The sequence below is a fragment of the Cohnella sp. GCM10020058 genome (assembly GCF_042683485.1).
Classification (GTDB): Bacteria; Bacillota; Bacilli; order Paenibacillales; family Paenibacillaceae; genus Cohnella.
In genome coordinates this window covers 56,694-287,379 of record NZ_JBHUJV010000015.1, presented here as the reverse complement: position 1 = coordinate 287,379, position 230,686 = coordinate 56,694, and the positions used below count along the sequence as shown (strand labels likewise).

General features: G+C 57.3%; 157 protein-coding genes and 5 pseudogenes (1 of these 162 running past the window's edge). 57 read left to right on the top strand and 105 right to left on the bottom strand.

Features of this window, described 5'->3' with window-relative positions; translation table 11 throughout:
• Window positions 1-6: 6 nt before the first annotated feature.
• Genes ACFSR7_RS26010 through ACFSR7_RS26000 form a run of 3 tightly spaced genes read right to left on the bottom strand, consistent with a single transcriptional unit; the run spans window position 7 to window position 3,172 of the window.
• Window positions 7-1,092 carry a BMP family lipoprotein gene (locus ACFSR7_RS26010; protein WP_378166654.1) on the bottom strand — a complete coding sequence of 362 codons (1,086 nt, stop codon included), beginning with the start codon at window positions 1,090-1,092 and terminating at the stop codon, window positions 7-9.
• Window positions 1,085-2,056, bottom strand: coding sequence for a ribokinase (rbsK, locus tag ACFSR7_RS26005; protein ID WP_378166652.1), 972 nt, complete (start codon window positions 2,054-2,056; stop codon window positions 1,085-1,087). Before rbsK ends, ACFSR7_RS26010 begins: the two co-directional genes overlap by 8 nt.
• A gap of 15 nt (window positions 2,057-2,071) precedes the next feature.
• On the bottom strand, window positions 2,072-3,172 hold the full coding sequence (locus ACFSR7_RS26000; protein WP_378166650.1) for a BMP family lipoprotein: 1,101 nt from the start codon (window positions 3,170-3,172) through the stop codon (window positions 2,072-2,074).
• 350 nt (window positions 3,173-3,522) lie between these two features.
• On the opposite strand from ACFSR7_RS26000, the gene ACFSR7_RS25995 reads away from it, so the two are divergent.
• Both ACFSR7_RS25995 and ACFSR7_RS25990 read left to right on the top strand, forming a co-directional pair.
• A complete protein-coding gene (locus ACFSR7_RS25995; RefSeq protein ID WP_378166648.1) occupies window positions 3,523-5,250 on the top strand; it encodes a cache domain-containing sensor histidine kinase in 1,728 nt (575 codons plus the stop codon).
• Window positions 5,247-5,993 (top strand): response regulator transcription factor, encoded by a 747-nt coding sequence (locus ACFSR7_RS25990; RefSeq protein WP_378166646.1) that lies wholly within the window; start codon window positions 5,247-5,249, stop codon window positions 5,991-5,993. Before ACFSR7_RS25995 ends, ACFSR7_RS25990 begins: the two co-directional genes overlap by 4 nt.
• Window positions 5,994-6,007: 14 nt before the next feature.
• Here ACFSR7_RS25990 and ACFSR7_RS25985 read toward each other — a convergent pair whose 3' ends face one another.
• On the bottom strand, window positions 6,008-6,904 hold the full coding sequence (locus ACFSR7_RS25985; RefSeq protein ID WP_378166644.1) for a TetR/AcrR family transcriptional regulator: 897 nt from the start codon (window positions 6,902-6,904) through the stop codon (window positions 6,008-6,010).
• Between the two features lie 166 nt (window positions 6,905-7,070).
• Between ACFSR7_RS25985 and ACFSR7_RS25980 the strand changes: the two genes are divergently transcribed.
• Window positions 7,071-8,564, top strand: coding sequence for an MDR family MFS transporter (locus tag ACFSR7_RS25980; protein ID WP_378166643.1), 1,494 nt, complete (start codon window positions 7,071-7,073; stop codon window positions 8,562-8,564).
• Window positions 8,565-8,657: 93 nt separating this feature from the next.
• Here ACFSR7_RS25980 and ACFSR7_RS25975 read toward each other — a convergent pair whose 3' ends face one another.
• The 9 genes from ACFSR7_RS25975 to ACFSR7_RS25935 all read right to left on the bottom strand — a co-directional run bounded on the left by ACFSR7_RS25975 (window position 8,658) and on the right by ACFSR7_RS25935 (window position 17,512).
• On the bottom strand, window positions 8,658-9,698 hold the full coding sequence (locus ACFSR7_RS25975) for a DJ-1/PfpI family protein (RefSeq protein ID WP_378166849.1): 1,041 nt from the start codon (window positions 9,696-9,698) through the stop codon (window positions 8,658-8,660).
• 254 nt (window positions 9,699-9,952) lie between these two features.
• On the bottom strand, window positions 9,953-10,324 hold the full coding sequence (locus tag ACFSR7_RS25970; protein ID WP_378166641.1) for an antibiotic biosynthesis monooxygenase: 372 nt from the start codon (window positions 10,322-10,324) through the stop codon (window positions 9,953-9,955).
• Window positions 10,325-11,204: 880 nt separating this feature from the next.
• Complete coding sequence (locus tag ACFSR7_RS25965) at window positions 11,205-11,744, bottom strand: NADPH-dependent FMN reductase (protein ID WP_378166640.1); 540 nt, start codon at window positions 11,742-11,744, stop codon at window positions 11,205-11,207.
• Window positions 11,745-11,869: 125 nt separating this feature from the next.
• Window positions 11,870-12,727: an alkaline phosphatase family protein gene (locus ACFSR7_RS25960; RefSeq protein ID WP_378166638.1), complete on the bottom strand. Its 858-nt coding sequence runs from the start codon at window positions 12,725-12,727 to the stop codon at window positions 11,870-11,872.
• Window positions 12,728-12,762: 35 nt separating this feature from the next.
• Entirely contained in the window at window positions 12,763-13,548 is a 786-nt protein-coding gene (locus tag ACFSR7_RS25955) for a DeoR/GlpR family DNA-binding transcription regulator (protein WP_378166636.1), read from the bottom strand.
• A 5-nt stretch (window positions 13,549-13,553) separates the two neighbouring features.
• Window positions 13,554-14,591 (bottom strand): ABC transporter ATP-binding protein, encoded by a 1,038-nt coding sequence (locus ACFSR7_RS25950; protein WP_378166634.1) that lies wholly within the window; start codon window positions 14,589-14,591, stop codon window positions 13,554-13,556.
• The gene (locus tag ACFSR7_RS25945) at window positions 14,588-15,397 is read right to left on the bottom strand and encodes an ABC transporter permease (RefSeq protein WP_378166632.1); all 810 of its coding nucleotides are present in this window, start codon (window positions 15,395-15,397) and stop codon (window positions 14,588-14,590) included. The genes ACFSR7_RS25950 and ACFSR7_RS25945 overlap by 4 nt, the downstream gene beginning before the upstream one ends.
• Entirely contained in the window at window positions 15,397-16,335 is a 939-nt protein-coding gene (locus ACFSR7_RS25940; RefSeq protein ID WP_378166630.1) for an ABC transporter permease, read from the bottom strand. The genes ACFSR7_RS25945 and ACFSR7_RS25940 overlap by 1 nt, the downstream gene beginning before the upstream one ends.
• Window positions 16,336-16,405: 70 nt before the next feature.
• Complete coding sequence (locus ACFSR7_RS25935) at window positions 16,406-17,512, bottom strand: ABC transporter substrate-binding protein (protein ID WP_378166628.1); 1,107 nt, start codon at window positions 17,510-17,512, stop codon at window positions 16,406-16,408.
• Between the two features lie 207 nt (window positions 17,513-17,719).
• Here ACFSR7_RS25935 and ACFSR7_RS25930 point away from each other — a divergent pair, with 207 nt between their 5' ends.
• Window positions 17,720-21,325: an FG-GAP-like repeat-containing protein gene (locus tag ACFSR7_RS25930; protein ID WP_378166626.1), complete on the top strand. Its 3,606-nt coding sequence runs from the start codon at window positions 17,720-17,722 to the stop codon at window positions 21,323-21,325.
• Between the two features lie 415 nt (window positions 21,326-21,740).
• On the opposite strand, the gene ACFSR7_RS25925 is transcribed toward ACFSR7_RS25930, so the two are convergent.
• Entirely contained in the window at window positions 21,741-22,322 is a 582-nt protein-coding gene (locus ACFSR7_RS25925) for a TetR/AcrR family transcriptional regulator (RefSeq protein WP_378166624.1), read from the bottom strand.
• 204 nt (window positions 22,323-22,526) lie between these two features.
• Here ACFSR7_RS25925 and ACFSR7_RS25920 point away from each other — a divergent pair, with 204 nt between their 5' ends.
• Window positions 22,527-23,747, top strand: coding sequence for an MFS transporter (locus ACFSR7_RS25920; protein ID WP_378166622.1), 1,221 nt, complete (start codon window positions 22,527-22,529; stop codon window positions 23,745-23,747).
• Here the strand turns inward: ACFSR7_RS25920 and ACFSR7_RS25915 are convergent.
• Window positions 23,740-25,110, bottom strand: coding sequence for a hypothetical protein (locus tag ACFSR7_RS25915; protein WP_378166620.1), 1,371 nt, complete (start codon window positions 25,108-25,110; stop codon window positions 23,740-23,742). The two genes, ACFSR7_RS25920 and ACFSR7_RS25915, sit on opposite strands and share 8 nt — an antisense overlap.
• Before the next feature lie 196 nt (window positions 25,111-25,306).
• On the opposite strand from ACFSR7_RS25915, the gene ACFSR7_RS25910 reads away from it, so the two are divergent.
• Window positions 25,307-26,083: a class I SAM-dependent methyltransferase gene (locus tag ACFSR7_RS25910; RefSeq protein WP_378166618.1), complete on the top strand. Its 777-nt coding sequence runs from the start codon at window positions 25,307-25,309 to the stop codon at window positions 26,081-26,083.
• A 69-nt stretch (window positions 26,084-26,152) separates the two neighbouring features.
• Window positions 26,153-26,329 carry a YjfB family protein gene (locus ACFSR7_RS25905; protein WP_378166616.1) on the top strand — a complete coding sequence of 59 codons (177 nt, stop codon included), beginning with the start codon at window positions 26,153-26,155 and terminating at the stop codon, window positions 26,327-26,329.
• Between the two features lie 117 nt (window positions 26,330-26,446).
• Here ACFSR7_RS25905 and ACFSR7_RS25900 read toward each other — a convergent pair whose 3' ends face one another.
• Both ACFSR7_RS25900 and ACFSR7_RS25895 read right to left on the bottom strand, forming a co-directional pair.
• Window positions 26,447-26,761 (bottom strand): hypothetical protein, encoded by a 315-nt coding sequence (locus tag ACFSR7_RS25900; RefSeq protein ID WP_378166614.1) that lies wholly within the window; start codon window positions 26,759-26,761, stop codon window positions 26,447-26,449.
• A gap of 144 nt (window positions 26,762-26,905) precedes the next feature.
• The gene (locus ACFSR7_RS25895) at window positions 26,906-27,829 is read right to left on the bottom strand and encodes an AraC family transcriptional regulator (protein WP_378166612.1); all 924 of its coding nucleotides are present in this window, start codon (window positions 27,827-27,829) and stop codon (window positions 26,906-26,908) included.
• 157 nt (window positions 27,830-27,986) lie between these two features.
• Between ACFSR7_RS25895 and ACFSR7_RS25890 the strand changes: the two genes are divergently transcribed.
• Complete coding sequence (locus ACFSR7_RS25890) at window positions 27,987-30,473, top strand: glycoside hydrolase family 38 N-terminal domain-containing protein (RefSeq protein WP_378166610.1); 2,487 nt, start codon at window positions 27,987-27,989, stop codon at window positions 30,471-30,473.
• Between the two features lie 42 nt (window positions 30,474-30,515).
• Here ACFSR7_RS25890 and ACFSR7_RS25885 read toward each other — a convergent pair whose 3' ends face one another.
• Window positions 30,516-31,379 (bottom strand): AraC family transcriptional regulator, encoded by an 864-nt coding sequence (locus ACFSR7_RS25885; protein WP_378166608.1) that lies wholly within the window; start codon window positions 31,377-31,379, stop codon window positions 30,516-30,518.
• A 138-nt stretch (window positions 31,380-31,517) separates the two neighbouring features.
• On the opposite strand from ACFSR7_RS25885, the gene ACFSR7_RS25880 reads away from it, so the two are divergent.
• Both ACFSR7_RS25880 and ACFSR7_RS25875 read left to right on the top strand, forming a co-directional pair.
• Window positions 31,518-34,148 carry a GH116 family glycosyl-hydrolase gene (locus ACFSR7_RS25880; protein WP_378166606.1) on the top strand — a complete coding sequence of 877 codons (2,631 nt, stop codon included), beginning with the start codon at window positions 31,518-31,520 and terminating at the stop codon, window positions 34,146-34,148.
• Window positions 34,149-34,204: 56 nt separating this feature from the next.
• Window positions 34,205-35,134 (top strand): VOC family protein, encoded by a 930-nt coding sequence (locus ACFSR7_RS25875; RefSeq protein ID WP_378166604.1) that lies wholly within the window; start codon window positions 34,205-34,207, stop codon window positions 35,132-35,134.
• Between the two features lie 128 nt (window positions 35,135-35,262).
• On the opposite strand, the gene ACFSR7_RS25870 is transcribed toward ACFSR7_RS25875, so the two are convergent.
• The 9 genes from ACFSR7_RS25870 to ACFSR7_RS25830 form a co-directional block, all read right to left on the bottom strand.
• Window positions 35,263-36,678: an L-arabinose isomerase family protein gene (locus tag ACFSR7_RS25870; protein ID WP_378166602.1), complete on the bottom strand. Its 1,416-nt coding sequence runs from the start codon at window positions 36,676-36,678 to the stop codon at window positions 35,263-35,265.
• A complete protein-coding gene (locus ACFSR7_RS25865; protein ID WP_378166601.1) occupies window positions 36,675-37,733 on the bottom strand; it encodes an amidohydrolase family protein in 1,059 nt (352 codons plus the stop codon). Before ACFSR7_RS25865 ends, ACFSR7_RS25870 begins: the two co-directional genes overlap by 4 nt.
• 14 nt (window positions 37,734-37,747) lie before the next feature.
• Window positions 37,748-39,217 (bottom strand): xylulokinase, encoded by a 1,470-nt coding sequence (locus tag ACFSR7_RS25860; protein WP_378166599.1) that lies wholly within the window; start codon window positions 39,215-39,217, stop codon window positions 37,748-37,750.
• On the bottom strand, window positions 39,201-40,307 hold the full coding sequence (gene ald / locus ACFSR7_RS25855; RefSeq protein WP_378166597.1) for an alanine dehydrogenase: 1,107 nt from the start codon (window positions 40,305-40,307) through the stop codon (window positions 39,201-39,203). The genes ACFSR7_RS25860 and ald overlap by 17 nt, the downstream gene beginning before the upstream one ends.
• 28 nt (window positions 40,308-40,335) lie before the next feature.
• Entirely contained in the window at window positions 40,336-41,109 is a 774-nt protein-coding gene (locus ACFSR7_RS25850; RefSeq protein WP_378166595.1) for a DeoR/GlpR family DNA-binding transcription regulator, read from the bottom strand.
• Between the two features lie 22 nt (window positions 41,110-41,131).
• Window positions 41,132-42,706 (bottom strand): aminotransferase class III-fold pyridoxal phosphate-dependent enzyme, encoded by a 1,575-nt coding sequence (locus tag ACFSR7_RS25845; protein WP_378166593.1) that lies wholly within the window; start codon window positions 42,704-42,706, stop codon window positions 41,132-41,134.
• Between the two features lie 900 nt (window positions 42,707-43,606).
• Complete coding sequence (locus tag ACFSR7_RS25840) at window positions 43,607-57,604, bottom strand: S-layer homology domain-containing protein (protein WP_378166591.1); 13,998 nt, start codon at window positions 57,602-57,604, stop codon at window positions 43,607-43,609.
• A 203-nt stretch (window positions 57,605-57,807) separates the two neighbouring features.
• A complete protein-coding gene (locus tag ACFSR7_RS25835; RefSeq protein WP_378166590.1) occupies window positions 57,808-58,983 on the bottom strand; it encodes a response regulator in 1,176 nt (391 codons plus the stop codon).
• On the bottom strand, window positions 58,964-60,796 hold the full coding sequence (locus ACFSR7_RS25830) for a sensor histidine kinase (RefSeq protein WP_378166588.1): 1,833 nt from the start codon (window positions 60,794-60,796) through the stop codon (window positions 58,964-58,966). Before ACFSR7_RS25830 ends, ACFSR7_RS25835 begins: the two co-directional genes overlap by 20 nt.
• Window positions 60,797-61,166: 370 nt before the next feature.
• On the opposite strand from ACFSR7_RS25830, the gene ACFSR7_RS25825 reads away from it, so the two are divergent.
• From ACFSR7_RS25825 to ACFSR7_RS25815, 3 genes are all read left to right on the top strand, one after another.
• A complete protein-coding gene (locus tag ACFSR7_RS25825) occupies window positions 61,167-62,918 on the top strand; it encodes a methyl-accepting chemotaxis protein (RefSeq protein WP_378166586.1) in 1,752 nt (583 codons plus the stop codon).
• 162 nt (window positions 62,919-63,080) lie between these two features.
• Window positions 63,081-66,869 (top strand): non-ribosomal peptide synthetase, encoded by a 3,789-nt coding sequence (locus ACFSR7_RS25820; RefSeq protein ID WP_378166584.1) that lies wholly within the window; start codon window positions 63,081-63,083, stop codon window positions 66,867-66,869.
• Between the two features lie 147 nt (window positions 66,870-67,016).
• Window positions 67,017-67,352 carry a ribosomal protein L7/L12 gene (locus tag ACFSR7_RS25815; protein ID WP_378166582.1) on the top strand — a complete coding sequence of 112 codons (336 nt, stop codon included), beginning with the start codon at window positions 67,017-67,019 and terminating at the stop codon, window positions 67,350-67,352.
• 673 nt (window positions 67,353-68,025) lie between these two features.
• On the opposite strand, the gene ACFSR7_RS25810 is transcribed toward ACFSR7_RS25815, so the two are convergent.
• Complete coding sequence (locus ACFSR7_RS25810) at window positions 68,026-68,781, bottom strand: C40 family peptidase (protein ID WP_378166580.1); 756 nt, start codon at window positions 68,779-68,781, stop codon at window positions 68,026-68,028.
• Window positions 68,782-69,219: 438 nt separating this feature from the next.
• Between ACFSR7_RS25810 and ACFSR7_RS25805 the strand changes: the two genes are divergently transcribed.
• Window positions 69,220-69,867: a DNA-binding response regulator gene (locus ACFSR7_RS25805; RefSeq protein WP_378166578.1), complete on the top strand. Its 648-nt coding sequence runs from the start codon at window positions 69,220-69,222 to the stop codon at window positions 69,865-69,867.
• Window positions 69,868-70,444: 577 nt separating this feature from the next.
• Here ACFSR7_RS25805 and ACFSR7_RS25800 read toward each other — a convergent pair.
• The 5 genes from ACFSR7_RS25800 to ACFSR7_RS25780 form a co-directional block, all read right to left on the bottom strand.
• Window positions 70,445-72,637 carry an alpha-glucuronidase family glycosyl hydrolase gene (locus tag ACFSR7_RS25800; RefSeq protein ID WP_378166576.1) on the bottom strand — a complete coding sequence of 731 codons (2,193 nt, stop codon included), beginning with the start codon at window positions 72,635-72,637 and terminating at the stop codon, window positions 70,445-70,447.
• A gap of 90 nt (window positions 72,638-72,727) precedes the next feature.
• The gene (locus ACFSR7_RS25795) at window positions 72,728-73,873 is read right to left on the bottom strand and encodes a family 8 glycosyl hydrolase (RefSeq protein ID WP_378166848.1); all 1,146 of its coding nucleotides are present in this window, start codon (window positions 73,871-73,873) and stop codon (window positions 72,728-72,730) included.
• Between the two features lie 82 nt (window positions 73,874-73,955).
• The gene (locus ACFSR7_RS25790) at window positions 73,956-74,891 is read right to left on the bottom strand and encodes a carbohydrate ABC transporter permease (protein WP_378166574.1); all 936 of its coding nucleotides are present in this window, start codon (window positions 74,889-74,891) and stop codon (window positions 73,956-73,958) included.
• 14 nt (window positions 74,892-74,905) lie between these two features.
• A complete protein-coding gene (locus ACFSR7_RS25785; protein ID WP_378166572.1) occupies window positions 74,906-75,880 on the bottom strand; it encodes an ABC transporter permease in 975 nt (324 codons plus the stop codon).
• 101 nt (window positions 75,881-75,981) lie between these two features.
• Entirely contained in the window at window positions 75,982-77,709 is a 1,728-nt protein-coding gene (locus tag ACFSR7_RS25780) for a type 2 periplasmic-binding domain-containing protein (RefSeq protein ID WP_378166570.1), read from the bottom strand.
• A 281-nt stretch (window positions 77,710-77,990) separates the two neighbouring features.
• On the opposite strand from ACFSR7_RS25780, the gene fni reads away from it, so the two are divergent.
• From fni to ACFSR7_RS25740, 8 genes are all read left to right on the top strand, one after another.
• On the top strand, window positions 77,991-79,049 hold the full coding sequence (gene fni / locus ACFSR7_RS25775; RefSeq protein WP_378166568.1) for a type 2 isopentenyl-diphosphate Delta-isomerase: 1,059 nt from the start codon (window positions 77,991-77,993) through the stop codon (window positions 79,047-79,049).
• Window positions 79,050-79,121: 72 nt separating this feature from the next.
• Entirely contained in the window at window positions 79,122-80,003 is an 882-nt protein-coding gene (locus ACFSR7_RS25770; RefSeq protein ID WP_378166567.1) for a phytoene/squalene synthase family protein, read from the top strand.
• A 3-nt stretch (window positions 80,004-80,006) separates the two neighbouring features.
• Window positions 80,007-81,500, top strand: coding sequence for a phytoene desaturase family protein (locus ACFSR7_RS25765; RefSeq protein ID WP_378166565.1), 1,494 nt, complete (start codon window positions 80,007-80,009; stop codon window positions 81,498-81,500).
• Complete coding sequence (locus tag ACFSR7_RS25760) at window positions 81,493-82,890, top strand: aldehyde dehydrogenase family protein (RefSeq protein WP_378166563.1); 1,398 nt, start codon at window positions 81,493-81,495, stop codon at window positions 82,888-82,890. Before ACFSR7_RS25765 ends, ACFSR7_RS25760 begins: the two co-directional genes overlap by 8 nt.
• 29 nt (window positions 82,891-82,919) lie before the next feature.
• Entirely contained in the window at window positions 82,920-83,426 is a 507-nt protein-coding gene (locus ACFSR7_RS25755) for a glycosyl-4,4'-diaponeurosporenoate acyltransferase CrtO family protein (protein ID WP_378166561.1), read from the top strand.
• The gene (locus tag ACFSR7_RS25750) at window positions 83,423-84,949 is read left to right on the top strand and encodes a phytoene desaturase family protein (protein ID WP_378166559.1); all 1,527 of its coding nucleotides are present in this window, start codon (window positions 83,423-83,425) and stop codon (window positions 84,947-84,949) included. Before ACFSR7_RS25755 ends, ACFSR7_RS25750 begins: the two co-directional genes overlap by 4 nt.
• Window positions 84,950-84,965: 16 nt before the next feature.
• Window positions 84,966-86,081 carry a glycosyltransferase family 2 protein gene (locus ACFSR7_RS25745; RefSeq protein WP_378166558.1) on the top strand — a complete coding sequence of 372 codons (1,116 nt, stop codon included), beginning with the start codon at window positions 84,966-84,968 and terminating at the stop codon, window positions 86,079-86,081.
• A gap of 64 nt (window positions 86,082-86,145) precedes the next feature.
• Window positions 86,146-87,027 (top strand): MerR family transcriptional regulator, encoded by an 882-nt coding sequence (locus tag ACFSR7_RS25740; protein ID WP_378166556.1) that lies wholly within the window; start codon window positions 86,146-86,148, stop codon window positions 87,025-87,027.
• A 45-nt stretch (window positions 87,028-87,072) separates the two neighbouring features.
• Here the strand turns inward: ACFSR7_RS25740 and ACFSR7_RS25735 are convergent, their stop codons facing one another.
• The 3 genes from ACFSR7_RS25735 to ACFSR7_RS25725 all read right to left on the bottom strand — a co-directional run bounded on the left by ACFSR7_RS25735 (window position 87,073) and on the right by ACFSR7_RS25725 (window position 91,595).
• Window positions 87,073-87,966, bottom strand: coding sequence for a cation diffusion facilitator family transporter (locus ACFSR7_RS25735; protein ID WP_378166555.1), 894 nt, complete (start codon window positions 87,964-87,966; stop codon window positions 87,073-87,075).
• 231 nt (window positions 87,967-88,197) lie between these two features.
• The gene (locus ACFSR7_RS25730) at window positions 88,198-89,979 is read right to left on the bottom strand and encodes a sensor histidine kinase (RefSeq protein ID WP_378166553.1); all 1,782 of its coding nucleotides are present in this window, start codon (window positions 89,977-89,979) and stop codon (window positions 88,198-88,200) included.
• Between the two features lie 17 nt (window positions 89,980-89,996).
• Window positions 89,997-91,595, bottom strand: a complete 1,599-nt coding sequence (locus ACFSR7_RS25725; RefSeq protein WP_378166551.1) for a response regulator — start codon at window positions 91,593-91,595, stop codon at window positions 89,997-89,999.
• A 356-nt stretch (window positions 91,596-91,951) separates the two neighbouring features.
• Between ACFSR7_RS25725 and ACFSR7_RS25720 the strand changes: the two genes are divergently transcribed.
• Window positions 91,952-92,749 carry a Nif3-like dinuclear metal center hexameric protein gene (locus tag ACFSR7_RS25720; protein WP_378166549.1) on the top strand — a complete coding sequence of 266 codons (798 nt, stop codon included), beginning with the start codon at window positions 91,952-91,954 and terminating at the stop codon, window positions 92,747-92,749.
• Window positions 92,750-92,827: 78 nt separating this feature from the next.
• Here the strand turns inward: ACFSR7_RS25720 and ACFSR7_RS25715 are convergent, their stop codons facing one another.
• The gene (locus tag ACFSR7_RS25715; RefSeq protein WP_378166547.1) at window positions 92,828-93,730 is read right to left on the bottom strand and encodes a formylglycine-generating enzyme family protein; all 903 of its coding nucleotides are present in this window, start codon (window positions 93,728-93,730) and stop codon (window positions 92,828-92,830) included.
• 108 nt (window positions 93,731-93,838) lie between these two features.
• Window positions 93,839-94,474, bottom strand: a complete 636-nt coding sequence (locus ACFSR7_RS25710) for a glycoside hydrolase family 11 protein (RefSeq protein ID WP_378166545.1) — start codon at window positions 94,472-94,474, stop codon at window positions 93,839-93,841.
• 614 nt (window positions 94,475-95,088) lie between these two features.
• On the opposite strand from ACFSR7_RS25710, the gene ACFSR7_RS25705 reads away from it, so the two are divergent.
• Window positions 95,089-96,135 (top strand): NAD(P)-dependent alcohol dehydrogenase, encoded by a 1,047-nt coding sequence (locus ACFSR7_RS25705; protein ID WP_378166543.1) that lies wholly within the window; start codon window positions 95,089-95,091, stop codon window positions 96,133-96,135.
• A gap of 919 nt (window positions 96,136-97,054) precedes the next feature.
• On the opposite strand, the gene ACFSR7_RS25700 is transcribed toward ACFSR7_RS25705, so the two are convergent.
• Entirely contained in the window at window positions 97,055-97,678 is a 624-nt protein-coding gene (locus ACFSR7_RS25700) for a TetR/AcrR family transcriptional regulator (protein WP_378166541.1), read from the bottom strand.
• Between the two features lie 147 nt (window positions 97,679-97,825).
• Here ACFSR7_RS25700 and ACFSR7_RS25695 point away from each other — a divergent pair, with 147 nt between their 5' ends.
• From ACFSR7_RS25695 to ACFSR7_RS25685, 3 genes are all read left to right on the top strand, one after another.
• Complete coding sequence (locus ACFSR7_RS25695) at window positions 97,826-99,061, top strand: MFS transporter (RefSeq protein WP_378166539.1); 1,236 nt, start codon at window positions 97,826-97,828, stop codon at window positions 99,059-99,061.
• Window positions 99,062-99,111: 50 nt separating this feature from the next.
• On the top strand, window positions 99,112-99,489 hold the full coding sequence (locus tag ACFSR7_RS25690) for a hypothetical protein (protein ID WP_378166537.1): 378 nt from the start codon (window positions 99,112-99,114) through the stop codon (window positions 99,487-99,489).
• Window positions 99,490-99,903: 414 nt separating this feature from the next.
• Complete coding sequence (locus ACFSR7_RS25685; protein ID WP_378166535.1) at window positions 99,904-102,006, top strand: TerD family protein; 2,103 nt, start codon at window positions 99,904-99,906, stop codon at window positions 102,004-102,006.
• Between the two features lie 573 nt (window positions 102,007-102,579).
• On the opposite strand, the gene ACFSR7_RS25680 is transcribed toward ACFSR7_RS25685, so the two are convergent.
• On the bottom strand, window positions 102,580-103,110 hold the full coding sequence (locus tag ACFSR7_RS25680) for a VanZ family protein (protein WP_378166533.1): 531 nt from the start codon (window positions 103,108-103,110) through the stop codon (window positions 102,580-102,582).
• Window positions 103,111-103,205: 95 nt separating this feature from the next.
• Window positions 103,206-103,334, bottom strand: a pseudogene (locus ACFSR7_RS25675) (SRPBCC family protein); the annotation flags it as partial.
• Between the two features lie 70 nt (window positions 103,335-103,404).
• Between ACFSR7_RS25675 and ACFSR7_RS25670 the strand changes: the two are divergent.
• Window positions 103,405-103,836 (top strand): hypothetical protein, encoded by a 432-nt coding sequence (locus ACFSR7_RS25670; protein WP_378166531.1) that lies wholly within the window; start codon window positions 103,405-103,407, stop codon window positions 103,834-103,836.
• Window positions 103,837-103,922: 86 nt separating this feature from the next.
• On the opposite strand, the gene ACFSR7_RS25665 is transcribed toward ACFSR7_RS25670, so the two are convergent.
• The 18 genes and pseudogenes from ACFSR7_RS25665 to ACFSR7_RS25580 all read right to left on the bottom strand — a co-directional run bounded on the left by ACFSR7_RS25665 (window position 103,923) and on the right by ACFSR7_RS25580 (window position 134,744).
• A complete protein-coding gene (locus tag ACFSR7_RS25665; RefSeq protein WP_378166846.1) occupies window positions 103,923-108,026 on the bottom strand; it encodes an S-layer homology domain-containing protein in 4,104 nt (1,367 codons plus the stop codon).
• Window positions 108,027-108,275: 249 nt separating this feature from the next.
• Window positions 108,276-111,407, bottom strand: a complete 3,132-nt coding sequence (locus tag ACFSR7_RS25660; protein WP_378166529.1) for a beta-galactosidase — start codon at window positions 111,405-111,407, stop codon at window positions 108,276-108,278.
• A gap of 298 nt (window positions 111,408-111,705) precedes the next feature.
• A pseudogene (locus ACFSR7_RS25655) lies at window positions 111,706-111,978 on the bottom strand (sugar phosphate isomerase/epimerase); the annotation flags it as partial.
• Window positions 111,979-112,064: 86 nt separating this feature from the next.
• Window positions 112,065-112,922, bottom strand: coding sequence for a sugar phosphate isomerase/epimerase family protein (locus ACFSR7_RS25650; protein ID WP_378166527.1), 858 nt, complete (start codon window positions 112,920-112,922; stop codon window positions 112,065-112,067).
• A gap of 37 nt (window positions 112,923-112,959) precedes the next feature.
• The gene (locus tag ACFSR7_RS25645) at window positions 112,960-114,030 is read right to left on the bottom strand and encodes a Gfo/Idh/MocA family protein (protein WP_378166525.1); all 1,071 of its coding nucleotides are present in this window, start codon (window positions 114,028-114,030) and stop codon (window positions 112,960-112,962) included.
• Window positions 114,027-115,229 carry a M20 family metallopeptidase gene (locus ACFSR7_RS25640; RefSeq protein ID WP_378166523.1) on the bottom strand — a complete coding sequence of 401 codons (1,203 nt, stop codon included), beginning with the start codon at window positions 115,227-115,229 and terminating at the stop codon, window positions 114,027-114,029. Before ACFSR7_RS25640 ends, ACFSR7_RS25645 begins: the two co-directional genes overlap by 4 nt.
• A 17-nt stretch (window positions 115,230-115,246) precedes the next feature.
• On the bottom strand, window positions 115,247-116,344 hold the full coding sequence (locus tag ACFSR7_RS25635) for an alanine racemase (protein ID WP_378166521.1): 1,098 nt from the start codon (window positions 116,342-116,344) through the stop codon (window positions 115,247-115,249).
• Window positions 116,341-116,808 carry a RidA family protein gene (locus ACFSR7_RS25630; protein ID WP_378120538.1) on the bottom strand — a complete coding sequence of 156 codons (468 nt, stop codon included), beginning with the start codon at window positions 116,806-116,808 and terminating at the stop codon, window positions 116,341-116,343. The genes ACFSR7_RS25635 and ACFSR7_RS25630 overlap by 4 nt, the downstream gene beginning before the upstream one ends.
• An 856-nt stretch (window positions 116,809-117,664) precedes the next feature.
• Complete coding sequence (locus ACFSR7_RS25625) at window positions 117,665-119,044, bottom strand: alpha-L-fucosidase (RefSeq protein ID WP_378166519.1); 1,380 nt, start codon at window positions 119,042-119,044, stop codon at window positions 117,665-117,667.
• Between the two features lie 120 nt (window positions 119,045-119,164).
• Window positions 119,165-120,850 carry an ABC transporter substrate-binding protein gene (locus ACFSR7_RS25620; RefSeq protein ID WP_378166517.1) on the bottom strand — a complete coding sequence of 562 codons (1,686 nt, stop codon included), beginning with the start codon at window positions 120,848-120,850 and terminating at the stop codon, window positions 119,165-119,167.
• Between the two features lie 17 nt (window positions 120,851-120,867).
• Window positions 120,868-121,767, bottom strand: a complete 900-nt coding sequence (locus ACFSR7_RS25615) for a carbohydrate ABC transporter permease (RefSeq protein WP_378166515.1) — start codon at window positions 121,765-121,767, stop codon at window positions 120,868-120,870.
• 12 nt (window positions 121,768-121,779) lie between these two features.
• Window positions 121,780-122,670: an ABC transporter permease gene (locus ACFSR7_RS25610; protein WP_282912891.1), complete on the bottom strand. Its 891-nt coding sequence runs from the start codon at window positions 122,668-122,670 to the stop codon at window positions 121,780-121,782.
• A 493-nt stretch (window positions 122,671-123,163) separates the two neighbouring features.
• On the bottom strand, window positions 123,164-125,524 hold the full coding sequence (locus tag ACFSR7_RS25605) for a helix-turn-helix domain-containing protein (RefSeq protein ID WP_378166513.1): 2,361 nt from the start codon (window positions 125,522-125,524) through the stop codon (window positions 123,164-123,166).
• Between the two features lie 305 nt (window positions 125,525-125,829).
• Window positions 125,830-126,771, bottom strand: a pseudogene (locus ACFSR7_RS25600) (glycoside hydrolase family 5 protein).
• A 143-nt stretch (window positions 126,772-126,914) separates the two neighbouring features.
• A complete protein-coding gene (locus ACFSR7_RS25595) occupies window positions 126,915-129,473 on the bottom strand; it encodes a glycoside hydrolase family 2 protein (RefSeq protein ID WP_378166511.1) in 2,559 nt (852 codons plus the stop codon).
• 54 nt (window positions 129,474-129,527) lie between these two features.
• Window positions 129,528-131,180: a response regulator gene (locus tag ACFSR7_RS25590; RefSeq protein WP_378166509.1), complete on the bottom strand. Its 1,653-nt coding sequence runs from the start codon at window positions 131,178-131,180 to the stop codon at window positions 129,528-129,530.
• A 7-nt stretch (window positions 131,181-131,187) separates the two neighbouring features.
• Window positions 131,188-132,906: a sensor histidine kinase gene (locus ACFSR7_RS25585; protein WP_378166507.1), complete on the bottom strand. Its 1,719-nt coding sequence runs from the start codon at window positions 132,904-132,906 to the stop codon at window positions 131,188-131,190.
• Window positions 132,907-133,004: 98 nt separating this feature from the next.
• The gene (locus ACFSR7_RS25580; protein WP_378166505.1) at window positions 133,005-134,744 is read right to left on the bottom strand and encodes an extracellular solute-binding protein; all 1,740 of its coding nucleotides are present in this window, start codon (window positions 134,742-134,744) and stop codon (window positions 133,005-133,007) included.
• A gap of 342 nt (window positions 134,745-135,086) precedes the next feature.
• Between ACFSR7_RS25580 and ACFSR7_RS25575 the strand changes: the two genes are divergently transcribed.
• Complete coding sequence (locus tag ACFSR7_RS25575; protein WP_282912892.1) at window positions 135,087-135,944, top strand: ABC transporter permease; 858 nt, start codon at window positions 135,087-135,089, stop codon at window positions 135,942-135,944.
• A gap of 21 nt (window positions 135,945-135,965) precedes the next feature.
• Complete coding sequence (locus ACFSR7_RS25570) at window positions 135,966-136,844, top strand: carbohydrate ABC transporter permease (protein WP_378166503.1); 879 nt, start codon at window positions 135,966-135,968, stop codon at window positions 136,842-136,844.
• Window positions 136,845-137,814: 970 nt separating this feature from the next.
• On the opposite strand, the gene ACFSR7_RS25565 is transcribed toward ACFSR7_RS25570, so the two are convergent.
• The 3 genes from ACFSR7_RS25565 to ACFSR7_RS25555 form a co-directional block, all read right to left on the bottom strand.
• Complete coding sequence (locus ACFSR7_RS25565) at window positions 137,815-140,409, bottom strand: GH39 family glycosyl hydrolase (protein ID WP_378166502.1); 2,595 nt, start codon at window positions 140,407-140,409, stop codon at window positions 137,815-137,817.
• A gap of 668 nt (window positions 140,410-141,077) precedes the next feature.
• Window positions 141,078-146,090, bottom strand: coding sequence for an S-layer homology domain-containing protein (locus ACFSR7_RS25560; RefSeq protein ID WP_378166500.1), 5,013 nt, complete (start codon window positions 146,088-146,090; stop codon window positions 141,078-141,080).
• A 204-nt stretch (window positions 146,091-146,294) separates the two neighbouring features.
• A complete protein-coding gene (locus tag ACFSR7_RS25555; RefSeq protein WP_378166498.1) occupies window positions 146,295-147,269 on the bottom strand; it encodes an oxidoreductase in 975 nt (324 codons plus the stop codon).
• A 147-nt stretch (window positions 147,270-147,416) separates the two neighbouring features.
• Here ACFSR7_RS25555 and ACFSR7_RS25550 point away from each other — a divergent pair, with 147 nt between their 5' ends.
• Window positions 147,417-147,860, top strand: a complete 444-nt coding sequence (locus tag ACFSR7_RS25550) for an Lrp/AsnC family transcriptional regulator (protein WP_378166496.1) — start codon at window positions 147,417-147,419, stop codon at window positions 147,858-147,860.
• On the opposite strand, the gene ACFSR7_RS25545 is transcribed toward ACFSR7_RS25550, so the two are convergent.
• Window positions 147,857-149,191: an LLM class flavin-dependent oxidoreductase gene (locus tag ACFSR7_RS25545; protein WP_378166494.1), complete on the bottom strand. Its 1,335-nt coding sequence runs from the start codon at window positions 149,189-149,191 to the stop codon at window positions 147,857-147,859. The genes ACFSR7_RS25550 and ACFSR7_RS25545 overlap by 4 nt on opposite strands.
• Window positions 149,192-149,394: 203 nt before the next feature.
• A complete protein-coding gene (locus ACFSR7_RS25540; protein WP_378166492.1) occupies window positions 149,395-151,278 on the bottom strand; it encodes a 3'-5' exonuclease in 1,884 nt (627 codons plus the stop codon).
• A gap of 344 nt (window positions 151,279-151,622) precedes the next feature.
• Here ACFSR7_RS25540 and ACFSR7_RS25535 point away from each other — a divergent pair, with 344 nt between their 5' ends.
• The 5 genes from ACFSR7_RS25535 (at window position 151,623) to ACFSR7_RS25515 (ending at window position 154,608) form a co-directional block, all read left to right on the top strand.
• The gene (locus tag ACFSR7_RS25535) at window positions 151,623-152,009 is read left to right on the top strand and encodes a hypothetical protein (protein ID WP_378166491.1); all 387 of its coding nucleotides are present in this window, start codon (window positions 151,623-151,625) and stop codon (window positions 152,007-152,009) included.
• A gap of 14 nt (window positions 152,010-152,023) precedes the next feature.
• A complete protein-coding gene (locus ACFSR7_RS25530) occupies window positions 152,024-152,380 on the top strand; it encodes a hypothetical protein (protein WP_378166489.1) in 357 nt (118 codons plus the stop codon).
• A 224-nt stretch (window positions 152,381-152,604) separates the two neighbouring features.
• Window positions 152,605-153,582, top strand: coding sequence for a hypothetical protein (locus tag ACFSR7_RS25525; protein WP_483862653.1), 978 nt, complete (start codon window positions 152,605-152,607; stop codon window positions 153,580-153,582).
• 102 nt (window positions 153,583-153,684) lie between these two features.
• Entirely contained in the window at window positions 153,685-154,332 is a 648-nt protein-coding gene (locus ACFSR7_RS25520) for a hypothetical protein (protein WP_378166488.1), read from the top strand.
• A gap of 42 nt (window positions 154,333-154,374) precedes the next feature.
• A complete protein-coding gene (locus ACFSR7_RS25515) occupies window positions 154,375-154,608 on the top strand; it encodes an RNA polymerase sigma factor (protein WP_378166486.1) in 234 nt (77 codons plus the stop codon).
• Between the two features lie 111 nt (window positions 154,609-154,719).
• On the opposite strand, the gene ACFSR7_RS25510 is transcribed toward ACFSR7_RS25515, so the two are convergent.
• Entirely contained in the window at window positions 154,720-155,274 is a 555-nt protein-coding gene (locus tag ACFSR7_RS25510; protein WP_378166484.1) for a hypothetical protein, read from the bottom strand.
• A 13-nt stretch (window positions 155,275-155,287) separates the two neighbouring features.
• Entirely contained in the window at window positions 155,288-155,725 is a 438-nt protein-coding gene (locus tag ACFSR7_RS25505) for a hypothetical protein (protein WP_378166483.1), read from the bottom strand.
• A gap of 136 nt (window positions 155,726-155,861) precedes the next feature.
• Between ACFSR7_RS25505 and ACFSR7_RS25500 the strand changes: the two genes are divergently transcribed.
• From ACFSR7_RS25500 to ACFSR7_RS25490, 3 genes are all read left to right on the top strand, one after another.
• The gene (locus ACFSR7_RS25500) at window positions 155,862-156,230 is read left to right on the top strand and encodes a hypothetical protein (RefSeq protein WP_378166481.1); all 369 of its coding nucleotides are present in this window, start codon (window positions 155,862-155,864) and stop codon (window positions 156,228-156,230) included.
• A 39-nt stretch (window positions 156,231-156,269) separates the two neighbouring features.
• The gene (locus tag ACFSR7_RS25495; protein WP_378166479.1) at window positions 156,270-156,497 is read left to right on the top strand and encodes a hypothetical protein; all 228 of its coding nucleotides are present in this window, start codon (window positions 156,270-156,272) and stop codon (window positions 156,495-156,497) included.
• Window positions 156,498-156,585: 88 nt separating this feature from the next.
• Window positions 156,586-157,569, top strand: coding sequence for an aldo/keto reductase (locus tag ACFSR7_RS25490; protein WP_378166477.1), 984 nt, complete (start codon window positions 156,586-156,588; stop codon window positions 157,567-157,569).
• A gap of 102 nt (window positions 157,570-157,671) precedes the next feature.
• On the opposite strand, the gene ACFSR7_RS25485 is transcribed toward ACFSR7_RS25490, so the two are convergent.
• Both ACFSR7_RS25485 and ACFSR7_RS25480 read right to left on the bottom strand, forming a co-directional pair.
• Window positions 157,672-157,800: a hypothetical protein gene (locus ACFSR7_RS25485; RefSeq protein WP_378166475.1), complete on the bottom strand. Its 129-nt coding sequence runs from the start codon at window positions 157,798-157,800 to the stop codon at window positions 157,672-157,674.
• Between the two features lie 102 nt (window positions 157,801-157,902).
• The gene (locus ACFSR7_RS25480) at window positions 157,903-158,916 is read right to left on the bottom strand and encodes an alpha/beta fold hydrolase (RefSeq protein WP_378166474.1); all 1,014 of its coding nucleotides are present in this window, start codon (window positions 158,914-158,916) and stop codon (window positions 157,903-157,905) included.
• A 112-nt stretch (window positions 158,917-159,028) separates the two neighbouring features.
• Between ACFSR7_RS25480 and ACFSR7_RS25475 the strand changes: the two genes are divergently transcribed.
• Together ACFSR7_RS25475 and ACFSR7_RS25470 are read left to right on the top strand one after the other, a co-directional pair.
• Window positions 159,029-159,919: a LysR family transcriptional regulator gene (locus ACFSR7_RS25475; protein WP_378166472.1), complete on the top strand. Its 891-nt coding sequence runs from the start codon at window positions 159,029-159,031 to the stop codon at window positions 159,917-159,919.
• A 126-nt stretch (window positions 159,920-160,045) separates the two neighbouring features.
• A complete protein-coding gene (locus ACFSR7_RS25470) occupies window positions 160,046-160,471 on the top strand; it encodes a PH domain-containing protein (RefSeq protein ID WP_378166470.1) in 426 nt (141 codons plus the stop codon).
• 187 nt (window positions 160,472-160,658) lie between these two features.
• Here the strand turns inward: ACFSR7_RS25470 and ACFSR7_RS25465 are convergent, their stop codons facing one another.
• Entirely contained in the window at window positions 160,659-164,324 is a 3,666-nt protein-coding gene (locus tag ACFSR7_RS25465) for a pre-peptidase C-terminal domain-containing protein (RefSeq protein ID WP_378166468.1), read from the bottom strand.
• A 236-nt stretch (window positions 164,325-164,560) separates the two neighbouring features.
• Between ACFSR7_RS25465 and ACFSR7_RS25460 the strand changes: the two are divergent.
• Window positions 164,561-164,918, top strand: a pseudogene (locus ACFSR7_RS25460) (aldo-keto reductase family protein); the annotation flags it as partial.
• A gap of 32 nt (window positions 164,919-164,950) precedes the next feature.
• Here ACFSR7_RS25460 and ACFSR7_RS25455 read toward each other — a convergent pair.
• The 3 genes from ACFSR7_RS25455 to ACFSR7_RS25445 all read right to left on the bottom strand — a co-directional run bounded on the left by ACFSR7_RS25455 (window position 164,951) and on the right by ACFSR7_RS25445 (window position 168,795).
• Window positions 164,951-166,663, bottom strand: coding sequence for a S41 family peptidase (locus ACFSR7_RS25455; RefSeq protein ID WP_378166466.1), 1,713 nt, complete (start codon window positions 166,661-166,663; stop codon window positions 164,951-164,953).
• Window positions 166,664-166,753: 90 nt separating this feature from the next.
• On the bottom strand, window positions 166,754-168,121 hold the full coding sequence (locus ACFSR7_RS25450; RefSeq protein WP_378166465.1) for a sensor histidine kinase: 1,368 nt from the start codon (window positions 168,119-168,121) through the stop codon (window positions 166,754-166,756).
• Window positions 168,118-168,795, bottom strand: a complete 678-nt coding sequence (locus ACFSR7_RS25445; protein ID WP_378166463.1) for a response regulator transcription factor — start codon at window positions 168,793-168,795, stop codon at window positions 168,118-168,120. The genes ACFSR7_RS25450 and ACFSR7_RS25445 overlap by 4 nt, the downstream gene beginning before the upstream one ends.
• Before the next feature lie 462 nt (window positions 168,796-169,257).
• On the opposite strand from ACFSR7_RS25445, the gene ACFSR7_RS25440 reads away from it, so the two are divergent.
• Complete coding sequence (locus ACFSR7_RS25440; RefSeq protein WP_378166461.1) at window positions 169,258-169,674, top strand: VOC family protein; 417 nt, start codon at window positions 169,258-169,260, stop codon at window positions 169,672-169,674.
• A gap of 138 nt (window positions 169,675-169,812) precedes the next feature.
• Here the strand turns inward: ACFSR7_RS25440 and ACFSR7_RS25435 are convergent, their stop codons facing one another.
• Both ACFSR7_RS25435 and ACFSR7_RS25430 read right to left on the bottom strand, forming a co-directional pair.
• Entirely contained in the window at window positions 169,813-170,922 is a 1,110-nt protein-coding gene (locus tag ACFSR7_RS25435; protein ID WP_378166459.1) for a carboxypeptidase-like regulatory domain-containing protein, read from the bottom strand.
• 75 nt (window positions 170,923-170,997) lie between these two features.
• Entirely contained in the window at window positions 170,998-172,752 is a 1,755-nt protein-coding gene (locus tag ACFSR7_RS25430; RefSeq protein WP_378166458.1) for a pyrroloquinoline quinone-dependent dehydrogenase, read from the bottom strand.
• A gap of 397 nt (window positions 172,753-173,149) precedes the next feature.
• Here ACFSR7_RS25430 and ACFSR7_RS25425 point away from each other — a divergent pair, with 397 nt between their 5' ends.
• Window positions 173,150-173,575, top strand: a complete 426-nt coding sequence (locus tag ACFSR7_RS25425) for a cupredoxin domain-containing protein (protein WP_378166456.1) — start codon at window positions 173,150-173,152, stop codon at window positions 173,573-173,575.
• 69 nt (window positions 173,576-173,644) lie between these two features.
• On the opposite strand, the gene ACFSR7_RS25420 is transcribed toward ACFSR7_RS25425, so the two are convergent.
• Window positions 173,645-174,064, bottom strand: a complete 420-nt coding sequence (locus tag ACFSR7_RS25420; RefSeq protein ID WP_378166454.1) for a MarR family winged helix-turn-helix transcriptional regulator — start codon at window positions 174,062-174,064, stop codon at window positions 173,645-173,647.
• Window positions 174,065-174,212: 148 nt separating this feature from the next.
• Between ACFSR7_RS25420 and ACFSR7_RS25415 the strand changes: the two genes are divergently transcribed.
• Entirely contained in the window at window positions 174,213-174,362 is a 150-nt protein-coding gene (locus ACFSR7_RS25415; protein ID WP_378166452.1) for a hypothetical protein, read from the top strand.
• On the opposite strand, the gene ACFSR7_RS25410 is transcribed toward ACFSR7_RS25415, so the two are convergent.
• The 12 genes from ACFSR7_RS25410 to ACFSR7_RS25355 all read right to left on the bottom strand — a co-directional run bounded on the left by ACFSR7_RS25410 (window position 174,349) and on the right by ACFSR7_RS25355 (window position 189,187).
• Window positions 174,349-176,655: a glycoside hydrolase family 95 protein gene (locus ACFSR7_RS25410; protein WP_378166450.1), complete on the bottom strand. Its 2,307-nt coding sequence runs from the start codon at window positions 176,653-176,655 to the stop codon at window positions 174,349-174,351. The genes ACFSR7_RS25415 and ACFSR7_RS25410 overlap by 14 nt on opposite strands.
• Window positions 176,655-179,150 carry a right-handed parallel beta-helix repeat-containing protein gene (locus ACFSR7_RS25405; RefSeq protein ID WP_378166448.1) on the bottom strand — a complete coding sequence of 832 codons (2,496 nt, stop codon included), beginning with the start codon at window positions 179,148-179,150 and terminating at the stop codon, window positions 176,655-176,657. The genes ACFSR7_RS25410 and ACFSR7_RS25405 overlap by 1 nt, the downstream gene beginning before the upstream one ends.
• Before the next feature lie 35 nt (window positions 179,151-179,185).
• Window positions 179,186-180,355, bottom strand: coding sequence for a Gfo/Idh/MocA family protein (locus ACFSR7_RS25400; RefSeq protein WP_378166446.1), 1,170 nt, complete (start codon window positions 180,353-180,355; stop codon window positions 179,186-179,188).
• Window positions 180,356-180,384: 29 nt separating this feature from the next.
• Window positions 180,385-181,914, bottom strand: coding sequence for an ABC transporter substrate-binding protein (locus ACFSR7_RS25395; protein WP_378166444.1), 1,530 nt, complete (start codon window positions 181,912-181,914; stop codon window positions 180,385-180,387).
• An 87-nt stretch (window positions 181,915-182,001) separates the two neighbouring features.
• A complete protein-coding gene (locus tag ACFSR7_RS25390) occupies window positions 182,002-182,910 on the bottom strand; it encodes a carbohydrate ABC transporter permease (protein WP_378166442.1) in 909 nt (302 codons plus the stop codon).
• On the bottom strand, window positions 182,904-183,827 hold the full coding sequence (locus ACFSR7_RS25385) for an ABC transporter permease (RefSeq protein WP_378166440.1): 924 nt from the start codon (window positions 183,825-183,827) through the stop codon (window positions 182,904-182,906). The genes ACFSR7_RS25390 and ACFSR7_RS25385 overlap by 7 nt, the downstream gene beginning before the upstream one ends.
• Window positions 183,828-184,025: 198 nt before the next feature.
• Window positions 184,026-186,353 (bottom strand): helix-turn-helix domain-containing protein, encoded by a 2,328-nt coding sequence (locus ACFSR7_RS25380; protein WP_378166439.1) that lies wholly within the window; start codon window positions 186,351-186,353, stop codon window positions 184,026-184,028.
• Between the two features lie 157 nt (window positions 186,354-186,510).
• A complete protein-coding gene (locus tag ACFSR7_RS25375) occupies window positions 186,511-186,936 on the bottom strand; it encodes an SRPBCC family protein (protein WP_378166437.1) in 426 nt (141 codons plus the stop codon).
• A 75-nt stretch (window positions 186,937-187,011) separates the two neighbouring features.
• Window positions 187,012-187,980 (bottom strand): sigma-70 family RNA polymerase sigma factor, encoded by a 969-nt coding sequence (locus tag ACFSR7_RS25370; RefSeq protein ID WP_378166435.1) that lies wholly within the window; start codon window positions 187,978-187,980, stop codon window positions 187,012-187,014.
• Between the two features lie 205 nt (window positions 187,981-188,185).
• A complete protein-coding gene (locus ACFSR7_RS25365; protein WP_378166433.1) occupies window positions 188,186-188,509 on the bottom strand; it encodes a hypothetical protein in 324 nt (107 codons plus the stop codon).
• 171 nt (window positions 188,510-188,680) lie between these two features.
• Window positions 188,681-188,968 carry a hypothetical protein gene (locus ACFSR7_RS25360; protein WP_378166431.1) on the bottom strand — a complete coding sequence of 96 codons (288 nt, stop codon included), beginning with the start codon at window positions 188,966-188,968 and terminating at the stop codon, window positions 188,681-188,683.
• Between the two features lie 30 nt (window positions 188,969-188,998).
• The gene (locus ACFSR7_RS25355; protein ID WP_378166429.1) at window positions 188,999-189,187 is read right to left on the bottom strand and encodes an aspartyl-phosphate phosphatase Spo0E family protein; all 189 of its coding nucleotides are present in this window, start codon (window positions 189,185-189,187) and stop codon (window positions 188,999-189,001) included.
• A gap of 98 nt (window positions 189,188-189,285) precedes the next feature.
• Here ACFSR7_RS25355 and ACFSR7_RS25350 point away from each other — a divergent pair, with 98 nt between their 5' ends.
• Complete coding sequence (locus ACFSR7_RS25350; protein ID WP_378166427.1) at window positions 189,286-189,531, top strand: helix-turn-helix domain-containing protein; 246 nt, start codon at window positions 189,286-189,288, stop codon at window positions 189,529-189,531.
• A gap of 234 nt (window positions 189,532-189,765) precedes the next feature.
• Here the strand turns inward: ACFSR7_RS25350 and ACFSR7_RS25345 are convergent, their stop codons facing one another.
• From ACFSR7_RS25345 to ACFSR7_RS25330, 4 genes are read right to left on the bottom strand one after another with little or no spacing between them, the layout of a single operon-like run.
• A complete protein-coding gene (locus ACFSR7_RS25345) occupies window positions 189,766-191,382 on the bottom strand; it encodes a type I restriction-modification system subunit M (RefSeq protein ID WP_378166426.1) in 1,617 nt (538 codons plus the stop codon).
• 19 nt (window positions 191,383-191,401) lie between these two features.
• Complete coding sequence (locus ACFSR7_RS25340; protein WP_378166424.1) at window positions 191,402-192,580, bottom strand: restriction endonuclease subunit S; 1,179 nt, start codon at window positions 192,578-192,580, stop codon at window positions 191,402-191,404.
• A gap of 43 nt (window positions 192,581-192,623) precedes the next feature.
• Entirely contained in the window at window positions 192,624-195,680 is a 3,057-nt protein-coding gene (locus ACFSR7_RS25335; protein ID WP_378166422.1) for a type I restriction endonuclease subunit R, read from the bottom strand.
• 4 nt (window positions 195,681-195,684) lie between these two features.
• Window positions 195,685-196,263 (bottom strand): restriction endonuclease subunit S, encoded by a 579-nt coding sequence (locus ACFSR7_RS25330; RefSeq protein WP_378166420.1) that lies wholly within the window; start codon window positions 196,261-196,263, stop codon window positions 195,685-195,687.
• A gap of 464 nt (window positions 196,264-196,727) precedes the next feature.
• Here ACFSR7_RS25330 and ACFSR7_RS25325 point away from each other — a divergent pair, with 464 nt between their 5' ends.
• Together ACFSR7_RS25325 and ACFSR7_RS25320 are read left to right on the top strand one after the other, a co-directional pair.
• Entirely contained in the window at window positions 196,728-197,333 is a 606-nt protein-coding gene (locus tag ACFSR7_RS25325) for a hypothetical protein (protein WP_378166418.1), read from the top strand.
• 326 nt (window positions 197,334-197,659) lie between these two features.
• Window positions 197,660-200,194, top strand: a complete 2,535-nt coding sequence (locus ACFSR7_RS25320) for a DEAD/DEAH box helicase family protein (RefSeq protein WP_378166417.1) — start codon at window positions 197,660-197,662, stop codon at window positions 200,192-200,194.
• 179 nt (window positions 200,195-200,373) lie between these two features.
• Here ACFSR7_RS25320 and ACFSR7_RS25315 read toward each other — a convergent pair whose 3' ends face one another.
• Together ACFSR7_RS25315 and ACFSR7_RS25310 are read right to left on the bottom strand one after the other, a co-directional pair.
• Window positions 200,374-200,955, bottom strand: coding sequence for an RNA polymerase sigma factor (locus ACFSR7_RS25315; RefSeq protein ID WP_378166415.1), 582 nt, complete (start codon window positions 200,953-200,955; stop codon window positions 200,374-200,376).
• Window positions 200,956-201,239: 284 nt separating this feature from the next.
• Entirely contained in the window at window positions 201,240-201,668 is a 429-nt protein-coding gene (locus ACFSR7_RS25310) for a TetR/AcrR family transcriptional regulator C-terminal domain-containing protein (protein ID WP_378166414.1), read from the bottom strand.
• Between the two features lie 848 nt (window positions 201,669-202,516).
• Here ACFSR7_RS25310 and ACFSR7_RS25305 point away from each other — a divergent pair.
• Together ACFSR7_RS25305 and ACFSR7_RS25300 are read left to right on the top strand one after the other, a co-directional pair.
• Window positions 202,517-203,014: pseudogene (locus ACFSR7_RS25305) on the top strand (EamA family transporter); the annotation flags it as partial.
• Between the two features lie 168 nt (window positions 203,015-203,182).
• A complete protein-coding gene (locus tag ACFSR7_RS25300) occupies window positions 203,183-203,470 on the top strand; it encodes a hypothetical protein (RefSeq protein WP_378166412.1) in 288 nt (95 codons plus the stop codon).
• Between the two features lie 122 nt (window positions 203,471-203,592).
• On the opposite strand, the gene ACFSR7_RS25295 is transcribed toward ACFSR7_RS25300, so the two are convergent.
• The 4 genes from ACFSR7_RS25295 to ACFSR7_RS25280 all read right to left on the bottom strand — a co-directional run bounded on the left by ACFSR7_RS25295 (window position 203,593) and on the right by ACFSR7_RS25280 (window position 206,706).
• Entirely contained in the window at window positions 203,593-204,369 is a 777-nt protein-coding gene (locus ACFSR7_RS25295; RefSeq protein WP_378166411.1) for a hypothetical protein, read from the bottom strand.
• Window positions 204,350-204,898 (bottom strand): RNA polymerase sigma factor, encoded by a 549-nt coding sequence (locus tag ACFSR7_RS25290; protein WP_378166409.1) that lies wholly within the window; start codon window positions 204,896-204,898, stop codon window positions 204,350-204,352. Before ACFSR7_RS25290 ends, ACFSR7_RS25295 begins: the two co-directional genes overlap by 20 nt.
• Window positions 204,899-205,021: 123 nt before the next feature.
• Window positions 205,022-206,050 carry a hypothetical protein gene (locus ACFSR7_RS25285; protein ID WP_378166408.1) on the bottom strand — a complete coding sequence of 343 codons (1,029 nt, stop codon included), beginning with the start codon at window positions 206,048-206,050 and terminating at the stop codon, window positions 205,022-205,024.
• A 23-nt stretch (window positions 206,051-206,073) separates the two neighbouring features.
• Window positions 206,074-206,706 (bottom strand): immunity protein Imm33 domain-containing protein, encoded by a 633-nt coding sequence (locus ACFSR7_RS25280; RefSeq protein WP_378166406.1) that lies wholly within the window; start codon window positions 206,704-206,706, stop codon window positions 206,074-206,076.
• A gap of 221 nt (window positions 206,707-206,927) precedes the next feature.
• Here ACFSR7_RS25280 and ACFSR7_RS25275 point away from each other — a divergent pair, with 221 nt between their 5' ends.
• Window positions 206,928-210,899, top strand: a complete 3,972-nt coding sequence (locus ACFSR7_RS25275) for an NHL domain-containing protein (RefSeq protein WP_378166405.1) — start codon at window positions 206,928-206,930, stop codon at window positions 210,897-210,899.
• Between the two features lie 379 nt (window positions 210,900-211,278).
• Here ACFSR7_RS25275 and ACFSR7_RS25270 read toward each other — a convergent pair whose 3' ends face one another.
• From ACFSR7_RS25270 to ACFSR7_RS25235, 8 genes are all read right to left on the bottom strand, one after another.
• Window positions 211,279-212,070: a hypothetical protein gene (locus ACFSR7_RS25270; RefSeq protein WP_378166403.1), complete on the bottom strand. Its 792-nt coding sequence runs from the start codon at window positions 212,068-212,070 to the stop codon at window positions 211,279-211,281.
• Between the two features lie 23 nt (window positions 212,071-212,093).
• Complete coding sequence (locus tag ACFSR7_RS25265) at window positions 212,094-212,726, bottom strand: immunity protein Imm33 domain-containing protein (RefSeq protein WP_378166401.1); 633 nt, start codon at window positions 212,724-212,726, stop codon at window positions 212,094-212,096.
• Window positions 212,727-212,882: 156 nt separating this feature from the next.
• Window positions 212,883-217,811: a sugar-binding protein gene (locus ACFSR7_RS25260; RefSeq protein WP_378166399.1), complete on the bottom strand. Its 4,929-nt coding sequence runs from the start codon at window positions 217,809-217,811 to the stop codon at window positions 212,883-212,885.
• A gap of 16 nt (window positions 217,812-217,827) precedes the next feature.
• Window positions 217,828-219,477: a response regulator transcription factor gene (locus tag ACFSR7_RS25255; RefSeq protein WP_378166397.1), complete on the bottom strand. Its 1,650-nt coding sequence runs from the start codon at window positions 219,475-219,477 to the stop codon at window positions 217,828-217,830.
• A gap of 35 nt (window positions 219,478-219,512) precedes the next feature.
• A complete protein-coding gene (locus tag ACFSR7_RS25250; protein ID WP_378166395.1) occupies window positions 219,513-221,240 on the bottom strand; it encodes a sensor histidine kinase in 1,728 nt (575 codons plus the stop codon).
• Between the two features lie 41 nt (window positions 221,241-221,281).
• Complete coding sequence (locus ACFSR7_RS25245) at window positions 221,282-222,157, bottom strand: carbohydrate ABC transporter permease (protein WP_378166841.1); 876 nt, start codon at window positions 222,155-222,157, stop codon at window positions 221,282-221,284.
• Between the two features lie 18 nt (window positions 222,158-222,175).
• A complete protein-coding gene (locus ACFSR7_RS25240; RefSeq protein WP_378166393.1) occupies window positions 222,176-223,135 on the bottom strand; it encodes an ABC transporter permease in 960 nt (319 codons plus the stop codon).
• An 82-nt stretch (window positions 223,136-223,217) separates the two neighbouring features.
• Window positions 223,218-224,981, bottom strand: coding sequence for an extracellular solute-binding protein (locus ACFSR7_RS25235; protein WP_378166391.1), 1,764 nt, complete (start codon window positions 224,979-224,981; stop codon window positions 223,218-223,220).
• A gap of 499 nt (window positions 224,982-225,480) precedes the next feature.
• On the opposite strand from ACFSR7_RS25235, the gene ACFSR7_RS25230 reads away from it, so the two are divergent.
• The 6 genes from ACFSR7_RS25230 to ACFSR7_RS25205 all read left to right on the top strand — a co-directional run.
• Window positions 225,481-226,005 carry a CBO0543 family protein gene (locus ACFSR7_RS25230; RefSeq protein WP_378166389.1) on the top strand — a complete coding sequence of 175 codons (525 nt, stop codon included), beginning with the start codon at window positions 225,481-225,483 and terminating at the stop codon, window positions 226,003-226,005.
• Window positions 226,006-226,025: 20 nt separating this feature from the next.
• Window positions 226,026-226,286: a hypothetical protein gene (locus ACFSR7_RS25225; protein WP_378166387.1), complete on the top strand. Its 261-nt coding sequence runs from the start codon at window positions 226,026-226,028 to the stop codon at window positions 226,284-226,286.
• The gene (locus tag ACFSR7_RS25220; RefSeq protein WP_378166385.1) at window positions 226,279-227,463 is read left to right on the top strand and encodes a stalk domain-containing protein; all 1,185 of its coding nucleotides are present in this window, start codon (window positions 226,279-226,281) and stop codon (window positions 227,461-227,463) included. The genes ACFSR7_RS25225 and ACFSR7_RS25220 overlap by 8 nt, the downstream gene beginning before the upstream one ends.
• An 884-nt stretch (window positions 227,464-228,347) precedes the next feature.
• Window positions 228,348-228,884, top strand: a complete 537-nt coding sequence (locus ACFSR7_RS25215; protein WP_378166383.1) for a sigma-70 family RNA polymerase sigma factor — start codon at window positions 228,348-228,350, stop codon at window positions 228,882-228,884.
• Window positions 228,860-230,113: a DUF4179 domain-containing protein gene (locus ACFSR7_RS25210; RefSeq protein WP_378166381.1), complete on the top strand. Its 1,254-nt coding sequence runs from the start codon at window positions 228,860-228,862 to the stop codon at window positions 230,111-230,113. The genes ACFSR7_RS25215 and ACFSR7_RS25210 overlap by 25 nt, the downstream gene beginning before the upstream one ends.
• Before the next feature lie 233 nt (window positions 230,114-230,346).
• Window positions 230,347-230,686, top strand: the 5' portion of a protein-coding gene (locus tag ACFSR7_RS25205) for a hypothetical protein (protein ID WP_378166379.1). Its footprint extends 47 nt past the window's final position; 340 of the gene's 387 nt are visible here — the first part of the coding sequence; its start codon is at window positions 230,347-230,349; its stop codon lies beyond the right edge, outside the window.

Sequence of the window (230,686 nt, the reverse complement as noted above, 5' to 3'; positions counted from 1 at the left end):
ACCCCGTTATTTCAGAGTCGATTGAACTTTAATCTCCCCGTTCGTCAGCTTCGCCTCAATGTCCGTCAGCTTGTCCTGAATCGACTTCGGCACGTTGCTTTCGTACAGGCTGTCTTTGGCGAGGCCGACCCCGCCTTCCTTAATGCCGAGCACCTCGTTCTGTCCGAACGTCAGCTTGCCCTGCTTGAACAGGTCGAGCGCCCGGTAGACGGAACTGTCGATATTTTTCATCATTGAAGTAAGGACGCTGCCCGGATACAGGGAATTCTGGTTCGAGTCGACGCCGATCGTATACTTGCCGAGCGAGCTGCCCGCCTCCAGCGTGCCCAGGCCGCCGCCTCCAGCGACCTGGAACACGATATCCGCTTTTTGACCGTTGAACTGCGCCAGCGCCAGCTCCTTGCCTTTGGGAGCGTTCGCAAAATCGCCGATGTAAGAAGAAACGACGCGGACGTCGGGATCCACATACTTGGCTCCTTGTTCGTAGCCGGATTTAAAGTCGTTGATGATCGGAATATCCATGCCGCCGATGAAGCCGATCACTTTGTCCGGATTAGCGCCCTTGAGCTCCGTGCTCTCGGTTGCCAGCGCTGCGAACGCGCCCGCAAGAAACGAGCCTTCGCTCTGCGAGTAGAGCATCGAGTAGACGTTGGGGACGCCGCTGATGGCGTCGTCGAAAAAAATAAATTTCTCGTTCGGATATCTCGGAGCCAGCTCCTTGACAATATCGCTCATGTTGCTCGTACCGACGACGACGACATCGTACTTTTTGCTGGACACGAGAGATTCAAGCCCCGCCGCCCAGTCCGCCTGGTTAGTGCCGCCTTCGACGGTTTTTACGTCGATGCCGAGCTCGCTGCGCGCCTTCTGCATGCCTCTCTCCGCCGAATCGAAGAAGCTCTTGTCGCCGAGCGTTCCATCCGCATAAAAGACCGCCTTGATCGTCTTGCCCGCATCGCTTGCGCGGACAGATGCGGATGCGCCGGCGTTCGCCGCGTCCGAATTGTTGCCGCATGCGGCAAGCGCCAATGCGGAAGAGAGCAATACCGCCCCGACCGTCCAGCTTTTTGCCGTCTTCGTTCTTTTAGCCATGAATAACTCCTCCTTGAAATGGGTTGGATGATTCCGCGGCTTGCGCGGCTTCCTTCATGAATCGTTCGGCCTCGGTCAAGTCCGGCATCGCGGACTGGGCGCCCGGCTTCGTGACGGCTAGCGCTCCGACCGCATTGGCGAATCGAGCGGCCTCCTTCAAGCTCCGGCCGGATACGAGTGCAGCGGCCAACGCTCCCGCGAAGGCGTCTCCTGCGGCCGTCGTATCGACCGGCAAGACCGGATAGCCCGCCATCGCAAACGTCTCGTCCTTTCCGATGACGACGACTCCGTTTTTGCCAAGCTTCGAGAAAACGGTTGCAACACCGCGCGACTTTAAATCGTTTGCCGCCTGAATCGCAGTCTCCATATCGGATACGGCGATGCCGGCGAGCTCCGCAATCTCGCTCTCGTTCGGCACGATATAATCCACGAGCGCGAGCAGCTCGTCCGGCAACTCGCGGGCGGGCGCCGGGTCCAGCAGCACCGGCACGCGATGCCTGCTCGCAATCATTGCGGCTTCGCATACCGTATCCAGCGGAATTTCCAGCTGAAGCATGAGCAGCTTCGCCTCCGCGATCAGGCGCTCGTGCACCCGGATGTCGGCCGGTACGAGCTTCTCGTTCGCGCCCGGCGCGACGACGATGCTGTTGTCTCCCTCGGCATCCACCTGGATCGAGGCGATGCCGGTCGGCACCCCGGCGACGGCGGCGATTCCGGACACGTCTACGCCGGCCTCGTCCAAGCGGGACAGCAGCTGTCCGCCGAACGCATCGTCGCCCACCTTGCCGATCATGGCGACCGACGCCCCGAGCCTGCCGGCTGCAAAAGCCTGATTTGCCCCCTTGCCGCCCGGGCTCGCGAGGAACGCCGAACCCAGTACTGTCTCTCCCTTTTGCGGCCTTCGCGTCACCTTGACCGACAGGTCCATGTTCAAGCTTCCGACCACGACGATATCCGCGCCCATGCGCTTGTCCTCCCCTTACTTCGAAGAAGCTGCCGCCAGGCTCGACTCCACCTTGATTTCTCCGCTGGCGATCTTGCTCTCGATGTCCTTCATTTTCTCTTTGATCTCGCTCGGCACGTACTGCTCGTACAGTTCGTCCCGCGCGAGGCCGACGCCGCCGTCCTTCACGCCCAGCACCTCCGTCGTGCCGAATGGAAGCGTACCTCCGCGGAACTCGCTAAGCGCGCGGAATACGGATTCGTCTACGTTCTTGAGTACAGAGACGAGCACGCTGCCGGGGAACAGCGGATTCTGGTCGCTGTCGACACCGATGGAATATTTGCCTAGCCCGTTGCCTTCCTTAAGCAGTCCCAGACCGGCGCCGCCGGCCGCGTTGTAGATAATGTCGACCTTCTGCGATTCATATTGCCGCTTCGCAAGCGCTCTGGCCTTGGCCTGATTGACGAAGTCGCCGACATAAGCCGAGACGACCCGGATCTCAGGATCGATATAACGAGCGCCCTGTTTGTAGCCGGATTCAAAGTCGCGGATCACGTCCATGTCGAGCCCGCCGATAAAGCCGACTACTTTTTCAGGATTGGCGCCCTTAAGGCCCGCGTCTGTCGTCGCCATGGCGGCGAATGCGCCAGCGAGGAAGGATCCCTCGCTCTGCGAATAGAGCATCGCGTACACGTTGGGCACGCCCTGAATGCTGTCGTCGTAGAAGACGAATTTCTGCCGGGGATACTGCTTCGCCAGCTTCAAGACGAGTTCGTGGCTCGTTGACGTGCCGACGACGATGACGTCGTATGTGCCTGCAGCGACCAGCTTGTCAAGCTGCGGCTCCCACTTGTCGCCGTCCAGGCCGCCCTCGACCGTCTCCGTGTCGAAGCCGTATACAAACGAGGCCTTTTGCAGGCCGCGCTCGGCCGAATCGAAAAATCCCTTGTCACCCAATTTGCCGCTTACAAAATGAAGCGCTTTAATCGTCCTCGCGCCGTCGCTCGCATCGGCATGCGAACCTGTAGCCGCTTGATTCGATCTTTCCGGCTTCGGAGAAACCGCATTTTTGCATCCGGCAGCCGTGCCAAGCAGCAACGCAGCTGCCAATATTCCCGCGATACGTTTATCGTTCATCCCAAGCGCCCCCCTCCTCCCGGATCGTCGTTATGCTTGTCCAGCTTTTTTTGAAAACGATCTCATCACCAATCTACAACGTTTTCACGCCCGGCGTCAGGAGACAGACGGTGGGTCTAGGGTGTAAAAATCATCGGCCTTTCTCCGGTCGTCCGGACCCGGTTAACGATATTTTCCGCAATTAACGGCGTCATATCCCGCCTTGCCGGCATACAATCGCACGATTTAGGCATACTTTTACAAGCCATGACCACTTGCCGGAACCGGATCGCTTTTGGTAATGTAATCCGTGCACGATAGTCAAGGTCCGGCGAAGAAGTCTTCGCTCTGTCTGCAGGGGGAATTCACCGATGCTTCGCAACACGATTTTTTCCAAGCTGCTCCTGTCCTTCCTGCTGCTGTCGACGATCCCGCTCATGCTGTCGGGCTGGTACGTTTTTCATCGCTCGGAGCAGACGCTGAACGAGCGGCTGAGCCGGGAAACGGTCAACATGCTGGACCAAAAACTGAAAACGCTATCACTCTTCATCGCGGATATGCGCCGGATGGGAGACGCAATCTCGTCCTCTCCGGCGGTTGCCTCTTACTTAACCGCGTCGGATTCGACAGGGCAGCGCCAGCTCCCGGCGCTGGACCGCTTGCTGTCGGCCAACGGGGCCATCCGTCCGGAAAACGTCGGCATGACCATCGTCGGGAATCGGGGTTCCGTGCATGCCTATGGCTATGCGCCGCGACAGAACGCGACTCTGCCGGCCGAGTTTGCCGCACTCTCCGCAGAAGCGAATTCCAGCGCCCCGTACACGATATCGCCCATGCACGTCCGTTCTTACAGCGCCGACGAGCCGGGTCAGCCTGTCTTTTCGTTCGTTCGCCGCATCGGCGGCACGACCGCCGCCGCCGGGGGCACGCTGATCATCGACTTCAAGATCGACGTGCTGCAGGACCTGCTCAAAAATATTTTTTTGCTGGGCGATATCTACAACGATTATGCGTCCGGCGTCATCATTACAGATCGCAACGGCCAGATTCTTTATCCCTATGCGGCGGGACCGTTCGGAGCGAGCGACTACGAGCGGCTGAAGGCGCACTATGCCCTCATTCAGCGTTACGACAAGACCACCGATTGGAATTTTACGGCCTATTTCCTCAAAAGCGAGCTGTACAAGCCCATCCATGGCGTGCGGAAGGCTGCATTGACGATCACGCTGGTCAGCATCGCTTTTTGTCTCGCAGCGTCGCTGCTCATCTCCAATTTCATATCCAAGCCCATCTCGCAGCTCCGGCAGTTGATGCGGAAGGTAGGGCGCGGAGATTTCGACGTTCATTACAAAGGCCGCTCCAGGGACGAGATCGGCGCCTTGGGCAACGGCTTCAATACGATGGTCGGACGCATCCAGGATCTCGTCGGGCAGGTCTACGAGGAGCAGGGGCACAAGCGCCGCGCCGAGATTGCCGCCATGCAGTCGCAGATCAATCCGCATTTTCTGTACAATACGCTCGAATCGATCAATTCGATCGCCCGGCGCACCGGGCAGCGCGAGATCAGCCGAATGATCGTCCTTCTCGGCAAGCTGCTGCGGATGAGTATCGGCACCTTCGAAGATATGATTCTGCTCGGGAGTGAGGTCGACTATGCGGCGCATTATCTCGAGATTCACAAGTTGCGGATGAAAGAGGGCTTCGATTACGCGCTCGAATTCGAACAGGGCATGCTGGAACTGTACACGATCAAGTGGATCCTGCAGCCGGTCGTCGAAAACGCCGTCATTCATGGTCTCGACCCGCGCCGACGCGGGGGCAGCATCCGGGTGAACGGGTGGATCGAGGACGATGAGATACGGATCAGCGTTAGCGATCAGGGCGTTGGCATGCGGCCTGAGGACGTGAGCCGGCTGAACTTCGATCTGGAACATCGGGCGCTCGATATGACTAAGCACCAAGGCAAGGTGGGGCTGTTCAACGTACAGTCGCGGATCCGGTTGCACTATGGAACCCCGTACAGCATACAGGCAGACAGCGTGTGGGGAGAGGGCATGACCGTAACGTTCAGGCTGCCAAGAAGGGAGTCGTCCAATTGAAAACGAAAATGCTGATCGCTGACGACGAATGGATCATTGCGGACAGTCTAGCCGCTATGGAGGAGTGGGGAATGCGGGACATCGAGGTCGTCGGCATCGCGCACAACGGCTACGACGCAATCCAGTTCCTGGAGGCGCAGCACGTCGATATCGTCCTGTCGGATATCCGAATGCCCGATATGGACGGCTTGCAGCTGCTGCAATACATTTACGAGGAAATGCCCGCTACGCAGGTCGTTCTGATCAGCGGCTACGGCGACTTCGACTATGCGCGCACTGCGCTTCGCTTCGGCGCCAGAGGCTATGTCCTGAAGCCGATCGATACCGACGAGCTCCTGGAAATCGTGGATCGCCTTCTTGCAGCCCGCGTCCAAGCGGACGGCGAGCCTTCCGGTGCGCAATCCGAGCTGCCGCCGTCCTATCATGCCGAGATCGTAAATAAGGCGAAGGCTTATATTCGCGAGCGTCTGCACGCCCCGCTCTCGCTCGCCGACGTGGCCGATTTCGTTCATCTGACCCCGCACTACTTCGGCCAGGTATTCAAGAGCCAGAACGGTCAGCTCTTCAACGCCTATCTGACGCAGGTCCGAATCGAAAAAGCCTGCGAGCTGCTGAAGCGTTCCAGGCTTAAAGTCTATGAAATCGGGGAAAATGTCGGCTATATCGATTCGAAGTACTTCGCCAAGGTATTCCAAAAGCAAATGGGCATGACGCCCAACGAATACAGGCTGAAAAAGGAATAACGCGTAAGCCTCGCCTATTCGGCGAGCAGTTGCTCCGCCCACCTGCGCATCCTGGCCGCGTACGGCGCGAGCTCGTGCACCGTAGCCAGCTCGTTCAGCAGTGCGGTGACAAGGAAGCGTCGCGGCTCATCCTTCTCCCCTTCTTCCCGAAGCATCTTCACAATCTGCTCCAGCTCCCGCTTGCGCGCGTTGGGCACGCTCAGCTCGCGGATGGTAGAGGTCGCTTGCTCAATGACCAGGGCGCCGCAGCGCTCGATCGCTTCCCGCAGCGTCTCCGGCTGCTCGGACTCGAATTCCTTCATCAGGTCGGCCGTAAGCATCGGCTCCGCCTTCCGCGCAAGCAAGCCCGCGACCAGATCGTCCATCCGATCGGCGAAATAGGCCGCCAGTGCACGTATCGAGAGCGGCTTGGCGGACGTCTTCATCAGGTGGAGGTACTCCTTGCCCATCGCGTTCAGCATCATCACCGCATCCCAGATATGCGGTTCGAGCGCCTCCCCATAGCGGCGCTGCAGCACGCCACGATTAAAGTTGATCAGCCTGGCGCGCTTGCGGAAGAGCATTGGACCGAGCTTGTCGCTGGAGATCGGCGGTTTCTCCTTGAGCGAATTGGCCACGAACAAGCCGTGATTATAGAAATAGTCGAGCTGATGGCGGATCTCCTCGACGAACAGCTCGCGCTGCGACAGCTCCGTACGCTCTCGGATCCGCTCGGATTCCTCCATGATTCGCGTGAAATGCGCCTCCATGATCTCGATGTACAAGTCCTCCTTGGACGGAAAAAACTTGTACAGCGAGCCCTTGGCGATGCTGCAGTCGTCCGCGATATCCTGGATGGATGTCGACTCGTAGCCCTTCTCCGCGAACATCCGCTCGGCCGACTCCACGATTTTGTTTTTAAGAATACTCATAGGTCCTCCCGAAAAATAAGGATTGACAAAGATTGCTCAACGCGATACAAATAGGCCTGTAGCCTTTTAGTGACTGTTCGGTTTTTGTTAAAACTGTATAGTCAGAACATTAACGGAAAATCACGCTTCCGTCAAGGTTCAGGTCCGTCATTTTGGAAAGGATGGAATGAATATGGCAAATTCGCGTTCGGCCTCGCCTGACGCGGCAGCGCCCTTCTCGCTTCTCAAACTGCTGCCGCCGCTCCTCGCCGTTATTATCGGCATGTTTATGGTTATCCTTGACACGACCGTCGTCAACAACGCGATTCCGACGCTGGTCGACGACTTCGGCACGACGCTGCATCATCTGCAGTGGGCCGTCACCGGCTATACGCTCGCCCTGTCGGCCGTCATCCCCCTCGCCGGCTGGTTGACCGACAAATTCGGTTCCAAGCGCGTCTTCATCGCGACGATCGTGATGTTCACGCTCGGCTCCGCGCTCTGCGCACTGGCGACGAACACGGAGCAGCTCGTCGTCTTCCGCGTCATCCAGGGCATCGGCGGCGGCATGGTCGCGCCAATCGGCATGGCGCTCGTCTTTCGCATCTCGCCGCCGGAGAGGCGAGGCGCGGTCATGGGCATGCTCGGCATCCCAATTCTGCTCGCGCCCGCGCTTGGGCCGGTGCTGTCAGGCTATTTCGTCGAGTACGTCTCGTGGCACTGGATCTTCCTGATCAACCTGCCGATCGGCGTCGCCGCCGTGATCGTGGCGTGGCGCTACCTGCCCGCGTTCGAACGCGGCAAGCCGCCGGCGCTCGACATCCTCGGCATGATCCTCGGTCCGATCGCATTCGCCATGCTGGCGTTCGGCGTCAGCGAGGGCGGCACGGACTGGGGCTCCGAGCGCACGTTAACGGGCCTTATCGTCGGCGGCGTAGCGCTCCTGCTCTTCATCTTCGTCGAGTTGAGGCACCGTCAGCCGCTGCTGGAGCTGCGCGTATTCAAGAGCTTCGCCTTCACGCAAGGCATTATCTTGTCTTGGATCCTCTATGCAGCGCTGTTCGGTTCCATCATCCTGTTCCCGCTCATGCTGCAGCAGGCCAAGGGCTATACGCCGCTGGAGACCGGCCTCATCCTGCTCCCGCAGGCGCTTGGCTCCATGCTCGGCATGCCGATCGGCGGCCGCCTGTTCGACCGATTCGGCGCGCGTCCGATCGTCATCACGGGTACAGTGTTCATCTCCGCGGCGCTGCTCATCATGTCGCAGATCACGCTCGATCGTCCGCTGTACGTCATCATGCTCAACCTGTTCCTGCTCGGCTGCGGCATGGGGCTGTCGATGATGACGATGAACACTTATATCCTCAATACGGCGCCCAAGGAACTGGTCAACCGCGTGACGCCGCTGACCAACTCGGCCCAGCAGGTCATCGTTTCCTTCGCGGTTGCCGGTCTGACGGGTTACTTGTCCACCCACAGCGACAAGGTTTTGGCAGCCTACAAAGGTCCCAACCCGCTCGAAGCGGTCGTCGGCGCGTTCGGCGACACCTTCCTGCTGACCTCGAGCTTCGCAATCGTCGGCTTCCTGCTGAGCCTGTTCATCCGCCGCATCAAGCCGGCCGCGCAAAAGAGCGGCGCTGGCGAGACGCGCGCGGAGGAAAGCATGCTGGCCGGACACTGATATAGAAGGACCGTTTAAGAATGACGAAAATCAGCCGATCCCCGCGATCGGCTGATTTCTTTTATTTATGGGAGTAGGGCGGCATCCCGCTTGCTAGGATCGTGCGATCCGCGTGCCCGACAGTTTGGAAGCCGGCAAAATTCCCGCTCTTGCGATGCCGGTCATCCGGTCGCCGGAGACGCTTACCTCGAACGCAAGATTCAAACGCATCGGCTTTGTGATCCGCTGCGACCACCGAAGGATATTTCCCTCAAGCGCAAGGTTTAGCAGCTCGCTTTTCTCTTCTCCTTGCGTTGCCGTACCTTCCAGCTTTCCATTTGCGGACGAAATCAGCAATTTGGCGGCCATTTTGCCGATCGGCGTCGCGATCGTCGTATCCCATTCCCCTTCGAAAACGGACGGGCCCGCGGTCGGGCTCGCCAGAGCGGCGTCCCTCCGCCCGTCGTTCAAGGCGGTAGGGTTCTCCTTATCAGGCGGGAGGATATCATGAGCTCTCGGCGCGTTGCCATGCGGTCTCCAGACCGTCCCCCGCTTCTCGTACTCGAACAGCCTCTCCACCGCATGCGCAATCTGCGGCCCGAGCTCGCGATCGACCAGATGCAGGGCGACGTCAAGCCCCGAAGTAACGCCACCGCCGGTCACCAAATCTCCATCGTCTACGACGCGTGCCGGTACGGCGATCGCTCCGGTCGCCCCGAGCAGGCCCATGCCCATATGATTGGTGACGGCATGTCTTCCTTCGAGCAAGCCTCCCATAGCCGGAATCAACGAACCTCCGCATACTGTCGCTACGATGACGTCCTTTTTCCCGCGCGCCTCCTTGATCATGCCCGTTAACGCCGAGTTCAAGGCGCGGTTCAGAATAGCCGGGACGGAGTCGGGACCGTCTCCAACGACATCGCCGGACGCGCCGGGCACGAGAATAATGCCGGGCCGATCAGCGTCGAGCTTGTCGCTCGCCTCGATTTTTAGTCCGTTGATGCCGCTCGGTACGGCTCTGGCCCCTTCGGCGGACACCAGCTTCACATTGAGCGAGCCGGGAGCATACATCTCCGCAGACAAAAAAACCTCGTATGGCGCAATGGCATCCATCAGATCAAAGCCGTCAAACAGTACAACCTGTACGTCCAGCATCGATAACGCCTCCTCGTCGGTATTCCACTTTTCGACGCAGCCGCATTGCAGCACCGCATAGGAGACATCATACCGGACAAATCTCTCGATCAAGGATGCACATCCGTCGCGAAGCGATCAGGGAATCATCACGATTCGGAAACGAATCGATGGCAAGGCTCCGATTTGTAAACGCCAAAAACCGTTTCTCCGACCGGCGGCATCGACCCGCCTAAGGCGAGAGAAACGGTTCATCTGGTACTATTGTGCCAAAATCAAGCCGACGGATAGGCGAAAACGACTTCGTGGACGCTCAGCTTGGCCCCCAGCATGATGCCGCCCCCTGGACGCGCCTGTTCGCCGTGGCCACCCGGCTGTCGCTCGGGCTCGGCGCCCGCTTCCGGCTTCGGACGGGCATGCGCGTGCGCCTGCTTGAACGCGTCGCTGTTCACCCAGCCGTCGAAGGCCGCGCGGTCCTCCCAGGTCGTGCACACCTTCAGCTCGTCATGCGCCTCCAGCACTTCGGTCAGCAGCTCCATCCGGACGAAACCCGGCGCGTGCTGAACGCCCTTCGGATTTTTGAAGCGCTCGGCGACTTCGGCGATATGTCCTGACTTGATCTTAATCGTATTGATAGCGACGATCATGGCGAACATCCTTCCCGTGTTTGTTTTGTACATATTGTAGCAAAGGCGGGATCGTGTCTCAAACGGTGGCGGGTGCGTGGGGCGGCGAGTAGCGGCTGCGGGGGTGGGGCTTGCAGCGGCGGGGGGAGGCGGGGAGCAGCGGCGGTAGATGCGTGGCGGGGAGAGCTGCGGCGGGGAGAGCTGCGGCGGGGAGAGCTGCGGCGGTGAGGAGTGCGCGGAAGAGCAGCGGCAGGTGTGTGGCGGGGAGAGAAACTGCGCGGAGGGGTGGCGCGGAGGGTCCGGCGCGGTGCGTGGTGCGGAGAGCTGCTGCGGCGCCGGGGTAGTGCGGAGGGTGCGGCGCTGGTGCGTGGTGCGGAGAGCTGCTGCGGCGGGGAGTGGCGATGAGTAGCTGTGGGAGCTGCTGTCTGGCGTGCTGGTGGGGTACGCAATACAAATAGTTGTTAAAAGGCATCTAATCCCTCATAAATTCTCGTAAACGCTCAAATAGTTGTTAGAAGGCAGCTAATTCTCTCCCAAGCGCCGTAATTCCGCATATCGTGCAAAAATAAATGCCTTTTAACAACTATCCGCCGTTTGCACTCGATGCCGCTCGAAATAGCTGCCTTTTGACACTTATCGCCCGGATCGCTTGTTCTGCTTCAGTCGGATCGCCTGTTCTGCTTTGCCCGGATCGCCTGTTCCGCCCACTTTGCCCGCGTTGCCCACTTTGCCCGATTCGTCCGCCTTGCCTGCTTTGCCACGCTCCCCACTCTATCCGCTCCTCGCTCTGTCCCGACCAACCGCCCAACCGCCTGCCTGACCTTTCATTCGCGCAAATCAAAAACCCCCTGCCGATCGACCGGCAAGGGGGAGACTTGTACATGCTGCAATTCGAACCGAATTACTTGCGAATCGTCTTCAGACCCGTCGACCAGGAAATCACTTGATCCAGCATCTGCCCAAGGGAGGTTGCCTGCACGTCCTTCGGCTTGAAAACGGAGCCGTTCTCGAAGTCGGTGAACAGCGAGAGCGCCGGGTGCACGCGCACGTCCGCGACGGACAACTCGCCGAGGATGCCGCGGAGATGCTCCGCCGCACGGGCGCCGCCGACCGAACCGTACGAGACGATGCCGGCCGCCTTGTCGTTCCATTCCTTACGCACGTAGTCGAGCGCATTCTTAAGCGCGCCCGTGATGGAGTGGTTGTACTCCTGCACGATGAAGACGAACCCGTCGCAGCTGTCGACCTTCTGCGTCCACGCAGCCGCGCCGGAAGCGTCCTGTCCCGGTTCGCCGAGCAGCGGCAGCTTGAAATCGGCGATGTCGATGATCTCGTATTCCGCGTCGCCGCGCTTGTCGGCCTGTTCCTTCACCCATTCGCCTACCTGCGGACTGAGGCGGCCTTCGCGCGTGCTGCCCAGGATAATGCCGATCTTCAACATTAGAATTCCTCCCTTAGCCTTGAGTTGGATTCAATTCATTGTATCATCTGCTCCAGGATTATCCAAAGCCCGTCCGGTTCATACAGGCTTCCAGAATCGTCCAATACGGCTCGGCCGCGCAATAATTACACGCGCGTTGCGGGAACCGCCGCGGTAGCCGCTTCCGGCAACTCGACCATCGCAGGCGAAGGCGCGATGCCGAGGCAGCGGCACATGAGCGGAGCCAGCAGCAGCTGCGGTAATGCGGACTCGCCGCGGCCCCGCTCCAGCATAAAGCGCGCGTCGCCCAGCAAATAAAGCGGGACGCTTCGCTCCTCGGAAGCCGTGCCGCCGTGCTGCCCGGAGGCGCTCATCCCGTGGTCGGAGGTGACGAGGATGCGGTAGCCGCGCAGCAGCCAATCCGGGACGAGCGACGCCAGCATGCCGTCCGCCGCCCGCACGGCCGCCTCGTACTGCGGGCTCTCGCCGCCGAATTTATGACCCGCGTCGTCGATGTTCATCGTATGGACGTACAAAAAATGAGGATCGTACGCCTTGCGAAGATGCTCGGCATCCGCGAACAGGTGACTGTCGGGATAGTGGTCCTCGAAGTAAAAGACGCCATGTTGAATCGGCTTGTCCGCGTCATGTTGATGGCGGTCCGTCAGCGGCTGGAACGGCGCTGCGTTGTATAACTCGCTGACCCAATGATAGGCTGCGGCCGCCGTCCTCAATCCTTCGTCGGTCGCCAGATGGAACACGCTCCGCTCGCGGCTCAGGCGCGCGATATGATTGGCCGTAATACCGTTCTGCGCGGCGGGCGTGCCGGTCAGCAGCACCTCGTAGAGCGGTCGCGACAAGCTCGGCAGCTCGGACCGAACCTTATGGCAGACCGCTTCGCCCTGCTCGGTCAGATGCTCCATGTAGCCAAGATAACGACGCGCGGCGTCGTATCTTAGTCCGTCCAGCACGACGACGACAAGCTTCGGGGACGATGGGTCCATGCAGGCACTCCTCCTTTAATCTCCAGTACTCTCCTTTAATTGGCTACCGTCCATTGCAAGCGGTGCGCGCGCAGCAGCTGCGTCCACTCCCGCGGCGCGGCGACGTTGCTGACGATCGTATGGACGCTCCGCAGCGGAACGATCTCCACGAACGCTTCCTTGTTCAGCTTGGAATCGTCCGCGAGCACGATCGTCTGCCCGGCCGCCTCCGCCATTCGCCTGGACATGCCCGTCTCGCCGAGATCGTAATCGCTGATGCCCCGGTTTGGCGACACGCCGCCGACCGAGATGAAGGCCTTGTCGACCCGGAACTGCGCGATCATCCGCTCGGCCATCGTGCCTGACATCGACTGCTGCTCCGGATTCAGCTCGCCGCCGATGACGATAATTTTGCCTGTGAAACGCCCGCCGTTGAGCGACTCCATCAGATGATAGGCTACTGCGAGGGAATTGGTCAGCACGGTGAGCCGTTCGCAGCCCGAGATCGCTTTGGCCAGCTCCAGCGTCGTCGTGCCGACGTCGATGGCGATCGTGTCGCCGGACGAGATGAGCGCTGCGGCAGCGCGGCCGATCCGTTCCTTTTCCTGCGCTTTCTCCTTCTGCCGCTGCAAATAGGGAGGCTCGTAGTTGGTCGGCTTGCTTGGCACCGCGCCGCCGTACACACGCTTGGCCAGCCCTTCGCGCTCCAGGAACAGCAGGTCGCGGCGCACCGTCTCCTCCGACACGGCGAACCGCAGCGACAGCTCGGGCACCTTGACCCGCCCGTCCAGCTTGAGCTGGTCCACGATGACGCGCTTGCGTTCTTCCGACGAGATCGACATGCTCCTTAAGCTCCTTCTTTCTCCAGATGCAGTAGCTGCGATTCGTCGAGCGCCAGGAGCACGGGACTCTGCTCCGCGAGCGGCAGCGAGCGGCCGTCGTTCAACGCGTCGATCGTGAGCCTAACGCCCGCGGCTTCAACGGCATAACGGATGACATTGCCGAGGATGGATACCGACCGGATCATCCCCTCGGCGATGCGCCGCCCCGGCTCGAGCGGCTCGGTCCGTCCGTTCAGCAGCACGACCGATTCGGGACGAATGGCGAAGCTGTGCGCCCCGCTGTCTAGATGGCCGAACAGCAGAGACGCGTCCGACCGACTGAGCACGTTGTAGCTGCCCATGAACCGGGCGACGAATTCGGTCCGCGGCTTCGTGTAGATCGTTTCCGGCGCCCCTTCCTGGACGATGCGGCCTTTGTTCATCAGGCACACGCGGTCGGACAAGGTCAGCGCCTCCTCCTGATCGTGCGTGACGAAAATCGTCGTCATGTTGAACTGTCGCTGGATCGCGCGAATTTCCGCCCGGAGGTTTTTGCGAATCTGCGCATCGAGCGCGCTAAGCGGTTCGTCCAGCAGGAGCACCTTGGGACGGACGGCCAGGGAGCGCGCAAGCGCTACCCGCTGCTGCTGCCCGCCGGACAGCTGCTGTGGATAAGCGTCGCGCTTGTCCGTCAGTTCGACGATGGCGAGCAGTTCTTCCGCTCTGCGCTTTCTGGCCGCCTTGTCGACGCCCTGCATTTTCAGGCCGTATTCGACGTTTTGGCTCACAGTCAAGTTCGGGAACAGCGCATAAGCCTGAAATACCATGCCGATCTCCCGGCTCCGCGGCGGCAGCTTGGCGATATCCTTGCCGTCCAGCAGAATCCGGCCGCCATCCGTGTCCGCGAGCCCCGCGATGCAGCGCAGCAGCGTGCTTTTCCCGCAGCCCGACGGCCCGAGCAGCGTTACGAGCTCGCCTTCGCGAATTTGCAGGTTCACGTCGTCCAGCACGTTCGCGTTGCCGTATCGCTTGCGGATGCTTTGCAGCTCCAGATAGTCGCTCATCCTTTCATGCCTCCGTTCACTTTTTGGCCCAGCTTCATGAGCAAAGCCGACAAGATCAATATAAAAACAAAGTAAGTGATCGCGATGGCGCTGGCCATATGGCCGCTCTCGCCCATCCGTTGGTACAGATATACCTGGATCGTTTGAATGCGGCCGCCGACCAGCATGTTGGTCAGCACAAACTCGCCGAACAGCACCGAAAACGAGAGCAGCGCGGAGACAAGCACGCCGGGCCATATATTCGGCAAAATGACCGTCGCGAATGCTCGCATCCGGCTCGCGCCGAGCAGCTCCGCGGCGGAGAGCAGCGGGCCCGCCGATACGGTAAGCAGACTGTTGCGGATGCCCTGGTACATATAAGGCAGCACGACGACGAAGTAGGCGCCAAGCAAAATGTAGGCCGTGCCCGAAATGTTGAGCGGACCGGAGGAATAGGCGCGGATGAGTCCGACTGCCGCCACCACGCCGGGCACCGCGTACGGGAGCACCACGATCCCTTTCATGAGCGATTCCAGCCTCGGCATGTAGATCGTAATGACGAACACCGCGGGAAGCATGACAAGCAGGCTGATCGCGACGCCGAGCAGGCAGAGATAAAGCGAGGTCCAGAGCGACTCCAGGAAGCGCAGATCTTGGAACATGCCGCTAAACCATTCAAGCGTCCAACGCGCGGGAAGCACCGTCGTCTGCCATTCTTTGGCGAACGCGTAGATGCAGGTGGCGAGCAGAGGCAGCAGCAAATAGACCATCAGCAGCAGCATCAACGAGCGATGCGCGGGACCCGCCCGCTTGGTCGAAGCGTCCATCACAGCTCCTCCTTGGCAGCGGCCGGCGCGGCGGGGCTCCAAGAACGCGGCTGACGGCGGCGATTAGGCGAAGCGTGCTGACCGGCGCCCAGCACGGCGTCGAGACGACGGGTCCGCTGGGTCATCTTATGGTTCAGAAAAACGGCGAGCAGCGTCGTCAGCGCCAGGATGACGGCAAGCGCATTGCCAAGCTGCGGCTGGTTGACGACGTCGCCCGCCACGAGCGAGCCGATCCGCACGGCCAGCAGGTTGTAGTTGCCGCCGACCAGTGCGTAGGCCGTCGCGTAAGCGCCCATGGCGTTTGCGAACAAAATGCCCAAGGTGCCGAATACGGCCGGCGACAGTACAGGCAGACCGACGCTCGTCCAGAACTGCCACCTGCTCGCGCCAAGCATGGACGCGGCTTCGCGCCACTGATCCCGAATGCCGTAGAAGGACGGGTACAGGAGCAGCAGCGCAAGCGGCACCTGGAAGTACACATAGACCAGGACGAGTCCCGACCAGCTGTACAGGTCGAAGTCGGCGAATACGCTCCAGCCCCACTGTTTGAACAGAAGCGTGAACACCCCGTTGCTGCCCAGCAGCACGATATAAGCGAAGGCGAGCGGGACGCCCTGGAAGTTCGACGTCATATTGGAGAGCATCAGCAGGCGGTCCCGCGTACGCGCCGGAAATCTTGTGATCGCATATGCGCAGGCCAGGCCGACGACGATGCCGATTGCGCTGGACGCGGCGGAGATAAGCAGGCTGTTTTTGATCGCCTGCATGTAGTAAGCGCTCTGCAGAATTCGCGCGTAGAAGCCGAAGGAAATGCCCGAGCCCGACGCGGACTTCAGGCTGCCGGCCACCATGGACACGACCGGAATGAGTTGAAACAAAAGTATCATCGCCAAAAAAGGGACAAGCCCCAGCCAGATCCACCGGTTGCTCCGTTTCAAACGTGCCACGCTCCTGTCGGATAAGAGAGAGGCGCCTTCGGCAAGCAATCGAAGACGCCTCGTAAAAGGATTAGTTCATGTGGACAAGGACGCGCTCCTGCCACAGCTGGGGAATCTGTTTGGCCGTCTCTTCCCATGCCTTGTAGTCGTTAACCGGCTTGACGTTCGTGTACGCTTCCTTCGGCAGCAGCTTGGCCGCCACGTCGTCCGGCAGCTTCACGCTGTCGCGGATCGGCCTCGCGTAGCCCTTGGCCAGGTTGATCTGGCCTTCGTCGCTCAGGATAGATTCGCGAGCGAGCTTGGCCGCGTTCGGATGCGGCGCGTACTTGTTGATGATCGTGGCGTAGCCGCTCACGACGCTGCCTTCGGTAGGAATCGCCACGTCGTATTGATCTTTGCCGAGCTGATCGCTGTAGTTGAGCGCATTGAAGTCCCATAGCAGCGTCACTTGCACTTCGCCCTTCTCGATGTTGGCGAGGCTCGCTTCGGCGTTGGAGAGGCGGCCTTCCTTGGCCAGGCTTTCGAAGTACGCGATGCCCGGCTCGATGTTCGTCTCGCTGCCGCCGAAGGCGATTGCTGCGGCCAGCACGGCCATTTGGGCTTGCGCGGCTTTGGTGACGTCGCCGACGATAATTTTGTAATCGCCCTTCTTCAGGTCTTCCCAGCTCTTGGGCGGGTTCGCGACCAGCTTCTTGTTGGTCAGGAATCCGATCGTGCCCTGATAGCCTACGAGCCAGTGGCCGTCCTGATCCTTGGCCCAAGCGGGAATTTCGTCCCAGTAAGAAGTCTTATAGGCTTGCGTAACGCCTTTATCGATCGCAACCGAACCGAAGGCGATGCCGACGTCGCCGATGTCCGCGGTCGGCTTGTCCTTTTCCGCGTCGAACTTGGCGATCTCCTCGGCGCTCGACATATCGGTATCCGTATGAGAAAGGCCGTATTTCGTTTGCAGATCCGTCCACGTGTCTTTCCAGTTCGCCCATGTGTCCGGCATGCCGACGCTGACGACGGAGCCTTCTTCCTTTGCGCTCTTCTCCAGATCCGCCAGCGAAATTTCCTGCGGGGCGCCGCTCGCTTCCGCGCCGTCCGCGTTTTTCTCTCCGCATGCCGCCAGCGGCAGCGCGAGCGTAGTCAAGACAAGACCCGCAGCCAATTTCCTCTTCAATGCGTTTTTCATGGTTTCCCCTTCACTCCCGCGTGGATTATTGTGGACTATGTCTATATTCTTGTTGTTTTCTCTCCTACTAGAGTGTAGTTGGGGACTATTTACGCTGGATTATCCGAACCGGGCTTGTTTGTTAAATCGTTTGGGGGATTTATCAGAGAAATGAATCTTGTATAATGTTGAAAAAGGCCATATTTTGTCAGAAGGAGTGCTAGGATTATGAAAAGAAAGCTAATGGGTCTCGTGCCTGCCGCGCTTGCGCTCGCCCTGGCGGCAGCTCCGATCGGCGCGTTCGCTGCCGGACCGAAGTTTCAGAGCGCAGCTGCGGCCTACTCGCTGCCCGCCGGCAGCTCGATCAACGATATCGCATTCGCCGACCTGGACGGAGATGGACATCTGGACGCGGTCGTGAGCGATGTGGTAAATGACCGAATCGCGATATTTAAAGGAAACGGCAACGGGACGCTTCAGACGGTGGCCGAATACTTGGCGGTAGGACAAGGCCCCAGGGAGATCGCCGTCGCCGATTTCAACGCCGACGGCCGTATCGACATTGCGGTCACCAGCTATACCGACGATGCCGTATCGATCTATTTAGGCCAGGACGGCCACGGGACGTTCGGACCGCGCGCCGCCTATCCCGCTGGAGACGGTCCCAACGGCATCGCTGCTGCCGATCTGGACGGAGACGGCCTTATCGATCTGGCGATTGCTTCCAACGACAACAATCAGTTGGCCGTTCTGTACGGGAATGGAACCGGCACATTCTCCCCGCCAATCCTGTCCCCCGTCGGTTCGTATCCTCGACACGTCATCGCACGCGACTTCAACATGGACGGACGTGTGGATCTCGCCGTCGCCAACGACGGTTCAGGGAATATTAGCGTCATGCTCAATAATGGCGACCGTACGTTTACGAAGACCAACTTCGGCGGGCTTCACACCCCGACCCGACTGGTGTCGGGAGATTTCAACGGAGACGGCAACCTCGATCTGGCAACCGCGGAAAACGGCAACGACGGGGCGGCTGTCCTGCTTGGCCTGGGCAACGGTTCCTTCGGGCCCGCCTCCTATTATTCGTCCGGTGCCGGTACCAGGCCGATCGACATCGCGATGGGCGACTTCGACGGCGACGGTCATCTCGATCTGGCCGTTACGAATCAAACAACAATCACCATTTCTATTTTTAACGGCAACGCCGACGGAACCTTCCAGCCAAAGGTCGATCTTCCGTTAAAGGGTCATGTTGCCTCGAACGATTTTAATGAGGACGGACTGGCGGATTTGGCCTATGCGTCCGGTGCGAGCCTTAGCTTGTTGAACAGCCGGGCCGAAGGCGAGCTGGCGTTTTCCGCGCCGACTTTTATGGTTGCTGAGGACGGCGGGAATGCGACCGTGACCGTCAACCGTACGGGCAGCGACTACGGCCGGACGAAAGTAAGGATCCAAACGTCGGACGGCTCGGCAGTCGCTGGCACCGACTATACCGCCGTCGACGCGACGATCGTTTTCGGCCCCGGCGAAACGACGAAAAGCGTGACGGTGCCAGTCGCAGACGATTCGGTCCACGGGACGGACCGGACGTTCGGGGTGAAGATCTCCGGCCCGACCAACGGAGCGACGCTCGGCGCGCAGACGAGCGCGATCGTCACCATACAAGAGGACGACCCGGCGCCGGATACGACCGCGCCTACAATCGATGTTTCGAAGTTCGCGGCCGTCGACAACTACAGTGGCACGCAGGATCGGCTGGCCGGGGCAGCCGGCGCAGTAAGCGAGCCGGGAGCGGACGTGCGCGCCTTCCGCTGGAATGACAGCAATAGCAACGGCATCGTGGACGCAGGCGAGCTCGGATCGTCCATCGCACTAGGGACGAGCGCTGCTGATGGCTCGGTCCCGGGCGCCGACATCGGCGACCTCGGGCCGGGAACTTACAAGTACGTCGTATCCGCCGAGGACGCTGCGGGCAACGAATCGCCGCGAACGGCAGCAGCGGCCGTGATCGTCACGCTGACAAAGGGCCTGACGCCCGACGTTGCGGATCCGACTTGGCCGTCCGGTGCTGAGCTCGCGGACGCGAACGTCACGCGCACCGGCATCAAGCTGTCGTGGCCCGCAGCCAACGACGACCGTGGCGTCGATCATTACGAGCTGACGCAAGACGGCGGCTTGATCGCCTCGCCTGCCGCGGCGACATTGTCTTACGACGTTGCCGGGCTGACGGCGGGCACCTCGTATGCGTTCGAGATCGTCGCCGTGGACGCTGCGGGCAACCGCAGCGCGCCGCTCGCCGCGACGGTGGCGACCGCGCCGTTGGTCGATCCGGAGAAGTTAAGCGCCGTCGACAACTACGACGGCACGCCGGATCGGCTGATCGGCGCGGCCGGTGCAGTCGGACGCTCGGGCGCGACCGTGCGCGCCTACCGCTGGACCGACGCCGACAGTGACGGCATCGTGGACGCGGGCGAGCTCGGCGCGGTCATCGCGCTCGGCACGAGCGCCGCCGACGGCTCGGTCGCGGTAGCGGATCTCGGCAATCTGGCGGCCGGGACTTACAAGTTCGTCGTGACCGCGACCGACGGCGCCGGCGTAGAATCGCCGCGCAGCGCGGCCGCAGCGGTCACCGTCACGCTGACCAAGGGCATCGCGCCCGACGTCGCGGCGCCGACCTGGCCGTCCGGCGCGGCGCTCTCGATCTCGGCGGTAACATACGATAGCGTCAAGCTTGATTGGCCCGCGGCCGCGGACGACCGCGGCGTCGACCATTACGAGCTGACGCTGGACGACGGGTCGCCTGTCGTTCTCGATGCCGCCACGCTTTCTCATATTATCGGGGACCTCATCACTTCCACTAACTATACGTTTTCCGTCATTGCCGTCGATACTGCCGGTAACCGGAGCGCTGCATTAACCACGACGGCCACCACGGAACCAAAGCTGGTGACCGTTCAGCCCCCCGAGGCCTCGGGTGAGTCTCGTCTTAAGCTTCTGACGCTCAGCGGCGGTGCGCAACTTATCCATTTGACGCCTGCCTTCGACATGAACTTGCTTGCCTACGAAGCGGAGACCTTCGAATCGCGCATTACGCTAAATGCCGAGCCCTTCTTTCCAGCCGCGATCGTGTCGATTAACGGGAACAGCGCCGTCGGCAAGCTCCCGTTCGCTCTCGATCTCGAACCAGGCAGCAACGTCTTACAGATCAGCGTACGGGCAGCAAACGGCATCGTCCGCGAATATACAGTGACGATCCATCGCCAAAACAAGCCCCCTGCCGTTTCCTGCTTCGCCGACATCCGCGGCCATTGGGCGGAACCGGAGATCAACGAGGCTTGCGCGATGGGCCTCGTCCAGGGCGGTCCGGACGGACTGTTCAGGCCTGACGGTCCGGTCACGCGCGCCGAATGGGCCGTGATGCTTGCAAGATGGCTGAACGATGACATCAAGGACGCGTCAGGCGACTTAAGCTTCGAAGATGCGGCCGGGATACCGCCCTGGGCGCGAGGCGCGATCGCATCCGCCGCGAAAATCGGCATTCTGAGCGGCTATCCGGACGGCATGTTCCGCCCGTCCGTCACGATCAATCGTGCTGAAACGGCTGCCGCTCTCGTACGCGTCGCAAAGTGGACCCTCGATCCCGCGGCCGTCACCTCCTTCGCGGACGACGCAAGCATCCCGGCCTGGGCGAAGCCCTACGCTGCGGCCGCGGCGACGCATGGCATCCTGAGCGGCAAAGACGGCAACCGCTTCGCCCCCTTCGCACCGACCACCCGTGCCGAAGCAGCTGCATTGCTCGTCCGGTTATCCAAGCTTTCTAACCAACCGTAAGAACGGCTATTAAACGAAAACGGGATGAAGCAGGTTATTTCCTGCCTCATCCCGTTTTGTTTGGGTCGACCGCCGGGCATCAACTACCCTACGACAGCGGTTTACGTATTCCGGCGTCTGGCATCGCCCATCTACTGCTCTACGACAGTAGTTTGCGTATTCCGGCGTCCGGCATCGCCCATCTACTGCTCTACGACAGTAGTTTGCGCATTCCGGCGTCCGGCATCGCCCATCTACTGCTCTACGACAGTAGTTTGCGTATTCCGGCGTCCGGCACTGCCCATCTACTGCTCTACGACAGTAGTTTGCGCATTCCGGCGTCCGGCATCGCCCATCTACTGCTCTACGACAGTAGTTTTCGCATTCGGCGTCCGGCACTGCCCATCCACTGCCTACGCCATCCCCTTCTCCCCTACTACGCCCGGATCCCTTCGAACCCGCTCGTCACCAGCCGGCGCACATAATCGTCGTCAAGCGGCTCGCCTGTCACCAGCAGCCGGTAGAGGATCGGTCCGTACAGCAGGTCTACGCCGAGCCCGACGTCCAGCGTTTCTTTTAGTTGTCCGCGCCGGATCCCTTTTTCCAGGATTCCCTTTGCCTCAAGCCTTCTCGGCTGAAAGTAACGCGTCCGGTACGCTTCGGCCAGGCCCTCGTCGAATTGCCCCTCGCCGACCAGCGCGGTAATGATCTTTCCTTCCCTGCTCATCAAGAAGCGGGTCAAGTTCACGGCGTGAATCTGCACATCCTCGAACGCGTCGCCCGTGTCGGGCACCGGCAGCCGGGCCGAGGCAGCGGACAAAAAGCCGTCCATCACCACTGCAGCTTTGTTCGGCCACCATTTGTAAATGGTCGCTTTGCTTACGCCCGCGCGTTCCGCGATCTTCTCCACCGTCACCGCGCCGAAGCCGACCTCCAGCAGCAAATCGTAGGAAGCGGACAGAATCGCCTGCTGCGTCTTCGGATCCCGGGGCCTTCCCCGCTTGCTCTGCTCTTGCATCCTCATGACCTCCTCTCTCACACTCGAGCGGGTATTTCTGAACATTAAAATACAATACGTTCAGTATACGAAAAAAGATGCGAAAGAAAATAAAACGCCTATTTACAAAACGCTGCGTTCAGTATATCATGAGGTCACCAATTAATAAACTGTACGTTCAGTATTTATTTAGCTGCTGAGAACGTACCGGACGGAGGATGCAACATGCGAACGGAACAAAAAATGAAGGATGGCGGCATTTCCCGCGGATTGATGATCCTGCTTGCAGCGGCTTGCGGCCTGATTGCAGCGAACCTCTATTATGCGCAGACGTTGGTGGGACCGATCGGCGCCTCGACGGGACTGTCCGCCGGCGCGGCGGGCCTGATCGTCACGTTGACGCAGATCGGCTATGTGGCGGGGCTGATCTTCATCGTGCCGCTTGGCGATATCGTCGAAAACCGCCGGCTGACGGTCTTCTCGCTCGCCGTGGCGGTCGTCGCGCTGATCGCTGCCGCTATCGCGCCGAACGCGCCGCTGTTCCTGGCCGCGTCGCTGCTTATCGGGACGGCTTCGGTCGTCGCGCAGGTGCTCGTGCCCTTCGCCGCTTCGCTCGCCTCCGAGGCCCAGCGGGGCCGCGCCGTCGGCAACGTGATGAGCGGGCTTCTCCTCGGCATCATGCTCGCGCGTCCGGTCGCCAGCTTCATCGCCGGCATCTGGAGCTGGCCTTACGTATTCGCCGCTTCGGCAGTCGCCATCGCACTGCTGGCGTTACTGCTGTCGCGCAAGTTGCCCGAGCGCCGGCCCGCGCCAAGCGTATCCTACGGTAAGCTGATCCGCTCCCTCGTACCGCTGCTCGTCCGCACGCCGGCCCTCCGCCGACGCGCGCTGTACCAAGCGTTTTTGTTCGGCGCGTTCAGCCTCTTCTGGACGGTCGCGCCGCTCCACTTGGCAGACACCTACGACATGTCCCAGCAGGGTATCGCCTGGTTCGCACTGGTCGGGGTCGGCGGCGCGATTGCCGCGCCGATCGCCGGACGGCTGGCGGATAAGGGCTGGAGCCGACCGCTTACCTGGCTGGCCTTGAGTATCGCCCTGGCGTCCTGGCTGCTCCCGCACTTTTTCCACGGCCACTCGACCGTCTCGCTTGTCCTGCTCTTCGTCTCCGCGATCGCGCTCGATATGGCCGTCTCAGGCAATCTGGTGCTCGGGCAGCGCGTCGTCTACGCGCTCGGCAGCGAAGCGCGCGGCCGTTTGAACGGCCTGTTCATGTCGATCTTCTTCATCGGCGGAGCCGTCGGCTCGGCGCTCGGCGGCTGGGCGTACGCGCATGGCGGCTGGCAGCTCGCTTCGCTCATCGGCGCAGCGTTGCCGCTGCTCGCGATCCTCTATGCGTTTACCGAGAAAGGGCGCAGAGAAATCGAAGCCAAACCCGCCCTTAACTAAGCTTGGCCAGCTCTTCCATAAAAGCGGGCCGTCTTCCGTATGCCGCCTTTAGCCGGGAGACGATCTCCGCTTGCCTGGACGCGCCGGCGATTTTTTTGTAGCGCTTGATGACGCCGCAGACGGCTTTATATCCCTTTCTTTCGTTTGCATTTTCCGCTTGACGCTCGATTTGCTTTTCATAAATGCCCATAACCTCCCTCAGGTAATCGGGAGCCAGCCGTTCGGCTTGCGCTTCGATCTCCGAAGGATAGGCACGGACGTATTGCATTAATTCCGGCAGATCGTTCTTCTCCAGAATCAGCCGCAGGTACACGCCTTTGGAACGCCAATCGCCAGCCTCCCTCAGTTCCTCGACGATGCCTCGATAGAATGCTTCTTCTTTTTCTCCGGCCAAAACCGCAAGCTCTTCATAATAGGCATATTCGCCGTTCAGCAGAAGCTCCTTGCCGATCGCCGCCTGTTCCTGCTTAAGCGACAGCTTCTTATACGCTTCATACCGCTTGCGCTTCCACTTGGCTGCTCGTCCGGGCAAGGACAGATCGCTTCGTTCTCCCTCTTCGGCCACTTCTAGTACGCGGCGATAATCCCCCGATTCCATGAGCCGATCGATAATCAGCTCGCGGAACGAGGGATACTGAATATGCGCAAAGGCGAACCGCTCCGCTTCTTCCTCCGAGTCGAGAAGGAGCAGCCGGTGCACGATCCCGAGCAATTTTTCCTGATAAAATGGTTTGTATCCGTCGTCGGCGCTCTCTTGCAGCTGCTCCTCAAGCAAACCTCGCAACTTCTCTCTCGGCTGCGGCAAATCGGCGAAGGCGACGCAAATTTCAAGCACCTCGATACGGTTAGATTCCCAACCGTCGAATATATCGCTCTCGCTCAACGTCACCAGCCGATCAAAGAGTGACATACGGACCGTTTCGCTCTCTTCACGACTTTCGTTTGCGAGCTGCGCGATTTTCCCCAGAGATTCCTGGATCAGCTGGCCGATGTCGCCGCCCGAATCGTCCGCGTATTGCAGCGCCTCCATGCCTTCTTCCAGCATCAGAAACGTCATTTCCAGCGATAGCGAGCGGCTGTGCCGGTCTCCGATGCTTTCGAGTAGATTCGTCAGCTCCGCAGCAAACCCGGAAACGTCCCGATAGGGAATAAACTTTTGTCTGCCGACGTACTTTTTTACGACCGACGCGATCATTTTTTTAAAAGCTTGTATTTGCCGCTTGTCCGACTTTCCTTCTCCGTATTTCAGCAGCAGGCTGTTTTTCAGCATGGGATCCTGCTCGCAGACCTCCGCAACGATTCGAACGAGCTCTTCTTTGGAGAGCCTGTCTAATATCGTATCCAGCTCGGAAATTTCGGTCATGTCTGCTACACTCCTCAGCTTGTATGTCGTTCTCTTTTTATTGTAGCGGGTCATGGTCTCCATCTTCATCTCCATCTGCACCTGCATCCCCATTATTAAACTTTCCGATTCTTGACGGTCCGACCCCTTCAGAGTTATCATGGACATTCAATATCTATAAATTAACGTTGAAAAACTCTAAAAGGAGGCGTCGACGATGCACAGTAAATCTGATCCCGCTCAAACAAGTCTGGAAACCGAGGCGAAGCCTCCGGAAGCCATGTCTCGCCTGGGAGCGGAAGTCTTGTCCATGCTCCAACCCTCCCCCGGGGAGCGAATTCTCGACCTGGGCTGCGGCAATGGGGACCTGACAGCCCGCATCGCCGCCGCCGGGGCGATTCCGACGGGCATCGATCTGTCCGCGGAATCGGTGGCGCTTGCGAGGGGGCGGCATCCGGGCCTTGATCTGCAGGCGGCTGACGCCTCCCTGTATCGGACGGATACCCGTTATGACGCGGTCTTTTCCCATGCCGCGCTCCATTGGATCGGGAATGCGGAGGCTACGGCGCGTACCGTATGGCTCGCCCTTCGGGACGGCGGACGATTCGTGGCCGAGTTCGCAGGCAGCGGCAACCTCGCTTCGCTGACCGATGCGATCGCGAAGGTGCTCTCCGCACGCGGCTACGACCCGAAGGAGCGAAATCCCTGGTACCTGCCGACGATCGGCGAATATGCCGGCCTGCTGGAGCGGACCGGATTTCGCGTGACGTTCGCCCTGCACTTCGATCAGCCTTCGCCGTCCAAAGCCCCGTCGGGGGTCAGGACCTTGCTGGACAGCTTCGCGAGCTATTTTTTCCCGGATGTCCCGCCGGCGGAGCTCGCCTCCGTCTATGACGAAGTCGAAGCCGCGGCCAAGCCGCGCCTTTACCGGGACGGCCAGTGGATCATCGATAAGAGCCGCTTGCGCATCGCGGCCGTCAAGATACCGCGCTAACCGTCAAGCGGTGCGACGCATTCATCGATTGGCGAACCTATTCCGATATAGGTATGGGGAGGCGAGATTATGGATATAGCGGCAATCTCGACAGGGCTGGCGATGAGCGACCTGCGTCAGCAAGCAAGCATCGCCGTCCTAGGCAAGGTCATGGATACCGCACGCCAGAATAGCGAGGCAATCGTGCAGTTGACGCAGAGCATCGCGCAGCCTCATCTGGGCGGCAATATCGACGTGCGCGTCTAAACAACTGCGCACTCGAAATTAACGCCGGCGCAAAAAGCCGAATCGGCCTCGTCCGGGGCCCGATTCGGCTTTTTGCGCTGCCGCATATTGCGGCAGATACGCCGGGCAAACTACAAACTACAGGCGATCCAGCTCCCGCGCTTCGGCTTTGGGCCGGCAATCCTTGCATACGCCGATCGTGCGGCCGCTCTCGTCGATATAAAAGGACAGCCGCGAGGAACGCACGCGGCACAAAGAGCAAGGGCGCGCCTGCTCCCCTGCCCCAGGCTCCCGCCGCTTATCGGGTCGCTTATCGAGGCGCTTGCGGGCGGCTCGAAACGGCACGACCTTCGCGCTGCGCGAGGCGACCCGCTTCCGGCGGCGCCGTCCGACCCAAAGCGCCAGCCCTGCTCCCGCCAGGACGACAACGGCTGCAATAATCACGATCAGCATGCGGTTCTCCTTTCCTGTGCGCTTAGGTTCCTGTCTTCCATATCTAATGATCATAGCACTCATGCGCCGCGATTAACATCCTTCAACACGACCTGGCCAACCGGCGTCGAGACGATCAGCGCATATCCGCCATTGTTCCGACTTCTATCGCAAAGACGCCGCAGCGCTTGCACTCGCCGCCGGTTCCTTTTGCGCCTCTTCGCCCAACCCTTTGCGGTACGTCTTCGGGCTCACGCCGTACACATCCTTGAACACCCGGCTGAAGTAGTGGGCTGCGCCGAAGCCTGACACCTCGGCGATGGCCCCGATCGAGGCGTCGGTCCGCTTGAGCAGGTCGAGCGCCCGCGCAAGACGAATCTCGGTCAGCCGGCCGACAATCGTCTTACCGGTGAGCCGCTTGTACTTGCGGGCCAGATGGTTGTAGCTGACATGCAGGCCGTCGGCGAGTCTGCGGACATTCATTTTCTCCGCGCGCTCGTCGTTCAGGTAGACCTCGATCTTGCGGAGAAACGCAGCATCGGACTGATCGACGGCCGCCGGCGTGACCCGTCCTTCGGGATGGCGAACCGCGGCGATCGCCAGCAGGATCTGCACGAACGTCAACTGAACGGAAGCCAGCGAGCCCGCCTCCCGCGCTTCCTCGAACAAACGCATAATCCGCTCGCCCAGACCGTAGCGATCCTCGTAGCAGCCGAGCTGCCACTGCCGCAAGCCCTCGAGCGCGGCATAGACCGAGCCGGCTCCGCCTCCGGCGGCAGGATCGGCCGGCGCGACCGTCCATCGCATGCAGACGCCCCGGTGCGGAGACTGCGGCATGTACTCGTGGCGGTGCTCGGCGCCCGCCGGGACGAGAAAAAACTCGCCCGGTCCGACGTGTAAAAGCGGTCCCCCGAAGCCCGTCTTCATGCTGCCTTCGTAAATATAATTGCACTCGAACCACGCATGCGTATGAGGCGGACACGAGCGGGCTCCCCAGGGCTGCTCCTCCAGCACCTCGATGATCTCGATGACGGCGTCGTTCACCCTGACGGTTCCGTACAATTGATCCGACATGACCCCGCGCGTCATAGGCTCGTCCCCTTCCCGCTGCTTATCTCTACCATAGTAGCACAAGCGAACCGGTCATTTTAGTGTAAAAACGGGATACTTCAATGAATTTACATAGGTGCGCTTCAAAATGAAAATAGAAGGGAAGAGAGCGACGAACCAGAAAGGATGCATGAGCTTGAAAAAGTTGCACCTCATCAGCAATGCGCACCTCGACCCCGTATGGCAATGGGAATGGGAGGAGGGCGCGGCGGCGGCGGTGTCCACGTTCAGGGCGGCCGCGTCGTTCTGCCGGGAATACGACGGCTATGTGTTTAATCACAACGAAGCGCTGCTGTACAAATGGATCGAAGAGTACGAGCCGAGCTTGTTCGCCGAGATCCAGCGCCTCGTGCGTCTCGGCAAGTGGCATATCATGGGCGGATGGTACCTGCAGCCCGATTGCAATATGCCTTCGGGCGAATCGCTCGTCAGGCAGATTCTGCTCGGCAGGCAGTACTTCATGGAGAAATTCGGACAGGCGCCGACGACCGCCATCAATTTCGACTCCTTCGGACATTCCAGGGGGCTGGTGCAGATCATGCGCAAGTCCGGCTTCGATTCTTATCTGTTCATGCGGCCCGAGCAAAAGACGGCGGGTCCGGCCGAAGACTTCGTCTGGGTCGGCTTCGACGGCTCCGAGGTGCACGCGCATCAAATCGCGGACGGGTACAATACGCTGCTCGGGCAAGCGCACAAAAAGATCGCGAAATGGCTGGAGAAATACGCGGACGACGGCGAGGACCGTCCTCGCCTGCTGCTGTGGGGCGTCGGCAATCATGGCGGCGGTCCCTCCCGTCTCGACCTCGACCGCATCGGCGAGATGATGGCTTCGGGTCCGGTAGAGATCGTGCATTCGACGCCGGAGGCGTACTTCGCGGAGCTGCGCGAAGCAACCGATCTTCCCCGTCATGCCGACGATCTTAATCCGCGCTTCGTCGGCTGCTACACGTCGATGATCCGGATCAAGCAGAAGCACAGGCAGTTGGAAAGCCAGCTCTTCATGACCGAGAAAATGCTGGCGACGGCGGCGGTTCAAGGACTGCTGGCATATCCGGCCCGCGAGCTCGGCGAAGCGTTCCACGACCTGATGGTCGCCGAGTTCCACGACATTTTGCCGGGCAGTTCGATCCAGCCTGCGGAGGAAGCTTCGCTCAGGCTGATGGACCACGGCCTGGAGATCGCTTCGCGCCTGCGCGCCCGCGCGTTCTTCGCCCTGGCTGCCGGGCAGCCCCAAGCGGCGACGGGCGAGTATCCGATTCTCGTCTACAATCCGCATCCGTATCCCGTACGCGGCATCTTCGCCTGCGAGTTCATGCTGGAGGATCAGAACTGGACGGAGGAATTCTCCATGCCGCTGGTCTATCGCAACGGCGCGCAGGTGCCGAGCCAGCCCGAAAAAGAGCATAGCGCCCTGAACCTGGATTGGCGCAAACGCGTCGTTTTCGAAGCCGAGCTCGCGCCCTCGTCCATGAACAGGTTCGACTGCCGGATCGTCAAGCTGCCGCAGAAGCCCAAGGCGTATCTGACCGAGCGCGACGGCGCGATCCGGTTCGAATCGCCGTCGCTGCAGGTCGAGATCAATACACGCACCGGGCTGATCGACAAGTATGTCGCGGAGGGCGTATCCTACCTGCGGCCGGGCGCCTTTCTCCCCGTCGTAGTCGCCGACAACGAGGACCCGTGGCGCATGGATACGGACCGGTTCGAGCCGGCCGTCGGCCGGTTCGAGCTGATGAGTCCCGCACGCGGCACGGCATTTTCCGGCGTCAAAGACGAGGTGCTGCCGGCCGTGCGGGTGATCGAGGACGGAGACGTGCGGACCGTCGTCGAAGCGCTGCTCACCTATGGCGACTCTGCGGCCGTGCTCACCTACCTGCTGCCCAAAACGGGCACCGAGATCGAAGTGCAGGTCCGCCTGTATTGGCAGGAAAAGGACAAGCTCCTCAAGCTGTCGATTCCGACGGCGCTCGGAGATGATCATGAATACTTGGGGCAAACGGCGTACGGCGTACAGCGGCTGCCGCAAAACGGCGACGAGGCGGTCGCGCAAAAATGGACGGCGATCGCGGAGCGTGCGGCCGACGGACGGGCCGTGACACTGATCAACGACGGCGTCTACGGCTCGGACGGCGCCGGCGGCACGCTGCGGCCGACGCTGGTCCGCGGCGCCGCTTATTGCGCGCACCCGATCGGCGAGCGTCCGATCCTGCCGCAGGACCGGTTCCTGCCCCGGATCGACCAGGGCGAGCGCACGTATACGTTCTGGCTCAACGCCGGCAATCGGGAGTCGCGTCTTGCGGCGATCGAGCGCGAAGCGCTCGCCTTGCACGAGCGGCCGTATGCGCTGTCGTTCTTCCCGAGCGGCGCCGGCGAGCTGCCTCATCGCGGCGTCGAGCTTGAAGGCGACCGCGCGGTGCTGACCGCCTTCAAGCAGGCGGAGGACGGGGACGGTTATATCGTCCGTCTGTATGAGCCCACCGGCGCGCCTGGATCGGCCCGCGTTCGCATCCCTTCGCTCGGCATCGACGAACAAGTCGAGCTCGGCGCGTTCGAGATCAAGTCGTACAGGACAGGCAAGGCCGGCGGCGGATGGCGGGAATGCTCGCTGGCGGAGTCCGAGTAAGGGCCGGACGAACGTTCGCGGCCAAGCTCGCCGTCAAGCGCGTCACCGTCCTGCCTCGCGATACTGCCCTGGCGTGACGCCGACGGCGCTCTTGAACGCCTTGGTGAAATAATGCACGTCGGAGAAGCCGCAGTACTCGCTCGCCACCTTGATCGGATAGCCGTTGCCGAGCAGCTCCTTGGCATGGTCGATGCGCATCCGAAGCAAGTATTGATAAGGGGTCGCGCCGAACGTCTCCGCGAACACCACATTGAAACGGGAGGGCGACAAGCCCGCCCGTTTTGCCATGTCCTTGACCGTGATCGGATCGGAAATATGAAGCGCGAAATACGAGGTCATCCAATTGAGCAGCGGCTTGGCGTCGGTCGAGGCCGATTGCGGCGAGCTCATAAACTCGCCGACGAGCGCCGCATACCATTCATAAGCGAGCTGCTGCGCTTGGACCGTGCCTGCGTACGTCCGAAGCCGCCAGGCGTCGATCATTTTCATCACCAGGTCACGCATGCGCCGAGGGTGCTTAAATGCCAGTTTCATCGGCAGGTCGAACGCATCGCAGGCGTTTAGTCTCGGCTGCATCAGTTCGGCGAATGGCGCCATATCGATCTGGCCGGGCAGCGTGATGAAGCTCTGCGACCGCCTCGAAGAGTAGAAGAAATCGAGATGAACGTAGGGATTGATTGTATCGTCGAGGCCGCGAATCGTATGCACGTCGCCCGGCTGCAGCAGGCAATGGTCGCCGGGCCTCAGCGCGTGCACGCGCCCTTCCAGCTCGATCTCGAACGTACCCTCCTGGACGTAGAAGATCACGTAGTCCAGCAGATTGCGCTTGCCCAAGAAGAACGGCCGCCTTATCGCATAGTCCGCGTTCCGGATGTAAGGCGCGACATCGAATTGTTCGATTTTCACCAGCCCACTCCTCGCATTTCAGTTGTTTTTTACCCTATTCTCATGTCCATTTTACAATGATCGGCTCTCGATTTCCCTATATGATTAAGGCTAGCAGCGCTTCATGGCAAGTATCTCAAACTTAAGCGAGGGTCTGCGATGAGCCAAATGTACAAAGGTCTGAAGACGCGTGAAATCTCTTTTCCGCTGGGCGGCATCGGCACGGGCTCTATCGGGCTTTCCGGCAATGGAAGGCTGGTCGACTGGGAAATTTTTAACCGGCCCAACAAGCGGAGCGTGAACGGGTACAGTCATTTTTCCATCAAGGCGGAACAGGACGGCCGCGTCCTGGACGCCCGCGTGCTGAACGGCGATTTGCAGGCGCCGTACGTCGGCCAGCCTCGGCGGGGCGCCGCTCTTCACAGCGGATACGGCTTCGGCCCCGATACGGAAACAATGGCCGGACTCCCCCATTTTCGAGATACCGAATTCGAGGGACAGTTTCCCGTTGCTTCTCTCTCCTTTCGCGAGCCGTCCTTTCCCGGCGCCGTAAAGCTGCTCGCCTTTAACCCCCTCATTCCGCTGAACGACAGGGATTCGAGCCTTCCAGCCGCCTTTTTCGAGGTGGAGATTGAAAATACGAATGCCCGGCCGATCTCGTATACGGTCTGCCTGAGCACCGCCAATCCGCAGGCGGCCGGGCAAGCCGCCAATGCTGGCGAAGACGGCGCGCTGGACGACGGGCGGCCGCTCCGGCTGCTGAAGCTGTCCTCCCGCCGGCGGGGGGACAGCGATCCTGCATACGGCGACATCGCGATCGCGACGGACGCTCCCTACACGAGCTGCCAGCAATACTGGTACCGCGGCGAATGGCTCGACCACCTGGAGACGTTCTGGCGCGACTTCACGACGCCCGGCGAATTCGTCAACCGCGTGTATGCGGAGGATCCGCCGGCGGGCACGACGCGTCCGGACATGGCTTCGCTGGCCGCGCGCATCGCCGTGCAGCCCGGGAGCAAGACGCGCGTCCGTTTCGTCATCGGCTGGAGCTTCCCGAACGTGCGCAACTTCTGGAACAAGGAGCCGGCGGGCACGACCATTTGGAAAAACTACTATGCCTCGCTATTCGCGGACGCCGCGGCGAGCGCTGCGTATGCGCTGAACCATTGGGACCGGCTGCTCGCGGATACACTGGCGTTCAAGGACGCCCTGTTCGGCTCCACGGTACCGGAAGTCGTCAAGGAGGCGGTATCCGCCAATCTCTCGGTTCTCAAATCCGCGACGACGCTGCGACTTACGAACGGCGAATTCTACGGCTTCGAGGGCTGCATCGAGGACGAAGGCAGCTGCGAGGGCTCCTGTACGCACGTGTGGAACTACGCCTATGCGCTCCCTTTCCTGTTCCCGCAGCTCGAACGAAGCATGCGCGATCTCGACTTCAGGTACAACCAGCGGGACAGCGGCCACATGAATTTCCGGCTCATGCTGCCGCTCGGCCGGGAGGCCTCCGCCTTCCATGCCTGCGCCGACGGCCAGTTCGGCGGCGTGGTCAAGGCGTACCGGGATTGGAAAATCTCCGGCGACACGGACTGGCTGCGCGCCAACTGGGACGCGATTAAAAAGTCGATCGCCTACGCCTGGGACGAGGCGAACCAGGACCGCTGGGATCCGGCGCGCGCCGGCGTCCTCACAGGAAGGCAGCATCATACGCTCGATATGGAGTTGTACGGGCCGAACGCCTGGCTGAACGGCTTCTATCTGGCCGCGCTCAAGGCCGGCGCTGAGATGGCGCGTTATCTGGGCGAGCCGGATACGGCGGCGCGCTACGAGCAGATTTTTCAAAAGGGCAAAGCCTGGACGGACGCGCATCTGTTCAACGGCGAGTATTATGTGCAGCGGGTCGATCTGGACGATTGCGGAACGCTCGAGCCTTACGGCGCCGCTGCGGTCGACCGGTACTGGAACGCGGAGCGCGGCGAGATCAAGTACCAGCTCGGCGAAGGCTGCGCGATCGATCAGGTCGTCGCGCAGTGGCACGCCAATCTGTGCGGGTTGGGCGAGATCTTCGATCCCGGGCAAACGTCGAGCGCCCTTCGCTCGCTTTATCGCTATAACTTCAAGCCTTCGCTCAGGGACGAGGCGAATACGTGGCGGCTGTTCGCCCTGAACGACGAAGGCGGCCTCCTGATCTGCGCCTGGCCGGAGGGGTCCCGCAAGCCGTACATTCCTGTGCCCTATGCCAGTGAGACAATGACAGGCATGGAGTACCAGGTCGCCTCTCACATGATCCAGGCGGGCATGGTCGACGAGGGCCTCGAGATCGTGCGGGCGATTCGGAACCGATACGACGGCGAGAAGCGCAATCCGTGGAGCGAGATCGAGTGCGGCAGCAACTACGCCCGCTCGATGGCCAGCTACTCGCTGCTGAACGCCTTCGCCGGCTTCGAATACGACCTCGTCCAGGGGATGATCGGCTTCCATCCTGTCCGGCGCGAGGACGGCGCGTTCCGCACGTTCTGGTCGCTCGGCAGCGGCTGGGGAACGTTCGGGCTGCTTGAGAATCAGGCGGAGCTGTCGATTCTGGGGGGACAGCTTGCGCTGCGCGCGCTGAAGCTGCCGCAGGAGACGCTGCGGCGCGTTGTCGGCGTACGCATCGGAGCTGCGGAGACCGCGTACAGCTTGGACGACGGCGCGCTCCGGGTCGCGGTTCCCTGCGTAGTCAAGGCCGGAATGCCGCTGCGGATCGCGCTCGGCGCCCGCCGAGCCGAATCGCAACTGAGCAATCCATAAGAAACGCCTCCCCATCGGTCCATGATAAAATGGAAGCAAAAAGGAGGCTATCAGAAATGAGTGACGCTAACGCCGGCACGACCGCTCCCCGCATCGTCCCGCATCTGTGGTTCGACCGGGAAGCCAAGGAAGCCGCTGCTTTCTACAGCTCCGTATTCCCCGACTCCGCCATTACGAGCGCGACGACGCTGCGCGAAACGCCTTCGGGCGATTCCGACGTCGTCTCGTTCACGATCTGGGGCAGGCCGTTCATGGCCATCTCCGCAGGTCCGCTGTTCAAGATGAATCCGTCCGTGTCGTTTATGGTGAACTTCGATCCGTCGCTGGACGACCGCGCGAGCGAGCTGCTGGACGAGATCTGGAACAAGCTCTCGGAAGGCGGCGCCCCGCTCATGCCGCTGGGCGAGTATCCGTTCAGCAAGCGATACGGCTGGATTCAGGACAAGTATGGCGTCAATTGGCAGCTCATCCTGACCAATCCTGAAGGAGAGCCCCGTCCGACGATCATTCCTTCGCTCATGTTCACCGGGGACAACGCGGGCAAAGCCGAGGAAGCGCGCGAGCTTTATCTGTCCGTGTTCGAGCGTTCCCGCCCGGGCCAGCTCCATCGCTACGGTCCCGGCAGAGCGCCGGATCGGGAAGGCACGGTCATGTTCAGCGACTTTATGGTGGAAAACACCTGGATGACCGCCATGGACAGCGCGCACAACCACGGCTTTAATTTCAACGAGGCGATCTCCCTGCTCGTCCGTTGCGACACGCAGGCGCAGATCGACGCCTACTGGAGCGCCTTGTCCGCCGATCCGCAGGCCGAGCAGTGCGGCTGGCTCAAGGACAAGTTCGGCCTGTCTTGGCAGATCGCGCCGACTGCTATGGAAGACATGATGGCGAACGGTACGCCCGAGCAGATCGCGCGCGTGACCGCGGCGTTTATGCCGATGAAAAAGCTCGATATCGCCAAGCTGGAGGAAGCGTACCGGGGCTGAGAGGTTGGGAAGCCCCCTGCTGCGGAGGCATACAAAAAGAACCGCGAGGCACGATGATGCTTCGCGGTTCTTTTTGCCGACTTTATTTTTTACGTTCAGTCAGTCACTTTCCGGGTTCTCGCCCATTCTCACCCGATGCTCACGACCTTCCAGCCCATAAGCTCGCCGAACCGCTCCAGCACGGGCAACACGTCGCCGTACACGATGACGCCGTGGTGAATGCCGCCGTTCCGGCTGAAGGCCGCCAAATAATCGGATACGGGCAGCCGGGGCGCAAACCATCCGCGGATCGTCTCCGGCATCCGATCCAGGCCCTGCGTATCGAGCATCTCCACGTCGGATAGGATCAGCGTAAAGCTGTCGTCCTTGGCCGGCGCCAGGCAGGCATACACCGCTTGGCCGCCGCGGAATGCCGCATAGGCGGCGACGGGCGCGTCCGCGTCCGTAAAAGGAAAGGCCTTCTCCAGGAGCGCGGGCTTCCCGGCAGCGACGCGAAGATTCATTTCGCCCATATGGCTGACGAAGACGCGGTTGTTCTCCCAATCCGGACAGAACATCTCCGCGAACGAGGTGTCCGGATAGACGGACAGCAGCGCGCCCACCAGCGCAGCGGTAAGGACATCGCCTTCGCCCGCATACCCGACGCCGCGCGCCATCGCCTTGCCGGCCTCCAGGAAAGGCATGCAGGACAACCCCGACGACTTCGTAATGTCCATGAAGTTCACGGTAAAGGCAGTCAGTCCGTGCTGTTCCGTCAATTGCCGCACCTTCAGGCAAGCTGCCGTCGATTGTCTGTACAGCCGCTCGTTCAGCTCTCCGATCTCGAAGCGGTCCCGGTCCGACACGCGTTCTTCCTCGATCTGTTCGTCCGTTATTTGCATTTCCGCGAACGGCGTCCGGCCTTCCGTCAAGTCGAACTCGACGGTCTCGATACCGATCGCCTTGCGCATTGTGTCGGTCGGCACCTCGAAGTCGCCCATGCCGGCAAACGGGCGCCCCAGCCTCCCCACCTTGGCCGTCCGCATCCCGTCGGCGATGCGTGCGGCTCTTACGCCTTTGACGACTCGATCCAGCACATCCGACCTCGACCAGTGCCCCGCTTCGATCTGGAACGTCTTGCCCCGCCGCAGCAGCAGATTGCACATGTCCTGCACGCCGTGTATGCCGTGATTGTACATGATCTCGTCCGGCAGCTGCGACGGGCCGAATTCGTACGTGGGCGTCGTGTCCAGCACGACAAGCGGAAGCTTCGTGGCCGCCAGCGCGCCGATGGATTCCAGGGAAGGCGAATAGGCCAGATGCAGCGTCACGACGGCATCGACGGACTCGCGTTCGAAGCCGGCGATCGCTGCCTCGAACTCCGGCTTGACCCTGCACGGCGGGACGGTGACGACGTCGAGGCCTTTGCCGCGGAGCTCGCCTTCGATCGTGCCGTGGAACGCGTCCACCCTTTCCCGAAGCTCGGGCCAATGATCGTCATACAGCAGAACATACAGCGGCAGCAGCCCGATTTTCAGCGGCTTCATCGGCTTCATCGGCTTCATTTGCGCCTCTCCTTCCCGATTCCGTCGACCAGGTCGAATGCGTTGTTATAAAAGACGTCCTCGATGTCCTTCTGCCCCAAGCCCTCGGCGAGGCTTGCCCGCCGGAACGCTTCGATCTCCTCGTACATGAAGAACGTCAACGCTTCCGCTTCTTCGCCATCGACCTCGCGCAAATTTTTATCGCCCGATACGTCGCCGTAAAGGCCTTTCGGCACCAGATTGATATATTGGCCGTTCTCGTAAATCCGTCGCATCCGCATCCGCAGGATCGGGAAGTCGCTGCCGAACAGAATGCGCTTCGGCCCTACCGCCTTGATCAACTCCCTGAAAACGGTCTCGTTCGTATTGGCGCTAATATCGAACACCATGTTTTTCGTTTCCGCCAGCACCTCGAACGCGTTCCCGAGGTCCTCCAGGCAATACGCTCTGCCTACATGCGCGATGATCAGCCGCAGCCCGGGATATTTCCGCTCGATCTCCAGCATCTGCATCAGGTTAACGGGATCCTTCAGGCGGCCGTCTCTCGGAATATGCAGCATGGCGGCCCAGCCGCGCCTGCTCAGCACCTCCAGATGATGGGGCGGCAGGAAATCGTAAATGCGGATTTCCTTCTCCGGAATGCAGGCGTCGGCAAAGTTCAGATAGACTTTGCAGCCGAGAAATCCGCCCTTCTCGATGCCTTCTTCGAACGCGGAGGCGCTGAGTCCGGGCTTCGTGACCATAAAGGAAGGCAGCCCATGCTTCTGCGCGCTCGCGCGGACGTATTCGTTGCCTGCGTCGATATCGTATGCCAGGCTGACCTGGGAGAACAGCAGCGGCGTCACCTCTTTTCCCGGAAACATCAGGCGGTAGGTCTCGAACAGATCCTCCACCGAATTGTCGCGGGCGACGAGCGAGGGCCAGGTGACCGCTCTCACGGGCGCGTTCGCCTCGCGAATCCGGATGCTATCCAGCCATACATGCGTATGAATGTCGAAAATTCGCTCGGGCAGGAAGGATTGCAGCTTGCTCTCGTAAAAGGCCTTGTCGACTTCTTTGATCTGAAATAGGCTCATATTGTCACGCTCCATTATTCAGTAGGGAATCGCTTGGCAAACGCCTCGTATTGCCGCCGATATACTTCATGCGCCTCGAGATCCGGCTGTCTCGTCAGCTTCGGAAACGCCGCTTGCTTGAATGCCTCTCTCTCGTCCGGGTAAAGGCCGGCCGCCACGCCTGCCAGCAGCGCAGCCCCCGCGGCGCCGGCGCAGGAGCCATTGACCGTGTGGACTTCCACGCCGAGCACGTCGGCGACGATCTGCGGCCAGGGATGCGTGTCCGAAGGTCCGCCGACCATCATGACGGACGTAAAGCGGATGCCCGCTCGCGCAAGCCGATCGATGTGCGATCGAAGGAGATAGACCGTGCCTGCCATGACCGCGCTCGCGAGATCGGCTTTGGCGACGCCAGCCCACCGGCCGCTTTCGGCTTCCAGCAAGGGGTTGAGGAGAAGACCGCCGGCGCCGGGCGCGGCGGACGCGGCGAGCGCGCTGAACAATTCGTACCTGTCCGGGGCATCGGAAATGTATTCGCGAACGATCCGGTCCACCGATACGGCGATCGCGGGCAGCGAAAACATCGCGCCCCAAGGACCGTTTGGTTGGAGAAACGGATCCGTCAGCATGCCGTTGCCGACCGCTTGGCTCCGTTCGGACAGCGGCGTGAAGCCCACCCACGAAGTACCGCAGGAGAGCAGCAGCCGGCCCTCGTCCAGCACGCCCGCTCCTCTCGCGGCGGCGGGATGATCGAAGGAGCCGGCGGCCACGGGCGTGCCGGCCCGCAGCCCCGTAAGCGCGGAAGCCACCTCGGTGATGCAGCCCAGGAGGGATCCTGTCGCGACGATTCGAGGCAGCTTTTTCTCGGGGATGCCGAGCGCGCGCAGGTATGGCGCATGCCAGCCCTTCGCCTGCTGGTCTTGCAAGTAGAAGGTCGTTGCCTGCGACGGGTCGATCGCCCACTTGCCCGTCAGCCTGTAAAGGAGGTATTCCGTACTCATGCCGACCTTGGCCGACCGCTTCAGCAAGTCAGGCTCATGAACCGACAGCCAGGAAAGGTGGGCAAGCGGGAACGCTTTCAGGAGCGGCCAACCGGTCCGTTCGTGAACCTCCGCCGGCTCAAGCCTGCCGAGCGCGGTTTCCATTTCGTCCGTGACGCGGTCGTCCATCCAGCTGATCGCCGGACGCATCGGTTCGCCCCGCTCGTTCAATAGCACGGTATTCCCGCTCGCCGAAGCCATGCACAAGCCCGCTACGCCGCCCCCCGCAGGCAGCGCAGCAGTCAATTGGCGGATCGTGTCCGCGGTCAGCGCGAACAGTTCGTCCGCATCGAACTCGACTCGCCCGTCCGGGTATGCGTCCAGCCAGGTTTCCGTCCTCGCCCTGGCTACGACCTCGCCCGCCGCGGACAGGAGCACGCCTTTGACCGCGGAAGTGCCAAGATCCAGTCCGATCGTATAGCGGTGCCGGTATTCGGAGCGGTCAGCATCAGAACGGGTCGGCATAAGCGAATCCGAGACTGTCCGCCACGGGACGGCAAGTCACCGCTCCTTCGTAGGTGTTCAACCCGAGACGCAGATCCGGATGCGCCGCCAGCGCCGGCTTGATCCCTTTGTTCGCCAGCTTGACCAAGTACGGGAGCATCGCCGCTTCAAGCGCGAAGGTGGAGGTGCGAGGTACCGCGCCGGGCATGTTGGCGACGGAATAGTGCACGACGCCGTGCTTTTCGTAGTAGGGGTTGTCGTGCGTCGTCACCCGGTCGACCGTCTCGATCGAGCCGCCCTGGTCGACCGCCACGTCCACGATGACCGATCCGCGCTTCATCGTCATGACGACGGATTCCTTCACGATCTTCGGCGCCTTGGCGCCTGGAATCAGTACCGCCCCGATGAGCAGGTCGGCCCGCTTGACGGCCTCCGCGACGTTGTAGTCGTTGCAGATCAGGGTCGTGACCTTGCCGCCGAAAATGTCGTCGAGATACACGAGCCGGCTCTTGTCGACATCCAGAATCGTCACGTTCGCGCCGGCGCCGATCGCCATCTTGGCTGCGTTGGTTCCCACGACGCCCCCGCCGATGATGACGACCTCGGCGCGGTTTACGCCGGGCACGCCGCCCAGCAGGATCCCCATGCCGCCGTTGTTCTTCTGGAGCAAGGACGCCCCGATCTGAACGGACATCCGGCCGGCCACTTCGCTCATGGGCGCCAGCAAGGGAAGCTGGCCGTTTGGCAGCCGCACGGTTTCGAACGCGATGCCCGCAAGCTTTTTCTCGAGCATCATCCGTGTCAGCGGCAGATCCGCGGACAGATGCAAATACGCGAACAGCGCCTGTCCCGGCTTGAACAGCTCGTATTCCGACGCCACCGGCTCCTTCACTTTTACGATGAGATCCGCTTGCCCGAACAGCCCGGCCTTGTCTGCCATCACGATGCCGCCGGCCTGCGTATACTGCGAATCGTCAAAGCCGCTGCCTTCGCCCGCGCCCGACTCCACGAACACCTGATGCCCGTGTCCGGCCATTTCCTTGACGCCGCCCGGCGTGAGCGCCACCCGGTTTTCGTTGTTCTTGATTTCTTTGACTACGCCGATCTTCATGTTCATCACCGTCTCCAGCAAATTATAGTCAAACCAGCCGAACCTCGATGCCCCGTTCCTTGAAGGCTTCGAGTTCTTCCTTGTTGGCGTTCTGATTCGTGATGAGGCAATCCGCCTTCTCGACGCGCTCGATCAGCGAGAAATTCGATCTGCCGATCTTGGTGTAGTCGGCGACCAGGATCGTCTTGTCCACCCTGGCGATCATATGCCGGTACAATTCCGCTTCCAGGTGATGATACGTGCTGATCCCGTAATCCGCGCTGACGCCGTCGGACGAGAGAATGAGCTTGTCGGCTTTGTATTTGTTCAATTGGCCGATGGTATCGTCGCCCGAGACGAATTGATAGGGAACGTTCAGGTTGCCGCCCAGCAGGACCACGACATGGACGTTCCGGCCGAAGCCGGCTTCCTGCGCGATCGACAGGGAGTTCGTAATGATGATGAGGTTTTTATGGTTTTTGAGCTCGCGCATCACGTATAGAGGCGTCGTTCCCGATCCGAGAATCAGGGTGTCGCCGTCGGAGATCTGCGCGGCCGCTTCGACCGCAATCCTTTTTTTCTCTGCCTTATGCGTCTCCATGCGATCCTGAAAATTCATGTTGTAATAGGATTTGTAGGTGCTGATCGCGCCGCCGTGCGTGCGCTGCAGCAGCTCTTGCGCCGCCAGCTCGTCCAGATCGCTCCGGATCGTGACCTCCGAAGTCCCGAACAGCTTGCTCAGCTCGGCGACTTTGATTTTTCCTTCCCGATGGAGCAAATCCAGGATTCGTTTTCTTCTCTCGTCGATATCGAGTTCTTCCATACGATGCGCACACTCTCTCTCGTCAATTGGGATCGTTCAAGCGATGCAGGACCTCTTCCATCCGATGAACGAAGTAATCGATCATGGCTTGCGTCGCGATGACGGGCGGCTTCGTTAATGCTGCCGGCGGGCATTTCGCCTTATAGGTTTGCGCGCTGATATCGATGCAGTTCTTGTTAAGAATCGCGGTAAATTCCGTAACCTTTTCGGGCTGCCGGAAGAACAGCGTGGACAGATGGCCTTTGCCTTCCGCCTTCTCGATCAGCCCGCCGTGACGCTCCGCGAGTCCCTGGAGCTTCTCTTCATAATAAGTGCCCATTTCCCGAATGTAATCCGCATTTTCCTCGGAAAATTTCATCGTGATCAGATAGGCCAGCGCCGCCAGCTCTTCCTGCCCGTTGGTCACCAGCGCGCCGAATTGATTGAGCGTGTCCATCGCGGCGGTGGTGATGACGCGGGATGCCGGGTATTGGCCGCCCGGGAAGCCTTTGCCGATAACGACGAAGTCCGGGTTCAGACCGTATTCCTTGAACAGGTACATGCCGGGGTACCACATGCAGGACTGGATCTCGTCGCACATGACCGGCGTGTCGTGTTCGTGGCAAAGCGCATACGCTTTTTGCAAATAGGACGGTTCCAGCAAAATGCCCCCGTAATTCATCAGGACGATCTCGTGCAGAAATCCGGCGACCTTGTACGGCGGTTTGTTGTATTGTTCGAACTTGGCTTTAAAATCCGCGAAGTCGTTGATGCGCACGGGGCAGGTCTGCATGATCTCTCCCTGCAGCTTTTCCCGGATTCCCGGCCACAGCCCCCGCATCGTCTGCGCGACGATGGTCGTGCCGTGGTAATTCGCCTGGCTGCCCCCGTCGTGGTCGGCCATGACGAGGAATACCGGCATCCTGTCCTTATACTTGGGATCCGGAAACGTGTCGTCCAGCTTGTAGAACCGCGCCAGCATCATCTTGATGGCGGCCTCGCAGGCCAACGTTCCCGTCTCCAGATTGATGACCCGATTAAGGACGTGAGGCTCGCGTGAATCTAATATTTGCGCCAGCGCGCCTGCGTCCTCCCTGGCAAGGCCGTTGGCCGTGCGGACGAGCTCCCTTTCCAGCAGGCGGGTGATGGAGCCGCGCGTGTTGTTGTGCGTCGCATTGGTAATGCCCAGCCGCTCCGCCCGGCCAATCAGCTTGTAGCCGGGAAAATTGTGGCCGAGCGGCGTATGGTAATGCTCGCTCTTGGTGATGAGATACAGCCTCCCATCCTCTCCCAACCGGTAATATCCGAGCCCCCCGAGCGGACTGGCTTTGGGGTTGGCGGCTTTCCGGAATGCATCCGTCGGAGCCCCGTCATGCGCGCCCTTCATCTCTGGCACGACCTGACTCCCTACCTGGGATAATAAGCCATCCATTCTCCGAATGTAGGCTTCGGGCATAAACTCGATAGGTTCGCAGGCGATCTCCTGCGCCTCCTCCAGACTGAGGTCGGTAATAAACGCGGCTGCGGCTGCGACGGCATCCACGTATTCCGTGCCCAGCAAATCCTGCAGCGAGCTTTTCACCGGCTTCATGTGCTGCATGTTCTGCATACTTCCCATCTTCTGCACCTCCTGCATCTTCTGCACCTCCCGCATGTTCTGCACCCTCTGCATGTTCTGCACCTTTTGCATGTTCTGCTCCGCTTGCCGAAGCAAGCTTTAACTTGTTTTTAACTTTCTATTTTGTTTCGTTTTTATTTCTTTAATTTGCATTATAATTTGTTTAGGTTGCGTTTGGCAATGCTAAATGTAAAAATCGAGCTATAAAAGGTGCCGCCACCTGTCTGAATGACAAGAAATCCGCAAGAACATCGCATCGACAGCCCCTTCGGAATAATAAGGATGTGTTACCTGCACATTCGATGCTCACGTATAGGCTTGCTCCTGTAACCGCACTATTATCGTTTGCAGCACGCTCCAGCGCCCTCGTCGTTCCTGTAACGTCGCTTTTTTTGCTTACAGTACGTTTAGAAGAACCCGCCAGTGAAACAGGCCCCTGACAGTCCTTTTAAATTTGGCGGATATCCGAAACCGGCCTTGCGGGCAACGCTTGTCAACGGCATATCTGTCGGCCTTTCCCATGGTACCGCGTATCGTCGCCCGTGACGCTCTTTCGCCGCAATGCCTGCAAATGTACATCTTTTTTTGCCGATATCGCCCCATTGGACAAAAAAAGATGCGAAAACGCAGGTATTTTCCTCCGTCAGTCGGGTTTCCGGCTTGTGCTACGAATTTACCTGCACATTTGCAGGCATTTCATCAAGTACCGCATATCGGCAGATAATACCTGTATAAATGCAGGTTTCTGCCCGCCAAACTGCCATAAAGCTCCGGTACGCCGAAAGCCCGCCTACCTTTTCGTAAAATTGCCGCCCAAATTTATACTTTCTGAACGAATAAAAAAAGAAGCCTCCTCCCCCATGCTTGAAGGGAAGGAGACTTCCGTTTCTCGTTTTAACGTCAGGACAATTCGCGTTTTACGATTTTAAGAACGATCTTGCCGATCTTCCAGTAGTTCTGGAAGTCCTTCATGAAGTTCGAGATCGCGCTGCCCATCATCGACTGCAGGATGAACACGCCGATCGCCGCGCGGTACTCGTCCCACACCGCCCCGAGCGCATCGTCCCACTCGTAGCCGCTCAGGATAAGCATCGCGGTGGCCTTCATCCAATCGCCCATGTCGTTCGTGAGCAGGTCGGCCGACTCGTGCGCGCTGAACCCGGCGCCGCGCAGCGTGCCGAGCGTCACGATAATCGCGGCCTCGTCGTCGCCGAGCGCACGGCGTTCGACCGCGGACAGCTCGCCAAGGAATGCGGCCTGCTCGTTTTTGCTGATGGCCTTGACGATGTTATAGATCTGCTTGTTGTTCGCCTCCGCGATCTGCAGCGCCTTGACGATGACCGTGAGGGAGATCTCGCCGGTGTTAACCATCGCTTGAGCGATATCCTGCAGCGGCGCCATGCCGTACAGATAGTCGGGGATCCATTCGGGACGAAGTCCCGCCTTGTACACCGCCTTCACGACCTCGTTCAGATCCGTGAAGCCGCCTTGCTTCAGGTCCTGCGCGATGATCGCATAGTTATTCGACGCGCCCGACTGGACGATCGCGACCGCGATCTCCGTGGCCCCAAGGCCGGTCTGCTTCAGGTAAGCGACGGACTCCGCGCCGTAATAGACATACTTCAAATAGTCCGTCAGCTTGTAGCCGTTGAGGGCGAGCAGCCGCAAACGATCGTTCCGGCTGGCGAACATGCGGCTTACGAAGCCTGCCGCGTCGTAGGCGCTGTAGCCCAGCCGCTTCAGAATAGCTTCCTCCGCGATGCTGCCGCTCAGCTCGCCCATCGCCTGCATCGCATTCTCGATCGGCAGCCGGCCGAAGCCGTAGCCCGAGACCGCCAGCGCGATGTCGCTGATGGAAGCGTTCGGCAGACCCGCGCGCATAATCGTCATCATCGCGACTACGCCCGCGGAGCTGCCGCCATAGCTCTTGTACATCAGGAAGTCCGCCATCGCAGCCGGGGTATTGACGCCGAACCGGATGAGCAGCGCAGCCTGTTCCTGGACAGTGCCTTCATTTTTAAAACCGCGGTTAAAGGATCTGTACCGCAAATTCAAGATCGTCGCCCCGTCGTAGCCGAGCGCGGCGAGCGTATCGACCAGATAACTGTCGCTCACCTCGAGCTTGCCGTTGCGCTGCATCTCGACCGCGATATCGCTCGCGCTGGCTCCCTCAGCCTTCATCCGGGTCAGAAGCGCAAGCACCGGATCGACGCCGTACACTTCCGCGATCTTGCCGTTGATCTGATCCGGTGAAGCGTCTACGTTGATCATCGCGTCCTTGGCGCCGAGCGCGTCGAGACCGAACAGCAACTTGAGCGCGAGCACGATGTCCGACAGCGGGAACTTACCGGACATATAGCCGGCCATATGGGTCGGATTGCCGGCGTAGGCAGCCGGCACCATCTGCTTGAGATATGCCAGATTCGTATCGGCATAGTAGACGGCTGCGATCGCCAGCGCTATGTCTCCGGCCTGGGCGTAAGGCTTGAGCAGCTCGGTCGCGCGCGCGGCGTCTGCCTTGTAGCGGTTTTTGAGCTGCGTCGCGATGTCGGTCAGCGAATTGTTGGTTTGCTTCAGGAAAGCCACCGCGCCTTCCGGCGTCGTCACCCCGTACAGCTCGAGGACGTCCGACAGCAGGTCGGCCGACGTCGGGCCTTGTCCGCGTGCCTGATTCACGGCGGCTTCGATCGTTTGCGCCGTATAGACGCCAAGTCCCGACAGGATGGTCTTCGTAGCCGCCTCCGATTGGGCATAGCCATTCATAAGCGCACTTGCGATGTCATTCGCGCCATATCCGGCCTGCCTCAGCATGCCCGCGGCGTCCGCAGCGGAACTTACGCCTACGGCGCTCAGCACCGCAGCCAGAGCGGCCCCGGTTAAGCCTCCCGCACTTGATGCCAGCACATACACAATCGTGGCCGGATCGAACAGCGCCGTGCCTGCCAAGACGGCGGCAATCTCGCCGGCAGTCAGACTGTAATGACGGCTGAGCGCGCCGGCGATGTTGCCCAGCGGAATGCCTGCTTGCCAAAGGAGCCTTGCGGCGGCAGCGGGATCCGCGATCTCTTCGCCGCCGGCAAGCACCGCGTCCGCATCGGCGGCCGAAGCCGGCGCATAGACGTCCGCTACGGCGGCCGCGATCAGGGATGCGCTGTCGAAGTCCAGCGCCGCGAGCCCTTCGGCGGTCTGCTCGGCGGTCAAGCCATAGTAAGACCGCGAAGCCGCCACGATCTCTTTTAGCGAATAGCCCATCTGCCGCAGGATCGGCGCGCCGTCCTGCAGTTTGGCGGCTCCGGCGCTGCGAAGCAGGTCTCCTGCGCTCTCCGCGAACGGCTTGCCGTAATACTCGAGCACCGCGGCCGTAACTGCGCCGGCTTGGTAAGCGGCGATCGGAAGCAGCGCGCCCAGCGTCTGACCGGCGGTCAACCGGTAGTGATCGCGCGCGGCCAGCACGAGGTCGTCCAGCGTCAGGTTCGCCGCACGCAGATCCGGAATGGCGGCTTCGAACGTCGTTGCCCCCAGCCCGTCCAGCACGGCGACCAGCGCCTGGCTCATCGTCTGTCCGTATACGGAGGCGATCGCGGCGACGACATCGCTGCCGCTGCCATCGAAGAAGCCCGACGCGTCAAGCGCCGACGCCGTCTGACCTTGCGTCAGTCCGTAGTGCTCGCGGCCGACGCGGACGACGCTGCGCAGATCGAAGTTCATCCGCAGCAGGTACGATACCGCATCGGTCAACGTATGCATGCCGCTCGCTTCGAGCGAATCGACGACGCTCGCGTCGCCGGACATGCCGTACACGCCCGCCACCGTGGCGACGACGTCCTTGTCCTTATACATGCCGAACGTGCGGAATGCCTGCAGCGCTTGTCCCGACGAAAGACCGTATTCTTCCTTCGCCAGCATCGCGCCCGTCCGCAGATCGAACCGCTGCTGCGCGTAAATATAGGCGATCGCATCGGCGAAGGACGCTTGTCCGTTCGCCGTCAGCAGCTCGCGAATCGCATGCTCGACCGTCTGGCCGTAGACGCCCGCCGCCGCATAGAGCACGACGCTGTCGCGTTCGCCGCTGTGCGCCAGCAGGGCCTGTGCCGTCCGACCGAGCGGCGCGCCGAAGCGATCGCGGGCGATGGCGGCGATATCCTGCAGCCCGAAGCCGGCATCCCGCAAGTACGGAATCGCCGCCTCCAGCGTGGTAATGCCCTCGGCCGCAAGCGCGGCGGCCGCGACAGCCGCCTTGCTGTCGCCGTAAATGCCCGCCACCGTCTGAATGACCTTCGTCAGCTCGGACGGGTAAGCGTCGGCGAGCAGCCTGGCCGCTTCGCCCGATTCCAGCCCGTAATAGGATTTGAGGCTGCGGGCGATCTCCGCTTGCGAATACTTCGCGTTTTTAAGGAAGCTGATGCCGTCGGCCGGCGCAGCGCTGCCGGATGCGGCCAGCAGCTGCGCGACCGTCACCTGGTCTTGCGCGTACAGCGATTTGAGCACGGCGATCGTATTTTGCAGATTCGGATTGCTCGAACGGGCGATCAGCGCCTGTATGACCTCTTCCATGCCGTAGCCGCCGCGGATGAGCGCCGGACCCGATACGCTCGGATCACGGTATTCCGTATAGCGGGATGCGAGCAGGTTGATGACCGAGCCCGCCGACGCGCCTTGCGCCTTCAGCGTCTTCACCCACAGCGCGACGGGATTGCCGCCGAACGCCCAGGCGACCGCAGATCCGATCTCGTCCTGATCGTAGAACTGTATGGACAGCAGCGCCGCAATCGCGCCCGACTCGTCCAGTCCGTACTGCTCGCGAAGCACGAGCGCGATATCCTTGAGCGGGTACGGACGCAGACGGACGATGATCTGGTCTTCGGTCAGCCCTTTGGACTGCAGGTACAATGCGGCTTCCTTGGCCGCGATGCCGTACCGGCTGAACACCTTGATCCAGTCCCAGCCCTCGCTGTCGTAAACGGCCGCGAGCTCGCCGATCGGATACCCGGTGCCGCTCAGCACGGCGGTGAGCGCGGACATCTGAGACTCCCGCGAATTGCCGGGGTACAGCGAGATCGTACCTTCGATGATCTGCTGCAGCGTGAACTTGCCGGTGGCGCTCATCTTCGTCGTAATGTCTCCGATGGACGAGGCGCCGAACAGGAACTTCGCATCCTTGGCCAGCTTCGCCGCGTCGCAGGCGCAATTCGTCGTCTGCTGATCGATCCACATCGGCATCGTCTGGCCGAACTGCGAGATCAGCGCCCTTTGATAGTCATAGAATGAATACATTTCGCTCATGCCCGCCGCGAGATTCCCTGCAGTCGACGGTTCGGCCGCGTCGTTGGCATACGCGGTGCGCAGCGCGGCGAGCGCCTCCTCCGCCGAGTATCGCGCACCGGTGGCGAACATGTCCCGGACGGCGTCCTTCATCGCATAGGCCGTGCCGTCCGCCGTCACGGCTTCATGCACGTAGGTCAGCGAAGCCGCAAGCGGGTAATGTGCGTCCTCCAGGAAGTTTTCCAGCACCGGCGCGCGGCCGGCATACACGTGCTTCAGGAAGTAATCCGCAACCAAGGCCGGATCGTAGCCGCCTTGGAGCAGCGTCGTGAACAGCCCCTTGGCATCGAAGCCCCACGGATGGAACATCGGCTCGAGCGCTTCGTATGCGGAGGCCGTATCGGCTCCGTAGACGATGCGCAGCAGCGTGGCAGCCTGAATCTTGCTGAAGCCGCCTTGTACGAATTGGCTTGCCGTCTCCCGCAGCGTCAGCGAGGTGCCCCATGCGCTCATCACCTGGCGGGCGATCGCCTCAGGATCTCCGCCCCGGCTCAGCAGGGCCGCGACAGCCGTCGCCGCGCCGCCGCCGGCCGCCCGAATCGCATCCGCCACGTCGAACGCGGACAGCCCTTGGCCGAGCATGGCCGCCGCCGCTTCCGCCGGCGAGAAGATACCGCTGGCCGCGGCGTACAAATCAGCGCCGGACAGCCCCGCTTGCGAGAGCGCCCGGACGGCTTCTGCCGCGTCGGCGAACGTATAGAGCTGCCTTACGGCTGCGCCAATGGCCTTCGCCGGGTAACCGGCGCCGCTCAGCAGTCCGGCCGCCGTCGCCGCATCGGCGGCGAACAGCGTCTTGATCGCCGCGGCGGCATCGGCCGCGGACATGCCGCCGGCCGCCAGCGCCTGCACGGTACCCGCATCCGTCAGACCGTATGCGCTCCGCACGGCGCCAGCGGTGTCCGCCGGCCCGTACAGAATGCGCAGCTGCGTCACGGCGCTGTCGCCCGTTTCATGGAGCGCGCGGTTCATCGCCAGCGCCGCCGTATTCGCGGACACGCCCCCCAGCTTAAGTCCGCGCACGATATCTCGCGTCTGGTAGCCGACGTCGCGGAAGCTGCCGGCGAATTCCTCCGGCGCGTATCCGGCGGCAAGGAAGCCCGCGATCCACGTGTCCGGCGTATTCGGCAAATATCGCGTCGCCCGTACGGCGCCGAATGCCGTGGACGCATCCGTGTCCATCTTGTACAGCAGTCCGAGTACGGCCGCAAAGTCCAGTTGATACTCCTTGCCGACGGCGGCCGCGTAGAGCGAGGCGGAGAATCCGCCTTCCCGCAGCAGCTTCGCGGTCTCGAGCGCCGAGCGTCCGAACTGCGCATGCAGCATCGCCGCCGGCGTATCGGCATTCCGGCTGTCGACGTAGCTCTGCACGAGGCCGAGCTCGCTCGACGTATTCAGCGCCGGCACGGCGGCGAATTGCGTCAGGAATGCGCCGTTCACGCCTTTCACACGATTCACGCCGGTATAGGCTACGGCCAGCTCGTCGGTCGAACGGAGGAGCGCCCCGCTCCAGGTCAGCTTGACCGTTGTCGCGTTGACAAAGTACGACTTGACGCCGCTCTGCCATTGGCCATTGATTTTCAGCGCAAATCCCGCACTCGTCTCCATCGATATGAGGGGCGCGTCAAAGGTCAGCAGCACGCTCGCGCTGTCCGCGCCCGATACGGCCAGAAGCATAACGGGCGGCTTCTTGGCGTATTGCACGGTTTGGTCGGCGCCCAGAAGGTACCCCGGCTTGGACAGCGTGAGCGTCAGCGGATAGTCGCTTGGCCACGATACCCCAACCTGGTAGGTCCGTCCCCCGTCCGGCGTCGTAATCGTCAGATCGTAATAGGCGTTGAAAAAGCCGGCTTTGAACAGCTTGATATCCAGATCCGGCACCGGCTCGGACAGCACGATCGTGAAGCCCGACTCGTTCGGATTCAAGACGGTGGCCGTCACGACGATCGGTACCTGCACCTGCATGCCCGCGCCCGTTCCGAAGCTATAGCCCGTCTTGTTCAGCTTGAGCGTATAAGTGCGTCCCTCAGTCAGCTTGGCGTCGATCGTATACTTCGCTTCCGTCTCCCCCGCGACCGCACGGCCGATGGCGATCGGCTCTCCGTTTTCGTTTAACAGCTCGATCCCGTTCGCGCCGAGACCCGGAACCGCTTTGTTAAAGGTGAGCGTGAAGCCGTTCTTCGAGACGCCGGACACCTGGGCCTGAACCTGGATCGGCAAAATAACCTGCAGCGGTGCAGCCGCGGGATGCGCCGGGTCGCGGACGTCGATCGCATAGGCTTCGCCTCTCGTCAGCGATACGACGACCTGGTAGAGTCGCCCGGTCTGGGCAGCGCCGGATAAATCGAAGAACGAGGTCGCATTCAGTTGGATCCGCGTACCGGACGCATTCGTCAAATAGACGTCGCCCGGCTTCAGATTCGGCACGGCATCGTTGAGATTGAGCACGAAGCCGACCTCCGAGACGCCGCTCGCCGACAGGACGATCGCCGGCTGCGCCTCGCGCTGCAGGGCCGGACCGAAATCATAGCCGTTTGCGAGGAGCTGAAGCGCGTACGTCTCATGCGCAGCGAGCTCGGCAGCCGCTTGATAGGACAGCCCGTCCTCGGACGCCGTCCAAGCGGTGATGGCGACTGATTTTCCGGTGCTGTCCTTCAGCGTCAGATTGCCTGCGGTCAGTCCGGGTACCGCCCTGTTCAGCTTGATCGTGAAGCCGGTCGTCAGCAGCGCCGGCACTTCCGTCTGTACGTCAAGCGGCACGACAAAGCCTGCATCGGCGCCGAAATCGTAGCCCGCTTTTGCGAGACGCAGACTGTAGCGCCGCTGCGCCTGGAGCGCAGCCTGCACCAAATAGGTAGAACCTCCGTCAGTCGTCGTTAAGGCTGCGACCGGGATCGGAGCGCCGTCCTGATCGAGCAGCGTGACATTCGCGGCGCCAAGACCCGGGACCGGAGCGGCCAGGCGGATCGTCAAGCCGCCCGTCCGAACGTCCGAATACGCGGCGTTGACCGAAATCGGTACATTCAGCGTCATCGGCGAACCGAAGTCGTACCCGGCCAGCGCGATCGTCAGCGTATAGCCGTTGCCGCCCGTCAGTGCCGCACTCAGAACATAGGCAGCGCCGCCGTTCGTCGTCTTCGCGCCGGTCAGCGCGACCGCATGTCCGGACGCATCCCGCAGCGCGAAGCTGGAAGCGGACAGTCCGCCTACGGCAGGCGCGAGCGACACGGTGAGACCCGTCTCGGAGACCGCCGCGATCGCGGCCGTCACGGCATCGGGAATATCCGCCGTCAGCGGGTCGCCGAATTCGTAGCCGGCCTTGGCGACCGACACCGTATACGTCTGCCCGCCCGTATAATCGGCGACGATCCGATAGGTCGCTCCGCCGTCGTCAGTCGAGACCGAACCTACCGGCAGCACGGCACCTGCGCCGCTGCGCAGCGCAAAGCTGCTCTCGTCGAGACCCGGCACGGCCGGGTTGAAGCCGATCCTGATCTCGCGCGGACTTGCGCCGGTCACGGCCGTCCGCTCGAAGATCGGCACGCTGAACGGAATCGGATCGCCGAAGGCGTAGCCGTCCTTTTCCGGAACGATCGTGTAGCTCTCCGATTGCAGGAAGTCGGCGGTCAGCGCGTACGTCGAGCCGCCGTCCGCCGATTCGGCCGACAGCACCGGGAGACGCCGTCCGTCGGAAGCGCGCCGCAGGACGAATTCCGCGGGCCGCATGTCCGCAATCGGCCGGTCCAGCGACAGCCGGAAGATCCGGCTGCCGCCCGGCACCAGGCCGTCGAAGGTCGCCTGCGCCTTGCGGACGATCAGCGGAATTCCGGGTCCGTAGTCGTCGCCCGGTTTGGTGAGCGTGACCGTGTAGTTCATGTCCGGCACGAGCGCCGCATCGATCTCGTAGCTCAGCCCGTTATCCTTGGATACGATGCCGCTTGTCTTGACGGCATTGCCTTGCTCGTCCATGACGACGAGCTTGAACTCGCTGCTCCAGTTCACCGCCCGGTCGAAGTTCAGCCGGAAGCCGCGTACCGACGCCATATCAACCGAAGCTGCCCGTCTATTCAGGCTGAACGGAATCGAGAACTTCACCGTATAATTCGTTTTGACGATCGTGACGGTGTAAGTCTTGCCCGCCGTCAGCTTCGCGGACACCTGATAGGTGGCGCCGCCGTCCGCGGTGGTTGCCGCCGTCACGGCCGTCGTCTGGCCGCTGCCGTCCTTGATCACGATCTCGGAGATGCCCAGGTCGGCCACGGGAGGGCTAAGGAACAGCCTGAAGCCTTGCTGGTTCTGGAGCATCGTCGTGATGCCGACCGCGATGCTGAGGCCGAACGTCAGCGGCTTGCCGAAGTCGTAGCCCGGCTTGGATACGGTCAGCGTATACGTCTCTTGCGCGTCGAACGTGCCGGTCAGCTTGTACGAGCCGCCGCCGAGATCGGCCATCGCGAACGATACCGGACGTCCCTTGCTGTCCCGCAGGTCGAAGCTGCCCTTGACGAGGCCGAGCTCTTCGCCTCCGTAGCTGCCGATCGCAAGCAGCAGATCCGTGCTTGTCGTGAGCGAGACGAGGACATTCGCCGGAATCGGAATATCGAACGCGAGCGGCGCGTCGAGCGCGAATTCGTCGCGCTGCACGTCGAGCGTGTAGCCTGCGCCGGGCTCGACGGCGCCGGCGCCGACCGTGTAGCGGAACTGATAGCTTAAGCCTTGGTCCGTCGTCGCGAAGCTGTACAGGTGCGTGCCGAGGACGCCGCCGCTCGGATCGCGCAGAACGACCTCCGAGCCTGTCAGGCCCGCGACCTTCTCGCCGAACTGGAGCGTGAAGCCCGTAGACGTCACGTTCTTGATCGTTGGCGCCAGCGACTTGCGCACGGCGAACGAGACCGGCTCCGTCTGCTGATATGCAGCTGACGATTTGTATTGTACCGTGTAAAACTTCCCGGGCGTCAGCGCGGCCTTCAGCGCATAGCTGCCGCCTCCGTCCCCGGTAGACGCGCCGGTCACGGGGACCGCTGCGCCCGCGGCGTCGCGGATCGTGAAGCTGGCGCCGTTCAGTCCGTCGACGGGCGTGGCGAACCGAACCGTGAGTCCCGCCGCCGTGCCGTCCGCTGCCGAGATCCCCGAAGGGAACCCGAACGTCGGCGAGGTCAACGCGTAGTCCGCGAGCTCCGGCGCGGCCGCCGGATTCAGCGCGATGCTGTACGTATGGGCGGACGAGAAAGTCGGGAGCCGCAGCCGATAGACGGTGCCGCCGCCGGCCATAACGTATTCGTACGGGTAATAATCGTTCCCCGCTTCGTCGCGGGCGAACACGCCGCCATACTGCGCCTGCGGCAGCGCGGACGAGAAGCGGACCTCGATGCGTCCGTCCAGCGTCGTCTGCACGATTGTTGCCGACAGGAAGTAGCCGACGTGGAACGTGACCGGCGAGGCGAAGCGGAAGAAGTCTTTGCTCAGCGTCAGCTTGTAGTCCCTTCCGCCGGTCAGGCCGGCATGGACGCGGTAGCTGGCCCCGCCGTTCGCGGTGGACAGCGTCACGCCGCCCAGACGGCTGCCGCTCGCGTCGCGCAGATCGAGATCGGCCGGCAGCAAGCCGGGCACGGCGCTGTCGAACGTCAAGTCGAAGCCGTCCGCGCCGATGCGGTCGACGGTCGGAATCCCCGCATCCACTGTAGGAGCAACCTGGAACGGGACGCCCTCATTCGGCAGATGGCCGTACAGCCGCAGCATGTAGCTGCCCCCGGACAGCTCGGCCGACAGTCGATACGTGCGGCCCTGATCGGTCGTCGTCGCCGAATCGATCGTAACCGGCGCGCCCGTATCCGCCTGGACAAGTCCGAAGCTGCCGACGGTCAGATCGGGCAGCGCTTCGCTTAAGACAGCGGTCAGTCCGCTGCCTGTAATACGATCGACCGTCAAGGTAGCGACGACCGGCACCGTGAAGTAGAACGAATCCTCTTCAATGCCGGCATCCACCGACAGCTTGTAGTCCCCGGGCGTCAGCGCGGCCGCGAATTTGTAGCTGGCCCCGTTGTCGGTCGTCTGGACGGAATCGATCCGCAGCGCGCTGCCGACTGCCGCGCCGTCCTTCGCCTTGTGCAGCGAAAAGGCGTGCGCGGTATCGATCGCCGCAGGTGGATTGAGCGCCAGCGTAAACCCGGTTCTGGAAGGATCGACGATCGTATTGCGGGCGTAAACGTTGATCCGGTGCGGACCGCCGAAGTCATAGCCTTCCTTGACGACGGTCACGTCGTAGCTGCGGCCTCGTGCGCCTTCAAATGTGGCGATAAACGCATTCTGCATCGGGATGAGCGCCTTTATCGTTACCGCGGCGCCCGATGCGTCCGTAATCCGATAGTTGTCCATCGTCGTCGGCACGGACGGATTGAGTCCGATAAACGCGGCCAGGTCGGCCAGACCGCCCCAGTTGTTAATCGTCGGACGGATGATTTGCAGCGCGCCGCCGAAGTCGTAGCCCGCATGGCGCACGTCGAGCGCATAGTCGCTGTACGTCATTTGCTCCGGCACGAGCAGGTAGCTCCAGCCTCCGTCGTCCGTCGTCGCCGACGTGAGCGCATAAGGTGTGCCGTCCCGGTGCGTCAGCTCGAACGCTTCGGGGGGCAGCCCCTGGACCGGAACGCTGAAATGCACCCGTAAGCCCTGATCCACGTAATTCACCGACTCGAAGGTCGTGTAGCGGCTGACGGCGATCGTCTCAGGTACATCTATCTCTCCCGAGAAGACGAGATCCGCGACGGCGATGCGATACCCGTAGGCGCCGGCTGCAGACAGATCGGCCGTCACGACGGCTGATCTGCCGTCCGCCGCAAGCTGTACGCGCTGCACGGCGACTGCCGCGCCCGACGCCCCGGTCAGCGAGATCCGGTCGGCGGTCAACGCCGCCACCGGCGAGCCGAAGCGGACGGAAAAGCCCTGATACGACACCCATTCGATCGTAGAAGGCGACTCGGTCGCCTGCACGGACAGCGCCAGCGGTTGGTCAAAGGCATAGCCCGGCTTGTTCAGCGATACCGTATACGTGTCGCCCAGCTCGAGCGGCGCGTATACCTCGACGATCTGATGCGTGGCTTCGGTCTCCAGCATGTTGATGCCGACGGCCGTATCGTCGCTGCCCGTAATCGTAAAGCTGTCCATCTCCAGCTCCGGCACCGGCTTGTCGAGCGACAAAACAAAGCCGGAGGAAGTAAGTCGGCTGACGCTCGGCTTGACGACGACAAGACCTGCGGGCACCGTGAAGGTCAAGCCGCTGCCGAAGCCGTAGCCCGCCTTGACGATCGTCAGCCGGTACGTCGCGCCTTCGGTCAGCGAAGCCGCGATCGCATACGCAGCGCCGCCGTCTTCGCTGACGGCGCTCGTCACAGTCACGCTGTCTGCGCCGTGCGTTAACTGGAACTGCCCGGCCGACAGATCCGGAATCGGCACGCTCAGGGCGACGGAGAATCCCGCCGCGCCGGCCGTACCGCTCTGCGACAGCGTGACGGCGATCTCCTCGGTCCCCTCCGCCGGCACGTCAATCGTCAGACCGCTGCCGAATCGGTAGCCCGGCTTGGCGATCGTCAGCACGTAGCGCTCCCCCGCCGTCAGGGCTGCTGCGACCGCATAGGTGGCGCCGCCGTCGGCGCTGTCGGCTGACACGATGTCCACAGACTCGCCGCCGTGCGTCAGCGAGAGATCGGCTGCCGTCAAGCCGGCGACCGGCCCGTTCAGCGCCAGTGTGAAGCCGGTCGGCGCGGCCGCGCCGACGAGCGAGGCAGCGACGTCGATGTCCTCCGGCTGCGTGACCGGGACCGCGACGGAGAGACCCGCGCCGAAGCTGTAACCCGTCTTGGCGATCGTCAGCGTATACGTCGCGCCTTCTGACAACGCAGCAGCCAAAGCGTATGTTGCGCCGCCGTCAAGCGTTGCTGCGTACGTCACGGGGACGTCGCCGCCCGCGGCGTCCTTCAAGGCGAAGCTGGCCGCAGTCAGGCCCGGCACGACCGGATTGAGCGCCACCTTGAGGCTGGAGGCGCGCGCTTGAACAAGCGTCGGGACGACCGTTATCGTCGTATCGACCGGCGGTGTGGACGTTGGCGCAGTCGTTGGCGCGGTCGTTGGCGTAGGCGTAGGCTGCACGCCTCCATTGCCGCCATTGCCGCCGCTGCCGCCTGTATTGCCGGCTGCCCCGCCGCGCTCCGTCACTTCCACGTTCGCGGGCTTCGTCTCGAAGCGTACGTTCGCCGCGTCCACCAGGGCATGCCCGATCGTCCCGGTTCCCGTGACCTGCGTGCCGCCATGCAGCTCGGCGCTCTTTACCGCGACGCCGTCGCCCAGCTTGATCGCGGCGGACTTCACGCCTTCCCCGACCTGCAGCGTCTCGATCGTACCCGCGCTGACGGTCAGCGTCACGTCGCTGGCGACTTCGACCTTGCCGAAGCTGCCCGACAGCACGACCTCGCCGGTCGCCGTGATCGAGATGCCGGCGATCCCGCCGCCTTGCACCGTTCCGTCCGACTCGATATTCGCGTCCGTATGCACGTCCATCTGCGCGATGACCGTCGATCCGCCGACGACGATCCGAATACGGCCGTCCTTTTTCTCGACGACGACCGTCCCGAGCTGCGAGTCGTCGATATGTACGCTGTGCGCGCCGCCGCCCTGCAGGTTCGTGCTCCCGCCCACGGCGACGCCCTTCAGATAGACATCCCCTTCGCCGACGGCTGCGCCCACCGTCAGATTGCCGCGCACCCTGACGTTGCGCAGCGTGATGCCGGGCGCGTCGATAACGACGTCGCCGGCGATCTCGGCGGTGCCGGATGCAGGACCGTAGGCGCCTGCCGTAGCCAAGCGAAGCGCGGCTGGCACGATGCCGCCGCCCGAGCCAATCGCGGACTGTGTGCGGATCCGGTCCAGCAGCACGACGGCCTCCGCGCGTGTCAGCTTGCCGCCGGGACGCACCGTGCCGTCCGCGAAGCCTTGAACGTAGCCGCCTTCGACCAGCGCGCCCAGCGCAGCCTTTGCATAGGCCGGCACGTCGCTCCGGTCGCCGAACGCGCCCAGCGCATCCGCCCCGTCGCGCTCGGCGACCGGGACGAGCTTCGCGAGCATGACGGCCGCCTCCGCGCGGGTCAACTGCCGATTGGGCTTAAACGTCCCGTCAGGGAAGCCGTCTATATAGCCTGCCGCCACCGCGGCTTGCACCTGGGCAGCGAACCAGGCGCTCCCCGGCACGTCGGCGAACTTCAGGCTCGCCGTACCCTTGTATGCGAACAGCCGGTTTGCCAGCGCGACGAATTCGATCCGGCTGATGACCTGATCCGGACGCAGCGTGCCGTCCTGGAAGCCGTTGATCAGCCCGAGACGCTGCCACTCCGCCATCGTACCGCCGGCCCAGTGCCCCGCCGTGTCGGCGGATGTTCCCGCAGCGGCCAAGGCCCCCAGGTCTGACGCGATGACCTCCGCGGCTTGCGCGGTTGCCGCCGCAGCCGATCCGCCTCCAAAATTCGGCAGAATCGCGCTGCCCAGCATGCTTGCGACAAGCAGCCATACGAGCGCGCCCCCGCGCCAATTCATTCCTTTTTTCCCCACAGTACGCCTACCCCTCCCTCGCTTGCCGCGGCGCCGGGACAGGTTCGACCCGATGCGGACGGACGGCGAGCATTCTAGGGATAAGTCTACGGAATCCTGATAAAAGAATAATGAAAGAATTCGCCAAGAAAAGACAAAAACCGCTTCGCATCAAGGCTTGGCGGCGTTTTGTCGCGTCTATAAAAATATTAATCGGCACGCTGGCTGGCGTTCTGGTTCGCGCTATCCGACAGCCCGCTGACGAGCGAATCGTAGAGCAGCAGCAGCTCCTTGGACGGCTTGATACCGAGCTCGCGGCTCAGCAGCTTCACGTAATCGGTATACTGCGCGGTAAGCCTCTTTTTATCGCGCTCTATCGCATGCCCCCGCATCAGCAGACCGACGACGGCTTCATCCCAGGGGTTGCGGGCATGCAGCTTCTGCAGCAGCTTGGCGGCGGCGGCCGTGTCCGGCACGTCAAGCAGCGCGGCGGCAGCCGCCCGCACGAAGGCCGCATAGCGATTCGCCAGCCTCTCCGTATGCTGGACCGCCCAGACATAGGCTTTGGCGCCGAACAAATCGCCCGTATACAGCCGGTCGACATTCAGGGCTTCGGCCGCATTGCCGGCGTGAAGCTTGCCGAGCCTTGCGGTCTCCCGCTCGAACGTCTCGTAGTCGATGGCTGCGTCGTCCAGCTCCAGCACGTACCCGTCGTTTTCCGAACGGACCGACTCGCGCAGGCCGATCGGCTCCAGCGACTTGCGCAGCTGGTAGACCGCAGTGTTGAGATACTTCTCCGCGTTCGAGACCGTCATGCCCGCGAAAATCTCGGCGATCAGGCGATGGCGCGAGATCCGCTTGCCCCGGCTCAGCAGCAAGTACGCGAACAGCTCGGCGCTCTTGCCCGACATCCACTTCACCCGCCCCCGCTCGCTCTGCACGGCGAAGTCCCCCAGCACCGACACGGTCACCCGTTCCCGGATTTGGACAGGGGCACCCGCGGCCTCCGCGTTTCCCAGCGCCTTGCGGCTCTCCAGCGCGCGATGGACCGTCCGCTCCAGCCGCTCCTGCGTCACCGGCTTCACGAGGTAGTCGAGCGCGGACAGCTCGAACGCTTCCACGGCAAAGTCCTTGTGCGACGTGACGAACACGATCTGCGGCTTGCCGCCTGCCTGATCCAGCTTGGCTGCAAAGGACAGGCCGCTGCCGCCGGGCATGGAGATGTCGACGAAGGCCAGGTCCACGTCTTCCCGTTCGTTCAGGAACGCCGCTGCCGACGACGCATCCGCGAAGGTGCCGACGACCTCGAGTCCGGGATATTTCTCCAGCATTTTCCTCATAATGAGGTGCATAACGGGCTCGTCGTCAACCAGCATCACTTTCATCGTCGCTCACCGCCCATCCGTCTTTATCCGTCATCGCATCCCCGCCGGCATGGCCCGGCAGCGTGAACCAGAACGTCGTGCCCCGTCCCGCCGCGCTCGCAAATCGGAGCGTGCCTCCGTGCATGCGCAGAAACTCGCGCGTAAGCACGAGGCCGAACCGCATCTCTCCGCCGCCGTCCGAGCTCGCGAAGCCGGGCTCCTTGAAGTACATTTCGTCGCGCCGGAGCAGCTTGGCCGTCTCCTCGTCGATCCCTCGCCCGTCGTCGCTCACGGACACGCTTACCTCGCCGCCGCGGGCGGTCGCGCTCACCGCGATCTGGCCGCCGACGTCGGTGTACTTGATCGCGTTGGCCAGCAGGTTGCGGAAGATGAGGTCGAGCATCTCCTTGTCCGCGTTCACGGTCAGCCTGTCGTCGATCCGCTCCGCGATCCGGATATGCTTGGCGGCGGCTCTCGCGCCGGCCAGCGACAGCGCCTGGCGGACGACCTGCTGCAGGTTCCAGGCTTGCGGGCGAAACGCAATCGTGCCGTTCTGGCTGCGGTACCAGTCGAGCAGATTGTCCACAAGCTGATAGGTGCTGCGCACCTGTCGTTTGATCTCGGGCAGCACCTCGGCCTTCGCCCGGTCGGGCTCTTCCGGCTCCGCCTCCAGAATCTCGGTCAAGCTGACGAGCAGCGCGATCGGATCGCGGATATCGTGGGCCATCACCGTGAACAGCTTGTCCTTGAAGGCGTTCAGCTGTGTCAGCCGCTCCGACTTCTCCTGCAGCCGCTCCTCGTTTTCGCGCAGCGCCGTAACATCGCTCAGCATGATCATTTTCCCGATCGGGGCCGTACCGGTGTCGTAAATGTGGGTGATGCTGCATATGTAGTGCCGCATCCGGTCCCCGAGCGCGCGCGCCAGCGGGAACCGCTCGTCCAGATGCGTCGCCGACGTCAATCTGTCCAGCAGCCCGGGGCTCTCCGCGAGCAGCGCGCGGGCCGGCACCGGCCCTTCTTTTGCCGCATGCAGCAGCCCGGGATACGCCTCCGTCGCCGCGTCGTTGTGGCTTACGACCTGATTGTCGTAATCCAGCAGGATGACGCCGTCCCGGATCGTATCGAACATCTTGGCGTAAGCGAGCGGCGTCAGCCGCAGCAGCCGGAAGCGGAAAATACCCCAGGCATATACCAAACCCGACAAGGCGAAACCAAGCGGCGTGAAATCGATCTCCTTGTTGAACATATAGGCGATGTTGAACAGGATCGGACCCGCTGCGCCCACGATCAGCACGACGATCTGCTTGCGGACGATCGGGACGGCTCTCAGGTACATCGGGAGAAACAGCAAAATGCCGAACAGCAGAATCGTATAGTTGTAGACCGCGTGGATCGGATACCAGGGACCCTTGATCGTATTGTAAACGGGAACGAGGCCCTCCGCGTTCGGAACGTAGGCTTGATAGAGAAGATGGTGCCAGCCGTTGGTGAGGTGCAGCAGGAAGGTAACGGTCGGAATCAGGAAAATCCCGATCGCGGCCGGCCTCCGGTGCCGGGCGGCAAAACCCGTAAATTGAAACACCAGCAGCAGCCAGAAGGCCGATACGAACGGAATGCCGACGTACTCCAGCTGGTACGACAGCTTGACCTCGCGCAGGCTCTCGCTCACGATCTCGAACGTGTAGCCCATCGCATAGCAGGATGCCGTCGTCATCATCCAGATCATCGTGCGCGCCATCGGCTGCTGGCGCTTCAGATAAGAGAGACAGGCGACGAACAGCATGAGCGCCGTCGCAAGACACAGCAGCACCGACATCCATTGCCTCGTATCCACCGCGCTCGCCTCCCGTCTTCTCTCGTGTATCACTGAGATTCGACAAGCCGTGGCGAATTCCTTGTCGCTTGCGGCCGCGCCCCTGGGCTCCACTAGGCTTGAATTGCGCCCCCTGGGTCTTATGCAACAATTTACATAGGTACAACGAATTATTATATTGAAAAATTAAGTAAAAATTAAGCGAATCTATTACTTTTGGCTTTTATATTTTCGATAAAAGAATGTCGGAAATTTGGATGGGGAGGGAATTTTATACGCGTAAGGTAATGATTGAACGGCGGTTGCGACTATAGACACAGATATAAAAAAGAGAACTGCAACCGAACCGGTACGGAGCCAGATGCAAATTATACAACAGGAGCGGAGTTTAGTGAAGAAATTGCTTAGAATGTCCTTCTTTTCCAAAAATCTAATATTATCCTTTATCAACATTATCCTTATCGGTGCTGCGCTGATCACCTCCGCATACATCGTTGAAAAGAACATTCTGATCGACCAGCTGCGCGGCCAGATCAAGGTCGTCACGGAAAACTGGGCCAAGGGCATCGATGCGGACAAGATCCGGCAAGCGATGGCCGAAAAAAGCTACAAAGACCCCGTTCAAACGGAACTCACCGCTTATCTGGACGAGGTCAACAAAAACAATCCGAACATCGCCCAAGCGTATGTCTTCGGCACGGAGCTGACGAACGGCAACCAAACGTCGATCGCCGCGATGCCGACCAGCCTCGTGACCGCATTCGAAGAAGCGAAGCTGAACGTCGGCGACATGTACGAGCAGCCGAAGATCGTCGCCGACGCGCTCGCGGATATGCTGCATACCGGCAAGCCCACCTTTACCACCATCTACTCGGACGGTTTTGGTACCTGGACGACGATCGCTTACCCGATCAAAAATGCCGACGGCAGCACCTTCGCTTATTTCGCCGTCGACGTCGATGCCAGCGCGGTCTCCAAGGGTCTTGGCAAATTGCTGACCTACGGCATTACAATCCTGCTCATCCTGCTGGCCGTCATTTTGCTGATCCAGTTCATCCTTGCCCGCCTCATGATGAAGCCGATCAAGGAATTGATCCGGGGCATCGAGCAAGTGAGCCAGGGCAATCTGAACGTGAAGCTGCAGGCGGGCGACAGCGATCTCGGCATGCTGAACGAGAAGTTTAACACCATGGTCGGCCGGATCAACGATACGATCGCGAAGGTTCAACAAACCTCGCACGCGCTCACCTCCTCCGCCAGGGCGCTGCATGCCGTCTCGGAAAAGAACGACGCCAGCATGGACGCGATGACAGCCAGCATGCAAGAAATCACCGTGAGCATGGCGACGCAGGAGCAGGCGACGGGCGACGGCGCGACGGCGATGGCCGAAATGGCCAACGTCATTCAAAATATCGCCTCCAACTCCTCCAAAGTCGCGGACGAAGCGACGGAGATGGAAAAGCTGTCCCTGGAGGGCAACAAGGTCGTCCGGCAGGTGTCGGACCAAATGGGACAGATCGAAGAATTCGTCTCCCGCACGACAAACGCGGTTCAATTGCTGGAGGGCCGATCCCAGGAGATCGAGAATATCGTGGCGATCATCACGGGCATCTCGAGCCAGACGAACCTGCTCGCGCTGAATGCGGCTATCGAAGCGGCACGCGTCGGCGAGTACGGCGCAGGCTTCGCCGTCGTCGCGCACGAAGTCCGCAAGCTCGCGGAGATGTCGGCGCAATCGGCCAACCAGATCGCCGAGCTGATCAAGGAGATCCAGACCGAGATCGGCGTCGCCGCCGCCGCCATGGAGCAAGGCACGAACGAGGTCAGGATCGGCAAGGAGGTCGCCTCGGAAGCGGAGCGGATGTTCGCCGGCATTCTGAACGCCACGAACAACGTCTCGCTGCAAATCCAGGAGGTATCCAGCTCGACCGAGCAGATGTCGGCAGGCACCGAGGAATTGACCGCCACCTCCGCGGAGCTGTCGGCATCGGCGGGCAAGACCGCATCGAACAGCGCCAAGATCAACGAATCGATCGCGGACCAGAAGGAATCGATGCGCGCCATCGTCGAATCTTCGACAGGGCTGACCGCGATGTCCGTGGAGCTGCAGCAGCTGGTCGAACGGTTTAAGGTTCAACGTTAATCTAACGGATCGTTCAACCAGTCATTCAACGAATCGTTCAACGAATCGTCAACGGATTGATTTTGGCAGCTTCATATACGCACTCTCCCGGATCCAACCGAGACGCACACTATTCTCTGGGATGGGGTGCGTCTCCATTCTAGCAATGGAGGCAATAAAAAAATGGCTTTGCAACCGCCGGTTCTCTTGCTGCCGATGGACTTCTCCCGTCATACCCGCACTTATGCTTACGTTACGACCGAACATGCATTAAGCGAGCCATTGACCCGGACGCTCCGGGAATCCAGAAGGGAGGGAAATCACGATATCGCTTTGCTCGCGGCCGTCTACTTCGCCTGGATCTGCCGGATGTCGGGCGAGCGGGAGATGGCGGCAGACGTCGCGACAGCTGCGAGCGACGCGCCCGTGCTCGTCGACGCGGCTGCGGCCAGGACGTTCGGCGATCTGCGCGATGCCGTTCATCGCGGCCTGATCGCGCCGGAGCCGCCGTTCGAAGGCGAATGCGAAACCCGCTTCTCCGTCGGCTTCCCGCTTCGCGCGGAGCGCGAGCTGCTTAATTGGCAGCTTCGCGAGCGCGAAGACGGCTGGCGCATTTTCGTCGAATACGATGCCTCGCTCTTCCGCGAAGCGACGATCGCACGCTATGTCCGATATTTTGTCGCGCTGCTGGAAGCTGCCCTGGCCGATCCGTCCGCAAGCTTTGCCGGGGTCGATCTGCTGACGGAAGAAGATGCCGCCGTCTATGCCGCGCTGAACGCGACGAAAGCGGATTACGATCGGGACGCGACCGTTCACGGCATGATCGAACGGGCGGCGGCACGTTATCCGGACAAGACGGCGGTATCCTCCGCAGACGGCAAATGGACGTATCGGCAGTTAAACGAGCAGGCGAACCAAACGGCCCGCATGCTGCTGGACCGCGGCCTTCGCAAGGGCGAATTCGTCACGATTCTGCTGGAGCGGAGCGCGGAGCTGATCGTGAGCCTGCTCGGCATTATGAAGGCCGGCGGGGTTTACGTCCCCGTGGATCCGGAGCATCCGGAGGAGCGGAACCGCTATATCGTGGAGGATACGGGCTCGACGTTCGTGCTGACAAAAGGCAAGTACATGTCCGTCGCGGAACGGTTGTGCGGGGGGATCGGGACGGTCAAGGCGATCGTGGACGTCGAGGCGGGATTTCCCGCATACGTCGGTACGGACAATCCCGACGTCGGCGCCGGGCCGGACGATCTCGCGTACGTCATTTATACGTCCGGCTCGACGGGTCGGCCGAAGGGCGCGCTCATCGCGCACGAAGGCGTCGTCAACCTGGGCGAATCCGTCCGCAAGGATTGCCGGATCGGTCCGGATGACGTGCTGACCCAATTCGCCACGTATAGCTTCGACGCCTCCGTATGGGATACGATCGGCGCACTGTTCTATGGGGCGGAGCTGTACCTGCTGTCCCCTGCCGAGCGGATGTCGGTCGAAGAATTCGCCGCGGCGGTCGAACGGACGGGAACGACGATCATCGCGATTTTGCCGACCGTGTTCTTTAACCAGCTGTCCGCGTATTTGTCCGAAGAAGGCTATCGGAAGCTATCCCGCGTCCACTTGATCACGGTGGCCGGCGAAGCGCTGTACGGGGAGCAGGTGCGCGCCTTCCAGCGCAAATTCAAGGACAACATCGCGATCGTGAACGTGTACGGCCCGACCGAGTGCACCGTCTGCACGACGACCCATACGATCAGGGGCTATATTCCGGACGATCTGGCGAACGTGCCGATCGGGCGGCCCATCGGCAACTACAAAGTTTACATCGTCAACGAGGAAAACCGGCTGTGCCCGGTCAACGTCCACGGCGAGGTGCTCATCTCCACGGTCGGACTGGCGAAGGGCTACTTGAACCAGCCCGACAAGACGAAGGACGCGTTCGTCCCGAACCCGTTCGAGCCGGGCAAGCTGATCTACAAATCCGGGGACTATGCGAAGCTGCTGCAGGACGGCACGATCGAGTATGTCGGCCGCAGAGATTCGCAGATCAAGATTCGCGGGCACCGGATCGAAATCGGAGAGATCGAGGACGCGTTCGCCAAGATTCCGAACGTGCAAAACATCGCCGTCGTGCCGAAAAAAGAGAAGGACGGCCAGAACATGCTCGTCGGCTTCTTCACGTCCAAGGACGGAGATCGGGTACCGGCCGTCGACATCAAGTCGCTGCTGGGCGATAAGCTCCCCGCCTACTTCGTGCCGAAGCTCATCATCCAGCTGGCAGAGATGCCGATCTCCCCTACGGGCAAGATCGACCGCAAGAAGCTGGCAGGCTATGAGCTGCAGCAGGAAGATCTGGATCTGGAGCAGGACAACGAAAACTATGTGCCGCCGATCGATGAGACCCAAGCCGCCATCGCGGCGGCATGGCAGGAATCGCTCGATCTGGGCAGGGTCGGCATCCGCGACGATTTCTTCGAGATCGGCGGCGACTCCCTGGCGATCATCCATGTGCTCGTCCTGCTCAAGCCGCGCTTCCCGGATATCGGCATCAACGACTTTTTCGAATGCAGGACGATTGAAAAGCTGGCCGAGCGCGCGAAGCGGCTGAGCGCCGGCGCTGCCGGTTCCCGCAAAGCCTACGCCGGAGGCGAGGTCATCCCGCTTGACGAGCATCCGGCCGTTCTGGGGCAACCGTCTGCTGAACTGCCGCATGAGCGGCGGGATGAGCGGCTGGGTGAGCGGCTGGGTGAGCGGCTGGGTGAGCGGCTGGGTGAGCGGCTGGGTGAGCGGCTGGGTGAGCGGCTGGGTGAGCGGCCGTCCGCCGTATTGCTAACCGGCGCGACCGGTTATCTCGGCGCCTATCTGCTGTACGAGCTGCTCGTCCAGAGCGATGCCAAGGTCATCTGCCTGGCGCGCCCAAGCGGCGCGGACTCGGCGCAGTTCCGCATTCAGAAGACGCTGGTGCATTATTTCGGCGCTTCGTCGCTCGATCTGCTGGACGGCGGCCGCGTCCATGTCGTGGAGGGCGACCTGTCGCAGCCCGGGCTCGGCCTGTCGCCGGCGGACGAACGGTTCGTAAGGGAGAACGTGGATGCGATCCTGCACAGCGCCGCGGACGTGCGGCATTTCGGCGACGCCGAGCAGTTCGACAGGTCGAACGTTCTCGCGACCCTTCATCTGATCGAGCTCGCAGAACAATCGGATCGCGGCGTGAGATTCCACCACATCTCGACGCTCGGCATTCCGGAGGATCTCGCGCTGAGCGGGCAGTGGGAAGAACAGCTCGCGCGCGCCGAGTTCGATCCGGACCTCAAGGTCGACAATCTGTACACGCAGAGCAAGCTCGAAGCGGAGCGGCGGCTCATGGCCGCGGCGAAGGGGGGGCTGGCCGTCAACATCTACCGGGCGGGCAACTTGTCCTGCCATGCGGAGAGCGGGCAGTTCCAGCGGAACATCGACAACAACGCGTTCTACCGGATGATCAAAGCGATGCTGCAGCTAGGCAAGGCGCCGAAGGCGAACTGGAACGTGGACTTCACGCCGATCGATTATGCGGGCAAGTCCATCGTGCACCTGGCGCTGCGTCCGGACACCGCAGGACGGCTGTTCCACATCTGCAATCCCGAGCCGATTCGCTACGATCGGATGATCGGGATGCTGGCGGAATTCGGTTACCCGGTGGAGACGCTCGACTTCGCTGATTATTCGGACTGGCTGTTCGATAAGGCCGTGCCCAAGGATCCCGAAGCGGTGAAGCTGGCGATGGCCCAGCTGGAAGGCGACGGAGCCAAGGATTCCGATTACCGCTACGGTTGTCCCGCGACCTCCTCGTTCCTGAACGGGACGAACATCCGCTGCGCGCCGGCGGACGAGGGCTATCTTCGGAGAATGATCGATTATGCCGTTGCGATCGGATACTTTCCGGCGCCGATGACGCTGATTCAGGCGGAGATTCGGGGCGGCATGGCGGGCGTTTAATTGCGTGCAGATTAAAATAAGGGTTACCCTTAACCAGCGCGGTTGGCTGGCGGGGGTAACCCTTTAAATATGTCATGCCCGTTTTAATTGCTATAATAGGTGTGATCCCAAGCTTGGGAGAGTCATTATTGAGAAAGGGGATACGTAATGGACCGCGCAGAAGTCTGGGCTCTCATTTCATTATTAATATCCATTATTCTGATGATCAGACTTATCGGCCTGCACGCCCGCTTAAATGAGCTCAAATACGATATTGCCCGTCTGGAAGGCAGGCCGGAGGCATATCCCGCTGCCAAGCAGTCAGCAGCCGATTCCCCCGCCTCGCCCCCCTTAAGTCCGATGGAGCTAACCTCCGAGTTGGAGGAGCGGCTGCAGCATTTGGTGACAAGCGGCAAGCGGATCGAGGCAATCAAGGTATTGCGGGAAGCTACAGGTCTCTCGCTGAAGGGTGCCAAAGATTATGTTGATACGATGCGGCCGTAGCGTTCCCTTCACTTTGCATCGAAATGATGCGCCACGACGACGATACCAAGCCGTTTCGCCGGACCGCAGCCGGAGAAGGCTCCAAGGATGCCGCCTGAACGCACAACGGACCGCGCCCCTCGGGAGCCCCGCAGGAGCGATGGGCAATCGGACGACGCCTCCCCCGTGCGAGATCCACCTGCTTGAGGCATAACAAACGAAAACCTGCAGATTTACATCCATTTTCGTGTATGACAAACCTTGATCGAGAAAAGATGCGAATCTGCAGGCTTTTCTCTCTTTTCCTTTGGAATTTCGGGCTTCACTGTTAAATGCCTGCTGATTTGCAGGCATTTCCGCTTAAGCTCGTCAAACCGGCAAAAAGCCTGCACGTATGCAGGCTTTTATTCCTCGGGAGCCCTGCAGGAGCGATGGGCAATCGGACGACGCCTCCCCAGTGCGAGATCCGCCAACTTGAGGCATAACAAACGAAAACCTGCAGATTTACATCCTTTTTCGTGTATGACAAACCCTGATCGAGAAAAGATGCGAATCTGCAGGCTTTTCTCTCTTTTCCTTTGGAATTTCGGACTTCACAATTAAATGCCTGCTGATTTGCAGGCATTTCCGCTTAAGCTCGTCAAACTGGCTAAAAGCCTGCACGTATGCAGGCTTTTATTCAGGAATGCCGCGATTAAAGCACGCGGCGCGCAGTCACATAGTGCGTCGACCAGAAGCCAGAATTAATCGAGCTGATCAGGAGCCCGTCGACGGACGGCGTATCGTGGATGACCTGTCCGTTGCCCATGTAGATGCCGACGTGGTTGATGACGCCGTTGTTGCTGCCGATCGTATCGAAGAATACGAGATCGCCTTTGGCCAAGTTGCTCCTGCTCACGAACGAACCGGCGGTCTTTTGAGACTTGGTGCCCCACTTCAGGTCGACGCCGATTTTGGCGAAGACGAATTGGGTGAAGGCCGAGCAGTCGAAAATCAGCTTGGACGGATTGCGCGTGCCGTAGTCGTAGCTGACGCGGCCCATGTAGCTCTGGGCGATCGCGATGACTTGGTCGGCCTTCGCACCGCCTCCGCCAGCGGAAGGTGCCGCGCTTCCTCCTCCGCTTCCTCCGCCGACATAATTCGTATATTCGCCGCTCGACGAGATATAACCCGAGTTGCCCTTTTGATCGAATACATGCAGCCAGTAGCTGTTCGCTTGACCGACGACATGGACCGACTCGCCTGCGCCGATCATCCGGATGACGCCCGAGCTTGACGAAGCGCTGACCCGCAGGTTCACGCCATGTTTAATTTTCGTATCGTAATAAGCGGCGGCAGACGCCTTTGGCGCGGAAACGGCTTGTCCGGCCGTGACGGCCCCAAGACCGATTGCGGCGCATAGGCCGACAGCCAGCGCGCGACGCAGAAAAGCAGGTTTGGTTTTAGACATGTGAGTTCCCTCCTGAGATGTATGTAAGTACCTCAGAACTCACGATATCATAATTGAAACAACCTAAAGTTTACCACGAAGGAAAAAAACGCCGTTGGATCATAAAATTTCGTTATTTATTAAAATATGTTGAGAAAACTCTCATCTGTTTACCTCTTCAGCCAAATTATTCTCATTCACGGCTTGCAAACGCCTCTTCCATCCGCTAGATTGATTTCATACAGGTGTGAAGCACACGCCGTTCGTGCAGCGAATCCAGGAGATTCGCTGCTCGGACGGCTTTTTGTATATCTAGGAGGAGATGAACATGGGAAAAACATCCGCTCGCCGTCTTGGCGCAGTAAGCGCTATGCTGCAGCAGCTCCATTCCGGTGCTGCAAAAAGCGGCGAACTGACAGATGCGCAAAGTCAACTTGCTTTTGAGCAAGCTTTTGCGGCGTGGTGGAGACAAGTTCTCCGGAGGCTTCGGACCGCGGCCGGGCCAGGCTCGCCGGCGGCTTATCGCACGCTTCGCTTTTCTTTCTTCGTTTCGTATGGTGGCCTGCTTTCCGCTCGCTGACGGGACTCATTCCCGAGTACGAACTCGTCGACTACAAAGATGGATATCGCTATATCGACTTCGTCTATTTAACGAACGGTCTCCGCATCGCCATCGAGCTGGACGGGCGCGGACCTCATCGCCTGCACTTATCCGCCGCCGAATTTGAGGACGAACTTATGCGCCAGAACTACCTGGTCCTCGACCGCTGGCTTGTTCTTCGCTTCCCTTTCCTCATGCTCCGAGACAAACCGCGGCAGTGCCAACAGCTGTTGCAGCAATTGCTGGGCAGCACGGGCGGCCACCCGATCGAATCTCTTAACCAACTCTGTCCGACAGAACAAAGAATACTCGCATGCATATCCAGAATGACCGGCTCGTTTGGACCCTCGCAGGTTGCAGCCGCCACCGGTATGAGTAAAAATACCGCTCTTAAATATCTAGTGCTACTCGTCGACAAACAAATCATCTCGCCAGCAAACCCCGAGCACCGAAAAATCCGAAAATATTCGCTGAACCGCGACCGGATTCTCTTTCCCTTCCTTTGATGCAAAAGAGAATAGCGCAAATTTGCGCTATTTCGGAGCCTCATGTTATTGGCGGCGGCGCATGTCGGGGGACGAATACAAGAAATAGCGCAAATTTGCGCTATTTGTGTGGACGAGAAAAGCGGTGGGCGGCAGGATGAGACAATGCGGGCAAAAATAGCACAAATTTGCGAGATTAGGAGTGGCATCGCCGCTTCGGTCCCCACATTTGGAGTTGAAGCACGCGGTCCAGCATGACTGCGGCTTGCGCGCGAGTGGACATGCCGCCAGGCGCGAAGCTGCCGTCCGGCATGCCATTGGCGACCCGGTTCGGCGTAGCGCAGCTACGGCATCCCAGGCTTAGTCGGCAATCGCGCCTTCGTCCGCGAAGGCGGCTCTTTTCTCGCCCGCTGGCCAACGCCGAACGCGTTGATACGCGCCCCCCGCGCTCAGCGTCAAGTCGTAGACCGGCTGGTCGCCGGGTGCGGAAGCGGCAAATTGACGGCAACGCTTTTCGTGCCGGCCGGCATTCGAACGCCGATTCTCGTCTCGCCGTTGCCCGATGATCCGCCTAATCGCCGGGTAACGCGAACAATCGTCAATAAATCGTTCGACCGTGGGCGTCCGGGATGCCCGATTTGCGATAGAAGTAGGCGTTGAGCTGATCCCGCCACTCTCTCGCATGCTCGGCCTGATGCGCGAGCCTCTCTCGAACCGACGCGTGGACGCGTACGGGAAGCCGGTCCGCTATGCCGTCCCAGGCAACGAGCAGTCCGGCAGCCCGGTCTGCGCCCTCGAAGCGCGTATCGTAAATGTGTTGAATGACGCTTTTGCCGCTTTTGAGGCGCATGCCGTAAGGGACGTGGTGGAAAAAGAGCAGCAGCTCGTCCGGGCAGGCGTGCGGAGACTCGTATAAGGCCGCTGCCGCTGCCGGGTACTGACCCGCGTAGCCGGTGCCGGTCGCAACGGTGCGATCGACGCCGATGCCGTCGCGATCCGCATAGTGATAGGTGCCCCATGGGCTGTATTCGTACCCGTCGACGTTCGGCCCGTAATGGTGGTTCGGATTGACCATCCAGCCGACGCCCAGCGGCGCAGTGTACGATTCGTAGATCGCGTGCGATTCCATCAGCATCCGGATGACGGTCTCCTCGACGACCGGGTCCGGTCCCAGCGTCATCCGGATCCACTCGCGCCCGATCGCTTCGGCGGAAGCCGACGGCTGCCAGGCGAGCCGGCCGTAGCCGTACCAGTTCGCCTGCGCGAGCAAGTGTCCGGTCCAATTGGCGTCGGTGCCGACATTAGACACGGCGGCAAGGCCGCCGCGCCAGCCGCGATGGCCAACTGCGGGACCGCCTCGCTCTCCCGTATCTTGGCCGCCCTTGAGACCGCCCGCCGCGTCCGCCACCGTGCGTCCGTCGCCGGCGTCGAAGTCCAGCGCCTCCTTCCACATCGGAAGGAGATAGCAGAGATGACGCTGCTGCCCCGTGTACTCCTGCGTAATCTGCAGCTCCAGCGCGATCTGCGTGCGCCGGAGGCCGAGCAGCAGCGGGGATACGGGCTCGCGCACCTGGAAGTCCATCGGACCGTGCTTGATCTGCAGCACGACATTATCCCGGAACGCGCCGTCGAGCGGCATGAAGTGATCATAGGCGGCGCGCGCGCGATCGGTCCGCCGGTCCCGCCAATCCTGCTTGCAATCGTATACGAAGCACCGCCAGACGACCGTGCCGCCTTGCGGAGCGAGCGCATCGGCCAGCATATTCGCGCCGTCTGCATGGTCCCGCCCATACGTGAACGGACCCGGCCGGTGCTCCGAGTCCGCCTTGACGACGTAACCGCCGAAGCCCGGAATCCGCCGGTACGCCTCTGCCGTCGTCTCGCGCCACCATGCGGCCACAGCCGGGTCCAACGGGTCGGCCGTGGCGAGCCCGCCGAGCTCGATCGGCACGGCGAAGTTGACGCTCAAATATAAAGCGATCCCATATTCGCGGAAAATTTCGGCTACCCCCGCCACTTCGTCGAGCCGTTCGGGCGCCAGCAGCCGCGTCTCTTTGGCATGAACGTTGACATTGTTGATCGCGACCGCATTGATGCCGATCGACGCCTGCAGGCGCGCATAATCGCGGATCCGGCCGATCCGGCCCCCCAGGCGTCCGGCTTCGAAAAACAGGCTACCGCCCGCGTACCCTCGCTCGACGGATCCGTCCGCATTGTCCCAATGGTCGATCATCCGCAGCGGATAGGCGGGCCGCTCCACCATTCGGAGCCCGCGAATGTCGCCGCCCATCTGCAGCAGGCGGATGAACCCGAACGCCGCATACAGCGCGCCCTTCGCACCGCCCCCGAGCAAGTAGACACTTCCGTTCGCGCCCGTTCGGATCGCATAGCCCTCTTCGCCGAGCGTGCAGGTGCCGTTAATATCTGTCGCTCCTGCTCCTGCTCCCGCTCCCGCTCCTCCGTTCGAGCCCGCATCCCCACCAATCGCATCTGCGGCCAGCTCATACCGTCTCTCCTGCACCCTGTCCGCCAGGGTGACGACAATTGCAGGCTCGGACCCCCAATCGCCGGAACCGGCTTCCGCCTCAACGTCAACCGGCTCGATGCCGAGCAAGCCCGCAATTGCGCGCCTTAGTTCAAGGCGCGCCGAAGTCAGCTCCGCACCGGCTCCCGCTACGACGAGCCTCCCGCATACCGCCGCATACCTTGCGCGTAACGCCTCGTCCTCGATCAGCCTGTAATCCAGCCACGCTTGCTCGTATACCGCGTTCTCCGCTCTCCCTGTATCCATCCCTTACCGCCCTCTCCTTGCAAATAAAAAGAGTCTCCTGCAAGAGAGACTCCCCGCTTTTTGTCAGCCATCGTTATCGGCCCCGGCCGCTCAAGCTCCGGGCATCCATATCCGGTACCGCCCGCTCAGCGCCAGCAGCGCGAACATGTAAAGGCAATTGTCATAATACCGCCGTTCGCCCTCGCGCACCGGCGTGTCCCAGAACCGCCCGACCGCCTCGCGCGCGTGCGGGCCGTCCGGTACCGCGAGCGCCGCGCATGCGTTCGCCGCGACGAGGCCGACCGGGTGCAGCGCCGGCTCCTCGAACGGCGTCCCGTCGATCCGGTAGCGCCGATAGTCGGCCGGGTCCTTGTCCGCGAAGAAGCGCAGGATCGCCGCCGCCTGGCTATTCATCCACGGCGTCGCGCCGAACCAGGCGGCTTCGAGGCCCACGTTCGCGGCGACCCGGTACGAGTCGCTGTAAAAATGCCCGTAGCCGCGCTCGTCGTTCGGCGTGCCGTCATAATAGGCGTATTCGGGCGCCAGCCCCGTCTCCGGATGGCAGGCGAGCGGCAAGTACGCTCGGCTCGCCGCGGCTGCCTCCCGCCAGAACGGCCGGTCCGCCTCGTCCTCCCACAGCGCGAACAGCTCGTAGAAATGCGGCAAATGGTACGACGGATCGCTATATTCGCACTCAGGCACAAACTTGATGAGCCGATTGTCCCGGTTCCACATCGGGTACCCCGGCCCTTGCTCCCCGTTATGCAGGCAGGCGCGCAAGATGCCCCGTGCCTTGGCCGCGTAGTCCAGCGGCGGCTCGCCCTCGCCCCAACGGTGCGCGGCGAAAAACAGCGCCAGCGCGAAGTACTCCTCGCCGTCCGGCGCCGGCCCTGATGAATTCCGCGTCCCGTCAGGCGCGCAGGACCAGGCGAAATACCCGGCATGCACGCCGTCCTTCATATGCATGTACGTCCACGTCCAGCGCCACAGCCGGTCGAACAACGCCCGATCGTCCATCTGCACGGCCATCATCATGCCGTAGGACATGCCCTCCGTCCGCACGTCGAGATTGCCGGTGTCCAGCATATAACCCATGTCGTCGCCGGACGGATAATAGATCCGGGTACGCTCATCGCCCTCGAACAGACGCAGCCAAGCGTCCGCAAGCCTGGCCTCTATCGCTTCCGGCGCATAGCCGTACCGCTCGAGCAGGTTCGGATACTGCCCGGTGCCTAAAGCCCCCGTTCCGCCGCTCATCGCGCTCGCCTCCCCTCCCGATGCCGAAGGCGCCTCGCCTTTTCCCATCTCGCCCGACTCCCTTCCTATCCTTCCGCCAACCTTAACCCTTCACGCCGCCCACGGTCATGCCTTTCACAAAATACTTCTGCAAGAACGGATACACGACAATCATCGGAACGGCCGCCACGATCGTCATCGTCGCCCGGATCGAGAGCGGAGACACTTTGATCGAAGCGCCCGCATTCGAATTCGCGAACGCCGTCTCGGCGCTGGAGGTCGTGTTCGAATTTTGCAAAATCTTCTGCAGCTCGTACTGCAGCGTGCTCAGCTTGACGTTGGAGGAGTTGTACAGAAACACGTCGAACCACGAATTCCACTGGTACACCGCCGTGAACAGCGCCACCGTCGCCAGTACGGGCAGGCACAGCGGCAGCACGATGTTGATGAACGTCCGGAAGTCCCCCGCGCCGTCGATCCGCGCCGACTCCATGATGCTCTCCGGCAGCTGCTCGATAAAGGAACGGATGATGATCAAGTTGAACACGCCGATAATGCCGGGCAAAATATAAACCCAGAAGTTGTTGATCAAGCCCAGGTCCCGGATGAGCAGATAGTTCGGGATCAGGCCGCCGTTAATGTACATCGTGATGATGAAGGCGATCGTCACGAACTTGCGCAGCACATACTCCTGACGGCTGATCGTGTAGGCGACCATCGCGGACGCGAACACCGTGACGATCGTGCCGATAACGGTGCGCAGCACCGAGATGAGCGTCGCGTTGTAGATCGTCGCTTCATTGAAGACGAATCTGTAGTTCTCACCGGAAAACTGGCGGGGCCACAGATGGATGCCGCCCTTGATCGAATCGCTGGCGGCGTTCAGAGACACGGCGAGCGTGTTGAGGAACGGATACAGCGTCACGACCATAAGCAGCGTAAGGAAGACGTAATTCAATATATCGAAAACCCGGTCGCCGACCGAAGAATGCCGGCGCGAGCCGCGCGCTTGCCGAGGCGCGCCTGCCGCGTTCGCCATGCGGACCCCTCCTTTTAGAACAGTCTGTCTTGTCCGAGCCGCTTCGCGATATGGTTGGCCGAGAACAGCAGGATGAAGCTGACGACCGTCTTGAACATGCCTGCCGCGGTCGCGAGCGGAAAGTTGAACTGCTGGAGGCCGTATTTGAGCACGAATATGTCAATGTTCTCGGAATAATCGACGTTCATACCGTTGCCGAGCAGGTACTGCGGTTCGAATCCCGATTCCAGCAAATAGCCGATGTTCATGATGAGCAGCACGATAATGACCGGCTTGATGCCCGGCAGCGTGATATACCACATCCGTCTCAGGCGGCCCGCGCCGTCCATCTCCGCCGCCTCGTACTGCGCCGGGTCGATCGAGCTGATGGCGGCCAGATAAACAATCGTGTTCCAGCCTACGTCCTTCCACACGGAGCTTGCGCCAAAGATTCCCCAGAACCATTCCGCCTTGCCGAGGAACAGGTATTCCTGTCCCTTTTCGATAATGCCGAATGCCTTGAGCAGTTCATTGACCACGCCGTCCGGCGCCAGCATCGTCTGAATGATGCCCGCGGCGACGACCCAGGAGATGAAGTGCGGCAAATAGCTGACGGTCTGCACGACGCGCTTGAACGCGACCTTGCGGACCTCGTTCAGAAGCAAGGCGAGCGATACGGCTGTCACGAACCCGAGCACGAGATTGATGCCGCTCATCGCGAGCGTATTGCGCAGGGCGATCAGGAAGCGGTCCTCCGAGAAGAGCGACCGGAAATGCGAAAAGCCGACCCACTGCTGATCCTTGAAGGCAAGCGAAGGCTGATAATCCTGAAATGCGATCGTCCATCCCCATACGGGCACGTATTTGAAAACGAACAGCCAGATGACGAAGGGAACGGACATCAGGACCAGCATGCGCTGGGATACGAGTTTTTTGACGAACAGCTTCAGCCCGCCCGGCTCTGGCTTCGACGTCGACGGCGACGTTGACAGCGCGGTGTTGTTATCCATCCTACTTGCTCCTTCCGTCGGGCTAAAGGATCGAAGGAAAGCCGGCCGCAGCACGAAGCTGCGCGTTAAGCCGGCTTTGGCCTCCTATCGAAAACCGTCCGTTACTTGGCGACTTCCACGATCTTCTTGATTTGCTCCGTATACCATTTTTCGTAGCCGGCCGTATCGAGCTTGCCGAATTCCTTCATGTAATCGGCCCATGCGCCTTCAAAGTCCGCCGGCTTAGCGAGGACGAGCTTGGCGTAATACTTTTTCAGCAGATCGTCCTTCTTGGTCTCCCAAATCTGCTGCGGCGAGCCTTGTTCCTTCGGAATGCTCCAAGCCGGGAACCACGGACGGTCTTCGGGCTTGTCGAACATCTGCGCATAGGTCTGTACGCCGTACTTGTCCAGAATCGTCTTGTCGCCCTCGGTCAGGCTCAGCTGGAACACTTCCGGCTGGAAGCCCGGCGCCACCGCGTTGCCGTCCGCGAGTGTGGACGAAGTGCCGTACTGCGGCCAGTCCCAGTCGTACGTCTTGAAGCCGAACTTCTCGTTAAACGCGTCGTCGAGCTTCGCAATCTGCTCCGCCGTCCGGTAGAAGCGGCCTTTGTCGTCCACCTCGTAAGTCTCGCCTTTAATGCCCCAGCTCTTGAGCACCTGGTTGTCGTCCGTCAGCAGGTTGTCCCAGTATTGGATAATGCGGGCAGGATCTTTGGCGCTCTTGGTAATGCCGGCGCCGCGGTTGCTGGTCCATCCCGGTGGATCCAGGTACTGATCGTGCGTGCCGTCGAACGTTACCGGCAGCGGGAAGTACACGTAGTCGTCCTGTGCCTGATCCTTTCTTGCCGCGTCCTTCAGCACGTTCATCGCGTTGCCGATCTGCCAGCCGTAGTCGAAGAAGCCTACGACCTTGTGCGATGTCAGCTTGGCGATGTATTGGTCGTAGTTGTCGACGAAGGAGGCTTTGTCGAACAGATTTTTCCCGTTCAGGTCGTTCAGCGTCTTCAGCCAGCGCTTCTCGTTCTCGGAGCCGGCATACGTCTTGGCTTCGTTCGTATGGATGTCGACCATGACGTTGCCGTCGTTCGGGAAGCCGGCGAGGTGCATCGGCGGGTTGGAGGTCGCAAAAAACCGCCAGTCGTGCGTCAGCGTGATCATGCCCGTCAGATTCTCGTCCTTGTGTTTGGCGACGTAGTCCTCAACCAGCTTGACGTATTCGTCCAGCGTCTTGATCTTCGGATAGCCCGCTTCCTTGAGCACCCGGCGTTGAACCCAGAACGCACCCTGGTTGATGTTAGGATCCGCCACGTACTCGCCGACCTGCGGTCCGAACGGTAGGAAGTAGATCTTGCCGCCATAGTCCGCCCGCATGCGCTCGAAGTACGGGCCGTAGACGCGCTTGATGTTCGGGCCGTACTGCTCGATCAGATCGTCGAGCGGGATGAAGGCGCCGGCCTTCAGCACTTCCTCGATTGCGGCGTCCGGAATTATGACGTCCGGATATTGATTGGAAGCAATCATCGTGCCGATCTTCGTATTCAGGTCTCCGACCAGATGCTCGATCTTGAAGTTGACGCCGGTCTGATCCTCAAGAGCCTTGCCGATCGTCGTCTCGTTGGTGTTCAGATCCTTCTCGCCCGCCACGCCGTTAAAGAAACTGAACGTGACTTTGTCTAGCGGCTTCTCTGACGCAGATGCCGTTGCCGATGCCGAACCGCTCGCCGGCGCCGACGCGCTGTCTCCGGTTGAGGCAGGAGATGCATTGCCGCCGTTGTTGCCGTTCGAGCATGCGGCCATCGATACGGCCAAGGCGGCAGCCATGCCGGCTGTCCACAGTTTTTTTGCCACTGCGTTCGAACCCCTTCCCTGACGATTCTTTGTTTTGTAAGCACTTTCAGTATAAAACGTCCGGGCCAGTTTGTTTACCGAATAAACTATAGATGCTACTTAGGAATTTTAGGATGCGGAATTTTAGGACATAAATGAAATCAACTGGGACATAAATGAAATCAACCATGTGCATTCGTCTAAGCGTTGGACAACCTATACAAAATCGGCTATTATCTAATCATAATCTATACAATATCTATACAATAATTGAGCGATGAACGGAGAAGGAGCCTTCCGAAATGACGAGCGTTCCCGTAAACAACGAGTTAAGCACGGCTACAAGCCGACGAAAAGACGAGCATCTGGATCTGTGCCTGCATGCGGATGTTCAAGGATTAGACGCCGGTACCGGCTTGGACCGATACCGCTTCCGACACAATGCCCTGCCCGAGCTGAACTATGCTTCGATCGATACGTCTGCGCACTTTTTGGGCCGGGCGCTCAAAACGCCCTTTCTTGTCAGCTCCATGACCGGCGGAACGCCAAGAGCGGGCGAGATCAACCGTCGGCTGGCGACGGTTGCACAGGCGAGGGGATGGGCGATGGGACTAGGATCGCTGCGGGCGGCAATTGAAAATCCCGAAGCGGCGATGTCCTTCCGCGTTCGGCGGCTGGCGCCGGATATTCCCCTCATCGCCAACATCGGGGCCGTGCAGCTTAACTATGGCTTCGATGCCGAGAAATGCAGCCAAGCGATCGAGATCGCGGAGGCCGACGGCCTTGTCCTTCATCTTAATTCGCTGCAGGAAGCGATTCAGTCAGACGGCAACACGGACTTTAGCGGGCTGCTGCGGCAAATCGAGAAGGTATGTCGTTCGCTGAAAGTACCCGTAGGCGTGAAGGAAGTGGGCTGGGGCATCGACGGGGAGACGGCCCGGAGACTGTCTGACGCTGGCGTTCGGTTTGTCGACGTCGCAGGCGCCGGCGGCACCTCCTGGAGTCAGGTAGAAAAGCTGCGTTCCCCGGATCCGGTCAAAAAAGCCGCCGCGGAAGTATTCTCGCAATGGGGGCTTCCGACGTCCGAGTGCATTCAGGAGGTGCGCTCCGCTCTGCCCGGCATGTTGTTAATCGGCAGCGGGGGCGTCGCCAACGGACTTCAGGCAGCCAAAGCATTGGCCCTGGGCGCGAATCTTGCCGGGTTCGGACGCGGCTTGCTGGAGGCGGCCCATGACTCCGAGGATGAGCTTGGCCGCGTGTTCGAGCAAGCCGAGCAGGAGCTGAGGCTCGCCATGTTCGGGATCGGCGCCGCCAATATCCGGGAGCTTGGGGAAACCAAACGCCTTGTGAAGATCGAATGAAGCTGCTATGTTCCGCCGAATTCGCAGACCGTGAGATTGCAGGGGTAATCGTAGAGTCAGAAGGAGGCCTTTATGGACACGGAGCAATTGCAAGCGGATTTCGATTATTGTGAAGCCATTATCAAGAGGCATTCCAAAAGCTTTTATTACGCCTTTTCGCAGCTTCCGCCCCAAAAGGCGAATGCGGTCTACGCCATTTACGCGTTCTGCAGAACGGCGGACGAATGCGCCGATTCCAACCGGCGGCCGGAGCAGAAGCTCGCTTCGTTGCGGCAGCTAAAAAAAGAGCTCGATTTGTTCAGAGACCGTTCGGAAGCGGATCGTCCCTTGTGGCGCGCGCTCAGGCACGTCTTCTCCGAATACGAGATGGACATCGGGCCCTTTTACGACCAACTGACCGGACAGATGATGGATTTGGCGTTTTCCAGCCCGAAGGACATGCATGCGCTTGAGCATTACAGCTACTATGTTGCGGGCTCGGTCGGTTTGATGCTGCTGCCCGTGCTCGCCTCTAAAGCTGCCGCCGATCTCCGCCCGTCTGCAGTCAAGCTGGGCATTGCCATGCAAATAACGAATATTCTGCGCGACGTCGGCGAAGACCTCCACCAGAAGCAGCGCATTTATTTGCCCGAAGAAGAACTGAAGCGCTTCTGTTATACCCCGGCGGATTTGCGGCAGGGCCTGATTAACGAGAACTTCGTTCAGCTATGGGAGAGGCTGGCCCAACACGCCGAATTGTTATACGACCAAATCCACGGCAGCTTGGACTTGTATGACGCCGACAGCAAAATGCCGCTCGCTTTGTCCGTCAACCTGTACAGAGCGATATTGGATGCCGTAAGAAACAACGAATATGACTGCTTCTCCAAGCGCAACTATGTGACCAAGGAAGCAATGGCCAAGATTAGTGCGTCGATTGCCAACGGCTCCTCCATGGCGGAAAGGTGTGTGTGACGATTGAAAAAGAAAAGCGTACTCGTAATCGGCGGCGGACTTGGCGGCCTCTCCGCGGCGATCTCCTTAAGGCAGAGCGGCTATGAAGTTGCTTTATACGAACAGAACCGTCACATCGGCGGCAAGCTGAATCGGCTCGAGCAGGATGGCTTCGGCTTCGATCTGGGTCCCTCCATTTTGACGATGCCGCACATTTTCGAAAAAATGTTTGCCGCGAGCGGCAAGCGGATGGAAGATTACGTCCCCACCGTCAAGCTCAATCACCAGTGGCGCTCCTTCTTCCCGAACGGCAATCGGATCGATCTCTTCGAGAATCTCGCGGATATGACAACGAAAAATCCCTCGCTAAGCGAGCGGGATATGCTCGAATACAAGGATGTGCTTCAATACGCCAAAAAGCTGTACGAGATGACGGAGCTGGGATATTTTAAGCACGGTGCCGACAACACGAAAGACATCGCGCGATACAACGGCGTTTTCAACGCGTTGATGAACTTCGATCTGTTTTCCACGGTACATAAGTCCATTGCCAAACGGATAAGCAACCGGGATCTGCGTGACATGCTCTCTTATTTTATCAAGTATGTCGGCTCCTCGCCTTACGATGCGCCGGCCGTATTGAACATGATGGTCTATATGCAGCATGAGCAGGGCCTATGGTACGTTCCCGGCGGCATGCACCTGCTCGCAGGCGGATTGGTGCGACTGGCGGAGGAAGCTGGCGTCTCCATCCATACGGGCAAACGCATCGTCCGGCTTCATAAGAAGGATGGCCGAATCGCAGGGGCTTCGCTGGAGGACGGAACCGAACTTTCGGCCGACTATTATATTTCCAACATGGAGGTCATCCCGTTCTACGAGAAGCTGCTGCAAGAAGAGGAGCCCTTTATTCATCAGCTAAAAAAGAAATATGAACCGGCAAGCTCGGGGCTTGTCTTGCACCTGGGCGTGAAGAAGTCGTACCCGCAGCTTGCCCATCACAACTTTTTCTTTGCGGAAAATATGAAGCGGCAGATGGATAAAATATTCCACAGCCACGAGCTGCCCGACGATCCGGTCATTTATCTCGTAAACGTCAATAAAACCGACCCTGCGCAGACGCGCGAAGGCTACGAAAATTTAAAAGTACTGCCCCATATCCCCCATATCCAGGACAAGCCTCTGACGCAGCAGGACTACGAACGGTTTGCCGAGACGGTACTCGTCAAATTAGAAAAAATGGGGCTGACGGATCTGCGCAGCCATATCGTGACCAAAGACGTATGGACGCCGGAAGATATCAAGCGGGTCTACGGCTCCGACCGCGGGGCCATATACGGCACCTTGTCCGACCGCAAAAAAAACAAAGGGTTCAAGCATCCGAAGCAGAGCACGCGGTACGACAACCTCTACTTCGTCGGCGGCACGGTCAATCCGGGAGCCGGCATGCCTATGGTTACGTTAAGCGGTCAGCAGGTACGGGACAAAATCGTGCAAAGGGATGCCAGCGATGGATAGTCAAAAGCGAGACGCGCTGCAGGCGCTATTGGAAAAGCAGCAGGAAGCTGCCCGCATGCGCCCCGTTCCTACGGCCCAAGAACGCAAAGACACGCTGCTGCGGCTCAAGCGGATGCTGATTGAACATGAAGCCGCATTTTTAGCGGCGCTTGTATCCGATATGTCAAGACCCGCCTTCGAAGCCTATTCCTTTGAGATCGCTCTGCTGCTGAACGAGATCGAGCATGTATGCGGGTCGTTGAATAAATGGACGAAACCCGCGCGTGCCCGCCCGTTCAAATTCGGCTATATGGAAACGATTCGCACCCACAGAAGTCCGTACGGCAGCGTTCTGATTATCAGTCCCTGGAATTATCCGCTCCAGCTCGCCTTGATGCCGGCCATCGGCGCGATTGCGGCGGGTAACCGCTGCGTGATTAAACCGTCGGAATACGCGCCGGCTACGAGCGAACTGCTGCAACAGACGATCGGCCAAACGTTTCCGCCCGAAGTGCTGACCGTGGCGACGGGAGATGCGCAGACATCCAGGCTGCTGACCTCCCTCCCCTTCGATCTCATCTTTTTCACGGGGAGCCAAGCGACGGGAAAGGCCGTATCGCAGCAGGCCGCGGCTCAGCTGACCCCCGTCGTGATGGAGCTCGGAGGGAAAAATGCCTGCATCATGGACGCGTCGGGTTATTCTCCCAAGGCCGTTCGCGAGATCGTCTGGGGCAAATTCCTTAATGCAGGCCAGACCTGCATCGCCCCGGACACGCTTTTCGTGCATGAATCGGTCTATGAAAAAACGCTTGCGGAGATAGGTTCGGCGTTAATCGAATTTTACGGGGATCAGCCTCATGCGAGCAAAGACTATGCCCGCATTTGTCATGCCGGACATTTTCAGAAGCTGCAGCGGCTGATCAAGCAAGGCAGCAGCCGGTATGGAGGCGCCGGCCATGCGGAAGATCTATTCATCGCCCCGACTGTATTAACGGACATTCCGCCCGGCAGCTCCATTTTGCAGGAGGAGATTTTCGGACCCATTCTCCCTGTCATCCCCTATCGCGATCTGGAAGCCTTGCTTGCGCAGCAGGCGATTCAGCGCGATGCCTTGGTCGCCTATCTTTTTAGTCAAAATAAGCAGCAGATCAAGCGGGTCCAAGCATACATGCGGTCGACGACCGTCAGCGTCAATCAGGTCATCCATCACGGCGCCAATCCCCGCGTCGCCTTTGGCGGCATCGGACGCAGTGGCCATGGCAGCTATCATGGCAAAGCCGGCTTTTTAGCTTTCAGCTATGCCAAAACCGATTACCAAGCCCATCGTTACCTGCATATATCGGACAAGTTCCCGCCTTATTCGGAACAGGACCTGTCTATCGTCCGAAGGTTTAGAAAGTGGCTGCTGTAGCGGAAAATACGAGGTTGAGGAGGACTGCCGTGCCGCTCGTAAACTTGCCTCACCTATGGGTCGTTCTGATCGACGTCTTCGCCTGGGCCTTTTTTCATCTCGGCATTTCTGTCATTTGCCTGAAGCTCCCTCAGTCTTATTTCCTGAAGGACAAGGCCTGGTTTCGGCTTTGGTCATGGGAGAAATCCGGCAAGCGGTGGCAGCAGTTATTTTTCGTCAAACGGTGGAAGGGCCTTCTCATAGACGGAACTGCAATACTGAGAAAAGGCTATGCCAAGAAAAGCTTGCACGGCACCCGCATAAGCGATCTGAACGTATTCGCCGCGGAAACCAAACGCGCGGAGCTGACCCACTGGCTGTCCATGGCGCCTGCCCCTTTATTCTTCCTGTGGAACCCCGCATGGGCAGGGTGGATCATGATTCTGTATGCGGGGGCGTTCAACTTGCCCATTATTATGGTGCAGCGATACAATCGCGGGCGCATCGATGCCATTACATTAGCGACGAATAAAAAGGGAGCGGGGTCATTCACATGAAAAAAAAGGTGCTGGTCGTTGGCGCCGGCGTCGCCGGGCTTGCGAGCGCGATCCGGCTGCAGCATGCCGGATACCAGGTTGAAATTTACGAGAAAGAAGCGTTGCCGGGCGGTAAAATGCATCGGATCGAAAAGGACGGCTATTCGTTTGATTTGGGACCGACGATCGTCATGATGCCGGAGCTGTACAGAGAGATCTTCGAGCTCTGCGGCCGCAACCCCGACGACTACATCCCCATGGAGCGATTGGATCCGATGTACCGGGTGTACTACAACGACAAGCCGGACGAGCCCATCGACATCTCCTCCGATCTTACGCAATTGACGAAGACGATCGAAGGCGTCAGCGAAGCGGACATGGAGGGATTTTTCCTCTATCTGCACGAAATTTACAAACGCTTTATCGTGGCCAAACACCATATTATTCAAAGGCCCTTCCGTAGAGCCCGTGATTTCTATAACTTCCCCATGCTGAGGAAAGCGATGAAGCTAAAGACGCTGGATACGGCCGACCGTTTTATGAGCAAGTATATCCGCAATGAACGGCTCAAGCAATTGATTAGCTTCCAGACGCTGTATATTGGCATTTCGCCGTTTCGAAGCCCTTCCTTTTATACCATGATACCGATGATCCAATTCTTGTACGGCGTATGGTTTATCAAAGGCGGCATGTATACGATGGCTCGGGCGATGGAGAAGCTCTTTAAAGAATTGGGCGGGACCGTTCACTATAACCGGAGCGTAGAGGAAATTTGCATCCATGACCGCAGGGCGACCGGCATCGTCGCAGACGGACAGCAGGTTCCGGCGGATTTTGTGGTGTGCAATGCGGACTTCCCGTACGCCATGAAAAATCTCGTGAAGGACCGGTCGGCAAAAGGAAAATACAGCGATAAAAAGATCGACAAATTGAAATACTCCTGCTCCTGTTTTCTTCTTTACTTGGGCATGGACCGCAAATACGAGGACATCGAGCACGTCCATAATTTTATTTTTAACGAAGACCTGAAAAAAAACCTGAACGACATCTTTGCCGGAAACAAACTGACGAACGGGTCGTTCTACGTATACGTCGCCTCCAAAGCGGACGAATCCCTCGCGCCGGAAGGAAAAGACGGCCTGTACATTCTGATGCCGGTGTCTAATCTGGCGGCGGCCAATTATGAATGGGACGAGAATACGATCCGGGGTTACCGCGCTTATATTCTAGACACTTTAAAAAAAATACGCGGACTTGAAAACATCGAGCAAGAGATCGTGACGGAAACCTGCATCACGCCGCGCGACTTCGAATCGAAGTTCAATGCGTACAACGGCTCCACCTTCGGTCTGATGCCCGTCCTGTCTCAAAGCAACCATATGCGTCCGCAAAGCAAGGCCAAGCACTGCGACAACATGTACTTCACGGGCAGCAGCACGCATCCCGGCGCAGGCGTCCCTATCGTGCTGCTATCCGCCCGCATCGCCGCCCAGGAACTGATCCAGGACGATCAAGGAATTCGATTCGACTATTCCGGCCATTGAACGAGGAGTGAATGCATTGACCGTCTTAGAGGGCATCCGTCTTGGAATCGGTTTGCTGGCGCTGCTGGCCGGCTTCGTCATGTTCGGCGCATTGCCGACGCTTAAGACGGCAGGCAAGCCTAAGCGCATGCCGTTGGTGACCGTCATCGTTCCCGCCAGGAACGAAGCCGGCCGGATAACGCCGTTACTGCGTTCGCTGCGGGAGCAGCGCTATCCTTCGTTCGAGGTGCTGGTCGTGGACGACGATTCGACCGACGAGACGGCGTCGATCGCCCGCAAGCTCGGCGCCACGGTGCTGCGCAACGATACGGTGGAAGCAGGCTCGGGCAAATCCGCGGCCTGCTGGCACGGCGCGCGGCACGCGAAGGGACAATGGCTCCTGTTCCTCGATGCGGATACCGCGCTCGCGGATACCGACAGCCTGACGAAGCTGGTCGGCTGCTATGGGCAAAAAGGCGCCAAAGGGATTCTGTCCCTGCAGCCCTACCATACCGTCAATCGCTTGTACGAAAACCTGTCGGCTATTTTTAACGTGATCGTCATCGTCGGCATGAACGTTTTCACCATATGGAAAACGCGGTTTAAAACCGCAGGCTCTTTCGGACCGTGCATTTTATGCGATAAGGACGATTATTTTGCGGTCGGAGGCCATCGCAAGATCCAGGGAGCCGTACTCGACGACCTGGCGCTGGGACAGGCGTTCCTGGACCGAAATCTCCCGGTCCATTGTTTAGGCGGAAGCGGCGTCATCGCTTTTCGCATGTATCCGGAAGGACTTAAAACCCTTGTGGAGGGCTGGTGCAAAAGCTTTGCCGTCGGCTCGAAATCCACCCATCCGATCGTCATGTCGATGATCGTTGTTTGGATTACCGGCGGGTTTATGAGCGCGGCCGCATTGATATCGTCGATCGCGGCGTGGAATCCCGTTGCCTTGACCCTAAGCGGCTTTTTGTATGCGGCGTACGCCGGCCAAACCTTGTTGCTCGCCCGCAGATGCGGCAATTTCAACAAGGGATTGTTTTTCATTTACCCTTTATTGTTTATGTTTTTCGCCGCTCTGCACCTTTATTCCCTATTCAGGGCGCATGTGCTGCGATCCGTAAAATGGAAGGGACGAAAAATAGAAGTTTGAACCGCGCCTGGCCTTCCTCATCTTGTATCGATTTTGTATAATTTACAAGGAGGAGGAACGATTAATGTATAGCATGAAGCGGGCATCCGAGCTTCTTGGCATCCCGGTCGTCACGATTCGCGCCTGGGAGAACCGTTACGGGATCATCTCGCCCAGCCGAAGCAGCGGCGGACACCGTCAGCTAAGCGACGGGGATCTTGCCAGGCTCAGCTTTCTTAAAGAACAAATCGATAAAAACGGCTTAAAAATCAGCGAAGCGGTGGAGCTTCTGCAGCAGAGCGAGCCTGCTCTTCGGGAACAGGCTGCAGAGCCATCCGCAATCGGCCAGATGTACGACGGCTTGGTGGACAAACTGTACGCCGAATTAATGCAATTCAATTCCGCGCAAGCGGATCTGACCATAGATCTGGCATTTGCCCTGTACGATGTCGAGGAAACGCTGCGGCGCATTATCGTTCCCGTTCTGTATCGGATCGGCTCGGAGTGGGAAGCGGGGAAAATTAAAGTCGTTCAGGAGCATTTCGCTTCGGAAACGATCATGCGGAGATTGTCGGCTTTGTTTCGCGTGTTTCCCATTCATCCGAACCTGCCGGTCGTGCTGGCTTTTTGCCCGGAAGGAGAACGCCACCATCTCGGACTGCTCTCGTTCAGCCTTTTTTTACGCAAACAAGGCGTAAATGTCCTGTACGCCGGTCCTGATACGCCGTTGAAGGAGCTGGAAGGCATTATTGAAAGTCAGAAGATATCGTTCATCGCGGCTTCCGTGACGAACCCCTGCCACACCGACAAGCTGATGGCATGGATCGAAGAAGCCGCGCGGAATCGCCCGGAATTGCGGTTTTTACTGGGCGGGGCCGCATTCGATAACCCGGCGGTACGGCGCGCCGTGAAGGCGAACGTGCGATATCTGTCCGCCGATCATTGGGAGGATTGGAACCAAGCTTAGGGCCGCGCGTCCTCGCCATGGCACACAACCAGTGATTGCAACCGTTTAGGACAGCATTTCCGATACGTCGACCGGCTCGTAGTGAACGTGGACCTCGTAAACCTCCGAGGTCTTCTTCAATTTATTTTCCACGCTCGTCGCGATCTCGTGCGCTTCCGCGAAGTCCAGCTCCATGTTCACGAGCACGACGACGTCGACGACCGCGCTGCTGCCGTAATTTCTCGCTTTGATGTCTTTGACGGCCTCGACGCCCTCCACTTCCAGGATCGCTTCCTTGAAGGACGCGATGGTCGATTCGTCGAACCCGTCGGACAGGTGATGGGAGGCGTCGCGGAAAATATCCCAAGCCGTCTTGCAGATGATGAGGCCGACGACGATGGCGGTGACCGGGTCGAGCCATGGCAGACCGAACTGCGAACCGACGATGCCGATGACCGTGCCTATGCTCACGAACGCATCCGAGATGTTGTCTTTGGCCGCCGCCATGACCGCCTGGCTGTTAATCTGCAGCGCGAGACGTTTGTTATACCGGTAGACGAAGTACATGACGACCGCACAGAACAAGCCCGTCCACACCGAGATGAGGTCCGGCGCCTTCTCGCTCCCGTTAAAAACCGACGACACGGCGGCGAACAAGACCTGCAATCCGACAGCCGCCATAATAAAAGAAGAAATGAGGGAAGCGATCGTCTCCGACTTCCAATGTCCGTATTGGTGGTCTTTGTCCGCCGGCTTCTGCGCGAGCCGCAGTCCGATCAGGACGGCGATGGACGCGATGATATCGGTCGCGTTGTTCATGCCGTCCGCCCTTAGGGCCTCGGACCCCGAGGCGTAGCCGATGATTAATTTTAGAGCCGAGAGGACGATATAAGCGACGATGCTGATGACCGCGCCGCGTTCCCCCAGCTTCAGATTATCGTACCTTTGCTGCTGATCCATTTCCCGTAGTCCCTCGCTCCCTCTCCAATACCATCCATACTAGCAAGCGAAAATGGAGTGGGTCTAGAGAAACGTTTTTTCGCCGGGCCTACAAACGTGTCGGTTCACAACAATCGTGTCTGTTCGCAAAAAAGTTGCGCGGCGTAAAAAAAGCTTTCTGTAGTCGCCTTGCGGGCGATTACAGAAAGCTTGCTTGCTTCTACGCCAACGCCGGCGGCTTTCTCCTGCGTCTTAGGCGTCAATATCCTCTCTCACGACGAGGCGAAACGTCGTCCCCTCTCCCACTTTGCTCGATACTTCGAAGCCGAACTTGTCCTTATAATACAGCTTCAGCCGGTAATAGACGTTTTTGATGCCGACGCTCTCCCCGATATCCTCGCTTTGCTCCAGCTCGCTAAGGATCGATGCCAGCCTGTCGGGCGGGATGCCCGCTCCGTTATCGTGCACGGTGCAGACGAGGCCCTCCTCGTTCTTGCCGACCGTCACACGGATAAGTCCGCCTTCCTTCAGCTTTTCGATGCCGTGGATGCTGGCGTTCTCGACGAGCGGCTGCAGCGTCATCTTGGGGATCATGAGACCCAGCACCGAATCGTCGGCTTCGATCCGGTAGTCGAGCTTGTCCCCGAATCTGTACTTCTGGATATCGAGGAAGCAAGCGACGAGATCGAGCTCATCCCGGATCGTCACCCAGTCCTTGCCCCAGGTGAGCGATTTGCGGAAAATCTTGGCCATGCTGTGAATGATGCGCGCCGTCTCCTCTTCCTTTTTCATCAGGCTGCGCATGCGGATCGTCTCGAGCGAGTTGAACAGAAAATGCGGATTGATCTGGCTCTGCAGCGCGTGAAGCTGCGACTGGTTGCGCTTGATGAGCAGCTCCTTCTTCTGGATGTCCGCGATATAGACGTCGTGGATGAGACTCTTGATCTGCAGCGTCATCCGGTTGAACTCCGCCGTCAGCTGCCCGATCTCGTCCTCGGCGTCCTGCCGGGCGATCGGCTCGAACGAATGGTTTTTCACCTTTTTCATATGCTTGAGGATGCGCACCAGCCGGGCGTTGAGCGACCGGGAAAACCAGATGATGATCAGCGTCGGCAGCAGCACGTTCGGAATGGCCAGGTACAGCACGAAGTTTTTGGACTTGCGCACCTCCTCCAGCACCGCCGCTTCCTTAAAGCGGCCTACGATCCGCCAGTCGGACAAATAGGGGACGTCCTTCAAGTCCTCGTCGATGACAATCGTGTCCTTGGACACCGGCGTCGCGGCAAAATCGGCCGTCTGCGCAAGGTCGACGCCAGGATTGGTCGTATATTGGATCGCATTGCCCTGCAGCAGGTACAGATCGCCCTCGAGCGTCACGTTATGGAAGATCTCCTTGATCGCTTCGGGATGGAGATCGATTTTCATGTACTTTTCCCAGGGCTCCGCGGCTTCGGCATTGCCGATCTTGCGGACGACGCTCAGCATGTCGCCGGTCGCGCCCGGATAATCGTACGCCGTCCGCAGCACGATCGGGGCGGACAGCGCCGAATCGCGGACGAGCCGGTACCACGGCTGCTCTCTCGTGCTTGCCGTGACGCGTTCGACCTGTCCGCCGTAGATCAGCGTATCGTTGTCCGAATATAACGTAATGCGCTGAATCGCCTCGTAGACGGGGCTGTATTTATTGAGCATGCTGATGATGTAGGACTGATAGTTGTATACGTAATCCGACGGCAAGTCGTAATTTTTGTCCATGTATTCGATGAGCAGCGCATCGTTGTAGATGACCGCGGAGATGCCGACGGCCACGTTGACCTGCGTCATGAAGTCGTTGCGGATCTGCTCGATGGCGAGCGAGATGTCTCTCATTTTCTGCTTCTTGACGTTGTTGGTCGTGATGTTGTAGAAAATGACGTTCGTCAGTACGACCGGCACGAACACGGCCAAAAAGTAAACGATCAGCATCTTGTTGCGCAGCCTGACATTGTTCAAGCTGAAGGCCCGCTTCCGAATTCGTCCCCATCTCTTTCGCATTCCTGCACCGCCGATAATCAGAGCTTTTCGCCAATAGCATTTTTGTATGCGGTCGGCGTCTTCCGTTCAACCTTCTCGAACTGGGTGACGAAGTAGTCGGCATTGCAGAAGCCTACGCTGGCCGCGATCTCGTACACCTTTTTGTCTGTCTGGCGGAGCTGGCGCTTGGCTTCCTGGATGCGCAGCTGCAGCACGTATTCGTTGAAGTAGACGCGGTACGTCTTCTTGAACAGCTGCCCAAGGTAAACCGCGTTCATATAGTAGCGTTGCGCGATGCTCTTCAGGCTGATATTCTCGTGAAAATGCTGGTCGATGTACGCCTTGATCTTGGCGATGTCGCCCTTGCCGATCGATTCGCGCAGCGACGAGATGTAGCCGGCGCATTCCTTCAGGAAGGCCAGCAGCAGATCCCGCAGGCCCGCTAGCGAGCGCGGGGCTTCCTGCCAGCCGAGCGTCGCGTTCATCGTCGCGAGCCGTCGGTCGTCGCCCTGCATCGTACGGACGATGCCCGTCGCCCCGTATACGACGCGGGATACGGCTGCGGCGACGGCGTCCGGCGCGAAGCGCTGCTCGCGGAACGCGGCTAGCATCCGGTCCAGCGATCCCGTCATCGCGACCGTGTCATGCTCCTCCAGCCCCTCCAGCAGCGCGGCATACACCGCGGACTCAATCTCGCGGCAGGCTTCCGGCTCGGCGTCCCGGATCTCGTCGAACAGCAGGACCGTCTCCCCGGCCATCGCGAACTTTAACCTGCGCGTCTCCTGCGCAGTCAAGAAAGACTGTCGGGCTCGCCGGAGTCCGATCGCGGCCTCGCCGATGTAGACGCGGGGCACGGTGCCGTCGCCGCAGCCGGCCGCTCTCGCCAGGCGCTCGCCCAAGGCCTTCGCCTCGCGCGCACCGGTCGTCCCCGGGAGGAGCATGCCCAGCTCGTACCGATCCCGGAAGTGAACGTAAGGCTCGCCGGCGCAAGGCGGTACGGCGCCCGCATCGGACGCGGCGCATACCGCGCGGGCAAGCGCGCGGGCGACGTCGCCTGCGCGGCGCAGCGCCGCTTCGGCATCCTCCTCAGGCGGCGCGTCGTTCAGCTCGACGGCATAGTAGCGGTAAGGCAAATCCGCCGCCCATCCCAGCGTATGGCGGCCCCCGTCCAGCTCGCGCGCCTCCGCGCGGCCGGACACGAGCGCTTCGAACAACGACGGACGCCGCAGCGCGTCCTCCGCCTCGGTGCGCTCCTGCTCCCGCTTCAACTGCTCGCCGATCCGGACGAGGCAGCCGATCAGCTCGTACTCGTCGATCGGCTTCAGCAGGTAGTCCTGCACGCCGAAGCGTACGGCCTGCTGCGCGTATTTGAAATCGCCGAACCCGCTGATGATAATAAAGTGCGTGCCGCGATAGCCGCGCTCTTGCGCTTCCCGGATCATCTCGAGGCCGTCCAGCACCGGCATGCGTATGTCGGTGACAACGACGTCCGGCGACAGGCGCCCGATCAGCGCCAGCGCTTCCTCCCCGTCCTCCGCCTCGCCGACCACCTCGAAGCCATACTGCGCCCACGGGATCAAGCCCGCCAGCCCTTTGCGGGCGAACATCTCGTCGTCCACCAGAATGACCTTTCTCACGGCAGCCTCCCGTCCGGCTCAATCGCCTTGGCATGATTTTTTGTAATCGCTTTCAAATATGGCGCTAAAATCTGATTCTGCGTCAACCTTCTTCGCTGCTTCTATTGTAGCGCATCCCGGTCTTGCCCGCACTTTCAAAACTTAGCATATTTCTTTGTAAATTTAACAAATGCGGCCTGGGCTTGGCGAAACTAAACTTTAGCGGGTGCCGCGCCATGGTTTGCGGGGGTGTCCGCGCACAGGCGCTCTGCTACAATGAGGACGCTCCGGTCCGCGGCGCCGCTCGGCGCACGGTACGCATCTTGCGCGCGGCGCTGCAAAAAACGCCGTAATTCCAGAGAAAGCGGGTGCTGGACATGCCCTTCGCCATTCGCGACATCATCGAACGGCTGCGCGGCGGCTTGCCGCCCGTTCAAGACACGGTCGACGTTCTGCTCGGCCCCGGCGATCCGGATAAGCCTGTCAGCGGCGTGGCCGTCGCCTTCATGCCCTCGATCGACGCGGTGGAACGCGCGGCCGCGCTGGGCGCCGATTTGCTGATCGCTCATGAAGGCTTCTATTACAGCCACCGCATGCCTACGCGGTTCCAGGAAAGCGATCCCGTCTACGCGTTCAAGCAGGAATTGCTGCACCGAACCGGCGTAAGTGTCTATCGCCATCACGACCATTGCCATCGCGCGGCGCCCGACCCGATCACGCTAGGCCTGGTCAGGGCGCTCGGCTGGGAGACGGCGCTCCGGCGCATGCTGCCGGCCGCAGCGGTGCTCGACGTCCCGCCGATGCGGTCGGACAAGGTCGCCGCGCGCGTCAAGGCGCGGCTCGGCCTGCCTGGCGTCCGGTTCGCGGGCGATCCCGGCGCGATCTGCCGCCGCATCGGCGTGCTCGCAGGCTATCGCGGCGGCGGCGAGCTCGCGATCCCGCTGCTGCGGGAGCAGCGGCTGGACCTGATCGTCGCCGGAGAGGGACCCGAATGGGAAACGCCGGAGTACGTACGGGACGCGGCGCATCTAGGATTCGCGAAGGCGATGCTCTTTATCGGGCACGCCGAGAGCGAGGCGCCCGGCATGCGGCTCGTGGCGGAACGGCTGCGCATGGCATTTCCCGGGCTGCCGGTCCATTGGCTGGACGGTGATCCGGCGCTGCGGTACCTGTAGCGGCTCACCGCAAGCGCCGGAACCGGGCTCCGATGCAGCGGCACGATTCACGGATGGCCCGCACTTCCTGGCGCGGCGTTATGCCTTCGGTCCGGCCGCGCGAACGACGCGAAATCCCTGGTCCGGCCCGACGCCGCTCGCCTCGAACTTGCCGCGGTAGGCCGTCTCCCCGCTGCCGATGTCGCCGATCCACCCGCCGCCTTTGACGATACGGTACAGGCCGCTCCCGAGCTCCGGATCCTCATACCAGTCCCAGCACCATTCCCGAACGTTGCCGGTCATGTCGTAGAGCCCCAGCTCGTTCGGCTTCTTGCCGCCGACCGCCCGAGGCTGCGTATGGTTGTTCTCGATGGCGGGCCAGTTCCAGGCGCCGGACAGACGCTGCTCGCCGGCATTTCTCCAGTACCAGGCCGCCTCGTCCGCTTCGTTGCTCCCGCTGTACGTATAGCTCTTGCTCGCCGCGCCGCCGCCGGCCGCATACTCCCACTCCGCCTCGGTAGGCAGCCGGTAACCGTCCGCTCCCTCGCGGATCGTGACGGTCCACTTCAGGGGATCGTTTTCGCTCCGATTGCGCGGATCCTTGTTCGTTTTGTCGATGACGTAGTAGGGCTCCAAGCCTTCCTTCAGACTTCGCTCATTGCAATACGCGACCGCGTCGTACCAGCTTACCATCTGCACCGGCAGACGGTCGCCCCTAAACGCCGAGGGGTTGCCGTCCATGACTTCGGTCCACTCTTTTTGCGTGACCTCGTAGCGGCCGATATAAAAGTTCGACACCGCCGTCTCTTTTCCATAAAATCCGGACTTCGTATTCGTGAAATGCCCTCCTTCGATCAACGCGAAGTTATCGCTTGCGGCAGGCGTCCCGCTTGCAGCAGTGCGGGCGGGCGTTGTGCTCGCTGCCGGCTTGCCGTCGGACGAGCGAGCGCAGGCCGCGAGAAGGACGGCGGCGACAAGCGGAATCAAGGTAAGCTTTCTCATGCATCTGCCTCCTTTCGGACGGGTCGAAGCCAATTGGTCCCCGGCGTTGAAAAAGAGAAGACCGCCGGCGGTTAGACCGGCGGTCTTGTGTCTCTTAATAGGGGGACATTACCAGACGGTGACGTTGGAGCTGCCGCTGCTCTGGTAGCCTTCGGTCGCCAGCACTTGATAGGACCAGCTGCTGCCCAGGTTCATGCCCTTGCTCTTCCAGGCGTTGACGTGGTTGGCGAAGGTGATCGCCACGTTGCTCCCGGTCGGACGCTTCGACTGCCTGACGCTCCAGTACTGGGTGAACGTCTGCGTGCCGTCGATCGAAGGCGCGTTGTAGCGCGTCGTCGTGTAAATGTCATACGTGCCGCCGTCGCTGTTCACGGTACCTTTATAAGTCCCGGTCGGCCTGTAAGTGCCCCAGCTGTCCACGACGTAATATTCGATGAGCGAGTTGCGCGTCCAGCCGTACAGCGTCAGGTAACCGTTGCCCGAAGGCGCCCATACGCCGGCATTGTAATTGATGACCCGGTTCGGCGAGCCGGTGTTCCAGCCTTTGCCGACCACGAAGTTCCCGGTATTCGACCAGTTGACGCTGTAGTTGCCGCCGGAACCGTTAACCGCGTTCACCGTCCCGCCGCCATCCGTCCAATTCTGCCAATAGTCCGTGGCCGCGCTCGAGGCCGTCGCGAACAGGCCGAAGCTCATCGTAGCCGCCAGCAATGCCGAAGTCATTTTCTTTGAAAGTTTAAACATCATATTCCTCCTTGTATTCGTTTCGGATTTAATCATGCCTCTCCAGGCACGCTTGGGCCTTCCTCGCGCAGCTCGCCCGTTTGCCGCGTCTGATATCGTGCCGAGTACGACTGCCTCACCTCCGAGTTCATTATAAATTGTAAGCGTATCCATAAATACCTAAGAAATTAAAGATTGGCCTCCAATAAATTTACAGAATTTAAGCTTCTTACGGGATCGACCCTCGCGATTAATCAACACTTTTCACGGATTTGTTCACATCTGAACAGATCGCGCTTTTTTAACCATTGAACGCAAGCTTGCGACAATTATAATAGACACGAGTCGATTAAACAAAACGTATCGAGCTTGCGCGGCGCGCTGGCCCGGAGCATGCCGGTCGGCTTTGGCTCCAACCTGAATCCTTATGTCATGGCCTCCTCCGCGCGGGATGCCCCGGACTTCGCGAACGGTTTGTTTTAACGTCGTCTTACCTTGACGTCACCGCCGCGCTTCTGCCGGCGGTTTATTGATTGCCGAATGGGGTGCGTCGTTGTCTTACTCGAAGGCGTATTGTCAAATCGCGCGCTGCCCGCAGCTCCGCTACAAATCATGAACATCCAGGAGGTTTTACGATGATCACCGTTAACGCACGTGCGACCTTTGGCCCCGAAGGCCCGTTCAAACTGACCGAGATCGAACGCAGAGCGCTTAAGCCGCACGACGTTCTTATTGAAATTAAATACGCCGGCATCTGCCATTCCGATATCCACACCGCCCGCGGCGAGTGGGGGCCGGTTCAATATCCGCTCGTGCCGGGGCACGAGATCGCAGGCATCGTCGCTCAGGTCGGGCCGGCCGTCACGAAGTATGTTGTCGGGGACCGCGTCGGCGTAGGCTGCATGGTGGATTCCTGCGGCGAGTGTCCGAATTGCCATAAGGGCGAGGAGCAATACTGCCTGAACGGCATGACGGGCACCTACGGCGCGATCGACAAGTACGGCCAATATACGCAAGGCGGTTACTCCACCCACATCGTGGTGACCGAGGACTTCGTCGTGCGCATTCCGGACGGGATCGCGCTTGACGCGGCCGCGCCGCTGCTATGTGCCGGCATCACCACCTATTCGCCGCTGCGCCACTGGGGCGCCGCCCCCGGCAAGCGCGTCGCCGTCGTCGGACTCGGCGGGCTGGGACATATGGCGGTGAAGCTCGCGCATGCCATGGGCGCGGAGGTCACGGTGCTGTCTCAATCGCTCAAGAAAAAAGAAGACGGCCTGAAGCTGGGCGCGGACCACTACTATGCAACAAGCGATCCGGAGACGTTCAAGACGCTGGCGGGCTCGTTCGACCTTATTGTGAACACTGTGAGCGCGAAGCTCGATATGAGCGCTTACCTGTCGCTGCTGGCGCTGGACGGCACGCTGGTCAACGTCGGCGCGCCGGCGGAACCGTTGTCGGTGAACGTATTCTCGCTGATCGGCCACCGCCGCTCGTTCGCCGGCTCGATGATCGGCGGCATCCGCGAGACGCAGGAAATGCTCGACTTCTGCGCCGAGCACGGCATCGCGCCGGAGATCGAGGTCATCTCCGCGGACCGGATCGACGAAGCGTGGGAACGCGTGCTGGCTTCAGACGTGCGGTACCGTTTCGTCATCGATATCGGCACGATGGAGGCTTGACTCCCGATTTTTGACCGGACTTCCAACGCACGATCCCTTCGTCTCCCGGCTGCTGATGGTCTGGACAAGGAAAAGGGAGGAGAGGAAAATGCCTGCGAATCTGCAGGCTTTGCTTCGTATCCCGGTTGCCGTAAGGGTAAAGATGCGAATCTGCAGGCTTTTGTAACGGCAGCGCCCCCCAAAGCGCGGTTCGGGCAGCAAAAGATGCACGTACGCAGGCATTTGCTCCAAAAACCGATTCAAGTGTGGAAAAGGATGTATATTTGCAGGCTTTCGAGGCTGAGCAACCCGCGCGACTACACGCAGAGCAACCCGCTCGGCCACCAGCTGAGCCATCGCCGGGCCACGAACGAATCGACAGGGCGATTAAGTCCGATCTGGACCAGGAAAACGGCGCGGGGGCAAATGCCTGCGAATCTGCAGGCTTTGCTCCATATCCCGATTGCCGTATGGGTAAAGATGCGAATCTGCAGGCTTTTGTAACGGCAGCGCCCCCCAAAGCGCGGTTCGGGCAGCAAAAGATGCACGTACGCAGGCATTTGCTCCAAAAACCGATTCAAGTGTGGAAAAGGATGTATATTTGCAGGCTTTCGAGGCTGAGCAACCGACAGAGCAACCCAATCGGAAACCGGCAGAGCAACCCGTTCAGCAACCGACAGAGCAACCAAATCGGAAACCGGCAGAGCAGACCACTCGGCCACCGGCACAGTAACCCGTTCAGCCACCGGCACAGTAACCCGTTCAGCCACCTGCCCGGCAGCCCGCTGAGCCACCCGCCCGGCCACCAACTGCTGAGGTTGACAGTCCACATGCGCTACCGCGCCTCGCGCGGACGCTTTCCGCGCAGGGCCGCTCAAGCCGCGCGGGCGATCAGAAGAAACGAGGCTGTTCCAATTGACTTTGGGACAGCCTCTCCTTTTCATTTCCTCGGTTCATGCGCCGATTCAGGTCCCCTGCTTGGTGGCGCTATGAGTAACGACAGCGCGGACTCGATGCAATTATCGATCCATTCCCGACTCAGGTTCGATTTTTTCAATACGGTGATTCCGACGAAAGAAGCCAAAAGAGACTGCGCGATTGCCCGACAGTCGAGCGAGCGGTCGATCTCCCCGGCATTTACCCCCCGCTCCAGCGTTTCTTGAAATATCGCCGCCAAATATTGTTGATGCTCCCGCGTCAAAATTTCAAGCTTCGCATCGTGCGGAGCGAGCTCCACCATCGTATTCAAGCAGAAGCAACCATTTTGCTCCTGCGTACCGCCCGGGAACGCCCCATCGAGAAATAGCTGCCTGAACGCCGCCTTGACGCTCGTCTTGTTGACCAGCTTCGAACGCACGGACTTCGCATGCAGCTGGTTATAGTTTCGAAGCGCCGATTCGAACAAGGACGATTTGTCTCCATAGGCTGCATACAGACTGGGTTTCTGAATCCCCATGCGCGAGGTTAAGTCGCTAAGCGATGTCGCCTCGTACCCCTTTTCCCAAAAAACATGCATAGCCTCCGTTAACGCCTTCTGCTGATCGAATGCTCGAGTTCTGGCCATAAAGCCTCCTGATAAAGTACCACTTGGTACATAAATAATATCTTTTTTCTTTGTTCAGGTCAATTATTCGTTGACAATTCGCAAAATAAGTGCGTTAATCGGAGAATAAATAATGTACCAAACGGTACATTTATGGAGGTTATTTGCATGTCTACTTCTCCGGCGTTTCGTCCAAATGACAAAGCGTCACACACGCATCTCACGCGTGCAGCGGTTTTGCTGTATGCAATCATCTGCGGCCTGGCAGTCGCCACGATTTATTTTTCTCAGCCTTTGCTTGATGCGATTACGCTGGAATTCGGCATCAGCAAGGCTGTCATCGGCATCGTAGTAACGGCGACGCAATGTTGTTATGCGTTGGGATTATTTTTCCTGGTCCCGCTGGGAGATATGCTCGATCCGCGTCGGCTCGTCACCGGAATGCTCGTATGCATCGCGATCGGATTAAGCATCGTTGCGTTTGCGCCGAACAAATGGTTTCTATTTCTCGGCATGGGCATGGTCGGTTTTCAGGCTGTCGTTGCACAAGTTCTCGTGGCCCTTGCCGCCAATCGGGCATCGCAGCAAAGTCGCGGCCAGACGATCGGCGTCGTTACGAGCGGTATCGTCCTTGGGATCTTACTGGCCCGCACCTTCTCGGGGATCCTGGCGGATATGGCCGGATGGCGATCCGTCTATATAGTTGCGGCAATGATTACGATCTGCATTGCATATTTATTCATAACCGTCACCCCCGCTTCCAAGCGCCCGCCAAGAACTGTCACGTATCCGGGCATGCTCCGGTCCATCAAGGATTTATTCGTTCAAATTCCGCTGCTGACCGTTCGCGGACTGCTTGCGTTCTTCCTTTTTTCGGACTTTAGCATCTTATGGTCCTCCATGGTGCTGCCGATGAGCGCCCCGCCCTTGTCGTTCAGCCACAGCCTCGTTGGACTCTTCGGACTCGCCGGCGCAGCGGGTGCGCTGGCGGCCCGCAGTGCGGGACGACTGGCGGATCGTGGATTCGGACAATGGACGACAGGCATCGCTTTATTTCTATTATCGTTTTCCTGGCTGCCCATAGGAGCGCTTCGGCATTCCATGTGGCTGTTTGTCGCGGGTGTCGTGATGTTGGACTTCGCGGTGCAGGCGGTTCACGTTACGAATCAAAGCATGCTCTTAAGCGTTCGTCCGGAGGCGAGGAGCAGACTGACCGCAGCTTACATGATCTTTTATTCCTGTGGAAGCGCAGCAGGCGCAGTCGCCTCGACCTGGATTTATTCGTGGGCGGGGTGGCTTGGCGTGTGCATACTGGGGGCCTCGGTTAGCTTGGCCGCGTTGGTTTTTTGGGCATGCACGTTAAAAATGGGGCGTATCGTCGACAACACTTGTCCATGCGATTGATAAAACCTCGCATACGATACATCATGCCATACCAAGAGGAGGTGATAGTCATGGCTTTTTCAACCGGTACGGTGACGAACACGAGAGACTTCAACACGGCCGCCTCCAACATCGTCCTGAACGTCAGAAATCTGGATCTTACGACTCCTGTAAGTATCATCGTTTCTGTTTTCGCTTCTGTCGATTCGGACACCTTCTATACGGCGTATATGCTCTCGTATGACGTCCCCGCGAATTCCTATGACGTCAGAACCTTTTTCATCGGAGGCAACGTCGCTTATGAAGTACAGATCGACATGTTCTCCACCTCGCTGCCCAATACGCTGACTTCCGTTTACGGCATCGACGAATTCGGCAATCTGGTCACGGACCAGCGCTTCGCACCGAGCGAATTGAGCTTTATTCCCGCTTTGAGCCCGAGCATGTAACTAAAAGGAAATTTGAGAGGCGGAGCCTGCCGGTTTGTCCGGCGGGCTTTTTCGTTATGGGACAAGCGTTGTGGCTATCTCTAGCCAACGTGAAGCAGACGGCGTCTTCGAAGAGCGCTTCCTACGCACTGCTCCAAGACGGCTCGGTATGGCGGTCCGGTACCTTCATTGACGCCATCGGTCACAACCTGGTCAACGGTCCTCGAATCCTGAATATGAGCCGATTCATGCAGACAGTAATACTTCCGCCCTGTTCGCGCCCCGGAAAATAGAGGATGATAAATGACATCAGGGCTGGCGGTCATCGGCTGCCGGTTCTGATCTCCAGGCTATTGCGATCCTTCCTTCTAACCCAATTCGGAAATTAGGGTCGCAGCTTTCCTGGAGATTCTTTTATTTTGGGGGCACATAACGATGATTAATACGATTTATTTGCGCCGCGAGAACAAGGTAATCATCGACAGCATGCCGGGCTCAGACCCGGTCTCGACGGCTTTACTGGCTACCGCCATGAAAAATATCGAGGCGTTAGGATACCGATTTTCGCCCCGTTTGGCACGTGAGGCCAGCTTGCTTTCTGCTGAAGACTTTCATGTACTCTTCGACGGAATCGTTGCCGATCTGAAGGTGATGGTCGGGGCTCATGTCCAATATCGGCCGATGTATTCCGGATTTCCCGGACAACTCATGCAGGAGCACGATGCGGATCTTTATTTGAACGCCTTCTATCATTACTACACCTTGGAGCTGCCCCATAACGAAGCCAGCGACAGAATGCCGTTGAAGGATGGGCGCCGCGAACTGAAGGTCATCGACCTGGGATCAAGGGCTGAATTCCACTTGCTCATCGGCCGCATCATGAGTGCCAAAGGATCGATCTCGGAGACCGACAAACAAGATCTAGATACCGCGATCAGCTGTTTGGAAAATGAAGCGTTAAAAGAGACACTTCCTTCTACGATTCCTTTTAAGGAAAATGCAGCTTTTGTTGTTGGCTCCCTTCTCAAACACGGCAAAGCTGAACCGGCTTTAATCGGACGATACGTCAAAACGGCTACCGACGTTCTGCGGCTTGCCGTCGCCTGGTCGGGCGGCGATACGAGCCTCGCCGAGGCAACGCGGTTCCGCAAGTTTACGCGACCTGAGAGAAAGTTGCTGCTCTCCCTGCTAGAACAGAGCAACTCCATGACAGAGGATATGCTCCGGCACAAACAGCGCTGGATTCGCTTGGGCGAGATTCTTCATCCGTCAGAATATAAGCGCCGATTCCCTCAATGTCAGGAAGCCTTCGATATCCTTCGGAACGATAAGCCGTTCGTTACGTTCAACAATAGTGTTGAACTCGCTTTTCAGTCGAATCAGGTCTGGAGGCTTATCGATCTGCTGATGCAGCGTCCGGGCGAGTTTGCCAGAAGACTGGATCAATTGGCGCGTTCGACAGAACACGGCGAGTACGTTGTGCTGGCCTTTGAAGAAGTGATAAACGAGATTGCGACGCCTGTATTGCTCCAGGTCAAATCGCATTTCGCCAATCGCCCGAACCCGCAGAAGCTGCGCACCTTTTTCCCAAAAGGCAATGTAGCCAAAGCATTTTCGATTCCTTATTCGCTCTCCGACATTCCGGATGCCGTATGTTCCGCTATCGTGGACGCATGCCGGCAGGAGCTTGTTCGCCGCTTCTCCTTGCTGCCTCCGCTTGGGAAGACGTACATCGATCAACGCCTTAAAACCTGCCTCGTTCCGTTCTCACAACGGTCAGCAAGCAAGTCGCTGCGCACCATCGTTCGCGGCAGCCGCGTACCGATACCCGATGGAGATACGATCCGCTTTTTTACTTGGTGGAAAGAAGGCTTGGTCGACGGCCAGCCAACCGGGAGAGTCGACATCGACCTGTCTGCCGTCTTGTACGATCATAAATGGCGATACGCCGATCACATCTCCTATACGAATTTGCGTTCCTCCAAGTATCTGGTCGTGCATAGCGGCGATATCGTATCCGCGCCTCATGGCGCTTGCGAATTCATCGACCTGCATATCCCCACGCTGGTCGGAAAGGGCGTACGGTATGTAGTCGCCGCGCTGCAATCCTTCACCCTGCAGCCATATTGCGACTTGCCGAAATGCTTCGTGGGATGGATGATACGCAGAAATCCGGGTTCCGGCGAAATATTCGAGCCTACTACCGTTGTCGATAAGATCGACTTGGCGGCAAATACGCAGGTTGCGATTCCGGTAATTCTTGATATAGCAAAGCGCACCGTAATCTGGACCGACCTCTCGCTGACAAGGCACCCAGACTACTACAATAACGTGGAAGGGAACCGGCAAGGGATGACGCTGATGGGCCAGGCTATGACTGAACTGAGAAAGCCTGACCTGTACGATTTGTTCCTGCTCCATGCGCAGGCAAGAGGCGAGCTCATCGAATCGATCGAGCAAGCGGAATCCGTCTTCGCCGTGAACCGAGGGGTGTCGCCTTACGATATCGAGCTGATTATGGATGCGTATATGGGATAGGTATTCTGGCTGCCGCGGGAACTCGGCAGCTTTTTTATGAAGTAGGATATCGCTATCCCTTTTAATCGACAGGAGGAAACATGAGCAATATAAAATGGCCTTCATATCAAGAGGTTCCTGGCTTCGGGTATGGATATAAAGGTAAATACGCAAGACTATCTGCACAATGAAGAAGATATTATGGATTGGTTAAAGCTATAGTGATGCTTGGGAGCTGAATCATGGCAGTTAGTAAAAATAGGCGGCGGGCGAGCGCGTGGATTCCCTGCATGCGAAAATAGCGCAATTTTGCGCTATGCCGAGTATCGAGTGAGCGGCGGGCGAGCGGGGCAAGTCCTTAAATGCGAGAATAGCGCAATTTTGCGCTATGCTGAGTATCATCTGAGCGGCGGGCGAGCGCGTGGAGTCTTTGCATGCGAGAATAGCGCAATTTTGCTCTATGCCAAGTATCACCTGAGCGGCGGGCAAGCGCGTGGAGTCACTGCATGCGAGAATAGCGCAATTTTGCGCTATGCTAAGTATCGAGTGAGCGGCGAGCGAGCGCTTACGGAAACGCAAGCACTTTACACAAATTTAAGAGCGCTCCCTGCCTCCCGCCCCCGCCTGAGTCCGCCTTCCCCGCGCAAGTCCCGAGCCCGCGAACAGGCTGTAGCCGATCGCGCCGCCGAGCGTGTTCAGGATCATATCATCCACGTCGAAGCTGCCCATGGCAAAGACCAGCTGCGCGCTCTCAAGCGCAAGGCTGACGCCGAGCGCATAGAAGAGCACGGCGGGCAGACGGCATCCGACGAACAAGCCGAGGAACAGCCCGAGCGGCACGAACAGCGCGATGTTGCCGAACAGGTTGATCGTATCGTGCATATGCGGCAGCCCCGCTACATTTTCCCGGATCGATACGAAGGGCGTCAGGTTGGCGAACTGCAATCTGTAGGCGATATTATGCGGCTGATCGGCGGCCTCCAGCAAGAGGCGTCCGAGCAAGGTGACGTTCACGTCGCTGAATTTGAACAGAATGATCTTGATCAATACGTAAAGGTAGCCCGCAAACAAGGCGGCGGCGCCCAGCTTGATCCATAGTACAGGAGAAAAGTACTTCGCATTCAATCGTTCCACGCTCCTCTGCAGCTCTTTAGTGCATTTTAGCGCGTATTGTTAAATTTTTTTCCATATTAACTTTTAAATTTTCCTTAAGATTGGCTATTTTCCATCGGTTTGCCTGTATCGATGTTGGCGATCCACTTGGCCAGCTTGGCGGAATCGGTTAAAGCGGACCACTGCTTCTCGATTGACGTCTCGTATTCAAAATCTAGGACGCTATTAAGTGCCATGTCAATCTATTTCTGAAATGCAACCTTCCTTCGACCTAACGAGTCTACCTTGTAAGGGGATGATAAAACGATGACACGCGCCGCCAAAATCTCGATAGCCGTACCTGCCGTCGTTGCCGTACTCCTGCTGTCTCTCTTCGCGGTATGGAAGACCAACGACGAATTTTTCAGGCAATTCCGAAGCTTCTCCGTGACCGTCGTCAATCAGTCCGATTATGACCTCGTATCCGTCGAGACGGGCATCCTGCGCAGCGACGCCGCCGGCAATGCGGTCGAGAGCGGCGCCAAACACACCTATGCGAAAACGATCAAGACCGGACAAAAGAAAGCAATTAGTCCCAAGCTAAGCCTCAACGGCGAAGGCGGCATTTATCTCAAGTACACCGACGCGCGCGGACAAACGGTTCAAAAAACGGTATGTTCTTACACGGAAAGCGCCTCCGGCTATTCCACCGTCACGATCCGGAACGATCGGGTCGACGTGAAGGAGAACTGTCATTAGAGAACGGCGAGAAAATGCGAACAAAACAAAAAGCAGACGGCGATGTCTGCTTTTTGTCTCTCCTGACCTACTGCTATTGGAAACGATTATTGAAACAAGAGCATTGAGATCACCTTGGCGGTCTCCGCGCGGCTCGCCGGGTTCAGCGGCTTGAAGCTGCCGTTCGCATCGCCTTGCATCAAGCCGAGCTTGCTCAGCGCTTGAGCCGCTTCGCGCGCCCAAGCCGCGAGGTCGGCCTGATCGCCGAAGCTCGCTCCGCCGCCGTCCTGCGGAACCGCAACCTTGCGGTAGTCCAGCGCGCGCTGGATCATGACCGCCATTTCTTGCCTCGAGATGTCCGCGTTCGGGTTGAATCGGCCGTCGGCGTTGCCCATTACGATACCGTTCTCCACCGCTGCGGCAACAGCCGAGCCGTACCAGGCACCTGCCTTCACGTCCGCAAAGGCAGCCGAGCCCGATGCCTGAAGCCCAAGCGCTCTTGCGATCATCGTCGTGAATTCGGCCCTCGTTACTTTCTTGTCCGGGCTTACCGAGCCGTCGCCGGTGCCTTGGATGACGCCGATGCCGGACAGCATCTGGACGTATGGATACGACCAATGGGAAGCCGCAAGATCCGAATAGCCATGCTTCACTTCAACCGCCGCATACGTCACGCCCGAGGACAGAGCAGGCGTCTGCTTTTGGTTGACGAGGCTGAAGGTCGCGAGCTCCAGCTTCCCGCCTTCGGTCACCCGGTACAAATTCGTATAAGGCGTAAGCGACAAGCTGTTCCAATCCAACGTGTAAGCGAATGCTTTGCCGTTGGAGGATACGGTGAAGGCCAAGCGGCTGGACGCTTCCGCGTTTGGAGCCGTCGCGATCTGATTCAAAGCGCCGGCATTCGCGAATTCTTCCTTCTTCCACGTCAGGACGAGATCCGATCCGTCGGCCGGCGCACTAAGCCCTGCTGCCGAGATTCGGATTTGCGGCTGATTGTCGCCTGCGATGACCAGGGAATCGACTTTATTCGCGGCCAGCTTGGCCAGCAGGCTCGGGTCGATTTTCAACTGTTGAATCGTGCCCGATACCTTCACCGTCAGATCGCCGTTCGCCTGGACCGCTTGCAGATCCTTCTCCGTCAGCTCATGCACCGTCTTATCCGTTTCTCCAATACCCGTCTGGTTGTTCGGCGTGCTTGGGTTGGGAGTGCCCGGATCCGTGCTGCCGTTCGTCTTGGCAATCGCAAACGAATCTACGAGCTCGCCTGTCAGCGTTCTCGCTTCAACCTTAATGGCGTCGTTCGCGACTTGAACGTGAGAATAAACGGGCACATCGTCATCGAACGAGAAGTTCAGGTAATCGTATTTCTCGCCATCGTAGAACTTCCAGCCGGAAGCGCCGCCGTCCAGGTACACGGTGCCTGCGCCGTTCGCGGCGACCTTGCCGCCCGCCATCGGATGCGTTCTCGCATACACGTGGTCGTGACCGACCAGGACCAGATCGACCTTATGGCTCTCGAGAATATCGGCAAAATAAACCTTAACGTCTTCCACGAGATCCCCGCGACCGGCTTCCGTATGATACACGGGACGGTGGAACATCGCGATGGTCCATTTTTTCTTGTTGCTGTCCAGGTCCTTGCGCAGCCAGTCTGCCTGGAGCGCCATCTGTTCCTTCGTTCCCTCGGAGTTCAGGACAACGAAGTGGGCCTCGTCCAGATCGTAGGAATACGCGTATTCCTTGTACGTATCCGGTCCGTTGTCCGGCAGAATCGCGCCCTTGGCGTAGACTTCCTTGCCTTCCGCCTTGACGTCATGGTTGCCGAGCGTCGTCGCCGAAGGAAGGAATGTCGCGTAGCTGCCCGATGCCTCCCAGAATCGCTTCCATTCCGCGAACGCGCCGCCCGCATCCACAGCGTCGCCGCCATGCATCAGGAATTGGGTATCCGGGTACGTGTCGAGCGCGTTTTGAATGAGCGATTGATACGTTTCCTTGCCGTTGTCGGCCTTGATGTGGGAATCCGTGACGAAGACGAACGATACCGGCGTGGACGTCTTCGCATCCGTCGTCGAATAATCGTACCACTCGCTCCACTCGTAATCGTCGCTGCCTACCCGATACTTATAGGCGGTCGACTCGCTAAGCCCGTCGATCAGCGCCGTATGGAAACGCACCTCGCCCTTCGGCCCGTTTTCCAGCTCACTGAGCACTTGATTCGCGCTCTCCGCTTTGACCGTCGTGATCTTGGAATTGTCCGGGGCCAGCTTTTCCTCTTTCCAATCTGCCGCCTTCACGTATTGAATGTAGTTTATCTTGGCCAGCGGGCTTGTCGTCCAGCCCACGCTCAGCTGAGAAGACAAGTCCTCCGTTACGTATGTCTGTACGTATTCCGGCTCCAGCGTGCCGTACGGCTCGACAACCTCGAAGCTCATAGCCGCGCTATTTTGGCTGCCGACGACCGCTTGCACTTTGTAGGTGCCCTTCGCCAATGTCGCCACGTCGGTTTTCAGCTCGCCGTGTTCGTCCGTCTTGCCCAAGGAACCGTTTAAAGGAACGATCGATGCGACATTGACGTTTGCTTCTTGAACGTAGCCTGTCGTCACGCCGTCGGGCAGCATTACCTCGAACCAGCCGTCGTCCGCTTCCGGCGATCCATAGAGACGCGTATCGTCTTGAAGAGTAGTCAGAACGGGCTTCGACGTATTGTCGTCCGAGTACACCGTCGTCTTTGCATTTACCGTAACGACGGCCATCTGTCCCAGCAATCCGCGCAGGAAAACGTCCGCGCCTGCAAACGGCGTGCCGTCATGCTTGGTCACCTTGAAGGTCGTCGCCGTATTCAAGCCTACGCCATCAACGGTAATCAAGTAAGGAAATGCGATGGTGTAACGGACGGGCTGGGCCAATGAAGAGACGCTGGCGGCATCCGAAACGAGCGTGCCCCCGCTCATCTTCACGAGCTTGAAGCTTTCACCGCGAGTCAGTACGGCATTGGAGCTGACGCGGAATTGCACCGTGGCGAGATCGCCCGAAGACTGAATATCGTTCACATCAAACTGGAACACGCCCTCTGCATCGGACGTCTTGGTTGCCGTCGTTCCGTTTTTGGAGACGATCTGCTCGACGGAGAGCGTGCTCGGGTCGTATTGGAGCGAGACCTTCGAGGACTTGCTCGTCCGATCTCCGGCGAGGGAGACGGTCACTTCGTACAGCTCATTGCTGATCGCCTCGGCCGGCGCCGACATGACGAGACGCTCGCCGGCGTCTTCCGTGAAGGAATAGCTCAGCCGGGCCGGATTGCCCGCCTTATCCTTGGCCGTCACGACGACCTCGTGGTAGCCGCTCGTGATGAGCGCTGCAGGCAGCGTCAGCAGTTTCGTTTCCTCCGAGTAGGTCGCCTGAGCCGTCAGATCCTGACCGTCCACGAGCAGCGTGATCGATGTCGGGTCGATGCCGGACATCGTGTCCGTGCCCGCTTGCACGTCCTGAATGCTCACCTCGAACTTATCCAGGTCGCTCGTCAGCAGGGCATTCGGTGCCGGAGAGACAGCTTGAATCACAGGAACTTCATGATCGAGCCCCTTGTCCTCGTAGATCAGCTGTACGTCGTCGATCCAGAGGGACCCCTTGTTTTTCTTGGACATATCGGACTGCTTCACCTGAAAGTAGAGCTCCATAGAGCTGCCTGCGATCTTATCCTGAGGAACGTCGACCTCTATGTACTTCCAGCCTGTCCAGTTCACGCCGACGGCATCGTCCGAATAATATTCGGGCGTAAAAGAAGAACCCTTGCTGTCGCGGAACTTCGACGTTAACAGGTGACCGTCATTGTTGCCGTATACCCATAAGCCGACCTTGATCGGCTTGCCTTGAATCGCGATGCTGCCGGTACCGGGAGCCAGCTCCAGCTGCGACGGATTATCGACGACGTCGATCATGTCGTAATCGATTTTAAGAGAGTGAGCACCGTTTCTTACGTACTGAGGTCTGCTCTCGATCGACGCGCTGGCCGATACGACCCGCTTCGGATTTAATTTAACGACGCCGGCATTGCCGGACTCGAAGTTTTCCAATATCAACACGCCGTTTTCGTCGCCATAAGTCGGCTCTGCGTGCGCGACATGCTTCACGGGCGCTGGTACGGCGAAGGGAACGGATAATAGGACCGCCATCGATCCGATGACGATACGGGCAAGGCCAGGCTGACTCATTCTCAATTTCAGGCACATCCTCTCTTTAATGCGTGCTGCCAATAAAGGAGATTATAAATGGCCCATGTCAATTCCAATCCAATTTTATGTAATCATTTGGTGAACTTTCGACAAAAAGCGGGGCGGGGATCGGGGGCGGCGCCCTCGTTTGTTGATCTACGTCCATACTTGGGGCGGAGAGAGACGGCTCGGCTCGCTTTAAAACAAAACCGCCAGGAATCCACCCTGGCGGCTTGTCGGAAAAGACTATTATACTTGTTCGTTCAAGCGTTCGATCCGCGTCTCGTCCGGCCGATAAACGGCGGTTACGGCGCCCGAGCGGTCGATCGCGAACAGCACCGAGCGTTCGGCTTCGAGCTCGAAGCGGTAAATGCCTCCGCCGACGGGATCGCGCACCTCGATGTCCGCCGACACCGCGTACTCGGATACGAAGATGAACAGCGATCCTTCGGCAAAGTCCAGCTTGCGTCCGAAAACGCCCGGCAGCTCGCCGCCGCGTCTCCACTCCAGCTCGGGTCCGACGCCTGCCACGTCCAGCGCATACCGGTACAGCTCTACCAGCGTCGCGTTTCGCTCGTTCAGCTCGACGGGCAGCGGGCAACGAATCAGCTTGCCCCGGCCGAGCGGATGAACCGTTACCGGCACGGCGCCATTCGCATCCTCCGCATCGGCCGGAAGCTCCTTGGCCGTCTCGGCAAACCGCAGCTTGGGGAACGAGAGCGGGAGCGCCCGCCCCTCGAGCAGCAGCAGCTCTTCCCGCCGCACGTTGGCCCAGCGCGTCTCCCCGATCCGGGATGCCATGCGGGACGTGGGACGCCAATACTCGTCCAGCCCCATCGGGCCGGTGAACAGCATCATGCCGCCGTTCGCTTCGACATGCGCCAGCAGTCGCTCCAGCGCCTCACCGCTGAAGTTGTGCGGACTCGGGACGATCAGCAGCTTGGGCGGATGGTCGTCCAGCGAATCCAGCGCGTACTCCGACAGCCCTCGTATCGGCTGCTTCAGCTCGTATAGCATCGTGCGGGTCAGCCGCGTCGTCGCGTCCATCGCCAGCTTGCGCGTCGAGAAGTCGTTGGAGAACGGATAGACGACCGCCGTCTCCTCCAGCCGGCGTTCCTTGAACAAGCCCGAGATCGAAGCCATGAACCGGCCGAAATCGTACGACACGTCCGCCTCCGGCTTCTGCGTGCCGTCCGCGCGCAGCGCCCCGATGTTCGACTCGTTGACGTTGTCCATGTAGGGATTGATGTTCCAGATCCACTGCACGGCGCCCGCCCCGCCCGAAGCGAAGGCGTACGCGTACTTGCGCTCGAGGATCGCCTTCAGTTCGGTTTCGGAGCGCTTCGCCTTGCCTTCCGGCGTCTCTACGTACATGAGTCCGGTTTCCTGGACGAGGTTCGGCTTGTCCGGCGTCTTCGTAAAGATGCCGTCCCACATCAGGTCGTCGTTCTGCCACCACGTATGCACGGTTGTGTAATCGACTGCCGGTCCGTAGAAAAACGGGGACGGCCGCTGGCTGCAGATGCCCTCGTCCTGGCCGACCGTCACGAGCTGCGCAGGCTGCGCGTCACGGATGGTCGCGCTGAGCTCGCGTATCCAACGGTTGTGCATGTCCATGGAGAAAAGCGTGTAATCCAGCAGCCGGGCATTGCGCCGGGGCTGTACGCCGGTGATCTTGAACTGGAGATCCGCCGCCGTAGGCGCGCGGACCGACTCGAAGTACGGCAGCTCCTCCGGCGTCATGTTCCAGCGCTCCTGAAGGACCCGGATGCTGTTGCCATGGCGGGCCTTCAGCCAATCCGCGTACCACTTCCGCTCAAAAGGATCTCCCGCCGTCTGCGCGCCGTTAAAAATGTTTTTCGAATCGAACAAGGAAGGTTCGTTGATCAAGTCCCAGTGCACATGCGTCGAGGAGGCGTGCCGCGATACGATCGAGGAGATAAAACGCTTCTGCGCCTCCACGCTCCGCGGGTCCAGGTACGGATTCGACCCTTCCCACAGCTCCGGCGTGAACGTGAAGAAGGTGAAGGTTACCTCGAGTCCGTGACGCTTGGCCGTCAGCAGGAAGGCGTCGATCGCCCGCATCGTCTCCTCCGACGCGTGGCCGTCGACGAACATCGTCTGCCGCCACATCGACCAGATGCCGGTGCGGATCAGGTTGATGCCGGCCCGGCTCATCTCCGTCATGTCGCGTTCCCAGGCGGCCGCGTTCGGCAGCAGCAGAAACTTGCGCGCCACGTCCGACGTCATGTAGGTCATCCCGACGATCGGGACCGGCTTGCCCCCGCGCTCGAAATAATCGCGGCCGCACGCCAGGAATTCTCCCTCGGCCAGCAGCTCGCGGTCGAAGCCCCAGAAGCCTTGGCGGAGCAGACGGGTCTCCCCGTCGTCGGACGTCGCCCGGCATTCCGCTTCGTAATAGCCCGGCTCCGCGTTCAACCCGGCGGGAAGCCGCACGAACCGCAGCTCGCGGGAGGCATCCAGCGTTGCGCGCTCCTTCCATAGAAACTCGCGGCGTCCGTCCGTGCCCGGACGGAAGATCTCAAGCACGAAAGACCACTGGCGCGGGCGCGAGCCTGTCGACAATCGGCCAAGCTGCTGGAGCTGCACGGTCAGGACCGGCCGTTCCCCCATCTCATAGCTGGCGTAGTTCGGCTTAAACCAGATTTCGGTCACGCCTCTCGCGCAATAGGCGGCCCAGTCCGCGAGCGCTTGCAGCCCCTCGTCCTGCCACAGCTTCGCTTCCGCCTGCAGATGAACGAACAGCCATCTGCCGCCGGCGAAGGCGCCCTTCGTGTTGTCCAGCAGCACGGCCGGCGCAGCCACCTCGCGCCCGTCTCGCGATACGCCCTTCAGCAGCAGATACAGATGCGCGTCCATCGGGCCGGAGGTCCCGCCGTCGCCCGGATGGTCGTCAAGCGTCGTGAAGTGCGCGACGATGCCGTACGTCGGCTGCACCCCGAACAGCGCTTCCCTGCCTTCGAAAAGCGGAAATTCCTCGGAAGCCCGATAACTCTTGATCGGACCGGGGTCTACGGGCAGAAGCTCGTGAATGCCGAGCTGCTGGTGGTAAGCCGTCTGCTCCGTCTCCAACCTCCACATGCCGTTTTCGCTCCGGTATGCGGGACGCCGGAACGGCGCGCCGCCCATGTGCAGCAGGCCGCCGCCCCGCTTCAGAAAGGCAGTGAGCGCAGGCCAATCCTCTTTTGGAAAATAAGGACCCTGAAGATGGATCGCTGCCGTCGCATGCTCCAGTGCCGCCTCCCACTCCCCGGCCGCCGCCAGCGTGCCCAGCTTCGCCAGCGCTTGCAGCGCGCGGGCGTCGGGACGTTCGCCGGGGAAGGGCAGGTTCTCGTCATATAAAATCGCGATTTTGCTCATCGGATCGTTTCCTCCGTTGCCTTCGATTGCGTCGATTTTCTTCGATGTCTTCGTTGTCGTCCAACTTAATGACAGGGTTCAGTCCCGCTTATCCGCCCTTTTTCACCTGCAGCTCAGCAGTCAGCTCCCGGGACGAATCGGGTCCGATCCGGACCAAGCGTCGGCTGTCCGGATCGTCAGCGCAAGCTGTTCGAAGCCAAGTGCGAACGTCACCGTCTCCGTCAGTCCCGGTGCGAGCTTGATCTTGCCGTACAAGGCGCCGATCCTGCCTTCGCGAACGTCCTGCCGGAACGCCTCGCTCATCGATCTTGGCGGCGTTCGTCGCCCGGTCCTGGAAGCCATGCCCGCCCAGATCACCGCACAAGGCCGAGATCTCCAGCTCCAGCGAGGCGATGTATGCGCGCAGCTCCGCGCGTGCCGCAGCCGTCAGGCCGGCCGGGTCCATCTCCCCGTCCACCGCGTAGATCTGCACGCAGTCCGCGCCGATCGCCCGCGCGCGGCGAAGGCCTTCCCGGACGCCGACCCGGAAGCTGTCCACGATCACGCCGATTTTATTGCCGGACATGTTCATCCCTTCCTCTCTCTTTCGGTTCTCCTCTTTCGAAAAAAAACGCGCCACCCGGCCAGCGTGCCGAATGACGCTTAATTGTCCGCGAATTACGCTTCGTCCCACAGACGCCGCGCGTTGGCCAAGGCGATGCGCGTCCCGTCGCGGCAATCCTCCATGCCCTCGAACTCGATGGAGATATAGCCGTCGTAACCCGACCGCTTCAGGAGGGACACGATGCCCGGCAGGTCGAGATCGCCCTGACCGACGATCGCGCCGCGCAGGTATCTGCCCGCCGTGCTGCGGAACCAGCCTTCCCCCGGATCGCGCCCGGGCGGCCGCACGTAGAAGTCCTTGAAATGCACCATGGACGCATAGGGGACGCTTGCGAGCACGGACGCCAGCGGATCGCCGTCCGTGCAGACGAAGTTGCCCACGTCGAGCGTGGTGCGGAAGTTTTCCCGGCCGACCGCGTGCACAAGGCCGAGCACCCGATCGAAGGCTTGCAGCAAATAGCCGTGATTCTCGATGCTCGTCACAATGCCGTAGCCGGCGGCGTAGTCGGCAATCTCCGCACAGCCCTCGGACAGGCGCGGCAGCAGCCGTGCGTAATGCGCCGCCGATGTGTCCGGGTGCGTCGCGGCATCGTGCCGCATGCGCTTGACGCCGAGCCTCGCCGCCATGTCGACCTCGCCCTTGAGCCGCTCGAGCTCCGCGCGGAAGGCTTCCTCGCTCTCCGCGACGAGATTGCCCCGCACGGCATAGTTGGACACCTCGATGCCGCATGCCGCCGCCCGCGCTGCGATTTTTTCCGCGAGCCCCTCTTCCTCGTAGAGGTTGTAGCCGACGGGAACGATCTCGATATGTTCTCCGCCCTGGTCCGCCGTCCAATCGACGACGTCCAGGACGTTCATCTCTTTTCGCAAGATCGCTTGATACAGACTGTATGTGCTGACGCCCAGCTTCACACAGATTCGCTCCTCTCCATTTTCGAGCCGCCCGCGATTACGACAGCCGGATCTCCTCGCCTTTTTCCGCCGACTCGTAAATGCCGCACAGCATCTTCATGACCGCGACGCCGTCGGACACCGGACTGATCGGCTCGGCGCCCGTCCGGACGCAGTCGACAAAGTGGTCGATCTCGTTTTGAAACGCGCTCTCCAGGTGGAAGCCCGCATGGTCCGTCTGCGGCGTCACGTTTAGAATCGTGTCGTGCTTCTCCGTCACGATGGCGAGCGCTGGATCGATCTCGACGCCGCCTTTGTCGCCGAACAGGGAGATCGTCGTCTTGTTCTCCTTGGCGTGGAGCGTGAAGCTCGCTTCCAATAGAAGGGACGCGCCGCCCTCGAAGCGGATGATCGCGTTCGCCATGTCCTCGACCGTGTTGCGCGAGGCGTCGTAATCGGCCGCTTTATAGGAGGTCATATGCTTGACGTTGGCGCGGTTGCCCAGCTTGCGGTACGTATTCGCGGAAACGGACACCGGCTTGGGCCGGCCCATCAGGTACCAGCAGAGATCGACGACGTGCACGCCGATATCGATGACCGGACCGCCGCCCGAGCGCTCCTTGTCCGCGAACCAGCCGCCCGGGTTGCCCACCCGGCGGATGCTCGAAGCCTTTGCGTAATAAAACTCGCCGAATTCCCCCGCGTCCGCGAACTGCTTCACGAGCTGCGCATTGTTGTCGTAGCGGCGAACGTAGCCGACCTGCAGCTTGCGGCCCGTCGAACGGACGGCCTCCTCGATCCGCAGCGCCGCCTCGACCGTCGTGCTGAGCGGCTTTTCCAGCAGAACGTGAAGACCCGCTTGTAGCGCCGCGATCGCGATCGGCTCATGCGTGTTGTTCCAGGTGCAGATGCTCACCCCGTCCAACCCGGCTTCGGCGAACATGCGGTTATAATCGGAAAATGCCTGCGCCGCGCCGTATTTGGCAGCAGTCGCCTTCGCCCGCTCCTCGTTCAGATCGCAGATCGCCTCGATGCGGACATTCGGGTTGTTCTTGTAGGCGTTCAGGTGCAGCTCCGAAATGGTTCCGACGCCGACGACGCCGATTTTCACGATGTCCGTGGTGCTCATGCCGTTTCTTCCTCTCCCTCTTCGTTTCCGTAATTCGCGATGAGCGCCGCAAGCGCGTCCGCGGCCGCGCACACCTCGCTCAGCTCCACCCATTCGTCGTCCGTATGCGCCTGGCGGATGTCGCCCGGTCCGAAGACGATGGACGGGACGCCGACCCTGGCGAGTTTGCTCGCATCCGTCCCGTAGGCAGCGCCGTGCTGGACGGTTCCGCTCTTCACACGGTTCACAGCGTGCGCGAGTTTGCCGACGACAGGCTCACCGGCGTTGATTTCCATGGCGTAATCGATGATAAAAGGCGCGTGAACGACGAGCTCGAGGCCCGACGTCTCCCTCGCGAACCGCTCAAGATCCGCCTTCATCCGCGCCCAGACGTCGAGCGGTTCCTCGCCCGGAACGGTGCGACGGTCGACGGTCAGCGTGCAGGCGCAGGGAATGGTGTTGGGCGCGTCTCCGCCCTCGATCTGCGCGATGCAATGCGTCGGCGGTCCGACGAGCGGGTGCCGCAGCGCCTCGTAGCCGGGCTCGACGGCCTCGCGCAGGTAGCGGACGATCTCCATCGCTTGCTCGATCGCGTTGACGCCCTTGCTCGGATCGGAGCTATGGCCGGCTACGCCGCGCGCCTCGATGTGGAAGCGCACGCAGCCTTTGTGCGCTACGACCCGGCTGAGCCCCGTCGGCTCGCCGACGATCGCGGCCTCGTAGCAGAGCTCGCCCGCCTCGATTGCCTGGGCCAGCTTCGCCACGCCGGCATAGCGGTATTCCTCGTCGACGACCGCCGCGAGGTGCACGCCGATCGGTGGCTTGCGTCCGCTGCGGGCGAACGTGCCCAGCACGACCAGCATGGCGGCCAGCGAAGCTTTAGTATCGCAAGCGCCCCTGCCATATAGGCGGCCCGACTCCGTCTTCGCCCCGAAGGGCTCGATCGACATGCCGGTCGTCTGCACCGTGTCCATATGCGCCTCCAGCAGCAGCGTCTTGCCGGCGCGAGTGCCGGGCAGCATGCCGATGACGTTGCTTCTGCCTTCGGAGACAGGCTGATCGATGCATCTGATGCCGTTGCTTTCCAGGTAGTTTCGGACATATTTCGCAACGTCAGCCTCGCCGGTTCCGCCCGGGAAAGCCGGATTCACACTGGGAATCGCCACCAAGTCCCGGAGCACCCGCCAGATCTCTTCGCGATCGACGATCGGAACGGTCATCTTCTTCCCCCTCTTCTTTAGTAGCAACAACCGCGGGCGTCGATCCGGATCCACTCGTCCAGTTGTCCGCCGCGCACGCCGGCCACCCGGTCGCACAGGTTCGGGAGCACGCAGGAGTGATTCGGCACCAGCTCCAGCCGGTCGCCGACCTGAATCTGCTCCGACGCCGGATCGAACGCCAGGAAGCCGTGCTCCTCGTTCAAGCCCGTTACACTGATGCCCGGCCTGCCCACGACGATGCCATAGCCTTCGCGGCCGTGCGCCCGGTCCCCGGTCAGCGTCTTCGTGCCGGCGTCGATCGTCGCGCGGCCCGGCAGCGGCACGCTGACGACGGTCGCGACGACGCGCAGCGCGCAATCTTCCTCGCGGGCGATGCCGAGGCCGACGCCGGACGCGTCGAAGAAAACGTAATTGCCCGCCCTTACTTCGGTCACGCCCGGGAGCTCATGGCTGTACATCGCCGCAGGCGAGGAGCCCGTGCTGACGATGCCGACCGGGATGCCGGCGCCGCGGAGCAGCTCCGCCGTCTCGGCCATTTCTGCCGCCTCGGCGCGGATCGCCGCCGTGAAGCCTTCTTCGTCCCGCTGCGCATAGATTTTGCCGTAATAGCCCATGAGACCGGCGATCTCGATCCGCGGCAACTCGCGCAGCGCTCTCGCGAATGCCAGCGTATCCTCGCCCGGCTGGCGTCCGCCGCGATGAAGGCCGCCGTCGATCTCGATCAGCACCCGGACCGGCTTGCCCGTCCGCATGCCGACGGCGGACAGCCCCTTCGCACCCGCGATGCTGTCCGCCGTCACGATCAGGCTCGCGCGGCGGTGCAGCGCTTCGAGACGCCGCAGCTTGTCTTCGCCGATGATCGAATAGGCGATCAAAATATCCTTGATGCCGGCGTCCGCGAACGCCTCCGCCTCCGACAGCTTGGCCACCGTGATGCCGACGGCCCCTGCCGCGAGCTGTCGGCGTGCGATGGCGGCCGACTTGTGCGACTTCATATGCGGCCGGTGGGCGACGCCGCTTCGCCGCAAGCGGCCCGCCATCGCCGAGATGTTGCGTTCGGCGATGTCCAGATCGATAATGACGGCGGGCGTCGTCAATTCCGTGTAGAGGCTCAAGCCTCCTCGACCTCTACAATCAGCTCGATCTCGACCGGCGTATCGAACGGAAGCTCGTTGGCCGAGATGGCCGAGCGGGCGTGCCTTCCCTTTTCGCCCAGCACCTCTACGAGCAGATCCGAGGCGCCGTTAATGACGAACGGCTGATGCGTGAATCCGTCGGCCGAGTTGACGAACGCCAGCATTTTAACGACCTGCTTAATCCGATCCAGCTCCCCCAGATGCGCCTTGAGCACGGCGAGCAGGTTGATCGCCACCTGGCGCGCTGCGGCGTAGCCTTCCTCCACCGTCAGATCCGAGCCGACCTTGCCCGTCGCCATCAGCACCCCGTCGATGCGGCAATCGTTACCCGACGTGTAAACGACATTGCCGACCTGCTTGGCCGGCACGTAAGACGCCACCGGGGGCGGCACCTCGCCGAGCGTGATCCCCAGCCGCTCCAGCGCTTGTTCGGCTTGTCCCATCGCGAATTCCTCCTGTTTGGTTGTAGTAGCTAGATTGGTATTCCGCCGCGTACCTACGACTCCTACACGATAAGTCGCTGGCACATCGTTATTCCGCTCCATAGTGCCTTAGCGGAAAAAACTTCCGCTTTCCTCGCAGCCGGACCACCTTTGCCTCGTCTTAGCGGAAGAAACTTCCGCTTTCCTCGCAAGCGAACCACCTTTGCCTCGCCTTAGCGGAAATAACTTCCGCTATCCTCGCAGCCGAACCACCCTTGCTCCGCCTTAGCGGAAATAACTTCCACTATCCTCGCAGCCGAACCACCCTTGCTCCGCCTTAGCGGAAAAAAACTTCCGCTAACCTCGCAGCCGGACCACTTTTGCCCCCTCTTAGCGGAAGAAACTTCCGCTATCCTCGCAGCCAGGCCACCTTTGCCTCGTCTTAGCGGAAGAAACTTCCGCTATCCTCTCAGCCGAACCACCCTTGCTCCGCCTTAGCGGAAAAAACTTCCGCTATCCTCGCAGCCAGGCCACCTTTGCCCCGGCTTAGCGGAAGAAACTTCCGCTATCCTCGCAGTCAGACCACCCTTGCTCCGCCTTAGCGGAAGAAACTTCCGCTTTCCTCGCAGCCGGGCTACCTTTGCCCCGTCTTAGCGGAAAGAACTTCCGCTATCCTCGCAGTCAGACCACCCTTGCTCCGCCTTAGCGGAAATAACTTCCGCTTTCCTCGCAGCCGGACCACTTTTCCCCCCTCTTAGCGGAAGAACTTCCGCTTTCCTCGCAGCCAGGCCACCTTTGCCTCGCCTTGGGGGAAGGGGGATTTCCACGAAGTTCAGGTCCATCATCTTTAAAATCGTTTTGTTACTCCAACACCACCTTACCGCTCCTTCCCGTCCCGATACACCGAAGTACCGCGCTGCGCACGCGCCCAGTCGGCGACGCGATGGGGATCGCCTTCCCACAGGCGCTGCCGTCCCCAGGAGTTGGCTTCCGGCGGTCCTTCGCACTCGACGCGGATGACCGGGAACAGGCGGGACGGCGCCTCTTGCGGCAGGCCGTCGATGATCAGCTCGTCGTCTTGCTGGGTGAAGCCGAGCGTCTGGCCCGTCGTCAGCAGCGTGACTCCCTTGACGCGAGTCGCGAGGTCCGCGAGCCGCAGGGTCGGGCGACCGTCCCAGAAGCGGATGATCAGATACAGGTTGTCGCCGCGCGTCGTCTGGCGTCCGCGCGTGATGAATTCCGTAATCGCGCCGCCGTCCGAGCCGTAAATCGCCTCGCCGTGAACGTCGAGCCAGCGGCCGATCGCTTCGGCGCGCTCGAGGAACTCGGGTGGGAACTGTCCGTCGGCCGTCGGTCCCACGTTGAGGAGCAGGTTGCCCCCGTGGGCGCCGCCCTTCTCCGCGCATTCGATCAGCATGTCGAGCAAGTAGTCGGCCGGGCGCCAGCGCTCGCCGAACACGTGGCTCCACAGGCGCCACGTCGTGACCTGGCACGACTCCCACAGCCGCTTGCGGTCGACGACGATCAGATGCTCCGGCGTGCCGAAATCGCCGAGCGTATCCGAATCCCCCGCTCCGATGCCGCCGTCGGCGCGATATCCGTCATGCTGCTCGGAGTAGCCCAGCCGGTTGTTGATGAGGATGTTTGGCTGAAGCTTCCGCATCTCCTCTACAAGCTCCACGCTGCCAAGATCGTCCGCGTTGCGCGGCCATACGCCGTCGAAGAAGAAGTGGTCGATCTGCCCGTAGTTGGTGAGCAGCTCCTTGACCTGGTTGTGCAGGTATTCTTTCGTCTTGGCCCAGCCTTCGGGGTCCTTCTCCGGCCCGTCGAAGTAAGCCGGCAAGCGCCAGTCGATCCACGAATAATACAGGCCGATGCGAAGCCCCGCCTTGCGGAAAGCCTCGATATACTCGCGGACGAAATCGCGCTTCGGCGCCTGCTTCGCGCTCGAGTAGTCGGTGTACGCGCTGTCCCACATGCAGTAGCCGTCGTGATGCCGGGTCGTGAAGCAGGCGTACTTGAAGCCTGCCTTGCGCGCGGTGTCCGCCCACAGCTCCGGATCGAAGCGCTCCGGGTTCCAGGCGCTGGCCGCGTCCGCGTACGCCGCATGGTTCATATGCTCGCGGAACAGCACCTGCTCCCCTCTCCCGAATTGGGCGTAAGGTCCCCAGTGAATGAACAAGCCGTATCGGCTCTCGGTGAACCATTGCCACTTGTCGGGCACCGAGAAGGTTTGTGTCGGCGCTTGCGTCGTCATCGAATCCGCTTCCCTTCCGAGCGCGCGGAAGCAAGACGCCGGCACGGCGGCCTGCGGCTCTGCCGTTTCCGCCGTGCCGGCGCCTCCCTTTCGCCGCTATTTCAATTCTATTTTTAAACCTTACTGCGCAGCTGCAGCCTTGCGCGCCTCGTAAGCCGTTTGATAAATCTCGAGGTAACGCTTCAGATTCATGCCGTCCAGCGTCTTGAGATACTTGTCCCACTCGGCGTCGACGTCAGCGTCGCCGATAATGAAGCGCGCCATCATCTCGCTCGTGTAGTCGTAGATCGTCTTGGACAGATCGGCGATCTCCTGCGATTGGTCCACCGTCAGGTTGAGCGGAGGCAGCACCGACTTGACGTCGACGCGGTACGGCTCGTACTTGTCCTTCGTTTCCTTGTAAAGGATCGATTCAAGCGGGTTGTCTTCGCTGGCTACCGCACCGAGGCGAAGCGAGTTCGGACGGTAGGCGATGCCGCTCTGCGACCAGTGCTTGTTTTGCGTCACGCCAAAGGAGGACATATCCTTGTAGACGGCCGGTTGACCGTTCAGGCCGATCTCGCCGTCCTTGGCCCAGCGCCAGTCGACGTCCGGCTCCCCGATCGTGGAGCGCAGCGTGATTTCGCGGTCGTACAGCGCATCGGCGAAGCGGAACGCCGCTTCCGGATTTTTCGCTTCCTTCGTGATGACGAACTTGCCTGGAGCGACTTGGTACGGATCGTACTGGGTGAGCTGCACGCCGCCCGGTCCCTTCAGCGGCGGTACGGCGACATAATCCTTCCAGCGTCCGCTTGCGCCGTTAAGCTGCGTAATGACGCTCATGTTCGGGCCGGAGGCGGCGCCGAGAATAACCGTGTTCGGATTTTCCCCGAGCTGAACGAGCTGCGCCGGATCGCGCGTCAGCGCCTGCGGGTCCATCAGGCCTTCCGCGTACAGCTTGTGCAGGTACTTCATGCCGTCCTTCCAGCCGTCCTTGGTGAACGGAACGTCGACCTTGTCCTGATCGTTCACGTAGAGACGGGTGTATGGCGCGTAGGTAAAGGAATTCATGAGGAAATTCTCGACGCTCGTCGTGAGCGTAGCGCCCTGGGATTGGGCAGGCGCGCCGGAGAACGGAATTTCGTCAGCTTTGCCGTTACCGTTCGGATCCTGCTCCTTGAACGCCTTGAGGACGTTATAGAACTCATCCGTCGTCGTCGGCATCTTCAGACCGAGCTTGTCGAGCCACGGCTGATAAATCCACAGCTTCTGGCGCATCGAACAGTGATAGCATTCGTTAGGCGCAGGCAGCGCGTAGATGTTGCCGTCGGCGGATGTGATCGTCGGCTTGACGAGCGGGCTTTCCTCGAACATCTTCTTCGTGTTGACGCCGTATTTCTCGATGTAATCGTTCAGCGGAAGCAGCACGCCTTGCTGTCCGTACAGCGCTTGCTGCTCCGGCGTGACGTCCATCATCATGACGACGTCGGGCAGGTCGCCGCTGGCCAGGGCGAGGTTAAGCTTTTCCGCGACCATGCTGCTCGGCACGATCTCCCATTCCACGTGGATGTTGGTGAGATCCTCGAAGTACTTCGTGAATTCGTTCGTGTTGAAATCCTCTACGGCAGGGTTGGCCCCCGTCATCACCTTCAAGGTGATCTTATCCTTCACGATCGGGAATTCCCCGGCCGGCGCGACAGCCGCTTCCGAGCCCGGGGAAGCGCCGCCGGAGGCGTTCGAATCGGCGTTGTTGCCGCTGCAGGCCGCCAATATCGTAACCAGCAATACCATGGCGAGCGCCATCGAGACCATCTGTTTGATTTTCATCGTATCTGTCCCCTTCTTTATCCTTTTAATGAACCGATCATGACGCCCTTGACCAGATACTTTTGCACAAAAGGGTAAACCACGAGCAGCGGTACGGTAGAGATGACGATCAGCGAATACTTGAGCAGCGTCTTCAGCGCTTCGCGCCTCGCGGCGTCCATCGGGTCTCCGGACAGCATCGCGACGTCGACGTCGTTTTTGACCAGAATATCTTTTAAAACGAGCTGCAGGGGATACATGTGCTGGGACTTCAGGTAGATCATCGCGTTAAAATACTGGTTCCAGTTCGCAGCCGCGTAATAGAGCGTGATGACGGCCAGGATCGGACCGGACAGCCGGATGACGATTTTCCACACGAACTGAAAGTCGTTGCAGCCGTCCAACTGCGCCGCTTCCAGCAGCTCGTCGGGAATCGACATCTGGAAGTAGGTGCGCGCGATGATGACGTTCCAGACGGTCAGCGCGGTCGGGATGATCATCGACCAGACGGTGTCCAGCATGTGCAGCTCGCGAACGAGCAGGTAGTTCGGGATCAGTCCGCCGGTGAACATCGTGGTGAACATAAACAGGAACATGAACACGTTTTTCCCATAGAAGTCCTTGCGCGATAACGGATAAGCTGCCAGCACCGTCATTGCGACATTGACCGCCGTCCCCGCCACCGTGTAGATGACCGAGTTTTTAAACCCGGTCCATACCATCTTGTAATCGAGCACCGCCGTATAGCCTTCGAGGCTCGGACGCACCGGCCACAGCCACACTTCGCCCGATACGACCGCCTGCGAATCGCTGAAGGAAGCGCTGACGATGTAGATGATCGGATAGAGCACGCTTATGAAAAGCACGGTGATGAACAACGCGTTAATAATCGTGAAGAGTTTGTCCGTGAACGACTCGTTGCGAAACCGGATATCCATGCGCACCCTCCTTTACCATAAGCTCGCCTGCTTCGTTTTCTGCGCAAGCTTGTTTACTGCCAGCAGCAGCGCCAGGTTGATGACGGATTTAAACAATCCGATGGCGGTGGAGTAGGAGTAATTCGCGACCTGCGCGGTCAGGCCGACCTTGTACACATACGTGTCGATGATTTCGGATGCCTTCAGGTTGATCGGATTTTGCAGCAGCAGCACCTTTTCGAAACCGACGTCCAGAATGTGTCCGGTATTGAGGATGAGCAGAATAATCGCCATCGGCATGATGCCGGGCAGATCGATGTGCCACATGCGCCTGAACTTGCTCGCCCCGTCTACGACCGCCGCTTCGTGCAGCGCCGGATCGATGGCGGCCAGCGCCGCGATAAAGATGATGCAGTTGAACCCGGCATGCTGCCACACGTCCGACCAGACATAGATAGAAGAGAACATCGAGATCTCGCCCATGAAGTTGATCGGCGCGATGCCGAAGACGTCGAGCAGCTTGTTCACGATCCCGATTCGCGGGTCGAGCAGCTCCTTGACGATGCCGACGATGACGACGATCGAGATAAAATGCGGCGCGTACGTCACCATCTGGACGACCTTGCGGTACGACCTGCTTCTTAGATAGTTGAGGCCCAACGCCAGCAGGATCGGAAATGGGAATCCCGCGAGCAGGTTGTAGAAGCTGAGCAGCAGCGTGTTGCCCAGAATCCGGGTGAAATCGTACGAATGAATGAACCGCGAGAAGTGATCGAGTCCGACCCAGGCGCTCCCCCAGATTCCCTTGGTGACGATAAAATTTTTGAACGCGATCTGGGCGCCGTACATCGGCACGTACTTGAAGATGATCAGGTACGCGAAAGGCAAGGCCATCAGCACGTACAATTGCCACCCTCGGATCATCTTCTTGGAGACGGCTGACTTGCGGGGCGCGACGCTCTCTCTGCTTGCTAGACGCTTGATATCGGGTACGCTCACTTCCTCTCACCTCCCTTGCCTAAACGTTTAGAGTCCGTAGCCCCCGATCGGGGTCTGCCGGGCACGATCGTCTCGGATCGTCCGGGCTGCTCTGCGGCTTAGGGCAGGCTTAGGCGCTGGGGGCCGGGGAAGTAAATTGCGTTGTGGTCCGATGATCGCCATTCGTTCAGATTCGGGGATTGATGTTTGCGTTTTCAGTATACATTTGATCAGAATTCAACTTTATTTTCCCATTTTTAGTTGGAAATGAGCGGTATAAAGCGATTACTTGGAAGAAGCGGCCTCATCAGCGAAGCGCGTTATCCGTCTCACCAGCTTCGGTTGCGCGCGAAAACGATGTACTTGCGCCCGCCGGAACGAAACAAAAGAGCCGCCGGCGCAAGCCTGGCGGCTCGGGGAACCCCCGTCTATGCTGTTGTCAGGCCTCCCCCATCGCGCCGGCAGGTCCGGCGGAGGATGCATAAGACGTTTCGTTGCGGGCCAGCTCGCGGAATACGGTCGCGCTCAGTCCCGTTCCCCGCTTGAACGCCCGGCAGAACGTGCTGGACGAATGGTAGCCCACCTGCTCCGCAATCTCGCGGATCGTCAGCGACGTCGAGGCCAGCTTGCTCTTTGCCTCGTCCATCCGCATGTTTTCCAGATACTCGGAGAAGTTGATGCCCGTCTGTTCCTTGAAAAACTGGGACATGTACCCCTTGGATACGTTCATGTTATCGGCAACGGCATCGAGTGTCAGGTTCGCGTCGCCGTAATGCTGCTGCAGGAAAGCCAGCATGTCGTCGAGCAGCCTGTGATTGCGGCTCTTCTTGCGCCGATCGAGATCGCGGGCGGTCGCCAGGAACATCTCCGAGGCGCTTCGGTACGACAGCTTGGGATTGTCGACGGCGCTCGGATGCTGCAGAAGCTGCGGAATATCGATCGCACGGTCCAGCGCCAGCTGCTCCTGGAGCTTGGCCAGGCAGCTCACGATCTCATAATAGAACAGCTGCTGCAGCGCGAGAGGCAGATGCCTGTCGCTGAAATTCTCCTTGTATAGCTGGCGGAGTACGGCCTCGACTTCCTCGGGCTCTCCCGCTTTGGCATAATTGATCAAGCGGTTCTCCAGCTCCTGCGGAAAAAAGAAGCGGGCGTTCGTATGCGGAAGATCGGCAAACCAGACCGTCTCGTTCTTGCCTTCATAGCTGATCGAGGACAAGCACTGTCTCGCCTCCTCGTAGGAGCCGGACACCTCGAGCAAGGTCGGCCGGAAGCCCCCGATGGCAAAGTAAAGCTGCAGCCCCTCGCGCCCGCTCGTCTCCGCCTCGATCGCGGCCACGCTCCGGTCGATCATATGCCGGAACGAGGCCTCGTCGCCCAGCTCGTCCACGAACAGCAAGGCGATCTTGTCCTCAGCGATATGATGGGCGTACCGATCGTCCCCGAGACCTCTGCGGATCGCTTCGGTTACCCATACGCGATTGACGTCGAGCTTGTCCAGCTCCGCTTCCGTGTTGCTCTGCCCCGAACGGCTGAAGTTCAGGATCCCGATCGCGTAGCCTTGGCCGTGAAGACCGATCCGTTGGTGAGCGAGCAGCGAATTGATCTCGTTCATCGACAGGAAGTCGCCCTTGAGCAGCCGCTGGAAAAACGTGTCCCAGACGAGCGGCACCTGCTTGTCGATCTCCTCTCGCAGCTCCGCGTTGTTATCGAGCAGCGAAGACAACGACTGCTGGATATAGCCGTACATGTCCTTCGGCTTCCGCGGCGCGCCGGCCGCCTGGTGGCGGTCCCGAAGCGTGGACATGATGCGCACGAGCGGACGGCCGCTCCGTGTCGCGAACAAATACGCCAGCACGATGCCGAGCCCGAGGAACACCGCCACGATCGAGAAGGTCAGCTTTTTAATGGAGATGACCTTCCCTAGCACGATATGAGGAGGCTGCGCCACGACGTAGGACCATTTGTTATAAGAGGAAGTCGTATAGGTAACCATGCGTCCGTCCGTCTTGTCCGAAGCTTCGATCGTTCCGGAAAGGCCGGGCAGGACGACATTCCCGCCAAGCGCGGACGTCGAGCCGTCGCCGGAGAGCGAAGCGACTACTCTCCCCCTGTCGTCAATGATCGATGCCGAGCCGCCGTCCGAGATATCGATGCCGCTCAGCAGCGACTTCAGCTCGTTTCCGTCCACGAGCACGATTAAAGCGCCCTGGATGCGTCCCGGATAGCCGAGCGACTGCACGTAGGTGATCATATCGTATGTCTTATCCTCGTACCGGGCCGCTCCCGTCGGCATGATCTCCCGGTTGCGGTACGTCGAGAGCAGATCGTCGCGCCAGGCTTTGTAATCGATTTCATTGTAAGTAAGTACATGATCGTAGAAGTATGGCAGCTCATACGAGGAATTGGACGATAGGGCCAGGTTGCTATTCTTGAAAATAAGAAAATAGTCCAGCACAAAATTGTTGGAGGCATTGTAGCTGTACAGGCTCTTTTGCGTCCGCAAGACCTTGTACGCGTTGGTGCTGCTGAACGGATCGGAGACCCGCTGGAAGCTGTTGACGCCCGGGTCGTTGAGCAGCTGCAGGGAGATCGTGTTGATCTCGGAAAAGCGGCTGTCGAGCGTATTCTTGACCTGGTCGAGAATCTGCAGGTTGTTGCGGACGACTTCTTCCTTCACCACATGATACGTCTTGTTATAGAATAGCCACCCCAGCGTAAGCGCCAAGAGCATAAACAGGAAATAAGGAAGCATCATTCGGAGAAATAAAGGCTGCTGGCCCAGTCGATTCCTCAAGCGCATGACTTACGTTCCTCCGTTCGTCTCAGGTGTTTTGTTAACTATTATAACATCAACCTTCGGATTCTTAACATCAAATGAACAAGCCGAATAAAAGGCAGCGCTATCATTTTGAATCGCAGAATAGCCTTGGAAGTGTAGCGCTTACAGAAAACAAATTTAATCATAACACATTCCGTCAAGGTATCGAGGCGTACAGCGGACGAAAACGAAAAGGGACGAAGCAGCGTATTTCCTGCTTCGTCCCTTTTTGCTTCGGCCTCGGATGGTGGCGCGGGCTCGCCATGTAGCTCCATATAGAGTTACGCTTAGTACCGATTCAACAACTCCAGCAGTTTCACGTCCAGCTTCCTGCCCCGCCACATCACGTACTCCGCGTCGGGGCGATTGGAGTCCAGCAGTCCGAACGGCCCGCGAAAGTTCCACAGCGCATAGCCGATATTGTGGGCGGTGAGCACGTCCAGCACATCTTCGTACCAACTTAGAAAGACGTCATGTGGTGTGTAAATGTATGCGCCGCTCTCCCCACAGTGCACGCCTACGCCTTGCTCGGCCAGGTCGATCCACGGCCGGTAATATTCCTCAAGCGACTCGCGGTTCCATAGCATCTGCTTGTCCCGGTAGGGCCAGACGGGTGACCGAATATCAGTGGCGCCCGCCCAGAAGGCCCGGTAGTGACTGACCGGATGCGGGTGATACGCCCTGCAGCTCTGCGCGACCTGAAGGTCCACGAGCTCCGGACAGGGAGCGGTCCCGGTGTTCAAGCCGTCTATGATGATCAACCGATTCGGATCATGCTTCCTGATCTCCGCTACGACAGCGCGAATGACGCGTTCGTGTTCTTCGCGGGTGATCCCCTGCTCCGGACGGTCCGATACCGAGGGAGGCTCGTTCAACAGATCGAAGCTCAGCCGCTACGAGCCAATACCGCCGTACCGCCGCGCAAAATAACTCCAATTGGCGCAGAAGGCGTCCAGCGCCTCCCGGTCCCGCCAAAGGTAACGCGTCTCCTCTTCGTCGTCCACGATGCAATACCCTGGCACCCGGTGAAAAGTTAACGATACGTGCAGTCCGTATTTCTCGCCGAGCCGCACGATCCGGTCGACCCGGTCCATCTTCGCCTCGTCCAACGCCAGATCGTCGTCATCCTTGGTCAAAAACCGGTAAGACATCGGCACGCGCACGAAGTTGAACCCGAGCTCGGCGATCAGCCGAAAGTCCTCCTCCACGGGATTGCCGTCGTCCTCCATCGGGAAGATGTCGCCCCATTCCTTGCGCCTGGAGAACATATCGATGAGATTGAAGCCCCGCCACCTGGGAAGCACCGTCTGCGACTTTTCTTGCGAATGCATCCAATAGAGCCCCTTCCACGTCGCGAGAAACGAAAATACCGCTACTCGTCGCCTTCATTTTGCGCTTCATTCCAGCAGGTAACGATCGGCACGCCGGTCCATTCGACGCCGGTCATGGTCCGATAAGCGACTTCTCTTGTCTCGCCCGGCATCAGATCGAAGTAGTTGTCCTCGAGCAGCAGCTCATTCTCAACGGTGACCACGCGGGCAAATACGTCCGATTGGATTACGAGGCGACCGGATGACTCATCGCGGCGGATGCATTCGACCTCGAGTGTCGCGGGCGGACAGACCAACGCCTTCGGCAGGACGTCGAAGAAGATCGCACTGTCGCCTTGATCGTTCTGATCGACTTGACCATCCTGACCGCCCTGACCGCCCTGACCTCCCCGCCCGCCCTGCGAACCGCCTTCCGTCGCGATAGGCTCCCATATCGCCTGGACGACCGCATCGGCCGCGCCGCCCGTCAACCCCAAGTCCCGCTTGGCAATCGTATGAATCAGCGCTGCCTCGTTCCCCGGGACGACAGCTTCCATTTTCCACGACGCCCCGTACACGCCCGCGGTCGTGGCCGAACGTACCCGGACAACGCCCCGCCGCGCCATCAACGTATCGTTCACGACCCATACGCCAAGCTCTTCCCCGCGGTCCTCCAGCGAGATCATGACCGGCTTGGACGCGCGCTTGGCCCCATAATAGCCGGCCTTCGGATAACCGTAATAATCGATCATCGACCAGCCACTGGCGGGCCAACAGTCGTTGTACATCCAGAAGAGCACGCCGCTCGAATCGTATTTGCGCCGGCGGTAATGCTCGATTTGCATGCGCTCGAACTCGTACTGCACGTACTCCATCTTCTTGACCTTCTCAAGCGGACCCGCGCTCTCCCCGAACAGCGCCGCAGCCGTCTTTTCCAGCAGCCGGTAGTGGGTCAGTTCGTCCTGCCCGTTGTACGGATTGTCCTTCGTCCTGAATTCCCAGATGTCCGCCTGCTCGTCCGCCACGTCCGCCATCGTCATCATTTTAAGCAGCGAGGACAGCGGCGGTGAGCCCGGGATGGCCGATTCGCTCAGAAACCGGCCGCGTCCCGCGCGAATGCGTTCCCGGTAATCGCGCATGTCGCCAAGCAGAAAGTCCACCTCGTACCACGGTGATACATGACAGTCCCCCGCATCCTGGCTGTTGAACGGACGGCCGTAAATAGGCGAGGTCGGGAAAAACGGACGGGACGGGTCCAGCTCGGCGCACAGCGGTGTCGTCACTTCGGCGCACACCCGCTTGCCCCAGTAGTCGTCTTCTTCGTTGTTGTTCATCGCCAGCTCGTTGTCCCCGTACCAGAGAATGAGGCTCGGATGATTGCGCAGCCGCTTGATCGTCGACGCGACTTCCGTCTTCATGGCCGCGATGAACCACGGCTCATCGTCCGGATATTCGGCGCAGGCCATCATGAAGTCCACCGACACCAGAATTCCCAGCCGATTGCACGTCTGCCAGAAGGCCGGCAGCTCGTACGTGCCGCCTCCCCACACGCGCAGCATGTTCATATGACCGTCGACCAGCAGTTGCAGCAGGTGCGCATAACGCTCCGCGGTCACCGCGGACGGGAACGGATCCGCCGGAACCCAGTTGCCTCCCTTGGCGAAAATAGGCTCGCCGTTCACGACGATGGTAAAGGAGCTGCCGCGCGCGTCGGAAATCTGCTCGACCTCCACGGTGCGTATGCCAATCTCGTCACTCCGGGTATCCAGCGCCTCGCCGCCGCTCGCCATCAGCGAGACGGAGAAGCGATACAGCGCGGGCTTGCCGTAACCGGCCGGCCACCACAGCTGCGGCCGCTCCACCCTGAGTTCTCCCTTGACGACGGGCTGCGACGGACGGATCCCGGTCACAAAAGACCATACGGGTTCCCCACCTGGCGCGGCCAGCTCCAAGCGAAGCACGCCGTCCTGCGTCAGCCCCGCCGCTTCCACTTCCCAGGCCAGCGTGGCGGCCTCTTCCTGAATCGCCAGCGTGCGTACCCAGCTATGGGCAATCTCGCCGGCCGGCTTCGCCTCGATGTATACGGGCCGCCAGATCCCGTAGCTCACCAGCCGGTGAACCCAGTCCCAGCCGAACGTACACTGCATCCGGCGAACGTACACGCGATCCTGGGAAAACAGCGATACGTATTTGCCCGTGTCCTTATCCGCCAGATAGACCGGGATCGGCGTAAACCGCACCTTCAATCGGTTCAGCCCGGGCCGCAGCGCATGCGCGACGGAAAAGGCGTGCGGGATAAACATATTGTCCGCCTCGCCGACCAGGCTGTCGTTCAAATAGACGGCCGCGATCGTATCCAATCCTTCGAAGCGAAGCTGCGCGGAGGCGCGGTCCCGGCCGGACGGCCATTCGAACGCCGTCTCGTAAATCCACTCGCAAGCTTCCACCCATTGGCATTCGAGCGCCTGGTCGCGCCACATCGGGTCCTTGATCAACCCGTGCCTCAGCAGATCCGTATGAACATGCCCGGGCACCGTCCCTTCAAAGGGACCGACCGGCTGTCCATCCGGCATGATGCCCGTTACTTTCCAGTTACCGTTCAAATCGATGCGTTCGTTCATGTGCGGCTCCCTTGCTCGTATTCGGAGTCGCGCCGGGAGCATGCGGAACCTTCTTTAGCGGTGAAGCTGTTCGCGATACTCCTTGGGCGTCCATCCGGCGTGCTTTTTGAACACCTTGATAAAGTAAGGCGGATTGTCGTAGCCGAGCAGCTCGGCGATCTCGTGCACCTTCTTATTGCCTTCGGTCAGCAGCTTCTCCGCCTTTTCCATCTTCAGCCGCAGCACGTAGCCGCTCAGCCCCTCTCCGGTCTCGGACTTATAGAGCCTGGATAAGTAGACGGGATGCAGGCAGACATGATCCGCCACCGCCTGCAGCGAAGTGTCTCCCGCCAGGTTCTGCTCGACGTACTCCTGCGCCCGCCTCACGAAGTAGGCCGCCGTCTCGCCCTGCTTGCCGTGAATATCGTCCGTCCGCACCAGCTCGATCGCGCGCGCCGACCACTCCCGCAGCTGCTCGACATTGCGCAGCAGCGACGGCTGCAGCAGCGCGCCGAACGGCTCGCCGATGACGTCCTCAAGCCGTTTGCCGTTCTTGTGGCAGATCGAGATCAAGGCGCTGCCCAAGGCAAAGACGACTTCCATGATGTGCTCCTGGGAAAAAGACCGGTCCAGCCGTCCGATCGATGAAAAGACGGCCTCCAGCTTGTCCGCGAGCATCTCCCAGCGCCCGGCCTCCAGCAGCTGGACGAGCGTCGGCGTATCGTGCAGCCCGGTCAGGCCGTCGACCGGCGGCGCCTCGCCGAACGCCTCCGCAGAGATCAGAAACTCGCCTTCCTGCCCGAACCGCTGGCGGATCATGGCGAGCGATGCCTGATACAGCGCCGGCACGTCGCGCGGGAAGGTTCCCCTGCCGCTGATCAGGACGGATACCGTGCCGTGCAGGTAAGCTTTGACGCCGCTCTGAATCTCGCTCGCTTCGCGCTCGAGCGCGCGCTGCCGCCGCGGCGGCTCGGACGCCTGCGCGTCCGCTTCGCCGCCCGGCGATTTCTTTTCCTTAACAAGAAAAACCAGATAGCCGTGCGCATCCTTGCAAAACCAGGCCTCATAGCCGTCGCGGAAAATTTCCTCGGCAATGTTGCCGATGGCATATTCCATCAAGCCCAGATCGTGACGGCTATAGGCAAAAAACGCCTCGTCCGGACGCAGCAGCACGAGCCGCACCTCGTCTTCGGCGGCGAACGCAAGCTCAAGCGACCCGAGCCGCTGCGCCAGCGCAGAAGGGGACATCGCGCCGCCTGTCAGCAGCTCGCCGAGCAGTCCGTCCCTCAGCTTGGGGAAGTTCTCTCTCAGCGCGGTCAACGCCCGCTGACGGGAGCTGATCTCCTCCCATTCCCGGTGGATCAATTCCGTCGCCCTGCGCAGGCTCGCGACGATCTCCTCGTCCTCCGCCGGCTTCAGAATATAATCGACGGTATCGAACTGCAGCGCCTGCCGGGCGTATTCGAAGTCGGCGTAGCCGCTCATCACGATGCACTTGATCCGCTTGCGCGCCTGCATGACGCGACGGATCAGCTCCAGCCCGGACAGGCCCGGCATTCGGATGTCCGTCACGAGAATGTCGACCGGATACGTATCCAGCACCTCGAGCGCCGCCGGCCCCGAGTAGGCCGTATGAACCTGACTGATCCCGAGCGATTCCCAGGGGATGGACTTGACCAGACTGTCTACCAAATGCGCGTGATCGTCGACCAGCAGAACCTGGAACATGCCCGCTTCACTCCTCTACGCTGTCATGCCAATGCAGAATGGTTGTCAGCCCGCCGGCCGCGGAGGCTTCGAACCGCAAGCCCGACCGGCCGCCGAACTGGTAGCCGAGCCGCTGATGCACGTTCCACAAGCCGCAGCCGATCTCGTCCGTGAGCGGCAGGTTGATCTTGCGGGACAACGCGCCGCGTTCTTCTTCCGTCAGTCCAGGTCCGTCGTCCTCGACGACAATCGTGTTCTCCCCGTTCGCCGAGCTGCCCCGGATGACGATCCTTCCCGCCGTCTCACACGGCTCGATGCCGTGCACGATCGCGTTCTCGACGACCGGCTGGATGAGCAGCCGCGGAATCTGCTTATCCAGCAGCGCATCCGGCAGCTCGACCGATACGCTGAGCCGCTTCATCTGCAACCCTTGAATGCGCAGATAGTTTTCGACCAGCGCCATCTCTTCCCGCACGGCGACGAGCTGCTGCTCGTTGCGCGTCGTATACCGGTAATATTTGCTGAGGCTCACGGACATGGCGATGATCGCTTCCTTCTCCTCCAGGACGGCCATGCTCTTCATAAAGGCCAGGCAATTGTACAGAAAGTGCGGATTGATCTGCGATTGCAGCTGCTTGAGCGTCGCTTCGCGCGAGCGGAGCTGCTCGGCATAAACTTTTCCGACAAGCAGGTCGATCTCCTCGGCCATGTCGTTGAATTTGTGGAACAGGAAGGTAAACTCATTGTCCTTTTTAACCGGTATGCGCGCGGCATAATTGCCCTTCTTCAGCTGCTGAACGCCGCGGATGAGCGCCTTGATCGGCCTGCGGATGTTCTGGTACAGCACGTAGGAGATGAGCAGGCTGACGACGAGCAAGATGGCAGCGAATAAAATGAAATAACGGCGCGACTCGGTAATGGGAGTCAAAATATCTTGCACCGGCACATAATCGACCAGGTACCAGCCGAGCTCCTCCGACTGCATGTAGTTGACGAAATACCCCACATCGTCGATCTCGATCGTATCGTAGCCCCGGCTCTGGATCGTCTTGCCGCCCAGTTCGGCCTTCAATCGCTCGGCCAGCGCCGCCGAGCCGACGGGCACGATCGACGTCGCGCTTGACGGATCGAGCATGAATGTGCCGCCCCTGCTCTCGGCCCGGTCGTTGTTGTCGAGCAGCTTGACGATATTGTCGGCCGTGAAGCCGACCTCGACGATCAGCCGGGCATTCTCCGCAAGCCCCCGCTCGCTGATCGGATCGAAGGCATACATGACGAACCGGTCCCGCGCCGCGTCGTACCGCCAATCCGGCACGGCCCGCTGCGCGATGTCTCCCGCATCGTAGTAGACGAGCGACGACTGACCGACAGCCTTGCCGATCTTGGGCGCGTAGATGACGACTGAGTTTGTAAACGCATTCGCAACGCTTTGCAGCATCAGCTTCTGACTGATCGTCTGCACCGTTTTCAGCGCGTTGTAAGTCATGTCGTTCTCGTACAGCTCCAAGTCCCGGAATTCCTTGACCGTCGGGTCGCGCAGCAGCATGTTGGCCATCATCGACAGCTGATTGACGTTGTTGTCCAACTGCTTGTACAGGTAGGTCAGCCGGTCCATCTGGGATTCGCGGATATGCCGTTCCAGTACGGTAACGCTCGTTCGGTTGGAGATCATGTACAGGGTCAGCAGCGGCACCAGCAAAATGAGAATCAAGATGTTCACTTTCACGAAGTTGTTCATTCTGACCATGGAGGATCGCCTCATCCGCGCTTTTGCATTCTATTATGAGAGGTGCCGGAAAAACGGACAAGAGAGACGGACGATCCCGCCTCCGCTTGCCCGCCCCGTTATTTTTTAAGCACGTTCTTCGCGTACCAGTCGTTCACTTCCTGCGTGATCTTGTCACCGCCGCCGGACTTCCACTTGGCGACGAACGAATCGAACTCCTCCAGCGGGCTCGTGCCGAAAATGATCTTGACGATCGTCTCGTATTCCAGCTTGCCGAGGAAATCGCCTTGCGTCTTCTGCGTATCGGTCGTCGGGCCGACGAACGCGTTCATCGTATCGGCGCTTTGCTGCGTTTTCCAAGCCTTCATCGCCTCGATCTGGCCGTCGATGCAGAGCGGATTGTTCTTGCAGGCGTCGAAGCTCTCCTGCTCGCTGGCCGTCCGGCCCGGCTTGCCCTGCGCCATATAGTCGAGATAGCCGTCCACTTGCTCCCACGGATCGACGAAATAGTTAGGCATGAAGCCGTACTTCGCCACGTGGAAGAAGCTGCCCTGCGCCGCGTAGCCTTGCTCGATCAGGCTGTCGCGCGTCATGTCCCAGATGCCGCTGTCCCGGGCAAACTCGTACATCGCCTGGGCGTACTTGAACACGGCGTCGGGATGCTCGTAATTTTTGTTGATCAGTATCGTCGCCCCGACAAGCGGGAACGCGCGCCTACCGGCCTCGCCGTCCGGACCGGTCGGCACCGGATAGACCTTGTACGTCGCGCCCTTGACGTTCTTCTCCAGGTCGGGCAGCGGGAAATAAGGGAACCAGTTCGGTCCGAACACGACGCCCGCTTTGCCGGAGGTGAACAGCCCCGTCGCCGTGGTGCCGTCCTGCTGAGGCGCGTCCTTGGAGATATACCCCTTGGCCATCCAGTTGCGCAGCTCGGTGATCGCGTTTTTCATCTCGGGCTGCACCGGATCGTAGACGAGCGACTGGCCGTCCGCCGCCGGTCTCCAGTTGTTCGGAATGGCGCCGAACGCGCCGAACAGCGCGGTCGTATCGGCGAAAATATCGCCCGACAGGTTCTTGAGCTGCAGCGCCAGCCCCACCGTGTCCTTCTTGCCGTTGCCGTCCGGGTCCTGGTTGGTGAAGGCGTCCAGTACCTTCTCTAGCTCGTCGATCGTCGTCGGCGCCTTGAGCCCGAGCTTGTCCAGCCAATCCTGGCGGACGTACATGACCGGCGAGCCGTTCGGGCCGAAGGACGGGATCGGCAGCGCCATGATGCGGCCGTTGCGGGTGACGGAGTAGAACAGGTCCGGATTGGCGTCGTACACCCGCTTGACGTCGTCCGTGGCGTACTGCGCGATCGCGTCCGTCAGGTCCATGAATTTGCCCGAGTCGATCAGCTGGTTCGTCAGATCGGTGTCGCCCATCGTGTTGATGACGTCGGGCAGCTTCTCGCCGGACGAAAGCGACAACAGCATTTTCGTCTTAAAGCCTTCGTTTTTCGTCGGCGCCGTCCACAGCACCTTGATGTCGAGCCCCAGATTCGCCTTCACCTTGTCGAACAAAATATTTTTCTCCGCGGTCTCGCCGTTGAAGTACTGGATGTCGTCGCTGATCGGAATGACCGTGTTGATCGAGATCGGCGGATCGTATTTGCCGTTCTGGAAAGGCGCAGTCTCCTTGGCGGCTGGCGCGGATTCGCTTGCGCTTGCCGTAGCGGCGCTCGCCGTCGACGCGGCGGCCGATGCGGCCGGAGACGAGGCGCTGCCGGCGTTGTTGTTCGCATTGCCGGAGCATGCGGCCAGTATCGATACCAGAAGCGCCGGCGCCAGCGTCGCCGCGATCCGTTTGTTGCGTAAGTTCATGTGTGGACCTCCCGTGTATTTGATTTTGCAAACTCAGCATATCGGAAAAACTTCGGCGAAAATAGAAAACAAAATCAAGAAAAATAGCAATTCGTCAACATGAACGGACGAACGCCGCACAAAGTTGAGAGAGTGCTTTTTTTGTTGAGAGATTGGCGTATCTGGGGGAAAACGACTCTTTTACAATAAATTCATGCCGCTTGCAGACCGCCGCCCGCGCTTCGCCCGAAGCGAAAATTCCGCCCGAAAATCAGCTGTTGCAATCTATCCGCGCAGGAGGAAAGTCCATTGAATTTTATCAGATCCGTTTTGGATTCCCGGCAGACGTGGCAGCTCCACGCGATGCTCGTGCCCGGAATCGTGCTCGCCGTCGTCTTTCTTTATTTGCCGATGCTCGGCCTGGTCATCGCCTTTCAGGACTTCAAGCCCTGGCTCGGATTCGTTCATTCGCCCTGGGTCGGGCTCGACCATTTCCGCCTGATGCTGTCCAGAGAGGACAGCGTGCAGGTCATCCGCAACACCTTCGCGATCGCCTGCCTCAAGATCGTGTTCGGCCTGCTCGTGCCGTTCGTGTTCGCGCTGCTGCTGAACGAGCTGCGCCATATGTTCTTCAAGCGGCTCGTTCAGACGCTCGTCTATTTGCCCCACTTCATGTCTTGGGTCATTCTGGGCGGCATTCTGATCAACCTGCTCGGCAACAGCGGCCCCGTCAACCAGCTGCTGTCTTCGCTGTTCGGGATCGAGCCCGTGCCGTTTCTGGCAGACGGCGACTGGTTCCGGTTTACGGTCGTCGTCAGCGACATCTGGAAGGAATTCGGCTTCGGCACGATCTTGTTCCTGGCCGCGCTGACGGCGGTCAATCCGTCCTTGTACGAAGCGGCCGAGATGGACGGCGCGGGACGCTGGCAGCAGACGCTGAACGTGACGATTCCCGCCGTGACCCCGATCGTAATCGTACTGGGCACCCTCTCGCTCGGCAGCATTTTGAACGCCGGCTTCGATCAGATTTTTAACCTGTATAACGCGCTGGTCTACGATAAAGGCGACATCATCGATACGTTCGCCTACCGGGTCGGCCTGCTTCAGACACAGTTCAGCTTCGGCGCGGCCGTGGGCATGTTCAAGGCGCTGATCAGCTTCGTGCTCATCGTGGTCGCGTACCGGATGGCCTTCAAATTCGCCAACTACCGCATATTTTAAACCAAGAGGGGCCGAGCGACGATGTATTATAAAACCAGAAATTATCGCCTTTTCTATATTTGCAATTTCGCCTTCCTGCTCGTCACCGCCATCGCCTGCGTGCTGCCGCTCATCCATATTCTCGCGGTCTCGTTCAGCGCCAAGGAGCCGGCCAACGCGCAGGCGGTCGGCCTGTGGCCGATCGGCTTCAACACGGATGCGTACAAGCAGACGTTCTCGAATCCGAACTTCCTGAAGTCGATCGTCGTCTCGATCGAGCGGGTGCTGCTGGGCACCGTCATCGGCATGGCCGTCACCGTCCTGACCGCCTACCCGCTGTCCAAGATGAACGCGCGGTTCCGCGGCCGGACGATGTACACCTGGTTTTTCGTCTTTACGATGTTATTCAACGGCGGTCTCATCCCGACTTATATCGTCATTCAGAAGATGCATCTGATGAACTCCATCTGGGCGCTTGTGCTGCCCGGCGCGGTATCGGCGTGGAACATGGTGCTGCTGCTCAACTTCTTCAAAACGGTCCCTCGGGAGCTGGAGGAAGCGGCGCTCATCGACGGCGCCAACCATATCAAGACGCTGTGGTACATTTATTTGCCGGTCTCGATGCCCTCGCTCGCGACGCTCTCGCTCTTCACGATGGTGGCCCACTGGAACTCCTGGTTCGACGGCATGATCTACCTCAGCGACGCGCAAAAGTGGCCGCTCAGCACGCTGCTGCAGACGATCGTCGTCACCGAGGACTTCAGCAAGATCAATATGCGCCCGGAGGACGTCAAGCTGATCTCCAACGAAACCGTCAAAGCCTCGCAAATCTTCATCGGCGCGATTCCGATCCTGCTGGTCTACCCGTTTCTGCAAAAGTATTTCGTGAAGGGGATGGTGCTGGGGGCGGTTAAGGAGTGAGCGCGAGGGGCGCGTGAGGGCGAGGAGGGCGCGGAGGGCCCGGGTGCGCTTATTGCGTTTATCCCGGGCGTTGCTCGGGCCAGTGAGGGCGCGTTAGTGCCCGAATGCGCTTATCGCAGGCTTTGCTCGGGCCAGTGAGGGCGGGTTAGTGCCCTAATGCGCTTATCGCAGGCGTTGCTCAGGCCAGTGAGGGCGCGTTAGTGCCCGAATGCGCTTATCGCAGGCGCTGTACGGCAAATCGGGGCGCGTTAGTGCCCGAATGCGCTTATCGCAGGCGATGCACGGGCAAGTAGGGGCGCGTTAGTGCCCGAATGCGCTTATCGCAGGCGCTGTACGGGCAAGTGGGGGCGCGTTAGTGCCCGAATGGGCTTATCGCAGGCGCTGTGCGGGCGCGTGAGGGCGCGTTAGTGCCCGAATGCGCTTATCGCGGGCGATGCACGGGCAAGTAGGGGCGCGTTAGTGCCCGAATGCGCTTATCGCAGGCGCTGCACGGGCAAGTCGGGGCGCGTTAGTGCCCAATTGCGCTTATCGCGGGCGTTGCACGGGCCAGTGAGGGCGCGTTAGTGCCCTATTGCGCTTATCGCAGGCGCTGTACGGGCAAATCGGGGCGCGTTAGTGCCCGATTGCGCTTATCCCGGGTGTTGCACGGGCCAGTGAGGGCGCGTTAGTGCCTGAATGCGCTTATCCCGGGCGTTGCTCGGGCCAGTGAGGGCGCGTTAGTGCCCGAATGCGCTTATCGCAGGCCGTGGAACGGTGATCCCCGCGGCTTTTTTGTAGGTGATAAGCTCGTTGATCTACGTGCACACTTTGGGTTTCTAGCCTCGCGCCACCGCTCAAGTGTTGATCTACGTGCATACTTTGGCGTCTAGCCCCGCGAACCGCAACATGCCCCCTGCCTCCTGGCGCGCGTCATCGACGCCTGCCTGAGACAGGGGGCCTTTCATATCGCGCCAAATGCTTGCGTCTTAAGCTACTGCGTAATCGTGACCTGGCTCAACTGCGGGTTCCAGCTCAGCGATCCGCCGACCGGGAATTCGACCTTGACGTAGTTCGTGCCGGACGGAATCCGCTCCGGAGGCAGCCGGTACGTTCGTTTCGTCCACAGGCCGGCATTGATCGGCACGTCGGCATAGTCGGCACGCACCGGGAGCCAGACCTGGCCGTCCCGCGAAGCATAGAAGTTAAAGTCGCGAATCGCTTCCTGGTCGGTGGCGAACAGGCCGACAGCCTGCACCTCGTTCACATGGCTGCGGTGGTACGTAACGTATTCTGCCAAACTGGCGCTCGTGCCGGTGCGCATCGCACGGCTGGCGTCGCCAAGCGCGGTGGCGTTGGACGTATCGAACGCAAGTCCGGCGCTGTGGGTAGCGACCTTGCTCCAATCGTTCAGATGGTCGGTGTCCGCCGTCGGCGTATACCTCGCCGATACGCGGCTGAGCTGCGGATTCCAGTTCAACGTACCGCCGGTCGGAAATTCGATCTTGATATAATTAGTGCCGGCAGGCAGCGAAGCCCAATTGTAAACCCGCTTCGTCCATAGATTGCCGTTGATTGGCGTGTCGGCCGTCGTATAGCCGCTCTGCAGCGTCCACGTTCCCGCGGCCCCGCTCGGCGACGAATATACTTTGAAGTTGCTGATCGTCTCCGCCGACGTATCGAACAGGCCGGTCAGCGACAAGCCTTTGGCGTTGTCGTACCGGTAGGTGACATACTCCGGCGTCGAGCCCGTTCCCGTTCTCGCCAGCCGTCTCGTATCTCCAAGCGCAGAGACGTTTAAGCTGTCGAAAAACAGGCCGGCGCTATGACTGTCCATTTTCGTATAATCGTTAACCTCGTCGGCAGCCGTCACCGTATTCGAGAGACTCGTGACGTTCGTAATCTCGTACAGCACGACGCCATGCCGGTTGAACGCGGGCGACAGCGAGACGGCATTGCCTGCGACCGTGACGGCCGAAGTCGACGAAGCCGTCAAAGCGGCCAGCGTCTGATAGGCGCCGAGCCTGCTGTTCCAATAGGTTCTCGCGGCCGCATTCGTCAGCGTCGCCGACGCCTCGACCGTCTGCGGCGACCATCCGCCGAAGTCGGCCGACGACAGCGTCGAGCCTTTGTCGCTCCACCACTGCGGCCAATAGTTCGCATGGGTGTCGTCTACGGTCCAGCTTCGCACGTTGACGGTCGAGCCCGCGACGGGCGCAATCTGGTTGATGCCGAGCGTGATCGTCTCCCCGCTCGTCGCCGCCGGATTCGGATTATAATTGTGCAAAAAGATGCGCAGCGTCTTGGTCGCGTCGTTATAGCCGGCATACCCGTCGATGTAATTGCCGGCATTCGTCGCGCTGCCGCCGATCGACAGGCCGACTCTTCGATCGCCCGCCATCTTGTGGGCAAGCGCGATTACGTTGGTCGATATCGTCGGAACGCTCGCGCCACCCCATACGCCGTTCGCATTGAGCGCCCATACCGAAAACCAATCAATACCGTTATCCACGGTTTCCTTGATTTTTTTCGCCAAATAAGCGCCTTGATACCCCGTCCCCGTCGACCGCGAATACAAGTCCTTGCCGCTGCTATCCGTCAAAAACCAGCCTTCGTCCACGCCGACCTGAAGATTGGTCAGGCCTTGCGTTATCGCGCGATCGCGCAAGCTTGCGATGACCGCCGGCAGCGAGTTGGCGGTATAATTGCCGGGCGACTGATCGTAATACGATGCGGTGATGAAATTAATCTGCGTGCCGGCGCCCCCGGTCTTGTAATTCGTCCCGTTCGCGCAGTGATCGATCAGATCCCGGGGATCCCACAGCCCCGGTGTCACGGCCATCGCGTGCGCGCCGACGATCAGATTGCCGGCCCCGACGGCGTCCTGAAGCGCCGCGACCGTGTAGTCGTACAGCTTGAAGTACGCCGTGCGGGAGGCCGTTGCATCCGGCGTGCTTCCCGATCCGTCCCAGAACCAATCGGGGTTCTCGAACTCCGACAGCACGCCCCACCGCCACGACTTCATCTCCTGAACGCCGAACTGCGAGACCAGCGAATTCCCCAGCGCCTTGATGTAGTTGTAATAGACCGTATAGTCGGCCGGCGGCCTCGTGTTGACGTTAAAGCCGCCGATATTCGGCGCCGTCGAATACTTGAGCGGCACGTTGCCGGTGACGATGTAAGGCTTCAGCCCCTTGTTCAGCACATTCTGGATCGCAGCCTTCAAGTCGTTGAACTTGTAGTCGGTCATCGTCGACGCATTGGCCGGATCGACGAACAAATCCCTGTCGTTGCACCCCGCGTACCCCGCGTAGCAGCCGCCCGTCGCCGCGAACAGACGCACGTACTGGACGAACGGATAATTGTCGGCAAAATAGCCGTTGGGCTGGCCGGACGCGGCCGAAGTCCAGTCGCTTTTGTAAAACCAGCTGTTGAGCGTGTTAAAGGTGTCGAGCAGCGTATCGCTTTGAACCGACGCGTCCACCGTGACTTGGTAAGCCGCATCGGCGGGTGCGGGTAGCGAGACGGCGCCGACTGCGACGGAGGCAGCGATCAGGCAGCTAAACAAGGCTTTTATCCGGATTCTCATGCGTCAGCGCTCCTTTTAAAAGATGTTGATGAAGAACCATAAACGGGGCAGGGTAACGACGGTTGGGCGGTGGCCGGCTACATTAAAGGAAATGAATTCCGCTATCGCTTCGCAAGCCCGCTCGCCACCCCGGCTTAGCGGAAAAGAGTTCCGCTATCACGCCCATCTTCCCTCGCCGCACCGCATTAAAGGAAATGAGTTCCGCTATCGCTCCGCAAGCCCACTCGCCGACCCGGCTTAGCGGAAAGAAATTCCGCTATCGCGCCCATCTTCCCTCGCCGCACCGCATTAAAGGAAATGAGTTCCGCTATCGCTTCGCAAACCCACTCGCCGACCCGGCTTAGCGGAAAGAAGTTCCGCTATCGCGCCCATCCCCCCCTCGCCGCACCGCATTAAAGGAAATGAGTTCCGCTATCGCTTCGCAAACCCACTCGCCGACCTGGCTTAGCGGAAAGAAATTCCGCTATCGCGCCCATCCCCCCCTCGCCGCACCGCATTAAAGGAAATGAATTCCGTTATCGCTTCGCAAACCCACTCGCCGATCCGGCTTAGCGGAAAAAAGTTCCGCTATGACTAGACAAACAATCCAGCGGCGTTACATAAAAGTTTGATTTATTAATGAAGGAAATTAAGATGCCGTGCTTGCGGGCACGGCATCTGTCGATTTCTTATTGAGGCAGAAAAAGCAGTCTCTGAATGATCGCTGCGGATTCGGCGCGGGTCGCGGTCGCCTTCGGCTGGAAGCGGCCGTCGCTCATCCCGTCGATGACGCCGGCTTGCCGCATGGCTGCAATCGCTTGTACGGCGAAGGACGAGATCGACGCCTGATCGGCGAACGAACCGGTCTGCGCAGCGGCTTCACCCGATGGCGCAAGCGCATCCGCCTTGAGCGCCGCCCGGTAGGCGAGCACAGCCATCTCCTCGCGCGTGATCGGCGCGGCCGCGTCGAACGTGCCGCCGATGCGGCCCTGCACGATGCCCAGCGTCTGGGCGCTGGCCGCCGCCGCGTAATACCAGGCGCCTTCCTTCACGTCGCTAAGCGTGTTCGCGGCGCTGCCGTCGATCAGACCCAGCCCTCGCATGAGCATCTGTAAAAACTCTGCGCGCGTGGCCGTTCGATTCGGCTGGAAGCTGCCGTCTCCGCTTCCTTGCACGATCTCCTTCGCTGCCAGCGCGCGGATGTATGTCTCCGCCCATGGCGCCGTCTGCAGATCGGTAAAGCCGACATCCGCGTAAGCTACGGCGAAGCGGCTGAAGTGCCCCGGCCGGAACGTCGCTTGTCCGGTTGCCGGATCGAATCTGGCGTTGGACACGGCCTGCGGCTCTCCGTTTTTCGGCAAGTACCAGACAACGACTTGCTCGGGCCGCGCATCTTGCTGCAGGCTGTAGTCCAGCGATACCGAGATGGCGCCCGACGGCTGCCAGGAGGTGACGGCGCTGCCGTTCGCAGTCAGCTCAAAATCATACACCTGACCGCCGCCAAGCTTTTCTCTTGTTCCATCCGGCAGCTTCGAGACATCCACCCGCTTCAAGGTTAGCGTCAGCAGACCGGCTGCCGACGATTCGCCGAGCAAGCTTGGCGCCTTGTCGAGGGCCATCGTCACGACGCCTGCCCCCGCCTGAATCTTCAGCGTCTTGACGCCGCCGGAGCCGGATTCGCCGAGCAAGGCCCGGATCGGCATCTCGAGGCGAATCTCGGCCGGCGAGGCAACCCCGTCGACCTTTGCGTCGATCGTCAACGTACCGGCTTCTTCCTTGGCCGCCCCGGCCGCCTGACTAACGTCCGCCTCGGACAGCTTGAACACCGCCGCACCCTTCTCGTCCGCTCGCGTCACCGCCGTTAATCTGCCGTCGCCGACGGTCACGGAGGTACCGCCCCCGTTCGACGTCTGGCCGCCAGATCCCGGACTCGGCGTCGGATCTGGGCTCGGGCTCGGACTCGGGCTTGGGCTCGGACTCGGGCTTGGGCTCGGACTCGGGCTCGGGCTTGGGCTTGGGCTTGGGCTTGGGCTTGGGCTTGGGCTTGGGCTCGGACTCGGATCGCCGCCCCCCGGCTCCTCCGCCGAAGCCGTCGTGCCCGCCGCCGCAGCCGACAGCCCGGATTCGCCGCCTGCGCCCAGCGCCGACACCTTGTAGTAGTAGGTCGTGCCCGCTGACAAGCCGGAATCGGCGTAAACGACGTCTACAACCGAGGCGTCATTGATCTTCTCGAACGGACCGGCCGAATCCGCGGCCCGGTAAACGTTGTACCCGGTCGCCCCGGCGGATGCCGTCCAGCTCACGTTCAGCGCCGATGTTCCGTTTTGGCCGACCGTTACGCCCGCGGGCACCGGCGGCGCCCCGTACTCGGTTACCTGAATTTCAACCCGGCTGAGCTGCGGATTCCAGAACAAGGCGCCGTTTTCCGGATACGCGATTTTCAAATAAACGGTGCCCTGCGGCAAATCCCCAAGCGTATACTTGCGATTGGTCCACAGCACGCTCGTGATCGGCGAATCGAGCACGGCCGCGTCTTCATACGCCGTCCAGGTCTCTCCATCAGGCGAAGTCGAAAACGCGAAATCGTATATCGGCTCCTGATTGGAGGCGAAAAACCCGTTAATCACGGCTTTGGACATGCCCGCGAATTGGTAGACGACGAACTGCTCCGGCTCCTCTCGGGTCTGAGACCGCATGAGGCGGCTCGGATCACCGAGCACCCCGCCGTTGCCCGTATCGAATTCCAGCCCGTCGGTGTGCGCGAACGCGACGCTCCAATCGTTCAGATCGTCCACGTGCGTCACCGTTGCCGTGCTCGCGGTCGTCGCGCTTACCGGTGCCGAAGGCGCAGATTCTCCCGCGCTGCCGACGGCTGCGATCTTGTAATAATAAGTCGTGCCCGCGTCAAGCCCGGTATCCTGATACACGGTCGCGGTCACGGGAGTCTCGTTGATCTTGGCATACGGACCATCGATGCCAGTAGCCCTGTACACCTGGTAGCCGCTAGCGCCCGGCGACGTCGCCCAGCTCAGTTGAACGGCCGACATGCCGTCCGCGCTCGCGGTCACGTTAACCGGTGCGGGCGGTGCCGTCTGCACGGCCACCCGGCCCAGCTGCGGATTCCAGAAGTTGTCCCCGCCCAGCGGGAACTCGACTTTTAGATAGGCGGTGCCTGCGGGAATGCCCGTCAACGAATACGTGCGGCTCGTCCATAGCAGGCTCGTGATCGGCGTATCCGCGTGATCGAATGCCGTATGCGCCGTCCAGGAAGCGCCGTCCTGTGACGTATAAAACTTAAAGTCCCGGATCGCTTCGTCGTTCGAGGCGAACAGGCCGGTCACTTGCGCGCTCGCCATCTCGTCGAACCGGTAAACGACGTAATCGGCGTTGGCCGGGTCGGCCGTCGACCGCATGACTCTGCTGCTGTCGCCCAGCAGCGAACCGTTGCCCGTATCGAACTGAAGCCCCTCGCTGTGACTGTCCGCCATCGACCAGTCGTTCAGCTCGTCGACATACGAGAGTCCGTTATCGCAGGCGCATGCCGCGTAGACAAGCTCCACCTTGGACAGCTGCGGATTATAGAAAAAGGCTTGCTCCGGCGGGTACTCGATTTTCATGTAATTCGTCCCGGCCGGTACCGCGCCGAGCGTATATTCGCGTTTCGTCCATAACCCGTCGTTAATCGCAGAATCGCGGCTGCTCCAGCCGAGCTGCCGGCTCCATGTCGTACCGTCCGGCGATGTGTACAGCTTAAAATCGCTGATGCGCTCGCCGTTCGTGGCGAACAGCCCCGTCACGGTCATGCCGATCATGCCGGGATAATGATAGGTGACCGTCTCGCCGCCTTCCGGCCGGAAGGTCGAGCTGCTGCGCATCACCCGGCTGCCGTCCCCGAGCAGCGAGGCGTTGCCCGTATCGAACGTCAGCCCTGCACTATGCGTGTCAGTCTTGCTCCAGTCGTTCAGATCGTCGGTGACGACAGTCGGCGCGGCCGTGCTGACCGCATTCTCGATCTCGTAGTACACGACGCCGTGATGGCCCAGCGTCGGATGCAGCGTGAGCGAACCGCCGCTGACCGTAGCCGTCGTCGTTGTCGGGGCGAGCGAGGCCAGATTTTTATAGACATCCTCTCTGCCGTACCAGTAATCCCGATCCGCCTGACCGACGAGCGCGTGCGGCACCTCGACGGAATATTTGGACCAGACATTGTAGGATGCGTCGTTTAGCCCCCGACTCGCCTGGTCTTCCCACCACGTCGGCCAGAAGTTGGCGTGCTGATCGTCAACAACCCACTGCTTCACCGTGACGGTGCTGCCGGACAACGGCGCGATATTGCGAATCGTCACCGCCGGCGCTTCGCCCGAGGTCGCATTCATATTGGCATTATAGTTGTAGAGCATAAGACGCACCTTGTTGTCCGCGCCGTCATACCCGCCGATGCCGTCGACCTCGTTGCCCGCGCCTGCCGGCGTCCCGGACACTTGCGCGCTAACCCGTTTATCGCCGACCATCCGGTAAGCCAGATTGGCGACGTGGGCGCTGACGGAATCGACCCCGCCCCAGATGCCTTCCGTGTTCATTCCCCACATCGAAAAGTAATCCGCGTTCCAATCGTGCATCTGCTTGAACAGCCTGGCGTCCGCGGACGCCTGGAAGCTGTGGCCGACGACGCGCGAATACAAGTCCTTGCCGTCCGGCCCCTGCAGGATTCTCCCCTCGTCGATGCCGAACTTCAAGTTCGTCAGCCCGTTCTCCTGCGCGCGAAGGCGGAGCATGTTGATCGTATCCGCCAGCGTCTTGGAGGACGGCGCCGGCACGCCCGGCCGCTGGTCGTAGAACGAACCGCTGATAAAATCGATCTGCGTCCCGATCGCGCCCGTCTTGGCGTTGATGCCTTTGGCGACGTGGTCGATGAACTCCAGCGGACTCCAGATGCCCGGCGATACGGCCATCGCATGCGCGCCCACGGTCAGATTGTCCGCTCCGATCGCGGCCTGCAGCGCGGCCACCGTGTAGTCGTACAGTTTAAAATAGGCACTGCGCGTCCCCGCAGGGTCGACCGCGCCGTCGGTGAACCAGTCGCGGTTCTCGAACTCCGTCAGCACGCCCCAATCCCACGTTTTCACCTCGTCGATGCCGAATTCCGCGACGAGCGCATCCGCGAGCGCTTTGATGTAGTTATAATACACGTTGTAGTCGTCCGGGGGGCTGACGTTCACCCCGAATCCGCCGATCGCGGGATGGGCGCTGTACTTCATCGGCACGTTACCGGTGACGATATACGGACGCAGCCCCTGCCGGACGACATTGCCCGCCGCTTCGATCAGCGCGTCGAACTTGTAGTCCGTCAGATTCGACCGGTCCGCAGGATCGACGAACAGATCGCGGTTCGTACTGCAGCCGGCATAGCCTTCATAGCAGCCGCCTGTCGCCGTCATCAGCTGGACGCGGTCGATGAACGGATACCGCTCCGCGAAATAGTCGGATGGCTGGCTCTCCGCCTCCTCCGTCCAATGCTCGTTCAAATCCCACACCGTAAGATCGTAAAACTTGTTCGATATCGTCTGGCCCTGCGCGCCCAGGTCGAACGTGAGCTGCAGCCCTGCCGTCTCCGCGGACGACACGCCCGGCGCCGGTACCCCAACCGCGCCAAGCGCCATCGCCACAGCGAGTACAGCGCTTACAAATTTTCGTTTCAACATCGCCGTGCTTCCTCTCCCCATGAAGTTTTTCCCCGCATGAATGCCGACAACGGGCGAATTTCCACCCAAGCATAACGAAATCCGGAGAACGGCGATAGAAAACAAAATCAATAAAAACAGCATTCCGTCAACTTCTTGATCTAAAAAGACAAATAACCCGCAAGCGGCACGCTTTTGGCGTACGCATCTTGCGGGTCTTCTCATTCACGCCAACAACCTTCCGGCAAAATCCGGATCGTCGAGCATCGGACTGCCGATGGCGATCAGATCCGCCAGTCGATCCTCCAGCGCGCGGTTGGCGAGACTTCGCGTATGAAGCTTGCCGACCGCGATCACCGGAATCCGGAAATGCTGCTTGATCGCGGCGGCATGCGGCAGCTGATACGCCGGATGCACGTCCGCCGGCTTGATCGGGAGCAGTCCGCCGGTAGAGACGTGAATGCCGTCCAGCTCGGCTTCAAGCGGCTTCAACAGCCGCACCCACTCCTCTGGCGTAAGCCCTCCTTGGTAATAGTCCGTTGCGGATATCCGTATGATGACGGGATAGTCCCTCCCCACTTCCCGCCTGATCGAGAGGAGCGCCTCCTTCAGAAACCTTGACCTGCCCTCGGAATCGCCGCCATACTCGTCCGACCTTGCATTGGTGAGCGGAGATAAAAATTGGTGGATCAAAAAGCCGTGCGCCGCATGGATCTCGATACCGTCAAACCCGGCTTCGACGCTTCTGGCCGCAGCGAGGCGATAATCTTCGAGGACGCCGCGAATGCCGGCCTGCGTCAACGCTTCGGGCGTGCCGTAATGATCGTCGAAAGGCAAGGCGCTCGGCGCAATCAGTGACCGAGTCACCTCGGGCGAGGATTTCCGGCCGCCATGCGACAATTGAACGAACACGGGCGTTCCGTGCGCGTGGATCGCATCCGTTATCTTTTTCAGAGGCTGCACGTGCTCTCCCTTATAAATACCGATATCGTTGGGCCATAGCCGACCATTGGAAGAGACGGCGGTCGATTCCACGATAATAAGCCCTACATGTCGCGCTCTCCGGCCGTAATGGGCGATATGATGATCCGTCGGAAAAGCGTCGATGGTGCCTTTGTATTGCTGCAGCGGGGCCATGACCAGCCGGTTTTTCAGCTTCAAGCCGCCCAGGGTCGCGGTGTCGTTGACGGTCACTATCATAGAAAATTCTCCTTCGCAAGTCGGCTTTGACATTTTATAATGGTTTCGAGCAGACTCACATGCGATTATTAAGGCCTAATATCGAATACTCATTATTTATTCAGTCATTTTCTTTGTACAACCTCAATTCATTAAGCGGAGGCTCTCATGGACCATATCGATTCCAAAATCTTGTCTCTCTTGCACGACAACGCCAGAATATCGATCTCCGAAATGAGCAGAACGATCGCCATGTCGCAGCCTGCCGTCACGGAACGGGTTCGAAAGCTCGAGGAGCAGGGGATTATCACGGGTTACCGCGTGCAGCTGTCTCCGCACAAGCTGGGGAAGCATACGACTGCTTTCGTGTTGTTTAAAACGAACAAATGCCCCGACCTCACTGCGTTCTGCGAGTCGTCACCCGATATCGTGGAGCTATACAGAATTAGCGGAGAGTACAATTTTCTGATGAAAATCGTTACGGAAACGACAGAATCGTTAGCCAGCTTGCTGGACGAATGCAATGCCTTTGGCTTTTCGTCTATTCTGGTCGTGCTCTCCACGGCGTTCGAGGATAAAAATATCGCGGAGGTCGGCCCCACTTATCCTTAAGCATCCGCCGCCGTCGCGGCCAGCGCATGGCGATTGGCCGGTATCGGCACGCCCAGGTTGCCTCGCAGCGTGTCCGCTTCGTATTCGGTGCGATAGATGCCTCTTTCCTGCAAAATAGGGATGACCAGCTCTACGAATTCCTCCAGCGCGCTCGGCGTAACAGATTGAATGAAGAAGCCGTCCGCCGCTTCTTCCTCGTAGTAACGCTGGATCAAGTCCGCGATCTGCGTCGGCGTGCCCATAAAGCCGCCTGGCGGCGATACGAAGCGAAGCGCGACCTGGCGCAGCGTCAGATTTTCCTCGCGCGCGATTCGCCGGATTCGTTCGGTCGTGCTTCTGTAGCTGTTGCTGCCGAGATCGCCCAGATCGGGGAACGGCGCATCCAGCGGATACTGCGAAAAATCGTGATGTTCGTAGAACCGGCCGAGGTGGGCGATCGCTTTTTCAATCGTCACCAGATTGGCGATTTCCTCGTATTTGGCCTTGGCCTCCTTCTCCGTGCGGCCGATAATGACGCCGATGCCGTGCAGGATCGCGATGTCGTCGGGCGACCGCCCATAGGCCGCGGCGCGCGCTTTGACATCCCGATAGAATTGCTTGGCGTCTTCGATATAGGCATGCTCCGTCAAGACGGCATCCGCCGACCGCGCGGCGAGATTTTTGCCGGCTTCGGACGAGCCCGCCTGAAATACGACCGGCTGCCCTTGCTTCGAACGCCCGATATTGAGAGGCCCGCGTACGGAGAAAAATTCGCCCTTGTGATCAAGCGTATGAAGCTTGGAACGGTCGAAAAAAACGCCGGTGTCTTTATTGCGGATAAAGGCGTCGTCCTCCCAGGAATCCCACAACCCTCGCACGACTTCGAGATACTCCGCCGCCATGCGGTAACGCTCTGCATGGGATGGATGCCCGTCCTTGCCGTAATTAAGGGCGGAGCCTTCCAGCGGCGAGGTGACGACATTCCATCCCGCCCTGCCTGCGCTGATGTGATCCAGCGAAGCGAACTGGCGGGCAGCGTTAAACGGTTCGCTGTAGGAGGTCGACAATGTGCCTACCAGGCCTATTCGGCTCGTAACGGCGGCAAGCGCGGACAAGATGGTAATCGGCTCGAATCGGTTCAGAAAATGAGGCAGGGAATCCTCCGTGATAAAGAGCCCGTCGGCTATAAAGATGAGATCGAACTTGCCGGCTTCGGCCGTGCGCGCCTGCCGCTTGTAAAATTCAAGGTTGACGCTCGCGTCGACCGGCATGTCAGGGTGTCTCCACAGGCCGGTATGCGCCCCCAAGCCTTGAAGGATGGCTCCGAATTTAAGCAGCTTTTTTCCGGACATTCCGATTCGTCCTCCTTGTCGTTGTATGATCGAGACTTTATCGACGCTATGCTTCGATAAGCGTATCACCAACTATTCAAGGCGGTCTATACGGATTTAAAGGGAAATGGACGGTAAAAAATTAAAATTAACGGAAATCGCATGCGAAAAAAGCCCTCCACGAATGAAGGGCCCCTACACCGCTCTATATTCGACCAGCCTCGTCAACCCATCTTCTTCGAAGCCTTCCCCTTCCTGCTCCGCTGCTCCAGCACCTCGTCCAGGTACGCCGTAAACTTCGACTCGCCGCTGTAGGACACATACAGCCAGTCGAGCGCCCGCGTCAGCGCGATGTAGAACAACGACACTTCCTTCTCCTCCGCCGCTTCAAGCGGAAACGGCATGCTGTCGACATTGACCACAAAGACCGCCCTGAAATCCAGTTCCTTCGCGCCCTCGATTGTGGAAATTTTAATAGAGTCGTGGGCGCGTTCCAACCGCCTTTTGGCATCCTCGTTTTCCGTCACCCAGTAATAAGGCATGCCCGCTTCAGTCAGCGCTCTGCGAATCGTATCGACGTAGGAGAAATGGTAGTTATCCTTCACGCGGTACAGAATCGCCATGTCGGCATACGGAATGCTCTTCTCGTCGCGCAAATAAGCGATCCGCTCGCACACCCGCTTGATCTCATCGGTAAAGCGATCGCACCGCGCAATGACCGGCTCCGGCCCCTTGCGGTGCGTGCTGTAAGGCGGGATGATGTCTACGCCGTCCACGGAACCGCTTCTCACCGTATCCTGAAGGGCGGAATGTCGCTGGTAAAAATCCCAGGCGAACTGCGCGATCTGCGCCGTGTTGCGGTAATTCATCGACAGAATACGGGACCTGCCGCGTTGTGAATTGGTTTGCGCCCGATCCCCTGCCAGCGGGTTCCCCTGCAGCTCCGGGTTCAAGACGAGCCCCAGCAGCTTGAGCCATTCCGGCTCGAAATCCTGCACGTTATCGATCAAGATCGCATCGTACGTCGGCAGGATCGCCTCATTCTGATCGAGCTTCTCGATCAGGACCGGTATGTCCGTCACCCGCGCATTCAGGACCGCTCTCAGCCACTCGTGAAAGCCGAACACCGCGATGTTCGACGCCGCGGCCGCACCGGCCTTCTGTTCCTCGAGACGGATGAGATCCAGCAGGTCCTCCGGCTCGCTCATCAGCTGCTCGATCATCTGCTGCAGCGTCAGCGACCGCGCGGTGTCGCGGCACAGCACGAGAAGCTTCCAGTCCGGATACTGCTTGGCGAGCGTTCGTGCCCGGCCGGCCAGTTTCGCCGCATTCCCGCTTCCCGCTGCCTCTCGCCTTTTCCTCTGATTATCGCCCGACTGCCCGGCTCTATTTTCCCCATACGGATCCATGGTCTTGATATGACGAAGCGAGAGAAGCAGCTGATCCTGGTCATCCGCCGGCTGCCTGAACTCCGCGCTGATCCGCGCCTCGGCGAACAGATGCTGCCGAATCGACCGAACGTCCTCCGCCGTCAGATAATAGCGGCTGCTGCTCCACACCGTGAACATCGCATGTATTTTCTCGATCAGGACATCTGCCGAAAATGCCTCATCCTCCGGATCCACCTCGTCGCGGCACAGCACGAATTCCCGGGCGATCGCCTCGTAAAGGTCATACTTGATGAAGTCTGCCTGCTTCAATCTCGTAAATACGGTCCCGCCGCCGCACGGAAATTTGAGCTGTCCTCGCTGCTTCCCCGCGGGCTGGATCAGTTGCTCATCCTGCTTCAGCTGCTCCGCGACAAACCTGGCGTTATCTCTCGCCTCGTTGTACGGATTCCGTACGATCTCCACGCGGCCGGCCGCACCGTACAGCTGCCATTGATCATGCTCGACCTGGAGTAGCGCGGCCGGCGTATAATCCTTCACGTCCAGCACGACCAGTCCGAGATCCGGCCCGATGATGACGAAGTCGAGCCTCCGCCCCTCGATCTCCGGTTCGTAATACACCATATAATCGCTCGGCAGGTATTCTTCCAATGTGCGAAAAAGTAAACGTTCCCCCGCTGCAGCACTCGTCCGAATAACCTCCGGGACCATATAGGCCATCTTTCGTCACACCTTTAACGGATTGATTGCATTTGACACTAGTATATATTCATTTACAGGAGATGGATAGGAAGTGCGGAAAGTGAAACAATCATTGTCCAGCTGATTGCGCAGGACTTTAATATCATTTTACCTTTATATTCAGTTATCGACATCATTTAAGAAAAAAGCCCCATTGGAATTCCGTTCCATTTTATATAATTGGTAATACCAACGACAATTACGCACTATGCATTGTAATTGGTAATTTCCAAGGATCTAAAGGAGGCTGATCTATACAATATTGCGCTTGTAACTTAATCGTTTAAGTTGCAAAAATTGACTATTGAAAGGAGTTTTAATGCGTGTGTAAACAAAGTTTCCGGATTCTTTGCTCGCTCGGTTTGGTATTTTCTTTAATTGTGAGTGTTGTGAGCAATGTTTCGGCAGAAGCAGCCGAAACAACTTCAGAATGGATCAACAACGAGCCTGAACGAACACTTGAACAACAAGTGTCTGCTTTAAACATGAAAGATTGGGCAACTTATGTTCAACTGGAAGCAACGGAAGACCAATCTGCGACAGAATTTTTATTGATAATGCTGATTATCAGCAGCAAGCGTTGGGCCTTCACACCGTTGATTCTGTTTCAATATCAGAAATCAAAGCACTCCCCAACGAGTTTGTTTCTCGTCTTACTAGTTTTTCTTACTATGAAGTCAAGTACAGTAATCTTCGCTCGTACCTTGTAGGCCTTGACTTTAAAGTGAAAAAAGAAGACAAGTATTTCTATAATGGAGTCAACTATCGTTTGATGATTCTTGGGCAGGAACAAGGGGTTTGGAAAATTATTGAGAATTCCATTGCTCCAATCGTCGCAATAAGCAATGCAAATCTTGGTTTTGGGAGTCCAGCTGAACAAGATGCTATTAAAATTGCCAGAAGTCGCTCCGAAGGAATCATAATAAATAAAAAAGGTGAAGTCTTAGAAGACCTACGTGCCACAAGCAAGCAGATTGAGGCCGAAAAAGGCTTCCTGCAGAACCAGCACGAAGTAAAATTTCTGCTGAAGAACAAAAGTACGAGCAAGAAAAGCTACAAAAGCTGCAGCGGGAGCGTGTAACGAATTCAACAACAAATAATTTAAACGGGATCGTAGTTTCTCCTAATAACGTCAGCCCCTATATACCGTCTGATCAACATCTTCCACCTAGCTATATTCGGGTATATAGAACTTCCTATAACCGTATCGACACACCCACGCTTTATGATTATGTTCGGGCTGTTTTGCCGAATGAATGGATTCTGTACACTGTACCTAAAATGGAATCGTTAAAAGCTGGTGCAATGGCAACAAAATTTGTCGGATGGTATCGAGTGTGGGCAAGTCCCAAATACCCCAACGAGGCTTATGACGTCAAAGATACAGTGGTCGATCAAGTCTATAATCCCGAGGCTAACAAGGAGACAACGGAATCGCTACAAGCGATTAATGCTGTGGGCGGGATTGGAATTCAAAATTCTAGCGGCAATATCTTTTATCCAGCCTATGTGGCGGGAACATCGGGGCAACCCGGGCCTTATCATGGTGGAGAAATGAAACAATACGGTGCTGACTATCTCAACGATCAAGGTAATAATTGGTTACAAATACTGCACTATTTTTATGATTCGTCTACGGTATCAACTGGTACGATCGCCCCTTTCTTCTACAGCGGTTCGTTCTGGAATGCCGGTGAAACACTCACTTCTTCCGGTACAGTAAGTGGCCAAGCTGAAAAGTGGTTTAAAATAACCGGAGCCAATTTAACAGTGACCATTGAAACTGTACCGAACGGAACTAAAACAGACACATATTTAGAACTTTATAATTCTAATCTGCAGTTGTTGGCAAGTGACGATGACTCTGGTGGAGGCAACTATTCAAGGATTAGCGCTTATCTTGCATCTGGAAGTACCTATTATGTTAAGGTGCGCAACCTTAGCAGCGGTAGTGCTGTATACGCCGGAATTTACTTAACCACCGGCACACTAACGACATCAACAATTGGATATGCAACAGGCGGAACAACATATGATTTCTATGTTACTGGCGACGGACGCCTGGCAAACTTTGAAACCATTTTCTACAATACAAACAGCGATACGTACTTAGAGCTGTATAATAGTTCTAACGCCCTCATTGCTTCTAACGATGATCATGGAACGAATAGCTATTCTTTCATTGCTAAAGTATTTTTAACCAGTGGTCAAACTTATCGAGTTCGGGTACGAAATTTCAGTAGTGGAAGTCCCGTTTACGCTCAAGTTACTATGACAAGATAAGTAAATATGGTAAGGAAAAATACCAAGTTAAAAACTTGGTATTTTCCAATTTAGAATATATGGGTACCTCGGCGAACCCAAGAATATTGGAGGCATATGGAAATGAAAACAAAAACACAGATACTCTTCTTAATCATAATTGCGTTTTTTCTCGTTACCGCATGTTCCAGCAAAAAAACGATTAATTTAGAAAACGCCTCTTTTTCTCCATCTCCGCAGCAAAACAACACGGATTCTCCTTCCTCCACTTTGGCGGAGCCAACGGAACCGTCTGCGTCTCCAACGCCAGCAGAGGTGAAGCAGGAACCATTCTTAATGCCTGAGGGATATCAAGTCATCCAAACATCCTCATTTAAGGCGGCTATCCCCAAGGAATGGACCTACGAAAAAGGATCCTCTTCCGACCTTTTCATCTTCAAGAAGGGAGACAAAGAGATAGGTCAAACAGAAGTATTAGGTTGGTTTGATTCCACGACTTGGAAAGACATGAAACCAAATCATTCTGAACAAAACGACTTTCAGGAAGTGGAAGAAAAAGCACCTATTACCGGTTTGGATATACACAATTATAAAATTCAATTAACGCATACAAAGCCCGCCGCTCAGCAAGATCCCGATTGGTCCTATAAGGAAACGAGATGGTACGTAACAATTAAAGAACAAGAACGTTCCTATGGCTTCTATTTTTCAAGTGACGATGTGGACGAATCTGTCATGAAATCAATAGTCTCTACTTTCCGCCTTATATGATAAGAAGAAGGGCTTCAGAGTGACATATCCAACTAAAACAGTGTGACTAGTGCTATCGAATTTAAAGAAAGAAACCAATTGCTTTATCAGACGCTTGATGAATTAAAAACAGACTACCGAATTGTTTTGTACCACTTTTACCTGGAAGGAAAGTCCTACCAGGAAATTTGCCGTGAACTGAATATAACAGAATCGATATTGACACAACGCTTGGCAAGAGCTCGTAAAAAGCTGCTTCAACTATTTTCAAAAAAATGGACGAATGATCTTGAATAAAACGTAATCTTCCTTAATTAGAGGGCCTTCTCAAGACCAGATCCATCAATTTTCTGCGGTACACTCCCTTCTTAAAAAGAAGCGCCTCAGTTAGACTCTTTCTTGTTTTATCTAATTTAACGACAAAATCTTCTTCGTTCCTTGCACGTCAAACTGAATGGTAGATTCATTTAACCATCGAACCTGTTGGATTCCCGTGTACTTCTCATCGTGTTGCAATACAACGTTGAAATCGTCAGATGGCGTATGACGCAGCAGCAGTCGATTGGAGGACTTCTGATAGGTTTCGAAAAAATAGTGACTCTCCCCTAACGTTGCCGCCCGATAACGAAGCACCAACGAATGCTTATGCTGAGGGGATTGAAACCGTTGATAGCTCCACTGTGGAAGCGCGTAATGCGCATACAGATACACGCCAAGCCCAACGCCTATGACAATTGGCACGGAGATGATGAGGATCGCCCTTGCCCAGCTGAAGGAGAGAGAAAACAAAAGCATAATAACAACATGAGTAAGTATAAAAGACAGAATAATGCTTTCTTTGAGAAAAAAAAGAACATAGTCGTTCAAATATAAGAGCAATAAAGCTGCATCTGCGAAAATCATTAATAGCAACAAGATGAGAAAAAGGATTTTAAAAGCCCTCTTTTCTGTTTCCTTGTACACGCGTTTCCTCCCTTCAAGCCCAGCTTGCAAGATTATTGATTGAGCGCTCTTGCCGCCGATTCTCCCCGAACCTCCTGAAAAAAAGCGTAGCGATCGCGAGGTGGATGATGTCGATTCCCCAGTAGACGACAATCGCGTATTTATAGTCTCCGAACAGCCAAACGCCTAATAAAGATACAAGAACGACGAAGATCGCATGGATGCAGCCCATCAAAAGCAAGTAGATCCATTCAGATAACGAATTTCTGGATTGTATACGGTAGAACAAGTAATTAAGGAAGAGCGAGCCTACACCTAAACCTAATAATTTGATCAAGTAAACTGCGGGGTCATACGGAACAATATACTGCCCCATCAGGTCAACAAGCGAGAGGTATTCTACAAACTCAAAAAATAGAACCCCGATCAATACAAAGAATAAAATTAACCTGAGTACGGCGCGACTATTCAATAAAGATACCGCTCCTTTAAATGGCGGAGATGACGGATGACGAACCTTTTTAGTATATATCTACTTGCTAGAGATGGATATAAATTCATGAATACAATAAAATCTGGTTGAAAAAAATTTCATGAGGTGAACATCAATGCGGATTATAACACGGCTGGCCATCGCCATTCTCGTGCTGGCAGCGATGCTGGCCGCATCCGGCTGCGGATTGAAGGATGGGCTGCCCGGAGCGCTTAGGGGAGAGTGCCTTGGAGAGATCGATTGGGTCGACTTTCTTATGCTGGGCGATGTGATGTACACGTCCAACATCGAAGGAACGAAGGGCGTCTCCGAAGGAAAGCAAGGCGAGAAGATTGGCGAGGTATCGTATATGTTGGATGAGCATGCCTGCACGGACCATAAGTCGAAGAACGGCGATGCCGCCTACCTGCCGATCGGCACGGCGATCTATGCGATGAACGGCTATAAGCCTTCGTACCGCGTCATAGCGCAGGGCAAAGTGTAAGAGGCCCATAGCAATCCGCATGCGAAAACAATCGGCGACTTGTGGGACATCGACGGGAAGATTGCAAAGGTAAGCCTGGAGAGCGGCACAGACGGCAGTCCGATCGGCGACTTCGCACCGGAAGCGTCGGCGGTCTTCGCCAGGGATCTGCCGCAGCTGAAGCTGGTCGGCTTCGATACGATCTACAAAGACAATAAGCCCGAATACGGCATCTTCCTACGTGTGCATCTGCAGGACGGCACTTCCTTCCGGATGGGGCGGGATTGATGTAACGGAGGCGTGATAGCGCATTCAACATCCGTCTGCTACAATACGTTTGACGAAAATTCACGTACTGACAACGGAGGATGGGCATATGAACTTACGGCCGCTGGGCAAAACGGGTTTGCAAGTGAGCGAAGTCAGCTTCGGTACGTGGGCGATCGGAGGCTCATGGGGGCAGACGAACGACGCGGAGTCGCTTCGCGCCTTGGACAAGGCGATGGACGAAGGCGTTAACTTCTTCGATACGGCCGACGTGTACGGCGACGGCAAGAGCGAGCGTCTGCTCGCCCGCGCCACCAAGGGCAAGACGGACAAGATTCACGTTGCCACGAAGTTCTGCCGGCAGGGCGATATCCACGACCCGCAGACGTATTCGGAGCAGCAGGTGCGCCGGTGGTGCGAGGATAGCCTCGAGCGTCTGGAGCGCGATACGATCGATCTGTACCAGATCCACTGTGCGCCGTTCGAGATTCTGCAGCAGGGCGCCGTGTTCGAGGTGCTAGACAAGCTGCAGCAGGAAGGCAAGATTCGCGCTTACGGCGTCAGCGTCGAGACTGTGGAGGAAGGCTTGTTCTGTCTGGAAAAGTCGGGCGTGCAGGCGTTGCAGATTATATTCAATATCTTCCGGCAGAAGCCGATCGCAGAGCTCCTCCCCCGCGCGGCCGAGCGCGGCGTCGGCCTGCTCGTACGGCTGCCGCTCGCCAGCGGTCTGTTGACCGGCAAGTTCAAGGCGGATGCTTCCTTCGAGGCCGAAGACCATCGCAGCTTCAACCAGAACGGCGAAGCCTTTAACGTCGGCGAGACATTCGCGGGGCTTCCCTTCGCCAAAGGCGTCGAGCTCGCGTCGCAGCTGGGCTGGATCGCCGAAGGCCGCGACAACATGACGCGCGCATCGCTCCGCTGGCTGCTGGATTTCAAGGAGATTACCTGCGTGATCCCGGGCTTCAAAAACGTGCGCCAGGTCGAGGATAACCTCGGGGTATTAAATACGAAGCCGTTCAGCGAGGAAGAGCACGAGCGGCTGCGACGGCTCTACCGAGAACAAGTCAGCGAACATATTCGAGGCGCTTATTAAGCGAGATGGAATAGGCGCTCCATCAGCAGCGGTTCCGCCATTTAGGGGATCCGCTGCATTCATTTTAGGCCAAACGATGAACTATACAAATATCGCCCCAGATTATTTATTGATGTTATTGAGTCCCTCTAGCTCTTTGACCCGCTCCTCTAAATGAGCGATTTTTTTATTCATCTTGCCGATAACCGGGACACCGAAGACAAGAATTAAAATAAACAATACGACGGCCACTGTCGATACCTCCCTTTCAGATTCATCGGCTGTGCAGTCGCCTTAAACGAAAGACAGAGCCGAGACGATATACGTTTCAGCTCTGTCTTTCGTTCCTTCGTGTCAATGATGAAGAGCCAACAGGTGTTTGAGGTTGTCATCAATAAAATGATTATCGACCCTGTTGATGCCGCGGCCGGCAAAGTGGCCCCAGATTGACTCGATCGGTTTAAAAACGGCATGCGGCAAACGCTCAGCCTCGTACTTGTTATCTTCCGCCGGGCAGAAGAGATCCGTGCTCCCCGGCATGACGCAGGCAAGTGCCGTAATGCTCCCCAGCGCCTTTTCGAAATCCCCATCGTAGGCCGGGTTTGCGCTAATATCTGCATGTATGCCCGTCCATAGCATAGCCAGGACATTGTGCGGATCCATTTTCATAAAGCTGTCTTCCCAGACGCCGGCCATAAAATCCGCCACCGAGTCGAATCCCAGCTCCCGATAAAGCCCCGCTCTGTAAAACGCCTGAGACAACCCCCATCCGGCGTACACACGGCCAACGGCGCGCATGTCGGCGGCAGTTAAACGGTTGAGCTGGCTTGAATCGAAGCGGACGGCAGCCAGTAGCGGCGCTTTAACCCCCTCCAGGACCAGGTACGTTTGGGGCCAAGTCTTGGCCATCCCGGCGATCGGCGCGATTCGCTCCACTCGATCCGGATAACTCGCCCCCCACTGGAACGCTTGAATGCCTCCTAAGGACCATCCGACGACGAGCGCGATCTTTTGAATGCCGAACTTCTCCGTCACCAGCCGATGCTGGAATTGAACGTTGTCATAGACGGTGACCTGCGGAAAGTTCGCCTTGTCGAATGGCGGAGGCGTGTTAGTGGGAGAGGAAGACAGCCCATTGCCCAGCAGATTTGGCACGATGATGAAATATTTCTGCGGATCCAGCGCCATGCCCTCTCCAATCAACCACTCATTCTGAGCATGCTGGTCGCCGAACGCAGTCGGATAGACGATGACATTGTCTTTCTTTTCGTTCAAACGGCCGTACGTCTTATAAGCGAGAAAAGCGCTCGGCAGCGTCGCGCCCGATTGCAAAGTGACGTCACCCAAATCAAAAATGTCGTAGTCCATCGTAAGATCGCTCCCTTCTTGTCGTTAGTATAGAACCGTGATACGCTCAATAAAAGTGAACACAATTCAATGTTATTTTCATTATTATTGAAAGTTAAAAGGGGATCGTACGATGGAATTGCGTCAGCTGAACACGTTTCGAACGGTCGCATCCACCTTGAATTTCAGCCGGGCCGCGGAAGCGCTGAACTACGTCCCCTCCAACGTGACGATGCAGATGAAAGCCTTGGAGGACGAGCTTGGCGTTCGTCTCTTTGATCGCTTGGGCAAGCAGCTTGTGCTTACGATGGAGGGCAAACGCTTTTTAACGCATGTTCATGACGTTCTCGACAAATTGGACGAAGCGCGCAGCGCCGTTCATAACCGCGAGCAACTAACCGGCACCCTGACGGTCAGCGCCAATGAAGTGGTTTGCGCCTACCGGCTTCCGGCCGTCTTTCGTCGGTTTCGTTCGCAATATCCGGGCGTGCGTCTGATCTTCCGCTCCGTGCCGAATCTAGCGCTCAAGCAGGCACTCTTCGATGGAACCGCGGATGTCGTCTTTATATTGGACGAACCCGTACGCTCGAGCGGACTTGCAGTCGAACCGTTGCTCGAAGAGACCTTCCGCCTGTTCGCCGCGCCGGACCACCCGCTCTCGACGCGAACCGAGTTGCAGCTGGACGATTTTCACGGAGAAGTTTTCCTGACGAATGAAAAGGGCTGTCCCTATCGCACCCTGTTCGACCGGTCTTTCGAGAGAGAGGGCATCGATAGCATCACCTACTTGGAGTTTCAAAGCGCCGAAGCGATCAAACAATGCGCGATCTCGGGGATCGGTATCGCCTTTCTGCCGGAGATTGTCACGAAAACCGAAGTCGCGCGAGGCGAGCTCGTCGCGCTTCCCTGGCAAATCCCGGACCTGCGCGTGTTTACACAGATGCTGTGGCATAAAGACAAATGGCTGTCGCCCATCATGATGGGTTTCATAGAAGCAGCAAGAGAGATTGTGCCAAGGGCGTAGCGCTCCCACGAACGACATGGACGTTTTCTTTTTAAATAAGATATGAATGATTTACCAGTCAAGGAGGGTTTTAGCGGGCTTGTGCCGAAAGGGGTATCCATCTCATCCCTAAGGTGGTCATCGTTTATGGGTCTTTTCAGCGGATTGTTCAACAACTATTCGGAAGTGTCGGTCCAGGAGCTTCAGGAGAAATACGGTGCTTATCTGACGCCGAACGAGACGATTCAGACCGGCTTCAAGCTGATTCGGGACGCCTTTGTGTTCACGGAGGAACGGCTGATTCTGATCGATCATCAAGGCGTAACCGGCAGCAAAACGAGGGTCGTGTCGATCCATCTGGACGCGATCTACGAGGTGACGATGGAGACGGCCGGCACCGGATTCGACGACTGCGAAGTGACGATCCACTATATTACTTCCCCTTACCACAAGAGCAACAATATTTCAGTCTCGTCGTACAAGTTTGAATTCGGCAAAAAATTCAATGCAAAGCCGATCTACACGACCTTGATGTCCATCGCCCTTGCCAATAACAAGCGGTTGAACGGTTGACGCTGGGCTAGCGCATCATCCCAACATCGCGACGACACGTCCGGTGATTGAGTCCCCCGTTTTTTGAAATTGGATGATCCTTCGTATTCATGCAAAAACCGCAGAAATGCTGCGGTTTTTTGCATGATGGTTTTGACTGGGCGCTAGCAGATAAAAATGCGATTGGACCGGCGGATGGCCCTCCTTCTCACTTGACCCGCCATGCGCGGAAGGTGATCCGGGCCAGCACTTTACCGTCCACCGGCGACAGAGGCTTGCCGATCCAGGTCGCCTGTTCGCCCGGCTGAAGCGGGTAATCGAACGTCCCCATCGTCTCCCATGCGTTGTTCGCGTGCGCGTCTTCAAGATCGGCAACCTCGACATGCACGCCCCGCGCATAGCTTGGCTTCGCCAGATAACGGGTGGACAGCGGAGACACGAAATCCATATCCTCCTGGGCGTCGTCTTCGCCGAAGAGAATGGGATAGAACTGATCCTTCGTCACGTTGTTCTTTTTCCAGTAATTTTTATCGATGCCGTCCCCTATGACGATAAGATCGCTCTTCGGGTTATCCGGGAAAGAATCCATATCCTCCAGACCGGCGACGGATATATATTGAACGCCGACGTGGTAATAGGCGTTAACCAGGTATTTGTGCGAGAATCCGCCCATATAGTCATGCTTTCTGTCTACATAAAACGCCGGATCGCTCAGCATGTCATGCTCGAATTGCCATGGGAAGGCGCCAACGAGGTATCCGAACGAACTCGGATAGAGGCCCCACCATTCCCCTTTGTATTTGTAGTCCAGCACCGCGTCATTGTCGAACAGTTCCTTCATCGGCAGCAGCCGATAGGAATACGCCGCCCAATTGTTGAGGTCCGTGACTTCCATCGCAGTATTGCCGTGAAAATACTTGATGCCGGTGCCGCCTGGTGGCTGGTCCCGAAGATCCCCTTTGAACATCGTGATCGTGGGCGTATCGGCCCCACTTCCGCCAAAGCCGTCGCTTTGCTGCATACCGGTGATGCTCAGCACGGGACGATGGCCCGCCCTGAAGATGCCGCCGTCCAGATCCGAGATTTGACTGCTATCCGAATACGCTTTGTCCTTGGTCCGTACAAGCTGAAGCTTGCCGTACTCGCTGCCGTCCTTGAAAATAACCAGTAAGACGCCTGTGAAGCCCATCGACGGGTAATACAGATAGTAGCCGATGAAACAATGCGTGTCCGTCTCCTGGAACGAGTTGTAGACGAAGGAAGGCCTGGCGTACCAGCCGCTTTTAAAATTAAACCATTTGTAGCTCGGGTCGGTCTGACCGTCGAAGAAGTAGTCGGTGAACATGTCGCTGTACCCGCCCTGCCGTACCGATACGATGTCCTGCATGAAATCGGGTGCCCAGTAGGCGGCAAGCTTCTGCTCCCGCTCGCCGACCGTATAGACCGGACGGGGCAGCGAGCCTGCGGGAAACCGGAAAGTCAGGTCATATGGGACCGTTTCCGAAACGAGGCTCGAAGCGTACACTCTGACATAATAGGTTCCCGGGTTCAATTTCGTGGAGATCACCTGGTTCTGTCCGTAAATGACAGGCTGAACGCCGTACGGACTGGCCTCGGCATCCAGCAATTGCAGGCTCACATTCGCAGGAACCGTGAACGAGAACGGTTCGGCCGCCTTGGCGACCTCGAACCGGTAATAATCCGAATCGCCGCCGTAGTGAATGCTGCCGTGCTTCTGCAGCTCAATCGCATAAGGTTCGTACACGGCGGTCGCGCTCGCGGGCGTGTCGTTCGGTTCCAGCGCATCGGGCTCGCGATTGGTCGTCTCCAGCGTATAGGGGAACAGAGAATAGCCCGAGGCGGCTTGCACGTAGACATAATAATGCCGCGAGGCGGTTGCGTTAAACGTAATGGTCTCCTGCGAACCGATCAGCGAGCGCGATTCGCCAAGTGCCGTGCCCGCCTCGTCCGTCAGGTACAGGTCGTAGTTCGTACCCAACGGGAGGTTGCGCAGCTGCACGGACATAGGACCGGTCCGGTCTGCATCGATTCGATACCAGTCCACGTCTTCCGGACGATCGATCGTGCTGATGGTACGGATGGCGTTGGCGGGCAGCACGGTCGCCTGCTCTCTGACATTATTGGGTTCGTAGAAGTCCCCCGTGCCGCCCTCCAGCTCGTAATAAGCCGGCGTACCCGCGACCGCGACTCCACTGATCTTGACGTAATAGTTGCCGGCGCCAAGCGTGATTTCCTCCTGCGCCGTTGTCCCCGCGGCCACGACAGCCTTACGGTAGACGCGCATGCCGCTCGCGTCCGACAGCCGCAGCTCCATCTCGGACGACACTTCGTTACGCAGGGTCAGGCTAATCTTGGACGGCGTCTTCAACGGCAGCATGTAATAGTCGACGTCCTGCGAGTCGCTCAGCGAAGCCTGAACGGAAAAATCGGGAAGTGCTAGCAGCTTCGCCTGCGAGACGGATCCGTTAGGCTCGCTGGCGTCGGCCAGCGCATGCGCCGACAAGCGCACGGGGGACGAAGCGTTGGACGCCGCATCGAGAGCGGTTAGCGAGATCTCGTAATCGCCTTCGGGCAGCGGCTCGGACCGCAGCTTCTGGACGCCCTTTTGCACGTCAAAGGAACGATCGTACGCAGCGCCGTCCGAGGAGCGGATGCGAATCCTGACCTGCGCCAGATCCGGATCGGACGGGTCCGTCCAGGCGAGCTCAATCCGGGGCCCCTGCTGGGCGACGGTGGCGGCGGATACCGGCGGCGGCGCTTCATAATCGCCGATCTCCAGCGCGACGATCGCGCCTGCGGATTCATTGCCCGCCGGGTCGACCGATGTCAGCTTGAACTGGTGCGTGCCGCCTCTCAGGCCAGGTATCGCGTAACTTCCGTCCACAAGATCGGCTGCCACGCGCCTGTACTCGGTCTGTCCGGGATATTGGACGTACAGCCGGCTGCCCGCGTAGTCTCCATCCGCCGAAGGCGGCGTCCAGGTCAGCTTCGCCGACCCCGCCAGATCCTCGGCCCGCAGCGCCATCGACTCCGCAGGCGGCGTAACGTCCACGCTCGAAGTTGATAGCCGCACGACCGGGGAGGCCCGTTCGTACGCATCATATGCCGTTATTTCGATCGTATAATCACCGGCCGTCAAGCCCGGCACGATCAGTCGCTGCTCCCCCTTCGCGACCCGGAAGCTGCGATCGTAGGCTCCATCCTCTGTTGCTGCGATCCGCACCTGTACATGCCGGAATCTCGCGTCGACCGGGTCGGCCCATGTCACAATGAGGTCGGATGCCTGCGCTATTGCGTCGGCGTCCATTACTTCTGCATGCTCTGCGGCGGCGGGTTCTGCCAGAGCCGACGCCAGCGTACCGGCGGATTCGTTGCCCGACTGGTCCATGCTTGTCAGCTTCATCTCGTACAAACCCATTAGCGTTGCAGCCAGTTCGTAGGTCTGGGCCAATCCGGTACTGCCGGCGAAAGGAGCCGGGAGCGAGAGGCTCGACGGCCCCTCCCCGCCGGCCCGCACAGGCGCGATACCGGCTTCATGCAGTTCAAAGTCCGAAGCGCCCGGCTTCTTCACGTACAGGTTCGCATAGGCGTAATCTTTATCCGCCGGCGGCCGCCAGCTTAGGCGGATGACCCCATTCGCATAGGCGGCCTCCAAGCCCGAAGCTTCGCCGGGAGGGGTCACGTCGGGGATTCTCGGCTTTGTCGATACTTGGGGAGTCGCTTTGGCCATCCCCGTTCCCGCTGATAAACCCGCCTCCCCTCCAATGCCAGCCGGAGTTGCACCGGAAGACCAGCCTCCGAGCGTCAGCGACAGCGCCGCTGCCAGGGCCAGTATTTTTTTGCTTCCTTTCATGACATTGAGCCTCCTCGCATTGTACGATCCATGCTTCATAAGCATAAAATTCGTCCGTGTTAGAAGGCCAGTGACGGCCGTAATCGGAATCGTCATCGTTTCCGATAGGACCAAAAGATTAGTGCTGATCCGGCTTTGTACGCTCCGCCAAGCAAATAACCCAGAAACGACACAGCGACTTTAAAATGCGTTCCAGGCTATCCCTTCCCATTTTCGAAGGGGGACAGCGGTTGCTCGAGATTCTAAAGCAGGGCGCCGTGTTCGAGGTGCTGGACAAGCTGCAGCAGCAGGAAGGCAAGATCCGCGCTTACGGCGTCAGCGTCGAGACCGTGGAGGAAGGCTTGTTCTGTCTGGAAAGTCGGGCGTGCAGGCGCTCCAGATGATATTCAATATCGTCCGACTGCCGCTCGCCAGCGGTCTCCTGACCGGCAAGTCTAAGGCGGTTGCTTCGTTCGAAGCCGAAGACCATCGCAGCTTGGCTGAATCACCGAAGGCCGCGACAACATAACACGCGCATCGCTCCGCTGGCTGCTGGACTTCAAGGAGATCACCTGCGTGATCCCGGGGTTTAAGAACGTTCGTCAGGTCGAGGATCCATAATCGCTTGCCGACCTGCCAGCTGCATCTCATCGTGCTTCTTTCCGCAGCGCGTCGATCGCATACTTCAACTCGACATCCTGTCCTTCCAACACGCTCTCCTTAAACGTTTCTTCGTTGAGGGGGATTTTGATGTCGGGAACCGCGCCCCCGACGCCGGATTGGTCGGCGTCGCCCTGGACCGTTTTGTCCTGGTTGAGCGACCTTCCGTCGGGGAAATGGATGACGTAGCCTTCCGGCATCTTGATTTCAATCGGGCTGCTCACGAGGCCGAACGACCCGGCTGTGGAGGTAAACCCTACGATTTTGACATGGGGCATCCCTTTTAGAACAAGCGGCATTCCTTCTCCCGAGCTGCCGGTTCTGCTATTGATCAAGATCGCTACCTTGCCGTCATAATGTGGCTTTGAAGGCTTGACCTTGACGACCTCATTCCGGTTCAGTTCAAACTTGCCCGTGTATCTGTTGTAATAGCTGACGTATTCATAGATTTTCTCCTTGTTCACGAAGAAACCGGCCAGATTGGCGGCAAGCTGATCTTCCCCGCCCGGATTATTCCGCAGATCGATGATCAAGCCTTTCGCATTTTTCGCTTTAAACATCCTCAATAGGTCCGCCAGTTTTTTTTCGGGTGAAGCGACATTCGACTTGGGAAGAAAATGCTTAATCTTCACATATCCGTAGCCGTTGTCAAGCATCTCGCCTTCGATCGGAGGAGCCTCCAGGTCGGCCGGGGTTAGCTTGTTCTTCGTTTTCTTCAACGTCTCGAATTGATCGTCATAAGCCGTCAATTTCGTTCGGGTATGCTCGGACGCTCCCCAATTGCGGAACTCGACTTGCACTTCCTTGCCGATGGGCGCCCGTACCATAAAACGGCCCTGATTGAACCTTTTCGCCTCATCCGTAGCCGTACCGTTCTCGCTCCAAGTCGCTCGGTCGAAGGCTTCCTGCCCCGTCATTCCGTCCCACGCGACGATTTCCGCGCCTAGCTTGATTCCGCTCTTGGCAGCGGGACTGTTCTCCAGGACCAGGCTCACGAGAACTTTGCCGTTATCCAACTGTACGGCGCTTAGCCCGAAGCCGCCGCCGACTTCCTTTTTAAATACCGTATTCCCATCGTACACGTTATCGTTAACGATTTTGACATGCCCGTCGTTCAGGGAGAACAGGTACTCTCTTAACGTTTTATAGTACAAATCGAAGTTTTTGTTGTTCTCCGCCTGTTCGAAGAGCGGCTCATACTTGCTTCGGCGCGCCTCCCAGTCAATGTCCTTCCATTCCCCGAACGGATACTCCCTCGACAATCTCTCGTTCATTTTCACGAAAGCTTCGGAATAGCTCATTCCGCTAAAATCGCTAACCGGGTTGTACCGCAAGACTCCCGCATACGCCAACGCGAACAGGATGGGGACAACGCCGCATACGCAGATGACGCTCCTGACGACTTGGAACACCTTCCTCTTCGGAGCAGCCCAAGGCTTAGGCTTAAACAGCCTCCTCATGGTGCATAAAAACACGGCAAGCGTCAGCGAATCGATGATCAGCGCCAGCAGCGTCGTATCCCCGGAGAGAAGGCTTGCGATCGCTGCAAGCACCCCTGCGCCTGGTAAAAAATCAAACCATCTGTCATGCTTCTTAACAGGTACAGCGTAAAGCGTCAACACGAATAAATCGATGACACACATCGCCAACTCATAAACCGTCAGCCATTTTACCGAATCGATCGTCCCGATCACGCTCATATTCCAACACTCTCCATTCATTTACGCCCTATACGCCGCGCGATACATACGGAAGAGTAGGGAAGAAATATGAACGGAGCGTGAACCGGTTCACGCTTGGGCAGGCGGAGCGGCGGGCAGATCAACGATGACCTTTGTGCCCTGTCCGACTTTGCTTTCTATGCGAATGTCGCCGTGATGAAGCGCGACGATTTTTTGGACGATGGAGAGACCAAGACCGCTGCCTTCGCTGGCGCTTCTGGACCGATCCGTCTTGTAAAAACGCTCGAAAACCCGCCCAAGTTGTTCAGGCGCAATGCCGATTCCGGTATCGGATAGGGTCAAGAGATAGGCGTTCATGCGAACGCTTATTTGCACATCGATGCGTCCGCCTTCGGGCGTAAACTTGATACTATTGACGAGAAGGTTCATCCATACTTGGTTGAGTTGATCCTTATCGGCCGCGATTACGGTAGCCCGGGGCAGGTCCAGATGCACATCGATGTTTTTTGCCGACCATAGCGGTTCGCAGTTCACGACAACTTGCCTGATCTGTTCGTCAAGATGATACGTGGCGTAATCCATAGGATGCCGATTGAAATCGAGCGAGGCGAGCTTGAGCAAATTGTCGCTGAGCCGCGATAATCGGCCGCTCTCCGTCAGGATAATATCCAGATACTGAATGCGCTCTTCTTCGTCTATTGCGTTCATATCCTTGAGCGCTTTCGCAAATCCGGATATGGATGTCAACGGGGACTGAATCTCGTGCGACACATTCGAGACGAAGTCTTGACGCATCTGCTCCAATTGTTTGAGCCCGACCGCCATCTCGTTAAAGCGCTGAGCCAAGGTCCCCAGCTCGTCTTTGCGCTTCGCGCCCAGCTTCACGTCGAAGTCGCCCTTTGCCAGTCGTTGGGTGGCAGCGGTTAGCGTCTTGATCGGTTTGACCACATAGATAGCGGCGATGAGAATGCAGATGCTTCCCGTAATCAGAACGAATAAGAGGATAGTCAGCATCAAGCGAATGAGCGTCGGTTCGTTCTTGGAGGAGGACAGCAAAAATAAAGCTTGCCGCTCGCTTCCGATTTGGAGCGGCAGCCCGATGAACGTCTCCTTGTCCTTGCGGGTCGATCGGTAGATCGTCCCCTCCTTTACCTGACGAACGGCCTCCTGCGAGATCGCAAGTTCGTCCGTGCCTGAGCTGTACTTGAACGTTCTCATGACGTCTGCGTCGGCGTACAGTTGAACGGAGTAGGAACTTAGTTTCACCATGCTTTGCATGAATCTCTCCAGATCGGCAGGGATCGTCTGCTCATAGACGCGAACGATCTCCTCGCCCGCGGCGATCAAATCGTTCTGCCCGATCCGGTCTATTTTGGCCTCGAATATAGCAAGTGCGGCGAGAACGGAGACAAGCAGACCGATGACCATGGCCGCCAAAAACGTGAAGACGACGCGGACGTACAAAGACCTCGTCATCTATTCACCTCGAGCCGGTAGCCGAGACTGCGGACCGTCTCGATTCGGAAATGCCCGGCATCTTCGGCGAAGCGCTCCCTAATTCGTTTGATATGAACATCGACGGTTCGGTCGTCGCCTTCATAATCCATCCCCCAAATTTGAACGATCAGCTGTTCTCTGGTCAGGATTTGTCCCGGGTGAGAAGCCAGCTTGAATAATAGCTCAAACTCTTTTAACGGCAACAGAAGCGCTTCGCCTTCGCGGACGACTTTATGGGCTCGTCGGTCCAGCACGATTCCGCCTATTTGAACGATCTGGGAGGCTGCGATTCGATAACGCTTGAACAGCGCCTTTACTCTCATGACAAGCTCAAGGGGATCGAACGGCTTGGTCACATAATCGTCCGTACCGAGCTGGAAACCCTTCACCTTCTGACCGGCTTCTCCGATGGCCGTTACCATCAGCAGCGGCATGTCCGCGTACAGGCGTCGGATCTCCCTGCACAATTCCCAGCCGTCCATATGCGGCATCATAATATCGATAATCGCCATATCTACGGCCGAGCGATCCAGGATAGTGAGGGCTTCGACGCCGTCCTTCGCTTCAAAGACATCAAACCCTTCGTTTCGCAAATACAAGGCGATGAGCTTGCGAATATGCGCGTCATCGTCCGCGACAAGAATGTTGGCCATTTCCTGCTGTTCCCCTTCAATTCGTATGGGCTGAATGCCATATCAAAGGGATTCGACGCCCCCTTCAAAACTCCTTGGGCCGTCATCTAGACGTTGACGGCTGCGTACCTTATTCCTTGATTAATGAAGGCTTTCCCACAACCCAACTGTCAGAGATAGCCTTCGGTTTCAGATAGCCCATGCGTTCGTCTGTACACGTCCCGCATTCATACATTCACCATAAAGCCGATAAACCCGGCTAGACTCTTTCTCATCCAGCATCGACACCTCGCACTTACAGCGCCAGCACCACATCATTTTCATAAAGTTGATCCTCAGATCTTCATTTATACCAACATACCAATTATTTTCAAGATTCGGGCTTCCGGCGCAGCTAGACCGATGAATTTTCGGATCGACTGTCGTCTATATAAACGAAGGAACGAATGACAACCAACCAAATTGACGAAGAGGTGTTTTGAAATGGCATTAACTTCCACATTCACGAGCTTCAACCTGCCTGTAAAAAACGTAGCGCAATCCAAGGCGTTCTTCACCGGACTCGGATTCGCGCTCAACCCGCAATTCCCCGACAGTGAGAACTCGGTAGCCATCATCATCGGCGAGAACCTGCAGGTCATGCTGATCGATCAAGCATTTTTTACTACGCTCACGGAGAGGGAAATCGTCGATACGAGCAAGTACGCGCAGATGACGATCGCACTCGCCTTCGAGAGCCGGGAGAAGGTCAATGAAATCGTAAATACCGCGGTTTCCCTGGGCGGGAAGCTGCACGCCGAACCGGAGGATCACGGGTTTATGTATCACTGGGGCTTCGTGGACTTGGACGGCCATCTGTGGGCGATCAACTACATGAACGCGGATGCGGCTCAAGGTTAAGGATAACCATGAGCACGCTTGCACTCGAATTGCTGTGCCAAGCAAATCACAAAAACGGGACGGAGCGGAGAGATTCTCCAGCTCGGTCCCGTTTTATGATGGAGCGGCCGCCTGGTCAACGCGGCTTGGCTCGAAACCTTATTGCCCTTCCTGCTGTGCCTCGATGTTTCTCGGCGCATTGGGCTCGGCCTTGATGAAGGAGCCGGGAATCGGATCTCCGGCTTTCTTTTTCCCTTGTTCGATGAACGCGGTCATGTTGGTTTCAAAAAAGGTCGGCTTCTGCTCCCAAACCTTGCTCGGAACCGTCAGCGTGAAATGCCCTTCCGCGTCCGGAATCGTAACGGTATAATCGGTGCCTTCCGGAACGTTCAGTCCGACCAGCATCCCGGTGTACAAAGCGCCCGGGGCGGTATGGCTGACCAGCGTCGGCGGCTTGTCGACGATAACCGTCCCTTCCTTCGGCAGCGTAATGTCGATGTTCACACTGGTGTCCTCGGGGATGTGGTAGACCTTGCCCTTGGGCAGGGTATAAACCATCGAATTGTAGCGGACGTTCAGATCCGTCTCTTCGTCTTCTTCCGGCAGATAGTACATCTCATAACGGCCGGCCGCATCCGTTTCGACGGATTTGGCGAAGCCTTCGCCCTCGTCCCGGACAATCCATACGGTGGCGCCTTGAACCGGATGGCCGTCCGCATCTTTAACGGTGCCGCCGATCCGGTATTTATCTTCCTGAAAATAAGCGACCGACGCGGTATTGTCGGCCAGCAGGCGTCCCTTGACCACGGTCTGATCCGGATCCTGCTCCGATGGGGCAGCCGATTCCACGGTAACCGGGTGAAAAACGCGCAAGGAAGCCGTCGCCTCGGTTCCTTTTTCAATCGCTTCCCGATCCATGGGCTTGCCGTCCACGGTCGCCTGGTCGAGGTTCACCACGTTGACGTCGGTCGTCCCCAGCAGGCTTTGATCCAGCAAGATTTCGAATTTACCGCTCGCATCCGTCTCTATATTCCGCTTGCTCTCGCCCGTGCGCAGGATGGCGCCCTGGACGGGCTGCTCCCCGAGCAGCAAGGTTCCGTTCACACTGGAACGGTGCGTGCCGTCCATTTTCCATTGCTTCAGCGTAAAAGCCGTTTCGTCCAAGCGAATTTGCAAGGCCGCCTGTTCTTTTTCTTTGGAATTTTCCGTGCAGCCGGCGGCCACTGCCGCGAGCAGGAACAGAATGACGGCTCTGGATAACCATTTCATAGGCGATCCCCTCCTCTCATATCAAAAGCGGGTCCCGAGGAACCCGCTCCAGCATGGCCTTGAAGCTTCAGAAAATTACTTGCTGCTGCTTTCGTGCGCGTTTCCGTTGTTGGCTTGCCCTTCGCTGCCCTGCGTTTTGTCGCCGCCGAGCGCGAATACGTGGATTTTCGGTTTCGTGCCGCCGGTGGTGAAGGTCAGGTACGTTTTGCCGTCGACGGTGAAGAGCGCCGGAGCGGCCTGAACGTTATCGCCGGACGTTTGGAAGGTCCAGAGCACCTTGCCCGTTTTAATATCCATGGCGTTGATCTTGCCGTCGAGCTCGCCGTAGAAGGCAAGACCGGTATCGGTGCTGGTCAAGCCGCCGCGCATCATGTCCTTCGTTTTGTTCTGGTACACTTGCTTGCCGGTGTTGACGTCGATCGCGGTTACCGTGCCATAAGGCGTGATGTCGGCCGGCACTTCGCCCATCGCCGTGCCGAACGCCATCGCTCCCGGATTCTGCGCATCGAATGCATGATCCTGGTCTGCGGCGCGCTTGATCAAGGACGGATACTCAACACCCGGGATCAGCACATAGTTGGTGGCGGGGTCGTACGTCTCCGGCGCGTAGTTTTCTCCGCCGAGGACGCCGGGATACACCAACACGCCTTCTTCCGTCGGCTCGGGGTGATCGATCTTGGCGAACGGCACGCCGTCCCAGATTACATCGCCCGTTGCCGCATCCCACGCCCACCATTGGCCGGATTTGCCGCCTTCCACGACGACTTTTTGCGATTTTCCGTTGACCGTGGCGTTCAGGATCATCGGGGATGCCGCAGCGTCATAGTCCCACTGGTCGTGACTGATCTCCTGCTGGGCCCAGATCAGCTTGCCAGTGGCGGCTTCGACCGCGACGACCGAGTCCGTGTACGGGTTCGCGCCGGGACGGTCTTTGGCGTAGAAGTCCGGAGCCGGGTTGCCGACGGAGAAGTACATGATTCCCGTATCTTGGTCGATGGCGACCGGGTTCCAGACAGCGCCGCCGCCATGGTACTTGCTGTTTTTCAGCCAATCCTGGCCCTTCGGCGGTACGGTCCAGAACGGAGCGTCCCAGGCCGGCGAGAGATCGCTCGCTTTGTAGGCCATGACGAAGCCGCGCACGCCGTTGTCGCCGCCGCTGCTTCCGATGAAGATGTTGCCGTTAAAGTAAATCGGAGCGGTCGTCTCATAGTAACCATTTTCCAGCGTTACGCCTTCCACCGCATCGGAGATGGCGACCGCTTTGACCAATGCGCCGGTTTTCTGATCCAGCGCGATGACTTGATTGTCCGTGGTCAGCATGAAAACCTTGCCTTCGGCGACTGCGACGCCGCGGTTGGCGACGATACCGCCTTTGCTAATTTTCTCAAGCATGGCGGCGTCAGGCTTCCAATGCCATAACTGCTTGCCGGTTGCGCCTTCGAATGCGAATACCTGGTTGCCGCCCGTCGTGATGTAGATCACGCCGTCCACGACGACCGGGTACGATTGGTTGCCGTTTTTTACGTCTTTGTCGAGCGATTTGAAGTCCGCCGTCCAAACGACGCCCAGATCGTTGACATTGTCGGCCGTGATCTCCTTAAACGGAACGTGGCGCGTGTTGCCCAGATCGAATCCGTAGGTCGGGAAGTTTTCGAACGTCGAGCCTGCAGAAGAAGAAGCGGATGCGGATGCGGACGCGGATGCGGACGGCGAGGCGGATGCCGAAGCCGATTGGGACGAAGAAGCATCGGAATTATTATTGCTGCTGCAAGCCGACAGTGCAAGCACCGCAGCCATGACAGCGCCGGATAAAGCCAGTTTTTTACGCAAGATGTATTCCTCCCCGGTTGATAATTTGAAAATGCCCCCAATTTTAAAAATGAAATAAAGAATTCTTCATTTGCCAAAAGGCCGTACGCGACAGAAAGAACCGTCCGATGACGTCAATTGAGCCATGCAGCGGTACGCGTCCTATTTGTTTGGAAGGACTCCTTTCCGTAAAAAGATGATCGACTTTCTCTTACTAATAAGACACATATCGTTCACAAAGCATCTTACGCCTGTGCTAAATATTCGTCAACGATAATTTTAATATTACGATGATGTTTCTATTTTATCTCTTTTGTTTAATTAAATTGTTGACGGACGCCAGATTTAAGGCGTATACTTTCTCGTTGATAGGAATCTTATTGGTAAGTAATATTAAAACAGCTGGGGGTAGTTCGACATGAAAAAAACAAGATCTGCGCTTTTCATCGCCATGCTTGCCTTGGCAGCCGTGTTGGCCCTGAGCGCCTGCGGCAGCAAGAATGACGACAATGCATCCGCCTCTTCGCCTGCCGCTTCTGCTTCCGCAAGCTCGAGCGCATCGGCACCTGCCGCAGCCGGCGAGACGAAGGAAATTACGTTGAAGGCAACCAACTTCGAATTCGACCAGACCGAGATCAAAGCCAAAGTCGGCGACACGCTGAAAATCACGTTGAAAAATGAGAGCGGCGTTCACGGCATGGAAATCAAAGACCTGGGCGTTAACATCAAGAACGGCGAAACGGCTACGATTGTACTGGACAAAGCCGGCACTTACGACTTCAACTGCTCCGTCATGTGCGGTACCGGACACGACAACATGACCGGCCAATTGATCGTCGAATAATCGAACACAATAAAAAGGGCTTTCCCTCGCGGGAAGCCCTTTTTCTATGCATGTATTATAGGATTCGATTTAATTGCCATCGACCAATTTCCCGAACAACTGCGCCAGCATGGCCACCTCTGCGTCGGTAAGAGGCGTAAATACCTCATCCATCAAGGCGTCAAAATCTCTCTTGACATCCGGGTACATTTCCCGGCCTTTGTCCGTGAGCTCGAGGAAAACGGCACGACCATCTTCGCCATGCTTGACTCTGCGAACGGCGCCCAGCTCCGAGAGCTTGTCCGCAATGACGGTAACCCCGCCTGAAGTAACGCCTAACATATACATCAAGTCTTTTGGCTGTTGTGGGCCCGCGTTCAACAGGATCATCGTGAATGCCTGGCTGCTGGTCAATCCGTTCTTGTTGTGCTTCGCCCAGGCCGTCTCCCACATCTTCCGATGCAGCGTAAACTTCTCCAGATAAGCCGACAAATATTTGCGTCTATCCAAACGAAAAACTCTCCTTCAGGCATCGGCGTCACTTGAGCAATTCCATTATACGCGAATCCTCTGATATTCTCCAAAATTTCGGCGTTTACGAACGGCCGCTTACGCAGTTTAGCGCAGTTGGTTGGCTTCGTAGAAGGCTTCGTCGGCTATGGCGATCAGCAAGGACAGGAATAACCGGATTACCGGCATTGCAGCCTTCCCATCAGGACAAAAACTACAAAAGAGCGTCAGTCCCGAGCCTTCTGCTCGGACTGACGCTCTTTTTGGCATTGCTCGCACGCTAATCACACAGATTTAACCGGCAGCACACGGTACGTACCTCCCGCCTCCGCCGTCCACTCCAACGTACCGTCTCCGTTCAACTCGCAGGAGACGGGCCGCCCTTCTTGTTCGATGCGGACAACCCCGGCCGTCCTCAGTCTGCACCGACCACCATGCGCCGCAAGCACCTGCGCCTCCTCCAATACGCCCGCTGCCCACTTGATCCTGACCGTATATCCGCCCCTGGCACGAAGACCGTTTACTTCTCCTTCCTGCCAGCCGGACGGAAGCGCCGGCAGCAGATGAAGCGCGCCCGCATGGCTCTGCAGCAGCATCTCGGAGACGCCGGCCGCCCCGCCGAAGTTGCCGTCGATCTGAAAAGGCGGATGATTGTCGAGCAGATTCGGAAGCGTGGAATGGGCGAGCAGCGCCCGGATGTTCTCATAAGCCTGCTCCCCGTCCTCCAGCCTCGCCCAGAAGTTGACAATCCAGGCCCGGCTCCACCCGGTATGGCCGCCCCCGTTGGCAAGCCGCCGCTGCAAAGTCACGCTCGCTGCCCGGCTCCACTCCGGCGTGCCGCGCACGGTAAACCGCGTACCGGGGTGCAGAGCAAAAAGGTGCGAGATGTGCCGGTGTCCCGGCTCCGTTTCCTCGTACTCTTCCATCCACTCCAGCAATTGCCCCTCCTTGCCGACGGCCGGCTCGGGCAGCCGATCCCGCAGGCTCTCCCACCGGACAAGCTCGGCCGAATCCTCGGACAACAGGTGGCAAGCCTCCATGCAGGCGGAGAACAGCTCATACAGAATCTGGTTGTCCATGGAAGGTCCGATACATAGCGTGCCGCGCTCCCCGCCGGGCAGCAGATACGTATTCTCCGGGGAAACGGAGGGCGCCGTCGCCAGCTTGCCGTCCGCGGTCTCCACGAGGAAATCCTCGAAAAATTCGGCTGCCTCCCGCATGACCGGATAAGCGTTTCTCAGAAATTCGATGTCTCTGCCATAGGCATAGTGCTCCCACAGGTGAAGGCAGAACCACGCCGCGCCCATCGGCCAATAGGTAGCGGGCAGATACATATCCTGCGGCGCCGTATCCGCCCAGATATCCGTATTGTGATGCGCGACGAATCCCTTGCAGCCGTACATGACGCGAGCGGTATGCCGCCCCGGCGCCCGCATGCGTTCGAGCAGGTCGAACAAGGGCCGATGGCACTCCTGAAGAGCAAGCGGCTCGGCGGGCCAATAGTTCATTTGCGTATTGATATTGATCGTATATTTACTGTCCCAGGGCGGGAGCATCCGATCGTTCCAGATGCCCTGAAGGTTGGCCGGGAGCGATCCCGGCCTGCTGCAGGAGAGCAGAAGATAACGTCCGTACTGCACGTACAAGGCAATCAAGGCGTCGTCTCGCGCACCCTCCTGAACACGACTCAATCGGCGATCGGTCGTCAAAAGATCGTGCGCGGCCGCTTCGTCTAAGCTGCCCAGCCGAAGCGCGAATCGTGCCATGAGCGGCCCAAAGTCCGCCAGATGGCGATGCCGTAGACGCGCATACCCTATTGCGCTTGCCGCTTCCAGCGTCGACAGGCACCACCCTTCCGGGTCCTCCTCTCGGAATGTCGTCGCTGCGGTGAGCAGCAGCGTGACGGCATCCGCGCCGCTGATCGTCAGGTGCTCTCCGACGATCCGCGTCTCTCCGCCCGACACCTCCGCCCGCAGGGCGGCCCGGAAGGCCATGCCGCCCGCCCCGCCGCATTCTCCCCGCATGACGAGCGTGCGGTCACCCGCCCGCACGGTTTCCTCCATATAGCGATTGTCGCCTCTGGCCAGCCGGATCGTCAGGTTCAGGCTGCCCGCCGTCTCGGCCTTGCACCGGATCGCCAGCACGCGGTCGGGAAAGCTGCTGAACATTTCCCTTGAGAAGCTGCGGCTGCCCGCGCGATAAGCCACGGTGGCGATTCCTTGGTCCAGTACGAGCGCTCTGCTGTATTTCGTAATCTCTCCGTCATGATCGAACGACAGAAGCAAATCCCCGAGCGGCATATAATGCCGCTGCGTATCCGGCACCCCGGACAACGCCATGACGGCGAGCGCCTGCGCCTCCCGAAGCCGGCCCTCGCGCAAGGCTGCCCGAATCGCTTCCAGACTGCCCGGCGCATCCGGGTTGTTGCGGTCGCGCGGACCGCCGTACCAGACGCTGTCTTCGTTCAGCGCGATCCGTTCGGCGACGGGGTCGCCGAACGCCATGCCGCCGAGGAACCCGTTGCCGACCGGCAGCGCCTCCTCCCAGGTCTCTGCCGGCCGGTCATACCAAAGCCTGTTCTTCCCGCCCATTATTGGCCCCAGAACTGCACTTCGCTCACATTGCCGTAGCTGTCGGCGCCGCCGATATAACGCAAGTACCGGTACGGCGTGCTGCTGCTTATCGTAACCTCAACCCATCCGGCCGTCGCCGGTGCCGTCGTCACGGTATAAAAATCCGCGAACCCGCTGCTGCCGCTCGTGTTGGAGCCCTGGAACTTGGCCCCGGCGATGCGGCCCAGCTGGTCTGCCCGCGGATAATACCTGATTTTCGTCACCGTCTTGACATTGCCTGCGCCGAGGTCGATGCCCGCATACGCGCCGGCCGCCGTCTTTGAATCGTAGAAGGTCGCGATATTTCCGTCATATACTTTGTCGGCGGTATCGCTCGGCCCCCATGTCGCGCCTCCGTCGCTTAATACCGTTCCCGTGAACTGCTGTGCGGCCGGCGGCGCAGTTCCGTTACCGTAAAATTCCACTTCATTCACATTGCCGTAGCTGTTGGCGCCGCCGATATACCGCAAATAACGGTAAGGCGTGCCGCTGCTTATCGTAACCTCCACCCAATCGGCCGTGGCCGGCGCCGTCGTCACGGTGTACAAATCCGTGAATCCGCTGCTGCCGCTCGTATTGGAGCCCTGAAACTTGGCGCCGACCATGCGGCCCAGCTGGCCCGCCCGCGGATAAAACCTGATTTTCGTCACCGTCTTGGCATTGCCCGCACCGAGATCGATGCCGACGTAAGCGCCCGTAGCCGTCGTCGAATCATAGAAGGTTGCCGTATTGCCGTCGTATACTTTGTCGGCGGTATCGTTCGGCCCCCATGTTGCGCCCCCGTCGCTGAATACCGTTCCGGAGAGCTTCGTCTGAACCGCCGTGCCCACGGTGATCGTCGTTTCCTTCCTCGCCGCTCTGCCCGTATTGTCCCACACCACCAGCGTAACCTTGTACGTGCCGCCATTCGGATAGGCGTAGGAGACGCTGCCCGTGCCGCTGGTCGATACGGGAACCCCGTCGCCAAAATCCCACAAGGACTTCGCGATGCTTCCGTTATCCGTAGACGTATTGGTGAAAGTGACGGCCTGGTTCGTGGTGACGGAGGTCGCGCTCGCCGTGAAGTTGGCCGTCGGCTTGGCATTGCCGGCATAGCCGGTCGAGGTCAATTGCGTATTGGTCCCGTTGCCCGTGACCGTATTCCCGCTCCACTCCAGATTGGCCAGGCCCGGATTGATGTTAATCGACGCGCCCGTATTGTTTTGGATCTTGTTGCCCGTGAAGCTGTAGCCGGCCACGCCGGTGCTCGATGCGAACTCGATGCCGTAGCCCTGGTTGCTCGACATCTCGTTGCTGTCGAGCGTGACGTTTTTCGCATAGCCGTTCGTACGGAAGCCGTGGCCTGCGTATCCGGGATAAGGCGCGTTGGGATCGCTGACATACGTGTTCAGAAAACGATTGTTGTAAAAGTATTGATTAAGAATGTCGCCGCCTGCGCTGCCCTGGAGCTGAATCCCCCATTGCGTCATGTACTGCACGGTATTGTTCGCATAGTAGCTGTAGCCGTCCGCCTGGGACGCGGGCGATGCGATGGAAAATCCGTAGGCCTGGCCGCCGTTAATCGTATTGTCCGTCGTGACGATATAGGAGGACTTGATGATCTCGATACCCGGTGTCCGCAGCGATGCATTCGTACTGCTGATCGTGTTGCGCCGGATGCTTACATTGTTCGTGGAATCCAGACTGATCCAGTGGTCGATGACGTTGTCCTCCACCACCGAGTTGTGGCAGCCGTTATACAGCTCAATCCCGAGTCCCTCCAGGGACTGGCCGCTGCCTGCGATCGTATTGCCGCGGATGACCGCATTCGTCGAGCTGCCGGCGCAGAAGATGCCGCCGCGCCCCGTATTCGTAATCGAGTTGCCGAGCACCTTGTTGCCCGTCGAGCCGTTATCGAAGCGAATCGCAGCGCCCCAATCCGAATTGACGGCGATGTTCGTAAAGGTGTTGTTCTCGATCGTCGAGTTGGTGACGCCGCCGGTCTGGGTGGTCGAATTGCCGTAGAATGTGATCGCCATCGGGCCCCAGCTGCTGTTGGAGGTCGCCGTAAAATTTTTAAACGCGTTATGGTGAATCCAGAAGCCGGTTCCGTTCGTCGCATCGATGCCCTGGACGGCATGAACGTTGCTGTTGGCGTCGAAGGTGAGGTCGGAGATCTCCAGATTCGAGACGTTGGCGGCGTTCACGAGCACCTGATCGGTTGTCCCCGTGTATTTGACGATGGTCGTCGTTTGACCCGCGCCTTTCAGCTTGATGCCGGTCTTCGGGACGATGGCGCTCGTGATGTTGTACGTGCCGGCAGGGAAGTAGACGGTGTCTCCGGCTGCGGCCGCGTTGATCGCGCTCTGGATCGCCGACGAAGTAAAGCCGCCGACGTTGATCGTGGCCGCGTACGCCTGGGTCCCTGGTGCTACCGCAAATACCAGACTTGCAGACAAGATGAAGCTCATGATTTTACCGAATGGCTTTTTCATGTTCACTTCTCCCTATGCTCAAAATGTAAACGGTGTCACAACACAATCTGCGCAAGCGCATCCGCCGGTACGGGCTTGATCTCGACGACCCTGCCGCCCGAACGAATCGACTCCGCCGCCGCGCAGCCCGCCGCCACGCTCATTCTTCCCGCCAGCGGCGTCGCGACGGGCGGCTTGCCCTCCAGCACCATGTCCAGAAAATCCCGGCAGATCTCGGGGTCCGAGCCGCCGTGCGAGCCTTCGCCCGTCGGCTTGATGTCGTACGTCCGATCCGACATCTCGTGCCATTTGTTCGAGCGTCGGGACTGCACGTACACCTTGCCCTTCGTCTCGTCGTTTTCCATCCGCCCTTCGGTGCCGATAAACGTATAGTTCCGGTGATAGTCCGGCGTGAAGTGGCACTGCAGGTAAGCCGCCTTGATGCCGCCGGACAGCTCCATGTTCACGATGTTGTTGTCCTCCACATCGATCTCCTGGCGGAAGGCGCATTGATTCAAGTGACTGACCAGTTCCGCCTCGGTGCACGTCTCGTTCTCCGGGCAGGCCGGGCAGGTCAGATCGTTCGGCTTATCCCCGCCGTAAAAATCCAGGCTGCCGAAGGCAGATACCCGGCTTGCGTACTGGCCCGTGATCCAATGGATCATGTCAATGTCGTGCGAGCCCTTCTGCAAAAGGAGCGAGGTGGAATTTCGTGAATGGCCGTGCCAATCGTGATAGTAGAAAAGTCCGCCCAGGCCGACGAAGTGCCGCACCCAGACTGCCTTGATCTCGCCGATCTCGCCCGAATCGACGATCCCCTTCATCGTGCGGTACATGTTCTGATAGCGCATGTTGAAGCCGACCATCAGCTGCTTGCCCGACACCCGCCACGCCCGGAGGATGTTGTCGCAGCCGTCTACCGTAATCGCGAGCGGCTTCTCGCAGAAGACGTGCTTGCCCGCCCGAAGCGCCGCGACTGCATGCTCTTCGTGCATGAAGTCCGGCGAGGTGACGGCGATCGCGTCAATATCCTCGCGTGCGATCAGTTCCCGATAGTCGGTCGTGACAAAAGCGTCCGGGTTCAGATCGCGCTTGAACTCGCTTAAGCGATGCTCGTAAATATCCGCGGCGCCGACCACGACGGATCTGCCTTTCGGGCTATGCCAATACTGGGCGATATCGCCACGGCCCCGCGCCCCAATGACGCCCATACGCACTTGGTTCACGTTTTCTGTCTCCCCTTTACTTCTTGCCTTTACTTCTTGCCTTTGCTCTTCAGCCATTCGTCCAGCTGCTTTTGCCGTTCCTTCAGCACTTTTTCCGATCCCGCCTTTTTGAGGGCGTCGATTAACTTGGGCATATAGACGGTCGGGTCGACGGAGCCTGTCTTGACGGCGTCATCGTATTCCTTGTATACCGCTTCGAGATTGGCCGTCTCCGTCTTGACCGCAGAGGGATCGAAGCTGAAGCCGAAAATATCGGGCACGAAGGCCGTATCGTTGAGATCGATCGTCTTTTTCCACGTATCCTCGGGCTGGCCTTCCTTCAGATAACCGATCGTCACGTTGCCCATCGCCCAGCCCACATCAGGCGCATAGCCGCCGTCCTTCTTGAGCACGATGGTATTCGGCCCTTTTTTGTCATAGTGCTTGCCTTCAATTCCGTACGCCATCAGATTGAACAGCTGCGGATCCGTGTTCATCAGATTGAGGAACATCATCGCTCTTTCCGGATTTTTGGAGGTGCGGCTAATAAAGGTCATCGTCGGTTGAACGCCCGAGAACTCCGGCTGCGTCAGCGGGGCGTAGACCACTTGATGCCCCCCGTTATGGCTGAAAATGTTGGCTTCTCCGCCGGGCTGCAGCGTCCAATCGATATAGGACACGATTTTTCCCGATTTCAGCGTCTCGTCGAAGTTGGCGGTGGCGACGTCCTTGGGGATGTAGCCTTTGTTGAACCAGTCGTAGAGCAGCTGGATATGCGCCATATATTCCGGCATCGATTCCATTTGCAGCAGCGTGTACGTCGGATCGCCTTTTTTGTAATAGGTGTCCTGGATGCCCTCGTACCCGCTAGCGAGCGCCGAGAACGAATTGGCCTGCGAGAAGTAAGGGATCATATCCGGTTCATTTTGCTTGATCTGCGCCAGGAAGGGCTCCAGATCCTTGAACGTCTTGATCTTGCTGACATCGAAATGATACTTGTCGAGGTATTCCTTCTGGATGATGAACCCGGTCGCCTTCGCGGCGACCTGATAGTTCGGGATCGCCATCAGCTTGCCCTTCGACGTCTTGGAGCCCTCAATGACGGATTCAGGCAGACTGTTCATGAAGTCGGGCGCGTACTTGGGGAGCAGCTCCTGAAGATCCTGGAAGGCGCCCTTTTCCGCATTGCTCTCATAGTTGAACATCCAGTTGGACGTCCAGCCGATGTCGAACGCTTCGCCCGAGGAGACGATCGTGTTCAGCTTCTGCTCGTAATCGCCGAATACGACGGGCATGAACTTGATCGTGGCGTTGATCTTGGGCTGAATATATTGATTGACCGCCTCCTCCACGGAAGCATAGTCCTTCTGCAATTCTCCCTGCGGGAAATAATAAGTTAGTTTGACAGGCGGCAGCTCGCTGCCGGACGACGCCTGAGCCCCGGACGAAGAGGCGGACGGAGCGGATGACGATCCGGACGACGCTGGCGCTTCGTTCTTGGCGGAGCAGGCGCTGACGAGCAGCGCGCAGAGCACGATTGCAATTCCTAATTTCTGACGACCAGCCTTTTTCATAGTCATATCCAGCCGACCTCCCGGTTTGTATTTAACGCATGACTGCATAAATTAAATATCTGCAGGGCCCTTGCAGATCTTAATTCCGACGATTTAGCCTTTCAGGGAACCGACCGTAAGGCCTCTTACGAAGTACTTCTGGAAAAACGGAAACACGAACATCATCGGGCCTGCCGCCAACACGGTCATCGCCATCCGCGCCGACAGGTTGGGGAACTTGGACGTATCGATCGAGATGCCCGACATGAACTGCGAGTTCGTGCTGAGAAAGTTGATCGTGTTCATCATGCGGGTCAGCAGCAGCTGGATCGGGACCAGTCGTTCGTTGTTGATGTATAGAAGCGCTGGAAACCAGGAGTTCCAATAGTTAAAGGCGATGAACAGACCGAGCGTCGCAAGCGCGGGCTTGGACAAGGGCAGCACGATGCCGAAGAAGATCCGCCACTCGCGCGCGCCGTCCACCTTGGCCGATTCGATCAGCTCGCGGGGAATTTCGCCGATGAATCCCTTCATGATCAAGATATAGAAGGGCGTCAGCATGCCCGGCAGAATCAGCGCCCAGATCGTATCCTTCAGGTGCAGATACTGCGTCATCAGAATGTAAGAAGGAACCAGGCCGCCGTTGAACAGCATGGTGAAAAAGACGTAAAAGGTCGTGCCGCGCACATAGCGGTAATCCTTGCGGGACACGACGTAGGCTGTCAGCGAGGTGAGAAACAGACTCCCTATCGTCCCGAGAATTGTCGTCTCAATGGTGACCCCGTATGCCCGAACGAGCAGCAGCGGCGATCTGAAAATATACGCGTAGGCATCCAGGCTGAACGCGGCCGGGATCAGCTTGTAGCCGTCGCGGATCAAGGACTGCTCCTGCGTGACGGATATGGCAATGACCAGCAGGAACGGCAGCAGCATGGCCAGGAATATCGCAACAAAGACGAGATGAATAACAATGTTCGCGGCGGACGTTCGGTTCGCGGTCTGCGTCATTGGTTTCTCTACCATAAGGAATTCTCCGGATTCAGTCGTTTGGCCAGGGCATTGGCGAGCAGCACGAGGACAAGTCCTACCGTGGACTGGAACAATCCGACGGCCGAGGCCATCCCTACGTCGCCCAGCTTGGTAAGCGCCCGGTACACGTACGTATCGATAATATCCGTCGTCGGGAACGTCATGCCCGAGTTGTTCGGGATGAAGTAGTGCAGTCCGAAGTCTCCCGAGATCAAGCCGCCGACGGACAAAATGAGCAGAATCGAGATGATCGGCATAATGAGCGGAATCGTGATCTTCCTCGCCATCTGCCATCTCGTGGCCCCGTCGATGCGGGCGGCTTCGTAATATTCAGGGCTAATCGCGATGATGGCGGCAAAATAGACGAGCGTGCTGAAGCCGATGTTTTTCCACAGACTCACGATGTTCAGGATGTACGGCCAGGGCCCCGTCTCCAGGTACCAGTTGTGCGGCGCCGCTCCGAATGCCTCCAGCAAGCGGTTCAACAGCCCGTTCTTCAGATCCAGCAGCGTGAACACGATATAATACACGACCACCCAGGATAAGAAATAGGGCAAGAACAATGCCGTCTGGTACACCTTCACCGCTTTTCTCGAGATCTCGTTGAGCAGGACGGCGAAGGTCAGGGAGAACACGGTCGTCAGGAGCAGATAGCCGATCTGATACAGCACCGTGTTGCGGGTGATGCGGAATGCATAGTCGGATACGAAAAAGAATTCGAAGTTTTTGAACCCGATCCACGCGCTTCCCCAGATGCCTTTGTCGTAATGGAAGTCCTTGAACGCCATGACGATGCCCAGCATGGGCAGGTAGGAAAACAGGAAGATGTACGCGAGGCCGGGCAAACCCAGGGTAAACAGCTCCGCGTTTTTTTTGAACAGGCTCCATTCGCTTCTGACTCGATTCCCCAATTTTGTTCACCTCGTCTTCTTTCGCATTGTCGGTTTGCTGCCTTCATTGTCACGAATCCGCCTCTGCTTTCCTAGTGCAAATTCCCGGATTTATTGCTTAATCCGGGTGCACTTCTCGTGTTTTTCTTCGCTCGGACCCGCGCCGGGCAAGAAAAAGGGCCGTCCGTCGGCTTCATACCGCAGGACGACCCGCAACCTCTACTTCGCTTGCTTGTTCAGCGACTTTTTCAGACGATAGTCGCCCGGCGTGGACCCCAGCTTTTTCTTGAATAATTTGAAAAAGTAGCTCTGATTGGCGAATCCGACCTTCTCCATGATCTCGGCGATCGTATCCTTCTCGTGCTCCAGCAGGTCCATCGCCAGGGTGAGCCGGACCTCATTGATATAGTCGGCGACGGATATCGTTTCGCTTTTCTTGAACATTCTGCCGACATAGTCGGCGGATAGCTTCAACATGCCGGATATCGACTGCAGGCTAAGGCCCAGGTCCGCATAGTTCTGCCTGACGATATCCTTGATCGATTGGACGAGAATATCGTTGCGGGCGCCCGTCTCCTCGCTTTTCTGCCGGCCGATCTCTTCCATGCTCTGCAGGATGGTCTGACGGATCTCCTCCAGCGATTCGATCTCCCAGATACGCATGCTGTACATGTCCAGGTCGATCTCGACGGGCTTCACGCGGTTGTCGTTCATTTCCTTGAGCGTCTGCCGGATCAGGATCGCGATCTGCATCATATCCGTCATGATCTGGTCGTAGGCGCATCCGGCCAGATGCGCGATCAGCCTGTCCAGCGACGCGCCCACCAGCTGTCTATCGCCCGACTTGATGCCTTCCACGAGCTTCTTCTCCAGCTCCGCCGGCATGCCCAGATGGCCGCTGCGAAGGTTGTCCGCCACCATATCGAACGTGATCAGGGACTGCCTGCCATACACGAGCTTGTACCGGATCGCCTGCTGCGCCTTGCCATACTGCTCGCTGATCTCCATATGACGGGAGAACGGCTCGCTCAGCGCCGCGCTGACCGTAATTTTATAGTATTGGGCCACAGTTTGTTGAATCTGCCGCAGGATCTCGAGCAGGTGACCGATGTCCGTCTCGCGATCGGCGCTCACCAGGAAGGCCAGGTGATCCGATCTCATCTCCGCGCCCGTGCAGCGGTAGTCCCGATTGATGAACTCCTCCGCGATGTTCATGATCGCAAAGTGGAACACCTTGATGTCCTGGGCCTGCAGCAGCCGGCTCATCCGGCCGATGCCATCGATGGACATCACCAACAGCATATACGGACCTTGCTCGCCGATGTTCAGCCCGTTGCGCCGTACGGTTGCGATCAATCGCTCCCGGTCGTAATCCGCGCCTTCCACCAGCAGCCTTCTGAAATAATACATCTGCACGACATCCCGGTGATCCGCCTGGAACCGTTTGACTTCATGCAGGTTCTCCATCACCCGCTTGTACGTGTCGGACAAGAAGGACAACTCGTCCTTGGCGGTGCCCTCATCGTGGCCGTAGCCTGTTCTGACCTGGCTGAAGAGAAGATCCACCGGCCGATACAGCCGGCGGGACACGATGAAGGAAGCGATAGCGGCCATCAACAGGAAGATCGCCGTGGTCAAGATCGACAGCTTGCGAATCTGCCGCGCGTTATGAATGACGGAGCTGTACGGCTGCAAGCTCACCGCATACCAGCCCGGGATGACCGTATTGGAGTACGAGACGACCTGCTTTTCGCCGCCGATGCTATGGATAAAGTAGCCGCCGGCGCCGCTTGATCCGGCGCGCTCGGCGATGAGCGTCCGCAGCAGCTCCGTATCCGCCCCCGGCTTGCGGTTCGAGCTCAGCGTGTTGCCCGCCTGGTCCATCAGGACGATCGAGCTGTCCTGCCTCACGGCAAAGTCGTTGATTAGATCGATACTGTCCATCAGCCAGGCCGGCTTGATATTCACGATCAGCGCGCTGTCGCGCGGTTCATACGGCCCTAGGCGTTCATACATAATAAAAGAAAACCAATCGATCTCCGGACTTGCATCCGACAGCTTCATGGGAATCAGCTTCATTTTCTGGACATCTTCGTTTTTGAGGTATCGCAGCAAACGTCTCGACTCTTCGCTGTCCGGACTCCTGAACTTCGCGTTGCCCCCCGAATAGAGCTGGTCCGAGAAGCCGTTGTACACGACAATCGAATCCAGGAACGAGCTCGATCGGACGATCGTGTCCAGCTTGTTCAGCTTCTTCACCAAGTCCAGCACCTCGACGTCCTCATTCGTCCTGAGGGCGGTCAGCTCCGCGTCCCAGAACAGGAAGCCGATCATGTTCTTCGCGATCTCGTCCATGGACGAGATGTTGTAGTTAATCTGAGCCAGCGTGGCCTCGTGGTACTCCTTTTGCATCTGGATGACCGAATCCTTGGATAAATAGTACAGGGATACGGACGAACCGATCAGGATAAATGCCGTGATGACGGAAATGGAAACGAGAATGCGCAGCAAATACTTCTTCGACTTAAAGCCCCGGTACAGCTTCATCTACATCGCCCCGCTAGTCGACCATTGTATCCTTTATCATCTCAAAATCAGCCAACTTTGGAAACTGCAAAATCCCGTTTTCTGTGCAGTATGGCGGCTTTATCTGCAGACACACAAAAGACGCCGGGCCATCTGCCCGACGTCTTCCTCGCCATTTTTAGTTCTGCTCGGTATAGGCTTTGAAATTGTCCATAATCGCTTGCCAGCCTGCTTGCTGCATCTCAACGGAGTTGGTGCTTTCCGCGTCGAACGTTTCAACGACCTTCGTGGCATCGCCTTGATCGACGAACGTAATATCCACGCGTCTCCCGTCTCCGATCGTGTAGGAGATCGCCTCATGCAGATTCACGACATCGTAGACGCCGCCAAAATCAAAGCCCATGCTGCCGTCTCTCGCTTCCATCCGCGTCGTAAACTTGCCGCCGACCCGCAGATCGTTTTCGGCTCTCGGCGCATGCCAGTCGGCGGACGCTTGGTTCCACTTGGTGAGGTGCTCCGGCTCGGACCAATAGCGCCATACCTTCTCGACAGGGGCTTGAATGACGGCTTGTACGGTTACTTTCGTCGGTTGGTTCGTTTCCATATGAATGGACACCTCTCTCATGATATTCGTCGTTTGGTTGTTCTCAAATATATAGACGTAAGCCAAATACGAAATTCATCGGTCGAGTCGCTCAGGCAGCCCAAATCTCGCAAATAATTCGGCGTTGATGAAATTTTGAACGTGCAGGATCTGATCCTCTCTGGTCTCGATGACGTGGATGCCCCAGGGCACCAGGCTGGCGTCCTCCTTGCCCGGCATATACTGGGCCAACGCCGGATAACCGCCATTCACCGTAACGGGCACAAATCGCGAGCCCTCGCAATGCCAACGCGTAAGCGAATAAAAGGCGGACAAATCGTCCTTGCCGCGGATCCACATCTCGAACGGCGGCATCGACATGCAGCCTTCCTCGTGGAACAACGCGACGAGCGCGTTGATATCGAATTGCTCGAAAGCCTCTACATACCGGGACAGCAGCTCCTGCTCCGGCTGAACGTTCATGCTGCTGAGCTCATCGGAACGAAGCTGCGCCTTGTCCATCGTCTCGCGTGCTCTCTGCAGGGCGCTGTTCACCGCAGCGGGCGACATCGCGAGCGTCTCCGCGATCTGCTTGGACGACCATTCAAATACATCCTTCAAAATGAGAACCGCACGCTGCCGCGGAGGCAAGGTCTGCAGGAGCGCGATGAAGCACAGCTGAAGCGTATCTCTGCACACGAGCCGATCCTCCGGATTGCCCCCAAAGTCGGGAGACGGCCAGATCCAGGCGGAGTCCGGATGCGTCTCGCGTGGCTCGACGATCGCGACGGCCGGATCGAACAAGTCAACGGGAAGCGCGCGGCGCTTGGATTGCCTCAGCTTGTCCAGGCACAGGTTGGATGCGATCCGGTAGACCCAGGTTTTGAACGAAGCTTCCTGTCTGAACGTGCTCCCGCTCTGCCAGACCCGAATACTCGTCTCCTGAACGGCATCGTCCGCATCGTCCATCGAGCCCAGCATCCGGTAACAGAACGACGTTAAGCCCGGCTTCAAGCTTGCAAATAAAGGTTCGTCAAATGCGGTCTCGTTCATCGTCTGGTTCATCGCGGCCTCCCTTAACGATCTCCCCGAAGGGCTACCTTCAGTATAATTCAAGGGGGCGGAGAGGCTCAATTGAATTCATTGGCGGGGGCTTGAAGCCTTTTTCGAGCACCATTATTGAGGCAGCCGCTTATTGTGCTCCACCTTCTTTATATTCAATTTAGCAGTAGCTCCCATGATATAATGTTTCTAACAATACGGATCTGGTTTACAACCCTTTTTCTTTAAAATAATTTGATAATCTGCCTATTTGTACTTCTAGTTTCTCTGGTTCATCTGACAAATCACCTATAAGTCGGATTTCTCCTTTTTTACTAATTGCGTAAGCCCAGCCCCACGTAAGCTCTCGCTCAGGTGGACCTTGGATCTGCTTATTTCGGAAGAAAATCCAGCAATATTCCGATTCCTTGTACGGATCACGTAATACAGGAATATTTGAGCTGTCCATAAACTCCGACAATTTCCTCAGTGCTACCACTTCCACTGCCTCTCTAGCTTGATGAAATGTGATTGTTCCTATATATTCGCTCATTTCATAGCAACCCCAATATCAATACGGAATTTGAGTTAAGCTCTACTATTTGCCCAATTGTGAGTAATTCTCGGGATATTTATCTTCAAATCATATCGGTTGACTCAAGTTATATGTCATTTTTGGTCTATAGTATCATGGGAAAAGGAGATAGAGGCCTCATGAATAGACTCAGTCCTCTGCTTCCGAAGGGACATCAGCCATCAGCGCCGCAGCCAACCGCGCGCCATCCTTCACGCCCTCCATATACAGACGCTCATTCTCCAGCGCTCGCCTGTACAGATGCCTGTCTTCCCAAGCCATGTACTTGGTAAACTGTATCGCATCCATACCGCCGTACAACGACGCGAATGCCTCCTGCTCCTCAGCGCGTGCTTGCCGTAGCTCCATTCCTACATCGCTGTGAGAAATAATCTCGTCGAGCCGCTGCTGCATGGCATTCCGAAACCAGTCCGGCACTTCCATCCGCCTCCCCCTTCCTTGCATCCATTATGGACTCAGCCGCTTATTGCGTTCTGCCTTCTTCTTATGTAATTGAACGATCAGCTCGTCCACCTTCCGACTCTGCGCCTGCACCGCTTCATTCATGTACAACGGTATCCCCTGCTCCAACGATCGGCGCCCCAGCTCGTTTAACTTTCGCTTTTCCTCCTCATACTGATGGAGTAGATGAAGCATGGGTTGGCCCTCCCTCATGTTTGCATGGAAAATAACCCTTATATGAATTATAGTTCGCCAATTATACTTTGTCATTAAAATTTCCGGAATTGTCTACGATGGAAGAAATGCAGGCAAGAAGGGATTGGAAGGTTATGAAACTCATCGAGGCTAGAAATCAAAAGGGCTTCACTCAAGAACAAGTAAGCCGCGCCATAAATGTGTCCCTGAAGCACTATCAGAATATTGAGCATGGCCTCAGTGCGCCGACCGTCAATATTGCACTGCATATTTGCGAAATTTTAGACGTGGATCCGCGTGAGATTGATGAGTGGAAAGATCGGCGAAAAGTAGAGGACATATAAAGACGCAGGCGGTCGTTATGCAACCTATCAGATGAGTGCGGCTTAATACATATCGTCTTATCAAAATACTTCAAAATATAGGTAATCACTTTCGCAATTACTACAAATAAATTACTTCATCTTGACCTGCAACCTATTTACGTGAAGAAGCAATGTTAATTTCCATACACTGTTCCACGCGCTTGTGAAAAAGAGCCAAGGGTTTAAATCCTCCTTGGCTCTTTTCTAACACTATTATTTACCTAAAAGACTGACAAATTTACTCAGTTCCTCTTTGGCTTCATCGGTAGTTCCGTTCAACTCGTTCAGAAGCTCACACAATTTGTCATATGAATTCGTAATATCTGCTTTTACTTCTGTCAACTCTTGAGCCACTTGTGAAAGTGAAATAACTTCTTCTTCTTCAACCGTATCGACATAACGTGGAATGTTCAAATTGTAATCATTTTCTTTGATTTCATCCAAAGATGCCACATGAGAATATTTCTCAACGCCTTTACGGCTTCTGTAAATTTCGATAATTTTGTCGATGTTTTCAGGAGAGAGTTTATTTTGGTTCTTTCCTTTTTCAAACTCATTTGAAGCATCAATAAACAAAATATCTTTATTTTTCCGAGCTTCACGACCTTTGAACACCAGTACACATGTGGGGATACTTGTTCCATAGAACAAGTTAGCTGGTAATCCAATAACAGCATCTAACAGATTGTTGTCGATGATATTTTTGCGGATTTTACCTTCAGAAGCACCACGGAAGAGCACCCCATGTGGTAACACGATAGCCATTGTTCCCGCTTTATCTAAATGGTACAGTCCATGAAGAACAAAGGCATAATCTGCCTTTGATGCAGGTGCTACACCATAACCCTTGAAACGTGTATCTTTTTCTCGATCAATGTCTTTTGTATCCCAATTCTGAGAATATGGGGGGTTTGATACGACCGCATCGAACTTCAAAGGAATTTGTGTGCCATCCTTTTCTGCAAATGGCCAGTCAGCATCAAGTGTGTCTGCGCGTTTCAACTCCATATTGCGATAACTTACTCCATGCATCATCAAGTTCATACGAGCCAAGTTATAAGTCGTCGTATTCAATTCTTGACCGTAAAACTCAACGCTTCCTTTTTCATTACCATTTGGCAATTCTTTTTGAACTGTCAAAAGAAGTGAACCCGATCCCATTGTAGGATCATATACACGGAATTGATCTTCAATACCAGATGCATCAATCGTAACAAGTTTTGCTAAAATTTTACTAACTTCATGTGGTGTATAGAATTCTCCACCTTTTTTACCAGCATTGGCAGCAAATTGCCCAATCAAATACTCATAAACGTCACCCAAAATGTCACGGCCAGAATTGTCTTTGAAAGAAAACTCGTTAATCATCAAAACGATATCATTCAAAGCCTTTGCACGTTCGTTTGTACTTGAACCTAGACGTGTGTCTCCAAGGTTAACATCAGAGAATACGTTAGCAAAGTCAGCTTCTGACATCGCGTTACGTTTGGCATTTGTATTGAATGAGTCAAACATATCTTGGAAATCACTAGCTTTGATTTTGTGATTTTCAATTTTTGATACGATTTTGTCCCAGGTGTAGGCTGGGTCAATCGCATATCCAATACCTTTACTGATTTCTTCAAGGTAATCTTCTTTTTCAATGTCATCTGTCACTTCGTAGAACTCTTCCAAGTCATTGACTTTCAAGTATTCATCTTGATTTTCTGATAAGTAGCGATAGAACATAAATGGCAAAATATAATTTTTGTACTCACTTGCATCCATAGTCCCACGCAGTTTATTAGCCATTCCCCATAGCTTTGATGTAATAGCTGTTGCATTACTCACTTGTGCTAATCTCCTTTTCTTATATAAACATTTGATGAAGCAGTGATTTCTTCAAATTTTTAAGCGAATCTAACTCACGTTGATGAAGGGTGATAAAGTTGTCGAGATGACTGAAAATTGCACTAACTTTACGTTGCTCTTCTAAAGAAGGTAGAACCACTTCAAATTCAGTTAGCATTGGCAATCTTAATGAATCCACAGTGGCCTTAACTGTAAATTTTAGCGCGTGCCGTTTAAAATTCCTTTGCATGTAATACAGAATGTATTTTCCATCAGTTACCGAATCAGTGAAATTGCTTATTTTATAGACTCGTTGATGATAATCAAATTTTCCATTTATGTAATGATAAATCTCACCAAGTCGTCCTTCTCCGGGAATTAATATAGCTTCTCCGTCAAAAATCCAACGATTACTTCGCTCAATATTTTCAGAGCGAACAAAAAACGGGTATTCTCCATCTCCAACTGCATCTTGCAAATCACTCGAACCAGTCTTAATTTGAGTAATTTCCCCTAACTTACGCTGTTCCCAAGCATCTGTAAATCCTACTAAACGAATTTCAGGAACATTGGCTCCATCTTTCGGAAACATTTTTTGAAGTAGACTCTTTTTCGTCCTCTTCAGCAGTTCCAACTTACGCTGATGAAGGGTGATAGTATGGTCAAGTTGTTTGAAGAACTCCCCAATTTGACCTTGTTCTTTTTTAGAATTGGGAATCCATAAACCACATTCTCCTATATCCCCAAGATTAATTTTTTTTGGAAATGCGGTATGAATAATTCTCATGTGTAATTCATTTTTAAAAGGCGGGGAATTAATGTACTTTTCTAGAAATAATGGCACAATAGATTTAGGACGTAGCAGTGCTAAACTTACGTAGTAAGCTAATGGCTCATCTTGTTCTACTAATGCGGTATCACCAATAACCCCCGCTGTAATTCGGGTCATAAAAATGTCATTAATCTGAGGCTTTATCTTAAATTGCTTTTCATAATCATTTTCACTAATGTATTTGTCAGTTTCCCAAATATTTTTGATGTTTTCAACACTAATAAATTTTACACCTTCATGTGTGTACTTAGGTGTTTGATGTGTTCCATCATAATAATCTGCTACATCAGATAACTTAAACTGTTCCCAAGCATCTTCAAATCCTGCGAATCTGATTTGAGGTGATTTTGTTATTTTATTGCTCATTTCTGTTCTCCTTTTTGCAATCTGCTTAATTTTATCACTTTGACTATTCTCCCTTCTTAATTTTGTCAGCCATTTCGTAAAATGCCTTACGGAATTCAATGCGATATCGTACCCAGGTCAATTTTGCAATCTTTTCAACTGCAATTTCTTTATAATCAGCTCTTGCGTCATTCATGATTGCTGTTAACTCACCTTGTTTATCCATATCCTCCTGTCCTAATCGGTGTTTCTTAATCAAGCTTTCAAGCTCCTTAGGTTTTGTGCTGTTATCAAGTCCCCAAGTGCGGATGAAGTTCGTTACAAGTTGGATATTAGTATCCTTTTGTGCTTTATCCATAGCTTGGTTCATTTTGTCAACACTTCGAGGTGCTGGATAACTATCAAATTCAAACTCTTTCGAGAAAATCTTAGATACGAAGTTACGCATCTTAGATTTTTCTTTTTCATTGTCAGACTTGGCGATTTCAAGATGGATATCATCACGTGTACTTTCCGCTTTCGACATTTCGTTCGCGTGAACTTCGTCAGCCATCCGGGCGATCAAATCAATCAAATAATCATAGTTGATGGTAACATCGTGAATATGAACCATAGAGAGATTGACTTGCGAAATATCAATGTTTTCTCGCTTAGCACGTCGTTCTTTCAACTCACCGGCGATTACAGTTGTTAAAATTACTTCCTGCTCCTCAGTAATACCTAAACGTTCATAGAACTCTTCAGGATTATCATAGGCCGAAATAGGATTTTTGTCATCGTCTTCGGAATATTGTTTCAACTGACTTAATAAGCGATTATACTCTTTCAGATTCTCAAAGACTTCATCCTGTGCTTTTTCACTTGGTGGCAATTGTATAAAATCGTCTGTGAGCGTTGAAAGCTTCTTGATGACTTCTTGCATTTCAGCTTGGACCTTGCTAAATGGTTTGGAAGTGATACCTGACTCTTCGTTGCCTTTCTTCAATTCTTCAAGTGAAAGCTGCTCGTCGGCAGATGCACGATTTGAATAAATAGCAAAAGCCTTATTCATTTCATACTCGTTTTGCTCCGGCCAACGATAGTTCACGACATTTCCCCAAGGCTTATCGACAAGGTTATGCATTCGATTTGTACGTGAGTATGCCTGAATCAAGTTCCCACCCTTAAGTGTTCGGTCAATATAGAGAGTATTCATCTCAGGAGCATCAAAACCGGTCAAAAGTTGATCCACAACGATTACCAAATCTAAATAGTTACCATCATCAGCTGTTTTGTTAAGCCGCCGTGCTAAGTCTTCTGTGTAGTTTTTAACTGTCGTCATATCAAAGGCTGTGCCAAACATTGCGTTATAGGCTTTGATGGCTCTGTGCAAGTTCTCGTTCGATTTCAGTTGATGAATGCTATTGGATGTATCTGCCGAGAAACTCACCGCAACTTTTAGTCGTTTATCTGCTGGACGATTCGCATTCTCTTCCGCAAACTTATCGAAGTATTCCATCGCTCTTGGTGTACTTGCTTTATTACCACCAACGTGGACTGTAAACAAGGCATTATACTTACGATCATTTGAACGTTTCTTCCAGTTATCGAATATGTCCTTTACTACTAAGTTCACATGTTCTGGACTATAGTCGTAAACACTACCACGAACATTATCATCGATATCATCTTCGGTGGGATCTTCGGGAGCCTTGATCGTTTCCTTGAATTCAACGTTAAACCCTAAGACGTTTTTATCCGCAATCGCTTCTTTAATGGTGTAAGCATGTAGAATGTCACCAAAGATTTCTCGTGTTTCGGGGAATTTTGGTGTCCCAGTATAACCAACCCAAGCAGAATTAGGAATTGCTTTTCGGATTGTTTCAAGCATACCTTCATTTTCAGTACCGTCACCCGTTGAACGGTGGGCTTCATCAACGATAAAAAGAATATTTTCATTAAGTGGCTTGAAGCTGTCCCATGTTACATAACGCGACATCTTTTGGATACTTGTCACAATAATGTTCTTATCGCTTTTCTTCGTTAGTTTGCGATGAAGGTCTGAGATATTGGCTGTGTCGCCCACCACACCAGTTTTCCCTTCAAAACCAGCAACAGGATCATAGGCTTTATAGGCATCAGCTGTTTGGTTGGTGAGCGCGATTCGGTCAACCAAGAAGACAACTTTATCTACATTAGAAAGACGGCTTGCAAGCCACGCTGTCTTAAAACTTGTGATTGTTTTACCTGAGCCTGTTGTGTGCCAAATGTATCCTAATTTACCATCATCATATTTGAAATCAAACTTTCTAACTTTATCAAGCACACGCTTTGTGGCATAGACTTGATAAGGACGCATGACTTTGATACTTTCTTTGTTTTTTGTACCATCAAGTACCATGTAGCGTGTTGCCAAATCATGAGACATTGGAATGGATAACACTTTATCAGCAAACGTCTTCCATGAACGAATGGGACGAGCATCATCTTCGTTTTGCCAGTTGAACGCAAAAGCTCGGTTAAAGCTTTGGAGCGGAGTATTTGCCATGTAACGAATATCAAACTGCGTCATCGCAATTAGAATCTGCAAGGTTGAAAAGATACCACTGTATTGTTTTTCAGCAATATACTGTTCAATCTGGTTCAAGGATTCTGTAGTGCTGTGAAGTGCTTTCTTTAATTCGATTTGAATAATTGGCAAACCATTAATAAGCAACGTCACATCAAATCGACGGTTTAGCTTACCGTCAATTACTTTTGGACGTTTAATTTGATTTACCACTTGATAAACAGTGTTTCCGCCGCCTACTTGGGCTTGGTCGAATACTGTCAAAAACACATGCTTACCATTGTCAAGGTCAACTTCAATTTCCGAGACACCATTTACACCATACAAAAATTGTCCAGCTTGGTAAGGTGATTCAATGCTAGTGATGATTTTCTTCACCTGGTTAAATTCAGTAACCGACATTGGTTCATCTAAACGAGCACGATTGTTTTGTTCTAGGATCATTTTAAAATTATCCCAGAGTTGTTCGGTTGTTTTGATGTCTTTTTTGTATTCCCATTGTTTTACGCCACCGATTTTAGTCAAATAATCGATGACTTCATTTTCGAACGCCAGCTCCGATTGACTTTTCATTTGATTATTTCCCCTCTAAGGTTTCTTCTATGATTGAGCTCGTAAACTGCCCAATCAAGTCTGCGTATTTGCTTAATTTACTTTGTAGCTTCAGAGTTTCTATGTAAATAGCACCTATTATCTGCTGTTTTTCTAGTGGAACAACAGGAATAATAATCTCCTCAAGCGAACGAAGTGGAATTCTTAGAACAGGACCACTCCCTTGCAACTCCCTTTCCTTTTGCCGCCTCACATCTTTGTATGCATTAAACAAGAAAAGAAAATATCTCTTATCAAGTTGTTCGCTATGAAACTCTATTTTTGTGAAATTGAGCGATAAAACTTTACCCACATTACTTTTACCGACCATTGTGGCAAGCTGTAATGAGTTGCTGATAACAACATCACCTTCATTTAACGAGGTGTTATTTTGAGATAAAAAATTTTCTGCATCTTTAACAAATACGTCCTCATGATTAGAATCAGCTTCAAAAGATGACCGGTCATAATAATTGAACGATTGGATTCCAAACTGTGTATGCGCCCGTGTTGGATTTATACCTGGAACGAATTTTACGAATTCCTTTAATCCTCTTCTCTCCAATCAAACCACCTCTAAACTTCGAATGTAATTTTTTGAAATATTTATATATTACATATTGAACCACCCCTGCGCTACTTTGTCAAGCGATTATTTGAAATATTCTTATATTTCATATTGCATTTGATAAAATCCTACATAACTAATCCACAAGCCAAGTTTTAATTTCACTCTTCCGCAAAAAGATTCTCCTTCCGTCAAGTTGCTAAACCATCTCTGTATTTCCACAGACGGCCTCAATAACAAAAAACACACCCATCACGTTAGTTGGTAAACGATATTAATATAGGAAGAGAAGATAGAGGAAGTAAGATATTAAATGAGGATCGATTGCATTTGGAGACTTGTTCCTTTTTTATTGCTCAGAACAATCCATGAACTTTTTTCCCGGTCACTGTTGAGCCATTCTACCTAATACGTTAATATCATAGGATAGGATAATGTTACCATATTATGCAGGAGGACTTATGTTCATCTCATATGATAAAGAAGCTGAGTTAAAAGAGAATTTCAATCAGTTCATCGCTACTAAAGTCACTGGGGTAAACGAGGATTATTATTCGCGCCTATCGATCGAAGACTTCGAAGAGATCAAGACAACTCTGAAGGACATACATAACATTATCACTTACAAGACGACTGTCCGCTTCATCGACTGGTTGAGTGAACACTTTCCTTATGTGAGTAATAATTATCAGACCTATCTGGATCAGGTACTGGGTACGAAGCCAAGTGACAACGGATATGATCTCGTTATCACTGGCGAAGTAAACATCTTTGCAGAAATTAAGTGCAATAAGCCGATAAACAATGGCTATAAGTTTGGTTCTGCTCAGAGAAACGGTATCGTTAAAGATATCCGGGGGTTACTTGAAGGAAAGTCTAAGGTTAAATCAGTGGACTCCAGTGAAGCTTATAAATTCCTCGTTATTTATGACTTTGGAGACTATACCATAAAGGCCACTCAGCACCTTATCAAAAATATACATGCTGATCTAAGGGATAAGGTCGAAATCTTTGAGAACAATCTCCTGCTTGCTTTGGATAAGGTTTATATCGTATTCACTAAATGAGGATGTATTGGAATGAAAATATGACCATCGAAACTGTACAGCATTTTGCCCGAAGAACTCTTCTACCACCTGTTCACACGGAGCCTCTTGAGTAAAATGGTTCTTGCTCCAACCGGAGAGCGTGGCGCATTTGTTATCTATCCAGAACAGCATCAGAAATTCAAATTGTACGACATCAGTGCGACGGGAAGACGTTAGCAACAAATGGGATTGTCTCTCGTTCAGCAATGGTCTAGCAGATTTTTTGGCAGAACGTAGGCGCGAACTGGAAGTCAGGAAAGCTCAGTTTGGCTCAAATAAAGCTTCTTTTAGGGAGGATACTATATATGAAGATAAATTTCGATCTTTTAGGTGAGGATAATTCTGCGGATACAGTCTTGAATCCACGAGAAATCTTCAGTGTGTTACCCGAGAAAGACCCTCTCTATAATTATCCAAGGGATGTTCAGACAGAAGTGTGGAACCAGTGGTTTGACGATAGTGTCAGGAACAATGAGTACAATGTTATCAAAATGAACACTGGTAGTGGTAAGACAGTTGTTGGTTTGCTGATTTTGAAAAGTTGCTTAAATGAGGGCAAGGGACCGGCAGTCTATGTTGTGCCTGATCCCTACCTAGTCTCGCAAGTTTTTGCAGAAGCAAAAAGACTGGGCATTGAGGTTACCGATGATCAGGATAGTATTAAATTCAAAAGAAGTCAGGCAATCCTAGTAATCAATGTCTTTAAGCTATTTAATGGCAAGTCATCTTTCGGGGTTAACGAGAGAAAAATCCCTATTGGCAGTATTATTATTGACGATGCTCATGCTTGCTTAGATTCCACTGAGTCCCAGTTCACTATGGAAATTCCCTATTCAACAGAAGTCTATCCTAAGCTATACGGTCTTTTTAAAGGCTCGTTAGCTGAACAATACGATACAGGGATCTTAGAATTGGAAGCTGGGAGTCCTACTGTTAATATGTTAGTTCCATATTGGACATGGCAGGATAATATCAAAGAAACGACTCGGATTTTATTCGAAGCTTTCCAAACATCAGAAGATGCTTATAGAAAAGGAGATTCGGATAAAAGCTACGACTCCCTTCGCTTTTCGTGGCAGTTATTAAAAAACTGTTTACCTCTCTGCAGTTGCGTTTTCGGGAGTGATAAAATAGAAATCTCGCCTAAGTGTATCCCAATTAACTCAATACCGAGTTTTGTGGAGAGCAAGAGAAAAATATTCATGAGTGCAACTTTGGCAGACGATAGTATATTAGTCTCCCACTTTAATATTGATGCGGATAAGGTTAAAGCTGCAATAACCCCGGAATCATCAGATGATATTGGCGACAGGATGATCCTTGTTCCTCAAGAGTTAAACTCCGAAATCAAGGATGAGCATATTAAAGATTTTCTGAGAGAAAAATCTAAAAGGCACAACATTGTTATAATAGTTCCCTCGTATTATCGTTTGAAGTTCTGGGAAGACAGTTGTGATCTGGTCCTAACTTCTTCAAATCTTCAGGAGGGCATCACAAAACTTAAAAACGGACATGTCGGACTTGCTGTAATGATAAATAAGTATGACGGAATCGATTTAGCTCAGAAGGCTTGTGAGATCTTGGTCATAGACGGATTACCCGATGTTCGTAGGAAGATAGACAAGATCGAACAAGGAATACTCTTTGGTACGGATGACACTTTGTCAAAAACCATCCAGCGCATTGAACAAGGCATGGGAAGAGGCATTCGCTCAAAGGATGATTACTGTGTTGTATTCCTCATGGGACGAACCCTTATTGATAATCTTTATGGAGAAGGTGCCATCGATAAGTTTACCCCCGCTACTAAAGCACAAATTCGCCTTTCTGATCAACTTGCAAAACAGGTTAGAGGCGCAAGCATTGAAGATCTAGAAGATGTAATTAACCATAGTTTATATAGAAGCACCTCTTGGATTTCAAGGAGTAAAGGTGCTCTAGTACATCTTAAGTATGATGCGAGCTTTAACGTAAACTCAGTTATAAAGAAGCAACGTGCGGCATTTAATTCATCTTTGATAAGAGATAACATGAAGTCCGTTCAGTTAATCAATGAGTCAGTTAATGAAACCACCGATTTGAAGTTAAAAGGCTACTTGAAGCAACAGCTTGCAGAATACTTATATTTTATTGATCAAGAAGAATCGCATGTGACCTTAAAATCAGCAGTTAAGGATAATCATCTTGTTCTCCATCCAATGGAAGGGATTCAATATGCAAAACTGCAGAAGTTCATTGGCAGCCAAGCAATCCAAGCATCTGGTTTCTTAAGGCAAAAGTTCGACACCCCGAATAAGTTAATTATGGGTGTAAATAAATTACTTGAGCAGTTGATCTTCAAGCCGGATACATCAGCGGTATTTGAACAAGCATGTAAAGAGCTGGCATTCTATCTTGGTTTTTCAGCTCAGAGACCTGAAGCTGAATTTAAGAAGGGCCCAGATGTATTATGGGAGGTTGGAAACCTTGATTATTTTGTTATCGAGTGCAAAAACGGAGCCACTTCTCCAACCATCAGTAAACATGACTGTAACCAGTTGAATGGTTCGTCAGTTTGGTTTGAGGAGAAGTATGATAATTCTTGTAGCTATACACCTATCATGATTCACCCATTTACTACATTTGAATACGCAGCATCACCTAACAGCAATATTCGAATTATGAACAACGAAAAACTTGAGCTACTTAAGTCACGAGTCCTGGGTTATACAAAGGCATTAGCGGCACATGGTTCGTTTGAAGACGCAACTAAAATCGATGAGCTGTTACATGCATATACGCTCAGAGCGGCGACATTTGTCCAAGAATACACCGTCGGATATACTGTAATGAATCGTTAATAAACACCTTGTAATTTACACCAGTTTATAGTATCCTTTATTTGTCCGAAAGCATCGGCAATCCCCTGTTGAGAAGCACTCACAGGGGATTTTCTTTATATGAAGAAACACGCAAGCAATTCTGTAACAACGCAATCAATATATAAGATATACAACGGTAGTATCTCTCAGCGAGGTGCTCAATATGGATAAAATGTATATATATTCGAAAACTGAAGCGGACGGATATAATTCGCGTAATCCTCCCCCAATCGTGCATTCATCTTTTTCCGTGCCGCAAAAAGTCTCGATCTGACCGCGCCCTCTGAGATATCAAGCAGATGAGCAATCTCTGAGATAGATAGCTGATATTTGGCGTGCAGGATTAGAATCTCTCTCGATTTTACAGGCAGCTTAAGTACAACTATCCAAACCTCATTAGCCGCTTCATTAGCCAGATAAGCTTGTTCTGCCGATTGGCTGCTTTCCCTTAAGCTCACGTTCCCTACAAGAAAGGCCTTACGGATAAAGGCGGACTTCCTATAATTGTAGCTGATATTGCGAGTTATTTTGAGAAGCCATGTTTTAATGGACGACTCCTTTCGGAAAGAATCGACATGACGGAAAACCTGCAGAAACACATCCTGTGTAATGTCTTCCTCTAAGTTCTGGTTTTTGACTATGGAATAAGCGTAGTTCCACACCTCTTGACCGTAATCATTCATGAGCGCTTCAAATGTTATTGGATCCAAGTTTGCCATCGTTCTTATGGAGCCTTCCATCAATTCTCACCACCTCAATATATAGACAACTCAAACCGAGTTTTGTTTGAACAAAAAAACCAGCGGCCATTCTTGGACTAAAAGTTAAGTCCTAGACTGCGCTGGTACATTCATTTATTAGACGTGGATGAAGGAATCTCGAAGTCAATATCAAGGCTACTATCCTCAATGATTTTTTGATCGTTTGGAAGCCGCCATTGCCTCTACTCCAGCCATTAGGAGGTCTGTACCAAACTTGAAGTGACGTTCCGTATCGACGCAGGCCGCAATATTCGGGGCTGCTTCTACGAGCCAAGGATATTGTTGCTGTGGCAGTGCTCCATAAAACCCCAACAATTTAGCCCCCACACCTGACGTTCTTCTTCCGCCCCTTGAACGTAACCCTCTTCTGTCGCAACCAGCGACACCACTTGATTCAGCAAATGCTCAAAAATCAAGAATGCTTCTTGGGGTTCGAAACCAGCGTTGCGAAGGATGCCTATTGAAATCTCGAATAGGTTGAGCCTATTCGTTGAAGGCAGAGATCGCCTGGCGAACAAGATTCTGCCCGAGGGATGGTGGAGCAGCACCCGACGCAGAGCGTAAAGTAATCCCCTCACCTGTTCTCGCCAATCGGTCTCTTTTACTGCTGAAGTATCGAAAGAAGCCAGCATAAGTTCGGTCATCGCATCTAACAGATCATCCTTGTTGCGCACATGACGATAGATCGCCATCGGTGTTACGCCCAAATCGTGGGCTAACACCGGAAACTCACCGCTTCGATTCCTTCCATATCCGCAATATTCAATGCCAGCCCAACGATGGGCTCGTTTTGGGCTCTTGTACCTGAACGACGGCTTGGTGGGTACCGACCATCCTGCCGAAAGGGTGGGTTAAATACTCGTCCTCACAGACACTGGATACCGGCTATGGAGCCAGCTTTTGGATTAACTGTGCTGCGAACGGCAAAGCACCGTATGGTCTTCCATGGGGGATGCCCCATGTGCTCGATGATGCATTTTTCGCCATGGGCAACAAGGGCAGCATGTTGTGATCTACCTTCTCAGCATCTCGTCTTGGTACGATTGGGCATGTCAACTCATCCAGATGGTCTTATCGCTGGAGCCGACCGACTAGTTGCCGATGTGATCGCGGCACTTCAACACCATTAAGAGTCTTACTGTCTCCATTTCGCTTCGCCGTCTGATTGTAGCGAACCCACATATGCTCCCTACAAGGGGTCAAAGCAGTGAAATGTCGTAGAAATGAAAAACCGCCCCTTCAGCCATTTGCATGACTTCCAGGACGGCTCTTTCTTCAAACTAATTTCCAGGTACATTAAGGATTAGCAATCATATAGTTATCGATTCCTGCTTTTACCATTTCAGTGTTTGCCGGCGAGAAACCAGCATTAAAGCTTTTCTGTTTGAACCGGAGCGTAGCCGTGGCATCGTTATAACTCACCCAATAGCTGACATTGCGGAATGTTTCAAACCATGGCTGAGTGTAGACACGGACTCTGTACAAATAATTATAAGTCCTGTAATCAAAAGTCCCCGTGAAATAATCACTCCTATACGCGGTTTTGGCAGCGGTGAGTTGGGGGTTGTTAACGAACTTCATTAAAAAGAACCAGAAGGATACGATCGTCAGCACCTTTGTAATTACGAACGTTGCCTTTCTTCTGTCGATTGGCGCTACGCTGCTGTCCTCCCGCTTCATCGTTCTGCAGCGAACAGACTTTTACGGCGTAATACGGCTTAGCATGAGCAACATCGTACTTGGGTTTTTCTTGTACTTCCGGGCGCTGAAGCACTCTCCGGCCTTGTTGATCGCAAGCTTTACCTTCTTCACGCCGTTTGTCACGCTTGTCTTTATCATGATCTTGCTGGGCGAGCGGCTGACGGTTACGGACTATCTGGCGGCCTTGCTGATCATCTTCAGCGTCCCGATTCAGAAGGTCGGGCATTTGATCCATAAAACGACGAGCGGCAATCTTCTCCTCTTTCTCATCAATGCCATAACCATCCTTTCGCCGCATTCGCCATGCAGAAGGAGCATCCGTTCTTTTGAAGCTTGAGGTAAATCATCGCGGCTATCTTGGTCAGACGGACCATGCTGCTTAGCGGACTTCTGTGTAAGCTGATGAGCATCGCAAGCTCAATCTGCAACTTATTTCCAGGGCAACCGTCAAATATCATAAATTCGAACTAAAGGGGTTGCTAAAACCATGGGAGGGCGAGGGCTCATGTCAAAAAAATCGAAGAAGATCGTACTTACTCTCGTCGTGATCCTGCTCGTCTACTTTTTATTTCTTCCTTCCATAACGCCTGAGCTAGCTGTACGAAAGCAACTGTTAATTTCCTTTCACCCCATCAAAGCAGCAACGTCTGAGGTGCGGCAAGGTAGCATAAAAAATGACCCGGAATATGGCACGCTCTATGAAGTAGCGGATCAAGCTATAACGGAACCATTCATCTATGTTAAAAAATCATGGTTAGGTTGGCGTGTAACGTCTGTTGGATCAGGACCGTGAATCGATCTCGACATCCATGAAGAAGCTCCGCCGTCTTATAGGGACTGCGGAGCTTCTCCTCATTGTAGCTCGGTCAAATTGCCACTAGCTTTAATGCACTTGCATGATTCTATTCCCTGCTTCTACTCCCCATTAAGCTCAATCTGCTCCAATATCTCCATACAATCGTCTACCGTCCCCTCATTGGTCATAACCGTGAATATATGCTTGTCCGTTATTAAGTGAGCAACTCTTCTTACTTCTCCGTCTACGTAGATGACTGCATGTCCTTGAATCTCTGTTTGTTCTTTCTTTTCAGTGGCATAGGCATCGCTTGTTAAAAACCATTGAAGCGTCTCCTCTTCCGGGATCGGCTCAGATGCCTGGATAAATAAATACTCCACGCCATCTGATGTTCGATAAGTGGTTCTGAGCGTGAATCCTCTTTCCGTTTTCTCCGCCGATATAGCCGATCCTTCTAAGTAAGAGGTTGCGTCTTCTTCGGATGCGTGTGAGAGCTGAACCGACTTGGGTATGAAATTCTCGTCAGCAGGCACCTCCGATATATCGATGTGACCGAGCGGCAGATCACTAGTGATGTCGGTTGGCTCCGGCACGGCAGGCTCTTGATCCGGCAAGTCCTCCAAGCCTCCAGCTTGTGCTTGTCCGCCCTGTTTCACAATTGGGTCTGGTTGGTGCTCAATCCCCACCGATCGATGCGTAATGAACAGCACCGTCAATACAATGAGCAATGAAGCCAAACTTACATGAACCAACCAGGAACGAATCGGCTTAGACGCTGTCGCTTCGGCACTTTGAGAACGCAGCACTATTTTTTGCAGCAACCGATCATTAAACTTTTTTTGCTTGAAAATATCCGCCTGCAAGTCCTTATACCAATCAGGATCTGAATGATTCATACGCGTAGTCCTCCCCCAATCGTACATTCATTTTTTTCCGTGCCGCAAACAGTCTCGATCTGACCGCTCCCTCCGAAATATCAAGCAGATGAGCGATCTCTTGTATGGATAGCTGATATTTGGCGTGCAGGATTAGGACCTCTCTGGATTTAACAGGCAGCTTCAGGACAGCGATCCACACCTCATTCGTCGCCTCATGATCCAGGTAAGCCTGTTCTGCGGATCGGCTGCTTTCCTTTAAGCTCACGTTTCCGACAAGAAAAACCTTACGGATAAAAGCGGACTTCCGGTAGTTGTAGCTGATATTGCGCGTTATTTTCAGCAGCCAAGTCTTCATGGATGACTCGTTCCGGAAGGATACGACCTGACGGAACACCTGCAGAAACACATCCTGTGTAATGTCCTCCGCCATGCTCTGATTCTTGACAATGGAATAAGCGTAGTTCCAGACCTCTTGACCGTATTCGTGCATCAGCGCTTCAAATGTTATTGGATCTAAGTTTGCCATCGTTCGAATGGAGCCTTCCATCAATTCTCACCACCTCGATATATAGACAACTCAAACCGAGTTTTGTTTGCACAAAAAAACCAGCGGCATGCTTGGACTGGAAGTGAAGTCCCAGGATGCGCTGGTACACTCATCTATCGAACATTAAGGTAGGTCAAGTTTTTTAAGTAGCGACTGACGCTTTGCATCCTTGTAGAACTGATTGCTATTTCCATCATAATAGAAAATGTTCTCCTGCTCTCCAGACTTCTGTGTCAACCGAATGCGGTAGAGGCCCTCTGGCATCAGAAAAGCATCGCATGTAATGTCGTAATTCGTGCCGGCCACAGATGACTTGAACCCAAACCGCTTGGCAAATAGCCCCCTGACCTGCTGGAGATCCCACGCTAAATTCTCGCCCGTTTCCCCATAGAACACGGCCGCTCCGTTCTCCACTTTAGCGTACCATCTTGCTATGACCGTATCGCTGCTTCTTGGCATCTCAATGACGTATTCGTTCCATCCATTCTTGTTCTTTTCTGAGAACGATAAGACGTAATACAGATACAGATCGTCGGGGTTGCTAGGCGCTGTTGATGAAACTGGCGAACGCCAGTAGAAATATCCCGTCTTCTTGTTTTTTTTAATCCACCGGGCGTTCGTTGCCGCATCGATCAAGTTGTATTCTTTGCGAAGCTGCTCCAAATTCTGATCCTGCCCATCATAGGACAGTCGCACCAGCTTCCGCTCATGCGTTTTAACCGCGATCTGATGATGCGGCGTGCGGATCTCAAAGTCCCAATACCCGTTAGCCTTTAACATGGCTTCTGTCGTCCCATTCAGATAATCATTGATGACTTCAGTTAGATTCCAATCATACCACATATAAAAGACGGGATATTCTTTCGTTGGAAATACAATTTTTGAAAGACCTCTGTCGATGAAGTATGGCTTGATCGGGTGATCCCAATGGTCTATATCGGAAATGATAACCGGGGAGGCTGTGCTATTCTTTGGCTCTTGTTGGCCAGTCGATGGCGTTTGACGCGAATGTTGGACCGGCTTAGCAGCATGACTTGCCGTATTCGGACCGTTAGCCTGCGCCGAGCCGGATGGCTCCGATTCACCGCAGGCCGTGGTCGCTTGCAGAATGAGGAACAAAACGATTCCATATACGGACAACGCGTACTTCATGAGACCCCTCACCTATGATCAAATTAATCGGATGATCCGTTCCAATCCTTGATTTCAATCCAAGGACTGTTCCTATTTTCTCTCTCGAAGGCCGTTCCGAACGCGCCTTTGAGCGGCGTTATCAGGCTAGGATCCTTATCGAGTAATGCGTAGAGGTTTACGACGCTAATGTTTGAAGCTTGGCTGCTATACGCATCGCTCTCGGTTCCTTCGAATAACCTCCACCCGCTGTCGTCCTCCCGGTCCGGCGTTTCACGGTAGAGCCACCGCACGCAGCCGCCTTCTTCCAGGCATTTATTGGAGACTAGCGCCATTTGTTCGCCGATATCCAACCACCTAGGATCGTCTTTGGGGATTAAAATTCTGGCAATATGCCTGGGCTCGAATTCAAGGATATCGCCAATCTGCAAGGATTTAATGGATACGGGCTGATTGGTTAGAATCCCGGTGTACGTCTGACTCCATCGCTTCTTCCCGGTCACTTCCACCCACATTCTTTCCGCGCGAGGACCGTCCTCGGCTGACTGCTCGAGTAAAAAGTGCAATCTGACCAGGTCGCCTTTCTTTTGCTTTTGCCGCTCTTTAAGACTTGGGATAAAGAAGGTATTCGGGTTTCGCAGACTCGCTCGTTCTACATCCTCTAGGCGCCATTCCAAGCGAACAATCCCCTTTCAGCCCGGGCATGAACAATACCCGCTCCGCATCATACGTTGGCGTAATGATGTGTCTCTATACATTCAACTTAACGGAAGAATTTCCTTTAAAAAGACGAACGCGCAGTTTGTTCAATCGCCGCCTGCAATGATCTGTTCAGTGCCCTTTAAGCGCCATGTGCTAGAATAGCGCAGCGATAGCACACATCGAAGGGAGTATCAGGATGAGGACAAGACCCATGTATGTAAAAGTATGGATGCTGCTCGGAGCCTTACTCTTGTTGGCCCAAGGCGGCTTGCCTGCTGCCGTACAGGCGGCGACGATCACGTACGGCGCTACGACGGTAGCGGGAACGACCGGATCGTCCGGATTCTCCGGGGACGGCCAGGCGGCGACGGCTGCCCAGCTAAATACGCCGAACGCCGTTGCGGTGGATAGCAGCGGGAACATATACATAGCCGATACGGAAAATCACCGTGTTCGAAAGGTCGGCACGGACGGCAAGATCAGCACGGTCGCGGGAACGGGAACATTCGGCTTCAACGGGGACAACCGCGCGGCCCCTTCGGCCAGTCTATACTTGCCTACCGCGATAGTGGTCGACGGCAGCGGCAACCTGTATATCGCGGATTCGAACAATAATCGCGTGCGCAAGGTGGACACCGACGGGAAAATCAGTACGTTTGCCGGCACCGGATCGGCCGGAAGCGGCACAGATGGCAGCGCAGCGACTGCCTTCAGTCTAAGTACTCCGTCCGGCCTGGCGCTGGATGACAGCGGCAATTTGTACATTGCAGATACCTCTAACCATCGTGTCGTCAAGGTGAATGCAGCCGGCATCGTCAGTACGGTCGCGGGCACGGGCAGCTACGGCAACAGTGGCAACGGCGGCGCGGCGACGGCGGCCAAGTTGAATAGTCCGGTCGCCCTTGCGGTTGGACCCGGCAACGTTCTGTACATCGTGGACAATGGGAATCAGAATGTCCGCAAGGTGGATGCGGACGGTAAGATCAGCACCTATATCGGCGGCAACGGCGACGAATATGAAGGCGCGCCGGCGAGCTCTTCATGGTTAAGCATGCCTATGGGTGTAGCGGTAGACAGCGACGGCAACGTGTATGTTTCGGACACGCTGAACAATCGGGTTCGCAAGGTGGACAGCGTCAGCAAAAAGATTTATACGATCGACTCGGCGCTCTACAGTCCTTACGGACTGGCTGTGGACAGCAGCGGGCATGTATTCATCGCCGACACGTATTTTCACCGAATTATCCAACTGACGGTTCTGTCGGACGACGCAGGCTTGAAGAGTCTCGCAGGCCAGACAGACGACTCCCCTGCAGGGGGCAACGGCGCGTCTGAGGGCGCTGCGATCACCTGGTCGGTCCATGTGCCGAACAGTAAGACTGCCATAGGAAAAGCGGACATCGCTACGGCGACCGGCGCGATATCTAAGCTGTACTCGGACAGCGGCTTCACCACGCAAGTAAGAGGCGAATCCACCATATCGCTGACGGCGGGCATTGCGACGACCGTGTATGTGAAAATCACTGCTCCTGACGATGTGACGGTGAAATATTATGCGGTGACGATCCATCGCGATGCGGCGCTTAGCAACGATGCGGGACTTGCGAGCATTGCAGGCCAGACGGACAGTTCCCCTGCCGGCGGCGACGGTTCATCGGCTGGTACCGCCGCCACATGGTCGGTTAACGTGCCGAACGGCAAAGCCGATGTGGGATTATCGGACATCGTCACGGTAACCGGCGCCACATACAAGCTCTATTCGGACAGCAGCTTCGCCACGGAAGTGACAGGCAGCGCCACGATTGCGCTGACGGCGGGTTCTGCGACGACTGTCTACGTCAAAGTGACGGCGCAGGACGGCGTCACCGCGAAGTATTATGCGGTGGCGATCCATCGCGATGCGGCGCTCAGCGACAACGCGGGACTTGCGAGCGTCGCAGGTCAGACGGATAGTTCCCCTGCCGGCGGCGATGGCGCATCGGCTGGCACTGCCGGCACCTGGTCGGTTAGCGTGCCGAACGGCAAAGCCGATGTTGGATTATCGGATATCGTCACGGTAACCGGCGCCACATACAAGCTCTATTCGGACAGCAGCTTCGCCACGGAAATCACGGGCAGCTCCACGATTACGCTGACGGCAGGTGCTGCGACAACTGTCTACGTCAAAGTGACGGCGCAAAACGGCGTCACTGCGAAGTATTTTGCGGTGACAATCCATCGCAATGCGGCGCTCAGCGACGATGCTGGACTGACGAACGTTGCAGGCAAGACGGACGACTCCCCTGCCGGCGGCGATGGTGCATCGGCTGGTACCGCAGTCACCTGGTCGGTTAACGTGCCGAACGGCAAAGCCGATGTTGGATTATCGGATATCGTCACGGTAACCGGTGCCACGTACAAGCTGTATTCGGACAGCAGCTTCGCCACGGAGGTGACGGGCAGCTCCACGATTACGCTGACGGCAGGTGCTGCGACAACTGTCTACGTCAAAGTGACGGCGCAAAACGGCGTCACTGCGAAGTATTTTGCGGTGACAATCCATCGCAATGCGGCGCTCAGCGACAATGCGGGACTGACGAGTATCGCGGGACAGACGGACAGTTCCCCTGCCGGCGGCGACGGTGCATCCGCAGGTACCGCAGTCACCTGGTCGGTTAACGTGCCGAACGGCAAGAACGCTATCGGACCGGCGGATATCGCCACAGTAACGGGCGCGACATACAGCCTTTATTCGGACAGCGACTTCGCAACTGCGATTACGGATAGCTCCACGATTGCGTTGACCGCCGGCGCATCGACCACCGTCTATGTCAAGGTGACGGCGCAGGATGGCGTGAGCGTGAAGTATTATGCGGTAACGATCCGTCGCGCAGCCGACGAGCCGACTGTACAGCAGCCACCAGCTCCATCGCAGAACAATGACGTCGTCGTGTATGTCAACGGCAAGGCTGAAACGACAGGAACGTCAACCACTACCGTCGTGAACGGACGGACCGTGACGACCATCTCGCTGGACCCGCAGAAGATTGCGGAGAAGCTGGCTGCCGAGGGCAACGGCGCCATCATCACCGTGGTGACCGGAGGCAGCTCGGACATCGCCGTCGCCCGGCTGAACGACAAGAGCCTTCAAGCCATCAACGAATACGGAGCAACGCTGGAATTGAAGACAGCTCATGCTTCGTACAAAATTCCGGCCAGCCAGCTCGTTCCGGCTGCATTGACGGCAGGCCTCGATTCCGCGGCGGCGCCGCAGGATATCGAGCTGCGGATTGAGATTGCGGCGAGCGCCGCGGACAAGCGGCAGTTGACGGAAGACGCGGCCAAAGCCGGCGGCTTTGCCGTAGTCGGATCGCCCGTCGATTTTACGGTGAATCGGATTTATAAAGGCCAGTCCGCCGAGATCGCGCCATTTTCCGTCTATGTAGAACGAACGATCGAGATTCCGAACGGTACTGATCCGCAAAAAGTAACGACCGCCATCGTCGTGGAGCCGGACGGCACGACTCGCCATGTACCGACGCAGGTCGTCGTCATGGACGGCAAGTATTACGCCAAAATCAACAGTTTGACGAACAGCACCTACGCGCTTGTCTACAATCCGCTGTCGTTCGCGGACGTGGAGCGTTATTGGGCGAAGGATGCCGTCAACGATCTGGGCGCCAGAATGGTCGTTAGCGGCTATCCGAACGGCCTTTATAATCCCGATGCAGCTGTGACACGCGCTGAATTTGCCGAGATCGTCGTTCGCGGACTGGGATTGAAGCCTTCGGAAAAGACAGCTTCGTTCTCGGACATCCAGGCAACGGACTGGTCCGGCCAAGCCATTCAGACCGCATACGCGTACGGCCTGATCGACGGTTACGAAGACGGTACCTTCCATCCGACGGACAGCATCACGCGCGAACAAGCCGTAGCGATCTTGGCAAGGGCCATGCAGGTGACCGGCTTGCAGAAGGCGCAATCGTCCGAAGCGGCAGCGTCTCAACTGACCTCTTTCAAGGATGCCGCTCTCATCTCGCCTTGGGCCAGGAGCAGTATCGCCTCAGCGCTGCAAACGGGGATCATGACCGGCAGAAGCAGCGCTCAGCTGGCACCGGGTGCCGATATCACCAGAGCCGAAGCGGCTGCGCTGGTCGAAAGACTGCTGCACAAATCCGGCCTCATCTAAAATAAGTTAAATGACAAGTCCGCAAAAATCCCTCAACCGGTTCGTACCGTTTGAGGGATTTTTACCTTGAGCTGCTAAGGCTGCGCCGGTACATTCATCTATCGAACATTAGGACAGGTCCAGTTTTTAAGGAGCGACTGACGCTTCGCATCTTTATAGAACTGATTGTTATTTCCATCATAATAGAAAATGTGCTCCTGCCTATCAGGCTTCTGTGTCAGTTTAATTGTATAGAGACCCTCAGACATAAGAAAGGTACCGCATGTGATGGCGTATTGTGTCTGCTGGTTGCCTTGTTTCAAAACGTAGCTTTTCGTGCCGGCTTCAGACCGCTTAAATCCAAACCTCTTAGCCACAGCCCCTTAACTAGCAGGTAATTTCACTCTAAATTCTTGCCTGTTTCCCCATAGAACACGGCCGCTCCATGCTCCACTTTAGCGTACCACCTTGCTATGACCGTATCGCTGCTTCTTGGCATCTCAATGACGTATTCGTTCCAGCCTTCCTTGTTCTTTTCCGAGAACGATAAGACGTAATACAGATACAGATCGTCGGGATTGCTAGGCGCTGTTGATGAACCTGGCGAACGCCAGTAGAAATATCCCGTCTTCTTGTCTTTTTTAATCCATCGGGCGTTCGTTGCCGCATCGATCAAGTTGTATTCTTTGCGAAGCTGCTCCAAATTCTGATCCTGACCATCATAGGACAGTCGCGTCAGCTTCCGCTCATGCGCTTTGACGGCGATCTGATGGTGCGGCGTGCGGATCTCAAAGTCCCAATACCCGTTAGCCTTTAACATGGCTTCTGTTGTCCCATTCAGATAATCATTGATGACTTCAGTTAGATTCCAATCATAACGCATATAAAAAACGGGATATTCTTTCGTTGGAAATACAATTTTTGAAAGGCCTCTGTCTATTAAGTACGGCTTTAACGGGTGATCCCAATGGTCTACATCGGAAATGATAACAGGTGAGGCTGGGCTTTCCTTTGGCTCTTGTTGGCCTGTCGATGGCGTTTGACGCAAATGTTGGACCGGGTTAGCCGCACGACTTGCCGTATTCGGACCGTTAACCTGCGCCGAGCCGAATGGCTCCGATTCACCGCAGGCCGTGGTCGCTTGCAGAACGAGGAACAGAACGATACCATATGCGGACAACGCGTACTTCATGAGACCCCTCACCTATGATCAAATTAATCGGATGATCCGTTCCAATCCTTGATTTCAATCCAAGGACTGTTCGTATTTTCTCTCTCGAAGGCCGTTCCGAATGCGCCTTTGAGCGGCGTTATCAGGCTAGGATCCTTATCGAGAAGTGCATACAGGTTTACGACGCTAATGTTTGAAGCTTGGCTGCTATACGCATCGCTCTCGGTTCCTTCGAATAACCTCCATCCGCTGTCGTCCTCCCGGTCTGGCGTTTCACGGTAGAGCCACCGCACGCAGCCGCCTTCTTCCAGGCATTTATTGGAGACTAGCGCCATTTGTTCGCCGATATCCAACCACCTAGGATCGTCTTTGGGGATGATGACCCTAGCAATATGCTTAGGCTCAAACTCGATTTGATCTCCAATCTGCAAGGATTTAATGTATACGGGCTGATTGGTTAGAATCCCGGTGTACGTCTGACCCCATCGCTTCTTCCCGGTCACTTCCACCCACATTCTTTCCGCGCGAGGCTCGTCCTCGGCCGGATGCTCGAGCACAAAGTGCAATCTGACGAAGTCGCCTTTCTTTTGCTTTTGCCGCTCTTTAAGACTTGGGATAAAGAAGGTATTCGGATTTAGTAGATTCGTTTGCTCGACGTCCTCTAAGCTCCATTCCACATGAATTCTCCTTTTATACGGCAACATTTTTCTCTATACATTCCACTAAACTGAAGCATCTCCTTCAAACGTCTATGGTGAGCTAAGTATATCGAAACAGCCCCACGCAAGAAAACCCCAAACGGATTCCTCCGTTTGAGGCTTCATGCCGCCCTTCTACATCCCCGCCAACGTCAACTCCCCAAACCCGGCCGTATTCGTCCAGTTGTCCGACCCGCCGGACCATACGGTCTGGACCTGGCGGCCGTTGCCGTCGTCTTCGTCGTTGTTGGCGAGGTCGAAGCCGATGGTCATGCCTACGGTCGGCGTGATGCCGAGCGAGCTCCAGGGGATCGCCAGCTCTACGGTGTAGCCGCCTGTCGTGGCGGCCCAGGCGTGCTGCACGCCGGTCGTCAGGCCTTTTTGCTCCCACAGCGTGCTGTCGTTCCAGCCCTTGATGAATTGCCGGTCGTAGCTGTCGTAGGTCGTGCCCTTGTTATGATTGCCGTCGATGTAGATCTCGACCGAATCGTCGGCGTAGGGATCGGCCGAGTTGTTGTACAGATCCGCGTCGGTGACGGAGACACCGACATACAAGTAGGTGTCGTCCCACAGCACACCGAACTTCGTCGTGTTGTTCGAGGTGCCGGAGACGTCCTTGGTGACCGGCTTGGTGACGGACCAGACCGATTCGTTCAAGCTGCCGTCGATCGTCATGGCGGCATTGGTCTTGCTCACATGAAGCAGCGTGTACGAAGCATCCGTCGTGACGTTGACCGTATTGCTCGCCGGAGACACGTTGTTCGCCGCGTCCTTCGCCTTGACCGTGAAGCTGTAGGCGGTGCTGGGCGTGAGGCCCGTGATCGTGTACGTCGTCGAAGCGACGGACGCGACGAGATTGGTGCCGTTGTAGACGTTGTACCCGGTCACGCCGACATTGTCCGTCGAGGCGCCCCATGACAACTGTACGCTGCGGTCGGTGTGCGACGGCGAGGTCAGATTCGCCGGTGCGGTCGGCGCCTGCGTATCCCCCGTGACCGTGGCGGACAGCGTCAGGCTGCCGAAGGCGGACGTATTCGTCCAGTTGTCGTTCGTGCCGGCCCACATAAGCTGGCTCTCTCTGCCGGTGCCGGTATCGGTGTCGTTGTTCGCCACGTCGAACCCGATCGTCAGACCCGCGGCCGGCGTGAGGCCGAGCGAGCTCCACGGAATCGCCAGCTCCACGGTGTAGCCGCCCGTGATCGGCGCCCATCCGTGCAGCGTGCCGCTGGCCATCATTTTCTGCAGCCACAGCGCGCTGTCGTTCCAGCCTTTGACGAACTGCTGGTCATGGCTGTCGTACGTCGTGCCCTTGTTGTTGTTGCTGTCGATATACACTTCGACGGAGTCGTCGTAGTAAGGCAGCTCGGACGTATTGTGCAGCTGGCCGTCCAGCACCTTCACCCCGACATACAGATAGGTGCTGTCCCACAGCACGCCGAATTCGGCGCTGTTGTTCGGCGTGCCGATGATCGGCTTCTTCAGCCGCTTCGCCATAGACCACACCGATTCGTTTAGCGACCCGTCGACGGCGATGGCGGCCAGCGTCTTGTTCGCCTGCACGAGATACGCGTCCGTCGTGACGGCGAGCGGCGCGCTGGCGCCGGACACATTGCCCGCCGCATCCTTCGCTCTTACGCTGAACGTGTAGGCCGTATTCGGCGTAAGGCCGGTCACCGAATACGCGGGAGAAGTCACCGTTCCCAGCAGACTCGTGCCTTGGTACACCTCATACTGCGTGACGCCGATGTTGTCCGCGGAGGCGTCCCAGGTCAGATCGACCGACGTCTCGCTCTTTGCAGGCGACGTCAGATTGCCCGGTGCCGACGGCGGCGTGAAGTCGCGATCGCGGACGATCTTCACATTGTCGTAGTCGACCGTCGTCTTGAAGGCGTACACCCCGACCTTGCCCGTGGCGAGCGCCGAGTCCGTGGCGGACAGCTCCTTGAACCCGTTGACGTAAAAGTCCAGCGTGCTGTTGTTCAGGACCGCCGTGAACGTGTACGTCGTGTACGTGGCCATGTTGAAGTTTTTCTGAGCCAGGACGGTGTTGGTGCCGCCCGCCACCTTGGCGATCTGCAGCTTGCCGCCGCGAATCTGGAAGCTGTACCAATTGCTCGGATCCTGATAGCGGGCCACGATGCCGGCGCCCAGGTCGACGTCGCTCATGCTCAGCTTGATCGTCGTCTCCACGCTGTAGTTGCCGTAGGCGCTACCGTCCACCGTGCTGAACGCATTCGCCGCCAGCCACGACGTCTGCTGATACACCTTGGACCCGTCGGCCGTCGCGATCGCCCAGGTCCCGTTCTGGGTGGTCCAGCCGTCCGCGGCGCCGTCCTCGAAGTTGTCGCTAAAAGAGAGCGTCCCCGGTCCCGCCGCAGTCGCCGCGGCCAGCGTATTGCTCGGCGCCGACGGGCTCCCCGCGGCATCTACGGAGCGGACGGTCACCGAATACGTACGGTCCGGCAGAAGTCCCGACATGGTATACGTCGTGCCGGTCGTGGCTCCGACTTCCTTGCCGGCGACGTATATCTTGTACCCCGCCACGCCGGCCGTATTGGAAGGCGGACTCCAGCTTAAGGCCATGCTGGTCCGCGTCGTCTGCGGCGCGGTCAGATTGGTCGGCGCCGCGGGCGGCGCCTTGGTCGAGACGCCCACCACATTGCTGGCCGCCGACAGATTGCCCGCTCCGTCCTTCGCCTTCACCGTGAATGCGTACGCCGTCGACGGGGTTAAGCCGCTCGCGGTGAACGACGTGCTCGACGGCGTCGTGGTCGTGCCTACGTATGTGCTCCCGTTATAAATGTTGTATCCCGCTACGCCCGTATTGTCCGTCGAAGCTGTCCAGGTCAGACTGACAGTCGTCGACGTCTGCGACGAGGAGGCCAGATTCGCCGGCGCGGTCGGCGGCGTCGTATCGCTGCCTTGGCTCATCAACGTCTCGCCGTAGTAGACGCCGGTGCCGTTCGTTCCGATATAGACGCGGCCCCATACCTGGCGGTCGCCCTCCATCGTATTGGCTTCGTCGCCGATCGCCGGATCGGGCGCGTCGATCTTCGCCCATGTCGCGCCGAAGTCGTCGGAGCGGAAGATGCCTTCGGCATTGTCGACCTTCCCGTAGACGAACACCGCCGGGTTAGGCGACCCAAGCTTGTTTTTGCCGAAAGCAAACAGCTTCGCCTCCTGGACGTTCGGCATCTGCGTCCACGTAGTGCCTCCATTGCTGGAGCGCCATAGACCGTTTGTGTACAGGCCCGCCCATACCTCGCCCGCCATGCCCGGCGCCGCCTTGACGCTGAAGAACGCCAGGTTCGCGGTCGATGCCGGCATCGTGGACGCGACCGACCAGGTCGCCCCGCCGTCCGTACTCCGATAGAAGCTGCCCGTCGAGCGGTCCAGCAGGTAGAACGTATTGTTGTTCACCCGGTCCGACGCCAGCGGCTGGTACCAGACCCAGAAGTCCGGCACCGTATTGGCCGGCGCGCCGGTGCTGGCCGTCCACGTCTGTCCGCGGTCGGTCGAATAGAGCGGGCTGCCGTACTGCGGCACCCACACCATCGTCTCGCTGGCGGCCGATACGGCGATGCGTCCCGCGATGCCCGGCGGGTTGGGGAACGCCGTCCAGTTCGCGCCGTTGTCGGTGCTGTAGGCGCCGCCGCCCGAGTTGAGATAGCGGGTCGAGCCGACCCGGGCGACGAAGTTCGGATTGCTCTCCTGGAAGTCGATGGACACCGTGTCTCCCAGGTACGGATTGCCGAACTTGGCGCTTGGGAACGTACTCAGCGATGTATGGCGCATTCCGTCGACGTCCGCGTGCCCGCTCAGCAGCGGCGCGCCGATCGGCGTGCTGCGCAGGGCGAACGTCACGACCTCCTCATGGCCTTGCTCGTACGAGTACCACTGCGACGGAGTCGCGGTGATATCGTCCGTGCGCCAGGTGCCGAAGAAGTCGGTGAACCATACCCGGTTCGGGTGAACCGGATCGATCGTCAGGCTGGATATGGCGGCCGCGAACCAGTTCCCCGTCCACCAGGGAACGTCCGGGTGCTTGACGAACGTGATCTGCGACCAGCTCGCGCCCCCGTTGGTCGAACGATAGATCGGCGCGGGGAAGCTGGAGCCGTTCTGAATCGCCGTCATAACGATGTTCGGATTCGTCGGATCGACCGAGATGCCGACGTACTTCCCCGTCGTCGGCGGCGTGATCGTCGTCCATGCGCCGCCGGCGAACTTGACGACGCTCGCGTCGCAGCTCACGTACAGCGTGCCGTTGGACGCCACGACCGCCCGGCTGAAGCCGGTCGGGCTGCCGCTCATCAGCGCCCAGGTCGCCCCGCCGTCAAGGCTCCGGTATACGCCCTTGCCTTTGGCTCCGGCGTAGATCGTCTGCGTCGCGCTGCCCGTCGTTCCCGTGCTCTTGTCGAACGCGACGAAACTGACGCCGTCCGGCGCATTGCCGGCGACCGGGAAGCTCGTCACCTTTTGCCAAGAACCGTTGCTGGCGCCTGACGTGCTTCGCCACAGCCCGTCGTACCGCGTCCCCATATAGAGGATCTGGCTGTTGTTCGGATCGACGACGAGCCGCTCGCCCTGGTCCTTCCCGTTGCCGTTGGCGAGCTGCCTCGGCGCGAACCCGCTCGAGGTCCAGGTGGCGCCCCGATCCGTCGACTTGAGAATGTCCGACGGCGAGCCCGCCCAATCGTACTTGCCGGCGGCCACGTACACCACGTTCGAATCCGACGGGTCGATGGCGATGCTGTCGATGCCGTACAGGTTGGACTGCTCCCTCGGCACCTTGTTCATCAGCTGGATCCACTTGTGGTTGACCGCGTCCCAGCGGTAAGCGCCGCCGACGTCCGTCCGGATATAGACGAGATCCGGCTCGGTCGGATGGATGGCCATGCCGGTCACGAAGCCGCCGCCGCCGATGCTTACGTTTTGCCAATTGTACGGCTCCGGCTGGGCAGCCTTGGCTGGAGCAGCGTTTAACACGATGATCGCAATAAGAGATAAGAGCGCCAATAAGCCGCTCAACTTCCATCTAACGGATACGTCTCGATCAAGCATTCAACGGATGCCTCCTCTACTTGTTCAGCCTCTCCCGATACTCGAGGGGCGTCATGCCGAAGTAGCCTTTGAACACCTTGCTGAAATAGTGGGTCGTCATATATCCGGTCCGCTCGGCGATCTCGTAGATCTTGTCGTTGCTCTCCTGCAGGAGCATCGCCGCTCGCTCCATCCGCTTCTGCAGGACGTAATCGCCGAGGTTGCCGCCCGTCTCCATGCGATAAACCTTGGAGATGTACGCCGGATGCAGCTTGACGTGGTCGGAGATCGCCTGCAGCGACAGATCCCGGGAGACGTCTTCGGCGATCAAGTGATGGATGCGCCTGACGACCGTCGACCTGGTGTCCTTCGTATCGTGGTCGGCATCCGCCATCAGCTTGGAGAAAACCGCGTATACCCGATCCCGCAGCTGCTTGTAGGACGCTAACGGCGGGCCGCCTTCCGCGCCGTCCGCCGTGCCGCCCGCGATATCGCCGAGCTGCCTGCCGCTTCGGTGCGCCGCGTAGTGCAGCGCGCCCATGACGTTAAAATAAACCTCCTGCGCGTACTCCAGGGACTCCGCCCACTTCTCCGCCAGCTCCGCGAAAATATCGTCCAGCTTGCCGCCCGCCCGCTCCCAGCTGCCGGTCTCCAGCAGATGCGTGAGCAGCGGGGGCTGATACGGCGCCTTGAGGCCGCCTTCGATCGCCTGCTCTGGCTCCCCCCGGGCCGTCACGAAAAAGCCGGATTCGCTTCCGATCTGCCTGCGAACGGCGGAGAGGCAAATCCGGTGCAGCCGGGACAGCCCTTCGGGCAGCGCGCCGGTCTGCTCGGCAACCGCGATCGATACGCTGCGTTTCAAGTAAACGCTTACGCTTCGATGCAAACTTGCCGCCATTTTCTCGATCGTCCGCCACTCCGCGTCCCCGTTTTCACCAGACAGCTCGCTTGCCGCCTCCCCGCGCTCCTTCGGTTTGAGCACGAAGACGAGATGGTCGTAGGCGTCCTTGCAGTGCCAGATGCGGTAGCGCTCGCCGAATACTTCCTCCGCCATATTGGCGACCGCGAACTCCATGAGCGATAAATCGTAATCGTCAAAATCGTCAAACCCGTCCTCCAATCGTACGATGAACATTCCGACCCGATCCCCGCCTTGAAACGGAAGATCGAGCATCTTCATCTTGCTTGCGATCACCCCCTTCGGGTAACGACGGTCCTCCAGCAGATGGTTGAGCAGCTCCCCGCCGAGCAGCGGCAGGTTCTCTCGCAGCGTATTCTCGGCGCGCCGGCGGGAGGCGACCTCCTGCCACTCCGCATGCAGGTCGGCGACGACGCCGGTCAGCGTCCGGATCAGTTCGTCCGTCTCTACCGGCTTGAGCAGATAATAAGAAGATTGCAACTCGATGGCCTGCTTCGCATAATCGAATTCGGCGTGGCCGGACAGGAAGATGCACTTGGTCGTCTTCGACCCTTCCCGAACCTGCTTCACCAGCTCAAGTCCGCTCATGCCGGGCATGAGTATATCCGTGATCACGATATCGACGGTGCATCTTTTCAAGATGTCCAGCGCTTCGACGCCCGAGTATGCTTTATAAACCTCGCCGATGCCGAGATCCTCGAGCGGGATGATGGCGGCGAGGCTCTCCACCTGGTCCGGATAGTCGTCCACGATCAGCAGATGAAACAAATCGATTCCCCCCGAATGCATACGCGATGGTACGCCTAATCCTCGTGCCGGACGATGCGGATCGTCACCCGCAGCCCGCCCAGAGGTGAAGCCTCGAGCAGCAAGTCGGATTCGGCGCCGAACTGGTGAACGATCCGCTGCCGGATATTCCAGAGACCGCAGCCCATCTCATCGTCCATCGTCTTCAGCAGCTTAGCCCGCAATCTCGCCAGGCCGTCCGTGTCAAGCCCCGCTCCATTGTCGTCCACGACGATATCGACGCCCTCCGCCTGCTTCGCGGCTGCGATACGAATGAGCCCGGCGCCCGGCTTCTTCCCGATGCCATGAATAATGGCGTTCTCCACGATCGGCTGAAGCAGCAGTCGGGGGAGCCTGATCGGCAGCCATTCGGGAGGTATGTCGATCTCGTACTGCAGCCGGTGCATTTTCATCGCGTGAATCTCCAGGTAGTTGCGGATGAGCTCGATCTCTTCCTCCAGGCTGCCCGTATCCTTCTCCACGCGCGTCGTATACCGGTAATATTTGCTCAAATGCTGCGTAACGGCGATGATGGCCTCCCGGTTGTCCAGTTGGGCCATGCTCTGGATGAACGCGAAGCTGTTGTACAGGAAGTGGGGGTTGATTTGCGACTGAAGCTGCTTGAGCGTCGCTTCCCGGACGCGCAGCTTCTCGGCGAATACATTTTCGATCAGCCGCTGGATCTCTTCGGTCATGTGGTTGAACTGAATGAATAAGTACTGGAATTCGTTGTTCGTCCGGGCCGACACTCTTGCGGAATAGTCTCCGCGCTTGAGCTTCTGCACGCTGCGGATGAGCTCCCGGATCGGCACCTGCACATTGCGGTACAGCAAGGCGGCGGCCAGCAGACTTAGCGCGAGCAGCAGACCGGTCGAGACGTAAAAAAGATGGCGGGTGTCCGTGATCGGCTGCAGCAACTCCCCGAGAGGGGTGTAGTCGACGAGATACCAATCGAGCACGTCCGACTGCTCGTAGGTGATGAGGTAGCTCCGTCCGTCGATCGCCATCTCCAGGGAGCCGGAATGCCCGAGCCGAGTGGCATAAAGCTTCGCTACAACCTGCGCGAGCTGCTCGCCGCCGGCCGTCTTGCCCGTGATCGGCTCGTAGCCGGGACGGTAGAGGAACGGATTGCCGCTGCTCCCGTGCTGCAGCTGGTCGAGCATCGCCGATATATTGTCCGCCGCAAACGCGACCTCGACGACCAGCTTCGCCTTGCTCGTATCCAGCACCGCCATATAGGGCTCCGTCAAATAATGAACGAAATAATACCCTTCTCCGTTGTCGGTGACGATCTTCCGGTAGTTCCACGTCTTCGCCTCTTCCGCCTGCAAGCGAGACGCGTCGTACTGCAAGCGGGCGTTGGTCGAGACGGTCTGCCCGGTCTCGGGCGCGAAGATGGTGAGCTCATTCGTCCAGCCGAACGTGTTGCTCTGAAGATCCGCTTTTTCCTCCAGCAGCTCCTTGGTCTGCAGGGTGTCGTAGGACGCGTTCTGGATCGCAGGGGACATCAGCTTCGGCATGTCCGGGTCCCGGCTCAGGTTGAAGGCCGCCTTCCACAGCTGGTCCGCCGTCGCATTCACTTGTTGGATAAAAAACGAAAGCCGGCTCCCGTTCGACTTTTTGATTTCCCGCTCGATGACATGGGTGCCGACCTGGTTGCCGTAGCTGTAGAGACAGACGATCGGGACGAGCAGCAGGCATAGCAGGATCAACATTTTATTAAAGATGCTCAGCTTGGACGGCATGGCTACAGCCCCTCGTTCTTTTCCGCGATTTACCTAAAATGTTAGCCCTTCACGGAACCGAGCACAATGCCTTTGACGAAGTACTTTTGCAAAAACGGATACACCGCCATGATCGGGAGCGCGCCGATAAAAATCTGCGAGGCTTTGACCGTCCGGCTCGAGATGTTCGCGACGTCTTCCCCCCGGATGCCCGCCAGGTTGAAGTCCTCCTTGGCGATGATCGACTGCAGGAACGTGGCGAGCGGGTAGTCGTTCGTGTTTTTCAAATAAATCATGCCGTCGAACCAGGCGTTCCAGTGTCCCACCATCTCGAACAGGCAGATCGTCGCGATGCCGGCCATCGACACGGGCAAGTAGATGCGGAACAGCGTGGTGAAGTGCCCCGCCCCGTCGATCAAGGCGGCCTCCTCCAGCTCCACCGGCACGGTGCGGAAGAAGTTCAGCATGAGAATCAGCAGATACCCGCTCGCCGCGCCGGGGATGATGAGCGCCCAGATCGTGTTCAGCAGGCCGGTCTCCTTAACGACCAGATAGGTCGGGATCAGGCCGCCGCCGAACAGCATCGGGACGACGAAAAACCAGGCGTACGCCGTGCGTCCGGCGAAGTAGCGGTCCGACTTGGACAGCGAATACGCGGCCAGCAGCACGAGCGTGATCGAGATCCCTGTCCCGAGCACCGTCCGCTTCGCGCCGACGTACAGCGCGCGGAGGAAGTGGGCATTGGCGAGCGTCTGCTCGTAGGCGTCCGTCGTCCAGTCGACGGGCCAGAAGTTGACGATATTCGCCGTCGCGGCCGCCCGCGAGCTGAGCGAGACGGCCAGCACGTGCACGACCGGCAGAATGCAGAGCAGACTGACCAGGCCGAGCAGCGCATAGTTGAAGATCGTAAACACCTTGTATGAGGTGGAGCGATACATCACGGTCGACCGACCTCCTTAGAAAATTCGATAGTCGGCCACCTTGTACAGAATGCGGTAGCAGATCACGATGAGCGCGAAGCCGATGATGGACTTGAACAGCCCGACGGCCGTGCCGAAGCTGAATTGACCGCCTTCCAGGCCTACCCGATACACGAACGTGTCGATAATATCGCCGGTCTGGTAGACGAGCGGATTGTACAGATTGAAGATTTGGTCGAAGCCCGCGTTCAGAATCCGTCCCAGCGCCAGGGTGGATACGACGACGAGGATGGGCATGATCGCCGGGAGCGTGATGTGGATCGCCTGCTTCCACCGGTTGGCGCCGTCGATCTCCGAGGCTTCGTAAAGGTTCGGATTTACGCTCGTGAGCGCCGACAAGAAGACGATGGCGGCAAAGCCGAATTCCTTCCACACATCGGTGACGATGACGGTCGGCCGGAACCAGTCGTTGCTGCCGAGGAAGAAGATCGGTTCGATCCCGAACAGCCCGATAAAACGGTTGACGATGCCCCCTTGCACGGACAGCACGTCGACGAAGATGCCGCCCAGAATGACCCAAGACAGGAAATGCGGCAGGTACACGAGCGTCTGGACCGTTTTCTTGAACGCCGCCCTGCTCACCTCGTTGAGCAGCAGCGCGAACAGGACGGGAACCGCGAGGTTGAGGATCTGCTTCATGATGGCGATCACGATCGTATTCCACATGATCTGCCCGATGTCGGGAAACGAAAACAAGTATCTGAACTGCCCCAAGCCCACCCAATCCGATCCCCATATGCCCAGCCACGGCTTATAGTTCTTAAAGGCGATGACGGCGCCGAGCATCGGGAAGTATTGATAGACCAGCGTGATCAGGAAGGCCGGGAGCAGCAGCAGATGGAGCGGCCAAGTTCTTCGGCAGTAGGAAACGAATCTTCCGGATTCCGTCCGGGTGGCGGACGACGCCGGCACAGTCGGTATACCGGTCTCTCTCATTTGCGCACGCTCTTCTCCTGGATCGGGGCCTCCGCGAGCGTTCGGCATCTCCCGAAGCCCCCTTTTATTTATTCGCGAATCGTCACTTCTTCTTCGTGCTCTCGTACCAGTCGTTCACCTCGGCCGTCACTTGATCGCCGCCGCTCGCCATCCATTCCTTCACGAATTGGTCGAAGTAGTCGACGGGCTTGTCGCCGTAGATGATTTTCAGATACGCTTCGGATTCCAGCTTGGTGAGCAGCCCGCCCTTGGCCTTCATCGTCTCGGTCAACGCGCCCTCGAAGGAATTGTATTTGTCCGCCTTGTTCTGCGTCTGGCGCACGTTGCCCGCTTCCAGCTGGACTTTGGTCAGGTTTTTCACCCGCTCCTCCGCCGCGTTGGCGGCCTGCGCGTTCGGATCGGCGGCGAACTTCGCGTACCCAGGATCGCCGAGGTAAGGAACCGTCGGCGTGAAGGCGCCGTTCAGAGCGTACAGCGCGTACTTCATGTCCATTTCCTTGCCGCTCGCGAGCGGCCACTTATCTTCCGGCACGCCTTTATCCTTGAAGCCGTTCTTGACGATCTTGCCGTCGTATCGGACGTAGTCGTAGCCTTCGAAGAAGCCGACGTCGAAGGTCGGATCGTAGTAGGGATCTTCCTTGCCGAATTGACGGGCGTACATCTTGTTCATGTATTCGAACCAGGCGTCGATGTGCTGGAAGTCCTTGCTGAACGACATCGCGCCGCCGATCATCTGAACGACGCGGCCGATCTTGCCGTCCGGACCCGCCGGGATCGGGAACGCCTTCCAGACGGCATTCGGGTCGGCCTTCGCCGTATCCTCCAGCGGCCACTGGCCCATCCAGTTCGGCCCGAAGATGACGCCCGCCGTGCCGTTCACGGCCGGCTCGATCGCCTTCATCGCGTCCTTCACCCCGGCTTCGGGATCGATATAGCCGTTTTTCTTCCATCTCGCCATCGTCTCGAGGAACGGCTTCGCGGAATGGTCGACGGCGCTGTAGACCAGCTTCCCGTCCTTGTCCGGGTTCCACCACTGGCCGATCGAGCGGAACTCCGGGGCCATGTAATCGCTGAACGCGCCGAAGATCGGGTCCGCGCTGGCCATCCATGTGTACATGCCGTCCTTGAGCGAGACGGCGAGTCCGTACGTGTCCGCTTTGCCGTCCCCGTCCGGGTCCTGCTTCGTGAACGCCTCCAGCACCTTTTCCAGCTCGTCGATCGTGGTGGGCGCGGTCAAGTTCAGCTTCTTCAGCCAATCCTCGCGCATCCACATGACGCCGCCCTCGTCGGCCGACAGATAGCGCGGAATGCCGTAGATTTTCCCGTCGCGGGTCACCGACTCGAACGCCTGCGGGTACTGGGCGAACAGCTTCTTCAAGTTCGGCGAAGCGTATTGCTCGATCGCGTCGTTCAGCGGCATCAGCATGCCGGCGTCGAGCAGGTCCGCATACACGCCCGTGATAACGTCGGGCAGCTTCGAGCCGCTCGCCAGCAGGAGCCGGAACTTCGTATCGTAGTCGGACTGCTTGCCGACGACGAAGTCGAATTTGACGTCGATGCCCATGTTCTCCTTCATCCACTTCGTGAAGACGTTGTTCTCGATCGTCTCGCCGGGCTTGAACGCGTTGTCCAGCTGCTCCTGAATGATCGCGGTCGTGATCGTCACCGGCGGATCGAACTTTTTCTTCGCCTGCTGCGCATGGTCGATCGGCTGCGCCGACGCTTTTTGCGTTTCCGTCGCGCTGGCGCTCTCCTTCGGCGTATCCGAGGAACACGCGGTCGCCATGGCGGAGCAGAGCAGGATGCATCCCATCGTTCCGATCAAGCGCCTCTTCTTTACCTGCACTTCCATTCCCCCTCGGCCGTCTGCGGTTTGGCTTTCTGGTTTTATTTTAAGTCCGGCGAAGGAGGAAATAATATACAACTCTTTTTGGATTTATAACAAATATCGAAACTGATCGGGGCGGAATTGGGGCGTCATTCGATATTCCAAGTAGCCGAGAAGGCCGACTTTACTAACTATCGGTTGGCGCTACGCTGCTGTCCTCCCGCTTCATCGTTCCAGAGCGAACGGACTTTTACGGCGTGTTATGGTCGAGCATGAGCAATATCGAACTCGGATTTTTCTTGTATTTCCACGCGCTGAAGTACTCTCCGGCCTCTTTGATCGCAAGCTTCACCTTCTGCCGGCATTGCTGATCATTTTCAGCGTCCGATTCAAAAGGTCGGGCACATCATCCGTAAAAAGACGAAACCGTTGAGCTAATCGATGGGGTCAAGCCGCTAAAATCTCGATTTATTGGCGACACTAAGCCTATCTTGCTAGATTAAGGTGATGTCGCTTAATGACCATGGAGAGGTTTATTCTAATCGGAGTATGGATCATTACCATCTTGTTGTTGAGATTCTCGGTACCGCTTAACAAAATCCGGGAAGCGTTCGTGATCTTTTCGTTTAAACAAATGCTTACTTGGTTCTTTGGCTTTCTGGTCGTGCAGTATAAATTAATCGAATACCCAGTCCGCGAGTTTCCTTATGCGGCACGCAACAGTTTTTCGTTCGAGTATTTTATTTATCCTGCGCTTTGCTGCGTGTTTAACATGAAATTTCCGGATCATAAAGGCATCCTCCACAAAACGCTCTGGTATTTGTTTTTCCCGAGCTGGATGACGATATTGGAGGTCCTGATCGAAAAACACACGCAACTCATCCGCTACCTCCATTGGCATTGGTACTGGACCTGGATTACGCTGCTGGCGACCTTTTTCGTGTCGCGGATGTTTTATCTTTGGTTTATCAAAGTACAAACCGGAGGGACAAGCACTATGCTTATCAAGCTTGAAGCCGATACCGGGCCCAAAGATCGGTAGGATTGGTGGTCCATTTGAGGATGATTGCGGCATTGTTTTCCATACTCATGCCCGGCTTCGGACAGATCAATAACAGGCAGTTTCTAAAAGGCGCTCTTTTATTGATGAAAAAGCCGAATGAGTTCGGCAGAAGAAGCCCTCGTCGCAACCGGGAAGCGCATGGTCAAGATCATCAAAGGGCAAATGAGTTCATTTTAAGAATAGTGGCGTCCCTTCTATCCGTTATCCTTGGTATATTTGATGAGACACCAAGAAGAAGGGATCTGAGACGTTTTGAGTAAGGTATTATCGGGGTTGTTGTTAGCTTCCTCCATGTTCCTTAGCTTGCCTGGACAGGCATGGATGGAGGCGGCCCCGCCCCAAGACGTACAGCTGCATCAGGACTCGGAGGTTCACTTTCAGGATCAGTTGTTAGAGGCTGCGATCAGGCAGCAATTGCAAAAAAAAGATGACGAAGCCGTTACGACGACAGACATGGCGTCATTGACCACCCTCAATCTTACAGGCGTAACAAGTATAGCGGGCTTGCAATATGCGACGAATCTGACGCAGCTGTATCTATCTACGGGCGAGATTGAAGATATTAGACTACTCGGCGCCTTGACCAAGCTGACGAGCCTGAACCTCTCGGACAATCAGATCGCGGATCTCAGTCCGCTTAAGCCGCTGACCAAGCTGCAGTCTCTTTACCTCACAAATAATCGGATCACGGATCTCCAGGCGCTAGCCGGGTTAACCCAATTGAGATCGCTCTACGCGGGGAACAATCAGATCAAGGATCTTGCTCCTCTGAAGAAGATGACGCAGCTGGTCGACCTGAACTTCGCGAGCAATTTGGTTTACGACCTCGGACCTTTGCAATCTCTGAAAAACATCGCTTACTTGGACCTATCTTACAACCGCATATGGAATCTGGAGCCGATTCGCAACCATACGTTTGCGCATTATTACGACACGGGCGCGCTTATATACGGGCTGAATTTTGTAGGCAATTATTTGGATCTGCGGCGCACATCCAAGTCTTACAAGATTCTCGAATCGCTTGATCAGATGGACAGTCCCGCAAGCACCGCGCCAATCAAAAAAGTCGAACGCTTAGTCATCGGCAGCACGACCGCTTATATCTGGGAGAGTGCTTTTCAGCTCACGCATGCCCCGTTCATTGTATCGGACCGCACGTATGTCCCCATTCGGTTCGTGTCCAAGTGGTTGGGGGCTGAAGTCGGCTGGGATCAGACCAAGAAGGAAGTGACGATTCGCAAAGGCACGCAAACGATCCGTTGGATCGTGAACGACAAAAAGGCCGACGTCAACGGACAGACGGTGCCCTACGATGTGCCGATGCTGCTGAAGAACAACAGCGCGTTTGTCCCGGTACGCTTCGTGTCCGAACGACTGGACGCCTCCGTTGAGTACATGACGAATCCGAAGACGGTGCTTATATTTGAGAATAAGTGACTTTATACGGCTTCTAATTGAAGGTTGAATCCCGCTTAAACGGCGGGATTTTTCTTTTTCAATGAAACGAGTTGCGATTCGATCTCCTCTATTTTCGGTGCAGCTACCCATTAATCTATAGAAGGTTTTCAGAAGGGCTGGATATCCGAATCCCGATTCGTTGTAGTCAAAGTGAAGATACAAGAAATCCAAGGTACCATAAAAAGTTAGTACTTAATAAAAAATGAGAGGGAATTTATGATGATGGTAATTCGGATCAATAGGGAGACGCAGAAATGAGAAACAAAGGATCTATATTGGGAATTGGTACTCTTCTCTTACTTTTGTCCATTGGGATTCCTGTCTTGATCCAATTCATCTTTATCCTTACTTTTGCGGATTATTACAAAAACGGTGGGTTTCTACCCGGGCTGGGACATTACTTCATATGTGTGCTGATGATCATCATTAATATGATTGCTGCGCCAATAATCGTATTCTCAAACTTTTCAAAGCATAAGAAAGGTGATTTGGGCAACGTACTATTAACGAGAATCACAACCATTTTTGTTGTCAGCGTGGTCGTACAGATCGTGCTTTGCATTTGGATTGAAAATCCGTTTTCTCCATCGACTACGAGCCTTTTTCTTTAAAGAAAGCAAGTTAGTTGAGTTCTCTACAATTGAATGAAGAGAAGGTGGTCCATATAATAGCCCCTAGTAATATCGTTCCCCTTTGGTTTATTCTGGCGATCATTGGTGTGATCATTGGTGCAATCGCATTGGTTGTATTCATTGTCGAGTTAATACGAACACAAAAATAAAATCCATCATTTTTAGCAGCTTTGAAACCCCACCCACCATCTCGGTCATCTAATATACGTCAATGTGAAAGGGGGGCGATCGGTGGACGCAGCTCAACAGTTTAAGAAGGCGCAAAGAGGCAACGTGGCTGCCTTCGAGTATCTGATTCACGCGCACAAGACTGTCATGTATCGGGTAGCCAAAACGATCCTGACCAGCGATGCGGATTGCGAAGATGCGATTCAGGAAGCCATTATTAAGGCGTTCAAGCACATCGGCACGTTAAGGGAGCCGGCCTACTTCAAACCGTGGCTGCTTCGGATCTTAATTAATGAATGCAATCAGATTCACCGGCGAATGAAGAAGGTCATCGAAATGAATGAATTCACGGAGCCTTACGCCAACGAGAGCGGATATGAGAATGTTGAGCTCAAGCAATTGCTCGAGACGCTTCCCGAGGAAGATCGCAACCTGCTCAAGTTGTACCATATCGAGGATATCTCGATCAAGGATCTGGCCGAGCTGTATCGGAAGCCCGAGAACACCATTAAGACTTGGCTGCGCCGCGCGCGCGAGCATGCACGCCGGATTTGGGGAGAAGAGGAGGTGCGCCCATGGAAAAATGGGAGCAGCAATTAAGCAAACAGGTGAACGTCGCTTTACCGGAACACGTGGATCGGCGAATTCAACTCACGCTCGATCAGCTCAAACGAACGCGGAAAAGATCGTCCAAGCTTCGTTATGGCATTACGGCAATAGCGGCCTCTCTCCTGCTTACCGTTGGCCTATCGTCGCTGTCCCCCTCTTTTGCCGCGGCCATGAAGTCTCTCCCGCTTATCGGATCTGTGTTCGAGCTAGTCGGAGACGTCGGCGTAAAAAGAGGAAGCCAGCTTCACCTGACGGCGAACGTCGGCCAGCAGGTCCGTATCGGAGATCAGCTCGTGACGTTTACGGAGAGTCTGTACGATGGCTCCAACATTAACCTGGGTCTCCTAGTAACGGATAATAACGCGGATCTGTGGGCCTTTTCGCATGATATGACGTATGCGGTCGATGGCGAGGCGCTGGAATACGGCGTAGACTTCAACCTCGAAAAGCTGGGCGATGGGACGTATGCCGGGACTCTAAGCATTACGCCGGACGCGCAGCTCCCGGATTCTTTTGTGCTGGGAATCCTCTCTCTCGATCGAACGAAGACCATCGCAGAGATCCCTGTCGAACGTAAAGGAGGAAGTCTGGCCTCCTACGCGATCTCCCAGACGAGGAAGTGGAACAACATCGAAGTAAACTATGAAGCCGTTACGTCGTTCCCGACGGCTACGGAATTAACGTTTCAGCTGCGAAATACGGACGCCGTATTCTGGGCGTTCCAGGTCTATGATGAACAGAACCGCGTACTGGAGCCGCTCAACAGTCACGGCCAGGGCGTAGGCAAAGAAAAGGAATATAAGTTTTACTTCGAGCCGCTCGGGTCCGTCCCTCAACAATTAACGATCAAGCCGTATTTAAGCAGCGCCGACTCCACGACCAAATGGCTCGATGCGTGGAACGGAACGCCGGTCACTTTATCGCAAGGGAAAGCAGGCGCACTGACCATTTTGGATGAGAAACGGGGAAATGACCAAATAACGCTCACCTATGAAGTGTCTGGCGCCCGCATCTTTGATCAGGTGCATCATATCTGGCTCGAAGACGGCAAAGGCAACCGATACGACAAGGAAAACGGCACGATTCGCAGAGAGGACGGCAACAGGTATCAAGTTACTTTTTCAAATATAAGTGATGTCGATGCACTGTACGTTTGCACCTATCAGTTAAACGTGCATTATCTGAAGGAGCTTGAGGTTACGGTGGATTTGACGAAGTGATATTGCGGCAGCCGGTCAGAAGGATCGGCTGCTTTTTTCAGTTGAAGCTTCGGGAGGGATTGATTAAGACCCGATGTCCCATTTAGTACAATGAAACGGCCCGGGCGTCGGTTCCAAGCTCTAAATAACTTTACCATTTAATCGCGCAACCTTTTACAATATTTAACGTCTAGAAGATGGAAAAGGAAAGTAGTTTAAATCATTAACAGGAAATACTGAAAGGAGAGTTGTTAGTGAAACATGCAATTGCAATTGCAATTTCAATCTTATTTCTGTCAGGTTGTGCCCATAACTCAGTCGAGAAGGAACATAATGTTGAAATAAGCGATTCAATACAAACCACAACCTCCCAAAGTTGGGCCTTAGATAAGTTGATTAATTTTAACAACAAGGTTTATGTGGGAACTAACGAAAATGTACCTGCATCAAAAATTCAAGAAAATTTAGGTTTGATTAAATATTCGTCAGATGAGGAATCAACAATTGAAATGGATTATTTTTCTAACTATTATCCCGTTGGAACTAATTTATATAAAGTAAAGGACCGTTCTATTCAAGACGTAATTGCGGTAG

What these genes read in the sequence shown, in the direction of transcription:
- ACFSR7_RS25455 (WP_378166466.1), bottom strand. Translation starts at nt 166,663, where the DNA reads ATGAGCGTGATCGGGACGATCGATTCGGTAAAATGGCTGACGGTTTAT.
- ACFSR7_RS25250 (WP_378166395.1), bottom strand. Translation starts at nt 221,240, where the DNA reads ATGCCGTCCAAGCTGAGCATCTTTAATAAAATGTTGATCCTGCTATGC.
- ACFSR7_RS25480 (WP_378166474.1), bottom strand. Translation starts at nt 158,916, where the DNA reads ATGGACTACGACATTTTTGATTTGGGTGACGTCACTTTGCAATCGGGC.
- ACFSR7_RS25415 (WP_378166452.1), top strand. Translation starts at nt 174,213, where the DNA reads ATGGCGATCAGCAAGGACAGGAATAACCGGATTACCGGCATTGCAGCC.
- ACFSR7_RS25875 (WP_378166604.1), top strand. Translation starts at nt 34,205, where the DNA reads ATGAGTGACGCTAACGCCGGCACGACCGCTCCCCGCATCGTCCCGCAT.
- ACFSR7_RS26000 (WP_378166650.1), bottom strand. Translation starts at nt 3,172, where the DNA reads ATGAACGATAAACGTATCGCGGGAATATTGGCAGCTGCGTTGCTGCTT.
- ACFSR7_RS25895 (WP_378166612.1), bottom strand. Translation starts at nt 27,829, where the DNA reads ATGACGCGCGGGGTCATGTCGGATCAATTGTACGGAACCGTCAGGGTG.
- ACFSR7_RS25350 (WP_378166427.1), top strand. Translation starts at nt 189,286, where the DNA reads ATGGAAGAAATGCAGGCAAGAAGGGATTGGAAGGTTATGAAACTCATC.
- ACFSR7_RS25490 (WP_378166477.1), top strand. Translation starts at nt 156,586, where the DNA reads ATGAACTTACGGCCGCTGGGCAAAACGGGTTTGCAAGTGAGCGAAGTC.
- ACFSR7_RS25260 (WP_378166399.1), bottom strand. Translation starts at nt 217,811, where the DNA reads ATGCTTGATCGAGACGTATCCGTTAGATGGAAGTTGAGCGGCTTATTG.
- ACFSR7_RS25960 (WP_378166638.1), bottom strand. Translation starts at nt 12,727, where the DNA reads ATGGACCCATCGTCCCCGAAGCTTGTCGTCGTCGTGCTGGACGGACTA.
- ACFSR7_RS25410 (WP_378166450.1), bottom strand. Translation starts at nt 176,655, where the DNA reads ATGGGCGGGAAGAACAGGCTTTGGTATGACCGGCCGGCAGAGACCTGG.
- ACFSR7_RS25710 (WP_378166545.1), bottom strand. Translation starts at nt 94,474, where the DNA reads ATGTTTAAACTTTCAAAGAAAATGACTTCGGCATTGCTGGCGGCTACG.
- ACFSR7_RS25365 (WP_378166433.1), bottom strand. Translation starts at nt 188,509, where the DNA reads ATGAGCGAATATATAGGAACAATCACATTTCATCAAGCTAGAGAGGCA.
- ACFSR7_RS25810 (WP_378166580.1), bottom strand. Translation starts at nt 68,781, where the DNA reads ATGTCTAAAACCAAACCTGCTTTTCTGCGTCGCGCGCTGGCTGTCGGC.
- ACFSR7_RS25705 (WP_378166543.1), top strand. Translation starts at nt 95,089, where the DNA reads ATGATCACCGTTAACGCACGTGCGACCTTTGGCCCCGAAGGCCCGTTC.
- ACFSR7_RS25985 (WP_378166644.1), bottom strand. Translation starts at nt 6,904, where the DNA reads ATGAGTATTCTTAAAAACAAAATCGTGGAGTCGGCCGAGCGGATGTTC.
- ACFSR7_RS25395 (WP_378166444.1), bottom strand. Translation starts at nt 181,914, where the DNA reads ATGACTATGAAAAAGGCTGGTCGTCAGAAATTAGGAATTGCAATCGTG.
- ACFSR7_RS25525 (WP_483862653.1), top strand. Translation starts at nt 152,605, where the DNA reads ATGGCAACAAAATTTGTCGGATGGTATCGAGTGTGGGCAAGTCCCAAA.
- ACFSR7_RS25865 (WP_378166601.1), bottom strand. Translation starts at nt 37,733, where the DNA reads ATGAGCCTATTTCAGATCAAAGAAGTCGACAAGGCCTTTTACGAGAGC.
- ACFSR7_RS26010 (WP_378166654.1), bottom strand. Translation starts at nt 1,092, where the DNA reads ATGGCTAAAAGAACGAAGACGGCAAAAAGCTGGACGGTCGGGGCGGTA.
- ACFSR7_RS25500 (WP_378166481.1), top strand. Translation starts at nt 155,862, where the DNA reads ATGCGGATTATAACACGGCTGGCCATCGCCATTCTCGTGCTGGCAGCG.
- ACFSR7_RS25425 (WP_378166456.1), top strand. Translation starts at nt 173,150, where the DNA reads ATGAAAAAAACAAGATCTGCGCTTTTCATCGCCATGCTTGCCTTGGCA.
- ACFSR7_RS25910 (WP_378166618.1), top strand. Translation starts at nt 25,307, where the DNA reads ATGCACAGTAAATCTGATCCCGCTCAAACAAGTCTGGAAACCGAGGCG.
- ACFSR7_RS25665 (WP_378166846.1), bottom strand. Translation starts at nt 108,026, where the DNA reads ATGAGTCAGCCTGGCCTTGCCCGTATCGTCATCGGATCGATGGCGGTC.
- ACFSR7_RS25815 (WP_378166582.1), top strand. Translation starts at nt 67,017, where the DNA reads ATGGACCGCGCAGAAGTCTGGGCTCTCATTTCATTATTAATATCCATT.
- ACFSR7_RS25870 (WP_378166602.1), bottom strand. Translation starts at nt 36,678, where the DNA reads ATGAAGCCGATGAAGCCGATGAAGCCGCTGAAAATCGGGCTGCTGCCG.
- ACFSR7_RS25335 (WP_378166422.1), bottom strand. Translation starts at nt 195,680, where the DNA reads ATGAAAAGTCAATCGGAGCTGGCGTTCGAAAATGAAGTCATCGATTAT.
- ACFSR7_RS25555 (WP_378166498.1), bottom strand. Translation starts at nt 147,269, where the DNA reads ATGATAGTGACCGTCAACGACACCGCGACCCTGGGCGGCTTGAAGCTG.
- ACFSR7_RS25965 (WP_378166640.1), bottom strand. Translation starts at nt 11,744, where the DNA reads ATGTTGAAGATCGGCATTATCCTGGGCAGCACGCGCGAAGGCCGCCTC.
- ACFSR7_RS25925 (WP_378166624.1), bottom strand. Translation starts at nt 22,322, where the DNA reads ATGCAAGAGCAGAGCAAGCGGGGAAGGCCCCGGGATCCGAAGACGCAG.
- ACFSR7_RS25845 (WP_378166593.1), bottom strand. Translation starts at nt 42,706, where the DNA reads ATGGGAAGTATGCAGAACATGCAGCACATGAAGCCGGTGAAAAGCTCG.
- ACFSR7_RS25820 (WP_378166584.1), top strand. Translation starts at nt 63,081, where the DNA reads ATGGCTTTGCAACCGCCGGTTCTCTTGCTGCCGATGGACTTCTCCCGT.
- ACFSR7_RS25570 (WP_378166503.1), top strand. Translation starts at nt 135,966, where the DNA reads ATGTATTATAAAACCAGAAATTATCGCCTTTTCTATATTTGCAATTTC.
- ACFSR7_RS25290 (WP_378166409.1), bottom strand. Translation starts at nt 204,898, where the DNA reads ATGGAAGGCTCCATTCGAACGATGGCAAACTTAGATCCAATAACATTT.
- ACFSR7_RS25770 (WP_378166567.1), top strand. Translation starts at nt 79,122, where the DNA reads ATGGACACGGAGCAATTGCAAGCGGATTTCGATTATTGTGAAGCCATT.
- ACFSR7_RS25595 (WP_378166511.1), bottom strand. Translation starts at nt 129,473, where the DNA reads ATGAACGAACGCATCGATTTGAACGGTAACTGGAAAGTAACGGGCATC.
- ACFSR7_RS25575 (WP_282912892.1), top strand. Translation starts at nt 135,087, where the DNA reads ATGCTCGTGCCCGGAATCGTGCTCGCCGTCGTCTTTCTTTATTTGCCG.
- ACFSR7_RS25920 (WP_378166622.1), top strand. Translation starts at nt 22,527, where the DNA reads ATGCGAACGGAACAAAAAATGAAGGATGGCGGCATTTCCCGCGGATTG.
- ACFSR7_RS25540 (WP_378166492.1), bottom strand. Translation starts at nt 151,278, where the DNA reads ATGGCCTATATGGTCCCGGAGGTTATTCGGACGAGTGCTGCAGCGGGG.
- ACFSR7_RS25300 (WP_378166412.1), top strand. Translation starts at nt 203,183, where the DNA reads ATGTCAAAAAAATCGAAGAAGATCGTACTTACTCTCGTCGTGATCCTG.
- ACFSR7_RS25295 (WP_378166411.1), bottom strand. Translation starts at nt 204,369, where the DNA reads ATGAATCATTCAGATCCTGATTGGTATAAGGACTTGCAGGCGGATATT.
- ACFSR7_RS25450 (WP_378166465.1), bottom strand. Translation starts at nt 168,121, where the DNA reads ATGACGAGGTCTTTGTACGTCCGCGTCGTCTTCACGTTTTTGGCGGCC.
- ACFSR7_RS25835 (WP_378166590.1), bottom strand. Translation starts at nt 58,983, where the DNA reads ATGAAAGTGATGCTGGTTGACGACGAGCCCGTTATGCACCTCATTATG.
- ACFSR7_RS25605 (WP_378166513.1), bottom strand. Translation starts at nt 125,524, where the DNA reads ATGCGCTTGAGGAATCGACTGGGCCAGCAGCCTTTATTTCTCCGAATG.
- ACFSR7_RS25475 (WP_378166472.1), top strand. Translation starts at nt 159,029, where the DNA reads ATGGAATTGCGTCAGCTGAACACGTTTCGAACGGTCGCATCCACCTTG.
- ACFSR7_RS25320 (WP_378166417.1), top strand. Translation starts at nt 197,660, where the DNA reads ATGAAGATAAATTTCGATCTTTTAGGTGAGGATAATTCTGCGGATACA.
- ACFSR7_RS25715 (WP_378166547.1), bottom strand. Translation starts at nt 93,730, where the DNA reads ATGAGAAAGCTTACCTTGATTCCGCTTGTCGCCGCCGTCCTTCTCGCG.
- ACFSR7_RS25930 (WP_378166626.1), top strand. Translation starts at nt 17,720, where the DNA reads ATGAAAAGAAAGCTAATGGGTCTCGTGCCTGCCGCGCTTGCGCTCGCC.
- ACFSR7_RS25620 (WP_378166517.1), bottom strand. Translation starts at nt 120,850, where the DNA reads ATGAAAATCAAACAGATGGTCTCGATGGCGCTCGCCATGGTATTGCTG.
- ACFSR7_RS25550 (WP_378166496.1), top strand. Translation starts at nt 147,417, where the DNA reads ATGGACCATATCGATTCCAAAATCTTGTCTCTCTTGCACGACAACGCC.
- ACFSR7_RS25730 (WP_378166553.1), bottom strand. Translation starts at nt 89,979, where the DNA reads ATGCGAAAGAGATGGGGACGAATTCGGAAGCGGGCCTTCAGCTTGAAC.
- ACFSR7_RS25390 (WP_378166442.1), bottom strand. Translation starts at nt 182,910, where the DNA reads ATGGTAGAGAAACCAATGACGCAGACCGCGAACCGAACGTCCGCCGCG.
- ACFSR7_RS25445 (WP_378166463.1), bottom strand. Translation starts at nt 168,795, where the DNA reads ATGGCCAACATTCTTGTCGCGGACGATGACGCGCATATTCGCAAGCTC.
- ACFSR7_RS25585 (WP_378166507.1), bottom strand. Translation starts at nt 132,906, where the DNA reads ATGGTCAGAATGAACAACTTCGTGAAAGTGAACATCTTGATTCTCATT.
- ACFSR7_RS25790 (WP_378166574.1), bottom strand. Translation starts at nt 74,891, where the DNA reads ATGGCGAACGCGGCAGGCGCGCCTCGGCAAGCGCGCGGCTCGCGCCGG.
- rbsK (WP_378166652.1), bottom strand. Translation starts at nt 2,056, where the DNA reads ATGGGCGCGGATATCGTCGTGGTCGGAAGCTTGAACATGGACCTGTCG.
- ACFSR7_RS25860 (WP_378166599.1), bottom strand. Translation starts at nt 39,217, where the DNA reads ATGCCGACCCGTTCTGATGCTGACCGCTCCGAATACCGGCACCGCTAT.
- ACFSR7_RS25355 (WP_378166429.1), bottom strand. Translation starts at nt 189,187, where the DNA reads ATGCTTCATCTACTCCATCAGTATGAGGAGGAAAAGCGAAAGTTAAAC.
- ACFSR7_RS25995 (WP_378166648.1), top strand. Translation starts at nt 3,523, where the DNA reads ATGCTTCGCAACACGATTTTTTCCAAGCTGCTCCTGTCCTTCCTGCTG.
- ACFSR7_RS25465 (WP_378166468.1), bottom strand. Translation starts at nt 164,324, where the DNA reads ATGAAAGGAAGCAAAAAAATACTGGCCCTGGCAGCGGCGCTGTCGCTG.
- ACFSR7_RS25980 (WP_378166643.1), top strand. Translation starts at nt 7,071, where the DNA reads ATGAATATGGCAAATTCGCGTTCGGCCTCGCCTGACGCGGCAGCGCCC.
- ACFSR7_RS25945 (WP_378166632.1), bottom strand. Translation starts at nt 15,397, where the DNA reads ATGGACGCTTCGACCAAGCGGGCGGGTCCCGCGCATCGCTCGTTGATG.
- ACFSR7_RS25520 (WP_378166488.1), top strand. Translation starts at nt 153,685, where the DNA reads ATGAAAACAAAAACACAGATACTCTTCTTAATCATAATTGCGTTTTTT.
- ACFSR7_RS25240 (WP_378166393.1), bottom strand. Translation starts at nt 223,135, where the DNA reads ATGAGAGAGACCGGTATACCGACTGTGCCGGCGTCGTCCGCCACCCGG.
- ACFSR7_RS25840 (WP_378166591.1), bottom strand. Translation starts at nt 57,604, where the DNA reads ATGAATTGGCGCGGGGGCGCGCTCGTATGGCTGCTTGTCGCAAGCATG.
- ACFSR7_RS25225 (WP_378166387.1), top strand. Translation starts at nt 226,026, where the DNA reads ATGATTGCGGCATTGTTTTCCATACTCATGCCCGGCTTCGGACAGATC.
- ACFSR7_RS25750 (WP_378166559.1), top strand. Translation starts at nt 83,423, where the DNA reads ATGAAAAAAAAGGTGCTGGTCGTTGGCGCCGGCGTCGCCGGGCTTGCG.
- ACFSR7_RS25640 (WP_378166523.1), bottom strand. Translation starts at nt 115,229, where the DNA reads ATGACCGTTCCGATCGTCGATCGCGAAGAGATCTGGCGGGTGCTCCGG.
- ACFSR7_RS25440 (WP_378166461.1), top strand. Translation starts at nt 169,258, where the DNA reads ATGGCATTAACTTCCACATTCACGAGCTTCAACCTGCCTGTAAAAAAC.
- ACFSR7_RS25700 (WP_378166541.1), bottom strand. Translation starts at nt 97,678, where the DNA reads ATGGCCAGAACTCGAGCATTCGATCAGCAGAAGGCGTTAACGGAGGCT.
- ACFSR7_RS25795 (WP_378166848.1), bottom strand. Translation starts at nt 73,873, where the DNA reads ATGAGCGGCGGAACGGGGGCTTTAGGCACCGGGCAGTATCCGAACCTG.
- ACFSR7_RS25270 (WP_378166403.1), bottom strand. Translation starts at nt 212,070, where the DNA reads ATGAAGTACGCGTTGTCCGCATATGGTATCGTTCTGTTCCTCGTTCTG.
- ACFSR7_RS25785 (WP_378166572.1), bottom strand. Translation starts at nt 75,880, where the DNA reads ATGGATAACAACACCGCGCTGTCAACGTCGCCGTCGACGTCGAAGCCA.
- fni (WP_378166568.1), top strand. Translation starts at nt 77,991, where the DNA reads ATGACGAGCGTTCCCGTAAACAACGAGTTAAGCACGGCTACAAGCCGA.
- ACFSR7_RS25435 (WP_378166459.1), bottom strand. Translation starts at nt 170,922, where the DNA reads ATGAAATGGTTATCCAGAGCCGTCATTCTGTTCCTGCTCGCGGCAGTG.
- ACFSR7_RS25275 (WP_378166405.1), top strand. Translation starts at nt 206,928, where the DNA reads ATGAGGACAAGACCCATGTATGTAAAAGTATGGATGCTGCTCGGAGCC.
- ACFSR7_RS25590 (WP_378166509.1), bottom strand. Translation starts at nt 131,180, where the DNA reads ATGTTCCAGGTTCTGCTGGTCGACGATCACGCGCATTTGGTAGACAGT.
- ACFSR7_RS25670 (WP_378166531.1), top strand. Translation starts at nt 103,405, where the DNA reads ATGACACGCGCCGCCAAAATCTCGATAGCCGTACCTGCCGTCGTTGCC.
- ACFSR7_RS25315 (WP_378166415.1), bottom strand. Translation starts at nt 200,955, where the DNA reads ATGGAAGGCTCCATAAGAACGATGGCAAACTTGGATCCAATAACATTT.
- ACFSR7_RS25760 (WP_378166563.1), top strand. Translation starts at nt 81,493, where the DNA reads ATGGATAGTCAAAAGCGAGACGCGCTGCAGGCGCTATTGGAAAAGCAG.
- ACFSR7_RS25645 (WP_378166525.1), bottom strand. Translation starts at nt 114,030, where the DNA reads ATGAGCACCACGGACATCGTGAAAATCGGCGTCGTCGGCGTCGGAACC.
- ACFSR7_RS25850 (WP_378166595.1), bottom strand. Translation starts at nt 41,109, where the DNA reads ATGGAAGAACTCGATATCGACGAGAGAAGAAAACGAATCCTGGATTTG.
- ACFSR7_RS25310 (WP_378166414.1), bottom strand. Translation starts at nt 201,668, where the DNA reads ATGGCGATCTATCGTCATGTGCGCAACAAGGATGATCTGTTAGATGCG.
- ACFSR7_RS25615 (WP_378166515.1), bottom strand. Translation starts at nt 121,767, where the DNA reads ATGGATATCCGGTTTCGCAACGAGTCGTTCACGGACAAACTCTTCACG.
- ACFSR7_RS25560 (WP_378166500.1), bottom strand. Translation starts at nt 146,090, where the DNA reads ATGTTGAAACGAAAATTTGTAAGCGCTGTACTCGCTGTGGCGATGGCG.
- ACFSR7_RS25380 (WP_378166439.1), bottom strand. Translation starts at nt 186,353, where the DNA reads ATGAAGCTGTACCGGGGCTTTAAGTCGAAGAAGTATTTGCTGCGCATT.
- ACFSR7_RS25630 (WP_378120538.1), bottom strand. Translation starts at nt 116,808, where the DNA reads ATGGGACAAGCCGAACAAGCGCTGGAGCGGCTGGGGATCACGCTCGGC.
- ACFSR7_RS25660 (WP_378166529.1), bottom strand. Translation starts at nt 111,407, where the DNA reads ATGAGCAAAATCGCGATTTTATATGACGAGAACCTGCCCTTCCCCGGC.
- ACFSR7_RS25210 (WP_378166381.1), top strand. Translation starts at nt 228,860, where the DNA reads ATGGAAAAATGGGAGCAGCAATTAAGCAAACAGGTGAACGTCGCTTTA.
- ACFSR7_RS25970 (WP_378166641.1), bottom strand. Translation starts at nt 10,324, where the DNA reads ATGATCGTCGCTATCAATACGATTAAGATCAAGTCAGGACATATCGCC.
- ACFSR7_RS25695 (WP_378166539.1), top strand. Translation starts at nt 97,826, where the DNA reads ATGTCTACTTCTCCGGCGTTTCGTCCAAATGACAAAGCGTCACACACG.
- ACFSR7_RS25375 (WP_378166437.1), bottom strand. Translation starts at nt 186,936, where the DNA reads ATGGAAACGAACCAACCGACGAAAGTAACCGTACAAGCCGTCATTCAA.
- ald (WP_378166597.1), bottom strand. Translation starts at nt 40,307, where the DNA reads ATGAAGATCGGCGTAGTCAAAGAAATCAAGAACAACGAAAACCGGGTG.
- ACFSR7_RS25580 (WP_378166505.1), bottom strand. Translation starts at nt 134,744, where the DNA reads ATGAACTTACGCAACAAACGGATCGCGGCGACGCTGGCGCCGGCGCTT.
- ACFSR7_RS25975 (WP_378166849.1), bottom strand. Translation starts at nt 9,698, where the DNA reads ATGCTGGACGTACAGGTTGTACTGTTTGACGGCTTTGATCTGATGGAT.
- ACFSR7_RS25685 (WP_378166535.1), top strand. Translation starts at nt 99,904, where the DNA reads ATGATTAATACGATTTATTTGCGCCGCGAGAACAAGGTAATCATCGAC.
- ACFSR7_RS25720 (WP_378166549.1), top strand. Translation starts at nt 91,952, where the DNA reads ATGCCCTTCGCCATTCGCGACATCATCGAACGGCTGCGCGGCGGCTTG.
- ACFSR7_RS25880 (WP_378166606.1), top strand. Translation starts at nt 31,518, where the DNA reads ATGAGCCAAATGTACAAAGGTCTGAAGACGCGTGAAATCTCTTTTCCG.
- ACFSR7_RS25285 (WP_378166408.1), bottom strand. Translation starts at nt 206,050, where the DNA reads ATGAAGTACGCGTTGTCCGTATATGGAATCGTTTTGTTCCTCATTCTG.
- ACFSR7_RS25955 (WP_378166636.1), bottom strand. Translation starts at nt 13,548, where the DNA reads ATGTCGATCTCGTCGGAAGAACGCAAGCGCGTCATCGTGGACCAGCTC.
- ACFSR7_RS25405 (WP_378166448.1), bottom strand. Translation starts at nt 179,150, where the DNA reads ATGAAAAAGCCATTCGGTAAAATCATGAGCTTCATCTTGTCTGCAAGT.
- ACFSR7_RS25800 (WP_378166576.1), bottom strand. Translation starts at nt 72,637, where the DNA reads ATGGATACAGGGAGAGCGGAGAACGCGGTATACGAGCAAGCGTGGCTG.
- ACFSR7_RS25245 (WP_378166841.1), bottom strand. Translation starts at nt 222,157, where the DNA reads ATGTATCGCTCCACCTCATACAAGGTGTTTACGATCTTCAACTATGCG.
- ACFSR7_RS25340 (WP_378166424.1), bottom strand. Translation starts at nt 192,580, where the DNA reads ATGAGCAATAAAATAACAAAATCACCTCAAATCAGATTCGCAGGATTT.
- ACFSR7_RS25230 (WP_378166389.1), top strand. Translation starts at nt 225,481, where the DNA reads ATGACCATGGAGAGGTTTATTCTAATCGGAGTATGGATCATTACCATC.
- ACFSR7_RS25325 (WP_378166418.1), top strand. Translation starts at nt 196,728, where the DNA reads ATGTTCATCTCATATGATAAAGAAGCTGAGTTAAAAGAGAATTTCAAT.
- ACFSR7_RS25610 (WP_282912891.1), bottom strand. Translation starts at nt 122,670, where the DNA reads ATGATCCGAGGGTGGCAATTGTACGTGCTGATGGCCTTGCCTTTCGCG.
- ACFSR7_RS25950 (WP_378166634.1), bottom strand. Translation starts at nt 14,591, where the DNA reads ATGAGCGACTATCTGGAGCTGCAAAGCATCCGCAAGCGATACGGCAAC.
- ACFSR7_RS25690 (WP_378166537.1), top strand. Translation starts at nt 99,112, where the DNA reads ATGGCTTTTTCAACCGGTACGGTGACGAACACGAGAGACTTCAACACG.
- ACFSR7_RS25545 (WP_378166494.1), bottom strand. Translation starts at nt 149,191, where the DNA reads ATGTCCGGAAAAAAGCTGCTTAAATTCGGAGCCATCCTTCAAGGCTTG.
- ACFSR7_RS25900 (WP_378166614.1), bottom strand. Translation starts at nt 26,761, where the DNA reads ATGCTGATCGTGATTATTGCAGCCGTTGTCGTCCTGGCGGGAGCAGGG.
- ACFSR7_RS25740 (WP_378166556.1), top strand. Translation starts at nt 86,146, where the DNA reads ATGTATAGCATGAAGCGGGCATCCGAGCTTCTTGGCATCCCGGTCGTC.
- ACFSR7_RS25470 (WP_378166470.1), top strand. Translation starts at nt 160,046, where the DNA reads ATGGGTCTTTTCAGCGGATTGTTCAACAACTATTCGGAAGTGTCGGTC.
- ACFSR7_RS25370 (WP_378166435.1), bottom strand. Translation starts at nt 187,980, where the DNA reads ATGAACCAGACGATGAACGAGACCGCATTTGACGAACCTTTATTTGCA.
- ACFSR7_RS25915 (WP_378166620.1), bottom strand. Translation starts at nt 25,110, where the DNA reads ATGACCGAAATTTCCGAGCTGGATACGATATTAGACAGGCTCTCCAAA.
- ACFSR7_RS25905 (WP_378166616.1), top strand. Translation starts at nt 26,153, where the DNA reads ATGGATATAGCGGCAATCTCGACAGGGCTGGCGATGAGCGACCTGCGT.
- ACFSR7_RS25565 (WP_378166502.1), bottom strand. Translation starts at nt 140,409, where the DNA reads ATGAGAATCCGGATAAAAGCCTTGTTTAGCTGCCTGATCGCTGCCTCC.
- ACFSR7_RS25735 (WP_378166555.1), bottom strand. Translation starts at nt 87,966, where the DNA reads ATGGATCAGCAGCAAAGGTACGATAATCTGAAGCTGGGGGAACGCGGC.
- ACFSR7_RS25625 (WP_378166519.1), bottom strand. Translation starts at nt 119,044, where the DNA reads ATGACGACGCAAGCGCCGACACAAACCTTCTCGGTGCCCGACAAGTGG.
- ACFSR7_RS25935 (WP_378166628.1), bottom strand. Translation starts at nt 17,512, where the DNA reads ATGAAAAACGCATTGAAGAGGAAATTGGCTGCGGGTCTTGTCTTGACT.